The 230686-nt window shown below is 60.1% G+C and carries 222 protein-coding genes, 5 tRNA genes, 2 other RNA genes, 4 pseudogenes and 1 riboswitch (2 of these 234 running past the window's edge); of the genes and pseudogenes, 86 read left to right on the top strand and 147 right to left on the bottom strand.

The genetic code is table 11. The features are described from left to right. Positions 1-142: the end of a Cof-type HAD-IIB family hydrolase gene (locus D781_RS06620; protein ID WP_015671539.1), read on the top strand. Its footprint begins 659 nt before the window's first position; 142 of the gene's 801 nt are visible here — the last part of the coding sequence; its start codon lies beyond the left edge, outside the window; the stop codon is at positions 140-142. A gap of 58 nt (positions 143-200) precedes the next feature. Here D781_RS06620 and D781_RS06615 read toward each other — a convergent pair whose 3' ends face one another. From D781_RS06615 to D781_RS23945, 3 genes and pseudogenes are all read right to left on the bottom strand, one after another. Beyond that, positions 201-965 carry a DeoR/GlpR family DNA-binding transcription regulator gene (locus D781_RS06615; RefSeq protein WP_015671538.1) on the bottom strand — a complete coding sequence of 255 codons (765 nt, stop codon included), beginning with the start codon at positions 963-965 and terminating at the stop codon, positions 201-203. Between the two features lie 71 nt (positions 966-1036). Further along, a pseudogene (locus D781_RS22590) lies at positions 1037-1177 on the bottom strand (GNAT family N-acetyltransferase); the annotation flags it as partial. Next, positions 1166-1288: pseudogene (locus D781_RS23945) on the bottom strand (LysR family transcriptional regulator); the annotation flags it as partial. The pseudogenes D781_RS23945 and D781_RS22590, both read right to left, overlap by 12 nt. Positions 1289-1381: 93 nt before the next feature. On the opposite strand from D781_RS23945, the gene D781_RS06605 reads away from it, so the two are divergent. Next, entirely contained in the window at positions 1382-1858 is a 477-nt protein-coding gene (locus D781_RS06605; protein WP_015671537.1) for a GNAT family N-acetyltransferase, read from the top strand. A gap of 213 nt (positions 1859-2071) precedes the next feature. On the opposite strand, the gene D781_RS06600 is transcribed toward D781_RS06605, so the two are convergent. The 3 genes from D781_RS06600 to gcvA all read right to left on the bottom strand — a co-directional run bounded on the left by D781_RS06600 (position 2072) and on the right by gcvA (position 4791). Beyond that, positions 2072-2962 (bottom strand): oxidoreductase, encoded by an 891-nt coding sequence (locus D781_RS06600; RefSeq protein WP_015671536.1) that lies wholly within the window; start codon positions 2960-2962, stop codon positions 2072-2074. 20 nt (positions 2963-2982) lie between these two features. Continuing rightward, positions 2983-3810 carry a DMT family transporter gene (locus D781_RS06595; protein ID WP_015671535.1) on the bottom strand — a complete coding sequence of 276 codons (828 nt, stop codon included), beginning with the start codon at positions 3808-3810 and terminating at the stop codon, positions 2983-2985. A gap of 75 nt (positions 3811-3885) precedes the next feature. Beyond that, positions 3886-4791: a transcriptional regulator GcvA gene (gene gcvA, locus D781_RS06590; RefSeq protein WP_041412027.1), complete on the bottom strand. Its 906-nt coding sequence runs from the start codon at positions 4789-4791 to the stop codon at positions 3886-3888. A gap of 179 nt (positions 4792-4970) precedes the next feature. Here gcvA and yajD point away from each other — a divergent pair, with 179 nt between their 5' ends. Continuing rightward, positions 4971-5318: an HNH nuclease YajD gene (gene yajD, locus D781_RS06585; RefSeq protein WP_015671533.1), complete on the top strand. Its 348-nt coding sequence runs from the start codon at positions 4971-4973 to the stop codon at positions 5316-5318. Between the two features lie 8 nt (positions 5319-5326). Here yajD and D781_RS06580 read toward each other — a convergent pair whose 3' ends face one another. Then, positions 5327-6196, bottom strand: coding sequence for a LysR family transcriptional regulator (locus tag D781_RS06580; protein ID WP_015671532.1), 870 nt, complete (start codon positions 6194-6196; stop codon positions 5327-5329). Between the two features lie 129 nt (positions 6197-6325). Between D781_RS06580 and D781_RS06575 the strand changes: the two genes are divergently transcribed. The 3 genes from D781_RS06575 to D781_RS06565 all read left to right on the top strand — a co-directional run bounded on the left by D781_RS06575 (position 6326) and on the right by D781_RS06565 (position 9427). Beyond that, the gene (locus tag D781_RS06575; RefSeq protein ID WP_015671531.1) at positions 6326-7072 is read left to right on the top strand and encodes a glucose 1-dehydrogenase; all 747 of its coding nucleotides are present in this window, start codon (positions 6326-6328) and stop codon (positions 7070-7072) included. 101 nt (positions 7073-7173) lie between these two features. Beyond that, complete coding sequence (locus D781_RS06570; RefSeq protein ID WP_015671530.1) at positions 7174-8631, top strand: MFS transporter; 1458 nt, start codon at positions 7174-7176, stop codon at positions 8629-8631. A 97-nt stretch (positions 8632-8728) separates the two neighbouring features. Next, positions 8729-9427 carry an RluA family pseudouridine synthase gene (locus tag D781_RS06565; RefSeq protein ID WP_015671529.1) on the top strand — a complete coding sequence of 233 codons (699 nt, stop codon included), beginning with the start codon at positions 8729-8731 and terminating at the stop codon, positions 9425-9427. Positions 9428-9491: 64 nt separating this feature from the next. Here the strand turns inward: D781_RS06565 and D781_RS06560 are convergent, their stop codons facing one another. After that, positions 9492-10031, bottom strand: coding sequence for a DUF2058 domain-containing protein (locus D781_RS06560; RefSeq protein ID WP_041411741.1), 540 nt, complete (start codon positions 10029-10031; stop codon positions 9492-9494). A gap of 530 nt (positions 10032-10561) precedes the next feature. Here D781_RS06560 and D781_RS06555 point away from each other — a divergent pair. Continuing rightward, positions 10562-12514 carry an ATP-binding protein gene (locus D781_RS06555; protein WP_015671527.1) on the top strand — a complete coding sequence of 651 codons (1953 nt, stop codon included), beginning with the start codon at positions 10562-10564 and terminating at the stop codon, positions 12512-12514. A 317-nt stretch (positions 12515-12831) separates the two neighbouring features. On the opposite strand, the pseudogene D781_RS06550 reads toward D781_RS06555, so the two are convergent. Further along, positions 12832-13371, bottom strand: a pseudogene (locus tag D781_RS06550) (IS3 family transposase); the annotation flags it as partial. Positions 13372-13450: 79 nt separating this feature from the next. Between D781_RS06550 and D781_RS22575 the strand changes: the two are divergent. After that, positions 13451-14562 (top strand): IS3 family transposase gene (locus D781_RS22575; protein WP_102024956.1). Its coding sequence is split into 2 segments (ribosomal slippage): positions 13451-13712 and positions 13712-14562, totalling 1113 coding nucleotides; the frame shifts between segments, so codons are not numbered across the junction. 17 nt (positions 14563-14579) lie between these two features. On the opposite strand, the pseudogene D781_RS23190 reads toward D781_RS22575, so the two are convergent. From D781_RS23190 to D781_RS06510, 6 genes and pseudogenes are all read right to left on the bottom strand, one after another. Then, positions 14580-15193, bottom strand: a pseudogene (locus tag D781_RS23190) (transposase); the annotation flags it as partial. A gap of 307 nt (positions 15194-15500) precedes the next feature. Continuing rightward, on the bottom strand, positions 15501-15935 hold the full coding sequence (locus D781_RS06525) for a hypothetical protein (RefSeq protein ID WP_015671523.1): 435 nt from the start codon (positions 15933-15935) through the stop codon (positions 15501-15503). 8 nt (positions 15936-15943) lie between these two features. Next, complete coding sequence (locus tag D781_RS22570) at positions 15944-19645, bottom strand: RNA-directed DNA polymerase (RefSeq protein ID WP_015671522.1); 3702 nt, start codon at positions 19643-19645, stop codon at positions 15944-15946. Between the two features lie 495 nt (positions 19646-20140). Then, a complete protein-coding gene (locus D781_RS06520; protein ID WP_015671521.1) occupies positions 20141-20509 on the bottom strand; it encodes a DUF1493 family protein in 369 nt (122 codons plus the stop codon). 77 nt (positions 20510-20586) lie between these two features. Continuing rightward, positions 20587-21219 (bottom strand): LysE family translocator, encoded by a 633-nt coding sequence (locus D781_RS06515; RefSeq protein WP_015671520.1) that lies wholly within the window; start codon positions 21217-21219, stop codon positions 20587-20589. Positions 21220-21260: 41 nt separating this feature from the next. Continuing rightward, a complete protein-coding gene (locus D781_RS06510; RefSeq protein WP_051032618.1) occupies positions 21261-22199 on the bottom strand; it encodes a DMT family transporter in 939 nt (312 codons plus the stop codon). Between the two features lie 136 nt (positions 22200-22335). On the opposite strand from D781_RS06510, the gene D781_RS06505 reads away from it, so the two are divergent. Further along, positions 22336-22773 carry an Lrp/AsnC family transcriptional regulator gene (locus D781_RS06505; RefSeq protein WP_015671518.1) on the top strand — a complete coding sequence of 146 codons (438 nt, stop codon included), beginning with the start codon at positions 22336-22338 and terminating at the stop codon, positions 22771-22773. Here the strand turns inward: D781_RS06505 and dinG are convergent. Next, positions 22770-24971, bottom strand: coding sequence for an ATP-dependent DNA helicase DinG (gene dinG, locus D781_RS06500; protein WP_015671517.1), 2202 nt, complete (start codon positions 24969-24971; stop codon positions 22770-22772). The two genes, D781_RS06505 and dinG, sit on opposite strands and share 4 nt — an antisense overlap. A gap of 103 nt (positions 24972-25074) precedes the next feature. Continuing rightward, entirely contained in the window at positions 25075-25728 is a 654-nt protein-coding gene (locus D781_RS06495; RefSeq protein WP_015671516.1) for a glutathione S-transferase family protein, read from the bottom strand. 268 nt (positions 25729-25996) lie between these two features. Between D781_RS06495 and ompC the strand changes: the two genes are divergently transcribed. Continuing rightward, positions 25997-27094, top strand: coding sequence for a porin OmpC (ompC, locus tag D781_RS06490; protein WP_015671515.1), 1098 nt, complete (start codon positions 25997-25999; stop codon positions 27092-27094). A gap of 104 nt (positions 27095-27198) precedes the next feature. Here ompC and D781_RS06485 read toward each other — a convergent pair whose 3' ends face one another. The 3 genes from D781_RS06485 to D781_RS06475 all read right to left on the bottom strand — a co-directional run bounded on the left by D781_RS06485 (position 27199) and on the right by D781_RS06475 (position 29124). Next, entirely contained in the window at positions 27199-27510 is a 312-nt protein-coding gene (locus D781_RS06485) for an AzlD domain-containing protein (RefSeq protein WP_015671514.1), read from the bottom strand. Beyond that, on the bottom strand, positions 27507-28211 hold the full coding sequence (locus D781_RS06480; protein WP_015671513.1) for an AzlC family ABC transporter permease: 705 nt from the start codon (positions 28209-28211) through the stop codon (positions 27507-27509). The genes D781_RS06485 and D781_RS06480 overlap by 4 nt, the downstream gene beginning before the upstream one ends. Positions 28212-28281: 70 nt before the next feature. After that, positions 28282-29124: an AraC family transcriptional regulator gene (locus D781_RS06475; RefSeq protein WP_015671512.1), complete on the bottom strand. Its 843-nt coding sequence runs from the start codon at positions 29122-29124 to the stop codon at positions 28282-28284. 197 nt (positions 29125-29321) lie between these two features. Here D781_RS06475 and D781_RS06470 point away from each other — a divergent pair, with 197 nt between their 5' ends. The 3 genes from D781_RS06470 to D781_RS23935 all read left to right on the top strand — a co-directional run bounded on the left by D781_RS06470 (position 29322) and on the right by D781_RS23935 (position 30924). Beyond that, positions 29322-29975 (top strand): metalloregulator ArsR/SmtB family transcription factor, encoded by a 654-nt coding sequence (locus tag D781_RS06470; protein WP_015671511.1) that lies wholly within the window; start codon positions 29322-29324, stop codon positions 29973-29975. 172 nt (positions 29976-30147) lie between these two features. Continuing rightward, positions 30148-30642: a DUF2878 domain-containing protein gene (locus tag D781_RS06465; protein ID WP_015671510.1), complete on the top strand. Its 495-nt coding sequence runs from the start codon at positions 30148-30150 to the stop codon at positions 30640-30642. 108 nt (positions 30643-30750) lie between these two features. Then, positions 30751-30924, top strand: a complete 174-nt coding sequence (locus D781_RS23935) for a hypothetical protein (protein WP_015671509.1) — start codon at positions 30751-30753, stop codon at positions 30922-30924. A gap of 3 nt (positions 30925-30927) precedes the next feature. Here the strand turns inward: D781_RS23935 and D781_RS06460 are convergent, their stop codons facing one another. From D781_RS06460 to D781_RS06435, 6 genes are all read right to left on the bottom strand, one after another. Then, positions 30928-31704, bottom strand: a complete 777-nt coding sequence (locus tag D781_RS06460; protein WP_015671508.1) for a PhnD/SsuA/transferrin family substrate-binding protein — start codon at positions 31702-31704, stop codon at positions 30928-30930. A gap of 51 nt (positions 31705-31755) precedes the next feature. Then, the gene (locus D781_RS06455) at positions 31756-32496 is read right to left on the bottom strand and encodes an ABC transporter permease (protein ID WP_015671507.1); all 741 of its coding nucleotides are present in this window, start codon (positions 32494-32496) and stop codon (positions 31756-31758) included. Then, a complete protein-coding gene (locus tag D781_RS06450; protein WP_015671506.1) occupies positions 32493-33431 on the bottom strand; it encodes an ABC transporter ATP-binding protein in 939 nt (312 codons plus the stop codon). The genes D781_RS06455 and D781_RS06450 overlap by 4 nt, the downstream gene beginning before the upstream one ends. After that, a complete protein-coding gene (locus D781_RS06445) occupies positions 33428-34588 on the bottom strand; it encodes an ABC transporter permease (RefSeq protein ID WP_015671505.1) in 1161 nt (386 codons plus the stop codon). The genes D781_RS06450 and D781_RS06445 overlap by 4 nt, the downstream gene beginning before the upstream one ends. A gap of 80 nt (positions 34589-34668) precedes the next feature. After that, a complete protein-coding gene (locus D781_RS06440) occupies positions 34669-35601 on the bottom strand; it encodes an ABC transporter substrate-binding protein (RefSeq protein WP_015671504.1) in 933 nt (310 codons plus the stop codon). A gap of 153 nt (positions 35602-35754) precedes the next feature. Next, positions 35755-36792, bottom strand: a complete 1038-nt coding sequence (locus tag D781_RS06435; RefSeq protein WP_015671503.1) for a fatty acid desaturase — start codon at positions 36790-36792, stop codon at positions 35755-35757. Positions 36793-36938: 146 nt separating this feature from the next. On the opposite strand from D781_RS06435, the gene D781_RS06430 reads away from it, so the two are divergent. Continuing rightward, a complete protein-coding gene (locus D781_RS06430) occupies positions 36939-37979 on the top strand; it encodes an NAD(P)-dependent alcohol dehydrogenase (RefSeq protein WP_015671502.1) in 1041 nt (346 codons plus the stop codon). Between the two features lie 144 nt (positions 37980-38123). Next, positions 38124-39599 (top strand): MFS transporter, encoded by a 1476-nt coding sequence (locus D781_RS06425; protein ID WP_015671501.1) that lies wholly within the window; start codon positions 38124-38126, stop codon positions 39597-39599. Here the strand turns inward: D781_RS06425 and D781_RS06420 are convergent. After that, positions 39563-40528: a LysR substrate-binding domain-containing protein gene (locus D781_RS06420; RefSeq protein ID WP_015671500.1), complete on the bottom strand. Its 966-nt coding sequence runs from the start codon at positions 40526-40528 to the stop codon at positions 39563-39565. The two genes, D781_RS06425 and D781_RS06420, sit on opposite strands and share 37 nt — an antisense overlap. 142 nt (positions 40529-40670) lie before the next feature. Between D781_RS06420 and D781_RS06415 the strand changes: the two genes are divergently transcribed. The 4 genes from D781_RS06415 to D781_RS06400 all read left to right on the top strand — a co-directional run bounded on the left by D781_RS06415 (position 40671) and on the right by D781_RS06400 (position 44591). Continuing rightward, on the top strand, positions 40671-41315 hold the full coding sequence (locus D781_RS06415; RefSeq protein WP_015671499.1) for a hydrolase: 645 nt from the start codon (positions 40671-40673) through the stop codon (positions 41313-41315). Between the two features lie 54 nt (positions 41316-41369). Then, entirely contained in the window at positions 41370-41915 is a 546-nt protein-coding gene (locus D781_RS06410; RefSeq protein WP_015671498.1) for an antibiotic biosynthesis monooxygenase, read from the top strand. A 19-nt stretch (positions 41916-41934) separates the two neighbouring features. Beyond that, positions 41935-43803 (top strand): amidohydrolase, encoded by a 1869-nt coding sequence (locus tag D781_RS06405; protein ID WP_015671497.1) that lies wholly within the window; start codon positions 41935-41937, stop codon positions 43801-43803. Between the two features lie 236 nt (positions 43804-44039). Beyond that, on the top strand, positions 44040-44591 hold the full coding sequence (locus tag D781_RS06400) for a DUF523 domain-containing protein (RefSeq protein WP_015671496.1): 552 nt from the start codon (positions 44040-44042) through the stop codon (positions 44589-44591). On the opposite strand, the gene D781_RS06395 is transcribed toward D781_RS06400, so the two are convergent. Continuing rightward, the gene (locus D781_RS06395) at positions 44518-44943 is read right to left on the bottom strand and encodes an NUDIX hydrolase (RefSeq protein WP_015671495.1); all 426 of its coding nucleotides are present in this window, start codon (positions 44941-44943) and stop codon (positions 44518-44520) included. The two genes, D781_RS06400 and D781_RS06395, sit on opposite strands and share 74 nt — an antisense overlap. A 113-nt stretch (positions 44944-45056) precedes the next feature. Between D781_RS06395 and sseA the strand changes: the two genes are divergently transcribed. Beyond that, complete coding sequence (gene sseA, locus D781_RS06390; RefSeq protein ID WP_015671494.1) at positions 45057-45902, top strand: 3-mercaptopyruvate sulfurtransferase; 846 nt, start codon at positions 45057-45059, stop codon at positions 45900-45902. A 45-nt stretch (positions 45903-45947) separates the two neighbouring features. Here the strand turns inward: sseA and urtE are convergent, their stop codons facing one another. The 11 genes from urtE to D781_RS23185 form a co-directional block, all read right to left on the bottom strand. Next, positions 45948-46646 (bottom strand): urea ABC transporter ATP-binding subunit UrtE, encoded by a 699-nt coding sequence (gene urtE / locus D781_RS06385; protein WP_015671493.1) that lies wholly within the window; start codon positions 46644-46646, stop codon positions 45948-45950. Positions 46647-46670: 24 nt separating this feature from the next. Beyond that, positions 46671-47477: an urea ABC transporter ATP-binding protein UrtD gene (gene urtD, locus D781_RS06380; protein WP_015671492.1), complete on the bottom strand. Its 807-nt coding sequence runs from the start codon at positions 47475-47477 to the stop codon at positions 46671-46673. After that, on the bottom strand, positions 47474-48550 hold the full coding sequence (gene urtC / locus D781_RS06375) for an urea ABC transporter permease subunit UrtC (RefSeq protein WP_015671491.1): 1077 nt from the start codon (positions 48548-48550) through the stop codon (positions 47474-47476). The genes urtD and urtC overlap by 4 nt, the downstream gene beginning before the upstream one ends. Further along, entirely contained in the window at positions 48550-50130 is a 1581-nt protein-coding gene (gene urtB / locus D781_RS06370; RefSeq protein WP_015671490.1) for an urea ABC transporter permease subunit UrtB, read from the bottom strand. Before urtB ends, urtC begins: the two co-directional genes overlap by 1 nt. Positions 50131-50216: 86 nt before the next feature. Beyond that, positions 50217-51485, bottom strand: a complete 1269-nt coding sequence (gene urtA, locus D781_RS06365) for an urea ABC transporter substrate-binding protein (protein ID WP_015671489.1) — start codon at positions 51483-51485, stop codon at positions 50217-50219. A gap of 23 nt (positions 51486-51508) precedes the next feature. Next, positions 51509-52216 (bottom strand): GntR family transcriptional regulator, encoded by a 708-nt coding sequence (locus D781_RS06360; RefSeq protein WP_015671488.1) that lies wholly within the window; start codon positions 52214-52216, stop codon positions 51509-51511. Positions 52217-52226: 10 nt separating this feature from the next. Next, complete coding sequence (gene uca, locus D781_RS06355; protein WP_015671487.1) at positions 52227-55847, bottom strand: urea carboxylase; 3621 nt, start codon at positions 55845-55847, stop codon at positions 52227-52229. Between the two features lie 2 nt (positions 55848-55849). Beyond that, the gene (atzF, locus tag D781_RS06350; protein WP_015671486.1) at positions 55850-57682 is read right to left on the bottom strand and encodes an allophanate hydrolase; all 1833 of its coding nucleotides are present in this window, start codon (positions 57680-57682) and stop codon (positions 55850-55852) included. Positions 57683-57972: 290 nt separating this feature from the next. Continuing rightward, entirely contained in the window at positions 57973-58134 is a 162-nt protein-coding gene (locus D781_RS23840) for a hypothetical protein (protein ID WP_158497478.1), read from the bottom strand. Positions 58135-58300: 166 nt separating this feature from the next. Further along, positions 58301-58549 (bottom strand): hypothetical protein, encoded by a 249-nt coding sequence (locus D781_RS23580; protein ID WP_124014433.1) that lies wholly within the window; start codon positions 58547-58549, stop codon positions 58301-58303. A gap of 27 nt (positions 58550-58576) precedes the next feature. Continuing rightward, complete coding sequence (locus D781_RS23185; RefSeq protein ID WP_051032572.1) at positions 58577-58834, bottom strand: hypothetical protein; 258 nt, start codon at positions 58832-58834, stop codon at positions 58577-58579. Positions 58835-59298: 464 nt separating this feature from the next. On the opposite strand from D781_RS23185, the gene D781_RS06335 reads away from it, so the two are divergent. Continuing rightward, a complete protein-coding gene (locus D781_RS06335; protein WP_015671485.1) occupies positions 59299-59760 on the top strand; it encodes a DUF5675 family protein in 462 nt (153 codons plus the stop codon). Beyond that, on the top strand, positions 59757-60407 hold the full coding sequence (locus D781_RS06330; protein ID WP_015671484.1) for a hypothetical protein: 651 nt from the start codon (positions 59757-59759) through the stop codon (positions 60405-60407). The genes D781_RS06335 and D781_RS06330 overlap by 4 nt, the downstream gene beginning before the upstream one ends. A gap of 62 nt (positions 60408-60469) precedes the next feature. Here D781_RS06330 and D781_RS06325 read toward each other — a convergent pair whose 3' ends face one another. From D781_RS06325 to D781_RS06300, 6 genes are all read right to left on the bottom strand, one after another. Continuing rightward, positions 60470-60934 (bottom strand): DUF1456 family protein, encoded by a 465-nt coding sequence (locus tag D781_RS06325; protein ID WP_015671483.1) that lies wholly within the window; start codon positions 60932-60934, stop codon positions 60470-60472. A 101-nt stretch (positions 60935-61035) separates the two neighbouring features. After that, positions 61036-61932: a phosphonate ABC transporter, permease protein PhnE gene (phnE, locus tag D781_RS06320; protein ID WP_015671482.1), complete on the bottom strand. Its 897-nt coding sequence runs from the start codon at positions 61930-61932 to the stop codon at positions 61036-61038. After that, positions 61932-62795: a phosphonate ABC transporter, permease protein PhnE gene (gene phnE, locus D781_RS06315; protein ID WP_015671481.1), complete on the bottom strand. Its 864-nt coding sequence runs from the start codon at positions 62793-62795 to the stop codon at positions 61932-61934. Before phnE (D781_RS06315) ends, phnE (D781_RS06320) begins: the two co-directional genes overlap by 1 nt. A 70-nt stretch (positions 62796-62865) precedes the next feature. Next, on the bottom strand, positions 62866-63798 hold the full coding sequence (phnD, locus tag D781_RS06310) for a phosphonate ABC transporter substrate-binding protein (RefSeq protein WP_041412018.1): 933 nt from the start codon (positions 63796-63798) through the stop codon (positions 62866-62868). Between the two features lie 62 nt (positions 63799-63860). Continuing rightward, positions 63861-64694 (bottom strand): phosphonate ABC transporter ATP-binding protein, encoded by an 834-nt coding sequence (gene phnC, locus D781_RS06305; RefSeq protein ID WP_015671479.1) that lies wholly within the window; start codon positions 64692-64694, stop codon positions 63861-63863. Positions 64695-64835: 141 nt separating this feature from the next. Continuing rightward, complete coding sequence (locus tag D781_RS06300) at positions 64836-65861, bottom strand: zinc-binding alcohol dehydrogenase family protein (protein WP_015671478.1); 1026 nt, start codon at positions 65859-65861, stop codon at positions 64836-64838. A 142-nt stretch (positions 65862-66003) separates the two neighbouring features. On the opposite strand from D781_RS06300, the gene D781_RS06295 reads away from it, so the two are divergent. The 3 genes from D781_RS06295 to D781_RS06285 all read left to right on the top strand — a co-directional run bounded on the left by D781_RS06295 (position 66004) and on the right by D781_RS06285 (position 69447). After that, positions 66004-66909, top strand: a complete 906-nt coding sequence (locus D781_RS06295; RefSeq protein WP_015671477.1) for a GntR family transcriptional regulator — start codon at positions 66004-66006, stop codon at positions 66907-66909. Positions 66910-67096: 187 nt separating this feature from the next. Next, on the top strand, positions 67097-68452 hold the full coding sequence (locus D781_RS06290; RefSeq protein WP_015671476.1) for an MFS transporter: 1356 nt from the start codon (positions 67097-67099) through the stop codon (positions 68450-68452). A 122-nt stretch (positions 68453-68574) separates the two neighbouring features. Continuing rightward, positions 68575-69447, top strand: a complete 873-nt coding sequence (locus D781_RS06285; RefSeq protein WP_015671475.1) for an NAD(P)-dependent oxidoreductase — start codon at positions 68575-68577, stop codon at positions 69445-69447. A gap of 181 nt (positions 69448-69628) precedes the next feature. Here D781_RS06285 and D781_RS06280 read toward each other — a convergent pair whose 3' ends face one another. Continuing rightward, positions 69629-70732: a suppressor of fused domain protein gene (locus D781_RS06280; protein ID WP_015671474.1), complete on the bottom strand. Its 1104-nt coding sequence runs from the start codon at positions 70730-70732 to the stop codon at positions 69629-69631. Between the two features lie 246 nt (positions 70733-70978). On the opposite strand from D781_RS06280, the gene D781_RS06275 reads away from it, so the two are divergent. Continuing rightward, entirely contained in the window at positions 70979-71416 is a 438-nt protein-coding gene (locus D781_RS06275; RefSeq protein WP_015671473.1) for an acetyltransferase, read from the top strand. A gap of 15 nt (positions 71417-71431) precedes the next feature. Here the strand turns inward: D781_RS06275 and D781_RS06270 are convergent, their stop codons facing one another. After that, complete coding sequence (locus D781_RS06270) at positions 71432-72076, bottom strand: TetR/AcrR family transcriptional regulator (RefSeq protein WP_015671472.1); 645 nt, start codon at positions 72074-72076, stop codon at positions 71432-71434. Positions 72077-72657: 581 nt separating this feature from the next. Between D781_RS06270 and D781_RS06260 the strand changes: the two genes are divergently transcribed. Continuing rightward, positions 72658-72915: a YdgH/BhsA/McbA-like domain containing protein gene (locus D781_RS06260; RefSeq protein ID WP_015671471.1), complete on the top strand. Its 258-nt coding sequence runs from the start codon at positions 72658-72660 to the stop codon at positions 72913-72915. A gap of 68 nt (positions 72916-72983) precedes the next feature. On the opposite strand, the gene D781_RS06255 is transcribed toward D781_RS06260, so the two are convergent. Both D781_RS06255 and lsrG read right to left on the bottom strand, forming a co-directional pair. After that, positions 72984-73898 carry a helix-turn-helix domain-containing GNAT family N-acetyltransferase gene (locus D781_RS06255; protein ID WP_015671470.1) on the bottom strand — a complete coding sequence of 305 codons (915 nt, stop codon included), beginning with the start codon at positions 73896-73898 and terminating at the stop codon, positions 72984-72986. Between the two features lie 187 nt (positions 73899-74085). Further along, on the bottom strand, positions 74086-74379 hold the full coding sequence (gene lsrG, locus D781_RS06250; protein ID WP_015671469.1) for a (4S)-4-hydroxy-5-phosphonooxypentane-2,3-dione isomerase: 294 nt from the start codon (positions 74377-74379) through the stop codon (positions 74086-74088). Positions 74380-74561: 182 nt separating this feature from the next. On the opposite strand from lsrG, the gene lsrK reads away from it, so the two are divergent. Then, positions 74562-76127 carry an autoinducer-2 kinase gene (gene lsrK, locus D781_RS06245; RefSeq protein WP_015671468.1) on the top strand — a complete coding sequence of 522 codons (1566 nt, stop codon included), beginning with the start codon at positions 74562-74564 and terminating at the stop codon, positions 76125-76127. 19 nt (positions 76128-76146) lie between these two features. Here the strand turns inward: lsrK and D781_RS06240 are convergent, their stop codons facing one another. The 6 genes from D781_RS06240 to D781_RS06215 all read right to left on the bottom strand — a co-directional run bounded on the left by D781_RS06240 (position 76147) and on the right by D781_RS06215 (position 82481). Next, positions 76147-77541 carry a cytosine permease gene (locus D781_RS06240; protein ID WP_015671467.1) on the bottom strand — a complete coding sequence of 465 codons (1395 nt, stop codon included), beginning with the start codon at positions 77539-77541 and terminating at the stop codon, positions 76147-76149. Positions 77542-77622: 81 nt separating this feature from the next. Next, positions 77623-79089 carry an aldehyde dehydrogenase gene (locus D781_RS06235; protein ID WP_015671466.1) on the bottom strand — a complete coding sequence of 489 codons (1467 nt, stop codon included), beginning with the start codon at positions 79087-79089 and terminating at the stop codon, positions 77623-77625. Between the two features lie 14 nt (positions 79090-79103). Next, entirely contained in the window at positions 79104-80141 is a 1038-nt protein-coding gene (locus D781_RS06230) for an LLM class flavin-dependent oxidoreductase (protein WP_015671465.1), read from the bottom strand. A 19-nt stretch (positions 80142-80160) separates the two neighbouring features. Further along, entirely contained in the window at positions 80161-81090 is a 930-nt protein-coding gene (locus tag D781_RS06225; protein ID WP_015671464.1) for a flavin reductase family protein, read from the bottom strand. Continuing rightward, the gene (locus D781_RS06220; protein WP_015671463.1) at positions 81080-81907 is read right to left on the bottom strand and encodes an alpha/beta hydrolase; all 828 of its coding nucleotides are present in this window, start codon (positions 81905-81907) and stop codon (positions 81080-81082) included. The genes D781_RS06225 and D781_RS06220 overlap by 11 nt, the downstream gene beginning before the upstream one ends. Next, positions 81879-82481 (bottom strand): amino acid synthesis family protein, encoded by a 603-nt coding sequence (locus D781_RS06215; protein WP_015671462.1) that lies wholly within the window; start codon positions 82479-82481, stop codon positions 81879-81881. Before D781_RS06215 ends, D781_RS06220 begins: the two co-directional genes overlap by 29 nt. Positions 82482-82919: 438 nt before the next feature. On the opposite strand from D781_RS06215, the gene D781_RS06210 reads away from it, so the two are divergent. From D781_RS06210 to D781_RS06185, 6 genes are all read left to right on the top strand, one after another. Beyond that, on the top strand, positions 82920-83594 hold the full coding sequence (locus D781_RS06210; protein ID WP_041411737.1) for a GntR family transcriptional regulator: 675 nt from the start codon (positions 82920-82922) through the stop codon (positions 83592-83594). Positions 83595-83597: 3 nt separating this feature from the next. After that, entirely contained in the window at positions 83598-83900 is a 303-nt protein-coding gene (locus tag D781_RS06205; RefSeq protein WP_015671460.1) for a DUF1330 domain-containing protein, read from the top strand. A gap of 233 nt (positions 83901-84133) precedes the next feature. Continuing rightward, on the top strand, positions 84134-85318 hold the full coding sequence (locus D781_RS06200; protein ID WP_015671459.1) for an MFS transporter: 1185 nt from the start codon (positions 84134-84136) through the stop codon (positions 85316-85318). Positions 85319-85369: 51 nt separating this feature from the next. Beyond that, on the top strand, positions 85370-86263 hold the full coding sequence (locus D781_RS06195) for a LysR family transcriptional regulator (protein ID WP_015671458.1): 894 nt from the start codon (positions 85370-85372) through the stop codon (positions 86261-86263). A 291-nt stretch (positions 86264-86554) separates the two neighbouring features. Beyond that, positions 86555-87190, top strand: coding sequence for an AAA family ATPase (locus D781_RS06190; RefSeq protein ID WP_015671457.1), 636 nt, complete (start codon positions 86555-86557; stop codon positions 87188-87190). Beyond that, positions 87187-87489, top strand: a complete 303-nt coding sequence (locus D781_RS06185; protein ID WP_015671456.1) for a hypothetical protein — start codon at positions 87187-87189, stop codon at positions 87487-87489. The genes D781_RS06190 and D781_RS06185 overlap by 4 nt, the downstream gene beginning before the upstream one ends. Positions 87490-87631: 142 nt before the next feature. Here D781_RS06185 and D781_RS06180 read toward each other — a convergent pair whose 3' ends face one another. The 6 genes from D781_RS06180 to D781_RS06155 all read right to left on the bottom strand — a co-directional run bounded on the left by D781_RS06180 (position 87632) and on the right by D781_RS06155 (position 94616). Next, the gene (locus D781_RS06180) at positions 87632-88363 is read right to left on the bottom strand and encodes a substrate-binding domain-containing protein (RefSeq protein WP_015671455.1); all 732 of its coding nucleotides are present in this window, start codon (positions 88361-88363) and stop codon (positions 87632-87634) included. Then, positions 88356-89126, bottom strand: coding sequence for an ABC transporter ATP-binding protein (locus D781_RS06175; protein WP_015671454.1), 771 nt, complete (start codon positions 89124-89126; stop codon positions 88356-88358). Before D781_RS06175 ends, D781_RS06180 begins: the two co-directional genes overlap by 8 nt. Further along, entirely contained in the window at positions 89119-90117 is a 999-nt protein-coding gene (locus tag D781_RS06170; protein ID WP_015671453.1) for an iron ABC transporter permease, read from the bottom strand. The genes D781_RS06175 and D781_RS06170 overlap by 8 nt, the downstream gene beginning before the upstream one ends. After that, complete coding sequence (locus D781_RS06165; protein ID WP_015671452.1) at positions 90114-91163, bottom strand: ABC transporter substrate-binding protein; 1050 nt, start codon at positions 91161-91163, stop codon at positions 90114-90116. The genes D781_RS06170 and D781_RS06165 overlap by 4 nt, the downstream gene beginning before the upstream one ends. A 134-nt stretch (positions 91164-91297) precedes the next feature. Next, complete coding sequence (gene bglX, locus D781_RS06160; protein ID WP_015671451.1) at positions 91298-93595, bottom strand: beta-glucosidase BglX; 2298 nt, start codon at positions 93593-93595, stop codon at positions 91298-91300. 100 nt (positions 93596-93695) lie between these two features. Beyond that, positions 93696-94616 (bottom strand): LysR substrate-binding domain-containing protein, encoded by a 921-nt coding sequence (locus D781_RS06155; RefSeq protein ID WP_015671450.1) that lies wholly within the window; start codon positions 94614-94616, stop codon positions 93696-93698. 113 nt (positions 94617-94729) lie between these two features. On the opposite strand from D781_RS06155, the gene D781_RS06150 reads away from it, so the two are divergent. After that, entirely contained in the window at positions 94730-95884 is a 1155-nt protein-coding gene (locus tag D781_RS06150) for a methionine aminotransferase (RefSeq protein WP_015671449.1), read from the top strand. Positions 95885-95912: 28 nt separating this feature from the next. Next, positions 95913-96689 (top strand): ABC transporter substrate-binding protein, encoded by a 777-nt coding sequence (locus D781_RS06145; protein ID WP_015671448.1) that lies wholly within the window; start codon positions 95913-95915, stop codon positions 96687-96689. A gap of 15 nt (positions 96690-96704) precedes the next feature. On the opposite strand, the gene D781_RS06140 is transcribed toward D781_RS06145, so the two are convergent. From D781_RS06140 to ddlA, 6 genes are all read right to left on the bottom strand, one after another. Then, positions 96705-97652 (bottom strand): helix-turn-helix domain-containing protein, encoded by a 948-nt coding sequence (locus tag D781_RS06140; protein WP_015671447.1) that lies wholly within the window; start codon positions 97650-97652, stop codon positions 96705-96707. Positions 97653-97743: 91 nt separating this feature from the next. Continuing rightward, the gene (locus D781_RS06135) at positions 97744-97968 is read right to left on the bottom strand and encodes a hypothetical protein (RefSeq protein ID WP_015671446.1); all 225 of its coding nucleotides are present in this window, start codon (positions 97966-97968) and stop codon (positions 97744-97746) included. Further along, on the bottom strand, positions 97965-98447 hold the full coding sequence (locus D781_RS06130) for a DUF2778 domain-containing protein (protein WP_015671445.1): 483 nt from the start codon (positions 98445-98447) through the stop codon (positions 97965-97967). The genes D781_RS06135 and D781_RS06130 overlap by 4 nt, the downstream gene beginning before the upstream one ends. A gap of 206 nt (positions 98448-98653) precedes the next feature. Continuing rightward, positions 98654-99358 (bottom strand): isochorismatase family protein, encoded by a 705-nt coding sequence (locus D781_RS06125; protein ID WP_015671444.1) that lies wholly within the window; start codon positions 99356-99358, stop codon positions 98654-98656. Between the two features lie 112 nt (positions 99359-99470). Beyond that, positions 99471-101390 carry a methyl-accepting chemotaxis protein gene (locus tag D781_RS06120; RefSeq protein ID WP_015671443.1) on the bottom strand — a complete coding sequence of 640 codons (1920 nt, stop codon included), beginning with the start codon at positions 101388-101390 and terminating at the stop codon, positions 99471-99473. 159 nt (positions 101391-101549) lie between these two features. Beyond that, a complete protein-coding gene (gene ddlA, locus D781_RS06115) occupies positions 101550-102656 on the bottom strand; it encodes a D-alanine--D-alanine ligase (RefSeq protein ID WP_015671442.1) in 1107 nt (368 codons plus the stop codon). A gap of 195 nt (positions 102657-102851) precedes the next feature. On the opposite strand from ddlA, the gene D781_RS06110 reads away from it, so the two are divergent. The 3 genes from D781_RS06110 to dld are packed head-to-tail and all read left to right on the top strand — an operon-like array spanning position 102852 to position 105630. Next, a complete protein-coding gene (locus D781_RS06110) occupies positions 102852-103055 on the top strand; it encodes a ParD-like family protein (RefSeq protein ID WP_015671441.1) in 204 nt (67 codons plus the stop codon). Further along, complete coding sequence (gene map / locus D781_RS06105) at positions 103052-103855, top strand: type I methionyl aminopeptidase (RefSeq protein WP_015671440.1); 804 nt, start codon at positions 103052-103054, stop codon at positions 103853-103855. The genes D781_RS06110 and map overlap by 4 nt, the downstream gene beginning before the upstream one ends. Positions 103856-103911: 56 nt before the next feature. After that, positions 103912-105630 (top strand): D-lactate dehydrogenase, encoded by a 1719-nt coding sequence (dld, locus tag D781_RS06100; protein WP_015671439.1) that lies wholly within the window; start codon positions 103912-103914, stop codon positions 105628-105630. A gap of 4 nt (positions 105631-105634) precedes the next feature. Here dld and D781_RS06095 read toward each other — a convergent pair whose 3' ends face one another. Then, positions 105635-106513, bottom strand: a complete 879-nt coding sequence (locus D781_RS06095; protein ID WP_015671438.1) for a dihydrodipicolinate synthase family protein — start codon at positions 106511-106513, stop codon at positions 105635-105637. A gap of 364 nt (positions 106514-106877) precedes the next feature. Between D781_RS06095 and D781_RS06090 the strand changes: the two genes are divergently transcribed. Continuing rightward, entirely contained in the window at positions 106878-107723 is an 846-nt protein-coding gene (locus D781_RS06090; protein ID WP_015671437.1) for a DMT family transporter, read from the top strand. A gap of 57 nt (positions 107724-107780) precedes the next feature. Here D781_RS06090 and D781_RS06085 read toward each other — a convergent pair whose 3' ends face one another. Beyond that, positions 107781-108371 carry a Yip1 family protein gene (locus D781_RS06085; protein WP_015671436.1) on the bottom strand — a complete coding sequence of 197 codons (591 nt, stop codon included), beginning with the start codon at positions 108369-108371 and terminating at the stop codon, positions 107781-107783. 239 nt (positions 108372-108610) lie between these two features. Here D781_RS06085 and D781_RS06080 point away from each other — a divergent pair, with 239 nt between their 5' ends. From D781_RS06080 to D781_RS06065, 4 genes are all read left to right on the top strand, one after another. Beyond that, complete coding sequence (locus tag D781_RS06080; protein WP_015671435.1) at positions 108611-109078, top strand: acyltransferase; 468 nt, start codon at positions 108611-108613, stop codon at positions 109076-109078. Beyond that, a complete protein-coding gene (locus D781_RS06075; RefSeq protein ID WP_015671434.1) occupies positions 109078-109617 on the top strand; it encodes a GNAT family N-acetyltransferase in 540 nt (179 codons plus the stop codon). Before D781_RS06080 ends, D781_RS06075 begins: the two co-directional genes overlap by 1 nt. 101 nt (positions 109618-109718) lie before the next feature. Then, entirely contained in the window at positions 109719-110543 is an 825-nt protein-coding gene (locus D781_RS06070) for a DUF1460 domain-containing protein (RefSeq protein WP_015671433.1), read from the top strand. Between the two features lie 113 nt (positions 110544-110656). After that, a complete protein-coding gene (locus D781_RS06065; protein WP_015671432.1) occupies positions 110657-111469 on the top strand; it encodes a MetQ/NlpA family lipoprotein in 813 nt (270 codons plus the stop codon). A gap of 27 nt (positions 111470-111496) precedes the next feature. Here the strand turns inward: D781_RS06065 and D781_RS06060 are convergent, their stop codons facing one another. Beyond that, a complete protein-coding gene (locus D781_RS06060) occupies positions 111497-112384 on the bottom strand; it encodes a LysR family transcriptional regulator (RefSeq protein WP_015671431.1) in 888 nt (295 codons plus the stop codon). A 95-nt stretch (positions 112385-112479) separates the two neighbouring features. Here D781_RS06060 and D781_RS06055 point away from each other — a divergent pair, with 95 nt between their 5' ends. Continuing rightward, positions 112480-113418 (top strand): DMT family transporter, encoded by a 939-nt coding sequence (locus D781_RS06055; RefSeq protein ID WP_015671430.1) that lies wholly within the window; start codon positions 112480-112482, stop codon positions 113416-113418. A 59-nt stretch (positions 113419-113477) separates the two neighbouring features. On the opposite strand, the gene D781_RS06050 is transcribed toward D781_RS06055, so the two are convergent. Next, positions 113478-114404, bottom strand: coding sequence for a DUF808 domain-containing protein (locus D781_RS06050; protein ID WP_015671429.1), 927 nt, complete (start codon positions 114402-114404; stop codon positions 113478-113480). Between the two features lie 164 nt (positions 114405-114568). Beyond that, a complete protein-coding gene (gene pbpG, locus D781_RS06045) occupies positions 114569-115498 on the bottom strand; it encodes a D-alanyl-D-alanine endopeptidase (protein WP_041412015.1) in 930 nt (309 codons plus the stop codon). Between the two features lie 268 nt (positions 115499-115766). Between pbpG and D781_RS06040 the strand changes: the two genes are divergently transcribed. Next, the gene (locus D781_RS06040) at positions 115767-116336 is read left to right on the top strand and encodes a DedA family protein (protein ID WP_015671426.1); all 570 of its coding nucleotides are present in this window, start codon (positions 115767-115769) and stop codon (positions 116334-116336) included. 9 nt (positions 116337-116345) lie between these two features. Here the strand turns inward: D781_RS06040 and D781_RS06035 are convergent, their stop codons facing one another. Next, positions 116346-117224 carry a LysR family transcriptional regulator gene (locus D781_RS06035; RefSeq protein WP_015671425.1) on the bottom strand — a complete coding sequence of 293 codons (879 nt, stop codon included), beginning with the start codon at positions 117222-117224 and terminating at the stop codon, positions 116346-116348. Positions 117225-117346: 122 nt separating this feature from the next. On the opposite strand from D781_RS06035, the gene D781_RS06030 reads away from it, so the two are divergent. After that, positions 117347-117784 carry a PACE efflux transporter gene (locus tag D781_RS06030; RefSeq protein WP_015671424.1) on the top strand — a complete coding sequence of 146 codons (438 nt, stop codon included), beginning with the start codon at positions 117347-117349 and terminating at the stop codon, positions 117782-117784. A gap of 40 nt (positions 117785-117824) precedes the next feature. On the opposite strand, the gene D781_RS06025 is transcribed toward D781_RS06030, so the two are convergent. After that, positions 117825-118262, bottom strand: coding sequence for a MarR family transcriptional regulator (locus D781_RS06025; RefSeq protein ID WP_015671423.1), 438 nt, complete (start codon positions 118260-118262; stop codon positions 117825-117827). A gap of 711 nt (positions 118263-118973) precedes the next feature. Here D781_RS06025 and ansP point away from each other — a divergent pair. From ansP to D781_RS06010, 3 genes are all read left to right on the top strand, one after another. Continuing rightward, complete coding sequence (gene ansP / locus D781_RS06020; protein WP_015671422.1) at positions 118974-120440, top strand: L-asparagine permease; 1467 nt, start codon at positions 118974-118976, stop codon at positions 120438-120440. Positions 120441-120622: 182 nt separating this feature from the next. After that, a complete protein-coding gene (locus tag D781_RS06015; protein ID WP_015671421.1) occupies positions 120623-122476 on the top strand; it encodes a hypothetical protein in 1854 nt (617 codons plus the stop codon). Between the two features lie 109 nt (positions 122477-122585). Continuing rightward, positions 122586-123338, top strand: coding sequence for an arylamine N-acetyltransferase (locus D781_RS06010; protein WP_015671420.1), 753 nt, complete (start codon positions 122586-122588; stop codon positions 123336-123338). Here D781_RS06010 and dusC read toward each other — a convergent pair. After that, positions 123328-124275, bottom strand: a complete 948-nt coding sequence (gene dusC / locus D781_RS06005; protein ID WP_015671419.1) for a tRNA dihydrouridine(16) synthase DusC — start codon at positions 124273-124275, stop codon at positions 123328-123330. The genes D781_RS06010 and dusC overlap by 11 nt on opposite strands. A 119-nt stretch (positions 124276-124394) precedes the next feature. Continuing rightward, entirely contained in the window at positions 124395-125762 is a 1368-nt protein-coding gene (rhlE, locus tag D781_RS06000) for an ATP-dependent RNA helicase RhlE (protein WP_015671418.1), read from the bottom strand. 329 nt (positions 125763-126091) lie between these two features. On the opposite strand from rhlE, the gene cecR reads away from it, so the two are divergent. The 6 genes from cecR (at position 126092) to D781_RS05970 (ending at position 132215) form a co-directional block, all read left to right on the top strand. Then, on the top strand, positions 126092-126799 hold the full coding sequence (gene cecR / locus D781_RS05995) for a transcriptional regulator CecR (RefSeq protein WP_015671417.1): 708 nt from the start codon (positions 126092-126094) through the stop codon (positions 126797-126799). A gap of 12 nt (positions 126800-126811) precedes the next feature. Next, entirely contained in the window at positions 126812-127798 is a 987-nt protein-coding gene (gene hlyD, locus D781_RS05990; protein WP_015671416.1) for a secretion protein HlyD, read from the top strand. Between the two features lie 9 nt (positions 127799-127807). Continuing rightward, positions 127808-129541, top strand: coding sequence for an ATP-binding cassette domain-containing protein (locus D781_RS05985; protein ID WP_015671415.1), 1734 nt, complete (start codon positions 127808-127810; stop codon positions 129539-129541). Beyond that, positions 129541-130695, top strand: coding sequence for an ABC transporter permease (locus tag D781_RS05980; RefSeq protein ID WP_015671414.1), 1155 nt, complete (start codon positions 129541-129543; stop codon positions 130693-130695). Before D781_RS05985 ends, D781_RS05980 begins: the two co-directional genes overlap by 1 nt. A 9-nt stretch (positions 130696-130704) precedes the next feature. Beyond that, positions 130705-131811, top strand: coding sequence for an ABC transporter permease (locus D781_RS05975; RefSeq protein ID WP_015671413.1), 1107 nt, complete (start codon positions 130705-130707; stop codon positions 131809-131811). A 74-nt stretch (positions 131812-131885) separates the two neighbouring features. Beyond that, a complete protein-coding gene (locus D781_RS05970; RefSeq protein ID WP_015671412.1) occupies positions 131886-132215 on the top strand; it encodes a hypothetical protein in 330 nt (109 codons plus the stop codon). A gap of 39 nt (positions 132216-132254) precedes the next feature. On the opposite strand, the gene D781_RS05965 is transcribed toward D781_RS05970, so the two are convergent. The 7 genes from D781_RS05965 to moaA all read right to left on the bottom strand — a co-directional run bounded on the left by D781_RS05965 (position 132255) and on the right by moaA (position 136451). Continuing rightward, positions 132255-132698 (bottom strand): DUF2628 domain-containing protein, encoded by a 444-nt coding sequence (locus D781_RS05965; protein ID WP_015671411.1) that lies wholly within the window; start codon positions 132696-132698, stop codon positions 132255-132257. Between the two features lie 202 nt (positions 132699-132900). Then, on the bottom strand, positions 132901-133611 hold the full coding sequence (locus D781_RS05960; protein ID WP_015671410.1) for a Bax inhibitor-1/YccA family protein: 711 nt from the start codon (positions 133609-133611) through the stop codon (positions 132901-132903). A 129-nt stretch (positions 133612-133740) separates the two neighbouring features. After that, positions 133741-134193, bottom strand: a complete 453-nt coding sequence (gene moaE / locus D781_RS05955; protein ID WP_015671409.1) for a molybdopterin synthase catalytic subunit MoaE — start codon at positions 134191-134193, stop codon at positions 133741-133743. 2 nt (positions 134194-134195) lie between these two features. Beyond that, positions 134196-134441, bottom strand: a complete 246-nt coding sequence (moaD, locus tag D781_RS05950; protein WP_015671408.1) for a molybdopterin synthase sulfur carrier subunit — start codon at positions 134439-134441, stop codon at positions 134196-134198. Continuing rightward, positions 134438-134917, bottom strand: coding sequence for a cyclic pyranopterin monophosphate synthase MoaC (gene moaC / locus D781_RS05945; RefSeq protein WP_015671407.1), 480 nt, complete (start codon positions 134915-134917; stop codon positions 134438-134440). The genes moaD and moaC overlap by 4 nt, the downstream gene beginning before the upstream one ends. Positions 134918-134921: 4 nt before the next feature. After that, positions 134922-135434 (bottom strand): molybdenum cofactor biosynthesis protein B, encoded by a 513-nt coding sequence (moaB, locus tag D781_RS05940; protein ID WP_015671406.1) that lies wholly within the window; start codon positions 135432-135434, stop codon positions 134922-134924. A 30-nt stretch (positions 135435-135464) separates the two neighbouring features. Next, positions 135465-136451 (bottom strand): GTP 3',8-cyclase MoaA, encoded by a 987-nt coding sequence (moaA, locus tag D781_RS05935; RefSeq protein ID WP_015671405.1) that lies wholly within the window; start codon positions 136449-136451, stop codon positions 135465-135467. Then, a riboswitch (molybdenum cofactor riboswitch) is annotated at positions 136438-136576 on the bottom strand. Its footprint overlaps the gene before it by 14 nt. 409 nt (positions 136577-136985) lie before the next feature. Between moaA and yvcK the strand changes: the two genes are divergently transcribed. Beyond that, positions 136986-137903 (top strand): uridine diphosphate-N-acetylglucosamine-binding protein YvcK, encoded by a 918-nt coding sequence (gene yvcK / locus D781_RS05930; RefSeq protein WP_015671404.1) that lies wholly within the window; start codon positions 136986-136988, stop codon positions 137901-137903. A 154-nt stretch (positions 137904-138057) separates the two neighbouring features. On the opposite strand, the gene D781_RS05925 is transcribed toward yvcK, so the two are convergent. The 3 genes from D781_RS05925 to D781_RS23575 all read right to left on the bottom strand — a co-directional run bounded on the left by D781_RS05925 (position 138058) and on the right by D781_RS23575 (position 141506). Continuing rightward, on the bottom strand, positions 138058-138303 hold the full coding sequence (locus D781_RS05925) for a VF530 family protein (RefSeq protein WP_015671403.1): 246 nt from the start codon (positions 138301-138303) through the stop codon (positions 138058-138060). Positions 138304-138414: 111 nt separating this feature from the next. Continuing rightward, positions 138415-140427: an excinuclease ABC subunit UvrB gene (uvrB, locus tag D781_RS05920; RefSeq protein WP_015671402.1), complete on the bottom strand. Its 2013-nt coding sequence runs from the start codon at positions 140425-140427 to the stop codon at positions 138415-138417. A 689-nt stretch (positions 140428-141116) separates the two neighbouring features. Continuing rightward, on the bottom strand, positions 141117-141506 hold the full coding sequence (locus tag D781_RS23575) for a hypothetical protein (protein WP_124014432.1): 390 nt from the start codon (positions 141504-141506) through the stop codon (positions 141117-141119). 52 nt (positions 141507-141558) lie between these two features. Here D781_RS23575 and D781_RS05915 point away from each other — a divergent pair, with 52 nt between their 5' ends. Continuing rightward, positions 141559-142269 carry an ATP-binding cassette domain-containing protein gene (locus D781_RS05915; RefSeq protein ID WP_015671401.1) on the top strand — a complete coding sequence of 237 codons (711 nt, stop codon included), beginning with the start codon at positions 141559-141561 and terminating at the stop codon, positions 142267-142269. Between the two features lie 32 nt (positions 142270-142301). On the opposite strand, the gene bioD is transcribed toward D781_RS05915, so the two are convergent. From bioD to bioB, 4 genes are read right to left on the bottom strand one after another with little or no spacing between them, the layout of a single operon-like run. Next, complete coding sequence (bioD, locus tag D781_RS05910) at positions 142302-142976, bottom strand: dethiobiotin synthase (protein WP_015671400.1); 675 nt, start codon at positions 142974-142976, stop codon at positions 142302-142304. Continuing rightward, positions 142969-143736, bottom strand: coding sequence for a malonyl-ACP O-methyltransferase BioC (bioC, locus tag D781_RS05905; RefSeq protein WP_015671399.1), 768 nt, complete (start codon positions 143734-143736; stop codon positions 142969-142971). Before bioC ends, bioD begins: the two co-directional genes overlap by 8 nt. Continuing rightward, positions 143720-144871 (bottom strand): 8-amino-7-oxononanoate synthase, encoded by a 1152-nt coding sequence (bioF, locus tag D781_RS05900; RefSeq protein ID WP_015671398.1) that lies wholly within the window; start codon positions 144869-144871, stop codon positions 143720-143722. The genes bioC and bioF overlap by 17 nt, the downstream gene beginning before the upstream one ends. Continuing rightward, positions 144872-145909: a biotin synthase BioB gene (gene bioB / locus D781_RS05895; protein ID WP_015671397.1), complete on the bottom strand. Its 1038-nt coding sequence runs from the start codon at positions 145907-145909 to the stop codon at positions 144872-144874. A gap of 90 nt (positions 145910-145999) precedes the next feature. On the opposite strand from bioB, the gene bioA reads away from it, so the two are divergent. Beyond that, entirely contained in the window at positions 146000-147274 is a 1275-nt protein-coding gene (gene bioA / locus D781_RS05890) for an adenosylmethionine--8-amino-7-oxononanoate transaminase (RefSeq protein ID WP_015671396.1), read from the top strand. A 3-nt stretch (positions 147275-147277) separates the two neighbouring features. On the opposite strand, the gene D781_RS24325 is transcribed toward bioA, so the two are convergent. Next, a complete protein-coding gene (locus D781_RS24325) occupies positions 147278-147679 on the bottom strand; it encodes a YkvA family protein (protein ID WP_015671395.1) in 402 nt (133 codons plus the stop codon). 262 nt (positions 147680-147941) lie between these two features. Between D781_RS24325 and D781_RS05880 the strand changes: the two genes are divergently transcribed. The 3 genes from D781_RS05880 to D781_RS05875 all read left to right on the top strand — a co-directional run bounded on the left by D781_RS05880 (position 147942) and on the right by D781_RS05875 (position 149466). Continuing rightward, complete coding sequence (locus tag D781_RS05880; protein ID WP_015671394.1) at positions 147942-148424, top strand: kinase inhibitor; 483 nt, start codon at positions 147942-147944, stop codon at positions 148422-148424. A gap of 261 nt (positions 148425-148685) precedes the next feature. Further along, complete coding sequence (locus tag D781_RS22560) at positions 148686-149210, top strand: DUF2778 domain-containing protein (protein WP_015671393.1); 525 nt, start codon at positions 148686-148688, stop codon at positions 149208-149210. Then, positions 149203-149466, top strand: coding sequence for a hypothetical protein (locus D781_RS05875; protein ID WP_015671392.1), 264 nt, complete (start codon positions 149203-149205; stop codon positions 149464-149466). Before D781_RS22560 ends, D781_RS05875 begins: the two co-directional genes overlap by 8 nt. An 83-nt stretch (positions 149467-149549) precedes the next feature. On the opposite strand, the gene pgl is transcribed toward D781_RS05875, so the two are convergent. Further along, a complete protein-coding gene (gene pgl / locus D781_RS05870) occupies positions 149550-150542 on the bottom strand; it encodes a 6-phosphogluconolactonase (RefSeq protein WP_015671391.1) in 993 nt (330 codons plus the stop codon). 174 nt (positions 150543-150716) lie between these two features. Here pgl and D781_RS05865 point away from each other — a divergent pair, with 174 nt between their 5' ends. Continuing rightward, positions 150717-151538, top strand: coding sequence for a pyridoxal phosphatase (locus D781_RS05865; protein ID WP_015671390.1), 822 nt, complete (start codon positions 150717-150719; stop codon positions 151536-151538). A 32-nt stretch (positions 151539-151570) separates the two neighbouring features. Here the strand turns inward: D781_RS05865 and modC are convergent, their stop codons facing one another. The 4 genes from modC to D781_RS22555 form a co-directional block, all read right to left on the bottom strand. Beyond that, complete coding sequence (gene modC / locus D781_RS05860; protein ID WP_015671389.1) at positions 151571-152638, bottom strand: molybdenum ABC transporter ATP-binding protein ModC; 1068 nt, start codon at positions 152636-152638, stop codon at positions 151571-151573. Beyond that, a complete protein-coding gene (gene modB / locus D781_RS05855; RefSeq protein WP_015671388.1) occupies positions 152632-153327 on the bottom strand; it encodes a molybdate ABC transporter permease subunit in 696 nt (231 codons plus the stop codon). The genes modC and modB overlap by 7 nt, the downstream gene beginning before the upstream one ends. Beyond that, complete coding sequence (gene modA / locus D781_RS05850) at positions 153324-154097, bottom strand: molybdate ABC transporter substrate-binding protein (protein ID WP_015671387.1); 774 nt, start codon at positions 154095-154097, stop codon at positions 153324-153326. The genes modB and modA overlap by 4 nt, the downstream gene beginning before the upstream one ends. A gap of 187 nt (positions 154098-154284) precedes the next feature. Then, entirely contained in the window at positions 154285-154428 is a 144-nt protein-coding gene (locus tag D781_RS22555; protein ID WP_015671386.1) for an AcrZ family multidrug efflux pump-associated protein, read from the bottom strand. A 323-nt stretch (positions 154429-154751) separates the two neighbouring features. On the opposite strand from D781_RS22555, the gene modE reads away from it, so the two are divergent. From modE to gpmA, 8 genes are all read left to right on the top strand, one after another. Continuing rightward, positions 154752-155543: a molybdenum-dependent transcriptional regulator gene (gene modE / locus D781_RS05840; RefSeq protein ID WP_015671385.1), complete on the top strand. Its 792-nt coding sequence runs from the start codon at positions 154752-154754 to the stop codon at positions 155541-155543. Between the two features lie 90 nt (positions 155544-155633). Beyond that, a complete protein-coding gene (gene modF / locus D781_RS05835; RefSeq protein ID WP_015671384.1) occupies positions 155634-157106 on the top strand; it encodes a molybdate ABC transporter ATP-binding protein ModF in 1473 nt (490 codons plus the stop codon). 210 nt (positions 157107-157316) lie between these two features. Beyond that, a complete protein-coding gene (locus tag D781_RS05830) occupies positions 157317-158138 on the top strand; it encodes a CPBP family intramembrane glutamic endopeptidase (protein WP_015671383.1) in 822 nt (273 codons plus the stop codon). Between the two features lie 284 nt (positions 158139-158422). Beyond that, positions 158423-159472 (top strand): galactose-1-phosphate uridylyltransferase, encoded by a 1050-nt coding sequence (galT, locus tag D781_RS05825; RefSeq protein ID WP_015671382.1) that lies wholly within the window; start codon positions 158423-158425, stop codon positions 159470-159472. Further along, positions 159472-160623, top strand: coding sequence for a galactokinase (galK, locus tag D781_RS05820; protein ID WP_015671381.1), 1152 nt, complete (start codon positions 159472-159474; stop codon positions 160621-160623). The genes galT and galK overlap by 1 nt, the downstream gene beginning before the upstream one ends. Then, the gene (gene galM, locus D781_RS05815; RefSeq protein WP_015671380.1) at positions 160617-161663 is read left to right on the top strand and encodes a galactose-1-epimerase; all 1047 of its coding nucleotides are present in this window, start codon (positions 160617-160619) and stop codon (positions 161661-161663) included. The genes galK and galM overlap by 7 nt, the downstream gene beginning before the upstream one ends. A gap of 182 nt (positions 161664-161845) precedes the next feature. After that, a complete protein-coding gene (locus tag D781_RS05810; RefSeq protein WP_015671379.1) occupies positions 161846-162190 on the top strand; it encodes a PsiF family protein in 345 nt (114 codons plus the stop codon). Between the two features lie 210 nt (positions 162191-162400). Further along, the gene (gene gpmA, locus D781_RS05805) at positions 162401-163153 is read left to right on the top strand and encodes a 2,3-diphosphoglycerate-dependent phosphoglycerate mutase (protein ID WP_015671378.1); all 753 of its coding nucleotides are present in this window, start codon (positions 162401-162403) and stop codon (positions 163151-163153) included. 68 nt (positions 163154-163221) lie between these two features. On the opposite strand, the gene aroG is transcribed toward gpmA, so the two are convergent. Next, complete coding sequence (aroG, locus tag D781_RS05800; RefSeq protein ID WP_015671377.1) at positions 163222-164277, bottom strand: 3-deoxy-7-phosphoheptulonate synthase AroG; 1056 nt, start codon at positions 164275-164277, stop codon at positions 163222-163224. Positions 164278-164487: 210 nt separating this feature from the next. Between aroG and D781_RS05795 the strand changes: the two genes are divergently transcribed. The 3 genes from D781_RS05795 to zitB are packed head-to-tail and all read left to right on the top strand — an operon-like array spanning position 164488 to position 169240. Next, a complete protein-coding gene (locus D781_RS05795; protein ID WP_015671376.1) occupies positions 164488-165087 on the top strand; it encodes a response regulator transcription factor in 600 nt (199 codons plus the stop codon). After that, positions 165084-168257, top strand: coding sequence for a transporter substrate-binding domain-containing protein (locus D781_RS05790; RefSeq protein ID WP_015671375.1), 3174 nt, complete (start codon positions 165084-165086; stop codon positions 168255-168257). The genes D781_RS05795 and D781_RS05790 overlap by 4 nt, the downstream gene beginning before the upstream one ends. 26 nt (positions 168258-168283) lie before the next feature. Beyond that, positions 168284-169240 carry a CDF family zinc transporter ZitB gene (zitB, locus tag D781_RS05785; protein ID WP_015671374.1) on the top strand — a complete coding sequence of 319 codons (957 nt, stop codon included), beginning with the start codon at positions 168284-168286 and terminating at the stop codon, positions 169238-169240. Positions 169241-169277: 37 nt separating this feature from the next. Here the strand turns inward: zitB and pnuC are convergent, their stop codons facing one another. The 29 genes from pnuC to sdhC form a co-directional block, all read right to left on the bottom strand. After that, complete coding sequence (pnuC, locus tag D781_RS05780) at positions 169278-170003, bottom strand: nicotinamide riboside transporter PnuC (protein ID WP_015671373.1); 726 nt, start codon at positions 170001-170003, stop codon at positions 169278-169280. A gap of 26 nt (positions 170004-170029) precedes the next feature. Continuing rightward, positions 170030-171091 (bottom strand): quinolinate synthase NadA, encoded by a 1062-nt coding sequence (gene nadA, locus D781_RS05775; RefSeq protein ID WP_015671372.1) that lies wholly within the window; start codon positions 171089-171091, stop codon positions 170030-170032. A 233-nt stretch (positions 171092-171324) separates the two neighbouring features. Continuing rightward, a complete protein-coding gene (locus D781_RS05770; RefSeq protein WP_015671371.1) occupies positions 171325-172494 on the bottom strand; it encodes a cupin domain-containing protein in 1170 nt (389 codons plus the stop codon). Between the two features lie 645 nt (positions 172495-173139). Beyond that, positions 173140-173264, bottom strand: a non-coding RNA gene (locus D781_RS22550) — RtT sRNA. Between the two features lie 47 nt (positions 173265-173311). Further along, positions 173312-173387, bottom strand: a tRNA-Lys gene (locus D781_RS05765). Between the two features lie 69 nt (positions 173388-173456). Next, positions 173457-173532, bottom strand: a tRNA-Lys gene (locus tag D781_RS05760). Between the two features lie 69 nt (positions 173533-173601). Further along, positions 173602-173677, bottom strand: a tRNA-Lys gene (locus D781_RS05755). 4 nt (positions 173678-173681) lie between these two features. Beyond that, positions 173682-173757 (bottom strand) — tRNA-Val (locus tag D781_RS05750). 33 nt (positions 173758-173790) lie between these two features. Further along, positions 173791-173912: non-coding RNA, RtT sRNA (locus tag D781_RS22545), on the bottom strand. A gap of 17 nt (positions 173913-173929) precedes the next feature. Then, positions 173930-174005, bottom strand: a tRNA-Lys gene (locus D781_RS05745). A gap of 178 nt (positions 174006-174183) precedes the next feature. Further along, on the bottom strand, positions 174184-174954 hold the full coding sequence (cpoB, locus tag D781_RS05740; protein ID WP_015671370.1) for a cell division protein CpoB: 771 nt from the start codon (positions 174952-174954) through the stop codon (positions 174184-174186). A 9-nt stretch (positions 174955-174963) separates the two neighbouring features. Continuing rightward, entirely contained in the window at positions 174964-175479 is a 516-nt protein-coding gene (gene pal, locus D781_RS05735; protein ID WP_015671369.1) for a peptidoglycan-associated lipoprotein Pal, read from the bottom strand. 44 nt (positions 175480-175523) lie between these two features. Next, on the bottom strand, positions 175524-176816 hold the full coding sequence (gene tolB / locus D781_RS05730) for a Tol-Pal system beta propeller repeat protein TolB (RefSeq protein ID WP_015671368.1): 1293 nt from the start codon (positions 176814-176816) through the stop codon (positions 175524-175526). Positions 176817-176948: 132 nt separating this feature from the next. Continuing rightward, complete coding sequence (tolA, locus tag D781_RS05725) at positions 176949-178079, bottom strand: cell envelope integrity protein TolA (protein WP_015671367.1); 1131 nt, start codon at positions 178077-178079, stop codon at positions 176949-176951. Positions 178080-178157: 78 nt separating this feature from the next. Then, positions 178158-178586 (bottom strand): colicin uptake protein TolR, encoded by a 429-nt coding sequence (tolR, locus tag D781_RS05720; protein WP_015671366.1) that lies wholly within the window; start codon positions 178584-178586, stop codon positions 178158-178160. 12 nt (positions 178587-178598) lie between these two features. Next, a complete protein-coding gene (gene tolQ / locus D781_RS05715; RefSeq protein ID WP_015671365.1) occupies positions 178599-179282 on the bottom strand; it encodes a Tol-Pal system protein TolQ in 684 nt (227 codons plus the stop codon). Then, positions 179279-179683 carry a tol-pal system-associated acyl-CoA thioesterase gene (ybgC, locus tag D781_RS05710; protein ID WP_041412013.1) on the bottom strand — a complete coding sequence of 135 codons (405 nt, stop codon included), beginning with the start codon at positions 179681-179683 and terminating at the stop codon, positions 179279-179281. Before ybgC ends, tolQ begins: the two co-directional genes overlap by 4 nt. 130 nt (positions 179684-179813) lie before the next feature. Further along, positions 179814-180110, bottom strand: coding sequence for a cyd operon protein YbgE (gene ybgE / locus D781_RS05705; protein ID WP_099050046.1), 297 nt, complete (start codon positions 180108-180110; stop codon positions 179814-179816). Beyond that, positions 180107-180220, bottom strand: a complete 114-nt coding sequence (cydX, locus tag D781_RS22540; RefSeq protein ID WP_015671362.1) for a cytochrome bd-I oxidase subunit CydX — start codon at positions 180218-180220, stop codon at positions 180107-180109. Before cydX ends, ybgE begins: the two co-directional genes overlap by 4 nt. Positions 180221-180237: 17 nt before the next feature. After that, complete coding sequence (gene cydB, locus D781_RS05700; protein ID WP_015671361.1) at positions 180238-181377, bottom strand: cytochrome d ubiquinol oxidase subunit II; 1140 nt, start codon at positions 181375-181377, stop codon at positions 180238-180240. Positions 181378-181391: 14 nt separating this feature from the next. Next, positions 181392-182960, bottom strand: a complete 1569-nt coding sequence (cydA, locus tag D781_RS05695) for a cytochrome ubiquinol oxidase subunit I (RefSeq protein WP_015671360.1) — start codon at positions 182958-182960, stop codon at positions 181392-181394. Between the two features lie 670 nt (positions 182961-183630). Then, complete coding sequence (gene sucD / locus D781_RS05690) at positions 183631-184503, bottom strand: succinate--CoA ligase subunit alpha (RefSeq protein ID WP_015671359.1); 873 nt, start codon at positions 184501-184503, stop codon at positions 183631-183633. Continuing rightward, entirely contained in the window at positions 184503-185669 is a 1167-nt protein-coding gene (gene sucC, locus D781_RS05685) for an ADP-forming succinate--CoA ligase subunit beta (RefSeq protein ID WP_015671358.1), read from the bottom strand. The genes sucD and sucC overlap by 1 nt, the downstream gene beginning before the upstream one ends. A 119-nt stretch (positions 185670-185788) precedes the next feature. After that, a complete protein-coding gene (gene odhB, locus D781_RS05680) occupies positions 185789-187003 on the bottom strand; it encodes a 2-oxoglutarate dehydrogenase complex dihydrolipoyllysine-residue succinyltransferase (RefSeq protein WP_015671357.1) in 1215 nt (404 codons plus the stop codon). 19 nt (positions 187004-187022) lie between these two features. After that, positions 187023-189830 (bottom strand): 2-oxoglutarate dehydrogenase E1 component, encoded by a 2808-nt coding sequence (sucA, locus tag D781_RS05675; RefSeq protein WP_015671356.1) that lies wholly within the window; start codon positions 189828-189830, stop codon positions 187023-187025. 291 nt (positions 189831-190121) lie between these two features. Continuing rightward, positions 190122-190838 carry a succinate dehydrogenase iron-sulfur subunit gene (locus D781_RS05670; protein WP_015671355.1) on the bottom strand — a complete coding sequence of 239 codons (717 nt, stop codon included), beginning with the start codon at positions 190836-190838 and terminating at the stop codon, positions 190122-190124. A gap of 17 nt (positions 190839-190855) precedes the next feature. Beyond that, on the bottom strand, positions 190856-192622 hold the full coding sequence (gene sdhA, locus D781_RS05665) for a succinate dehydrogenase flavoprotein subunit (RefSeq protein WP_015671354.1): 1767 nt from the start codon (positions 192620-192622) through the stop codon (positions 190856-190858). 3 nt (positions 192623-192625) lie between these two features. Next, positions 192626-192973: a succinate dehydrogenase membrane anchor subunit gene (sdhD, locus tag D781_RS05660; RefSeq protein ID WP_015671353.1), complete on the bottom strand. Its 348-nt coding sequence runs from the start codon at positions 192971-192973 to the stop codon at positions 192626-192628. Then, entirely contained in the window at positions 192967-193356 is a 390-nt protein-coding gene (gene sdhC, locus D781_RS05655) for a succinate dehydrogenase cytochrome b556 subunit (protein ID WP_015671352.1), read from the bottom strand. Before sdhC ends, sdhD begins: the two co-directional genes overlap by 7 nt. Before the next feature lie 693 nt (positions 193357-194049). Between sdhC and D781_RS05650 the strand changes: the two genes are divergently transcribed. Further along, complete coding sequence (locus tag D781_RS05650; protein ID WP_015671351.1) at positions 194050-195336, top strand: citrate synthase; 1287 nt, start codon at positions 194050-194052, stop codon at positions 195334-195336. Positions 195337-195403: 67 nt separating this feature from the next. Here the strand turns inward: D781_RS05650 and nei are convergent, their stop codons facing one another. The 12 genes from nei to D781_RS05590 form a co-directional block, all read right to left on the bottom strand. After that, entirely contained in the window at positions 195404-196195 is a 792-nt protein-coding gene (nei, locus tag D781_RS05645) for an endonuclease VIII (protein ID WP_015671350.1), read from the bottom strand. Positions 196196-196248: 53 nt separating this feature from the next. Beyond that, positions 196249-196896: a pyroglutamyl-peptidase I gene (pcp, locus tag D781_RS05640; protein ID WP_015671349.1), complete on the bottom strand. Its 648-nt coding sequence runs from the start codon at positions 196894-196896 to the stop codon at positions 196249-196251. A gap of 8 nt (positions 196897-196904) precedes the next feature. After that, positions 196905-197912, bottom strand: a complete 1008-nt coding sequence (locus D781_RS05635) for a DUF979 domain-containing protein (RefSeq protein WP_015671348.1) — start codon at positions 197910-197912, stop codon at positions 196905-196907. Continuing rightward, the gene (locus tag D781_RS05630; protein ID WP_015671347.1) at positions 197909-198640 is read right to left on the bottom strand and encodes a DUF969 domain-containing protein; all 732 of its coding nucleotides are present in this window, start codon (positions 198638-198640) and stop codon (positions 197909-197911) included. The genes D781_RS05635 and D781_RS05630 overlap by 4 nt, the downstream gene beginning before the upstream one ends. A gap of 85 nt (positions 198641-198725) precedes the next feature. Continuing rightward, positions 198726-199463 carry a 5-oxoprolinase subunit PxpA gene (gene pxpA, locus D781_RS05625; protein ID WP_015671346.1) on the bottom strand — a complete coding sequence of 246 codons (738 nt, stop codon included), beginning with the start codon at positions 199461-199463 and terminating at the stop codon, positions 198726-198728. Beyond that, positions 199453-200385 (bottom strand): 5-oxoprolinase subunit PxpC, encoded by a 933-nt coding sequence (pxpC, locus tag D781_RS05620; RefSeq protein WP_015671345.1) that lies wholly within the window; start codon positions 200383-200385, stop codon positions 199453-199455. Before pxpC ends, pxpA begins: the two co-directional genes overlap by 11 nt. Next, entirely contained in the window at positions 200379-201035 is a 657-nt protein-coding gene (gene pxpB, locus D781_RS05615; RefSeq protein WP_199557151.1) for a 5-oxoprolinase subunit PxpB, read from the bottom strand. Before pxpB ends, pxpC begins: the two co-directional genes overlap by 7 nt. Before the next feature lie 135 nt (positions 201036-201170). Beyond that, on the bottom strand, positions 201171-201914 hold the full coding sequence (locus tag D781_RS05610) for a type 2 GTP cyclohydrolase I (protein WP_015671343.1): 744 nt from the start codon (positions 201912-201914) through the stop codon (positions 201171-201173). Positions 201915-201980: 66 nt separating this feature from the next. Next, positions 201981-202961 carry an MBL fold metallo-hydrolase gene (locus D781_RS05605; RefSeq protein ID WP_015671342.1) on the bottom strand — a complete coding sequence of 327 codons (981 nt, stop codon included), beginning with the start codon at positions 202959-202961 and terminating at the stop codon, positions 201981-201983. A 23-nt stretch (positions 202962-202984) separates the two neighbouring features. Beyond that, positions 202985-204415, bottom strand: a complete 1431-nt coding sequence (gene phrB, locus D781_RS05600; RefSeq protein WP_015671341.1) for a deoxyribodipyrimidine photo-lyase — start codon at positions 204413-204415, stop codon at positions 202985-202987. Between the two features lie 13 nt (positions 204416-204428). Then, entirely contained in the window at positions 204429-205379 is a 951-nt protein-coding gene (locus D781_RS05595; protein ID WP_015671340.1) for a 2-thiouracil desulfurase family protein, read from the bottom strand. Positions 205380-205507: 128 nt separating this feature from the next. Then, positions 205508-205714 carry a YbfA family protein gene (locus D781_RS05590; protein ID WP_015671339.1) on the bottom strand — a complete coding sequence of 69 codons (207 nt, stop codon included), beginning with the start codon at positions 205712-205714 and terminating at the stop codon, positions 205508-205510. 403 nt (positions 205715-206117) lie between these two features. Here D781_RS05590 and D781_RS05585 point away from each other — a divergent pair, with 403 nt between their 5' ends. The 6 genes from D781_RS05585 (at position 206118) to kdpE (ending at position 214047) form a co-directional block, all read left to right on the top strand. Next, positions 206118-206207, top strand: a complete 90-nt coding sequence (locus D781_RS05585; RefSeq protein WP_041411734.1) for a K(+)-transporting ATPase subunit F — start codon at positions 206118-206120, stop codon at positions 206205-206207. Further along, positions 206207-207895 carry a potassium-transporting ATPase subunit KdpA gene (gene kdpA, locus D781_RS05580; RefSeq protein WP_015671338.1) on the top strand — a complete coding sequence of 563 codons (1689 nt, stop codon included), beginning with the start codon at positions 206207-206209 and terminating at the stop codon, positions 207893-207895. Before D781_RS05585 ends, kdpA begins: the two co-directional genes overlap by 1 nt. Before the next feature lie 23 nt (positions 207896-207918). Then, positions 207919-209988 carry a potassium-transporting ATPase subunit KdpB gene (gene kdpB, locus D781_RS05575; RefSeq protein WP_015671337.1) on the top strand — a complete coding sequence of 690 codons (2070 nt, stop codon included), beginning with the start codon at positions 207919-207921 and terminating at the stop codon, positions 209986-209988. An 18-nt stretch (positions 209989-210006) separates the two neighbouring features. Then, positions 210007-210576, top strand: a complete 570-nt coding sequence (kdpC, locus tag D781_RS05570; RefSeq protein WP_015671336.1) for a potassium-transporting ATPase subunit KdpC — start codon at positions 210007-210009, stop codon at positions 210574-210576. A gap of 75 nt (positions 210577-210651) precedes the next feature. Then, the gene (kdpD, locus tag D781_RS05565; protein WP_015671335.1) at positions 210652-213345 is read left to right on the top strand and encodes a two-component system sensor histidine kinase KdpD; all 2694 of its coding nucleotides are present in this window, start codon (positions 210652-210654) and stop codon (positions 213343-213345) included. Positions 213346-213357: 12 nt separating this feature from the next. Beyond that, positions 213358-214047 (top strand): two-component system response regulator KdpE, encoded by a 690-nt coding sequence (gene kdpE, locus D781_RS05560; protein ID WP_041411733.1) that lies wholly within the window; start codon positions 213358-213360, stop codon positions 214045-214047. Between the two features lie 11 nt (positions 214048-214058). Here the strand turns inward: kdpE and D781_RS05555 are convergent, their stop codons facing one another. The 4 genes from D781_RS05555 to seqA form a co-directional block, all read right to left on the bottom strand. Further along, the gene (locus D781_RS05555) at positions 214059-214364 is read right to left on the bottom strand and encodes a DUF3861 domain-containing protein (protein WP_015671333.1); all 306 of its coding nucleotides are present in this window, start codon (positions 214362-214364) and stop codon (positions 214059-214061) included. Beyond that, positions 214364-215002, bottom strand: a complete 639-nt coding sequence (locus D781_RS05550; RefSeq protein ID WP_041412011.1) for a PadR family transcriptional regulator — start codon at positions 215000-215002, stop codon at positions 214364-214366. The genes D781_RS05555 and D781_RS05550 overlap by 1 nt, the downstream gene beginning before the upstream one ends. A 169-nt stretch (positions 215003-215171) precedes the next feature. After that, a complete protein-coding gene (gene pgm, locus D781_RS05545; RefSeq protein ID WP_015671331.1) occupies positions 215172-216815 on the bottom strand; it encodes a phosphoglucomutase (alpha-D-glucose-1,6-bisphosphate-dependent) in 1644 nt (547 codons plus the stop codon). Between the two features lie 75 nt (positions 216816-216890). Beyond that, on the bottom strand, positions 216891-217424 hold the full coding sequence (gene seqA, locus D781_RS05540; protein WP_015671330.1) for a replication initiation negative regulator SeqA: 534 nt from the start codon (positions 217422-217424) through the stop codon (positions 216891-216893). Positions 217425-217684: 260 nt separating this feature from the next. Here seqA and ybfF point away from each other — a divergent pair, with 260 nt between their 5' ends. The 4 genes from ybfF to fur all read left to right on the top strand — a co-directional run bounded on the left by ybfF (position 217685) and on the right by fur (position 220529). Next, complete coding sequence (gene ybfF, locus D781_RS05535) at positions 217685-218467, top strand: esterase (protein ID WP_199557140.1); 783 nt, start codon at positions 217685-217687, stop codon at positions 218465-218467. A 251-nt stretch (positions 218468-218718) separates the two neighbouring features. Further along, positions 218719-219006 (top strand): LexA regulated protein, encoded by a 288-nt coding sequence (gene ybfE, locus D781_RS05530; protein WP_015671328.1) that lies wholly within the window; start codon positions 218719-218721, stop codon positions 219004-219006. A gap of 222 nt (positions 219007-219228) precedes the next feature. Then, positions 219229-219768, top strand: coding sequence for a flavodoxin FldA (fldA, locus tag D781_RS05525; protein WP_015671327.1), 540 nt, complete (start codon positions 219229-219231; stop codon positions 219766-219768). A gap of 314 nt (positions 219769-220082) precedes the next feature. Beyond that, positions 220083-220529: a ferric iron uptake transcriptional regulator gene (gene fur, locus D781_RS05520; protein ID WP_015671326.1), complete on the top strand. Its 447-nt coding sequence runs from the start codon at positions 220083-220085 to the stop codon at positions 220527-220529. A gap of 115 nt (positions 220530-220644) precedes the next feature. On the opposite strand, the gene D781_RS05515 is transcribed toward fur, so the two are convergent. From D781_RS05515 to nagE, 5 genes are all read right to left on the bottom strand, one after another. Continuing rightward, entirely contained in the window at positions 220645-223308 is a 2664-nt protein-coding gene (locus tag D781_RS05515; RefSeq protein ID WP_015671325.1) for a beta-N-acetylhexosaminidase, read from the bottom strand. A 2-nt stretch (positions 223309-223310) separates the two neighbouring features. Further along, the gene (gene chiQ / locus D781_RS05510; protein WP_015671324.1) at positions 223311-223655 is read right to left on the bottom strand and encodes a ChiQ/YbfN family lipoprotein; all 345 of its coding nucleotides are present in this window, start codon (positions 223653-223655) and stop codon (positions 223311-223313) included. 42 nt (positions 223656-223697) lie between these two features. Beyond that, positions 223698-225143, bottom strand: coding sequence for an OprD family outer membrane porin (locus D781_RS05505; protein ID WP_041412009.1), 1446 nt, complete (start codon positions 225141-225143; stop codon positions 223698-223700). A gap of 613 nt (positions 225144-225756) precedes the next feature. Continuing rightward, positions 225757-227424 (bottom strand): glutamine--tRNA ligase, encoded by a 1668-nt coding sequence (gene glnS, locus D781_RS05500; protein ID WP_015671322.1) that lies wholly within the window; start codon positions 227422-227424, stop codon positions 225757-225759. Between the two features lie 253 nt (positions 227425-227677). After that, the gene (gene nagE, locus D781_RS05495) at positions 227678-229708 is read right to left on the bottom strand and encodes an N-acetylglucosamine-specific PTS transporter subunit IIBC (RefSeq protein ID WP_041411732.1); all 2031 of its coding nucleotides are present in this window, start codon (positions 229706-229708) and stop codon (positions 227678-227680) included. A gap of 334 nt (positions 229709-230042) precedes the next feature. On the opposite strand from nagE, the gene nagB reads away from it, so the two are divergent. Next, positions 230043-230686, top strand: partial view of a glucosamine-6-phosphate deaminase gene (nagB, locus tag D781_RS05490; RefSeq protein WP_015671320.1) — the 5' portion only. The gene runs 157 nt beyond the window's last position; the window shows 644 of its 801 coding nt (coding positions 1-644); it begins with the start codon at positions 230043-230045; its stop codon lies beyond the right edge, outside the window.

Below are 230686 nucleotides of genomic sequence, written 5' to 3'. Positions count from 1 at the left end.
ACTCCTGGCCCAGGCAGATTATAGCTTTGCCATGCGAAACGCCTTTGAAGAGGTGAAGCACGCAGCGCGTTTTGTCACCGGAACCAATGATGACAATGCGGTGATGGAAACCATCAACCGCCTGCTTGCTCTACAATCCTGACGGGAATGAGAGGGAAGGCTTAACACCCTCCTCGGCCTTCCCGCACATGGGGTGCATATCAGCCTGCGATTTCCAGCCGTATATTTGTAGGCGCAAGAGAACTTGTATCCGTCAGGCTGCTTGCCACGACGACATCAATATCCTCACATGAAGCGACTTTATACCGTGCGACCTGGGGCATTTTATCTGCAATGACGGCGGCGATAACCTCATTGCTCTGACGCATCACTTCTTTTTTGAAGCAGGCGTCCTCATAGTAAACCGCCGTCAATCCTGCCTGTAGGTCTAATCCGCAGACGCCGATAAACATCTGGTCAAACAACATCTCCCTGACGTTATTCAGAGGCTCCGATCCCAGAATGCTTCCGGTCTGTGGATTAAGCTTTCCGCCAAGCATAATCACTTCCCCCTGCTGGCGTCCACTGAGGGCTGCTGCTATTTGTGGGGAATTTGTCACAATGGTGAGATCGTAGTTCTGAGGAATGAAGCTCACCATAGCAAGATACGTAGAGCCTCCATCTATAAAGATACAGGTTCCGGTTTTGATAAGTTCCGCGCAACGTCTTGCCACGCCAGATTTTTCTTCGATGCTGTGCATGACTCGCGTTTCAAAGCTTGCAGACTGTTTGAACTGGCTGACAGCTCCCCCGTAGACCTTTTTACACATCCCTTTGCGGACCATCGCCTGCAGATCCCTGCGTATCGTGTGTTCAGAGACGCCTAGCTGACGGGCAATATCAGCACCTATAACCCGACCGGTCTGCTGTAGCATCTGGTAAATCACTTCCTGTCTCTGTTCAGGTAAGGCGTCATAATCAATCATTCTGAACTCTCAAAATTAACCAAATATTGCACAAGTATACACAATGGAGCATAGCCAGTTTAAGATCATAAGGTACGCATTGATTTCAGCTCACCATGTTCGTTATCCACTATTTTCAACGCGCCAATTCCTGCAAGTTATTCCCCTTCCCATGCTGACCAAACGATCACTGCCGTGTCATGTCGTTTTTCAATATCCAAAGAGGTGCTCATCGCCAGCTCATCCGCCGCCAGACGAACGGAGCGGTGGCGATAAATGGCGTCAAAAACCGGCAGCAGGTTTAAATCAAGGCGCCGCAGCGCCGGATGCATAATATTCATCATTGGGTGATTTCATTGCACTTAATTCTTCGGACGATACCCCTTATGCTGAACGCCATCAATCTCAACATCACGCAGAAATAACAGGGAAAACCCATGAGCATCACCATTCGTCAGGCCCGCCCGGAAGATGCGGCGGCAATTTACGCGATGATCTATGAGCTGGCAGTGTATGAAAAAGCGCCGGAGGAAGTGGTTACCACGCCGGATGAAATCCGGGAAACGCTCTTTGGCGCAGGCAGTAACACCGAAGCGTTGATCGGCGAGATAGCAGGCAACATCGTCGGCTATGCCGTATTCTTCACCAGCTATTCCACATGGCTCGGACGTAACGGGATTTATATGGAAGATTTGTACGTTTCCCCGGCCTATCGCGGCCGGGGCGCGGGCCGAGCGTTGCTGAAACATATCGCGCAATGCGCCGTGCAACGCCGGTGCGGCCGCCTGGAATGGAGCGTGCTGGACTGGAACCAGCCCGCCATTGATTTTTACCAGAGCATCGGCGCACTGCCGCAGTCCGAATGGGTGCGCTACCGCCTGGATGGTGACGCGCTGCTGAAATTTGCCGAATAGCCGCGCGATAAGCAGATCCCGCCGGAGCGGGATCTGTGCATTCCGTCAGTACTCTTTTAGCCCCGGCTCCACGAGCTAAACGCCGTCAGGGCGCTGCCCGCGGCGTTTTTTGCATCACCAGCAGTTAGCCCGATGATCGATATGCCCGGCGATCATCAGCGTTAACCAGCGTCACGCGCTACGCCAACCAACCCGGACATTTCCCCCCCAGCCTCACCCCGGCCCTTCGCTGCCCGCCGCCAGCAGCGGCACCAGCACATCGCTGATGGGCGTAGCTATCCCCTGCCGGCGGCCATAGCGCTGAATCACGCCGTTGCGGATATCCCACTCCAGCGGGCGGTTGGCCTGCCGGTCGGCGAGTATCGAGGTGCCCAAATCCGCCGGGGCGCGGTGAAAGCGTTCGACAATCTCCTGCGGAACGTTATCGCTCAGCTGCGCGCCGTTGGCGCGCGCTACGCCCAGGCACTCACGCAGATAGGCCAGCGCCAGTTCCGTGATATCCTCGCGCGTAAACATCCCGGCGCGGCGATTCGCCAGCACCATCAGGCCCGCCACCGCGTTCTGCAGCAGCTTGCGCCAGGCGACGGAGGCAAAGTCGGCCGACAGCTCAACCGCGCAGCGCGTGCCGCTGAGCGCATCCGCCACCCGTTTTGCCTGCGGCACATCCGGCAGCGTCAGGCGCGGCGTGTCGCGCAGCCATACGGAGGCATCCGGCTCGCGCTGCGCCGGGAACCACACCACCGAAGGCAGCACCCTGGCGCCGTTGACGTAGGGCGCCAGCAGCGCCTCTTGCTCGACGCCGTTCTGCAGCGCGCAGACCACGCTGTTTTCGTCGCACAGCGCGGCCAGCCAGCGGGCGCTGTCGGCAATCTGGGTGGTTTTCACCGCCACAAACAGTAGGTCGAACGGGCGTTGGATCGCCGCCGGATTGTTCAGCACCGGCCCGGGCACCACGGTTTCTCCGTCGTCGTGACGCAAAATCAGCTGCGGATGGGCAGTACGCCCGCACAGGACCGGCGTGTGGCCGGCGTCGTGCAGTACCGCGGCAATGGTGGTGCCGATGGCGCCCGGCCCGAGCAGGGCAAGCGTAGGATGGTCAGACATCTGGCGTTCTCCTGTTTTGATTAACCGATCAACAGCGTGCCGGCAGCAATAAGGGCGCACGCCAATACTTTTTGCAGCGTTAACGCTTCGCCGAGGAACAGAGCGCCCAGCACGGCGGCAAACAGCACGCTGGTTTCACGCAGCGCTGAAACCGCCCCCATCGGCGCCGACGTCATGGCATAGATGATGATGCCGTAAGCGAGCAGTGAAACCAGGCCGCCGGCCGCCGCATGGAGCATACCGGGCCGACGGCGCAGTAAACTCCTGCCGTCGCGCAGCGCGATATACAGTAGCGGCATCAGCACGCCCCATAATGCGCTCATCCACACGGTATAGGCGAGCGCGTTGCCGGATACCCGCACGCCCATGCCATCCACCACGCTGTACGCGGCGATAAAAACCCCGGTTGCCAGCGCATAGCGCAGGCCCGGCATCGCCGGCTTGCCCCGCCTCACCGCCAGCAGCAAAATCCCCGCGCACACCAGCGCAATACCGCCAAGGGTGCCCGCGTCGATGCTCTCTCCGGCGAAGAGCGCCGCCCCACAGGTCACCATCAGCGGCGAAGAGCCGCGCGCAATCGGGTAGGTTTGCCCGAGTTCCCCGTGCTGATAACTGCGCACCAGACACAGGTTATAGCCGACGTGCAGCAGCGCCGACAGCAGCGCGTAGCGCCAGCTGGCGACCGCGGGCGGCGGCAGAAACAGCGCAATGACGATGCAGGTCACGGCGATCGTCAGGCACATGATGGTCATCGACCACAGCCGGTCAGCGCCGCCGCGTAATAAGGTGTTCCAGCCGGCATGCAGCAGCGCGGCGAACAGCGTGAGAAAAATAATGTGTCCAGGCATACGGCGATACTAAGCAGCAGCGGCCCGGATGAACAGTGAAGTGTCGTCATCGCAGCATGAGCAAATACTCATGACTTAACGGTAGTTATGCTGCGCCTGCCGTGATTCCGCCAGCAGCCAGTGACGGAACGCGATAATGTGCGGCTGCGTTTCGATACCTTGCGGGCAGACGAAGTAATAGGCTGCCGGCGAAGGAAAAGGTACGTCAAACAGCCGCACCAGGCTGCCGTCGCCGATCTCTTTTTCAACGTGCCCACTGCGCGCCAGCGCAATCCCCTGCCCCAGCAGCGCGGCTTCAATCGTCATATTGGTATCGGCGAAGCGCACGCTTTCGTGCAGCACATCGGTATTGACGCCGGTCAGCTTAAACCAGACGTCCCACTTCGGCACCAGATCGGCGCCGTCGCGCGTCAGCAGCGGATAGCGCAGCAGTTCAGCCGGTTCCGCCGGAGTGCCAAAGCGCCGCAACAGGGCCGGGCTGGCAACCGGGAACAGCTGTTCGCGGAACATAAACTCGGTGTGCAGCGCGGGATAGTTGCCGTGGCCGAATCGGATCGCCACATCGGAATCGGTGCTGGCGAAGTTAATCGCCTCGTCCGTGCTTTCCAGGGTGACCAGAATCTCCGGATGTAAGCGCGCCAGCTCCGGCAGGCGCGGCAGCAGCCACTTCAGCGCGAACGAATAGGTGGTGTTAACGCGCAGGCGCACCCGGCCTTTTTGCTCACGCAGGTCGGCCAGCGTGGTTTCCAACTTGCCGAAGAACTCGCGCACCAGAGGAGCAAGCGCGGCGCCGGCGGGCGTCAGACGCAGGGTCTTGCCGCGCTCAAACAGCTGCAGCCCCCAGATTTCTTCCAGATTCTTCAACTGATGGCTGACCGCGCTTTGCGTAATAAACAGCTCAGCCGCGGCGGAGGTAAAGGTGGTGTGACGGGTGGCGACTTCAAAAGTGCGCAGCGTGGCCGTCGGGGGAAGATCGCGCATCATGCCGTTCCTGTGAATGAGCTAATACTCATAACACCATAGGCCGGACGCCCGGAAAAAGATACGGCGCGCAAGAGAAGTAAAACCGCCCGGCAGCGCCTGTAGCAGCCAAGATGCCCTGCCGTCCCGTTTTGCGATATATTGGGGACATTATTTCTTGCTGACAGGTGACACAGGCAATGGCTTTTATCCCCAAAAACTACGCGCGGCTGGAAAGCGGCTACCGTGAAAAAGCACTAAAAATTTATCCGTGGGTGTGCGGACGCTGCTCGCGGGAATTTGTCTATTCAAACCTGCGTGAACTCACGGTTCACCATATCGATCACGACCACACCAATAACCCGGAAGACGGCAGCAACTGGGAACTGCTGTGCCTGTACTGCCATGACCACGAACACTCGAAGTACACGGAAGCCGACCAGTACGGCACCACCGTGGTGGCGGGGGAAGACGCGCAGAAAGATGTCGGCGCGGCCACCTACAACCCGTTTGCCGAACTTCAGGCGATGATGAACAAGAAGAAATAGACGCAGGCTCACGGCGCCGCCGGCGCGGGATCCGCCAGCAACGCATCGGCGATATCCAGCATGGCCCGCAGGCGATCCATATGCCGGAGATCGTAGTGATACCCCACCCAGATATCTTTGGACGGCGGCGGCTCCGACGTGCCGATGCGCTGCAATCCGTCGATGGCGTCACCAAGCGGCTGCGGCAATACGGCAATCCCCATTCCCCGCCGGCACATCTGCGCCTGAACGGCCCGGCTGGTGCTGGTGAAGACTCGCCGTGACTGCGGGAACCTGTCGAGCAGCCAGGCGACGTCAGAAAAATGGGACTGTGCCGTATTCATCAAAATCAGCCCCACAGCTGCCGGATCGTGCTGTGCGATATGCGCGGTTTCCGGCGTGCCATACAGCGCATAGGGCATGCTCATCAGGCGGCGCTGAACAATATCCGGTTCGCTAAAGGGCACGATGCGAAACGCCACGTCGGCATCACGGCGCGACAGGTTGAGCAAGCGGTAGCTGGCGATGACTTCCGGCACTATCGCCGGATGGCGGCGCGTCAGCTCACCCAGAACGGGCGCCAGCACATAGTTGGCAAACCACTCCGCGGAAGATATCCGCAATAGCCCCTCGAGACGTTCGTGATTGCCGGCCAGACGCCGCTCCATCGCCAGCGCGGAATTTTCCATCGCTTCCGCCAGCTTCAGCACGGCGTCGCCGGCGTCCGTCAGCACCAGCCCGTCCCTTGTCCGGCGAAACAGCGCCTGCTGCGCCTCATCCTCCAGCGCTTTTATCCGGCGCCCCACCGTCGGATGGCTCACGCCAAGGCTGCGAGCCGCCTCCCCGAAAGAACCGTTACGAATTACTGCAAGAAATACCCGGACGTCGCCCCACTCCATGCCGTCGCCTCACCGTTCAAAAATGAAAATCAAATATACAAAAGTGTCAGTTCCCAAACAACTTTGTTGGTATCACCATAGCCTCCTCAACTCAACCGGCCCATGCGGCCGTATCAGGAAGCGGAAGACATGAACAAATTAACAGACAGAGTCGCCATCATCACCGGCGGATCCAAGGGCATCGGCGCAGGCATTGCCCGCCGGCTGGCGGCTGACGGCGCGAAGGTCATCGTCAATTACGCCTCAGACAAAAGCGGTGCCGATAAGGTAGTTGCCGATATCGAAGCCGCCGGCGGCCAGGCGATGGCGGTAGCGGCGGATGTCACCAACCAGACGCAGGTCGAGGCGTTGATCGGCGCGGCCATCGAACATTTCGGCCGGCTGGACATCGTGGTCAACAACGCCGGTATCTATCAGTTCGCCAAGATTGAAGAAAGCACCGAAGCGCTCTACCGCCGGCAGTTCGACATCAATGTTCTTGGTCCGCTACTGGTGGCCGGCGCTGCCGCGCCGCACCTCGGCAAAGGCGGCAGCATCATCAATATCAGTTCGTTCGTTACCCGCGTCTTTATCGCCGAGAGCGCCATCTACAGCGGCGCCAAAGGCGCGATTGACGCCATCACCGGCGTGCTCGCGCGCGAACTCGGCCCCCGGGGAATCCGCGTTAACGCGGTCAACCCCGGCCTGATCGAAACGGAAGGCAGCCACAGCGCTGGGGCGATGAACTCGGCATTCCAGACGTGGAATGAAAGCCAGACGCCGCTCGGCCGTATCGGCCAGGTGCAGGATGTCGCCCCGATCGTCGCCTTTCTCGCCTCGGATGACGCCGGCTGGGTCACGGGCGAGGTGATTCTGGCCTCCGGCGGCATGCGCTGACGCCCACCCCATTCTCGCAGCGCGCCGAACCGACAAACTGCGCATTTTACCAGCCTCACAGTCCCTTCGCGGGGACTGCACCGTTCCATAGGGAGTGCTCCATGTCGGCACCTAGCATCACGCAAGCCGAACCGCGCCGCTGGGCAATGTTCGTCATTTTACTGGTCGGGGCATTTTTGCCGCCGCTCGATTTTTTTATCGTCAATGTGGCGCTGCCCGCCATTCAGGGGGAGCTGGGCACCTCTTCATCCGCTGAACAGCTGGTCATTTCATCCTATGCCGCCGTGTATGCGGTAACGTTAATTACCGGCGGCCGCCTGGGCGATATTTATGGCCGCGGCAAGATGTTCTTCCTCGGGCTTATCGGTTTTGCCGCCGCCTCGCTGCTGTGCGGCCTGGCCTGGTCTCCGTGGGTGCTGATTATCGGACGCATGCTACAGGGCGCCACGGCCGCCATTATGGCACCTCAGGCGCTGGCATCCGTGCAGGCCATTTTCCCCGAAGCGGAGAAGCCACTGGCGCTGAGCCTCTATGGCGCGGTGTTTGGCCTGGCCTCGGTGATCGGCCAGGTATTGGGCGGCATCCTGATTTCCGTGGATCTGTTCCACCTGGGCTGGCGGGCCATTTTCCTCGTCAACCTGCCGGTGGCGCTGCTGGTCATCCTGTTTGGCCTGCCGTTGCTAAAAGAGACGCGGGCACAGGCTGCACAGCAGCTGGACCCCGGCGGCATGCTGCTGGCAACGGCAACGCTGAGCGCGCTGATTGTGCCGTTGATTGAAGGCCGTGAGGCAGGCTGGCCCTGGTGGACCTGGCTGTTATTCCTGGCGGTTCCGCTGCTGGCCTCGCTGCTATGGCGTTATGAGCTGCGCCTTCGCCGGCAAGGCGGCTCGCCACTGCTGGATCCGATCGTATTACGCGCGCCGGGGCTGGGCCAGGGGCTGGCTATCGTTCTGCTGTTTTATGCCATCGCCGCGTTCTTTCTTTTGTTCTCGGTGTATCTGCAAGGCGCGCTGCAGATCAACGCCCTGACCGCGGGCCTGCTTTTTCTGCCCTTTGGCGTCGGATATCTGATCGGGCCGCTGCTGACGCCCTACCTGCGGCGCTTTGCCGGCAATTACCTGAGCGCCATCGGCATGGGATGCGAGACCGCGGGGTTAGCGGGCATGGCATGGCTGGTCACTGCGACGCTGACGGGCAGCCCTCCCGCCCTGCTGCCGCTCGCAGTGCTGCTTTTTGTCACTGGCCTTGGTCAGGGGCTAGCAATGCCGACGCTGGTGCGCATGGTGACCGGCCGCGTTGCGCCCGAGTTTTCAGGCATGATTGCCGGCGTGACCAGCTCGGCGTTACAAATCAGCACAGCGCTGAGCGTCGCGGTGATCGGCGGCATTTTTTACAGCACGCTGGGCGACGGCGACAGCGCAGCCGCTATCACGCATGCCTTTGTCGTCGCGCTGCTGGCGATGGCGCTGTGCCTCGCCACGGGCGCCGGGCTGAGTATCCGGCTTATCCGCCGCTCCGCCGGTTTGTCCTCCGCCCCGGCCAACCTTTCCCTCAAGTAATGCAATCCCCGTCAGCCGGCTGGCGCATTGCCGCAGAATTCGCCAGCCGGCTGAGAATCCGCTATTATCCGCAGCCACCCTTCTTGCTGGCCGCCTGATGTCTACGATTGTCGATACCTTTATTGCTCCGCCGTGTCACGCGCAGATAGACATCCTCTATCAGGACGAACACCTGGCGATCATCAATAAACCCGCCGGGCTGCTCAGCCTCTCCGGCAAAAATCCGCGCAATCTCGATTCGGTGCATCACCGGCTGGTACAGCTGTTCCCCGGCTGCACGCTGGTTCACCGTCTGGATTTCGGCACTTCCGGGCTGATGGTGATTGCCCGCAACAAGGCGATCAATGCCGCCCTCTGCCGACAGTTCAGCCAGCGCACGGTAACCAAGGTGTACGGCGCGCTGCTGTGCGGACATTTGCAGGATAATGAAGGGGTGATAGACGCGGCGATTGCCAAAGACCCGGCGCTGTTTCCGCTGATGTCGATTTGCGCCACCCACGGTAAACCCGCCAGATCGCGCTATCGGGTCATCGAACGTTTTGCGCAGCGGTTGGAGGATGGGCGGTCACTGCCGTTGACACGGGTGCAGCTGACCCCGGAGAGCGGGCGTACTCATCAGTTACGCATTCACTGCCAGCTGCTGGGCCACCCGATTCTCGGCTGTGACCTGTATGGCGGCCTGCGGCCGCCGGGCGCCGAACAAACCCCGCGACTGATGCTGCATGCCAGCGAACTGCGCTTTGTTCATCCCGTCAGCGAAGAAGCGTTCAACATCCGGCATGATTGTCCGTTCTGACGATGGCGATGGCGGCATGAAAAGCCCGTCAGGACTCTTCATACGCCGCAGCGGCAAACCTTGTTTACCACATCAGATCGTCAGGCACTTTAAAGTCAGCATACGGATCGTCTTCGTCCTGCTCTTCCTCACTCAGCGCGCTGTTTAACACAATGCTGTTTGCGTCGCGCTGGGCAATTTTATCGGCGACGCTGGCGGGGATAATGGCGTATTCGCTCTCGCCGTTGCTATCAACAGCCAGACGGGCGATGGCAAGACGGCCGCTGATCAGCTGGGTTTGCGTGGTCTTATCCACATACACTTTCTTAATCAGGTTGCCATCGGTGAAGTTAAAGCCGATATCGCCCTTTGCCGGCACGATGCGGTTCATCTCAATCAGCTGCTTCACCTGCGCCTTGTACTCTTTGGCTAACGCCGCCTGCTTTTGCTGCTCGCTGAGCTGCTTATCGCGCTCCAGCTGCGCTTTTTTATTCTCTTCCACCGCCTCTCTGGCCTCACGCGCCTGAACCCGTGATTTTTTCGCCGTACGCTGGACTTTGGCCGCCTTTTTGCTGGTCACCAGCCCTGCCTTCAGCAGCTGCTCTTGTAAGGTGAGTTTTGCCATCTTCGTTTCTGAACCCGTTGAGAAATTTGTGGGGATTATAGCGGCATTGGTGGAGGGGGGGCTAGGGTTGTGTGGGTTGTGTGGCTTGTGTGGCTTGTGTGGCTTGTGTGGCTTGTGTGGCTTGTGTGGCTTGTGTGGCTTGTGTGGCTTGAACATCTGTAGCTTCACCCTAGAGGGCCCAAGCCGAAGTTGGTATAAGTGAACTAAAGAGCAAGTACAACAAATAAGAGCAATATATCCATTTCTGAAAAAAACAATCCATGATAGAGCTATGGGCTGTTACTAATGGGAGTTATACATTGCAGTTTTAAGTAATGCCCATGACAATGACGAAAAAGACGCCAGTCATATTTATATGAGTTCCAGCCTGATGGACTGAACTTCTACCACATAAAGTGCTGCATGAAAAACGTACTAGCATATCAAATAAATGAAATGTGTATCCGCAAAGTGATTTTTCCACATTTATAAAGTATAATATATTGATGTTTATCTTAACTAAAAGAACACTAGAAAACTAGGCGTGATAAATGATAACTCTAGAAAATGCGATTGAACTAGCTAAGCCTTGGGCCATCAAATTATTTGAAGAAAGAATACTTCCTTTTATTGTTAATAAAGGAAGTGATATTTATAAAAAAGAGAAGGATGTACTCAAGCTCAAGGATAATATGTCTGACTATTTGGCAAAAACCAGAGCTCAGTGCTCTATAATAAATTCATTAGCATTCCCTAACATTTTGAAAAAAGTAAATGACATCTACGTCCCCTTAACTCTATCAACATTAGACTCAAGAGAAGAACACGAGTATACTGTCCGCAGAGGTGATTCTTTCCTTACTCCATTCAAAAATATTTTAATAATAGATAATGCAGGAATGGGAAAATCAACGTTAATAAAAAAAATAGTCATTGATTCCATTGATTATTCAGAATACATCCCTATTTATATAGAACTAAGAACACTAACAAACACCCCTATAACGGAACAGATAAATAAGCTTATAGGGTTTAACAACCTTAATGATAGTAGCGCGTTAAAAAGAATACCTTTTATATATTTTTTTGATGGCATTGATGAGATACCCTTCGACATTAAGAATGATTTAATAAAAAAAATAAAAACCTTTAGTGATGACATGGAACATTCAAAAATAATCATCACATCTAGACCAGATCAATCCCTTCTAGAGCTACACTCATTTAACAGATTTAAAATAAAACCATTGGACATAGAACAATCATACAACCTGATTCGTTTATATGACGCCAACTCGTCTAAAATAGGGGGAAGTCTTGTTCTTTCAAGTAAGTTAATTTCTGAAATAAAAATTATGCGAGAAAAAAATAACACGACAATTCTCGAATTCTTAACAACCCCGTTATATGTTTCACTTTTGTTTTGTTCATATAAATACAAACCAACAATACCAAGAAGAAAAGATCTATTCTATAGCCAAGTTTTTGAAGCTCTTTTTGAAACTCATGATCTTAGTAAAGAAACAGGTTATGTTAGAAGAAAAGCCTCAGGATTAGACATAACAGATTTCAGCATTATATTACGCCGGTTAGCATTTTGGTGTTTAAAAAACAATGGAAGATTAGAATTTAGTAGAGCTGAACTTGAAAATGTTCTAAAGGATATTACTGATAAACTGAAGGGAGTCAGTGTAAAACCAATACTATTTATAAATGATTTAATATATTCAGTACCATTATTCATAAAAGAAGGAGCACTTTATAGATGGTCCCACAAATCACTCATGGAGTATTTTTGTGCAGAGTTCATATGTATTGAAGTCAAAGACAAAAGAGATAAATTATTATTAAAGCTATATGAGAGCAATAGTGTAGTAAAATTTAAAAACATAATTGAACTCTGCTCTGACATTGATTATGCCTCTTTTAGGAAATCAATCCTTCATAAATGCCTCATCGATTACTTCGAACATTTTAAAAAGATAAGAAAAATTAGTTCACTAAATAAATGTGACAAAGAAATATGGGCGAGTATCAGTTTTTTCTCTAACTTAAACTTACTTTTAACTCCATACAGTAATGCAAACCTTGGAGATCTTGATATTTTTGATGATAATTACTCACTCCATAACTCCTTCGAAAACAACTTTATAGGATTTCGTGATTTCATCACCCATATCACTTACCCTATATCTTTAAAAAGCACAGTATTTGAAATACTCAGGCTAAAAAACCCTGAGTATTTTTTCAAAGAGAGAGACTATTTCAATAGATTATCAACCGAGTCACTTAAAATACCTGACAATTTAATAATATCGTCTAGAGATGGTGATATTGAAGGATGCTGCAATGATATAATACCTGATATAATCAGTATATTATTACAATTCAGGCACACATTAATGATTCCAGTAATATATGAATCATCCGCAAACTCCACGTTAAACGAAATTATTTTAGACACATCTAATGGCGTAGATGACTTATTGTATGGTTTTGACTGAAATCTATTAAAACAAAAACCAGGATTAATTACATGATGACAATTTTAGCATGTTTTAATCCTGGATTTAATCACCAAACACCCCACTACCATTAAATTCCAATTACATACATACTAGACTGGCCCCATAGATCACCAGACACTTCGCCGCTCTTAAAATAAGAGGTAGTCTTAGACCTATGTTTAACACCAGTCAAAATAATAAGATGGTTGAAGTGTTATCAGGACCTGAGCGGCGTCGACGCCGTACACCGCAGGAAAAAATAGCTATTATTCAGCAGACAATGGTGATCCTACCCACGTAATGTGGACACGGCCCTAAGCGAGGTTTTGGTTTTCAAACTGTTCCGGGCTAAGACCGCCACAGGCACTGTGACGACGCCAGCGATTGTAATCGCACTCGATATAATTAAACACTGCCGTTCGCATTATTTCCCGGCTGGCAAAGTCCTCCCCGTGGATACATTCCACCTTCAGTGAGTGAAAGAAGCTTTCTGCACAGGCATTGTCGTAACAACAGCCCTTAGCGCTCATACTGCCCTGCAGATTATGCCGTTTCAGTAAGCTCTGGTAATCCGTTGAACAGTACTGACCACCTCGGTCTGTGTGCACGATGACATTTTCCGGGCGTTTACGCCGCCATAACGCCATCTGCAGTGCATCGCAGGCAAGCTGTGCCGTCATCCGTGACGACATCGACCAGCCAATGACTGACCGCGACCACAGGTCAATCACCACCGCCAGATACAGCCAGCCTTCACCGGTGCGCAGATACGTGATGTCACCCACCCACTTCTGATTCGGGCCGCTGGCGTAAAAGTCCTACTTCAACAGATTCTCGGATATTGGCAGACCATGTGTAAGTATCCCGCATAATCGAACCATTCACATTTAGAGATCTTCCGGCATACTCATTCTGCCAACGAAGGAGATCGTTATGCGTAAAGCCCGTTTTACTGAGCATCAGATCATCGCTGTGATTAAGTCGGTTGAAGCCGGACGAACTGTTAAGGATGTCTGCCGCGAGGTCGGTATCTCTGAAGCGACCTACTACAATTGGAAATCTAAATACGGTGGTATGGAAGCCTCTGATATTAAAAAGATAAAGGATCTTGAAGACGAAAACAGGCGTCTCAAGCAAATGTTTGCTGACATCAGCCTTGAGAACCGGGCATTGAAAGACGTTATCGAAAAAAAGCTTTGAAACCAGCCTTTAAGCGTGAGCTGGTCACTCATCTGATAACGGCGTTCGGACTCAGTATCCGTCAGGCCTGTCGGAGCCTGAACCTGAGCAGAACGGTTTATCATTATCGTCCGAATACTACGCGTGACGAACCTGTTATTTCCGCATTGCAGGCTGCCGCTGAACGGTATCCACGATATGGTTTTCCAAAATTGTTTCAGGTGCTGCGGAGGCAAGGATACCCGTGGAATCATAAAAGGATCCACCGTATTTACTGTCTGCTGAAGCTAAATTTTCGTCGCAAAGGCAAGCAGCGTCTACCGGTACGTAATCCATCGCCGCTTGCTACGCCTGAAGCGTTAAACCAGAGCTGGTCTGTTGGCTTCATGCATGATGCCCTGATTTGCGGTCGTCGTTTTCGTACGTTCAACGTCGTTGATGACTTTAATCGCGAGGCGTTGTCGATCGAAATAGACCTTAATTTACCAGCTCAACGAGTGGTTCGTGTCCTCGACAGGATCGCAGCAAACCGGGGATATCCCGTAATGCTTCGCATGGATAATGGTCCGGAATTCATCTCGCTGGCACTGGCTGAATGGGCAGAGAAACACACGGTAAAACTGGAATTTATCCAACCGGGTAAACCGACGCAGAACGCATTCATTGAACGCTTTAACCGGACATATCGCACAGAAATACTCGATTTTTATCTGTTTAGAACACTGAATGAAGTGCGTGAAATCACGGAGCGATGGTTGTCAGAATATAACTGTGAACGCCCGCATGAATCACTGAACAACCTGACGCCGGAGGAATACCGCCAACAGTGTTACTTGGCCGGGATCTCAAAAAGTGTGTGGAACTAAAGCGGGTCTATTTACACATGCTCACGGTAACTGAGCGGGCTGAACCGGCGCGAGGCTTTCGCCCGCAGCCCCTGACGACGTAGACTGGCGGCGATAGTCTTGATGTTGTACTCCGGCAGTTCATCAGCAAGACGAGGCGCTCCATAACGCTGTTTTGCCTTGGCAAAGGTCTGTCGAACCGCATCATCGCAGACAAGTCGGAACTGTTGACGTCGGTTTATCTGGTGACGGCGCTGACGCCAGGCATACCAGCCACTGCGGGCGACTTGCAGTACCCGACACATGGCTTTGATACTGAACTCAGCCTGATGCTTTTCGATAAAGACATACTTCATTTCAGGCGCTTGGCGAAGTATGTCGCGGCCTTTTGGAGAATGGCCAGCTCCTCGTCCCGTTCAGCCAGTTGGCGTTTGAGGCGGGCATTCTCAGCGGCGAGTTCGCTCTCACGTTCAGAGGACGTTGCCTGTTGCTGCCGCTTGCTACGCCAGGTGTAAATTTGCGACTCATAAAGGCTGAGTTCGCGGGCGGCTGCGGCCACACCAATGCGTTCAGCTAGTTTCAGGGCTTCGTCGCGGAATTCAGGTGTATGTTGCTTGCGTGGCTTTTTGGTGGTTGATGCTGGTTTTGTCATGTGAGTCACCTCTTGCTTGAGAGTTTACTCACTTAGTCGCGTGTCCACTATTGCTGGGTAAGATCATCATACTCAAATCTCCTGCAATGTGGGAGATTTGAGTATGGTTGTCCCTTATGAGCGAGGAGCAGAAATTAAATCTGCAATACAAAATTTATCGCCCGATGAAAAAACACGCTCCTCAAATAGTTTACAACCCAACTGATACTTACTGTTAATTAGGAGAAAAACCCCAAGAATTCTCTTGGGGTTTTTATTATCTCAAGTGGAATTTATGTTAAAAGTATAATCATAACATAGCGCGCTTTTATTTAGCTGCGCATTTTATGAGATTCAAAATTGAGGGAATATAAAGTTTCTCTTCAACAACTTTAGTTTTTTTAAAATGTTCAGAATGAAACTCCAAATGTTTTTTTAACGTTTTCTCCCAAGATTCATCTTTAAAATTACCTTCAACCTCAACTATTTTCTCGAAGCAGAATATCATTCTGGCCACGTACCAAACATATTGGTCATACATAGGGTCTCGCTCATGCCTACCATCTGCGGTGTAACCCTTAGAGAAATGCGGGTTTTCCATAGCTAATTGTAAATATGCTTGATAAGCCGTGTCTGCAATAGTTTTTTTGGCAATTTCTTTGCTCTCACTGATGGTTGCTTTGGCAACTAAAATCGCCCAAATAGCCACTCCAGCACTTACCAACGGAGAAGCTATAGTAGCTAACTTAACTAATGTGTCCATATGTACTCTTAATGTTTTCGATTGAATCCAGCAGGCTGGGACTTTGTCTTTCTGTATAAACTTAGCTTACGCCTAAAAGCTGCTAAATCTATATCAGCAGTGCTAATTGCTATTTGGCCAGTCCCATGAGCATGAGAGATCAGTTTATGATGCTTTTCTTTGTATGGGGCTTGCATACTTGAACCACCATACTCTCCCGTATTTGTAATAACAACATGTTGATACATATGCCACTGAAGCGCTGAAGCCATATTATCAAATGTGTCAATATCTTTATTGTAAGCCACAATGACAAACATATCAGTTAAATCTCTCAGGTCTGCCGCAAGCTTTATATCTGTTGCATCGTAGCAAATCGCGCCAGTTATTTTGAATGGTCCTTCTGGATGCCCCTCAATAGAAATAATATGTTGGGATGGTCTATATCCCTGAACACCAAGAGTAACTTCATCTACTGTCATATGATATTTACCCTGGTCACGAATACGCCACTGAGTTCCTGACTCGGAAGAGTCTGGAATGATCCAGCGAGCTTTATTAACAATTTTGCCATCTTGTTCACAGAAGACAAATCCGCAAAATATGATGGCTTTAGTTTTAAATGCCAGAGCTTTTACTATGTCTTCATCTTCTGGATGAACAGCCAATTCAGAAAAAACAATAAGATCAGCAGTACTGGTATGATCTCTAGATTCCGTCTTAAGTTTAGTATTTAAAGTCTGCTCCGTTAGCTTACAAATTTCCGCGAGGTGTTCTCTATGCTTCCAACGCACATCGGAATTATCCAGTGTTACGTCAGAAGGGTGAAAATGTTTATCCTTAGGAAATAACTGCTGCACAGTAACAATTCTAAATTGGTTAGATGCTAACTCAGGTCTACTGACAACAGTAGGTAATGTTGGAACATTGGATGAAGTGCATATTTGCTTTTCTAAATAAATTAGCCTTTCTACCATACATTTTCTAAACTCATCAAGGCAGGTAATTGACAATATATCGTCTTGATTTATGTACGAAGAAGAAAAACCTGGCCATTGCAATCCATGCTGAAGAAAGCTTGCAAACCAATCAGTTATAGTTCCATATGACCCAACAATTGATTCTGGTGTATGTAACATTCCCATACGTCGCTTGTAAAACTGAGAACGTATACCATCATACTTTTCGCCATTAAACTTTAAATCATTTCGCTGGGTGTAATCCACATTACCCAAAGCAGCACTTCTTAGCACACTACACACCCAATATAATTTTTGTGCATCATGTTGTTGGGGGGGATGAGAAGCTACTAACCACTCAGGGCTTGCATAGCGCGGGTCTGTAGGTATTTTTCCTATTTTATCTATCGAACATGAAATATTAACACCTGGACGCCATAGTTCTGTCCATGATGTTGATATATCTGATAGATTTACTTTTATTTCATGTGGAGAATACTGCTTGCCATTAGATTTCCATGCTTTTTTCTCCTTATCATCTAGAAGATCAACTAATGCTATACCCAGTTTAAGAAGAGCATGTTCATATTTAAACGGGTTTTCCTTGAAGCTGATTACTGATGAAAGATTATGCTCCGAACCATTTGGTTTTGACTCATTTTTAGGTATGGCCCATCTAAATTCGTTAATCCTATTTTTATCTATATCACTATCTTTCATCCTAACTATTTCTTTCCAAATTTCGTTCCAAAACTCACCACCACGGAAAGCAAAATTGTTTATAATTGAATCTACTGCTTCTTTATTTTTTGTATGTGAAAGTAGAAAAACAGCATTTGCTTGGTAATCTTTGCTGATCTGAGCAGATAATTCAAATAGGTAACCATCACTAATATTCAATGGTTCTAAGTGTTTTTTAATCAAAACGTTTTGGAGTCTAGTAAGATCAGGAGATGCTTTATTACTAGCTATAAACGGTTTGTTGATTACAGCAAGATAGAGTAGTGCTTGCTGATATGCATAACTTGGAATGTCAGATTTACAAGAAAGTAGTTTTTGAGCAAATGATGTAACTTCACTCATCAACTTTTGATAATTAGATATGCACTCTTTCTGTATATTTCGGTAGAGATCAACGACGCTACGAAATATATCAGAAAGAAGATATATCATGATATATTTATCACACTTATCACGATTTGATTTTATTCTTTTAAAAATATCATCAAGAATGGTTTTATAAGCATCCAGATTAGGGTTTATGGCTATTGCCTTACGAAAGATAACCATAATCGATGGATCTTTAAGCCATGCCTTAAATAATTTCTTTGCAATCAGCTCAGATTCATTATCAAATTGCTTTCTCTCTTCAGGTGAGATCAGTTTGCTTTTTTTAGTTAAGCTTGTTTCCAGTCTATGGGCCGAAAATCTACGCAAAGATTCTACTTTAATCGATTTATCATTGTTAAAACCTGGGAATGAATCATTAGCATCATCGAAGAAATTATCTTGCTCAGTCAGTAATAACTGTTGAAGTGCTGGTATATTATTATCTAGCCCGTTACGCTCAGGAATACTCGAAGTTCCTATTTCATGCTGAATTTCATTAATTCTATTTGTAAGGCCGCTTCCGTTATCAATATCTGAAAGTATTAAAATTGACGTTTTTTTATCATTGATCTCTAAATAAGGCTCTCCATCTAACTTATCTTGTTTCAATGTTTCATCGAGAACACATTGAACTAAGCCATGAACAAATTCCTTGATTTCTTTATTATTTAGCGCCTCTCCAGAAATCACCAACCTAATATCATCTACATATCGACAGTAATCATGCAGTATAATATGACTACCATCACGAAATTTAGAAATTATAGACTCATCAAAATCAATGAGATATGCATTCGCCAGAGCTCCAGCCGATGCTAAGCCTTGAGGAAGCCCAACGATTTTTTTTAAATCCAAACTGCCAAGTATAGACAAAGTGTCTTTAGGCCATGTCCAATTCAAAATTTGAGTTGCCAAACTCCAGAAATCATTATTATCTGAAACACTGCAATCGTAATGTTTAGAAGATATTTCTTTAAGTTTTTTTATCAGAAGATCTATTTTTATAGAGCTAAAAAAGTTTTTCAAATCCAAACTAACAATATAAACATCATCAATTCCACTGACTTTATTTACAGTTTCTCTTCCTACATAGATAGGTCTTTGTAGGAAATTTCGATAATCTGTAGAGAACTTCCTGTAATATTCGTTTCCACCCCAACGAAATCTGGCCTTATCATTATTCCAATCACAAATAAGCCTATTTCCGTAACTAACAACTTTATTTTTCACATGCTCAGCATAGCCAAGGCTACTTAGTGAACAATCTTTCTGCCTCGTTTCTAGCGAATCAGCAATACACATCATTACTGCTGTAGCAAAAGACTGCTCCTTGATAGATATATTAGCTAATGGTCTTAATTTTCTATCCTCTTTATTTGTAATCCACCTCCCTTTTTTAAAAAACCAGTTAGCACCTTTGGGAGCGAGTATTAATTCAATATCACTTTTATGAAAAGTGGCATTTTTGACTTCATTTGACCATTTAGTGACTTCATCACTAATATCAAATGCACATTTGTCAAGCGCTAATAGATCTGCATACCAATTGTGAGTTCTGACAAAACTGTCTGTTTTTTTCCATGCCAATCCTAAAATAAATGAGTCCTTAAGGTACTCAGAACTAGGTTCGAGGTTATAATACTTTTTATCAAGTAGTTTCATTTTTCTCAACTTAATCTTAAGCGTTCTTATTCACTTCAACTACAGCATCGAAATTCACTGCTTGTATCACTCCATATAACTATACTACCGTTACTTAATAGAATGGTCCACGGTAAGTTTCAAAGGTTGCGTTGTGTTGAATGGTGGTCCACCTGATACATCAGGCACTTCTTTCAGGCTTTAAATCAGGTTGTACGAAGGGGAGCGTTGTCGTGGTCTACAAAATTGGCCCCCTACTTAGAGTTTTCTAGTATCGGTCCGTTTGGCGGTAAGTAATCCCACTGAAGAATCGATGATGACATAAGTAGGATTTTCTTCGAATCGAAGATTTTGTGGTATTTCGATGAAGCGTTCTAGTTTTACTAATCTCCAAATTAGTGCCATTCGCATACAAGGCAAGGATGACACTTAAGCTTGGTCATCAGTGTCCGTTCCTGGCACAAAACCGACTCTCAAATCAGATTTCATACCAACAGCGGCTCCTATCAGATACACTCACCCATCCAACCACCGCCCCGCCCTCGCAGACTCCATCATCATGGCAATAGTCAGCGCTTCAGGCTCTTGGTATTTTCTTTTCTTACTTCGGGGACAGAGCCAGCTAAGCACGGCAGAGGTTACGCCGATCTCCTGCGGCCAGTAGCGCATAAAGTTAAAGCCTGAACTGTCAACGTTGAACAGCTCGAAGTACTCTTCCATGATCTCCAGGCCATCTTCCCAGATCCAGGGATAGTTGCCCGTAGACAGGCTGGTGTCTGGCGTCAGCGGTTTCTTCTGGCTGAAAGGCGTGCGCAGATTCCATTTCGCATCGTACCAATCAAACACCCGCTGAGCGATATCGGCGTTGTGCGGCTTGTTGTCCATTCCCTTATCATCCTTAACCTGTCGCCGCCCGGCTCCAGCGGCAGCAATTACGGCCCCCGTTAGCGGAGGCCCTTCCCTCACGACTGCCGGCTGGAAAGCAGCAGCTTGCACGCCAGCGCGGCGAACACCCCGCTCAGCAGATAGTTCGGCCAGCGCGCGTTGATGCGGCGACCGGCGAAGCGGCTCTTCATGCCACTGACCAGCATAATCACGCCGCCGTTCACCGCCAGCCCCACCAGATTCAGCACCGTCGCCAGCACCAGCATCTGCAGCACCACCGAGCCGGCCTGCGGGTTGATAAACTGCGGGAACAGCGCCAGCACAAACAGCGCCATTTTCGGGTTGAGGATATTGGTCCACAGCCCCTGCCGGAAGATGCGCCCGACCGCCACCGGCGCCAGACCGGCGGACGCCTGCAGGTTGCCGCCCGAACGCAGCGTTTTCCACGCCAGATACAGCAGGTAGGCCGCGCCCATCACCCGCACCGCGTCATAGGCCAGCGGCATGACGACAAACAGCTGCGACAGCCCCAGCGCCGCCGCCAGGGCGTGGCAATAGGTGCCAAGCTGGATCCCCGCCAGCGAGGCAAAGCCGGCGCGCCGCCCCTGGCTGATGCTGCGCGAGGCGATAAGCAGCATATCCGGCCCGGGGGTAACGGTCAGCGCCAGACTGGCGGCGGAAAACAGCGCCAGGGTAGAGATGTCGATCATGATATTCCCGCTTATGCTAGCCAAGTGAGCAAGCTATTAATCTACCTCAGCGACGGCGTTTTTCCAGTTTCGGCGGGCACAATTTCACACTTTTCAACGGCGGGCTGCGGCCGGCGGCGTTCGCCCAGCAGGTTCATCCCGGCAGCGGCCAGCAGAATCAGCGCCGCGCCGGCCAGCTGCGCCAGCGACAGCTGGTGCGCAAAGGCCCAGCGGTCCACCAGCATGGCGGCAACCGGATAGATAAACGACAGCGAACCGGTCAGGTGGGTCGGCAGCTTCTGGATGGCGCCGTACAGCAGCACGAACATCATCCCGGTGTGCACCACCCCCAGCGCCATCAGCATGCCCCACTGCCCGGCGCTGGCGTCGGCGTGGAAGTCCACCAGCGGCAGCAGCAGCAGCGCGCCGACGCTGACCTGAATCAACACGATCAGCTGCGGCGGGGTGCCGGTCAGGCGCTTGGCCGCCAGCGCCATCAGCGCATAGAAAAACGCCGCCCCCAGCGCCAGTAAAATGCCCCGCAGATACTGGCCGCCCGCGCCCGCCTGCTGCGGTTGCGCCAACACCACCAGCGCCATGCCGGCAAAGGCCAGCGCCAGCCACAGCAGCTTGCGCAGCGTCAGTTTTTCCCCCAGAAACAGCGCCCCCAGCACCACCAGCATAAACGGCTGGGTGTTATATACCGCCGTCGCGATGGAGATCGACGCATAGCGGTAGGCGCTGAACAGCAGCAGCCAGTTCAGCACCAGCGCGATACCGCCGGCGACGGCAATCAGCAGCGTCGCCCGCCGCAGCCCGGGCGCACGCAGCTGACCAAGCAGAGCGCATACCAGCAGCAGCGCCAGCGCGCCGATGGCGCAGCGCCAGAACACCACGTTAATCACCGGCTGGCCGGACATCAGCACAAACCAGCCAATCGAACCGGAAATCAGCATCGCCGCCACCATCTCCAGCGAACCGCGTTTTATCTCTGCCTTCATCGTCTGTATCCCCTGCGTCAGTAATTGCATTAGCTTGCAACCTTTTGCCGCCGCGCTCCATAGCCAAAAGCAGGCAGATATGCTTAACTTCCTTTTTATTAAAGGCTGAATACATTACTTACCTAACAAGGTTGCTATGGATATTATCGATCACCAAATTCTGGCGCTGCTGGCGGAGGACGCGCGCATGTCGCTGAAAACGCTGAGCGCCAAAGTGGGGCTGTCTTCGCCGAGCACCTCAGAACGGCTGCGGCGGCTGGAGGAGAGCGGCGTGATTCAGGGCTACACCCTGAACGTCAATCTGCAGGCGCTGGGCTACGGCTTTCAGTCGCTGGTGCGCCTCAAGCCGCTGCCGGGGATGCTGAAGAAGGTGGAGCAGATGGTCGCCGCCATTCCGGAAGTGGTGGAGTGCGACAAGGTGACCGGGGAAGACTGCTTTATCATACGGCTGGCGGCGCGTTCGCTGGAGCAGCTCGACCAGATCCTCGATCGGCTGGCCGAGCAGGCGCAAAGCAACACCTCAATTGTGAAAACCACGCCGGTGAAGCGCCGCCTGCCGCCGCTGGCGCTTTAACGGCGACGACGACGGGCGAACGGATTGCCCTTCTTCTTCTCTTTTTTGACCGCGTCGGCGGCCGACTTCAGCGCCGCCAGGTGCGCCTTGTCGGCCTCCGGCACCGCCCGTTGTTCGATCGGGAACACCGGCAGCGCCGCCAGCAGGCGCGAACCGTAGCCTTTGGTCAGCAGCCGGCGGTCGTAAATCATGATCTCGCCGTAGCACTGGTTGCTGCGGATCAGCCGGCCGACCTGCTGGATCAGGTTAAACGAGGCGCTGGGCAGGCTCTGCACTTCAAACGGATAGCGCTTCAGGGTTTTCAGCCACTCGCCTTCGGTGAGGATCACCGGGCTGTCGATCGGCGGGAAGGCGATCTTGTGGATATGCACCTGCGTCAACAGCTCGCCCTTCAGATCCAGCCCTTCGGCGAAGGACTGCAGCCCCACCAGCACGCTGGCCACGCCCTTCTCCACCCGCTTGCGGTGCTCTTCCACCAGCCGGTAGCGCGGCTGGTCGCCCTGCACCAACAGCATCAGCCGTAAATCGGTGACGTAGCTGAGGAAGGTCTGCATCGCCCGGTTGCTGCTGAACAGGATCAGCATGCCCTTGTGCTGCCCGCCGGCCACCTCGGCGCGGAAGCAGCGCGCCATCTCTTCCAGATGCTGCGCCTCGTTGGCCATCGACGGCTCAAACTGCATGGCGGGGATGACGATTTTGCCCTGCTCGACGTGGTTGAACGGCGAGGAGAGCACCTCGAAGCGGTCGCCGGCCTTTTCGTTCAGGCCGCTCATCTCCTGCAGGCGGGCGAAGCTGTTAAGCGAACGCAGGGTCGCCGAGGTCACCACCACGTGCGGCACGTTGCGCCACAGCAGCTTCTCCAACTGATCGCTGACGCGGATGCCGACGCAGTGCAGATACAGGTGGGTGACGTTATCGCGCACCTCGCGCGTCACCCATTTGGAGATCGGCGCGTTGGAGGATTTATCCATCGCCGCCAGCTTCCACAGCTTGCTCATCGCCTCCAGATAGCCCAGCGTGCGGCTCATCTGCAAAATCGTGCGGTGCAGGCGCACGATATCGTGCTTGCCGGTCTGCTCGCTCAGGTCGTTGAGAATAAACTCCGCCAGCCCGCGCAGCCCGTCGGTCAGTTTGAACAGCCGCGCGCAGCTCTCCACCATCTCCGGCGGCAGCGCCCCCATCTCAAAGCGGTGCTCCGCCGCCGCGCCGTCGCCAGGCAAGTAAGCGCTTACCTGATGCTCAAACGCCTGCATCAGCTCGCGCAGCTCCTCGCAGTGGTTTTTCAGCCGCTCGATATTCGCCAGCCCCGGCGGATTCTTAGGCCGGTACTGGGTCATGCACAGTTCCACCTGCCGCACGATCATATCCAGCTGCAGGTTGGCGGACAGCGCGGTGATCTCCCCTTCCATCTCCAGCGCGTCGCGCGCCACCTCCGGCAGGTGGTGGCCCTCGTCCAGCACCAGCAGCAGCTCTTTCGGGTTGGGCAGTACCGATTCGCTCTCCAGCGCCGCCATCACCAGCGCGTGGTTGGCGACCACCACGTCGGCGCTCTCAATCTCCTTGCGCGCCAGATAAAACGGGCACTCGCGGATATAGTGGCAGTTGCGCCCCAGGCAGTTGGCCTTGTCGGTGCTCAGCTTGGCCCACAGCGTATCGTCAACCGACTGCGCATAGTGGTCGCGCAGGCCGTCCCACTCGTGGCGGGCCAGGGATTTTGACAGTTTCTGGCACAGCGCCTGCTCTTCGCCGTTGGAAGGCGCCAGTTCGTCCTCGTCGAGATACAGCATCAGATCGCCCTGCTCGGCCACGTCGGTGCTCATCGCCGCCAGGTTGCGCGGGCACACGTAGCGCCGGCGGCCGAACGCGCCGGTAAACTTCAGGTCCGGGATGATTTTCTTCAGCAGCGGCAGATCCTTGCTGTAGATCTGGTCCTGCAGCGCCACGTTGGCGGTGCTGACCACCAGCGGCTTGCCTTCGTCGCGCCCGACGGCGATGCCGGGGATCAGGTACGACAGGGTCTTGCCGACGCCGGTCGGCGCTTCAATTGCCAGGTGACGCGGGTAGTCGCCCGCCAGCGTTTTGGCGACGTCGGCAATCATCTGCCGTTGCGGCGCGCGGGAAATAAAGTCCGGTATTTGCTGCTGCAGGGCCTTGTACCACTTGCCGATCTGATCTTTAACTGAGGAGGTGAGCGCCATTCAACTCTTATCTAAACGAAATGATGGCGCTATTGTCCCACAGACGAGGCGCGCCGTCAGCCCGGCTGAGCGACGCATCGTCCGCTTTGCGCAGCGCCGCGCATTATTCCAGCGGCGCAACGTGGTCGAAGTGCGCCTGGAACAGCGCATTCAGCAGCGGCAGCTGCTCCACCCGCCCGGCGATGGCGGTCAGCTGCGGGCAGTGCTGAAGAAACCAGCGGCGGCCGGGCCGCCAGTTGCACATCACAGCGATATACAGATCCAGCGCGCTGAAGGTGCGGCCGAGAAACCACGGCCCGGCGTCGCTGGCGGCCGCGGCGCACTGCAGCCACAATTGCTCGCGGTGCGGGGCGATCGCCTCCTCCAGCCGTTCCGGGCGGCGGCTGTTCGGCAGCCAGGTCTCCGGGTGGTCGCCGTAGGTGAAGGTCGGGTAAATCGCGCTGTTGATAAACATCAGCCAGCGTAAAAAACGCGGCAGCGTCGCCGCGCCCGCCTCCGGCGCCAGCTCCGCATGGGGCGCGCGCGCATGCAGCAGCAGCACGATCGCCGCGCTCTCGGTCATTACTTCGTTATTGGGCAGAATCAGAGTGGGCACTTCCCCCAGCGGATTGAGCCGCAGTAAGCGCTCACGCTCCGGGCTGTCCGCCGCGTAGTCCACTTCCTCATAGCCCCAGGGAAAGCCGGTCAGCTCCAGCGCGGCGGCGACGATGGTCGAACCGCAGCCGCGGCAGCCGAGCAGGGTATAAGTATCACGCATAACGCCTCCGTAACGGCAGGGTTCGCGGCGCGTCCGCTGCGCCAGGCTGTTGTGGCGCGCGCCGCCAAACGGCCGCGCTACGCTTAACTGTAGACCAGCCGCCCCACACTTTCCCGCTCGGTTTTTCAGCATGCAGCACAGATATCAATGTGCTGTCATAAAGGCATCACACAACCTTGGTAAAAAATCTGCGCTGCCATCATTCCGGCAGCGGTAATAGCCATAAATAGTGGCGATAGCCTTTTCATTCAAAAAAGCAGGGACAACCATGAAACGTCATCTTCTCGCCGTTATGCTTCCGGCGCTTTTTATTGCACCTTCGACTTACGCGGCAGAAATTTATAATAAAGACGGAAATAAACTGGATCTGTACGGCAAGGTAAAAGGATTACACTATTTTTCCGACGCGGCCGACAGTGACGGCGATAAATCGTACGTGCGCTTCGGCTTTAAAGGCTCCACGCAGATTAACGACCAGCTGACCGGCTACGGCCAGTGGGAATACCAGGTAGCCGTCAACCACGCCGAGTCCGAAGGCACCAGAGACAGCAAAACCCGCCTCGGCTTCGCCGGCCTGAAGTTCGGCGATTACGGCTCCGTCGACTACGGCCGCAACTACGGCATTATCTACGACGTCGGCGCCTGGACCGATATGCTGCCGGAGTTCGGCGACGACGCCTATATCAAGACCGACAACTTTATGAACGGCCGCACCAACGGCGTCGCCACCTACCGCAACAGCGACTTCTTCGGTCTGGTGGACGGGCTGAACTTCGCCGTGCAGTATCAGGGCAAAAACGAGAATGACGACCGCGCGGCCAGCAAGGCCAACGGCGACGGCTGGGGGCTGTCATCCAGCTATGAAGTGATCGACGGTCTGAGCGTTGGCGCCGCCTATGCCTCCTCCAACCGCACCAGCGCGCAAAAGCTGGGCGACTACGGCAAGGGCGACAAGGCGGATATCTGGGCGGCCGGCGTCAAATATGACAACAATAACCTCTATCTGGCGGCCACCTATTCAGAAAGCCGCAATATCGTGCCGCTGTCCGGCACCGCGACCATTAACCAGAACAGCACGGCGGTAAAAGGCTTCGCTAATAAGGCGCAGGGCTTTGAACTGGTGGCGCAATATCAATTCGACTTCGGCCTGCGTCCGTCAATTGGCTATGTACAGTCGAAAGGCAAAGATATTGAAAATATCGGCGATGCCGACCTGGTGAAATATATCGACGTCGGCGCCTACTATTACTTTAATAAAAACATGTCCACCTATGTGGATTATAAAATCAACCAGCTCGACAGCGACAATAAACTGGGCCTGTCAGACGACGACGTGGTCGCCGTCGGTCTGGTGTATCAGTTCTAAACGTGCGTAACCACCACTGCGTCTCTTGATGGCTGCGGCCAGTTGATTACCAGCGTTACTTTGCCGGGCCGGCTGCGCCCGGCTTTTTTATTTTCACCGCCGGCTCATAGCAGCCCGCGCAGGGTGATAAACATCAGCAGGCTGAGCACCACCACAATCAGCGTATTGCGCAGGAAAAACGCCAGGATCACCGCAAACAGCGCGCCCCACAGGTACGGGTTATCCGCCACGCCGCGCCAGCCGGCATCGCCGTACATCACGATCGGCCCGCTGATGGCGCTGAGCACCGCCGGCACCGAAAATCCCAGCAGCTTATGCAGACGCGGCGACAGCCGCAGCCGCAGGCCCGGCGCCAGAAAACAGTAGCGGTTAAAAAACACCACCAGCCCCATCAGCAGTATAGTCAGCCAAATCATGACGCCTCCCTGCTGCACAGCAGCCCCACCAGCATCGCCGCGACGCTGGCGATAATCAGCGCGCCGGGGATCTGATAGTGGTGCAGCACCACCGACAGCAACAGCGCGGTCAGCGCACAGGCCAGTACCGGCAGGCTGCGCACCAGCGGCACCACAATGGCGATAAACGTCGCGGCAATGGAAAAATCCAGCCCGTATGCGTCCAGATTGCCGATACTGCCAGCGGCGGCGATCCCCAGCCAGGTGGTGAGCAGCCAGCAGACATAAAACGTCAGCCCGGCGCCCAGCGCATACCAGCGGTCAAAGCGCGCGGCACTGTGGTCGCCGGTCAGGGCGAACAGCTCGTCGGTGAGTAAAAAGCCCAGCAGCAGCCGCCAGCGCAGCGGCAGCGGCGCAATGCCCGCCCGCAGTCGCAGCGCGTACAGGAAATGCTGCGCGGTGACAAAGAACGTGGACAGCAGAATCGCCAGCAGCCCAGCGCCGCCTTTAATCATCCCCATCGCCACCAGCTGCGAAGCGCCGGCAAATACAATCGCCGACATGCCCAGCCCCTGCGCCGCCGTCAGGCCGCTCTGCAGCGCCATCGAACCGGCGAGGATCCCCCAGGGCAGCACCGCCAGGCACAGCGGCAAGATCGCCAGTGCCCCCTGCAGCGCGGGCCGCAGGCGCGGCGTCGGAATAGGTAAAGATGAATAGGTCATGGCGCGCTCCGTGATAAAAAGCGCAGCCTAGCGTGGCCGCAACGGCGCGGTATTGTATGTAATTGCCCGCTTAGCGCAGCGAGTTGACGTAGTCGCCGGGGGTGACACCTATCGACTTGCGGAAATGGCGGTGGAAGTGGCTCTGATCGTGAAAACCGCAGGCCAATGCGCTTTCCAGCACGCCGTGGCCCTGCTTAAGCAGGCCGCGCGCCTTACGCAGCCGCGCCTGAATCTGATAGGCGTGCGGCGGCAGGCCGGTCACCCGCTGGAACTGCCGCAGCAGGTAATAGGGGCTGAGGGAGACCCGCTCCGCCAGCTCCAGCAGCGAGACGTCCACTTCCGGGTACTCATCCAGCAGCGCCTTCACCAACGCAACCTGACTTTGCGCCCGGCTCTGCGTCGCCGGCGTCACGCGGGTTTTGCTGTAGCGCATCATCAGCCAGGTCAGCGCGGAGAACAGCATGGTCTCTTTCAGCAGGCGGTTTTCGTTGCTTTGCAGCATGCCGAACGCCAGCCGCAGCTGCCCCGCCAGCCCGACGTCGTGCACCACCGCCTGAGGGAAATAGGGCGCGCCGCCGGCGCAGCTCTTTAAATCGCGCGACAGCCGCGCCAGCAGCTCCGGGTTGGGATACATCGCCTGATAGGCCCAGCCGTTGTCCGCCGCCGAGCTGCCGGTGTGGATCTCGTCGGCGTTCACCAGAATAATGCTGCCGTGCGGCGCCACGTGCTCGCCGCCGGTGCGGTAGAAACGCTGGGCGCCGTCGTCAATCACGCCGATGCAGTAGCCTTCATGGCTGTGGCGGGAAAAGGTCTGACGCAGATAGCTGGCCTGCAGCACTTCCAGCCCGCCGAGCTCGTCGACGTGCATAAAGTGCGTCTGTTCTTGTCGCCCGCGGGCCGTTTGCCTGGTCATCGTCACCTCCGTCATAGCGCTTATTCTAGCATCCGCCGTCCATGCGGTTTTGTACAAAATTGACCGCATCCGCCCGCAAAAAGAGTCATAAATGGCGGTTGGCGGCGGTTTTCAGAGTAATGGCATTGAGTTGACGGTAATATTACGTTAAATTTAGCAAGTGTTATCTTGGAATAAGCAGGAGTAAAGCGGGAAATATGGCCAGAATCAGTCTGGAAAATGGCGAGTGCACCGCACAGTCTGTCAGCGACCGTCTACTGAAGTTGCTGAAAGTACGCGGCCCGCAGCAGGCCACCGAAGCCGGCAAAGTGCTGGGCACCACCGGCGAAGCGGCGCGTCAGCAGTTCGTCAAGCTGGCCAAAGAGGGCCTGGTGGAAGCGCGCGCCGAAACCCGCGGCGTCGGCCGCCCGGTGCAGCTGTGGCATTTGACCCCCGCCGGCAACGCCCAGTTCCCGGACGCGCACCCTGAACTGACGGTGCAACTGCTGCGCACCGTGCGCGATAAGCTCGGCGAGCAGGCGCTCGGCGTGCTGATTGAAAGCCGCGAGCAGGAAACGCGCATCAACTATAAGCAGGCGATGATCGGCGCCGTCACCCTGCAGGAGCGCGTCGCCCGTCTGGCGAAGGTGCGCTGCCACGAAGGCTATATGGCCGAATGGTGCGCGCTGGAAGACGGCAGCTACCAACTGGTGGAAAACCACTGCCCCATTTGCGCCGCCGCCAGCGTATGTCAAGGCTTTTGCCGTTCAGAACTCAGTATTTTCCGTGAGGTGCTGCAGGCGCAGGTGGAGCGTATCGAGCACGTCCTGTCTGGCTCTCGCCGCTGCGCCTACCGTATTTCTGATTTATAACGCACCCCGTGCGGGAAAATTAGGAGACCGAGCAATTGTTCCATCACGTCTACTTATACTACGTTGAGCGCTGCCCCGCCGCCGCGCGCATCAAAGGAGACGTTATGACCAGCCCGCACTTTTCCCCGCTTACCGCCCGTTCCCCCGCTTTAGCGCTGCGGTTTGGCGCGCCATGAAGCTGCATGCCGGATTCTGGCTGATCACCCTGTGCTTTGGCGCCTACTGGGGGCTGGCGGTGTACGGCCGCGACCGGGCGGCGCTGGCCCTGGCGATTGGCGCCGTAGCGGCGCTGGCGCTGACCCCGGCGACGCGGCGCAAATGGGCAGTGCTGGCGGCGCTGGCGGGCATCGCGATGGACGCCGTCTGGTGTTACGGCGGCGTGCTGCAGTTTACCGATCATGCCGGCGTGCCGGTCTGGATGATGGCGCTGTGGCTCGCCTTCGGCTGTTGGTGGTGCTGGCTGCTGCAGCTGATCCGCCTCTCCGCCTGGCCCATCGCCCTGTTCGGCGCGGTCGCCGGGCCGCTCAGCTACCTGCTCAGCTGGAAGTTACAGGCGTTCAGCCCGCAGATCGCCCCGGACCTGATGCTGCTGTCCCTCTCGGTCGGCTGGGCCGTTTACCTGCCTGCCGTCAGCTGGCCGCTGCTGCGCCGTCGCGCCGCGGCCTGAGCCCTCCAAGCACTGTCCGCACCAACGCTGCGGACTTTTAACATTTCACTAAAGCCGCCGCAGGGACTATACTCTTCCGCTGTTTTAAGCAACCTGCGAAACCGCCCCATGCTGAAAAAAGCCTTCGTCATCATTATCGCCCTGTGCGCCCTGGGTTCCCTCGGCGGCGTCTTCCTCGCCGGCCTGAACATCTACACCCGCTCCACCACGCCGCAGCCGGAAGCCAGCAGCGAAAACGCCGCGCCTTCCGTCATCCCGGCGCCGAGCGCGCAGGAGCGCTAAGCGTCAGAGCGCCGTCACGCCGGCCGCTGCCGCCTGCCGTTCCAGTTCGGCAATCACCTGGTAGTCCGCCCGCGGCACCAGGCTGAAATCGCCGATCAGCAGGCTGTCGCTGGCGGGGTCGCTGACCATTTCATTGGCCGCCGCGTGCAGGATCTCCACCTGCCCCTGCGACGTACCGGCGGCGGTGATCAGCGGTAACCCCGGCACCGAAGCGGTGCGGCCGATGATTTTCACCCCGTGCAGCGCCTCCGGCTGCGCCCGGCGCAGCAGTTCCAGACTGACGCTATCGATAGCGGCGATATCCGCCTCCCCGCGCTGGATCATCTTCAGCGACTGATAGTGCGCGCCGGAAGCCAGCGCCTTGCCGAAGAAGCGGCCGCCCTGCGCCAGCGGCGCAATCAGCGCCCGCAGGCTGTTATAGCCGGACTGTGAGTCGGTGCTGTTATACGCCGCCGTGCGGCCGCGGAAATCGGCCAGCCGTTCGCCAGGGTCGTCCTCCCGCACCACCAGCCAGCTGCTGTAATTGGGGCCGTTGCAGCCCTCGACCCGATAGTGATAGGTGCCGATCACCTGCACCTGCGGCAGATAGGCCACCAGCGGATAGCCGCAGGTCTGGCTGAGCAGCAGATCCGGCTGCCGCCAGTGCCGCGCCAGATCCTGCGGCCAGCTCAGCGTCTCCGGCGCCTCCAGACCGTAGGCCTGCAGCCTGGCGCGCAGCGCACGCCAGAACGGTTCCACCTGTTGATGCGTCACGCCGTACATCGGTAAAGATACTTGCATCGCCACTCCCCCATCCCGTCCATCCTGATGGCCTGCGCCGCCAACGCCGCGTCAGCCATGACGGATATGCCTTACCCAACGTTCAAACACCCTATCAACAATGATAGCCAGTAACGCCACAACCAGCGCGCCTTGAATCACATAGGCGGTATTAAAACCGCTCAGGCCGATAATGATCGGCGAACCGAGGGTTTTGCTGCCGACCGTCGAGGCGATGGCGGCGGTGCCGATATTGATAATCACCGAGGTGCGGACGCCGGCGAGGATCACCGGCGCGGCCAACGGCAGCTCGACGCGCCACAGCACCTGCCACGGGCTCATGCCGACGCCGTTCGCCACTTCCCGCGCCGCCGGCGGCACCGCGCCGATGCCGGCCAGCGTGCCCTGCAGGATTGGCAGCAGCCCGTACAGCACCAGCGCAATAATCGCCGGCTGCTCGCTAAAGCCCATCACCGGCACCGCCACCGCCAGCACCGCCACCGGCGGGAAGGTCTGGCCGACCGCCACCAGCGTCTCCACCAGCGAACGAAACTCCTGCCCGGCCGGCCGGGTGACCGCCACCCCGGCCGACACGCCGATCAGCACCGCAATCAGGCTGGAGATGCCCACCAGCGTCAGGTGGGCCAGCAGCAGCGAGATAAAACTGTCCTGCTGATACACCGGCCGCTGCAGCTCGGGGAACCAGTAGGCGAACAGGCCGTGCAGCTGGTTCATGCCGAACACCAGCGCCAGCAGCAGCGCCGTCGCCCACGGCAGCGGGTCGCGCAGCCAGCGCCACAGACCCCCGCTCATGACAGCGCCTGCTGCGGAGCAATCAGATCGTGAAAATGCAGCACGCCGCGCGCCGCGCCCTGCTCATCCACCACCGGCAGCCGGTCGCTGCCGCGGGCGACAAACACCGACAGCGCCTCGCGCAGGCTCATCGCGGTGCTGATCGGCTCGCCGTCGGCCTGGCCGGGGCGCACCCGCTCGCCGACGTACCCCAGCGCCAGCAGCTTGATGCCGCGATCGCTGCGGCCGAAGAAGTCGCGCACAAAGTCGTTGGCCGGGCGGGTCAGCATCTCCAGCGGCGTACCCTGCTGCACCACGCGGCCGGCGTCCATCAGCACCACCCGGTCCGCCAGCGCCAGCGCCTCGTCGATATCGTGCGTCACCAGCACGATGGTGCGGCCGGACAGCTGGTGAATACGCGCCACCTCCGCCTGCAGCGCCGCGCGGGTCACCGGGTCGAGCGCGCCGAACGGCTCATCCATCAGCAATACTTCCGGGTCGGCCGCCAGCGCCCGGGCGACGCCGACCCGCTGCTGCTGCCCGCCGGACAGCTGGTGCGGATAGCGGCGGCGGAACAGCGCCGGGTCCAGATGCAGCAGCTCCATCAGCTCCGTCACCCGGTCGCGGATGCGCGCGCGCGGCCATTTCAGCAGCTGCGGCACGGTGGCGATATTCTCCTCCACCGTCCAGTGGGGAAACAGCCCGATAGACTGGATGGCGTAGCCCATGCGCCGCCGCAGATCCTGCGGTTTGAACTTGTGGATCTCTTCACCGGCGAAGTAGATCTTGCCCTTATCGTGCTCAATCAGGCGGTTGATCATCTTCAGCGTGGTGGATTTCCCGGAGCCGGAGGTGCCGATCAGTACGGTAAATTCGCCGGCGGCGATATTCAGCGACAAATCATCCACCGCGGCTTTGCCCTGAAACAGCTTGCTTACCTGGTCAAAGTTAATCATCGGCGGGTTGCTTCCAAGATTGAAATTATCAGTTTAAACAGCGAGTCGACCACGACCGCCATCACGATCACCGGGATCACCCCGAGCAGCACCAGATCCAGCGCGCTGCTCAGCAGCCCCTGAAACACAATGGCGCCGAAGCCGCCGGCGCCAATCAGCGCGGCCACCACCGCCATGCCCACGGTCTGCACCGCCAGAATGCGCACCCCGGTCAGCAGCAGCGGCAACGCCAGCGGCAGCTGCACGCGTGCAAAGATCTGGCCGCGCGTCATACCCATGCCGCGGGCGGACTCGATCACGCTGGCCGGTACGCTCTGCAGTCCGGCGGTCACGCTGCGCACCAGCGGCAGCAGCGCGTACATCACCAGCGCGACGATCGCCGGCGCCAGCCCGATGCCGTTGACGCCGTGGCGCGCCAGCCACGGGATCGCCGCCGCCAGCCCGGCCAACGGTGCGATCAGCAGGCCGAACAGCGCGATCGACGGCACGGTCTGGATAATATTGAGCGTGGAAAACACCGGCGTCTGCCAACGCTGCGAGCGGAAACAGAGCACGCCGAGCGGCACGCCGATCGCCAGCGTCGGCAGCACCGTCAGCAGCAGAATGGTCAGGTGCTGCCACAGCGCGGCGTCAAACACCTCGCGCCGGTTGTGGTACTCCTTCAGCAGCGAGAGCGCATCCAGCTGCTGGCTGAACAGCAGCCACAGCGCCGGCGCCAGCGTCAGCAGGTTGCCGCAGATGCGCCACAGCGGCGAGGCGGTGATGCGCTCCATGGCGTTGGCCGCCATCAGCAGGCACAGCGCCAGCATCAGCCAGCAGCCGCCGCTCCAGGAGGTGCGCGCCAGCGCCGAACCGCTCTGCGCCAACTGCCGTGCGGCATCGCCGCTCAGCCACAGGCTCAGCGTCAGCAGCGCCGAGGCGGCCAGCACCGTCAGCAGCGCGTACCCGCGCCGCGGCGGCAGCAGACTGAGCAACGCCAACGCCGCCAGCGGCGCCAGCAGCCACAGCGCGCGGCCGTGCAGCAGAGAGAGCAGGGAAATACTTTGCCCGGACAGCAGGCGGTTGGGCGCATAGCTGAGGAACGGCAGGCCAAACGCCGCGAGAAGCAATAGCAGAAACAGCGTCAACAGCACGCGGTTTTTTAGAACGGTAGTCAAAGAAACGCTCCGGCATCCTGGTGTATCAGCGTCGCCGGGGAGCAGGGAGCGCCTCCCCGGCACGTTCGGTCATGGCGTCATCAGCCTTTGACAAAGCCTTTCGCTTTCAGGTAGTTCGCCGCCACCTGCTTGGCGTCCTGCCCTTCCACCGCAATCTGCGCGTTCAGCTGCTGCAGCGTCGGGCCGTCCAGCGAGGCGAACACCGGTTTCAACAGCGCGGCGATGGCGGCGTGCTGCACCAGCGCGCTTTCGCGGATCACCGGCGCCGGCGCATAGATCGGCTGCACGCCCTGCGGATCCGCCAGCGTCTGCAGGCCCAGCGCCGCCACCGGGCCGTCGGTGCCGTAGGCCATGGCGGCATTCACGCCGGAGGTCTGCTCCGCCGCCGCCTTGATGGTGACCGCGGTATCACCGCCGGCCAGCGACAGCAGCTGATCCTGCTTCAGCGTAAAGCCGTAGGCTTTCTGGAACGCCGGCAGCGCGTCCGGCCGCTCGATAAATTCCGCCGAGGCCGCCAGCTTGAACGTGCCGCCGCCGTTAATCCATTTGCCCAGATCCGCCAGCGTTTTCAGCTGGTTGGCCGCCGCCACGTCCTGACGCACCGCGATAGTCCAGGTATTGTTGGCCGGCGCCGGGTCCAACCACACCAGTTTGTTTTTGTCGTAATCGAGCTGTTTCACTTTGGCGAAACCGGCCTGCGCATTCTTCCACGCCGGGTCTTTTTCATCCGCGAAGAAAAAGGCGCCGTTGCCGGTATATTCCGGGTAGATATCAATTTCGCCGGCGGTAATCGCGCCGCGCAGCACCTTGGTGGTGCCCAGCTGCAGTTTGTTGACGGTTTTGATGCCGTTGGCTTCCAGCACCTGCACGATAATATTGCCCAGCAGCGAGCCTTCGGTGTCGATTTTAGAGCCGACGCGAACCGACTCCGCCGCCTGCGCGCCGCCGGCGGTCAGTGTCAGAATGCTCAGCGCCAACGCCAGAAAGCGTCCGCGCGGGGAGATAAATGCCATGGTGTCGTCCTCTTGGTTTTATAAATACCGCTCTACCCGTCATACTTCAAGCCGCAGGTGCGTTGGCTGCGCTCAGTCACCCGAATCACTGACCAGAGTAAGCTCATCGGGATTCCTTCCCTTGCCGCCTTCCTGCAACTCGAATTATTTAGGCTATAAAACGCGCTTCCAGCGCGTGATAAAGATTGCCGCCGTAGCGCCGGCGGCGTTCTGGTTCCCCTTACCGCCGTCGCCCGCCAGAAACGGATGTACGCCGACGTCGACCGGCGTGACGGCATGCCGTTTAAACCAGCTGCCGTACCCCGGCACCACAAACCCCTGGCTGCGTTGCCGGTAGGCGTCGCGTTCGGCCAGATAGACCTTGCGCAGGCCGTACCACGGCAGCCCGGGTAAATCGTGATGTACTAAATGATAGTTCAGATTGAGAAAAAGCAGCCGCCAGGGCCAGGCGGCCTCGTTCAGCACCGAGCGCGCCGCCGCCTCATGCTCGGCGCGATGCTCGTAAAAAGAACGGATCTTGCCGATCGCCAGCGCCGGATAGCTGACCAGCAGCAGATAAAACCACGGCGCAATCCCCTGCCGCTGCAGCCACAGCAGCAGCCACGCCAGCAGCGCGCCGTGCAGCAGCCACATCGCCAGCGCCCGCCGGTCGCCCGCCGCTATGCGCCGCAGCGCTCCGGCCGCCAGCAGGGCGATATCCCACAGCGGCGACAGCAGCATCCGCCCCGGCAGGCAGTTGCGCAGCGCCGTCAGCCGCGGCAGCAGGCGGGGAAAACGCCGCCACTGCGCCCGGGTGAAATAGTAGCTTTCCGGGTCACGCTGCGGATCGGTGAGGTGCGGGTTGCGGTGATGGCGCAGGTGGCTATCGCGGTACAGGCCGTAGGGATACCACACCGCCAGCGGCAGCAGGCCGAACAGCTGGTTCAGCCGCGGCCAGCGCGTGGGGTGGCCGTGAATCAGCTCATGCTGCAGCGACAGATAGCCGGTGGTGAACAGGATCAGCAGCGGCGTCGCCAGCCACGGCCCCAGTACGCGCCAGCCCGCCGCCGTCAGAAACCAGCCGCCGTACACCAGCGCGATCACGCCCCAGGTGGGCAACTCCAGCCGCCACCACCACTGTCGGCGCAGCCGCCGGATCCAGCGGCGCTGACGGGCGTGCAGATAGTGGCTGTGACCGGCGGATGTGGACATGCTGACGACTCGCAGTGAAAAATTTCACCCAGTATCGGCGAGGCGAATCGGCGCGCCAAATAACGAAAATGGCAAAGCTCAGCGAAAAACCGGCGTAGCGGCAAGGGCTATACTTACCGCTGCACGCCAACGCCAGCGGAGGCTTGATGACCGGAAAACGCTGCGCCGCCGTAACCACCTCAGCGGGCGGCGACTTACGCTTTGCGCCCCTGCGCCTGCGGCCGCCGCGGGTGGACGAGGTCGTGGTGCGTCTGGCCGGCTGCGGCATCTGCCATACCGATCTCAGCTGCCGCAGCGGCGCCGCCGCCGGCGCGATCCTTGGTCACGAGGGCGCCGGCATCGTCGAACGCGTCGGCAGCGCGGTGCGCGCGGTGCAGCCCGGCGATGCGGTGGTGCTCTCCTTCCAGTCCTGCGGCCGCTGCGCCGCCTGCCTTCGCCGCCATCCGGCCGGCTGCGAGCACTTCTGGCAGCTTAACTTCGACTTTCAGCGGCTGGATGGCAGCAGCGGCTATCTGCCGCCGCTGCGCGGCCACTTCTTCGGCCAGTCGGCGTTCGCCACCCACGCGCTGGCCAGCGAGCGCAATCTGGTGCGGGTGGCCGACAACCTGCCGCTGGCTACCCTGGCGCCGCTCGGCTGCGGGCTGCAAACCGGCGCCGGAACGGTGCTCAACGCGCTGAACCTGCAGGCCGGCGAGCGGCTGCTGGTGCTCGGCGTCGGCGCCGTCGGCCTGGCGGCGGTGATGGCGGCCAAACTACGCAATGCCGACGCCATCGTGGCGCTGGATCGTCTGGAAACGCGCCTGCGCTACGCCGGTGAACTGGGGGCCACGCAGACGCTGAGCGATGCGCGGCAAATTGCGCAGCTGCCCGTACTGGATGCGGTGATCGACACCACCGGCGAACAGGGTCTGATTCAAGCGGCATGGCAGCGGCTGCGGCGCGGCGGTACGCTGGCGCTGCTGACCGGCGGCGGCGTGGTGAAATTTTCTCACGATCGGCGCATTCTCAGCGTGATTCAGGGTGATGCCGTACCGCAACAGTTTATTCCCTACCTGATCGAACAGTGGCGCAACGGCCGCTTTCCCTTTGAACGCCTGCTGCGTTTTTACCCGTTTGCGGCCATCAATCAGGCGCTGGCCGCCGCCCAGCGCGGTGAGGCGATCAAGGCGGTGATCCGCTTTGATTAATCCCTGCGGAAACAACGGTTAAATATTATTTAACATGATGATTTTTCAACATCTTCCGGTTGTATGCTTATAACCAGAAAGCATTGGTTTTTCCCGCGCGCGCGCCGCTAAGCTCGACGCTTTGCCTATCAGAAAATTATTATTATGACGACAGACATCGCGGCCCCCTCTGCCGCACCTTCTTATGCAGGGAACGCCGACGCGGCCAGCGTCACCATCCGCAGCGCCGCCGACGTCTCACGGCTGGTCAACAGCGGCGCGGCCAAGCGCAGCGATGCGCGCATCGTGGTCGCCATCGCGCTCGGCGGCGTATTTCTTGACGCGTACGATCTGGGCGCGCTGGCGTTCGGCATCAAGGATGTGGCGCGCGAGTTCAACCTTTCCCCCACCGGCACCGGGCTGGTGGCCTCGGCCATTACCTTCGGCGCGATTATCGGCGCCTTTATCGGCGGCTACCTGACCGACAAAATCGGCCGCTACCGGGTGTTTATGGCCGATATGTTTTTCTTTGTGGTGGCGGCGCTGGCCTGCGCCTTCGCGCCGAATGAGTGGGTGCTTGGCGGCGCGCGCTTTGTGATGGGGCTGGGAGTCGGCATCGATCTGCCGGTCGCCATGGCGTTTCTGGCCGAGTTCTCCCGCCTGTCCGGCCGCGGCAACAAGGCGGCGCGCATCGCCATGTGGTGCCCGACCTGGTATGCGGCGATCAGTATCTCCTACCTGCTGGTGCTGTTGCTGTATGCGGTGCTGCCGGAGGGGCATACCGACTGGCTGTGGCGGCTGATCCTCGGCTTCGGCGCGGTGCCCGCCCTGCTGATTATCGCCGTCCGCAGCCGCTATATGAGCGAATCGCCGGTGTGGGCCGCCAATCAGGGCGATCTGCAGGGCGCCGCCGCCATTCTGCGCCGCTCCTACAATATCCACGCGCGGGTGGCCGCAGACGCCGAACAAACGCCGGCCGCACCGGCCAGACGCGCCGCCTGGCGCAACTACGGTGAACTGCTCAAAGGGGTGTATCTGCGGCGCACCGTGCTGGCGACCACCATCGCCATCGCCTCTTCCTTTGCCTATAACGCCGTCGCCTTCGGCCTGCCGGTGATCCTCTCCACCTTTTTGGCGCAGTCGATGCTCAGCACCATTCTGGTGTCGCTGGCGCTGAACCTGCTGTTCGCCTTCGTCGGCGGCCTGCTGGCGGTGCGGCTGGTGCCGCGCTTCGGCGCCTGGAAAATGACGCTGCTCGGCTACGCCTGCCAGCTGGCGGCGCTGCTCGGGCTGGCGCTGGTCGGCCTGCCGAACGGCGGCGGCGAGGCGGCCTTCTCCATCGGCATGCTGGCGCTGTTCCTGCTCGGCCAGGGCTTCGGCCCCGGTTCGCACAGCATGACCTTCGCCTCGCTGAGCTACCCCACCTCGCTGCGCGGCGTCGGCGTCGGTTTTAACCAGACGCTGATGCGCGCCAGCTCCACGCTGTCGCTGTTCCTGTTCCCGGTGCTCTCCGCCGCGCTGGGCACCGGCGTGTTCTGGGTGATCGCCCTGGCGCCGCTGGTCGGGCTGGCCGCCCTGCTGCTCATCCGCTGGGAGCCGGCCGGCTATGACGTCGACGCCGAGGATTTCCGCCCGGCGTAATCCGCCGCTGACGCTGCGCCGGCCTGTTCCGCCGGCGCGCTCTCCGCACCAAGCCGCGCCTGCAGCTGCTCGCGCCACCACTGCGCCGCCAGTCCGCTGGCGTTTTCCCGCCAGCCGACGTAGGTGTCGCTGCTCAGGCTCACGCCCTCAACGCTTTTCGCCACCAGCTCGCCGCTGTCCAGATAGGGCTGCGCCAGCGACAGCGGCAGGTAGCCGCAGCCCAGCCCCGCCAGCTGCGCCTTCAGTTTGGCATCGAAACTGAACACCGTCAGCGTGTCCTGCTCATCCAGCAGGTGCAGGCTCTGCGGCGCATTGACCCGCGACGTATCGCGCACCGCTACCGCACGCTGCTGGCGAACCCGCTCCCGGGTCAACGGCTCCGCGACCGCCGCCAGCGGATGCTGCGGCGCCACGGCGAAGACATAGTGCAGCTTGCCCAGTTTGCGGTAGGCAAAGCCGGTGCGCGAGGGCGGCTCGCTGATGGCGCCGATAACGATATCGGCGCAGCCGTGCAGCAGAGACTCCCAGCAGCCGGCCAGCACCTCGTGGCTGAAACGCAAACGGGTATGGGGATGCTGACGGTAGAAGTCGTCAATCAGCGGCAGCAGGTGCTCAAACGGAAACGCGGCGTCAACGCCGAGGGTCAGTTCGCTCTCCCAGCCGCTCTCCACATAGCGCGCCTGCTGCTCCAGATCCTGCGCGGCGCGCAGCAGCACCCGCCCTTTCTCCAGCATCAGTTTGCCGGTATCGGTAAAGCGCGCGCGATGGCCGGAGCGGTCCAGCAGCGTCACGCCGAGGTCGCTCTCCAGCTTTTGCACCGTATAGCTCAGCGCCGACGGCGTTTTAAACAGCCGCGCCGCCGCTGCGGCAAAGGTGCCGTAGCGTTCCAGCGCATCAAGAATTAACAGCGCTTCCAGATTCAGTCGCACACCCCATCTCCCGCGTATAAAAAAACTTAACAAGACGACAAAAATTCTGCGCTATCTTTGCGCAGCGCCGCTTTCTACCATGCCTCTCAGACAGCAATAGCAAAAGCTTTTTCAACCGTAATTCACTCTGGGATGGTAAATTATGTCTAAGTTTCAATTGCTTGATCCAACCAACTCCGCACTGATTTTTATCGACCACCAGCCGCAGATGGCGTTCGGCGTTGCCAATATCGACCGGCAGCAGCTGAAAAATAACGTGGTGGCGCTGGCCAAGGCCGGCAAGATTTTCAACGTGCCGACCCTGTTTACCTCGGTGGAAACCGAAAGCTTCAGCGGCTATATCTGGCCGGAACTGCTGGCGGTGCATCCGGACAGCCAGCCGATTGAACGCACCTCGATGAACTCCTGGGAAGACGCCGCCTTTGTGCGCGCCGTGGAGGCCACCGGCCGCAAAAAACTGGTGATCTCGGCGCTGTGGACCGAAGTCTGCCTGACCTTCCCGGCGCTGATGGCGCTGGAGGCCGGCTATGAGGTGTACGTGGTCACCGACACCTCCGGCGGCACCTCGGCGGACGCCCACGAACGCGCCATCGATCGTATGGTGCAGGCCGGCGCGGTGCCGGTGACCTGGCAGCAGGTGCTGCTGGAGTACCAGCGCGACTGGGCGCGCAAGGAGAGCTACGACGCCGTGATGGATCTGGTGCGCGAACACAGCGGCGCTTACGGCATGGGCGTCGACTACGCTTATACCATGGTGCACCACGCGCCGGCGCGCACGGCGAAGTAACCCCACCCGGCTCCCCGGCGCCGCGCCGGGGAGCGTGTTCAGGAGACGCTGCGCATGCCACACCCACAGCACGCCACGCTGGTGATTACCCATCGCCCGACGCCGGACAACGTGCCGGCCTATGAAGCCTGGCTGAAACGCATTATGCCGCACGCCGCCGAATTTACCGGCCACCTCGGCGTTAACGTGATTCGCCCCGCCGGCGCGGAGCAGAGCTACACCATTCTGGTGCGCTTTGATAACGTCGATAACCTCTACCGCTGGCTGCATTCGCCGCAGCGCGAAGAGTATATCCGCCAGGTGACGCCGCTGCTGGCGGCGGAAGATCATATTGAAATCCGCCCCGGCGCCGAATTCTGGTTTACGCCGCCCGACCCGCGCGTGCGCCCGCCGGCGAAATGGAAGCAGTTTCTGATCACGCTGGCGGTGATTTTTCCGTCCACCCATCTGGTGCCGTGGCTGTGGGGAGCCTTGCTGCCCCGGCTGCAGGGCACATTCGGCGGCCACCTGCTTAACGACGCCAGCGTCGTGGCGCTGGTGGTGTTTCTCTGGATGCCGATTGTGACGCGCCTGTTTAACCACTGGCTGACCCGCCATTAACCCACGTCGGGAGAAGATAATGAGTCATTACGCCACACTGATTATCACCAACGGTAAGTTCCATACCGTCGATCGCACCAACCCCACCGCGCAGGCGGTGGCGATCAAGGACGGCAAGTTTCTGGCGGTCGGCAGCGAAAGCGAGGTGATGCGCCATGCCGATGACGCCACGCAGATTATCGACCTGCAGGGCCATACGGCGATCCCCGGCCTCAATGATTCCCACCTGCACCTGATCCGCGGCGGCCTGAACTATAACCTGGAGCTGCGCTGGGAGGGCGTACCGTCGCTGGCCGACGCGCTGCGCATGCTGCGGGAACAGGCGCTGCGCACCCCCAGCCCGCAGTGGGTGCGGGTGGTCGGCGGCTGGAGCGAGTTTCAGTTTGCCGAGCGCCGCATGCCGACGCTCGATGAGATCAATCAGGCGGCGCCGGACACGCCGGTGTTTGTGCTGCATCTGTACGATCGCGCCCTGCTGAACCGCGCCGCGCTGAAGGTGGCGGGCTACACCAAAGAGACGCCGAACCCGCCGGGCGGCGAGATCCAGCGCGACGCCAACGGCAACCCCACCGGCATGCTGATCGCCAAACCCAACGCCATGCTGCTGTACGCCACGCTGGCCAAGGGGCCGCGGCTGCCGCTGGAGCAGCAGGTTAACTCCACCCGTCAGTTTATGCGCGAGCTGAACCGCCTGGGGCTGACCAGCGCCATCGACGCCGGCGGCGGCTTCCAGAACTACCCGGAAGATTATCAGGTGGTTGCCGAGCTGCATGAAAAACGGCAGCTGACGGTGCGCATCGCCTATAACCTGTTTACCCAGCGGCCGCAGCAGGAGCTGGAAGACTTCCGGCTGTGGACCGATATGCTCAAGCCGGGCCAGGGCACCGATTTTTACCGCCATAACGGCGCCGGCGAGATGCTGGTGTTCTCCGCCGCCGATTTCGAAGACTTCCTGCAGCCGCGCCCGGATCTGCCGCCGGGCACCGAGGAGGAGCTGGAGCGGGTGGTGCGCCATCTGGTGGAGCACCGCTGGCCGTTCCGCCTGCACGCCACCTATGATGAATCCATCAGCCGCATGCTCGACGTGTTTGAGAAAGTGAACCGCGAGATCCCCTTTAACGGCCTGCACTGGCTGTTCGACCACGCCGAAACCATCACCGAACGCAATATCGAGCGGGTGAAGGCGCTGGGCGGCGGCATTGCGGTTCAGCACCGGATGGCGTTTCAGGGGGAATATTTTGCCGAGCGCTACGGTCAGCAGGCCGTTAAACAGACGCCGCCGGTGGCGAAAATGCTGGCCGCACAACTGCCGGTCGGGCTGGGCACCGACGCCACCCGCGTCGCCAGCTACAACCCGTGGACGGCGCTGTATTGGCTGGTGTCCGGCCGCACCGTCGGCGGCATGCAGATGTATGACGAACAGAACCGGCTCGATCGCGACACCGCGCTGATGCTGTGGACGCAGGGCAGCGCCTGGTTCTCCAGCGAGCAGGGGAAAAAAGGCCAGATCAAGGTGGGACAGCTGGCGGACCTGGCGGTGCTGTCGCAGGACTACTTCAGCGTCGCAGAGGAGCAGATTAAGGGCATCGAGTCGCTGCTGACGCTGGTGGACGGCAAGGTGGTGTACGCCGCCGGCCCGTTCTCGCCGCTGGCGCCGCCGCCGATTCCGGTGCTGCCGGAGTGGTCGCCGGTGACCAACGTGCCGGGCCACTACCGCTCGGCGCCGCCGGCTGCGGCAAAAGTGGGGCTGGCCGCTGCGCCGCACCAGTGTTGCGGCCCGTGCGGCGTGCATGCGCACCAGCACGATATCGCCCGCGGCGCCGGCGTCCCGGTCTCTGACGACCGGGCTTTCTGGGGCGCGCTCGGCTGTTCGTGCTTCGCGTTTTAAGCGTCCGCAGCGCCCTGGCAGGCTGCCAGCTTGATAAGCTGGCAGCCTGCCAACCCACCAAATCAATAAGCAATTAAGTTAATAAGCTAATAACCAAATAATTTACCAGCTTAATTAACCCAGCCCCTCAGCCAGCTGCGCCGCTAGGCGTCGGCACAGCGCTTCTGTTAGGATAAAAATGCGCGTGCGGACGCGCCTCGTCCGCACAACCGTCACGATCCACAGAGATAAGATGAATGTCGCCGAAGATTTTAATCAGCGCCTGCCTGGCCGGTTTCAAAGTACGCTATAACGGTTCCGATAAGCCGTTGCCGGACGCGGCGCTGACGCGCTGGCAGCAAGAGGGACGTCTGGTGGTGTGTTGTCCGGAGCTGGCGGCGGGTTTCTCCACCCCGCGTCCGGCGGCGGAAATCAGCCCCGATGCCGACGGCGCAGCGGTGCTCGCCCAGCGGGCGCAGGTACGTGAAACCACCGGCGCCGACGTCACCGCCCCCTACCTGCTGGGCGCGCAGCTGGCGCTGGAAACCGCGCGTCGTCACGGCTGCCGCTTTGCGCTGCTGACCGACGGCAGCCCCTCCTGCGGCAGCCAGCTGATCTACGACGGCAGCTTCAGCGGCCAAAGCAAGCCCGGCAGCGGCGTTACCGCCGCCCTGCTGCGGCAGCAGGGCATTGAGGTGTTTTCCGACCGGCAGATCGCGGCGCTGGTGGCCCGCGTCAGCGAGTACGAGCGGCAAGCAGCGCCGCCAGCCGCTGACGCAGATGGGCAATCCCCTGCGGGTGGTGAATAAATTCCTCGATCGGCATCATGCGCCAGTACTGACCTTCATCGCCGAAGCGCACGGCGGCGATTTGCCGCGCGCTGAGCGCCCCCAGCATAAACCAGGTAGCAGGATCCCCCGGCCGCCGTCCGGGATAGCAACGGCGCTCATGCACCTGAGCGGCGGCAAGCGTCAGACCGAACTCTTCGTAGGTTTCCCGCTGCACGCACTGCAGCGGCGTTTCCGCCCCTTCGCGCCCGCCGCCGGGCAGGTCCCACTGGCCGGGCCACGGGATATCGTCGCGGCAGTCGCGCCGGTAAACCAGCACCTGACCCTGATGCAGCAGCGCGATCTTCGCGCCGCCGAAATCCTGCTCCGCCATCGTCGGCTCCTTATCATCCGTCGCGCCAGCATGCCGTCCCGATGCGTCATAATGCAAGCGGGGCAATTTAGGGTATAGTAAAAACTGGTTTTCATGACGGACGAACACTCATAATGAACTCTCCTTTTCTGGTTACCCCACAATGGCTTGAACAACATCTCCACGATGCGGATCTGGTGCTGGTCGATGTGCGCATGTCGCCGCCGGGCCTGACGCCGAAGAAAGATATGCAGGCCGAATTTGAACGCGGCCATCTGCCGGGCGCGGTCTATTTCGATATCGACGACGTCGCCGACAAACACAGCGCGCTGCCGCATATGCTGCCGGACGCCGCAGCCTTCGGCCGCGCGGCGGGCGAGCTGGGCATCAGCGAAAACAGCACGCTGGTGTTCTATGACGAGGGCAACCAGTTTTCCGCCCCGCGCGGCTGGTGGACCTTCCGCAATTTCGGCGCCCAACGGGTTTACGTGCTGGATGAGGGGCTGAACGGCTGGACGACGCGCGGCAACGCGCTGGAAACCGGCCCCGCCAAACGGCCGGCCGCCGTGTTTAACGCCAGCTTCAACCCGGCGGCGGTGGTTGACATGGTGCAGGTGGAGCAGGCGCTGGGCAGCGATATCCAGATCCTCGACGCGCGCGCCGCCGCCCGCTTCTACGGCGACGCGCCGGAACCGCGTCCCGGCCTGCACCGCGGCCATATTCCCGGCAGCATCAATATTCCCTACGGCGAGCTGCTGGAAAACGGCCGCGTCAAATCGCTGGAAGCGCTGCGGGAGACCTTCAGCGCCAAAGGGGTCGATATTAACGGCCCGATCGTCGTCAGCTGCGGCTCCGGCGTCACCGCCGCGGTGCTGGCCTTTGGCCTGCAGTCGCTGGGCGCGCCGCAGGTCAGGCTGTATGACGGCTCCTGGAGCGAATGGGGCCTGCTGGACGGCAAGCAGCCGATAGCCACCAGGTAACCCCCGCGCCCGCCGCCGCAGGCTTTCACCACGGCGGCGGGCGGTTTAAATCGCCACCAGCGCCCTGGCGCCCTCCCGCTCCATATCGGCGCCCGCGCCGCGCTGCACAATGCTGCCGCGCGCCATCACCAGGTAGCTGTCCGCCAGTTCGGCGGCAAAGTCATAAAACTGCTCCACCAGCAGGATCGCCATCTCCCCCTGCGCCGCCAGCTGTCCGATCACCGCGCCAATCTCCTTAATCACCGACGGCTGAATGCCTTCGGTAGGCTCATCCAGAATCAGCAGGCTCGGCCGGCAGGCCAGCGCCCGGCCGATCGCCAGCTGTTGCTGTTGGCCGCCGGACAGGTCGCCGCCGCGCCGGTGCTTCATCTGCGCCAGCACCGGGAACAGCGGGTAAATGCTGTCCGGCACGCGCTTCGCCTCCGCCGCGCTGAAGCGCGACAGCCCCATCAGCAGGTTCTCCTCCACCGTCAGCCGCGGAAAAATCTCGCGCCCCTGCGGCACATAGGCGATGCCGGCCTGCACCCGTAGGTGGGGCTTATAGCCGTTGAGGCGCTGCCCCTGCCAGCTGATATCGCCGCTTTTCGCCGGCAGCAGCCCCATCAGACACTTCAGCAAGGTGGTTTTGCCCACGCCGTTGCGCCCCAACAGGCAGGTCACCTCGCCAATCCGCGCCTCAAAAGAGACGCCGCGCAAAATATGGCTGCCGCCGTAATATTGGTTCAGCTCGTTCACTTGCAGCATCACGCTTTCCTCTTTAAATGCGCCTCAGCGTCCCAGATAGACGTCAATCACCCGCTCGTCGGCCTGCACCTGCGCCAGCGAGCCTTCCGCCAGCACCTGCCCCTGATGCAGCACCGTCACGCGATCGGCGATGGCTTCGACAAACCCCATATCGTGCTCCACCACCATCAGCGAATGGCTGCCCGCCAGAGATTTGAACAGTTCGGCGGTGTACTCGGTTTCCGCATCGGTCATGCCGGCCGCCGGCTCATCCAGCAGCAGCAGATGCGGCTCCTGCACCAGCAGCATGCCGATCTCCAGAAACTGCTTCTGGCCGTGCGACAGCAGCCCGGCCGGCCGGTGACGCTGATTCATCAGCCGCAGCGTCTGCAGCATCTGCTCGATGCGGTCGCGCTGCTCGCCGCTCAGCCTGGCGCGCAGGCAGGCCCACACCGAACGGCGGTTCTTCTGCGCAATCTCCAGGTTCTCAAACACCGTCAGCGCTTCAAACACCGTCGGCTTCTGGAACTTGCGGCCAATGCCGGCCTGCGCGATGCGGATCGGATCCATCTGCATCAGATCGCGCGTCTGGTCGTAAAACACCCGCCCGCTGTCCGGCCGGGTTTTGCCGGTGATCACATCCATCAGCGTGGTTTTGCCCGCGCCGTTCGGCCCGATCACGCAGCGCAGTTCGCCGACGCCGATCTGCAGCGACAGATCGCGCAGCGCATGGAAGCCGTCGAAACTGACGTTGATCTTCTCCAGCTGCAGCACCGGATCGGTCTGTCCGCGGCGTTTATCGGCCGGCAGCGGGTGGGTAAACAGCTCATCGGTCATCTGCATGGCGTTCATGGCGCTTTCCTCCGGCGCAGCAGGCCGATCACGCCCTGCGGCAGGAACAGCGTCACCACGATAAACATCAGCCCGAGGAACAGCTGCCAGTATTCCGGCATCGCCACGGTGAACCAGCTCTTGGCGCCGTTGACAATGCCTGCGCCGAGCAGCGGCCCGACCAGCGTGCCGCGCCCGCCCAGCGCCACCCAGATAGCGGCTTCGATCGAGTTGGTGGGCGACATTTCGCCGGGGTTGATAATGCCCACCTGCGGCACGTACAGCGCGCCGGCCAGCCCGCACAGCACCGCCGACAGCGTCCAGACGAACAGTTTGAAACCGCGCGGCTGATAGCCGCAGAACGTCAGGCGGTTTTCCGCATCGCGCACCGCCGTCAGCACGCGGCCGAATTTACTGCGCGCCAGCGCGAAGCCCAGCCCCAGGCTGGCGACCAGCAACAGCACCGTCGCCAGAAACAGCGCCACGCGGGTGCCGGTCGCCGCGATCGGCGCCCCCAGCAGGGTGGTGAAGCCGGTAAAGCCGTTATTGCCGCCGAAGCCGGTTTCGTTACGGAAAAACAGCAGCATGCCGGCGTAGGTCAGCGCCTGCGTCATAATGGAGAAATACACCCCTTTGATTTTCGAGCGGAAGGCAAAGTAGCCGAACACCAGCGCCAACAGGCCCGGCGCCAGTACGATCAGACACAGCGCCCAGGCGAAATACTGCGTGCCGCTCCAGAACCACGGCAGCTCGCTCCACGACAGAAACGACATAAACGCCGGCAGGCCGTCGCCGGCCGCCTGACGCATCAGGTACATGCCCATCGCGTAGCCGCCGAGGGCAAAGAACAGGCCGTGGCCGAGCGACAGCAGCCCGGCGTAGCCCCACACCAGATCCAGCGCCACCGCCACCACCGCGTAGCACAGGATTTTCCCCGTCAGCGTCAGGGTGTAGGTGGAGATCGCCAGCGGGTGCCCGGCGGGCAGCAGCGCCAGAAACGGCATGATTAACAGCGCCAGCAGCAACAGCGTGCCGAGGGTCAGCGCCGTCCGCGGCGCTTTCTGCACGCCGCTGAGGGTTAAGGGTTGGCTCATCAGTCGGTCACCCTGCCCTTCAGGGCGAACAGCCCCTGAGGACGTTTCTGAATAAATAGGATAATCAGCGCCAGAATCAGGATTTTGCCCAGCACGGCGCCAATCTGCGGTTCAAGAATTTTGTTGACGATGCCGAGGCCGAACGCCGCCGCCACCGTGCCGGCCAGCTGTCCGACGCCCCCGAGCACCACCACCAGAAACGAGTCGATGATATAGCCCTGCCCCAGTTCCGGCCCAACGTTGCCCAGTTGCGACAGCGCCACGCCGCCCAGCCCGGCGATGCCGGAGCCTAACCCGAAGGCCAGCATATCCACCCGCCCGGTCGGCACGCCGCAGCAGGCGGCCATCGCGCGGTTTTGCGTCACCGCGCGCACATTCATGCCCAGACGGGTTTTGTTCAGCAGCAGCCAGGTAAGCAGCAGCACCAGCGCCACAAACACGATTACCGCGATGCGGTTCCACGGCAGCACCAGATTCGGCAGCAGCTGAATACCGCCGGACAGCCAGGCCGGGTTGGCGACCTCGACGTTCTGCGCGCCGAACAGCAGCCGCACCAGTTGGATCAGCACCAGGCTGATGCCCCAGGTCGCCAGCAGCGTTTCCAGCGGCCGGCCGTACAGATGACGGATCACCGTACGCTCGAGCAGCATGCCGATGCCGGCGGTCACGGCGAACGCTGCCGGCAGCGCCGCCAGCGGATAGAACGCCAGCCACTGCGGCGCCAACTGCTGGAACGCCCCCTGCACCAGATAGGCCGCGTAGGCGCCGAGCATCAGCATTTCGCCGTGGGCCATATTGATCACCCCGAGCAGGCCGTAGGTGATCGCCAGCCCGAGCGCCGCCAGCAGCAGGATCGACCCCAGCGACAGGCCGGTAAACGCCTGGCCGAGCAGATCGCCGATCATCAGCCGGTGCGTGACGCGGGTCAGGCTCTGCTGGGCGGCGGCGCGTACGGCGGCGTCCGGTTCGCCGTCCGCGGCGCTCAGCGCCTGCAGCCGCGCCTGGGTCTGCGGATCGCCCGACTCGCCCAGCAGCTGCACCGCCTGCAGACGCACCTGCGGATCGGCGTCGCTCAGCTGCAGGTTGGCCAGCGCGATGCGCAGCGCGTCGCGCACCGCCTCATCCGGCTCCTGCGCCAGCCGTTGTTTCAGCAGCGGCCGCTGGTCGCGCTGCGCGTCACGCTGCAGCGTCTGCGCCGCCTGCAGCCGCGCCGCCTTATCGCCGCTCACCAGCTGTTGCGCCGCCAGCGCGTTGGCGACCAGGATGCGCAGCCGGTTGTTCAGGCGCACTTTTTTCGGCGTTCCCTGCGGCGCGGCGTCGCCCTCCAGCGGCGTCCAGCCGCCGTTCTGGCGGGTAAATGCGCGCCCGGCGGCGTCCAGCGCCAAGTTTTCCTGTTTCAGCGCCTGCAGCAGCGGCAGACGTGCGGCGTCGGGCGCGCTCGCCCAGCTCTGCAGTAATTTGGCCTGCTGGCTGCGGCCGGCGGCGGCGAAGTCACCGGCCGATCCTGCCTGCGCCCACAGCGGCAGGCAGCACAACAGCCAGAGAAATGGCCGCAGTCGGGATAAACATAAAGATTGCATCATGCTGCTTCTCTGTCGGGGCCGGCTACGCCCGGCCCCATCGTGGTTACTCCATCAGCGGGCGCGGCGAGCCGCGCGCCGCACGCTTAGTTGCCCCCTTTCACCGGCTGGTCAGGCTTTTTATCGTTGCCGGCGATATACGGGCTCCACGGCTGCGCCCGCAGCGGCTGTTCGCTCTGCCACACCACGTTGAACTGGCCGTTGTCCTCAATTTCGCCAATCATCACCGGCTTGTGCAGGTGGTGGTTGACAGCGTCCATCGTCAGCGTAAAGCCCGACGGCGCGGCGAACTGCTGGCCGGCCATCGCGGCGCGCACTTTATCGACGTCGGTCGTGCCGGCCTTTTCCACCGCCTGCGCCCACATATGGATGCCGACATAGGTCGCCTCCATCGGGTCGTTGGTCACCGCGCTGGCGCTGTTCGGCAGGTTGTGCGCCTTGGCGTAGGCGCGCCACTCGGCGACAAACTTCTGGTTGGTCGGATTATCCAGCGACTGGAAGTAGTTCCACGCCGCCAGGTTGCCGACCAGCGGTTTGGTATCGATGCCGCGCAGCTCCTCCTCCCCGACCGAGAAGGCGATCACCGGCACGTCGGTGGCCTTGATGCCCTGATTGGCCAGCTCTTTATAGAACGGCACGTTGGAGTCGCCGTTAATGGTGGAGATCACCGCCGTATTACCGCCGGCGGAGAATTTCTTGATATTGGCGACGATGGTCTGATAGTCGCTGTAGCCGAACGGCGTGTAGACTTCGGCGATATCCTTGTCCTGTACGCCTTTGCTATGTAAAAAGGCGCGCAGGATCTTGTTGGTGGTGCGCGGGTAGACGTAGTCGGTGCCCAGCAGGAAGAAGCGTTTGGCGCCACCGCCGTCTTCGCTCATCAGGTACTCCACCGCCGGAATCGCCTGCTGGTTCGGCGCCGCGCCGGTATAGAACACGTTCGGCGACATCTCTTCCCCCTCATACTGCACCGGATAGAACAGCAGGCCGTTCAGCTCCTCGAACACCGGCAGCACCGATTTGCGCGATACCGAAGTCCAGCAGCCGAACACCACCGCCGCCTTGTCCTGCGTCAGCAGCTGGCGCGCCTTCTCGGCGAACAGCGGCCAGTTGGAGGCCGGATCGACCACCACCGGCTCCAGTTTTTTCCCCAGCACCCCGCCCTTGGCGTTGATATCGTCAATGGTCATCAGCGCCACGTCCTTCAGCGGCGTTTCCGAAATGGCCATGGTGCCGGACAGCGAATGCAGAATGCCGACCTTGATGGTGTCGGCGGCCTGGACGCTCCACGCCAGCCCGATGCCGAGCAGGCCGGCGGACAGGGCGCAGGCTTTGATAAAATGACGGTGTGACATAGTTCGACTCCTGGTGAAAGTGATCAAGACGCGGGCCCCTGCTGTAAGCGCGCCTGATGCAGGCGATGCAGGGTTATTTTTCGTACTTCGGCCTTACTGACGGCTATGTGATCGCTGAGCAGCGTTTGCGCCTCCTCGGTGTGACGTTGCAAAATCGCCCGCAGAATCGCGGCGTGTTCGTGATAGGTCGCATCGACCCGTTGCTCCTGGGTGAAGTCCAGCCGGCGGATAATGCGGATCTTCTCGGTGACGTCGCGGTGGATCCGCGCCATCTCGCCGTTGCCGGCGGCGGCCACCAGCGCCATATGAAACTGTTCGTCGTGCTGCGAAACGCTCTGGCCGTCCGCCAGCCGCGGCGCCTCGATCCAGAAATGCGTCAGCGCCGCCAGCGCCGGCGGCGTCTCGCCCGCCGGGCGGGCGCACAGGCGTTTCAGCGCCTCCCGCTCCAGCACGATGCGCAGGTCGTACAGCTGTTCGAAATAGTCGAAGTCGAACGGCCGCACCTGCCAGCCGCTGCGAAAATGCACGTCAACGTAGCCTTCGCGCTCCAGCCGGAACAGCGCCTGACGCACCGGCGTGCGGCTGGCCGCCATGCGCCCGGCGATCTCGCTTTCGCTGAAGCGGTCGCCCGGCAGCAGGCGGAAATCAAAAATGTCGTCCTTCAGCTGCTGATAGATACGCTCCGCCAGCCCCTCCGGCCGCGCCTTATGGCGGTTGTTGGTCAGTTGCATCGTTGTCTCCTCAGCCGGCGCGCTCCAGCCACAGCAAGGCGTCCCCCGGCCCGACCGGCCGCCCCGGCTGACAGCCGATGCGCTTGATCACCCCGGCGCGCGGCGCGGTGACCGCCAGCTCCATCTTCATCGCCTCCACCACGATCAGCGGCTGACCGGCGGCCACCGTCTGGCCCGGCTCCACCAGCACCTTCCACACGTTGCCGTTCAGGTCGGCGCTGACCAGCTCGCCGTCCACCTCCTCAGGGGCGGCCGGCGGCAGCAGCTGCGCCTCCGGCTCGCTCTCCTGCGTCTGCCAGCGCGCCACCTCGCCGGCGAACGCCTGCTGCTGCCGACTGCGGAAGGCGTCGATGTCGTCGGCGTTTTCCGCCAGGAAGCGGCGATACTCGGCAAAGTCGAACTCGCTGTGCTCAATGCGGATCGTCATGCGCCCGGCGCGGAACGCCTCGCGCTGCGTCTCCAGCTCCTGCTCGCTGACCGGATAGAAACGCACCTGATCGAAAAAGCGCAGCAGCCACGGTTCGCCGGCGCTGAACTGCGGATTGGTGAGGAATTTGTTCCAGATCGGCAGCGTGCGGCCGACCAGCTGATAGCCCCCCGGCGAATCCATGCCGTAGATGCACATATACATGCCGCCGATGCCGACGGTGCCTTCAGCGGTGTGGGTGCGCGCCGGGTTGTATTTCGAACTGAGCAGGCGGTGGCGCGGATCCAGCGGCACCGCACAGGGCGCGCCGAGATACACATCGCCGAGGCCGAGAATCAGGTAGCTGGCGTCAAACAGGATGTCGCGCACCTGCTCACGCCGCTCCAGCCCGTTGATACGCTGAATAAAATCGACGTTGTTCGGCAGCCACGGCGCGTCGGCGCGCACGGTTTGCCGGTAGCGCTCCACCGCGTCCAGCGTCGCGCCGTCTTCAAAGGCCATCGGCAGATGGACAATGCGCGTCGGCACCTTCAGATTGCTGACGTCCTCCAGCGAGCGTTCGCGCGCCAGCAGCTGCGACAGCAGATCCTGCTGCGCGATGGTGCGGCTGTCGTAACGGATCTGCAGCGAGCGCACGCCGGGCGCCAGCTCCTCAACGCCGGCAATCGGCTGCGCCCGCAGCGACTGCATCAGCAGGTGAATACGCAGGCGCGACGCCAGATCCAGCACGTTGTCGCCGTACTCCATCAGCAGGTAGCCATCGCCCGCCTGGCGATAGGTCACCGCCGGCAGGCCATTATCCGCCTCAAGGCGCGCCAACACCGCGGCCGACACCGTTCCCGCCGGCGCCAGCGACGGCGGCGGCAGCGTGATGGCCTTCACCGCCGCCAGCGCCTCGATGCTGCCGAGCTGCGCCTGCTCCAGCGACTGCGCCTGTTTAAAACTGATAGGGTGAAAACGGATGCGGTCGCCCGGCTTCACCTGCCCCACTTTCCACAGCTCCGCGCGGGCGATGGTCACCGGGCAGACAAAGCCGCCGAGGCTCGGCCCGTCGCGGGTCAGGATCACCGGGAAATCGCCGGTAAAGTTAATCGCGCCGATGGCGTATTCGCAGTCGTGCACGTTGGACGGGTGCAGGCCGGCCTCGCCGCCGTCCTGACGCGCCCAGGCCGGCTTCGGCCCGGACAGGCGCACCCCCAGCCGGTTGGAGTTGTAATGCACCTGCCATTCGCTGGCGAAGAAGGTGTCGATGGACGCCTCGGTGAAGAAGTCCGGCGCGCCGTGCGGGCCGTACAGCACGCCGATATGCCAGACGTCGCCGTACTGCGGGATCAGGCTGGGGTCCAGCGCCTGCGGCGCGGCGACCGGCGCCGGGGTGGTGCTGGCGGGCAACTGCGGCTGGGCGACGGACAGCATATCCGCCACCCGCAGCGTGCGGCCGGCGTGGCCGCCGAACTGGCCGAGCGCGAAGGTGGAGCGGCTGCCCAGATAGAGCGGCACGTCGATGCCGTTGCGCACCGCCAGATAGGTTCGGCACCCCTGGGCGGCGCGGCCGAGCGTCAGCACCTGACCGGCGCGCACCGCAACCGGCCGCCAGTAGTCCAGCGGCGCATCGTCCAGCGTCGCCGGGCAGTCCGCGCCGGTCAGCGCGATGGTGGCGTCGCAGTGGAAGCGCAGCGTCGGCCCCTGCAGGGTAAACTCCAGTCCGGCGGCGCTCGGGTGGTTGCCGACGATGCGGTTCGCCAGCCGGAAAGCGAAATCATCCATCGGCCCGGACGGCGGCACGCCGATATCCCAGTAGCCGAGGCGGCCGGGATAGTCCTGCACGCTGCTGTAGGTGCCGGGCTGCAGCACCTCGATGCAGTGCGGCCGATAGGCAAAGTCGTCCAACAGACCGGTCCAGACCTCGCCGTCGCGGAAGGCGCGGGTCGCCACCACCTGACGCAGATAGTCCAGATTAGTGGCGATGCCGTGCAGCCGCGTGGCGTCCAGCGCCTGCTGCATCTTCGCCAGCGCCTCGGCCCGGTCCTCGCCGTAGACAATCAGCTTGGCAAGCAGCGGGTCGTAAAAGGCGGAGACTTCGCTGCCGCTGCTAACCCAACCGTCGACGCGCACCTCCGGCGGAAACGCCACCTCGGTCAGCACGCCGGGGCTGGGCTGGAAGTTCTTCAGCGGATCTTCCGCATAAATGCGCGCCTCGATCGCTGCGCCGCGCGGCGCGCGCTGCAGCGCCGTCCAGTCCAGCGCATCGCCCGCCGCCACCTGCAGCATGCACTCAATCAGATCCAGGCCGGTTACCTGCTCCGTCACCGGATGTTCCACCTGCAGGCGGGTGTTCACCTCCAGGAAATAGAACTCATCGCGGACGGCGTCGTAGATAAACTCCACCGTTCCGGCGCTGCGGTAGCCGACCGACTCCCCCAGCGCCACCGCCGCCTGATGCAGCGCCTGACGGGTGGCGGCCGGCAGGTGCGGCGCGGGCGTCTCCTCCACCACCTTCTGATTGCGGCGCTGCAGCGAACAGTCGCGTTCCCCCAGCGCCGCTACCCGGCCCTGTCCGTCGCCGAAAATCTGCACCTCAACGTGGCGCGCCCGGTCGATAAAGCGTTCCAGAAACGCGCCGGCGTCGCGGAAGAACTGCTCCCCCAGACGCTTGACGCCGTCATAGGCCGCACGCAGCGCCGCTTCGTTATCACAGCGCGTCAGGCCGATCCCGCCGCCGCCGGCGGTGCTTTTCAGCATCACCGGATAGCCGATGCGCGCCGCCGCGCTGACCGCCTCGTCCACGTCCGCCAGCAGGCCGGTGCCCGGCGTCATCGGCACCCCGGCCGCCGCCGCCAGTTCCCGCGCCCGGTGCTTGAGGCCGAACTCGCGGATTTGCTGCGCCGTCGGGCCGATAAACGCCACGCCGGCGGCGGCGCAGGCGTCGGCGAACTCGGCGCTCTCCGACAGGAAGCCGTAGCCGGGATAAATCGCCTGCGCGCCGGTTTGCGCCGCCGCCGCCAGAATTTTGTCGATGCGCAGATAGCTGTCGGCGGCCTTGTCGCCCCCCAGCGCGACCGCGTGATCCGCCTCGCTCACGTGCGGCGCATGGCGGTCGGCGTCGGAATAGACCGCCACGCTGGTTACGCCCAGACGCTTCAGCGTGCGGATTGCACGGCAGGCGATTTCGCCGCGGTTGGCGATCAATACGGTGGTAAACATGATTAAGCCTCCTTCTCTACGCTGGCGCGGTAGGCACGCCAGCCGCCAAATGCGCTGATATCCGTCGCCTCCGCCAGCGCCCAGGGTTCGCAGATAAAGCCTTTCACCCGCCGGCCGTCCGCCAGCAGCAGCGTGCCGATGCCCAGCGGCGGCGGCACTTCGGCGACAAACTCGCCAAAGCGCGCCAGCGGGATATCCCACAGCTCGACCTCGATCGCCGCGCCGCCGTCAGCTTTCACCAGCCCCGGCTTCGGCGGCTGGGTATCGGCCAGCGCGTACAGCCGGTAGCACGGCGCGGTGGTGGTGCGCTCCGCCAGTACCGCCCGCCGCTGCGTCAGTTGCACGTTGAGCGGCATGCCGCTCAGGTGCGCGCCCACCACGGCGACGCGCACGTGCTGCGACGAAGGCGTCAGCGGCGGCTGCGCGGGCAGCGCCCGCCCGGTAGCGCCGAGCGACAGCCCCAGCCGTTGCTGCCAGCGTTGACCAAATGCCGCCAGCGCGCGGTCGTGCCAGGCCGGTGCGATCAGCGTGATGCCGGCGGGCAGACCGTCGTCGCGCAGCGCGGCCGGCAGCGCCAGCGCGCTGAGGTCGGCCAGATTGGTGAAGTTGGTGTAGGTGCCGAACTGTGAATTGAACAGCACCGGTTCCTGCGCCATTTCCGCCAGCGTGCGGATCGTCGGCGAGGTCGGTACCACCAGCGCGTCAAACGGCGCCAGCAGCCGGTTGATCTGCCGCGTCAGCTCGGCGCGCAGGTATTCCGCGCGGTAGGCGTCGCAGGCGCTGTAGTTCAGCCCGTTGCCGACGATAGCGCGCACCACCGGGTCCATCGCCTCGGGGTTATCGCTAAGCATGCCCGCCACCGCGACGGTGCGTTCCGCCACCCACGGCCCCTCATACAGCTGCTGCGCCAGCTGGCGGAACGGGGTGAAATCGATCGTTTCCAACTGCGCGCCGCCCTCCCGCAGCTGCGCCAGCGCCGTCTGAAACGCCTGCTCCGCCTGCCGATCACCGCAGAACGACAGCGTATCCGGCACCGCAAAGCGCGGCGCGGCCGGCAGATCCGCCGGCGTCGTCTGCGGATGGGTACGTGAATAGGCGTCGTCGGCGTCATAGCCGCCGGCCAGTTCGGCGACGCAGGCGGCATCGGCCACCGTCAGCGCGAAGATCGAGACGCTGTCATTAAGTCGGCAGGCCGGCACCACGCCGCGGCCCGACAGCCAGCCCTTGGTCGGTTTTAAACCGACGATATGGTTAAAGCCCGCCGGCACCCGGCCGGAGCCGGCGGTATCGGTGCCGAGCGCAAACGGCGTCAGCCCGCGCGCCACCACCGACGCCGAGCCGGAGCTGGAGCCGCCGCTGACGTACTGCGGGTTGAAACTGTTTGCCACCGCGCCATACGGCGAGCGGGTGCCCACCAGGCCGGTGGCGAACTGGTCGAGATTGGTTTTACCGATGACGATGGCGCCGGCGGCGCGCAGCCTGGCGACCACCGTGGCGTCCTCGTCGGCCTGATAGGCGAACGCCGGGCAGGCGGCGGTGGTGGGCCAGCCGCCGACGTCAATGTTGTCCTTGACCGCAAACGGCACGCCGAACAGCGGCAGGCGGCTGAGATCCCCCGCCACCGCCGCCAGACGCTGCGCCAACTGCTGATACTGCGCTTCACACTGCCGCGCGTCGGGCAGGTAGATCCAGGCGGTGTCGTTGCGATCGAGGGTGGCCAAAAGTTGAGAAAGCGTGGCGGCGACGCAGGCGATGCGCTCCGCCGCCGGCTGCGTCTGGTAGTAGCGCTGCCACTCGCTGAGGGTGAATCCGTGTTGCTTAACGGGCTGGGTCATCGGCTGAATTCCATCTAGTACACAAGATTGGATCCAGCACAGCAACGCCCGTGCCAGTTTTTTATTTGACTGATTTTAAAAGAGTAATGTTCGATCATCCGCCAGCAGTGCAAAAAACGCGCACCAGCGACGCGCAGGCGTTGAGCAAAAAAGGTGCAGAGAAAACGTTGATTAAGTGAGTAAGGAATTGGTGACAAGCAGGAAAAAATTAACCACACAGTCGTGTCTGAAGAACAAGATCAAAATGGCCCGCATTGCTGCGGGCCTGCTTCAACTAATCGGGCTTATCGTCAGGCGACTTTACGTTGCCGGCGAGGACCTTGAACTTCGCGAACCGGTGTTTTTGCGCGCTCCAACAGGAACGGCGCCGTTTTAGTAAAAAGCTCAATAGATGCACCAATGCGCGCATAAGTTTCGACCGTATCGAACTTTGCATCTTTAGCATATGACATGTGACATCTCCTTGGAGAATGTCCCCGGATATAACCAATCAACCAATGACTTTTGGTCGATCAACCTGGGACGATAGTAGTTATTTACACACAAAAACCCACTATTTTATAGAGCCTATCGTTGTGCAGTACCTCGCTAAACTTGCATCTGCTCTGGCGACCTTCCCTAAATTTCTGGAGTAGTCATCACACTCTTTAACATTTCAAGCGTACAGACCATACGGTAAGAACATTCGGGGTCGTCGGCAAATCCAAACGTCGAATAAAAATCGCGTAAATCAGCGTCGGGTTCCACAATAACGATATGTGTTCCTTGAACCGCATCAGTGAAAATGAAGGCGCCCATAAAGGTAAATAAAACCATTCGTTTATAAAGAGGATGGCTTTCATCATCCCTGACAAAGTTTTCAATCATGTAGATTTCGAAAAATCTCGTATCTGATCAAAACGCACATAAAGCAATCCCTGCCGGATATCCCTCTTTCTCCGCTAATATTTTGAAGCAAAGCTCAATGCTGTTTGGATGCCCCGTGTACTGACTGATCCCCCATTCCCAATTCAGCTCACCAAACATCCCTGATGAGAGCAACCGGTAATCCGTTTCCTTGAGTGGACCTACTGCCAACCCCAGCCCCATTCTATCGATTAATAACTGTAACGCATTGCGGATTTTCTCTCCAACTTCCTGTAAGGTCAGCATTTAAATACGCCTTAAGCGTACAACTTTTTATTTTACCCCCGACAAGCCCCGAGCATCCTCCGAAAGTAGAATCTAATTATCTACTGGGCACTTATTACATGAGACACTTCCACTTTCAGATATATGAAGGAAAAAACCGTAAAAAGATTAATTAACATGTACCCAACCTGGACAAGTTAATACAATTAGCTTCCTTAACCCCCCCTCCCCCCCCCCCCAAAAAAAAAAAAAAAAAAAAAAAAAAAAAAAAAAAACCAAAAAAACACACTAAATATAAAATACACAATCATCAACCAGACAAATTAATTCACCAAATGAATACTTAACAGAATAATACGAAAATAACTATCAAACAAAAGTTACCTTTCACCTTTGCTTGTAAGACTGCTATAGTGAGGAAAAAACAAAATAGCATCAGGAAATACCCTCAACAGGAAAGAAAATATAAAACAAGGATATCAATCATGGCGAAACATAACATTATCATTACCCGGCTCTGGCAAACAGATAACTCAACGGTAAGCAAGTATGAGATCACCGGCAGCTCTATTAAAGGATATTTCTTGGAAAGACCCGGGCCGGATACTCAGACACCCAACCAACGGAAAAGAATTCCCGAGGGAAACTATTCACTCAAATGGCACAACAGCCATATCCCTACGGTCAGGCCTTATAACCCGGTGCCGCTGCTGTTTAATGCGATCGTACCGGAATCCCGCCGTATATTAATTCACAACGGCAACTACCCGCGCAATACCGACGGATGTTTGCTGATCGGCACCTCCCGCGGGGTGGACTTTGTCGGCAGCAGCGTCAGAAAACTTATCGAGCTGAAAAACTTCATCACCAGCAAGGGAATAAATAACTTCAGCGTGACGATCAAGTCTTGCTATTCTGCTGCCTGCCACACCCAGGAGGGATTATGATTCGAACACTGATGCTCACCCTGCTGCTGTCGCTCAGCGTGCAGCCGGCGCTGGCCACCCCGCAGACCTTCAACGGCGTGCTGCAGGCCTACTGGCTGCCGGTCTGGCATGACGACGTCAATCAGCCGCAGCTGACCTACCGCTTCTTCCCGGACGCCGCGTCGGCCGCCAAGGGGAAGGTGATCAACCTGCGCCATCCCGCGCTTGACCTCAAACGGCTGCAGCAGGATCACCCGGAATTTGTCGCCCAGCGCCAGGGGCACGTGGAGTATTACGGTACGCTGAGGGTTGACGAGCCCAGCGCGTATAACGAGTGCGGCCTGGACTTTTATGAGGCGCAGCAGGCCGTGTTCACGCCGCAAGCGCCGAGGCCTTTCGATATTAAACAGTTGGAAAAGCAAAGCGGCTGCCAGTCCTACCCTTGGCTGCTCAGCTTTCAGCTGAAAGAAGACGCCGCCGTGCTCAGAGCGGCGCCCGATAGCCACGCCGAGGCCGTCGCCCGGCTTTCTGGCGACCAGCCACTGGTGCAAATCCGGCAGGTCAACGCCGACTGGCTGCAGGTCGCGGTCTATGACGCCGCCCATCAGCCGCCGATGGGCAGCACCCGCGGCTATATTGAACTGCGTCATCTGCAGCCACTCAACTAGCGCGCCGCAAAAAAAAGCGCCTCCCGCAGGAGGCGCCTGTTAACCTGGCTATCCGCCGCGCGTTATTCGCCACGCACCCGCTGCGCCAACCCCTTCAGGAAGTAACGCAGCATCTGGTCGCCGCACGGGCGATAGTTTTTGGTGCCCGGTTTGCGGAACAGCGCGCTCAGCTCCGGCTTGGAGATGCGGAAGTCCACCGCGGTGAAGATCTGGAACAGGTCGACGTCCTTCAGTTCAAACGCCACGCGCAGCTTCTTCAGCACCAGGTTATTGGTGATCGGCAGCTCCAGCGGCGGCGCAGGAAACTTATCGTCCTTGCCACGTTTGAAGTACACCAGGCCGTTGAGGAAATGCCCCATTACCTCATCCGGGCACTTCTGGAAGCCCGGTTCGCCTTCCTTGATGATGTAAGCGCCCATCGCCGCGACGTCAACGTCGAAATCGTCCAGTTTGGCGATTTCCGCCATTTTTACGTCGTTGATTTTCAGCATGTAACGCACGCTGCGCAGGACGTCATTGTTAATCATGGCATTGCCTTTAGCGGGGGTAAGCGGATGATGTGCAGCGGGTAAGCCACTGCCGCACGTCAGAATCAAGTGCGGCAGTATAGGGACAGGCGCGCGGTTTCTCAATCGATTTGGCGTTTCGCCTGATACAGCGGGATATCTTCGCCGATAATATACTTATTGCGCAGCAGCGAGGAGATTTTATCCATCGTCATCACCACCGCCACCAGCACCAGGGTGATAAACATCACCACGTCCCAGTTCCACAGCCGCATATTCTCCGCGTACACCAGGCCGATGCCGCCGGCGCCGACAAAGCCGAGCACCGCCGCCGAGCGGGTGTTGGACTCAATCTGGTACAGGCTCAGCGCCAGGAAGGTGGGGAAAGACTGGGTGAAGATGCCGAAACGGTGCTTCTGCAGGCCGTTGGCCCCCACCGCCGTCAGCCCGCGCCCCGGCGACTTCTCCACCGCCTCGTGCCCTTCGGCATACAATTTGCCCAGCAGCCCGACGTCCTGCATCACGATCGCCAACACCCCAGCCAGCGGCCCCATCCCTACCGCGCGCACAAAGATCAGCCCCCAGATCGCCATATCGATGCCGCGCAGCACGTCCAGCAGCCGGCGCACCACGGCGGCGAGCGGCCGCAACAGCGGCGTGGCCATCACGTTGCGCGCGGCAAAGAACGACAGCGGCAGCGCGATCAGCGACGCGGTAAGCGTGCCGGCGAACACAATGCCGAGGGTGATAAAGATCTGCTGGAAGTAGTAGCCAAACGGCCAGTTGAGAAAATCATGCCAGACGAACATGCGCATAAAGTAGCGGCCAAGCTGCTGGCAGCCGGTGACCAGCTGCGGCCAGGCGATGCCGAAGAAGTGGAAAAACAGCAGGTAGTACAGCACAAAGGCCGCGCCGATCAGCGCCAGTGTGCGCAAATAGCGCCGCTGCTGGCTGAATATTTCCCGGTGCTGCTGGCGCAGCGTGTGCAGCCGTTCTGCACTTACCGTTTGTTCGAACATTATTTTCCGCCCTCCACCACGCGTTGACGCAGTTTGCCGGAGCTGTAATCCAGCAGCGACACCACCACAATAATCAGCAGCAGCGTCATGCTGACCTGATCGTAACGGTCCAGTTTGATATTGGTCATCAGCTCCTGGCCGATGCCGCCCGCCCCCACCAGCCCGAGAATGGTCGACTGACGGAAGTTGATCTCCAGCCGCATAAAGCTGTAGGACATAAACACCGGCTTCACCTGCGGCCACAGGCCGAAACGCATCCGCTGCAGCGGCGTGGCGCCGCAGGCGGCCAGGCCGCGCACCGGCTTCGACGACGCGGTTTCCAGCGCCTCATAGAACAGCTTGGTCAGGCTGCCGACGGTGTGCAGCGCCAGCGCCAGAAAACCGGGGATCGCCCCGATGCCGAACGCCATCACGAACATCACCGCCCAGGCCAGCTCCGGCATGGTGCGCAGAAAGGCCACCAGCGTGCGGATGGCAAAGCGCAGCCACGCCGGGCTGTGGGTATTGTTTGCCGCCAGAAACGCCAGCGCGCCCGCCACCAGCACCGAGCACAGGGTCGCCGCCAGCGCCAGCTGCAGGGTCTCCCACAGCAGCGGCAGCTGGATATGCAGCCGGTAACCCCAGTACGCCAGCGATCCTTCGGTATGGCCGTCGGCAAACAGCAGCCGCCAGTGCAGCACCGGCACGGTTTCCGCCAGATAATCGAAGAAGTTGGGCAACGACACCCAGACGGTATGCAAATTGAACTCGGCCAGCGTGCCGGCGCCGAGATACAGCCCCGCCAGCAGCAGCGACCAAAGCAGCGTTTCACGCTTCTGCTTGCTGCGGATCCGCTGGTAATAATGCGCAAAATCGGTATTCAACGTGGAGGTCCATCCGTCATCAACAACATGATCGCCCGGCGCGCGATCGGCGCCGGACGGCGGGAGAAGATCAACGCTCGCCTTTCGCCAACGCGCGTTTGAGGTCGATTACCGGCTGATACTCCGCCAGCGTGGTGTCTTCGATATGCTGCTTGCCGCCCATCGCCTTCACAAAGCAGGCGTGATCCTGTTTATCCAGCTTCCTGATGGCGGCAACCAGTTTGGTTTTGAACTCCGCCGGCAGCGCGCTGCGCACCAGGATCGGGCCGTTCGGGATCAGCGGCGACTGCCAGATAATGCGGATCTTCTTCATCAGATCCGGCTGGTCCATGCGGATCAGGCGGGTAAAGGCGCCGCTGGTATAGCCGCTGTTGTAGTCGCCGATCATCGAGGTCCAGGTCACCGCGCCGTCAAACTGGCCGTTCACCACGCCGAGGATGTCCTGCTCGTGGCCGCCGGAGAAGGTCACATTAGAGAAGTAGCCGTTATATTTGTTGTCCGCATTGCCGCCGAACTGCTTTTTAAAGTCGTGGTCCGGCATCAGGAAACCGGAGGTGGAGTCCGGATCGGCAAAGCCGAAGGATTTCCCCTTCAGATCCTCCAGCTTCTTATACGGGCTGTCGGCCTTGACGATCACCACCGAGTGGTAGCCGCGCGAGTTATCAACGTCATCCACCGCGATCCCCACCAGATCTACCGCCTGCGGATCCTTGATATGCACCGAGGCGAACGACGCCGGCGACATGCTCAGCACCATATCGATCTTGCCGCCGAGCAGCCCCTGGATCACGCCGGAATAGTCGGAGGAGTTGCGCAGTTTGGTATCCACGCCCAGCTCTTTATCAAAAAACTGCTTCACGCACTGGTTATCGCCGATCTGCTGGGTGGCGTTCTGCCCGCCGAGAATACCCATATTCAGCTCTTTGGGCGCGTCCGCCGCCGCCGCGCCGCCGGCCATCAATGCGCCGCTGACCAGCGCGCTCAGAATCGCTATTTTTTTCATCATCTCATGCCCTGTGTGTGTGTAAAAATCACGGTAAAAACGTACACGCCGCTCTCCGGCGATCAATGGATCTGGCTCGCTTCCTCGCCGTACAGCCGGTGCAGAATCTGCTCGTCGAGCTGCGACGGATGGCCGTCAAAAATAATTTTTCCCTGAGCGATGCCGATCACTCGCCCGCAGTACTCTTGCACCAGTTCGACCGAGTGCAGGTTGACCATTACCGCGATGCCGTCTTCGCTCACTTTGTGCAGCGCGTCCATGATGCGCCGGGTGTTTTTCGGATCCAGCGACGCCACCGGCTCATCCGCCAGCAGGATCTGCGGGTTCTGCATCAGTGCGCGGCAGATCGCCACGCGCTGCATCTGGCCGCCGGACAGGTTTTCCGCCCGCTGCAAAGCGTGCGGCAGCATATTGAGCCACTGCAGCAGTTCGATAGCGCGCGCCCGGTCGGCATCGTCGAAAATCTTGAAGAACGATTTCAGCGTCGAGGTGTGGCTGAGCCGTCCCAGCAGCACGTTGGTTATCACGTCCAGCCGCGGCACCAGGCAAAAATCCTGGAAAATCATGCCGCAGCGGGCGCGCCAGCTGCGCATCTCTCGCGCCGACAGCTGGGCGATATCCTGCGTCGCACCCTGCGGGTCGATATGCAGCATCTCGCCGCAGCTGGAAGGAATGGTGCCGTTCAGGGTATGCAGCAGGGTCGATTTACCGGCGCCGGAGCGGCCGATCACCGCCACAAACTCACCGGCGTGCAGAGAAAAGTTGATATCGTCCAGCACACGCTGCTGCGCCTTATAGGCTTTGCCCAATCCTTTCACTTCCAGAACTTTGCGCCGCGTACGGGTCTGCACGGGCGGGAAGTCGCTCGGTGCCAGTTTTAATAGTGCCTGAGCCATATGCCGTATCTCATTAGGTTGGCGATGGGTGATGGGCACCTATTTAGGGATAAATTTATGACACTGGGATGATGGTTTGATGGCGGGGAGGTGACGGCGGTGTGATATCTCGCCCGGCCGGCCGGGCGAAAAACGGCGCGCTCAGCGGAAGTGGATCACCCCCTTGATCAGCGCGCGGTTGTTGATAACGTCGCGCTCATAGCGCTCGGCCAGGGTGTCAAAGGCAAAGTGGTGCGACAGCATCATTCCGGCGCTGATTTTTCCCGCCGCCATCAGCCGGCCGACTTTGGCGAAGTCTTCATGCGTCGCGTTGCGGCTGCCCATCAGGGTGGTCTCTTTTTTGTGAAATTCCGGGTCGTTGATGCTGAACTCCCCTTTAAACAGCCCGACGAACACGATGCTGCCACCGTGGCGAATCAGGTTGACGCAGTGATTCATCGCCAGCCGGTTGCCGGTGGCGTCGATCACCTTGGCCGCCAGCATGCCGGAAAACTGCGCGCGCAGCGCGGCGTCGAAACCGGCGTCCGCCGGGTCCAGCGTCGCCACCTCCAGCACCTGCGCCGCGTGGGCGCGGCGTTCCGCGCTGGTATCGGCCACGACTACCTGCGCGCCGTCGGCGCGGGCGATCGCCGCCACGCCCAGCCCGATCGGCCCGGCGCCGACCACCAGCAGTTGATCGCCCGGCGTCACCGCCGCGCGCCGCACCGCATGGGCGCTGATGGCGAACGGTTCAATCAGCGCGGCGCTTTCCGGCGCCAGATCGTCAACCGCCAGCAGGTTGCTGACCGGCACGCTGAGGTATTCACAGAAACCGCCGTCCTGATGCACGCCGATCACCGAAATATTTTCGCAGCAGTTGCCGCGGCCGCTCTGGCAGGCGCCGCAGCCGCCGCAGAACAGGTAAGGCATCACCGCCACCCGCTGCCCGACCCGCCAGCCGGCGACGCCGTCGCCCAGGCCGACGATATGGCCGCAGATTTCATGACCCAGTACCCGCGGGTAGGCGAAAAACGGCTGATTGCCCGCCCAGGCGTGAATATCGGTGCCGCAGATGCCGACGGTATGTATCTGCAACAGCGCCTCGCCCGCCGCGGCGGTCGGCACCGGTCGCTGTTGATAAACCAACTGCTTCGGCTGCTGGCAAATCAGTGTGTTCATTGTGCTCATGATGATTCCTCCCGTGATCTGGCGTTTGTTATTCAATAAAAAACGCCCGCGCTGCGCTTTTCCCCTGCCGAAGTGTGATTCATCGCCAAATAAACCGTTTTAAATTGGTTTTAAATGCCAGAAAAAACCGCAGAGGAACGTGATGAGCAGAACGCAAAACCTGCGGCAGACGGTGATCAATCAGATGATTGACGGCATGATTCAGGGGCACCTGAGCTCACCGCTGCCCTCCCAGGCCGCGCTGGCCGAGATGTACAACATCAGCCGCACCACGGTGCGCCACGCGCTGGCGCACTTCCAGCAGAGCGGCGTGCTGGCGCCGCAGGACGGCGGCTACGCCATCGTGCGCCTGCCGCAGCTGGAAGAAGGGTTCGACTGCCGCGAGCAGTCGCCGGTTGCGCAGAGTGAGCGCTTCGAGCAGGCGTTCTTTCAGCTGATTAACCAGCAGCAGCTGCGCGCCGGTGACAATTTCAGCGAGCTGCAGCTGGCGCGTCAGATGAACGTCAGCCCGGTGGTGGTGCGGGAGTTTTTGCTGCGCCTGAGCCGCTACCGGCTGCTCGACAACGTCAAACGCGGGCAGTGGTGCCTGAAAACCTTCGACCGCCAGTATGCCGAGCAGCTGTTCGAACTGCGCCAGATCCTGGAAACCCATGCGCTGTCGCGCTTTCTCAACCTGCCGGCCGGCGACGCGCGCTGGCTGCAGGCCAGGGAGCTGCTACGCCGCCACCGAGAGCTGCGCGACACCATCAGCCAGCACTACCGGCAATTTTCCTCGCTGGACAGCGACTTCCATCGCCTGATCCTCTCCGCCGCCAATAACCCGTTTTTCAACCAGTCGCTGGAGATTATCTCGGTGATTTTCCACTTCCACTATCAGTGGGACGCCCGCGATCTCAAGCAGCGCAATATCATCGCCATCGAGGAGCATATGGCGATCCTCAGCGCGCTGATCTGCCGCAACGACCAGCAGGCCACCCACGCGCTGCACCGCCATCTCGACAGCGCCAAACAGTCGATGATTCGCTCCCTCGCCCGCCCCGCCTCCTGACGCCCATCCGGTAATAAAAAACCGATAAAAAACGGGAAAAGCCTATCTGCCGCACGGAACCCGCACGCCCCGGATTCGGCGGCGAAACGCGCCATTTAGGCTGATTAACGGCCAACGCTGGCCTTCCCTACATCCCGGGCTATCCCCCAACGATAAATATTATTAACGTGGAATTCTGGAGACAATGATGGAAAAAACGCATACCGCCCCCCGCCCGACGGCCGCCGAGCCGGACGCGGCCGACACGATCGTTCCCATGCCTCCCGACGGCGCGCTGGTGCGCTCCGCACGCCTTAAAAAAATTCAGACCACCGCGATGCTGCTGCTGTTTTTAGCCGCCATCATCAACTTTCTCGACCGCAGTTCGCTGTCGGTCGCCAACTCCACCATCCGCGACGAGATGGGGCTGAGCGGCACGGAAATCGGCCTGCTGCTGTCGGCCTTTTCGCTGGCCTACGGCCTCGCCCAGCTGCCCTGCGGCCCGCTGCTGGATCGCAAAGGGCCGCGTATTATGCTGGGCCTCGGCATGTTCGTCTGGTCGCTGTTCCAGACGCTGTCCGGCATGATCCAGAACTTTACCCAGTTTATCTGGGTGCGCATCGGGCTGGGCATCGGCGAAGCGCCGATGAACCCGTGCGGCGTCAAGGTGATCAATGACTGGTTCAATATCAAACAGCGCGGTATGCCAATGGGCATTTTCAACGCCGCCTCCACCATTGGCCTGGCGATCAGCCCGCCGATCCTGACCGCCATGATGCTGGCGTTCGGCTGGCGCGGCATGTTTATCACCATCGGCCTGCTGGGCATCGCCCTGTCCATCGGCTGGTACCTGCTGTACCGCAACCGGCAGGACGTCAATCTCAGCGCCCAGGAGCAGAGCTACCTCAACGCCGGCAGCGTCAGCGCCCGCCGCGAGCCGATGAGCTTTAAGGAGTGGCGCGCGCTGTTCAGAAACCGCACCATGTGGGGCATGATGATCGGCTTTAGCGGCATCAACTACACCGCCTGGCTGTATCTCGCCTGGCTGCCCGGCTACCTGCAGACCACCTACCATCTGGATCTGAAAAGCACCGGGCTGCTGGCCGCCATTCCGTTTCTGTTCGGCGCCGCCGGCATGCTGTCCAACGGTTATGTCACCGATTTTCTGGTCAGACACGGCATGGAGCCGGTTAAGAGCCGCAAGCTGTGTATCGTCTCCGGCATGCTGCTGTCCGCCGCCTTTACCTCGGTGGTGGCGCAGGCCACCACCACCAGCAGCGCGGTGACGCTGATCGGCATGGCGCTGTTCTGCATCCACTTCGCCGGCACTTCCTGCTGGGGGCTGATCCACGTGTCGGTCACCCCGCGCATGACCGCCTCGGTGGGCAGCATTCAGAACTTCGCCAGCTTTATCTTCGCCTCGTTCGCGCCGGTGGTGACCGGCTGGATCCTCGATACCACCCACTCGTTCAGCCTGGCGCTGACCCTGTGCTCCTGCTTTACCCTGATCGGCGCGCTCTCCTACCTGCTGGTGGTGAAACGCCCCATCACCGACGCCCGCTGATACTGCCGGCGGCGCGCCTCTGCGCCGCCCTGCTGAGCAGAAGGAAAGCGTTACATTGCCGGCGTTGCGTTCCCGCCGCGCTGCGCTAGGGTTAAGCCATTACTTCACAACAGGAGCGCATCATGAAAATCGGATTTGCCGGGCTGGGCGGTATGGGCCGCGCCATGGCCCATAATCTGCTGCAGGCCGGTTACCCGCTGACGGTGTGGAACCGTTCGCCGCAGGCGGCGCAGCCGCTGGTCGACGCTGGCGCACAGTTGGCGGCGCAGCCCGCCGATCTGGCCGGGGTCGATATCTTGTTCACCATGCTGGCCAACGACGCGGCGCTGGAGCAGGTGGTGGTGACCAGCGGCCTGCTGGCGCAGATGCAGCCCGGCGCGGCGCACGTCAATATGGCGACCATTTCCGTGGCGCTGGCGCAGCGGCTGGCGGCGCTGCATCAGCAGCACGGCGTCGGCTATCTGGCGGCGCCGGTGCTCGGCCGCCCCGACGTCGCCGCCGCCGGCCGGCTCAATATTCTGGCCGCCGGCGACCCGGCGCTGCTGGCGCGGGTGCAGCCGCTGCTCGACGTACTGGGGCAACGCACCTGGTCGTTCGGCGAACGGCCGGAGCAGGCCAATATCGTTAAAATCGCCGCCAACTTCACGCTGGCGAGCGCCATTGAGGCGATGGCGGAAGGCAGCGCGCTGGTGCGCAACCACGGCGTATCCGGCGCGGATTACCTGCAGATGCTGACCGGCACCCTGTTTGCGGCCCCCGCCTATCAGGGCTACGGCGCGCTGATCGCCGCGGAGAACTATCAGCCGGCGGGTTTTAAACTGACGCTGGGGATGAAGGACGTGGGGCTGGCGCTGGAGGCCGGCGGCAACAGCCATACGCCGCTGCCGTTCGCCAGCGTGCTGAAAGATAATTTTCTGGATGCGATCGCCCATGGCGAGGGCGATCTGGACTGGGCGGCGCTGGCCAACGTGGCGGCGCGTCGCGGCGGTCTGTAAGACAAAGCGGAGCGCCGGGCGGCGCTCCGCGTTAGATCAGAACTGAATCTCCGCCGCGGGTACCGCGCGGGTTAATACGCTCAATCACCGCGTCGGCATCCGCCGGCGGCGGTACTTATGCACATCAATAATCAACAACGCTGATTGCATAACGCTTCGCCCAATAGGTAGAAAAACCGATTCACGCTAGCGGCTGACGCGGCCGGAAGATGTGGTCCACGCCCTGCTCACGCAGCCGGGTGACCAGCTCATGGCCGCCGTTCGGCGTCGCCTGCGCCAGCTCGCGCTCGCCGGCGAACACCGGGCTGGCCCACAGCAGATTGACCGGGTCGCCCTGCTGTGGCGGCAGCGTCAGGTACTGCTGGTGCGGATAAAACGACGACGACAGCAGGTAGCCTTCATAGCCCTGCGGCGCCACTTCCGACGCCAGCGTATGCCCTTCGCCGAACCAGGTGATCTGCGCCCAAGGCACGTGCGCCACGCCGGCCAGCGCGCTGGCCATCTGCACCGCGTTCTCTTCGTTCATGTACTGACCGTCGATGGCGATCCCCATCTCAATACGCCGATGCAGGGACGCGTCGTCGTTAAACAGAATCTCCATCCACGGCATCGGCCGGATGCTGACGCCCATGGTGAGGAAATAGTAGATGCCGTCGCGCTCGTGCTGAGTGATTGCCATCGGCGGCCACTTGCCCTGATCGATGGCGTAATACTTCACCGACGGGCCGAAATGCTGTTCGTAGCGCGCCATATACTCGCTCTGCATTTTCGGCCACGGGTTGCCCTCTTCACGCTGCCAGCGCCGCCAGAACTGACGGGTGGCCTCGGCCTGCGCATATTGCGTGTTGGTGGAGGCGGAACCCAGCGGATAGGCCAGCGGGCTTTCTTTGATGCAGCTGGCCGAATAGCACACCGAATGGTCGATATACAGGCTCCAGCCGGGGATCACCGCCAGCAGTTGGCCGTAATACCACAGCGCCGCGCCGTCGTCGCTTTCGTTCCAGATAACCTGCAGGCCGTCCGGCTGCAGCGGCGCTTCGCCCTCCAGGTTACGGCAAAACTCGGCGGCCAGCATCGGCGGCTGTCCCATCTCCAGCGCGGCGCGGTCTTCCTGCAGCGGCGCGGCCGCCAGATTGCGCAGCCAGCAGGCGCGCACCTGAAAACGCTCGCTGAAGGCGTCGGCAGGATAAATATAAAAATAGGCGGCCCGGTGATCTTGCTGAACCACCGCCATCAGCGTCTGGTTATCATTACTGACTTCAGCAAGTACATATGACTCGTTCATATCACCTCAATAGGGGTCACGGCGCAGCGATCAAGGGTCGCTGCGCACTGTCCAAAATCGTCAAAGCTGACGCTTCAACCATAAAGGATACAAAAGGATTTTTGCTTTTCGCCAGTGTAAAACGCATTCCGGCGCACAATCACGCGTAAAAGTCTCAAAAATTCAGCGAGTACGCGAATTTTTCCGCTATTTTCGCTGCGGCGGAATTCAACGTATAGTGAGACCAGTGTAACTCAGGAGACGGAAATGATAACAATCAGGGAGCGTATTGCGGCGGATAATCCGCAGCTGGTGGCGATCTGGCAGCGTTCGGTGCGCGCCACCCATCACTTTATCGGGGAACAGCAGCTGACGGAGCTGCAGCCGCTGGTCGAGCAGTATCTACCGGCGCTCGAGGTCTGGGTGGCGGAGATCGCCGGGCAGGCCGCCGGCTTTATCGCGCTGGATGACAATAAGGTGGAGATGCTGTTTATCGACGCCGGACAGCGCGGCAAAGGCCTCGGCAGCGCGCTGCTGGACCACGTACAGGCGCGCCGCGACGGGCTGGTGCTGGATGTCAATGAGCAAAACCCGCAGGCGGTCGGCTTCTACCAGCGCTACGGCTTTGTGGTGACCGGGCGTTCACCGCGGGACGGCCAGGGTAACCCCTACCCGCTGCTGCATATGGCGCTTTCCCCGCGCTAACGGCGCAGGACGGGGTCAGACCGGGTTGCCCACCTGGCTCAGGCGCGGCCAGAGCATCATCAGGGTGTCCACCAGGCGCAGCAACTCTGCGCGGCTCGCCCCTTCGCGCGCCTGCACCGACATGCCTTCAATGGTGCACATTACATATTTCGCCAGCAGCGCGGTATCGGTCTTCGCCAACAGCTCCCCCTGCTGCACCTTACGGTCGAAGCAGGCCTTCAGGCTGGCTTCCTGCGCATGGTGCTTGCGCAACAGCAGCTGTGCTATTTCGTCCGACGAGGCGGAGAGCGCGGCGGAAGCGCAGACCATAAAGCAGCCGGACGGCGTTTCCGGGTCGGTAAACACTTCGGCGGAAGAGCGCACATAGGCGTCAACGATTTCGGCAATCGGCAGCGGCTGTTCCAGCAGCTGATTGGTGCAGGTGGTGTACTTGCTCAGGTAACGCTCCACCGCCGCGCGGAACATCCCTTCCTTATTGCCGAATTCGGCATACAGCGTCGGCGCTTTGGCGCCGGTTACCTCAACCAGGTCGGACAGCGAGGTGGCGTCATAGCCGTGACGCCAGAACAGTTCCAGTGCGCGGTCGAGTGCCAGGTCGCGATCAAACTGTTTCGGTCTGCCGCGGGTTTTCTTCGCAGCAACCTCTTCTTTGATAGTCATAATCCCTCTCATCTTGCGCGCCGCGTCAGCGCCGCCAAATTAAATTAACGCTCATTATAAAAAAATATTGCGGCGACGTCGAGAAGCGACTAACATTTAGTTATCGAACGTTATCTATATACCGCCGTTCACATCAACGTTGTTGCTGATACGCCCTTATAAAAGCACAATCAATTGAAATAACTAAAATAATTTCCTGTGATAGCGATACCCGCCCGGTTGCCAACGGCGGGATGACTGCGCTGTCGCAGTCTGTCATTGCGATAAAAAACCGCGCCGGCGGCGATGACCAAGCGCCCCGAACGGCAATTTACCGCGCCGCACGCGCTGAACCACCGCGATGCCAACGGCGACAGACGTCACCAGCACCAGGGAAAACCTTTTTATAACAATACATTGCCGAATTTTATGCCGCACCACGCCGGCCGCCGGAAATACGGCCGCAACAATTTAATTAATGAACATTAAAAAAATGCTTGCAAAGTGACCTGGGTCACACTAACATTAAATTATCGATCGTTAATTAATTTAACGCTCAGCGAAACAACAACCATATTCAACTTATGATAGGAAAGAAGATTATGAAAAGCCTGAAAATGACCATCGCCGCCGTTGCCCTTGCCACCGTATCATTCGGCAGCTTTGCCGCAGAACTGGTAGACAGCCAGCCGGCAGACATGCAGAAAGTCGGCGTAGTTAACGCCGGTGGCGCAACCAACCTGACCAGCCTGGAAAACAAACTGGCGGCAGAAGCCGATAAAGCCGGGGCTAAATCCTTCCAGATCACCTCGACGACCGGTAACAACAAAATGCACGGCACCGCGATTATCTATAACTAATCGTCAGAGTCTGAGATGCAAAGAGGCGGCGTAAGCCGCCTTTTGCGTTGCTGCGGGAGGGAACGGCCTTACAGCGGCTTCAGCATATAGATGGGACAGCCGTGGTGGCCGGTGTCGCCGCGCCGCTCGCTGAGCAGCGTAAAGCCCAGCGACTGATACAGCCCGAGCGCTTCTTTCAGCTGTTCGGTGGTTTCCAGATAGCAGTAGCGGTATCCTGCCGCCCGCGCCGTGCGCATCGCCTGCACCACCAAATAGCGCGCCATCCCCAGCCCGCGGATTTCCGGTTTGAAGAACAGTTTCTGCAGCTCGCAGTAATCCGCCTCTTCGCCGGCCAGCGGCGCAATGCCTGCGCCACCCACCACTTCCCCCTGCAGCTCCACCACCCAGTAATGGCCGCCGCTGCGGCGGTAAACCTCCGTCAGCCGATCCAGATCCGGATCGTGCAGGCTGACGCCCTCTATGGTGTCCATGCCGTATTCACGAAAACAGTCGCGGATCACCTGCGCCATCGCCGCATCGTCCGCGGCGCAGATTGGCCGCACCCGCAGCTGCGCCTGACGCTGCTTGCGCGCGCCGGCCAGCGCGCCGCTGAACTTGCGCATCATCGCCACCGTCGCCGCCCGCTCATCATCATCCAGCTGCGCCAACGCCTCCTGCATAAAGTTATCGGCGTCGCTGTCGATCAGCGCCAGGGTGCGTTTCCCCTGTTTGGTCAGGCGATGCAGGCTGTGGCGTTTATCATGCGGGTGCTCCACCGTCTCAATCATCTCCGCGCTGACCAGCGAACGCAGCGCCCGGCTGGCGCTAGCCTTATCGATACACAGTTTGGCAGCCAGCTCCATCACCCCCAGCGGCTGCGCCTTGATTTCAATCATCAGGTGAATCTGCAGCGGCGAAAAGCGCGAACCGTTGCTCTGCTTGTTCAACATCCCCAGTTCACGCACCAGACGGCGCGACAGCGCCCTGAATTCCCGGATCTCCATGCTTGATTCCTTTGTTATTATCGTCAATTTAGTTGATAGTGTTACCTATTTATTTGTAACCAGAGGCGGGAGAAAAATCAAGCGGAGAAAACGGGGAAAAAACGATACGCCGCAAACGCCGGCGGCTGACGGTTAAAAGTGCAAAGACGGGAGAAGCTGCGGCGCGCTGAACGCCGCAGAATATCGATCAGGCCGGCATCAGGCCGATAAAGGTGGTTTTCTTGCGTGGGCCGGTCATCAGCGTCTCGAGCCGTTCCACGCACTGCAGATAGTGTGGGGTTTGCTTGTGCGCATCCACCGCCTGCTGGTCGCGGTAGGCCTCGTAAATATAGAAACGCGTCGGGATGGTTTCATCCTGCAACACGTCAAACCGCAGATTGCCCGGCTCGGCGATCGCCCCCAGATGGTTGGCGCGAAACACCTCGATAAACTCCTCCACCTTATCCGGCTTTACATTGATTTCCACCAGCGTGACGTGCATAACGGCTCCTTAAAGTGCGCGGGGTGATTCCCCAATCCTAGGCGTCCGCGCCGCAATTGCCGCCCCACCGCGCCGATTTTGCAGCGCACCTCACAGTTCTGTCAGCGCGCCCCCGCCTGCGCCCCCGCGCCGGCCGCCAACGCCATCTATAGTTAAGATCTGGCGGGCGGAGAGTGTGAATTATGCGCAACTTGTTGATGGCATTAGACGCAGGGACCGGCAGCATCCGGGCGGTGATTTTCGATCTGGCGGGCCAACAAATCGCTTACGGACAGGCGGAGTGGCGTCATCTGGCGCTGCCGGACGTGCCCGGCTCCATGGAGTTCGATCTGGCCGATAACTGGCAGCTCACCTGCCGCTGTATTCAGCAGGCGCTTGAACGCGCCGACGCCGGGCCGGGCGATATCCGCGCCGTCGCCTGCTGCTCAATGCGCGAGGGCATCGTCTTGTACGACCGCAACGGCGACGCCATCTGGGCCTGCGCCAACGTCGACGCCCGCGCCAGCCGTGAGGTGAGCGAGCTGAAAGAGCTGCATAACCATCAGTTTGAGCAGGAAGTCTACAGCTACTCCGGCCAGACGCTGGCGCTGAGCGCCATGCCGCGCCTGCTGTGGCTGGCGCACCATCGCCCGGATATCTACCGCCGGGCGGCGACGATGACCATGATCAGCGACTGGCTGGCCAACCGGCTCAGCGGCGAACTGGCGGTGGATCCCTCCAACGCCGGCACCACCGGCATGCTGGATCTGACCCGCCGCGACTGGCGGCCGGCGCTGTTGGATATGGCCGGCCTGCGCGCCGACCTGCTGTCGCCGGTCAAAGAGACCGGCAGCCTGCTGGGGCGGGTCACCGACGCGGCCGCGCGGCAATGCGGCCTGGCGGCCGGCACGCCGGTGGTGATGGGCGGCGGCGACGTGCAGCTCGGCTGTCTGGGGCTGGGCGTGGTGCAGGCCGGACAGACCGCGGTGCTGGGCGGCACCTTCTGGCAGCAGATCGTCAATCTGCCGCAGCCGCAGACCGATCCGGCGATGAATATCCGCATTAACCCGCACGTGATCCCCGGTATGGCGCAGGCCGAAGCGATCAGCTTCTTCACCGGCCTGACCATGCGCTGGTTCCGCGACGCCTTCTGCGCCGAGGAAAAGCTGCTGGCCGAGCGGCTGGGGGTCGACGCCTATACGCTGCTGGAAGAGATGGCGGCGCGGGTGCCGCCCGGCGCCTACGGCGTGATGCCGATCTTTTCCGACGCCATGCATTTTAAAAGCTGGTATCACGCGGCGCCCTCCTTTATCAATATGTCGCTGGATCCGCAGCGCTGTAACAAGCAGACGCTGTTCCGCGCGCTGGAGGAGAACGCGGCGATCGTCGCCGCCTGCAATCTGGCGCAGATCGCACAGTTTTCCGGCGTTCAGCCGCCGGCGCTGGTGTTTGCCGGCGGCGGCGCGAAAGGCAAGCTATGGAGCCAGATCCTCAGCGACGTCACCGGGCTGCCGGTGCGGGTGCCGGTGGTGAAAGAGGCCACCGCGCTGGGCTGCGCCATCGCCGCCGGCGTCGGCGCCGGACTGTTTGACGACCTGGCGGCCACCGGCGAACGTCTGGTGCGCTGGGAGTGCCAGTATCAGCCCAACGAGGCGCATCATGCGCTCTATCAGCAGCAAACGGAGAACTGGCGGGAAGTATATGCCGACCAGCTGACACTGGTGGACCACGGGCTGACCACCTCGCTGTGGAAAGCGCCGGGGCTGTAGCGCCCGGCGCTGCCGCCCGCTATTCGCGCGGCGCGGCCGCCAGGCGCAGATCGCTGCGCCGGCAGCACAGCGGATACAGCAGCCCGGTCACCACCAGGCTGATCACCCAGGAGATATCCGCGCCGGGCACCAGCTGCGAGTATGGCCCGCTGAAAAAGGCGTTTTCCATAAAGGGCAGCTGCACCACGATGCCGGCGAAGTACACCGCCAGCACCCGCCCGTTCAGCAGGCCGTAACGGCCGCCGTCGGCGCGGAAAATCGCCTCGATATCGTAGCGCTGCCGGCTGATCAGATAAAAATCGATCAGGTTAATCATGCACCACGGGATCAGCACCGCGATCAGCGCCAGGATCAGATTGATAAAGAAGCTGACGAAATTGGCCGACGCCGCCAGCGCCACCAGCACCGACCCCGCCAGCACCAGCGTGGAAAACAGCACCCGCACCCGGGCGTCGGGCTGCCAGCGCGGCATAAAGGTCTGCACCGCGGTGATCAGCGACAGCACCGCGCCGTAGAGATTCATGCCGTTATGGCAGATGATATTGACCAGGAACAGCACCATCAGCACCGGTCCCAGCCAGCCGGTAGCCTGGCGCACCGCCGCCATCGCCTCGACGTTGCCGCCCACCAGATTGACCGCCAGCATGCCGAACAAAAACGCCAGAATGGTGCCGCTGCAGGCCCCCAGCCAGGTATAGAGGAACGGCCGCCGGATCCCCACCTCGGCGGGCAGGTAGCGGGAATAGTCTGAGGTATACGGCGAGAAACTGATCTGCCAGACCGCGCCGATGCAAAACGTCGCAAACCAGCCGCTGAACGAAAAGCGTCCGCGCAGCCAGAAATCGCCGGGCAGCGGCTGCGTCAGCATCACCACCATGCCAATCAGCAGCGCCGCGCCCATAATCCAGGCGCCCAGCTTGTTGATTTTATGGATAAAGCGGTAGCCCACCACGCCGATGGCGGTCGCCAGCAGCGCTCCCAGCACCGTGGCGTACGGGATCGGCAGCGCCGGCAGCACATTGTTGATCACCTTGCCGGACAGGGTAATGTTCGAAATAAAGAAGCCGAGATAAATCACCGTGGTAAAGGCGATCACCAGCAGCGAGCCATAGCGGCCGAACTGGGCGCGGCTCTGCACCATCTGCGGGATGCCCACCTGCGGCCCCTGCGCCGAGGTCAGCGCCAGAAAGACGCCGCCGAACAGATGCCCGGCGATAATCGCCGTCATCGCCGACAGAATATTCAGCCCGAACGTATGGGTGGCGATGGCGCCGGTCACCACCGCCAGCGGCGCGATATTGGTGCAGAACCACAGGGTGAACAGGCTTTTTACCTCGCCGTGACGCTCCGAGGCCGGCACGTAATCGATGGATTTATCCTCGATCAGGCTGTTTGGTTGTGTTTGAGAACGCATGACATCCTCCGGTTTACACCGTTATCGTTTTTATGGAGGGTAAGGCAGCCCCTCCCGGGAGTCGGGAGGGGAAGCGGGCGGCTAGCGCATCACGAAGGGGTCGTCGATGGGCGCATCGCTGGTGCGTAACCAGACGGTTTTGCTGGTGGTGTACTCCAGCGCCGCCTCCATGCCGCCTTCGCGACCGAAGCCGGACTGGCCGTAACCGCCGAACGGCGCCAGCGGCGAGACCGCGCGGTAGGTATTGAGCCACACCACGCCGGCGCGCAGCTGGCGGGTCACCCGGTGGGCGCGGGTCAGGTTTTGCGTAAACACGCCGGCCGCCAGCCCGTACTCCGTGGCGTTGGCCAGAGCGATCGCCTCGGCTTCATCGCGGAAGCTCAGCACCGACAGCACCGGGCCGAACAGCTCCCGCGTCACGCTCTCCGCCTGCGGGCAGCCGCTGCAGTCCAGGATGGTCGGCGGGTAGTAAAAGCCGGGGCCGTCGATGGGCGCCGACGCGGTCAGCCGCCGGGCGCCCTGCGCCAGCGAGCGTTCGACCACCTGTTCAATCAGCGCCTTCTGCCGCGCGGTGCACAGCGGGCCGAACTGGGTTTCCGGCTGCTGCGGACAGCCGATGACGATATCGCGCACCTTCGCCACCAGCCGCTCCAGCAGCGCCTCCTTGACGCTCTCCGCCACCAGCAGGCGCGAGCCGGCGACACAGCTCTGGCCGGAGGCCGAGAAAATCGCCGCCACCTGCGCGTTGGCGGCGCTGTCGAGGTCGGCGTCGTCAAAGACGATAAACGGCGATTTGCCGCCCAGCTCCAGCGAGGTGCTGGCCAGATTTTCGGCGCTGTTGCGCACGATATGGCGCGCGGTTTCCGCGCCGCCGGTAAAGGCGATGCGGTCCACCTTCGGGTGGCGCGTCAGCGGCGCCGCGCAGCGCTCGGCAAAGCCGGTGATCACATTGCACACCCCGGGCGGGAATCCGGCCTGATCGATCAGGCGGGCAAAGGCCAGCAGCGGCGCCGGCGCGGCCTCGGAGGCCTTCACCACCAGCGTGCAGCCTGCGGCGATCGCCGGGCCAATCTTCACCGCCGACAGAAACAGCTGGCTGTTCCACGGGATCACCGCGGCAACCACCCCGACCGGCTCGCGGCGCACCCAGGTTTCCATATCCGGCTTGTCGATCGCCAGCACGTGCCCTTCCATTTTGTCGGCCAGCCCGGCGTAATAGCGGTAATACTCCGCCACATAGGCGATCTGCGCGCGGGTTTCGCGGATGATTTTCCCGCTGTCCAGCGTCTCCAGCCGCGCCAGCTCCGGCGCGTTGGCCTCCACCAGATCCGCCAGCTTCAGCAGCAGCTTGCCACGCGCACCGGCGGTCATCGCACGCCATTCGGGGCGGTGAAACGCCTGCCAGGCGGCCTCCACCGCGCGATCCACCTCCGCCTCATGCGCTTGCGCCACGCTGGCCCAGGGGGCGTTGGTGGCCGGGTTCAGCGAGTCAAAGCGCGCCGCGCCCGGCTCGAACCGCCCGTTAATATAGAGATCAAACGACTCCATCACTTCCTCCCGCCTCAGTGAAACTCAGGCATAACGTGGCGGATAAAGCGCTCCAGCGAGGCTTTTTTCCGCGCGAAGGACATTCCGCTGTCGATCCACAGGGCAAATTCCGCGTAGCCCATCTGCTCATAGTTTTTCAGCCGCGCCACCACCTCATCGGCGGTGCCGATCGCCAGGTTGTTACGCATCATTTCCGCGTTGTAATAACTGTTGGCCGCCATCTCCTCGTCGCTCAGCGGCTTGATCAACCCCTGGCTGACCGGGCGCTCATTCTTGAACCAGGCGCCGAAATAGTGGTAGAAGCGGTTAAGCTCCTGCGCCGCCTGCTGGGCGTCCGCCTCGTCCTCCGCCACATAGCCGTGCTGCAGCAGCATGATTTTCAGCGGCTGCTGCGGTGCATGTTCGCGACAGGCGTCTTTAAAGCAGGTCACCAGCCGGACGATCTCCTCCTCACCCTGATGCAGCGGCGTCACCTGCACGTTGCAGCCGTTCTTCACCGCGAATTCGTGGCTGTTCGGGTCGCGCGCCGCCACCCAGATCGGCGGATGCGGCTGCTGCTTCGGCTGCGGCGCCGAGGTGGTTGCCGGGAAAGACCAGTACTCGCCCTGATGGGCGTAATCCCCCTGCCACAGTTTCTTCACCGCCGGGATCAGCTCGCGCATCCGCTGGCCGGCGTCCCAGGCGGTCAGCCCCGGCATCAGGCGCTCGTATTCATAGCTGTAGGCGCCGCGGGCAATCCCCAGCTCCAGCCGCCCGTTGGTGATCAGATCGGTCATCGCCGCTTCGCCGGCCAGCCGCACCGGGTGGTGGAACGGTGCGATCACCGTGCCGGTGCCCAGACGCGCGTGCTGAGTGCGGTGGGCAATATCCACCAGGTTGATAAACGGATTGGGGGCAATGGTAAAATTCATGCCGTGGTGCTCCCCGGTCCAGATGGTGTGTACGCCGCCGCGGTCGGCGATTTCGCACAGATCCATCATCTGTTCATAGAGCTGCTCCTGCGGCTCGTCGGGGGTAGTACGTTCCATATGGATAAATAATGACAGTTTCATCGCTCGCTCCCGCCCAGCCTTAGCTGGCAAATCGTTTGATGGCGCCGCTGTGTTCATCGCCGTAGTAAATGCTGTAGTTGCCCACCGAGTTTTCACGCTCGAAGCGGTTAAGCAGCGACTTCAGCGCCGGATCATCCACCGGCTGCGCCGCCGCCTGAGCAAGCGGCAGCCAACGGGCCGCCTCGCCCGGCAGCACGCCGTTGCCGGCATCACTGGGCAGCGCGCACAGGAAGACGATGTGCTGGCGGTTCGACTGACGGTCGTCATAGATGGAGTAGACAAAGCCCGGGCTGGCCGGCAGCGCCAGCTCCTGCAGCAGCGCCGTCAGACTGTCGCCGACGCTGCGCCCGGCCACCGGCCGCGACGGCAGACGGAATCGCCCGTCCTGTCGTTTGACCATCACCACGCTGCCGTCAAACTCAATCAGCGCGCTGACCACCACTTCCGGCCCGCTGACCAGCGCCTCGGCGTTCTGCGCCGGCGTGAAGTAGGCGCCGCGGTAGTAGCCCAGACCGGCGGTGCCGCTGGAGTCAAAGGCGCTGATTTTGCCGATCAGAATCACATGATCGCCGGCGTCCACCACCTGAAAGCGTTCGCATTCGAACCAGGCGGAGCTGCCGTCCAGCAGCGGCATCCCGGCGTCGCTGCGCCGCCACGCCACCTGCGCGAAGCGGTCGTCCACCTTTTGGGCGAAGATATTCGACGTCTCTTTCTGCTGCTCGGCCAGAATATTGACGGCAAAGTGCGCGCCGTTGGTAAAGTGCGCCAGATTGGCCGAGCGCTTGTCGATATTGACCAGCAGCAGCGCCGGTTCCAGCGATACCGAGGTAAAGGAGTTGGCGGTAAAGCCGATCGGCTGTCCGTCGGCATCCAGCGCGGTGACCACCGTCACCCCGGTCATAAAGGCGCCGAAGGCGTCACGTAATTGTCTGCGTTGTTCAATGTCCATCGTTCGCTCCTGCCGTATCGTGCCGATGCGCCGGGGTTAAAAAGGCCAGCATCTCCTGATTGACCCGCGCCGCATCCGTCAGATTCACCATATGTTTCGCGTTATTAACGATTACCGCCTGCCCCTGCGGGGCCGCGTGCGCCATCTGGCGCGCCATCGCCGGGCTGGAGTTGGCGTCCAGTTCGCCGGTCAGCACCAGCACCGGGCAGCGCATCTCTCCCCAGCGGCCGGCGTAGACCGCATCGCCGGCGGCAAACGCCTGATACGCCTTGGCGTAGCCGTCGCGGCTGACCTGATTCAGCCAGCCGCTGACCCGCCGCCGCAGCGCCGCCTCCTCCTGCGTATCGCTGAACCAGCGCGCCAGCGGCGAATCCAGCTGCGCATCGCCGCGCGCCAGTTCACCGGCGCGCTGCAGCACCGCGGCGCGCGCCTGTTCGCTGCGCCGGTAAACGCCGCTCATCACCATCGCGCGGCTGACCAGCTGCGGATGATCGATCGCCAGCCCGGCAGCGATCAGCGCTCCCATCGAGTGGCCCGCCACCGCAAAGCGCGGCTGCGGCAGAGTGCGCAGAAACGCCGCCGTCCACGCCACGTAATCCTGCAGCGTCGGCGTATGCGCAAAGCCGTCGCTGCCGCCGTGCCCCGGCATATCCACCGCGATAACGTGAAAATGCGCCTGCAGGGCGTCAAGCTGCGGCTGCCAGGCGTCGGCGTTCATGCCCACGCCGTGGATCAGCAGCAGCGGCTCGCCCTCGCCCGCCTCCAGGTAGCTCGCCTGCAGGTTGAATTCAGACAGCCGCTGGGTTTTGCGCATCATGACCAAGCTCTTTCAGATCCAGATAACGGTTACCGATGCGGTGATGCGGTCTCCCCCCCAGCGCCGCCCCCAGCGCCACGACGATTTCATCGCCGGCCGGCGCATCGGCGATGGCGAACTGATAGGTCAGGTAGTGTTCACGGCTGCCTTCGTCGTTCTTCTGCATCATCGGGATCAGGATCGGCGCGTTGGCCGGCCCGCGGGTGTTGTTGAACGCCAGGTAACTTTTGGCCTGCACCGCCTGGCGATAGTGGTTGCCGAAATGCAGCGTATGGATCAGCGCCGATGCGTGCTCCAGCTCGCCGTCGATACCGACTACCGCGCATTTACCGAACGCCTCCACCCGCTCGCCGCCGCCGGCCTCTTTGACAATCATCCCGGTCAGCAGCTCGCCGAGCACCGGCGCCAGTTCACGAATTTTCGGGCCGAGGTCTTCCACATAGCCCTGACCGGCCCAGGGGTTTTTGATCACCGCCGCCGCGGCGATCATCACCAGGGGTTTGCCCGCCGCTTTAGCGCCGTCGGTATACAGCGTTTCGGTGGACAGCAACGTTTTACGAATCATCGGATGCATAGGGTTCCTCAAAAAGTAAATCAAATGTTAATCAGTGGGCGATTTGCGGTATAGCATCGGGAAATACGCCATGTCAAAGCTTGGTATACCATAATATCAACCGACAAAAATGAACGAAAATTGGTATGAAAACGCTGGCGATTCAACGGCATAAATCAGAGAGGGAACGGCGACGCGACCGCCCGGTTTTATCGCCCGCATGCCGCAGAATGCGGGCGACATGGCGGTCAAAAACCGCGCTGCGCCGCCTTTTTTGCCGGATAGGCTATAGTGGTGAGGACATTTTTTTATCGATGTGATGAATTTGTGATCTACGCCTGATTTCCTTTTTCGCCGATGCGGCGTTTGGTATACCATCAGAACAACATTGCATTGTTCAGGGAAAAGGTGCTAAGAGTAATAGCCAAGGAAGTGATACCGATGAGAGAGACCGACAGGATGACGCACACCCCACTGAAGATCGAAAACGCGCCGCTGACGCTGCGTGAACTGGCCCTTAACAACGTCCGCCGCGCGATTATCTCCGGCTACTTTGCCGCCGGCGACCGGCTGGTGGAACGCACGCTCAGCGAGGAACTGGGCGTCAGCCGCAGCGTGGTGCGCGAGGTGATCCGTTATCTGGAAGCGGAAGGACTGATTGAGATCCTGCCCAAGAAGGGGCCGATTGTGGCGATCCTCACCTGGGACATCGCCGAACAGATTTACAATATCCGCCTGCTGCTGGAGCAGGAAGCCGCGCACGACTGCGCGCTGCACGCCAAAAGCAAGGATAAGAAGCTGCTGCACGAAAAGCTGCTGCAGATCGACCGCGCCTCCCGCGAGCAGGACGATATCAAGCGCGTCGACGCCTCGCAGGAGTTTTATAAAACCATCTTCGACGTCGCCGGGCACGCCATCGCCTGGGAGATTGTGCAGCGTCTCAATAGCCGCATCAGCCGGCTGCGGGCGCTGACGCTGAAAACCCGTGAGCGGCAGGTGGCGGGCTACGAGCGCATGACGCGCATCTTCAACGCGATTGAGAAAAACGACCCGGCGCAGGCGAAGCAGGAGGTGTTTGAGCACCTGACCGAAGCCTCCGCGCTGGCCAGGCTGATACTGCAACCACAGGAGTAACCGATGCCCGCTTACTGGATTGCCCACGTCACGGTGACGGATCCGCAACGCTATCAGGCGTATATGGCCGCCGCCCCCGAGGCGTTCCGTCAGTACAATGCGCGCTTTCTGGCGCGCGGCGAACAGGCTGAATCGCTGGAGGGCGCGCCCTTCACCAAGCACGTGCTGATAGAGTTTGACGACTACCAGAGCGCGCTGGCTTGTTACCGTTCCGAAGCCTACCAGCGGGCGAAGCAGGCGCGCGCGGGCTGCGCCGAGGTGATGATTACCATTGTGGATGGGCTGAACGTCGTGCCCGCGGCCTAGCTGCCGGCTCGGTCACTGTCGCAGGCGTTATCCATAACGTGAATATCAATAGCCAAAAATCAGAAAACAGGAAATAAGCATAGGAATTTCATCAGGTTCTATTATCCACCATGGTAAACAGTGTAACCACGGCGAAGATATTTATCTGCCGCGGCGCACTGCGTAAATTGCGATCTTGATCACTTAAAGATGCCGCCCCCCGCTGGCATTCACCCGCTGAGATGAACGCTACTATGCTGAATAATAAAGATAAGCCTGCAAATTCGCCCTGGGCCGCCGTGTTCTCCCTGACGGTGGCCTGTTTTGTGATGGTCACCACCGAGTTTTTACCCATTGGCCTGCTGACCAATATCGCCCCGTCGCTGCACGTCAGCACCGGCAACGCCGGGCTGATGGTCACCATGCCCGGCATCGTGGCCGCCGTCGCCGCGCCGCTGCTGAGCCTGGCCTCAGGACGCCTTGACCGTCGCCTGCTGATGCTCGGGCTGTCATTGTTGCTGATAGTGTCCAATCTGGTTTCCGCGCTGGCGGTCAACTTCCCGATGATGCTGCTCGGTCGGGTGCTGCTCGGCATCTGCGTCGGCGGCTTCTGGTCGTTCGCCGCCAACTACGGCCGCCATCTGGTGCCGGAGAGCAGCCAGGGGCGCGCCACCGCGCTGATCCTCAGCGGCATTTCGGTCGGCGCGGTGTGCGGCGTCCCCGCCGGCGCGCTGATTGGCGACGCCTTCGGCTGGCGCAGCGCCTTCTTCGGCAGCGCAGCGCTGGCGCTGCTGGTGCTGCTGGCGCAGCTGCGTCTGCTGACCTCGGTGCCGCCGTCGCGTGCAGTTACCGTGCGCGATCTGCTGCTGCCGCTGCGCCTGCCGCTGGCGCGTATCGGGCTGCTCGCCATCGTGCTGCTGTTTATCGGCCACTTTGCCGCCTACACCTACCTGCGTCCGCTGCTGCAGCAGGTATTTGTCCTCAGCCCGTCGGCCATCTCCCTGCAGCTGCTGGCCTACGGCGCCATCGGCCTGCTGGGCACCTTCGCCGGCGAGCGGCTGGCAGAGCACAGCCTGCGCGCCACCTGTATTCTGATTGCCGTGATGCTGGCGGGGATTTTGATCGTCTCACCGCTGCTGAGCGGCGTGGCCGGCGCCACGTTGATGGTGCTGATCTGGGGGCTGGCCTTCGGCGCGGTGCCGGTGTGCGCCACCAACTGGATGTTCGCCGCGGTGCCGCAGGCGCCGGAAGCCGGCCAGGCGCTGCTGGTGTGCGTGATTCAGATTGCGCTGGCCTCCGGCGCGCTGCTGGGCGGCGAAGTGGTGGACTGGCAGGGCGTCAGCAGCGCCATGCTGTTCGGCGGCGCGCTGATCCTGTCGGCGGCGCTGGTGTTCGGTTTATCCTTGCGTTCCGAGCCGGTTGACGCTAAACAGTGTTAACCCGCATCACGGGCGCGCCGCGTCGCGCCCCGGCTTAACAGCAGGAGCAGCATGGACCATCACTTACTGGCAATCCGCGTCTTTATCCGCGTGGTGGAAACCGGCGGCTTTACCCGCGCCGCCGATACGCTGCGGATGCCGAAAGCCACCGTCAGCAAGCTGATCCGCAACCTGGAAAATCACCTGCAGACCAAGCTGCTGCAGCGCACCACCCGCAGCGTGGCGGTGACGCCAGAAGGCGAATGCTACTACCGCCGCACGGTAAAATGGCTGGCGGAGCTGGAGCAGATGGAAGGCTGCATGACCGACTCGCAAAGCTCGCCGCAGGGCGTGCTGCGCATCGACGTCGGCGGCGGCACCGCGCGCCAGCTGCTGCTGCCGGCGCTGCCGGACTTCTTTGCCCGCTACCCGCAGATCCAGATCGACCTTGGCGTCAGCGACCGGCAAATCAACCTGATTAACGATAACGCCGACTGCGTGATCCGCAGCGGGACGCTGGCGGACTCCAGCCTGATCGCCCGGCGGCTGTTCAGCCTGAGCTGGGTGACCTGCGCCACGCCGGACTATCTGGCGCGTTACGGCACGCCGCGCCATCCTGCCGAGCTGGAGCAGGGCTTCCCGCTGGCGCACTACCGACACGCGGTGAACGATCGCATCCAGCCGCTGCGCTTTGTCGAGGCCGGCCGGCAGTTTGAGATCCAGCACCGCTACCAAATCAGCGTCAACGAGGGCGGCGCCCTGCTGGCCGCGGCGCTGTCCGGATTAGGCATCGTGCAGACGCTGCGTTTTATGGCGCAGCCGCATCTGGAGCGCGGCGAACTGGTCAGCATTCTCGACGACTGGCAGCCGCCGGCGGAACCCACCTACGTGGTCTATCCCTCCAACCGCCACCTGAGCAGCAAGCTGCGGGTGTTTATCGAATGGGCGGTCGAACGCTTTGCCTGAGCGGCTTCGCCGCCGCTTACCCACCAAGCTGGCAACTAAATAGCTTATTAAGTTAATAATAAAGTAAGCTGCACAGCGACACCCTTCCCCGTATGAACCAGAACTTTCCCAATTGCCCGGCTAATAAGTTAGCAGCAGAATAAGCTCTTAAGTTAAGCGGATAGCGGCTTGGCAACCTGCGTAAGTTAAGGCATATTGGTGGCTATTCGTTCTGACTAACCCGTTAGATTATCAACCTGTCAAGTCACTAACTTAATAAGCTAATGACTTAATAACTTGAGAGATGGCAGCATGATTGTTTTGATTGGTTCGCAAAAAGGCGGCGTAGGGAAATCCACCAAGGCGGTAAACATCGCCGGATATCTGATTATCAAGGAAGGCAAAACGGCGATTATCGTCGACGCCGATGACCAAAAATCGATCATGACCTGGTACAACGATCGCCAGAACGTTGAGGGGCTGCCGCATATCCCGGTGGTCGCCGCCTCCGGTAAAATCAAGGAAACCCTGCTGGAGCTGGATCGCCATTACGACTATGTGATTGTCGATACCGCCGGCCGCGACAGCGCCGAACTGCGCTCCGGCCTGCTGGCCGCCGACCTGTTCCTCTCGCCGCTGCGCCCTTCGCAGATGGACCTCGACACCATCGGCTACCTGTCGGAAATGTTCTCCACTGCGCAGGAGTATAATGAGAAGGTCAAAGGCTATATTGTGCTCAATATGTGTCCGACCAATATCTTTATTAACGAGGCCAACGAGGCGGCGGAAGTGCTGAGCGAATACCCGGAGTTCAAGCTGGTGGGCAACCGCCTGTGTGACCGCAAGATTTATCGCGATGCCTGGGGCGAAGCAAAAACCATTCATGAAGCGAATAATGAAAAAGCGCAACATGAAATCGCCAGCCTGGTCAAAGAGGTGATCCTGTGAAAAAACGTACCCCGAGCCAGCGCATGACGGAAGATGAATTTATCAACAGCGCCACCTCGCATACGCTGCACGTGCCGGCACCGGCCGCCGAGGCCAAGCCGCAGGGGCGTAAGCGCACCTATAAGGCGCTGTCCGTCAGCCTGACCGACAGCCACGTCGAAGCCATTGATGCGATGATCGTACTGGCGGCGCGCAACGGCATCGTGCGCGTCACCCGCTCCGATATCATCAAGCTGGCCATCGACGGCCTGACGGAAAAAAGCGAGAACCACCTGCTGGAACTGCTGAAAAAGAACTGAGCAACGGCCGCCGAATAGCGGCCAGATGACCAGCCCGCTGACATAGCCGGCAAGCAGGCTGTGACATGGCAAACCATCATAAAATTAAACAATTAACCTAACAAGCTAATGACTTAATAAGTTATTAAAACATTATCGTTTATCAATAACCTTGAATTTCAAAGCCATGGCTCCGTAATAACCTCTGCCCCTCCTGGCTACCGATAAATTGCTGCAACGCCAGCGCCGCCGGCTCTTCCGTGAGCAAACAGCAACCGTATCGTGCCCGCACCGTCAGCGAGCCAGGCAACGCTCTGACACACAATTGCGGATAGGTGGCTAATGCAGAGGCGTAGCTGGCGTACCCCAGAAAAATATCTGCCCGGTTTTCCGTCAGTAGAAACTCCGCCGCCATTCTGCCGGCCGGCAACGGTTCGCTGGTTTTTCCGCCAACCAATGCCTGCGCCCGCCGGCTCAGCATTTTCCCTTGCCCCGGCCGCTCACGTTCAATCAGACTGAACAACTCCAGCGCATAATCACCACCAGGATCGTCCCCCGGCGTCGAGGTTGCCAGACGCCAGCGGGCATCGCATAACACCGCCAGCAACGGCGTCTCAGTCAGAGCCGGCATATTGCGCACGGTGACACACAGCCGGTTGCCGGCGAACGGCCGTAACGCCGTGGCGATGCCCAGTTCAACCAGACGCTGCGGATGCGCCATATCGGCCGAGGCGAACAGATGCGGACGTTCACCGCGCTCAATACGCCGCCGCAACACTCCGGCCGGGCCAAATTCACCACTTACCGGCACCCCCGTACGCCGGCTGAATGCCGACAACAGCGCGCTAAAAGCGTATCGCAGGCTGCCTGCGGCATACACGACTAATTTACTCACCGTTCCCTCGGCGGTAGAGCGGCACCAGCGTTTCGCATCGCGCGCCGTTAACCTGAAAGCTCACACGTTCAATCGGCAGTTGGAACAGCGGAGAAAGGTGACGCGCCGTCAACACCTGCTCACACGCGCCGTAACGGTGCCCGCTCTCTCCAGACAACAGCAACGCCTGGTCGGCCGCCACATGAGCATGATTCGGCTGATGAGTGGAAAACATCACCGCCATGGCGCGCTCATCCGCCAACTGGCGCATCAAACGCAGCACCCGATCTTGATGATGCAGATCCAGCGCGGAAGTCGGCTCATCCAAAATCATCGCCGGCGCCGCGCCAGCCAGCGCCCGGGCGATCAGCACCAGCTGCCGCTGGCCGCCGGACAAACGGCTAAATTCACGTTCGGCGTACGGCAACATATCCAGCCGCCGCAACGCATCATCCGCCGCCCTGAAATCGGCAGTGGAAGGAGAACGAAACAGGCCAATATGACGCGCCCGCCCCATCAACACGATATCGCGCACCCGGTAGGCGAACGGCGGCGTAAAACTCTGCGGCACAAAGCTGACTTCACCGTAACGCATCACCCGGCCCTGTTGCGGTGACAACACGCCCAGCAGGAGCTGCATCAGGGTGCTTTTGCCGCCCCCATTCGGGCCAAGCAATGCCAGTACCTCGCCGCGCCGTAGCTGCAGGTTCACCCCTTCGAACAATGGCGGCTGCTGCGGCCAGCCAAACGCCAGCGCCGTCGCCTGCAGTAAACATTCAGCCATGCCACCCCCTCAGCGACATCCGGCGCAGCAACAGGGCAAACAACGGTGCGCCAATCAGCGCAGTGAGAATACCAAGCGGAATTTCACCGCTGCCGAGCGTACGCGCCAGATCGTCAATCAGCACCATATACAGTGCGCCAAGACAAAGGGAGGCCGGCAGCAGACGCCGGTGATCCGGCCCCACCAACAGGCGGGCAAGGTGCGGAATGACCAAGCCGACCCAGCCGATACTGCCGCTGACTGCGACCTGCGCCGCCACCAATGCCGCGCACAACAGCAGTATCAGCCAGCGGGTACGCTCGACATTGACGCCCAGCGTGGCTGCGTCCTCATCCCCCAGTGACAACAGGTTAATCCGCCAGCGCAGCGCCAGCAGCATGCCCCCCGCCGGCAACAGCGTCAGAAACAGCACCATCAACTTTTGCCCATCGGCGGTAGCGAAGCTGCCCAGCAGCCAAAAGACAATGCTCGGCAGTTTCTCTTCAGTATCCGCCAGATATTGCAGCAGACTGACGCAGGCGGAGAAAAAGCCGCTAAGGATCACCCCGGCCAGCACCAGCGACAAAATATTACGCCGCGCCATGGCACTGGTGAGGCCAAAGATCAGCAACAAGGCCGCCATACCGAACGTAAACGCCGACAGCAACAGGCCGACGATCGGCAGGCTGAGCAAAATCGCCAGCGTACCGCCAAATGCCGCGCCGGACGAAACGCCGATAATGTGCGGATCCACCAGCGGATTGCGGAAGACACCCTGCAGCGCGGCGCCGCACAGCGCCAGTGCCGCGCCCGCGCCCATCGCCAGCAGCACCCGCGGCACGCGCACCGTCATAATCACCTGACGTTCTGCCTGACTGATGACGTCGTGCTGACCGGTCAGCGGTTCCAGCAAAATCATCAGCGTATGTCCGACAGGCACCGGGTAGCGGCCGATACCAAGCGAGAGTAATGCACACACCCCCAGCAAAAGCGCCAATCCCGCCAACTTCACGGCGCCACCTGGCAGCAGCTGGCGCGATAATAATGCTGATAGTAGCGATCGACACGCTGCTGTAAATCAACGTCATGAAAGCGCTGCGGGTAGAGCGTTTTCGCCATCCACAGCTCGCCCAGCGCCAGCGCTTCCGGCATCGGATAGCCCCAGGCTTTGGCGTACTCCGGCATCAGGTAGACGCGCTTATGCTTCACCGCATCAATTGCCTGCCACTGCGCATCTTGCAGAATCTGATCCACCACCTGTGGATAACGCTCCTGTACAAATATCACCTGCGGATCCCAGCGCAGCACGTCCTCAATCGACACCTGGCGAAAGCCGGTAATATCTTTGGCCGCCACGTTTAACGCGCCGGCGTGCCGCAGCATCAACCCGGTGTATTTTCCGGCCCCGTAGGTAGTTAAATCCGGATTGGCGATATACACCCTCACCCGCTGCGCCTCCGGCAGGTCACGCAGGCGCTGTGCCGTCAATGCACGCTGGCGCAACACGTCGTTAATCATCGCCTCGGCCTGCGACTGACGCCCCATGACCTCGCCAATCAGCCGGATACCGTCCTGCAGCCCCAGGGTATAGGCGCTATCCTCATCCCGCAGATGCGGATTTATTTTTCCCGCCTGGCTGACGTCCCCGCGTCGCAGGGAGATAGCCACCACCGGGATGCCGGCTCGCTCAATCTGCTTAATCATCGCCGGCGGCGCATAGTTGGCGACAAATACCACCTGCGGATGCAGAGCGAGCAAGCTTTCGATATTCACCGAGGTCAGGTCGCCCGGCATCGGCATAGCGGCCAGCGTAGGCGCCAAACGCAGGTAGTGCGAACCCAGCTGTTTTTTCCAGCTGCTGAGCACACCAACCACCTGCGGCATGGCATCCAACTGTACCAGCAGGTTCAGCGTCTGATGCTGCAACACCACCGCACGGCTGATGCGGTCCGGCAACGTCACCTGGCGATTGAGTTGATCGGTAACCTGACGCGCGGCCAGAGAAACGCAGGAAAAGAACAGCAAAAACAAGGCAATAAGCGGAGTGGGTTTTAACATGGGCGTGTCCGTCAATTATCGTTATATAAAACATAATATAGCGATTGAAGCAACGAAACCATCAACCAGATCAAAACGGTGGAGTATTCAGACAGCAATGCCGGGGAGCATACAGCGCCCCCCGGCGTCGGCGTTTACTTCAGCGTAAAGCTCTGCTGCAGCGTCTGGGCGGAATCCAGACCGACAAACGCGTTGAATTTGCCCGGCTCCGCGCCCCACTTCAGGCTGGCGTTGTAGAACTTCAGATCGTTTTCATCGATCGGCATCTCGACCGTGGTCGCCTGGCCGGCCTTCAGCGTCACTTTGCGGAAGTTGCGCAGCTCTTTCACCGGCCGGCTGACCGACGCGGTTTCATCCTGCAGATACAGCTGCACCACGGTAGCGCCGTCGTAGTCGCCGTTGTTTTTCAGCGTCACGCTGGCGGTGATTTTGCCGTTGCGCGCCATGGTCGGGCTGGACAGCGTGAAGTCCGACAGCGTGAAGCGGCTGTAGCTCAGGCCGTAGCCGAACGGATACAGCGGGCCGTTGGGCGAGTCGAAGTAGCGCGAAGTGTACTTGCCCGGATTCTCCTTGTTAAACGGCCGCCCGGTGTTCAGATGGTTGTAGTACATCGGGATCTGGCCCACGGAGCGCGGGAAGGTCATCGGCAGCTTGCCCGACGGGTTGTAGTCGCCGAACAGCACGTCCGCCACCGCATTGCCGCCTTCGGTGCCGCTGAACCAGGTTTCCAGCATCGCATCCGCCTGTTGGCTTTCCCACTCCAGCGCCAGCGGCCGGCCGTTCATCAGCACCAGCACCAGCGGCTTACCGGTGGCCTTCAGCGCCTTGATCAGGTCGCGCTGGCTCTGCGGAATGGTGATATCGGCGCGGCTCGACGCCTCGTGCGCCATGCCCTGCGATTCGCCGACCACCGCCACCACCACGTCCGCCTGTTTGGCGGCGTTAACCGCTTCGTCAATCATCTGCTGCGGCGGCCGCGGATCAAACACCACCGCCGGCTCGTACAGGTTCAGATAATCAATGATGCTCTTATCCTGCGTGATGTTGGCCCCTTTGGCGTAGATGATTTTCGCCTTGTCGCCCACCGCGTTTCTCATCCCCTGCAGCAGGGTTACCGACTGTTTGCTGACGCCGGCGGCCGACCAACTGCCCATCATATCGCGCTGGCTGTCGGCCATCGGCCCCACCAGCGCAATAGTGCCCTGCTTGCGCAGCGGCAGCGTCTGGTTATCGTTTTTCAGCAGCACCTGGGTGCGGCGCGCCACGTCGCGCGCCTCGGCGCGGTGCAGACGGCTTTCGGCGTTGGTGTCCTGCGGGTCGGAACCCGCCGGGCCAAGGTGTACGTACGGATCCTTGAACAGCCCCATCGCATATTTGGTGTTCAGCACGTCGCGGCAGGCGCGGTCAATATCACTCTCCGGCACCAGCCCCTCTTTCACCAGCCCCGGCAGATATTTGTCGTAATATTCGTCGCTCATGCTCATATCAACGCCGGAGGTGATCGCCAGCCGCACCGCATCGCGCGGATCCTGCGCCACGCCGTGCTTGATCAGCTCCTTAATCGCGCCGTGGTCGCTGATGGTAATGCCGCCGAAGCCCCACTGGTTACGCAGCAGATCCTTCAGCAGCCAGGGATTGGCGGTGGCGGGAATGCCGTTAATCGAATTCAGCGACACCATCACCCCGCCGCTGCCGGCGTCCACCGCCGCCCTGTACGGCGGCAGATAGTCCTGCTGCATGCGCAGCGGGCTCATATCCACGGTGTTGTAGTCGCGTCCGCCTTCGGTCGCGCCGTACAGCGCAAAGTGCTTCACGCTGGCCATCACCGAGCCGGGTTTGGCCGGATCGCCGTTCTGATAAGCGTCCACCATCACTTTGGCAATTTTCGACACCAGCCAGGTGTCCTCGCCGAAGCCTTCCGATACCCGTCCCCAGCGCGGGTCGCGGGTGATATCAACCATCGGCGAGAAGGTCATATTCAGGCCGTCGTCGCTGGCCTCCTGGGCGGAAACCCGGCCGCTGAGCGCGATAGCCTCCAGATCGAAACTGGCGGCCAGTCCCAGGCTGATGGGGAATACCGTGCGCTGGCCATGCACCACGTCATAGGCGAAAAACAGCGGGATCTTCAGGCGGCTGAGCTGCATCGCCTGGTCCTGCATCACGCGGATATCCGGCCGGGTGACGGTGTTGAAGATTGCACCGATCTGCCCCTTGCGGATGCCTTCGCGGATCGCCTCTTTCGGATTATCCGGCCCGACGCTGATTAAGCGCAGCTGGCCGATTTTCTCTTCCAGCGTCATCTGCTTCATCAGCTTGCTGACGAACGCATCGCGCTGCTGAACATTAATTCCTTGCGTTGCGCCGCTTTCCTGCGCAAAAACCGGACTGACCGCCAAACCGGACACCAAACCCACTGCACAAAGCCATTTCATATTGTTATCTCAGGCAGGTTCCCGCCGCGGGATCCGGCGGGAAAGTAAACAGGTATCAGGGAGTGTGCCACACTCTTTTTCCCCGTTGAAACCGTTATGGTTACAAGCTGTTAGCCGTCGCCGCCAGATAGCGCGCCAGCCGGTCGCGGCTGTACGCCGCTTCCTGCGTCAGAAAATCCGTCAGCAGGGCCAGTCCGTCCGGCGGCGGCGTACGTTCAGGATAGACCAAATAATAGCCGGCGCCGCTGGCGACGCTCAGTGCAAACGGCGTCACGATGCGCCGCGCCTGAATATCTTCCTCCAGCAGGCACAGGTCGCCGATCGCAATGCCCAGCCCCTGCAATGCCGCGCTCATCGCCAGATCCAGCGTGTCGAAATGCTGCGACTTGCGCGAGGGCAGCGCCGCGCCGCCGGCCGCCTTCAGCCAGCGCAGCCAGTCGCGCCGGTCGCGCGTCGGGTGCAGCAGGGTTTTCTCCGCCAGTTCCTCCAGCCGCGGCGTTGCGGAGAGATAGCCCGGCGTACAGACCGGCGTCAGCACTTCGTCAAACAGCGGGTGCGCCGTCAGCCGTTTGCCCGGTGGCGCGCCGAAGGTGACCGCTGCGTCAAACTGTTCGCCGGCAAAGTCCAGCCGGTGCGACACCGAGGCGGTCAGTTCGATATGCAGTTCTGGCCGCTCATTCTGCAGACGAATAATTCTGGGCAACAGCCAGCGCATGGCGCAGGTCGGGCATTTGATGCGCAGCGTGCCGGGCTGGGCGCCGACCCGGGCGACGGCCTCGGCCAGCTGTCCCAGCGCCTGGCGTACCGGCCCCAGCAGCTGCGCGCCCTGCGGCGTCAGCGCCAGGCCGCGCGCATGGCGGCTGAACAGCGGGTAGCCAAGCTGCCGCTCCAGACCGAGGATCTGCCGGCTCACCGCCCCCTGCGTCAGGTGCAGCGCCTGCGCGGCATGGGTAAAGTTCAGCCGTTGCGCCACCGCAACAAAGGTTTTCAACACGTCGAGCGAAGGTAACGTCGTGGGCATCCGAGTCTCTCCAGCCATGATCGAAACGCATGGCTAGCATGACAAAGTTTCTCTTGTCGCGCCATAACGGCTGTTGCTTAATCACTCAACCTACTCGCTGCCCCGGAGCCGCCATGCAGAGCGCCTGTTCACCCCGTTCCAAACTGCCGGACGTCGGCACCACCATTTTTACCGTGATCGGCCAGCTGAGCGCCGAACATCAGGCGCTGAATCTGGCGCAGGGCGCCCCCAACTTCGGCTGCGCGCCGCAGCTGATTAACGACGCCGAGCAAGCCATGCGCGCCGGTCATAACCAGTATGCGCCGATGAGCGGCGTGGCCGCCCTGCGCCACGCGCTGGCGGAAAAAATGCAGCGCCTGTACGGCGCACGCTATGACGCCGAGGCGGAGATCACCGTGCTGGCCAGCGCCAGCGAAGGCCTGTACGCCGCCATCAGCGCGCTGGTGCAGCGCGGCGACGAGGTGATCTATTTCGAACCGGCGTTCGACAGCTATGCCCCCATCGTGCGGCTGCAGGGCGCGCGGCCGGTGCCCGTCCGGCTGTCGTTGCAGGATCTGCGCATTGACTGGGATGAGGTGGCCGCCGCCATCAACGGCAACACGCGGATGATCATCATCAACAGCCCGCATAACCCGACCGGCGCGCTGCTCGACGAACAGGACATCGCGCGTCTGAGCGCGCTGACGCGCAATACCGACATCGTGATCCTGTCGGACGAGGTGTATGAGCACGTGGTGTTCGACGGCGCCGCGCATCACAGTATGGCGCGCCATCCGCAGCTGGCGGAGCGCAGCGTGATCGTCTCGTCGTTCGGCAAAACCTATCACGTTACCGGCTGGCGCATCGGCTACTGTCTGGCGCCGGCGGCGCTGACGGCGGAGATCCGCAAGGTGCATCAGTTTCTGGTGTTCTCCGCCGATACGCCGATGCAGTACGCCTTTGCCGCGGCGCTGGCCGATGCGCAGAGCTATCTCGGGCTGGCCGCCTTCTACCAGCAAAAGCGCGATCTGCTGGCCGCGGCGCTGCAGGGGTCACGCTTTGAGCTGCTGCCGAGCGCCGGCAGCTTCTTTATGCTGGCGCGCTTTAGCGCCTTCAGCCAGGAGAGCGACAACGACTTCGCCGTGCGGCTGATCCGCGAGGCGCAGGTCGCCACTATCCCGCTGTCGGCGTTTTACAGCGACGGCAGCGATACCGGCATTATCCGCCTGAGCTTCGCCAAAGATGACCAGACGCTGCGCGAAGGCGCGCGCCGTCTGCAGACCGTATAACCGACCGTACGCCACTGAGGAAACCGCGATGCACACCACACTGAAAACACTGCTGGCCGCCGGTTGTCTGCTCGCCGCCGGCGTCAGCCAGGCCGCCGATCTGCGCTTCGGCGTCGAGGCGCTGTACCCGCCGTTCGAGTCCAAATCCGCCAGCGGCGAGCTGGAGGGGTTTGATATCGATCTCGGCAACGCGGTCTGCGCCGCCGCTAAGCTGCGCTGCAGCTGGGTGGAAACCTCGTTCGACAGCCTGATTCCGGCGCTGCAGGCGCGCAAGTTTGACGCGATTAACTCGGCGATGAACGTCACCGAACAGCGGAAACGGACCATCGCCTTTACCCGGGCGATTTATCAGGTGCCCAACCGGCTGATCGCCAAAGCCGACGGCGGGCTGACGCCCGACGCCAAAGCGCTGGCCGGCAAGCGCGTCGGCGTGCTGCAGGGGTCAATTCAGGAAAACTACGCCAAGGCGCACTGGGCGCCGCAGGGCGTCGAGGTGGTCGCCTATCAGGATCAGAATCAGGTGTACCTCGATCTGAGCGCCGGGCGGCTCGACGCCACGCTGATTATGGCACCCGCCGGCCAGAGCGGTTTTCTCTCCCGGCCGGAGGGCAAGGGCTTCGCCTTCGTCGGCGACACGGTGCAGGATGAGAAGATTTTCGGCTCCGGCATCGCCTTCGGGCTGCGCAAGCAGGACAGCGCGCTGAAACAGCGGCTGGATGCGGCGATCGTACAGGTGCAGCAACAGGGCACGGTCGATAAGCTGGCGCAGAAGTATTTCGGCGACATCGACGTCGCGGTGAAATAACGCCCGCGGGCGCAATCAGCGCCCGCGAAACTCGCGCCGGTAGCGTGACGGCGAGGTGTTGAGATGCTTGACGAAGTGGCGGCGCAGCGAGGTGGTGGAAGGGAAACCCACCGCTTCGGCGATATATTCAATGGAGCGATCGCTTTTTTCCAAAAAGCGCTGGGCGGCGATCAGGCGCTGGTTCAGCAGCCACTGCGCAAAGCTGTTGCCCGTCGTCTGCTGGAAGCGGCGGGTAAAACTGCGGCGGCTCATGCAGGTTTTCTCGGCGACCCGATCCAGTGACAGCGTCTGCTGCAGGTTCGCCGTCACCCACTCCAGCGCCTGCGAAAAATTATCCCCCTGACGCGTGTTCTGTACCGGCAGCGCCACATACTGCGACTGCCCGCCCTGCCGGTGCGGCGGCACCACCAGCTGACGCGCCACGTGCGCCGCGGTATCCGCCCCCCAGATTTTCCTTACCAGATGCAGGCAGCAGTCGATGCTGGCGGCGGTGCCCGCCGAGGTCACCACATCATCCTCGTCGATATACAGCACGTCCTTATCCGTCCTGACGTCGGGATAGCGCTGCTGAAAATCCGCCATCCAGCGCCAGTGCGTCGTCGCCTGACGGCGATGCAGCAGCCCCGCGGCGGCCACCACAAACGCGCCCATACACAGGCCGACGATTTTGGCGCCGGCGGCGTGCGCCGCCCGCAGGGCGTCCAATAAGGTAGGCTCCGGCGGCCGGGCCGGGTCGTCCCAGCTCGGAACGATCACCATATCCATCCGGCTCAGCGCCTCCAGCCCGTGATTCACCACGATGGAGAAGCCGGCATTGGTGGTGAGTTCGCCGGGCGTGGCCGTGCAGAGGATCAGTTCACAGCACGCCGCGCCGTCGGGGGCGCGCACCTTTTCAAACACCGCAAAGGGCACCGAAAGATGGAAAGGAATAATACCGTCAAACGCCACAATGCCGATTTTCATCCACACTCACGCCTCGTAACAAGAGCGCCGCCCGCCGGGGCGGCCACATAGACCATAATTTCAATTGGTTACGGAAATTAAATCCATAACCCTATCTTAATCTACGGTTAATCAGCCAGACGATCAGCAAGGACAATACCGCTGACGCTATGAGGGTCACATCGGCCAGTAAGTTTGTGACCCCCTCCGCACCGTGGATATCAAATAATTCCGCCAGTGAACGGATCAGGCTATCTGGTATGACAGCACCGAGGACAAACATCAAGATAATAGTCAGCACCGCAAAGGCTATGAGGCTCAAGAGCATGCGTTTCATATAACTCTGACCTCACCGTAGGCATAAAGATTCGAGCCGGGGATTTTGAACATTGGCGAGTTGAGAATACGCCACCGAAGAACATTGAATTCGCGCTGATTGAATAGCGTTATGCAGCCCTCAGAAATCCTGCGCGGCCCCGCTGGATGCAACCGGAACCCGCCACGCTTAACGCCTTGTGTAAACGTCACGTCATCTATCTTTCCATCATCGCGGTACAGCCCGAACCATTGGCTTCTATCAGTTCTGTAAATATATTTGAGCATAGCATCACGCAGCGGCCCCATCCGTCCACCGGTAGGCCTTTCTACAATGTAATAGCGACCGTTAAGCAAAGGGCCAATACTGGGAACATGCGTCATGTCAGGGTTGTTGCGCCCTTTACCAATGCCTGACCACGCAGCAAAAGAGCCTAATCCATCAACGCAGAGATAGGACATGTATTGATTGTTCAAATGAAAGGTACATTTTAACCTCATAATATCTCACTCCCTGAGACTGTTAATAACCTCCCTAATGCTACTGGTTAAATGTTGTTCAGGACAATCAGACCGATCCTGTTTGTAGGAATGCCACCATTGCGGGCGCAAGGCGTAGCAAATATGTGTCGCACAAGCACTATTCCAAGCGCCTATAACCACAGAACGTATTGCTTTAACATTTACACGTTGCGCCCGCAGAGTTGCTAGCGGCTCACCGGCAGCGACAGAATATCCTGGGTGCTGTGTATTTCAGCAAACACATCCGCCACGCCCGCCAGCGCGGCGCGCTGCAGCACCCGGTGATCCACCACACCGCCGGCGCCGTCGTCCAGATCGCGGGTTGCCGTAGCGTCCCCGGCGATCAGCACGCTATAGCCGAGCGGTACCGCGTCGCGTGCGGTCGAGGAGACGCACATATGGGTCATCAGGCCGGCAACCAGCAGCGTCGTGACGCCTTGTTTCTTCAACTGAGCATCCAGGTCGGTAGCGACAAACGCGCTGGGCGTCGCTTTCTCGATCACCGCGTCCTGCGCTGCGGGCTGCAGCTCCTGATGAAACTCGGCATACACCGACCCTGCGGCAAACAGCGGCTCCCCTTTCGCCCCGACGTGGCGGACAAAATAGACCGGCATGTGGTGCTTATGAGCAAAATCAACCAGCTTTTTGCTGTTTTCCAGCACCGTACGGCCGTCGGGAATCACCATCTTGCCGCGGAATCCTTTGCCCGCATAATACTCATTCTGAATATCGATCACGATCAGCGCGGTTTTGCCGGCGGAGAGCGCCGTGGTGGGCTGTGCGCCCGACTGCGCGCGGATAGTTTTCGTATTGATCGGCTGCGTGTCCTGCGCCATCGCGCTGCTGCTCATCATGGCGACCAGCAGCGCGGCAGGAAAGAGCATTTTCATGGTTATATCCTGTACGGGTGAGTGAGGAGGCGATTATTTCCTACCTCGCGCCCGCACAGGAGTATCCGGCATGACCGAATTCGATACTTTCGGGCCAAAAACGCGCCGTGCGTCAGTGCACGACCGGCGGCGACGCATTCCCCACCGACTGCACCAGCGCGGCCATCGTTTCCGCCTGCTCGTCCAGCACCTGGCTGGCGGCGGCCACCTCAGACACCAGCGCGGCGTTCTGCTGGGTGACCTGTTCGAGCTGGTTCAGCGCCTGCTGGATTTGCGACACCCCGAGCGTCTGCTCCTGGGCGGCGTGAGCGATATCGCTGACGTACTGCCGCATCTGCCCGGTATTGCCCACCGCCGCCTGCAGCGCGCTGTTTGAGTCGGCCACCCGCGCCACCCCTTCGCCGATCTGCTCCATATTCTGGCCGACCAGCGCGCGGATGCGGTTAGCCTCCTGCGTGCAGCGCTGCGACAAATTACGCACCTCGGCGGCAACCACGGCAAAGCCCCGCCCCAGCTCGCCGGCGCGGGCGGCCTCCACCGCCGCGTTCAGCGCCAGCAGGTTGGTCTGAAATGAAATATCGTCTATCGAACTGACGATATGCGCAATCTGCTCGCTGGAGGCGCGGATCGCCACCATGCTCTGGCTGGCGTCATCGGCGATGCGGCTGGCCTCCTGCACCTCATGCGTCATGGCGGTAATCAGCCGCTCCGCTTCACCGGCGTTGCTGGCGGTGTGGGCAATCGCGGTGGCGATCTGCTCCATACTCGCCGCCGTTTCCACGATCGACGCCGCCTGTTCATCGGTGCGCTGCGCCAGATCCTGATTGCCGGTGGCGATATCGCCGCTGGTGGCGCGCAGCGCCCCGGCGCCGACGTTGATCTGCTGAATAATCCGCTGGATATTGCCGATGGCCTGATTATAGGCCGCATTAAGCCGCGACAGCTCATCGCTGCCCGGCACCTGCAGGCGCAGGGTAAAGTCGCTTTCCATCCGCTGGATGGTGCTCAGCGTCCCCTCCAGATGGCGATGGAGGCGTCTGGCGACCACCACGGCGATCGATACTGCGGCCGCCAGCGCCAGCGCCCCGATCAGCAAGAAGCGCTGCCAGTCGCCGCGCGCCTGCGCCGACAGCTGAGACGCCGTATCCTGCAGCGCGCTGACGGCGCCGTTTTCCAGCTGGTGCAGCGCGCCAATCCGCGCGGTCTGCGTGCTGAACCACTGCGTCGGGTCGACGCCGAATCCGCCGCGTTCGGCGCGGGCAAACGCGATATCGCGCAGCGTAAAGGCCGCCCGGGCCGCGGAAGCCTGTTGCGCGCTGTCCAGCGCCGCCGCCAGCGCCGGGCTGCTGAGGCGCTGGGCGGCCGTCAGCCAGGCCGTCTGCCGGGCCACCACTGCGCTCAGGGCGCGATACTGGCCGTCGCCGAAGCGGTCGGCGGCAAAGACGCCGGCCAGCAGCGCCCGCTCCAGCCCGGCCTGCTCTTTCAGGTTCAGCAGGCTGTAGTAGGCCGCCAGTTCGCTGACCAGCTCGCCGGACGACGACAGCTGGCTAAGCCCGCCGACAAAGCGCAGCCGATCGCTGATGGCGGCGGTGTAGACCGCCACCGCGTCGGCGGCGTCAACGTTCAGCGCGCTGACCCGGGAGCGCATCGCGTCGAGCGCCTGCATGCGGCCGTTGAACGCGGTCAGCATCCGGCCGTTGTCGCCCGCCGCCTGCCGATCGCCGGCCAGCGCGCGGCGAAACAGCGCCACCGCGCGGTCGGTCTGTTTACGCTGGGCCGCCAGTTCGTTGCTGAAGGTCTTCCCGCCGGACGCCAGCAGCCCCGCGCTCATGCCCCGCTCCTTCTGCAGCTCATCGATCACGCCGCCGGCGCTGGCGGCCAGCGCAATCAGCTGGCCCAGGCTGTCCATCTGCCGCTGGGTCTCAATACGCGTGACCATGCCCGAGCCAACAAACCAGCACAGCGCCAGCAGCATCGGTAACAGCGCCACAAAGAGCTTCATCTTCATTGAAATGTGATTCATCCACGACATGGATGCTGACTCCTTTACCCATTTAACTTCACATAGAAGGGTTATCGGTGGGTAAACGGAGTTATTGACTGCAGACTGGGGGAATCTTGTCCGAGATCAAAAATAGCGTAAAGAAATGGCCGGACGCCGCAGACGGCGCCCGGTTAGCACACGGTAGGTTTAGTCGCGATCGAACACCGAACTGTGCAACGCACGGTCCTGCTGGTGACGCTCCAGCGCCAGTTCGATCAGGGTGGTGATCAGTTGACTGTAGCTCATGCCGCTGGCCGCCCACAGCTTCGGATACATGCTGATATTGGTAAAGCCGGGCAGCGTGTTGATTTCGTTGACGATCACCCGCTCATCCTCGGTGAGGAACACGTCGACGCGCGCCATGCCCAGACAATCCAGCGCGCGGAACGCCCGCAGCGCGACGTCACGCACCTTATCGCTGGCCTGCTCGGAGATCGCCGCCGGCACCACCACCTGAGCGCCCTGCTCGTTAATGTATTTGGTGTCGTAGGAGTAGAATTCGTCGCTCAGCACGATTTCCCCACACAGGCTGGCCTGCGGCTGGTCGTTGCCCAGCACCGCGCACTCAATCTCACGGCCGACAATCGCCGACTCCACCAGCACCTTGTGGTCGAAGCTGAACGCCAGCGCCACCGCCTGCTCATAGCCTGCCGGGTCGCTGACCCGGCTGACGCCGACGGAGGAACCCTGGTTGGCCGGCTTGATAAACAGCGGCGACCCCAGCTGCGCGCTCAGCTGCTCAAAGCTGTGCTGCGCGCGGTTGCTGCGCGTCAGGGTGACGAACGGCGCCACCTCCAGCCCGGCGTCGCGCAGCAGGCGTTTGGTGACGTCTTTATCCATGCTGACCGCCGAGCCGAGCACGCCGGCGCCGACAAACGGGATGTTCGCCATCCGCAGCAGCCCCTGCAGCGAACCGTCCTCCCCCAGCGTGCCGTGTACGATCGGGAACACCACGTCGAGCTGGCCGATAACGTTGGCGCTGTCGGCCTCAATCAGCTGGCTGCTCTCCTGCCCCGGCACCAGCGCCACGTTTTTATTCGAGTGGTTCAGAGCGATCAGCGCCGGGTTTTCCGCATGCAGCAGGTAGTTGGAGGCATCGTTAATATGCCACTGCCCCTGCTTGTCGATGCCCAGCAGCGTGACGTCAAACTTCTCTTTGTCGATGGCATCGACAATGTTTTTTGCCGACTGCAGCGAAACCTCATGCTCCGCCGATTTACCACCAAAAATTACGCCAACACGTCGTTTAGTCACGCCTGAAATCCTTCTGAAAAAGTAATGCAAACAAGTCAATTATTACAATAAACGCATTGCACAGCCGCGGCAATCGCCGTTTTGCAGAAAATTCCGAGCATTAACGCCCGCCCTTTGCTCTGCCACAGATCGCCAAACGAAATGCATATGAACCATATACACTTCATATCGTCTTTAACCTTAAGGAGCAGCACGATGGGCATTGTGAAAATCTCCGACGCCTTGCACGACGATCTGCGGCTCGCCAGCCTGACCATGACGCGCTCCATTAACGCGCAGGCCGAGTACTGGATCAAAATCGGCATGCTGGCGGAGTTCCACCCGGAACTGACCTACCCGCAGCTGGTAAAAAAAATGATGAAAGAGCAGGCGTTAACGCTGAAGGAGATGGTTGAGTGAAACAGATTGTGATTAAAACGCCGGCGGAGATCGCCAAAATGCGCCACGCCGGTTCGCTGCTGGCCAAGGTGTTCGCCATGCTCGACGGCGTGATCCGCGAGGGCGTCTCCACCATGGAGATCAATGACCGCGCCGAGGCCTTTATCGTCGAAGAACTCCAGTCGCGGCCGGCCAGCAAAGGGCAGTATGACTTCCCTTACGTGCTGAACACCTCGATTGACGACGTGATCTGCCACGGCGTCCCCGCCGCCAGCAAAATCCTGCGCAGCGGCATGATCGTCAACGTCGATATTACGCTGGAAAACGGCGGCTATATCGCCGACTCCAGCAAGATGTACTGTATCGGCCAGGCCACGCCGGTGGCCAAACGGCTGGTGAACAACGTCTATGAATCCATGTGGGCGGGCATCCGCGCGGTGAAGCCGGGCGCAACGCTGGGGGATATCGGCCACGCCATTCAGCAGCACGCCGAACAGGCCGGCTACAGCGTGGTGCGCGAATACTGCGGCCACGGCATCGGCCGCGATATGCATGAGGAGCCGGCGGTGCTGCACTACGGCCAGCCGGGCAGCGGCATGACCCTGCAGGAAGGCATGGTGTTTACCATCGAGCCGATGATCAATCAGGGCGACCGGCGCATCAAGCAGAAAAAAGACGGCTGGACGGTGGTCACCCGCGATAAAAAGCTGTCCGCCCAGTGGGAGCATACCGTGGCGGTGACCGGCGACGGGGTGGAAATTCTGACGCTGCGCGACGAAGAGCGCGAAAACGGTTATCTCGAGTGCTATAAAGGGAGGTGATTTTTCACCGTTTGCCGCCCCGCCGGCGGCAACCTTAACCTGACAGGGAGATCGGCATGACGCACAGCGCCCGCAGTGACCAGCAGGCATTTATCAGTCAGTTGAAACAGATCGTCGGCGGCCCGCAGCTGCTGACCGATGCGCGCAGCACCGAACGCTACCGCAAGGGCTTCCGCTCCGGCGAGGGCCAGGCGCTGGCGGTGGTGTTCCCGACCCGCCTGCTGCAGCTGTGGCAGGTGCTGCAGGCATGCGTCGCGGCCGATAAGGTGGTGATCATGCAGGCCGCCAACACCGGCCTGACCGAAGGCTCCACCCCCAGCGGCGACGACTACGGGCGCGACGTGGTGATTATCAGTACGCTGCGCCTTGACCATATTCAGGTGCTCGATCAGGGCAAGCAGGTGGTGGCCTTCCCCGGCAGCACCTTGAACCATCTGGAAAAACGCCTGAAGCCTTACGACCGCGAGCCGCATTCGGTGATCGGCTCCTCCTGTATCGGCGCGTCGGTGATCGGCGGCGTGTGCAACAACTCCGGCGGTTCGCTGGTCAAGCGCGGCCCGGCCTATACCGAACTGGCGCTGTACGCCCGGCTGGACGCCGACGGCCAGCTGCGCCTGGTCAACCATCTCGGCATTCAGCTGGGCGACACGCCGGAGGAGATCCTCACCCGGCTGGAGCAGGGCGACTACCGGCCGGAAGACGTCGAATACGGCGAGCTGCGCGCCTCTGACAATGAGTACGCCGCGCGGGTGCGCGACGTTGACGCCGACACCCCTTCCCGCTTCAACGCCGACAAGCGTCGGCTGTATGAGGCTTCCGGCTGCGCCGGCAAGCTGGCGGTGTTCGCCGTGCGCCTCGACACCTTCGAAAAAGAGAGCCGCGAGCAGGTGTTTTATATCGGCACCAACAGCACCGCGGTGCTGACCGAACTGCGCCGCCATATGCTGAGCCGCTTTGAGAACCTGCCGGTGGCCGGCGAATATATGCACCGCGATATCTTCGACATTGCCGAGGTGTACGGCAAAGACACCTTCCTGATGATCGATAAACTCGGCACCGATCAGATGCCGCGTTTCTTCACCCTGAAGGGCAAGATGGACGCCACCTTTAACAAGCTGCCGCTGCTGCCGCACAACCTGACCGACCGGGTGATGCAGGGGCTGAGCCATCTGACCCCCAGCCATTTGCCCAAGCGCATCAAGGAATACCGCGAGCGCTTTGAACACCACCTGCTGCTGAAAATGGCCGGCGACGGCACCGATGAAGCCTACGCCTACCTGAAGCAATACTTTGCCGAGGCGGACGGCGACTTCTTTGTCTGCAGCGCGGAGGAAGGAAAGAAAGCCTTCCTGCACCGCTTTGCCGCCGCCGGCGCCGCCGTGCGCTACCATGCGGTGCACGCCGACAAGGTGGAGGACATTCTGGCGCTGGACATCGCCCTGCGCCGTAACGACAGCGACTGGTTTGAAACCCTGCCGCCGGAGATCGACAGCCAGCTGGTGCATAAGCTCTACTACGGTCACTTTATGTGCCACGTGTTCCATCAGGATTACGTGGTGAAAAAAGGCGTCGACTGCCACCGGCTGAAACAACAGATGCTGGCGCTGCTGGACCAGCGCGGCGCGGAGTATCCCGCCGAGCACAACGTCGGCCACCTGTATCAGGCGAAGCCCGATCTGCAGGCGTTTTACCGCCAGGCCGACCCGACCAACAGCTTTAACCCCGGCCTCGGCAAAACCAGCAAGCTGAAAAACTGGGGCGAGCAGCAGCCGTAGAAATTTAGCGCAGCTCCAGCTGCGTCATTACCGCGGCGATATCGCCGCAGGCTTCGGACGACAGCGGCTGCAGCGGACGCGGCAGGCAGTCGATATCGCTCAGCCCGAGGATGCCGGCGGCGGCGGCCATCACGCGGATGCTGCCGTGCCGGCGGAACAGCTGCCACAGCGGCTCCAGGCGCGCAATCAGCTCGCTGACGCGCCCGCTGTCCCCTGCCCGCGCGGCGTCGACAATCTGTCTGGCGCAGTGCGGGAACAGGCCACCGCACACCGAATACCACACCTCGCAGCCGCCGTTCAGCCCGCGTCCGGCAAACTCATCGCCGCTGACACCGATGGCGACCTCTGCCGGCAACGCCTCCCGCAGGCGCTGCATGCGCGCCGGCTCCAGCTGTACGCCGGGCATTTTCACCGACTGCACGCCCGGCAGGGCGGCGACGCGCGCCAGCAGCTCATCGGAAAACTCAAAGCCGGTGGTGCGCGGGTTGTTATACACGCACAGCGGCACGGAGCTATGGCGCGTCACGGCTTCATACTGCGCGAAGACTTCATCGTCCGTCAGCGGCTGATAGCACAAGACCGGCAGCAGCAGCGCATCGGCACCCGCCGTCTGCGCATCGTCGGCCAGCTGCAGAATCTGCTCCGTACCGTAAGCGCCGATGCCAATCATCAGCGGAATGCCGCCGGCGTGCTGCGCCGCCAGTTCAGCGACGCGTTTTTTCTGCGCACGCGTCAGGTAGGCAAAGCTGCCGGTAGAGCCTAATACGCCCAGCGAATCAACCCCGGCCTCGGTCAGCCGGGACAGAATATTCACCAACCCTTGTTCGTCGATCCCCGCGGCGGTCACCGGGGTCAGCGGAAAAGCGCTCAAACCTGTAAACATCGCCTGCTCCTTAAATGTGATAGTTGCCGCACCCCGCATCATTGAAGATTGCAAAAGCCGCCTAAACACCTTAGTGTTACCAAAGTACTTGTCAATTATCAGGGCATCTAATGCGCGATTTCACACACGTCACCGACTCAACTTCAGCGACCGCTCCGGCCGGTGAAGCGTCGTGTGCCGCCATCGCCCCTCCTGCCCTGTCATCTGTCGTGGTAGCCATCGTCGCTACCGTGGTTTCGCCGCCGCACGCCGTGGTTGTGCGTTAAAACCATTTTCCCGTTAATTCTCCGGACACTATTCATGCGCGCAGGCGCAGGCCGTCGCGCGCACCGGAGCCCGTAATGTTCACGACAGGTGACATCACATGCGAGTTATTTCCCAATCAGCCAATGCCGCTCTGGCTACGCTGTTCGTGCTGCTGTGGAGCAGCGGCGCCATTTTCTCCCGCTGGGGACTGGAGCACGCCTCCGCCCTGGTATTTTTATTCTTCCGCTGCGCCATCGCGCTGGCGCTGCTGACGGCAATCGGCCTGTGGCAGCGACGCCTGCTGCCCGACCCCGGCAGCCGCTGGCGCGTGGCACTGATCGGCCTGCTGATGATCGGCGGCTATCAGATCGCCTATCTGCTGGCGCTGGAATGGGGCATTACCCCCGGCGTACTGGCAACGCTGCTCGGCGTACAGCCGATTATCACCCAGTTCGTCACCGAACGGCGCTGCAGCGGGCTACGCGGGCTGGGGCTGGCGCTCGGCGGTCTGACGCTGGTGGTGTACCAGAGCATCCGGGTGGCGCACTTCTCACCGCTCGGCATCGTCTGCGCCTTTATCGCGCTCGGCTGCATGACCCTCGGCACCCTGCTGCAAAAAGGCATGCAGCAGCCGCCGCTGGCGGTGCTGCCGCTGCAGTACGGCGTCGGGCTGCTGGTATGCGCGCTGGCAATGCCGTTCGCGCCGCTGCACGTCGCGTGGCGGCCGGGCTTTATCCTGCCGCTGCTGTGGATGGCGGTGGTGATCTCCGTACTGGCCACCTTCCTGCTCTACCGGCTGATCCAGCGCGGTAATCTGGTGCAGGTCACCAGCCTGTTTTACCTGATCCCGGCAGTCACCGCCCTGCTGGATTATCTGCTGCTCGGCCACCGGCTGGCGGCGCTGAGCCTGCTCGGCATGGCCGGCATCGTGCTCGGCGTGATGCTGGTGTTCCGCAGGGCGTAACACGCAAAAACCCCCTCGGCCGGACGGCACGAGGGGGTTCCTCACAGCGTTACGACGTCAGAACAGCCAGGAGCCGTAGCCCCACAGCAGCACCGTCAGCCCCAGCAGCAGCTCAAGCAGCAGGATGCCGATGGCGAAGGTGGAGCTGGAGAACAGGAACCCTTCCTGACTGTCGATATTCAGGAAGTGCGGGATGCCGAGGTATAGCAGATAGCCGGAATAGCACAGGCCAATCACCCCGACGAACAGGCACAGCCATACCACCGGATACAGCGCCACAATGCCGCTGAGGAACATCGGCGTCGCGATATAGCCGGCAAACACCATACAGCGGTGCAGACTCGGCCGCGCCTCATAACGCCGCGCCATCCAGTGGATCACCTTGCCCATCACCGCGACGCCCGCCAGAATCAGCAGGTAGAAGGCCACGGCGGTGTACAGCGCGGTCGGCATATCCAGCCGGATCGCGTGCCCCGCGCCTGACAGCCAGCCCAGTTGCGTGGTGCCGATAAAGGCGCACACCACCGGGATCAGCGCCATCAGCAAAACGTGGTGAGTATAGAGATGCGAGACGCTTTCGTTCTCGCGCTTGATTTCTTTGAACTCGGTGCTGGGATGCGCCAACAGCCCCCAAACATGATGGATCATGAAACACCTCCTCATCTCGCCGTCGGCCGCGCCCGGCGGGAATCACACTCCTCTGACGAACCGCGCGTCCGTATGAGGGTTGCGGCCACGGGGCTCTCCCCCTGCCATTTATTATAGTCTTTGGGTGAAAAAACGTTCGCCATCGCAGCGCAGAGAGGGTTTACTCTATCATCACGCTGTTATCCTGCCGCCCTGCTGCGGCCGGTGGGATAATCAATCCGGAAGGAAGGAGCACGCCCATGACCGCAAAACTTCGCACCCGCCAGAGCGGCCTGGCGGATATCACCTACGGCGATAACGTCCTGGTGGTCGAGCCCTGCAACCTGTACGGCTGCACCCTGGGGGATGAAGTGTTCGTCGGCCCCTTTGTCGAGATACAAAAAAACGTCACCGTCGGCGCCCGCAGCAAGATTCAGTCGCACAGCTTTCTCTGCGAATACGTGACGCTGGGGGAAGAGTGCTTTATCGGCCACGGCGTGATGTTCGCCAATGACCGCTTCCGGAGCGGCGCGCCCGACGCCGACCCGGCGAGCTGGGGTCATACGCACATCGGCAACCGGGTGTCGATCGGCTCCGGCGCCACCATTTTGCCGGTGCGCATCTGCGACGGCACGGTGATCGGCGCCGGCGCCGTGGTCACCCGCGATATCACCCGCAAAGGCATTTACGCCGGCAACCCTGCCCGGCTACTGAGGGAGCTGCCCTGATGAATGCAGTCCGCATTGAACGCATCACCGATCTGCCCGCCGGCTATCTGGAAAACAACGACTTCACCTTTTACGTCGAATGCTATGCGCAGCCCGCCTTCGGCACGCCGGTCGAACGCTGGCCCACCCAGCCGGTGGCGCCGTATCGCAAACATTATCCGCTGGCGCCCTTTATCAACGACGAAGGGGATACCTTTCTGGCGCGGCGCGACGGCGTGCCGGTCGGCCATATCACGCTGAGTAAAAACTGGAACGACTACACCCTGATTGAAGAGGTGGCGGTCAGCCGCAGCGCGCGACGCCACGGCATCGGCAGCGCGCTGCTGGACGCCGCGCAGCAGTGGGCGCGCGAACGCGATACCGCCGGGCTGATGCTGGAAACCCAGAACAACAATCTGGCCGCCTGCCGCTGCTATCAGCGCTACGGCTTTACCCTCGGCGGCATCGACCATCTGTTGTACCGCGGCCAACCGGATATTGCCGATCATGAAATTGCGCTATTCTGGTATCTGCCGTTCAATAATGAGGTCGGTTACTAAGCGGGTATCATCGGCGCACGGTTTCACTGCGGTTTAGCCTACGCCCGCTAACGTAAAAAACACGTTTATTGCCATCAACCACGCCGCCAACGGAGGGGGAAATGAGCCAGGCCGCTCCATGGTTGTTAATGGTCGTATTAACCGGCTGTGCCGGCACGCCGGACGGCAGCGGCTCTCCGTCGCATCTGCCACACCCTGCGGAAACCCAAGTGAATATTGACGATACCACTTCAGCCCGGCTGCAGCGCCTGCTGGCGCTGCGCCAATCAACGCCGGCGCCGGACGACGGCGCCGTTATCGACCTGTTGTCCCGGCAGTTCCTCGACGTGCCCTACGCCGCCAATATGCTGGTTGGCGACGCCGCCACGCCGGAACGGCTGACGATCGATTTTCGCGGTCTGGACTGCTTTACCTATCTGGATTACGTCGAGGCGCTGCGCCATGCCGACGATCGGGCGCAGTTTGTCCAGCGCCTGATCGCCACCCGCTACCGCAACGGCGAAGTCAGCTTCCTGGCCCGCAAACACTTCTTCAGCGACTGGGCCTCTCAGCCGACCGTCAGCGCCGACGACATCACCACCGACATCAGCCCGCGCGCCGTCACGCTAAGCAAAGAGCTGAACCGCAATGCCGACGGCGGCCAGTATCTGCCGGGGCTGCCGAACGCCACGCGCCGCATCAGCTATATTCCCAGCGAATACGTTGACGCCCAGCTGCTCGGCCGGCTGCGCACCGGCGATTATATCGGCATCTACACCAATCTGGCGGGGCTGGACGTGACCCACGTCGGCATCTATATCATGACGCCGAGCGGGCCCGTGTTACGCAACGCCTCCTCCCGCCAGGAGAACCGCCGGGTCGTGGATTCGCCGTTTATCGACTACATCAGCAGCGCGCCGGGCATTGTGGTGTTGCGGCCACGCTGAGCGGTTATATTTTATCATTCCTTGTGCTAAAGCCGGGTTTGACTTCCTGCGGCGTCTGCGGTTATCTGTTGGCTAAAACCAACTGATTTTATTGTTGTTTCAGGGAGTCATCGATGGCAATTCACCGGCGTTACGCCGTACTGGCGGCGGCCCTGACGGCCACGCTGCTGTTGGCGGGCTGCGATCGGCAGGACGATCGCCACCATATCAAGGTCGGCGTGATTAACGGCGCCGAACAGGACGTGGCGGAGGTGGCGAAACGGGTCGCCAAAGAGAAGTATGGCCTGGAGGTCGAGCTGTTCGGCTTCAGCGGTTCCCTGCTGCCCAACGACGCCACCGATAAGGGCGAGCTGGACGCCAACGTCTTCCAACACCGGCCGTTCCTGGCGCAGCAAAACAAGGATCGCGGCTACCACCTGACGGCGGTCGGCAACACCTTTGTCTTCCCGATTGCCGGCTACTCGAAAAAGGTAAAAACGGTCGAACAGCTGCGGGACGGCGCGGTGATCGCCATTCCCAACGATCCGACCAACCTGGGACGCGCGCTGCTGCTGCTGCAGAAAACCGGGTTGATTACGTTAAAACCCGGCAAAGGACTGCTGCCCACCGCGCTGGATATCCGCGCCAACCCGCACAACTACCGCATTATCGAGCTGGAAGGCGCGCAGCTGCCGCAGGTGCTGGACGATCCGAGCGTCGACGTGGCGATTATCAGCACCACCTACATCAACCAGACCGGGCTGACCCCCACCAAAGACAGCATCTTTATTGAAGATAAGGATTCGCCGTATGTGAATATCGTGGTGGCGCGCGAAGACAATAAAGACGCGCCCAAGGTGCAGGAATTCCTTCACGCCTATCAGTCGGACGAAGTCGCGGCAGCGGCGGAAAAAATCTTTAACGGCGGCGCCGTTAAAGGCTGGTAAAGCGCCTGCCGCCTCCTGTTCTTTTTGTCACCCGGCGATATCCACCAGCCGGGTGACGCCCGCCACGTTCGCGTAGCATTCAAGCAGAAATGCCATGACCGCGGCAATCGCCGGCGTGTGGCGCATATCATCGTGCACCGTCAGCCAGATTTCGCGCGTCAGCGCCTGCTGTGGCACCAGCCGTTGCAGCCCGCCGCCCTGCTGCGCCAGAAAATGCGGCAACAGCGCCACCCCGGCACCGCCGCGTGCCGCCGCGGCCTGCACCAACAAATCATTGCTGCACATCACCAGCGGCCGCGCGCCGGCCTGCTCCAGCAGCCACTGCTGCTGCATTGACGACGCCATCTCCTGGTGATAACCGATAAAGCCGCGCTCGTCCTCGGGCGTGTCCGCCAGATAATCCGCCGCCGCATACAGACCAAACTCCACCGTGCCGATTTTGCGCGCCACCACCTCACTTTCGCTGGCGCGGCTCAGCCGGACGGCGATATCCGCTTCGCCGCGCAGCAGCGAGGCATGGGCGGTGGCGGCCAGCAGGTTAAGGCGCAGCGCCGGGTACTGCCGCCACAGCGCCCCCAGACGCGGTGCAATCAGCCCTTGCGCCATCGCTGGCGGCACGCTGAGGTTTACCGTGCCGGCCACACCCTGCCGGCCGCCGAGCGCCGCGCGATCGACGGCAAATGCCGCCAGCGTCATGCCGTCGCCCTGAGTGGCAATGCGCTTGCCGTCTTCGGTCAGCGTATAGCTGCGCGGGCGGCGATCCACCAGCTTCAGCGCCAACGCCGCTTCCAGGCTGGCGATGCGCCGCGCTACCGTCGCATGATCGACCCGCAGCCGGCGGGCAGCGCCGGACAGCGATCGTTCCGCTGCAAACGTTAAAAAGTAATGCAAATCTTCCCAGTTAAACATGGGCATTTTTTCACCTTAACCTTGCATGTTTACCGAATTCTACCTGAAGCAAAGCGAGCGCAAACTGTTTTCCATCTTTTATCACCCACGGAATAACCGTTATGAACAAATCGCTGACGCTGGCCTATCTGGGCATCATCATCGCCACCTTCTTCTGGGGCACCAACTTCAATGCCGGCGCATATATCGTCGCCCACCAGCCGCCGATCACCGCCTCGCTTGAGCGCTTTGCCATCGCCACGTTGGTGATGCTGACCGTCTTCGGCCTGCGCGGCCAGCTGCGGCTAAGCACGCTGAGAAATAACTGGCCGGCGTATCTTGGACTGGGGTTGCTGGGCTTTACGCTGTTTAACCTGTGCACCTTCTTCGGCCTGCAGTCCACCACGCCGGTCAACGGCGCGCTGATCCTCGCCACCACGCCGCTGTGGACGCTGGTGTTTGGCCTGATCTGGCAGCATGAAAAACTGAGCTGGCCGCGCGCCGCCGGGCTGCTGTGCGGCCTGACCGGCGTGGTTCTGGTGATCGCTCAGGGCGATATACAGATTCTGCTGCGGCTCAACGTCAGCCGCGGCGACGGCATTATTTTGCTCGGCAGCCTCGCCTGGGCGCTGAATATGGTCGGCACCAGGCGCTGGGTGCATAACGCCACGCCGGTTGAAACCACCAGCTACTCCATGCTGTTCGGCACGCTGGCGCTGCTGCCGCTCGCCTTTTACTTCGAAACGCCATGGCGCAACCTCACCGGCAGCGCACTGAGCGTACACGCCGCGGTGCTGTATCTGGCGCTGTGCGGCTCGCTGCTGGCCTACCTGCTGTGGTTTAACGGTCTGGCGCAGGTCGGCGCGGTGCGCACCGCGATTTTCTTTAATCTGGCGCCGGTGTTTACCCTGCTGGTATCCACGCTGACCGGCCACGCGCCGAACGGCTGGCAGCTGGGCGGCGCGGTTTGGGTCATTCTCGGCGTGTTGCTGACGTCCGGCGTGCTGAACCCGCTGTGGCAGCGACGGGTTAACGCGGCGTCACATCTCGGCGAAGGATAACGGGCGCCATCGCGCCGGGGAGGTAAGCGGCGGAGCGCGGACGCGCCCCGCCGATCGGGTCAGGATTTAAAACGTGCGCGTACCGCGCCGATGGTCGACACCAGCAGCAGCACCACGCCGCCGGCGACAAAGCCGAACGCCACGTTCAGCAGCGAAGGCACGATGCCCCGCAGGATCTGGTCCATCGTCGGCGCTACCGCAATGTGCGCCGCCCAGTCTTCAAACAGGTGATGCACCGCCGGCAGGCCGTGGGTCAGAATGCCGCCCCCCACCATAAACATGGCGATGGTGCCGACAATCGACAGCGTTTTCATCAGGTACGGCGCGGCGCTGACAATACCGCTGCCGATGCTGCGCGCCAGCGCGCTGCGCTTACGGCTTAAATACAGCCCCAGATCGTCCAGCTTGACGATGCCGGCCACAATGCCGTACACGCCAATGGTCATCACTACGGCGATGCCGCACAGTACGATCAGCTGCTGGGTAAAGCTGGCGCCGGCCACCGTGCCCAGGGTAATGGCGATGATTTCCGCGGACAGCACAAAGTCGGTGCGCACCGCGCCCTTTACCTTGCGCTTTTCATAGGCCGCGACGTCTTCATTCGGATTCAGCGCTTCACGCTGCTCCTCCTGTTCTTCCTGCTTCGGCTTGTGCGTCAGGCTGTGGAATACTTTCTCAAAACCTTCATAGCACAGATACGCGCCGCCAATCATCAGCAGCGGCGTGATGGCCCAGGGTGCAAAAGTGCCGATCAGCAGCGCCAGCGGCACCAGAATCGCCTTGTTGATCAACGAGCCTTTCGCCACGTTCCACACCACCGGCAGTTCCCGGTCGGCCTTAACGCCGGTCACCTGCTGTGCGTTCAGCGCCAGGTCGTCCCCCAATACCCCGGCGGTCTTTTTTGCCGCCATTTTGCTCATCAGCGAGACATCGTCCAACAGCGAAGCGATGTCATCAATCAGGGTCAGTAAGCTACTTCCAGCCAATGTGAGTTATCCTTTTGCTACGGAAAATAATACGCGCCTCGCTCCCCCGGCATGGCCGCTGAATCATTAATGGGAGTGATGACTTACAGATAATAGCCGATAAGTCGGCGCGGTGTACGGAAAGGTAACGGCAGCGCCCGCCGCCGCAGCGACGGGCGGGCGGGTTATTCGGCGTCGTTATTCGCCAGGCGGGCGTCTTTCTGCCGGCGGTAGTCGCGGGCGGCGGCGGGCACCGGCACCACTTTGCCGGTCTCAATCCAGGTGCGCAGGCGGCTGGCGTCGGCAAAGTGGGTATATTTGCCGAAGGCGTCCAGCACCACCAGCGATACCGAACGGTTGCCGATCATGGTGCGCATCGCCAGACAGTGTCCGGCCTGATTGGTAAAGCCGGTCTTGGTCAGCTGGATATTCCACTTTTTGTTGTAGACCAGATGGTTAGTATTGCGGAACGGCAGGCTGTAGTTAGGATCCTTAAAGGTCGCGGTGCTCTCGGCGGTGGTGCTCAGCTGGCCGATCAGCGGGTAGCGTTTGGTGGCCAACAGCAGCTTGGTCAGGTCGCGGGCGGTGGAAACGTTATGGATCGACAGCCCGGTAGGTTCCACATAGCGGGTGTGCGTCATACCCAGCGCCTTGGCCTTGGCGTTCATCGCCCGGATAAAGGCGTCGTAGCCGCCCGGATAGTGGTGCGCCAGGCTGGCGGCAGCGCGGTTTTCCGACGACATCAATGCCAACAGCAGCATCTCTTTACGGCTGATCTCACTGTTCAGCCGCACCCGCGAATAGACGCCCTTCATTTCCGGCGTCTGATGAATATCCACCTTCAGCATTTCATCGAGCGGCAGGTGCGCATCCAGCGTCACCATCGCCGTCATCAGTTTGGTGATCGAGGCGATCGGCACCACTTCATCCGGGTTGCGGGCGTAAAGCACTTTATGATTTTGCATATCCACCACCATGGCGCTGCCGGAAGCCAGTTCAGGCTGTGTGGCGTGCAGCGAGGCGGTGTTTTCGCTGGCCAGCGCCTGCGGCGCCAGTCCCGCGCCGGCCTGCAGGGCCAGCAAAGTCAGTACCAAAACTCGGATTTTCACATGTATTACTCTGTTGCTGAATTGAGGGATGATAAGAAAAAACTGCCGGAAAGTATAAGGGAGGCGTCTGAAGTTGGCACCGTGATTCTTAACGCCCATTTGTGACAAATTCTGTCGGGGAGAGCGTGGTGTAAGCCACGGACACAGCGGCGCTCACGCCCGCGCTCCGGCCGGCTTACAGCGTCGGCTTCAGCAGCAGATACGGCCCCGCCGCGCCAGCTTCGGCCGGGGCGAGTATACTTGCTTTGTGATAATCATAAGATAAGGAATCACCATGACCGATCTGGCCCACTATATTACGGATTATGGTTACTGGGCGCTGTTTATCGGCTGTCTGGCCGAGGGGGAAACCATCACCATCCTCGGCGGCATCGCGGCGCACGAGGGGCTGCTGCACCTGCCCTGGGTGATGGCGGTGGTGGCGCTCGGTGGCACGCTGGGGGATCAGCTGCTGTACTTTGCCGGCCGACGCTTCGGCGGCCGGGCCATCGCCCGGCTAAAAAGCCAGCGACAGCGCATTAACCGCGCCAAACGGTTGATTGCCCGCCATCCGATGCTGTTTGTGATTGGCGTGCGCTTTATGTACGGCTTCCGGATTATCGGCCCGGTACTGATTGGCGCCAGCCGGCTGCCACCTTCGCGCTTTGTGCCGCTGAACATTCTCGGCGCGCTGCTGTGGTCGGCGATCTTCGTGCTGCTGGGCTATTTCGGCGGTCAGGCGCTGGAGCGCGTGATTAACGGCGTTCATAATAAGCTGTTCGCCGTTCTGGCGCTGGCTGCCGTTGTCGCCGCGCTGTGGCTGGCGCGCCGCTGGCGGCGTCATCAGCGACAAAGTGAAAAATAATTCGTCCGTTTATGTCTGCATCAGCGCCACCAGTTCGCGTGCGGCTTTCTGCAGCGGCTGGTTTTTCAGCCAGATCAGGTGCATCGGCAGGCGCAGTTCATTTTTGGTGTTTTTAAACGTCAACCGGGTCAGCCGCCCCTGCGCCAGCAGCGGCGCAATCAGCGACTGCGGGAAATTACCCCACCCCAGCCCGGCCTCCACCATATTCAGCGCCGTCTGCAGGCTGTCGGTGCGCCAGTAGGTTTCCGCCACCCGCGGCCGCAGATCGGCCATCGGCAGATCCCGGCTGGCAACCACGATCTGACGCACGTTGACCAAATCCTCCAGAAACAGCCGCTCGCCGCCCTGCGCCAGCGCCGCATGCTGCGACGACAGCGTGGCGATCAGCGACTCGCTACCGACAAAATGAAACTGTTCCCGGATATTGACGTTCAGCCCGCCGAACGCCAGGCAAACGCTCACTCGCCCCTGATGCAGCAGATGCAGCGCCTCGTCCTGCGGCGCGCTCAGCAGTTCAACATTCAACAACGGATAGCGCTCAGACAGTTTTTTCACCGCCGCCAGCAGCTTTTCCGTATTGATGTCCGACGCCACGCCGATCGATAGCGTGCTCTCCAGCCCCTGAGACAGCTCGATGGCGTGAATCTGCAGCTGTTTCAGCTGATCGGCGATCTGACGCGCGTGCGGCGCCAACGCCAGCGCCATGGCGGTCGGCGCCGGCTCGCGGTGCGAACGATCAAACAGTTGAAAACCCAGCTCGGCCTCCATATTGGCGATCCCCATGCTGACCGCCGAAGGCACGCGCCGCAGTGCGCGCGCAGCGGCGGAAAACGAGCCGCGCTCCAACACCGCCAGAAACAGCTCAATATTGTCGCTGGTGAAATTCATACTCGTTACCTGTCAGTAAAACTGACAGCTCCTGACTTTTTCTATCAATACGCTTGACGTTATCTTAGCCGCCGATACGCCGGGCGTCACCCCGGTCAGAACAATCAATCAAGAGAGGCAACATGCAAGGCGTTAAACGCAAACTGGTTTATGTCACCGCCTATGAACTTATCGGCATGACGATTTCGGCGCTCGGCCTGGCGCTGCTGTCCGGCAGCGCGCCCAGCAGCACCGGGCCGCTGGCGGTGATCATCACCACCATCGCGGTCAGCTGGAATTTTATCTATAACTGCCTGTTTGAATGGTGGGAGAGCCGTCAGGCATCGCGCACCCGTACGGTGAAACGGCGCATTCTGCACGCCGTCGGCTTTCAGCTGACGCTGGTGGTATATCTGATTCCGCTGATTGCCTGGTGGATGGGGATTTCACTGACGCAGGCACTGCTGCTGGATATGGCGCTGATCGTTATTATTCCGTGCTACACCTTCATCTATAACTGGGCGTTCGATAAGCTGTTCGGCCTGCCGGCATCGGCGCTGCCGGCGGAAGAGTCCGCCTGAGCGGCCTGCCGTTACGCCGATGCGTAACGGCAGCAACGGTTCAGCGCGCCGTCAACGCGCTGCGCACCGCTTCCAGCTCCTGCTTCAGTCCTCTGAGTCGCGTTTCATCCAGCCCGGCGGAACACAACAGCTGCGGATAGAGGCTGTCGATGCCCTCACGCAGCTGCCGCGCCTGCGGCGTAACCCGCACGTGCACCTGCCGCTGGTCCTCGCTGCTGCGCACCCGCATCACATAGCCGTGACTCTCCAGCCGCTTCAGCAACGGCGTGGTGGTGCTGGCGTCAATAAACAGCCGTTCGCTGATCTCGCCAACGGTCAGCCCGTCCTGCTCCAGTAATAGAATCAACACCAAATATTGCGGATAGGTCAGCCCCATCTCATCCAGTAACGGCTGGTACACGCGGTTCAACGCCAGATTGGTCGAATACACGGCAAAGCACATCAACTTATCAAGCGTGATAGGTGATTGGTCGCCCATAATATGTCCTCTACGATCGATTTTATCGTTATAAATATCTTTTTGCTGTGTGGGATTACCCAACCATTGTATGAGAGATCCGACCTGTTGACCAGTGCCGTAATTTTGAATAAATTCAACTAATTATATCTATTTTCACGCAAAATAATGGTGAACTATCAGATAGTGCAAATTATGAGGAGGATTACCAAGCGATAGGTGCCGCACGTCGTTACGCGACCAGGCAGGCGGTTTTGCCCACCGAGCGCCAGGGTTCCACACTTTCCAGCAGGTATGCCGTCCGCACTGGTTTATGGGCAGCGTAATACCATTATCACGCCACTCAGAGAAAGGTCCGACAAATATATTTCACTGCTGCCTCTCGGAAAGCGGGAAATATATTACCCTGCTAAGATTGCGGGCTAAGAGTGAGAAGCGAGTCACAGTTCAATTTTTTCTGTTAATACTCCGAAGAGTTATTTATCACCATGATAAATAATCGATTTTTAATAAAGATTAAAAAACAAACACACTTAATAACGATTTAACGCTCTTATTTTTTGCCTCGTTTAAGCAGAAAAGGTAGCATGCTTCGCCGTTATTTAATGGTTTGTGCACAAAGAATAAACAACGAGAGTGATGCCATGACTTCATTCTTATAGCGGTTGCCACCGCAATCGTTTGCTTAGCTGTTGAGCGTGCTCAACAATAGACAGGAAAACAGGACGGATAATGAAATCACACACAAAATCCGCGCATGATAAACACGCGGCCAGAAGACGTTGGTTGGACTCCCATGAATCCGGTTATCACAAAAGCATGGGCAACCGGCAAATCCAGATGATCGCCATCGGCGGCTCGATCGGCACCGGCCTATTCCTCGGCACCGGCGGCCGCCTGGAACTGGCCGGCCCGGCGCTGGCGCTGGTGTATCTGACGTGCGGCATCTTTTCGTTCTTTATCCTGCGCGCGCTGGGCGAGCTGGTGCTACACCGCCCCTCCAGCGGCAGCTTCGTCTCCTATGCCCGTGAGTTCCTCGGCGAAAAAGCCTCCTATGTCGCCGGCTGGATGTATTTCCTCAACTGGGCGATGACCGGCATCGTCGATATCACCGCCGTCGCGCTGTATATGCACTACTGGGGCACCTTCGCCGACGTGCCGCAGTGGCTGTTCGCCCTCGGCGCGCTGGGCATCGTCGCCACCATGAATATGATCGGCGTAAAATGGTTCGCCGAAATGGAATTCTGGTTTGCGCTGATCAAGGTGGCGGCCATTGCGCTATTCCTGATCGTCGGCGTGGTGTTCCTTGGCCTGGACAAACCGGTTGACGGCAACACCACCGGCCTGCACCTGATATCCGATAACGGCGGGCTGTTCCCGCACGGCCTGCTGCCGGCGCTGGTGCTGGTGCAAGGGGTGATCTTCGCCTTCGCCGGCATTGAGCTGATCGGCACCGCCGCCGGCGAATGCAAAGACCCGGAAAAAATGCTGCCGAAGGCGATAAACAGCGTGATCTGGCGTATCGCCCTGTTCTATGTCGGCTCCGTGGTGCTGCTGGTACTGCTGCTGCCGTGGAACGCCTATCAGGCCGGCCAAAGCCCGTTCGTCACCTTCTTCAGCAAGCTCGGCGTGCCCTACGTCGGCACCATCATGAATATCGTGGTGCTGACCGCCGCGCTCTCCAGCCTGAACTCCGGTCTGTACTCAACCGGCCGCATTCTGCGTTCGCTGTCGATGGGCGGCTCCGCGCCGAAGTTTATGGCCAAAATGAGCAGCCAGCAGGTGCCGTACGCCGGCATTCTGGTGACCTGCGGCATTTACGTGCTCGGCGTGATCCTCAACTATCTGGTGCCGTCGCAGGTGTTTGAAATCGTGCTGAACATCGCTTCTCTGGGCATTATTTCCTCCTGGGTGTTTATCATCGTCTGCCAGATGCGCCTGCGCGTCGCGATCAAAGAAGGCAAGGCCAAACCGGTCAGCTTCAAAATGCCGGGCGCGCCGTTCACCTCCTGGCTGACGCTGCTGTTTTTGGCGGTAGTAGTGGTGATGATGGCCTTCGACTACCCGAACGGCACCTGGACCGTCGCCACCATTCCGGTGCTGGCCATCCTGCTACTGCTCGGCTGGTTCGGCCTGCGCAAACGCGCCGCAGAGGTGCGGCGGGAGCAGCAGGCTCATGAACAACAGTCCCTGAAATAACGCTTATCTCCCCGGGGGGCGACATTCGCCCCCGTTGTTCCCTTCCCGCGCGCTGAGCCGCCACACAACCGTCACCGCTTATTCTCCGCCGCCCGTTGGCGTAATTTGACCTGCCCCGGCCATTTCTGTGGCGGGTTAATTCAATACGCCCGGTGCGGCGACCAACCAGCGAGGCAATACCTATGATTTCTCTGTCGGACTACGCAGATTTGCAGACCTATAGCGGTGATGAAACGGCGGTCATGATTGAAAACCGCTACCATCATGGCCTGTTTACCCGCGACGATAACGATCTCACCAGCCCGGATAACGGCGCCACCGTATTACACGATGGCAAACAGCGTCGCTGGAAGCGCAATATCAACAGCGGCGATTACCATATCGACTGGTGGCATAAACCGGGGGATGAGAGCGACTATGCGTTAACCATCAACCGCGCCAATGATTTCCTACAGGTAAAAGAAAATGAATGGGGATCGGTGCCAATCCCCAGCACCCCGGCCGGCGTTACCCTGATCGGGCCCGGCGGCGTACGCATCTGTAAAACCACCGCCAATTTAAAACTGTGGAAAAACGCCATCGACTTTAAGGGCACGATCCTCGACTTCCGCAACCCGGACTCAAAAACCACCGAGTGCGTGCGCGTGCGTTACTGTCTGGGCGCACCGGCGATTGAAAACCTGCGTATCGTCGGTAATCGCAGTGCAAGCGGCGGTCTGAGCGGCCTGTGCGTCTATACCGACGCCGTGAACATTTTTGGCAAACCCGCAGCCCAACTGCTGGTGCAAAACGTCTGGCTCAGCAACCTGCATAAAGGCATTCTGTTCGGCAACAACGCCTATATCCAAAGCTGGCACAGCGTTATGGTCACCAGCTGTAACTGGCCGATCTGGTCGCAGAGCGCCAGCAACGCCGGCGAAAAGATCGTGTTCTACAAGTGCCTGTTTGGCGGCAACAGAAACCATTATCAAGGTGTGCATACTCTGTTTTTCCGCGATTGTTCCTTTGATTACAGCGGTTTTAATAGCGAAGACGAGCAACTGCTCAATAAAGACGATGGCCTGTTCGATCTGCGGGGCGGTACGCTGAACTTTAAAGACTGCCACTTTGAATGGGGCAATGAGCATTCGCGCAACTACCGCCCGGTATTTACCAGCAGCAACGGCGCCAAAGTGAAGATCAAGGACAGCGTCTGGCACAGCGTGAAAACCAGCCTGACGGACACCTCGACGGACAAGGAAGGCAAGGTCGTTACCAGCAAGCCCTATCAATATGTCGACTATTTCTTCTTTGATAAATCAGAGAAAAAAACCGGCAGGTGCTATATCGACGGCTTCGATCTGATCAATGCCGATATCAAGCAAGGCTGGTCGAATGGCCATATTGAGGTGAAGAACATCGGCGCGCCGGGGCACGTCAATATGTGGCGCATGCTGTACCTCGGCGATGGGGTGAACCACCTGCCGGAACCGGCGTGGAAAGAGGCCAATGCGTTACAGCTCAACAATGTGTACGCCGCCAGCGGCTCGCGAATCTCGCAGACAGAAAGCTCGGATCTGGCGCTGACGCTGCACAACGGCGTGATTACCGCCACCACCCAAACGGCGGGCGACAAGGCGAAGCAGATCGCACTTTATTTCCCAATAGCCAAGGACGATCTGGTGCTGTGGCGCTGCACGCTGGACAACCTGCAGGGGGCCGGCGACGAACTGAACGTCGCCATCAATACCTACTGGGGTCGCTACGAGCTGCAGGGCGATGCCGGCGCCGTCACCATTCAGGAGAAGACCTGTCAGTGGGGCCGCCCCGGCAAGCTCACGGCCGGCGCACCGCTTACCCTGACCTCAGATCGCATTACCGCGGTAGAAACCGATGAATATCTGCCGCTGCCGGAGGGCTACGCCAACTATGCACGTATCCTGATCACCCTGAAAGGGTTCGCCGGCAGCGCCGCCAGTCCGGCCTCGGTGGATATCAGTCAATTGCTGTGCCAGCGGATCAACATTGTTTCCCGCAACCCCAACAAGTCCTGGTAATCGCCGTCTCCGCCGCCCCGCCGGGGCGGCATTTCGCACGTATTGATTCCCGGCGGCGCATAAAGCCCGCTATGTTGTGGCTATCGGCCACTTTCCTGCGAGCGCAACCGTGGATATTCAACGCTACCTGCAACACATCGCCTTTGACGCCGCGCCGCGTGTGGATCTGACCACGCTGCAACGCCTGCACCACCGCCATATGCTGGCGGTGCCGTTTGAAAATTTGAGTATTATTTACCATGAGGGCATCGATCTGCGCGAGCAGGCGCTGTTCGACAAGGTGGTCAACCGCCGTCGCGGCGGCTTCTGCTATGAGCTGAACCGGCTGTTCGCCGCACTGCTGCAGCAGCTCGGTTTTACGGTGGTGGCGGTTGCCGGCGAAGTGCGCGCCCGTGACGGCAGCTTCGGCCCGCCGTATGATCATCTGGCGCTGATTGTCACGCTGGATCAGCCCTATCTGGTGGACGTCGGCTTCGGCGACGCCTTTCTGACGCCGCTGACCCTCGATGATACGCCGCAGCCGCAGGCCAGCGGCACCTTTTATCTGGAACGGGACGGCGACTATTTCTACCTGCAGCGGCGCAATGGCGATCGCACCTCCCATGCCAAAACGCTGTACCGCTTTACGCTGCAGCCGCGCGCCTTCAAGGAGTTCGACGCCATGTGCCACTACCACAGCCATTCGCCACAGTCGGGCTTTACCCAGCGGCTCGTCTGCTCCCGCCCCACCGCCGACGGGCGGATTACGCTGAGCGACAACAAACTGATTATTACCGCCGACCATCGGCGCACGGAAAGCACGCTGCACGATGAACAGCAGCGACGTGCGGCGCTGCTGCGTTACTTCGCCATTAGTCTATAGCCGCCGCGCAGGCGGCAATCGCCTGCGCTATCTCGCCGGAGCTCTTCAACGCCCGCACCTGAGCAAACAGATCGCCGGCCTCGGCATACTCCTTACGCAGGTAGCCCAGCCACTGTTTGATGCGCGCCACGTGGTACAGGCCGGTATCGCCCTGCTTTTCCAGATGCGCATATTTTTGCAGCAGCCGCACCACCTGCGGCCAGGGCATCGGCGGCTCATTATATTTCACCACCCGGCTCAGGTTGGGAACGTTCAGCGCGCCGCGCCCCAGCATCACCGCATCGCAGCCGGTGATGTCCATACAGCGGCGGGCGCTGGCGTAATCCCAGATTTCACCGTTGGCAATCACCGGAATGCGCAGGCGGCGGCGGATCTCGCCGATGGCCGCCCAGTTGATGCGCTCGGCCTTATAGCCGTCCTCTTTGGTGCGGCCATGCACCACCAGCTCGCTGGCGCCGGCCTGCTGCACCGCATCGGCGATCTCAAGGCTGTGCTGCGGCGAATCCCAGCCCAGACGTACTTTCACCGTCACCGGCAGCTCAGCCGGCACCGCGGCACGCATTGCCTGGGCGCCCCGGTAGATCAGTTCCGGGTCTTTCAGCAGCGTCGCGCCGCCGCCGCTGCCGTTGACGGTTTTCGACGGGCAGCCGCAGTTGAGATCGACGCCGTAGGAACCCAGTTCCACCGCGCGGGCGGCGTTTTCCGCCAGCCACTGCGGATGCTGCCCCAGCAGCTGGATACGCACCCGCGTACCTGAGGGCGTGCGGCTGGCGTGGCGCAGTTCCGGGCACAGACGGTAAAACGACTTGACCGGCAGCAGTTGGTCAACCACGCGCAAAAACTCGGTGATGCACAGATCGTAATCGTTCACTTCGGTCAGCAGTTCACGCACCAACGAGTCGAGAACGCCTTCCATCGGCGCCAGTAAAACGCGCATTATTCAACCACCCTGCAAAAAAAGACCAGCCATGATACGAGTGCCGTCCGCCGCAGACAAGACGCTGACGGCACAAAAAAGCCGCCGATAAACGGCGGCCTGATGCATGCTGCGGGCGTTTACTCCGCCGGTCTGCTGCGACGCGGACGGCGGGCCGGCGCGCCGCTGCGCGGTTTGCCTTCGCCCTGCGGACGGGCGCGCTGGGCGCCGTTGCCGCGGTTGTCACGCTGGCCGCCGCCGTTGGCCGCGCGTTGGCCACCGCCGTTACCGTTGCCGCGCCCCGGGTTGCCGTTGCCACGGCCGCCGCGCTGCTGGCGGCCATTGATGATCGGCTCCGCCTTGATGGTCGGATCCGGCTCATAGCCCGGCAGGGCGATGCGCGGAATCTCGCGCTTCAGCAGGCGTTCAATATCACGCAGCAGCTTGTGTTCATCGATACATACCAGCGAGATCGCTTCGCCGGTGCGTTCCGCCCGGCCGGTACGGCCGATACGGTGCACGTAGTCTTCCGGCACGTTCGGCAGTTCATAGTTCACCACGTGCGGCAGCTGGTCGATATCCAGACCACGCGCCGCGATATCGGTCGCCACCAGTACGCGGATGCGGCCATCTTTAAAATCGGCCAGCGCCCGGGTACGCGCGCCCTGGCTTTTGTTGCCGTGGATCGCGGCGGCGGTGATGCCGTCTTTATTCAGCTGTTCGGCCAGATGGTTGGCGCCGTGCTTGGTGCGGGTAAACACCAGCACCTGACGCCAGTCGCCTTCGCCGATCATCTGCGACAGCAGTTCCCGCTTACGCTTCTTGTCAACAAAGTGCACGTGCTGCGTCACCTGCTCGGAGGCGGTATTGCGGCGCGCCACTTCCACCGACGCCGGGTTGTGCAGCAGTTTGCCGGCCAGCGCCTTGATATCGTCGGAGAAGGTGGCGGAGAACAGCAGGTTCTGACGCTTCGCCGGCAGCTTGGCCAGCACGCGACGAATATCGTGGATAAAGCCCATATCCAGCATGCGGTCGGCTTCGTCCAGCACCAGGATTTCCACATTGGACAGATCGACGGCGTTTTGATGTTCCAGATCCAGCAGACGGCCCGGCGTGGCGATCAGAATATCCACCCCGCCGCGCAGTTTCATCATCTGCGGGTTGATGCTGACGCCGCCGAACACCACCAGCGAACGCAGGCGCAGGTGCTGGCTGTAGGCGCTGACGTTCTCGCCGATCTGCGCCGCCAGCTCACGGGTTGGGGTCAGGATCAGCGCGCGCACCGGGCGGCGGCCTTTCACCGGGCTCGGTTTACTGCTCAGCAGCTGCAATACCGGCAGGGTAAAGCCGGCGGTTTTGCCGGTGCCGGTCTGGGCGCTGGCCATCAGGTCGCGCCCTTCCAGCACCACCGGGATCGCCTGACGTTGAATCGGCGTAGGTTCGCGATAGCCCTGTTCTTCAACGGCACGCAGGATTTCGGCATTCAAGCCGAGAGTTTCAAATGACATAGTAGAGAAAAGCTCCAGCTCCCCCCTAACCTAAACAAATGTTCGGTGCAGTTTCCCGGGAGGATGATCAGACGGGGCATAGGGACAGCGGCATTATCGCTCGCATATCCCCGGCATACCACGAGGGATTGGCACAAACTGCAAGTGCACCAGGTCGGCGATTGTAACAGATGTCGAACAAGAAAAGGTAAATTTCGCCAGGCAGCGCACATTATGCCGCTAAACGGCGGTTCAACACGAAAAAATCCGCTGCGCTTTCCGCTTGCATTTTGTCTGCTCAGGTCTAAAGTTAATCAAATGATTGATTAACTTTTGCGAGTAGTGCGTCTATGCCTTCTGCAGGAAATCATCACCCACGCGGCGAGCAGGCGCGGCAACAGCTGATTGCCGCGGCGGTCGAAGTCTTCGGCGAATACGGCCTGGAGGGCGCCACCACCCGCGTCATCGCCCAGCGCGCCGGGCAGAATATCGCCGCCATCACCTACTACTTTAATTCCAAAGAAGGCTTGTACCTGGCGGTCGCCCAGTGGATTGCCGACTTTATTCAGCAGACCTTTCAGCCGCTGGCGGACGAGATTGACCGCCTGTGGCTGCTGCCGGCCGAACAGCGCCGTCCCGAGCTGTATCTGCAGCATCTGAAACGCGGCCTGTTGGCCTTCAGCGAGCTGATGACCCAGACCCATACGCTTAACCTCAGCAAAATCATGTCGCGCGAGCAGCTCTCCCCCACCGACGCCTACCCGCTGATTCACCAGCAGGTGGTGGCGCCGCTGCACGGCAAGCTGAGCCGGCTGCTGGCCGCCTATACCGGCCTGGAAGACGGTTCCACCAAGGTGATTTTGCACACCCATGCGCTGCTCGGCGAAGTGCTGTCGTTCCGCGTGGCGCGGGAAACCATCCGCCGACAGGCCGGCTGGCGACAGATTGGCGCACAAGAGGCCAGGCAGGTCGCCGCCGTACTGGCGGAACATATTGATTTACTGGTTAACGGCCTGCGCCAGCGTTACGGCGGCGGCCCCGACGTCTTACCGTTATAGGCAGGGAGAGATATGAATAAGCAACGCGTTGGTCTGGTGGCGATCGTGGTGATAGCGATCGCCGCCGTGGCGGCCGGTATCTGGTATTACCAACAGCGACAGGCAAAGCCGCTGACCCTCTACGGCAATGTTGATATCCGCACCGTGAATCTGGGGTTCCGCGTCAGCGGCCGCCTGGCTTCGCTGACGGTTGACGAAGGGGATACCGTCAAACCGGGCCAGCTGCTCGGCAAGCTCGACGACGGCCCGTATCAGAATGCCCTGCTGCAGGCGCAGGCCAACGTCGACAGCGCGCAGGCCAAGCTGGCGCTGCTGCAGGCCGGCTACCGCGATGAAGAGATCGCCCAGGTGCGTTCCGAAGTGGCGCAAAAGCTGGCGGCCTTCAACTACGCCAACAGCTTTTTACAGCGTCAGCAAGGGCTATGGGCGAACAAGGCCACCTCCGCCGATGCGCTGGAGGACGCGCGCACCGCCCGTAACCAGGCGCAGGCCAATCTGCAGGCGGCAAGGGATAAACTGGCGCAATACCGCAGCGGCAACCGCCCGCAGGAAATCGAACAGGCCAAAGCGGCGCTGGCGCAGGCCACAGCCGCGCTGGCCCAGTCCAGGCTCGACCAGCAGGACACCCGGCTCATCACACCGTCGGCGGGCACCATTCTGACCCGCGCGGTGGAGCCGGGCACCATGCTGAGCGCCAGCAGCACGGTATTTACCCTGTCGCTGACCCAGCCGGTCTGGGTGCGCGCCTACGTCAGCGAAGCCGATCTGGGCAAGGCGGTGCCGGGCAGCGAAATGACGCTGTACACCGACAGCCGGCCCGGCAAGCCGTACCACGGCAAGGTGGGCTTTGTCTCGCCGACCGCTGAATTCACGCCGAAAAGCGTGGAGACCACCGATCTTCGCACCGATCTGGTGTATCGCCTGCGGGTGATCGTCAGCGACCCGGATGACGCGCTGCGCCAGGGCATGCCGGTCACCCTGCATTTTTCTCAACCTTAGGGAAAAATGATGGAACAGGGCCACACCATTGATCTTGAAGGCTTGGAGAAACGCTTTCCCGAGCTGGATAAACCGGCGGTCGCCAGCCTGACCACTCAACTGCGCAGCGGCGCGGTCACCGGGCTGGTCGGCCCGGACGGCGCGGGGAAAACCACCCTGCTGCGCATGCTGGCCGGGCTGCTGCGGCCGAGCGCCGGCACGCTGCGGGTCGCCGGTCTGGATCCGATCGCCGACGATCGTAAGCTGCACGCCATTCTGGGCTATATGCCGCAGAAGTTCGGCCTGTATGAAGATCTGACCGTCATGGAAAACCTGACGCTGTATGCCGATCTGCGCGGCGTCACCGGCGAGGCGCGTCGCGCCACCTTCCAGCGCCTGCTGGAATTTACCGATCTCACCCGCTTCACCGGCCGGCTGGCCGGCAAGCTGTCCGGCGGGATGAAGCAGAAGCTGGGGCTGGCCTGTACGCTGATCGGCGAGCCACAGGTGCTGCTGCTGGATGAACCGGGTGTCGGGGTCGACCCCATTTCGCGGCGCGAGCTGTGGCGTATGGTGCACGAGCTGGCCAACGACGGCATGCTGATCCTGTGGAGCACCTCCTACCTCGACGAAGCCGAACAGTGCCGCGAGGTGCTGCTGATGAACGAAGGCCAGCTGCTGTTCAGCGGCGCGCCGCAGGAACTGACCCGGCGCATGGCGGGACGCAGCATCCTGCTGGCGGCGCCGTCCGGCAGCCACCGCGCGCTGTTGCAACAGGCGATCTGTCTGCCGACGGTGACCGACGGCGTGATCCAGGGCAAATACCTGCGGCTGATCCTGAAGCCGGACGCCGATCATCAGCAGGTGCTGCAGGATCTGCAGATTCCCGACGTCGAGCTGCGCGAGGCGGAGCCGCGCTTTGAGGATGCGTTTATCGATCTGCTCGGCGGCGGGCCGAACAGCAAATCCGCATTGGCGGCGATCATGCCGACCGTCAGCGGCGATGGCGCGGAAACCGTGATTGAAGCGCAGAACCTGACGAAAAAGTTTGGCGACTTCGCCGCCACCGACCACGTGGATTTTCAGGTGAAGCGCGGCGAGATTTTCGGCCTGCTCGGCCCCAACGGCGCCGGCAAATCTACCACCTTCAAGATGATGTGCGGGCTGCTGGTGCCGAGCGACGGCAAGGCGCTGGTGCTGGGGATGGATCTGAAAACCAGCTCCGGCAAGGCACGTCAGCATCTGGGTTATATGGCGCAGAAGTTTTCGCTGTACGGCAACCTGACGGTGGCGCAGAACCTCAAATTTTTCTCCGGCGTCTACGGCCTGAGCGGCAAAAGACAGCGGCAGAAAATGGCGGAAATGTCCGCCGCCTTTAACTTCGGGCCGATTATCAACCAGGCGCCGGACGCGCTGCCGCTCGGCTTCAAGCAGCGGCTGGCGCTGGCCTGCGCGCTGATGCACGAGCCGGACATTCTGTTTCTGGACGAACCCACCTCCGGCGTCGATCCGCTGACGCGGCGCGAGTTCTGGCTGCATATCAACGGCATGGTGGACAAGGGCGTTACGGTGATGGTCACCACCCACTTTATGGACGAGGCGGAATACTGCGATCGCATCGGGCTGGTTTACCGCGGCAAAATCATCGCCGCCGGCACGCCGGATGATTTGAAGCAGCAGGTCGCCAGCGAGCAAAACCCCAACCCGTCGATGGAACAGGCGTTTATCGAACTGGTGCAGGGCTACGACCGGGAGGAGCAGTGATGAACGATAATCCGGCGATCGGCAACGACAGCGCCTTCTCCTGGCGCCGGGTGCGCGCGCTGTGCCTGAAGGAAACGCGGCAGATCCTGCGCGATCCCAGCAGCTGGCTGATCGCCTTTCTGATCCCGCTGCTGCTGCTGTTTATCTTCGGCTACGGCATCAACCTGGATTCCAGCAAGCTGCGGCTCGGCATTCTGGTGGAGCAGCAAAGTGAAGAGGCGCGCGATCTGGTCAACGCCTTTGCCGGATCGCCCTATATCGATCCGACCATCAGCGATAACCGCCAGGCACTGATCGGCAAGATGCAGGCCGGCGAGATCCGCGGCCTGGTGGTGATCCCGGTCGATTTCGCCCGGCGTATGGCGCGGCCGTTCGACAGCGCGCCGATCCAGGTGATCACCGACGGCAGCGAGCCGAACACCGCCAACTTCGTACAGGGCTATACCCAGGGCGTCTGGCAGATCTGGCAGCAGCAGCGCGCCGAGGATCGCGGACGCAATGACAGGCCGCTGATCGAAGTGCAGATGCGCTACTGGTTTAACCCGGCGGCCATCAGCCAGCACTTTATCATTCCCGGCGCCATTACCATCATCATGACGGTGATCGGCGCCATTCTCACCTCGCTGGTGGTGGCGCGCGAGTGGGAGCGCGGCACCATGGAGGCGCTGCTGTCGACGCAGGTGACGCGCGGCGAGCTGCTGCTCTCCAAGCTGCTGCCCTACTATGTCCTCGGCATGCTCGCCATGCTGCTGTGTATGGTGGTGGCGGTGTGGGTGTTCGGCGTGCCCTATCGCGGTTCGCTGCTGCTGCTGTTTGTCATCAGCAGCCTGTTCCTTATCAGTACGCTGGGCATGGGGCTGCTGATCTCCACCATCGCGCGTAATCAGTTCAACGCCGCGATGGTGGCGCTGAACGCCGCCTTTCTGCCGTCCATCATGCTGTCCGGCTTTATCTTCCAGATCGACAGCATGCCGGCGGTGGTGCGCGCCGTCACCTATATCATTCCCGCGCGCTATTTCGTCAGCACGCTGAAAACGCTGTTTCTGGCGGGCAACATCGGCAGCATGCTGCTGATCAATCTGCTGTTTTTAATCGCCTCCGCCGTGCTGTTTATCGGGCTGACCGCCTGGAAAACCCAGCGACGTCTGGACTAGGAGCCTTCGATGTTTCATCGCCTATGGACGCTGATTGTCAAAGAGATGCAGTCGCTGCTGCGCGACCCGCAAACCCGCGCCATTCTGGTGCTGCCGGTTATCCTGCAGGTGCTGCTGTTTCCGTTTGCCGCCACGCTGGAGGTGACCAACGCCACCATCGCGGTGTACAGCGAAGATAACGGCCAGGCCTCGGTGGAACTGACCCAGCGTTTCGCCAAGGCCAAGGCCTTCACCCACGTGCTGATGCTGCGCAGCCCGCAGGAGATCCGCCACGCCATCGACAACCAACAGGCGCTGCTGCTGATCCGTTTTCCGGCGCAGTTCTCACGCGATATCGCCAACGGCAACAGCGCGCCGCTGCAACTGATTCTCGACGGGCGCAACTCCAACAGCGCGCAGATCGCCGCCAACTATGTGCAGCAGATCGTACAGAACTATCAGCAGGAGCTGCTGGACGGACGGCAGCAACCCAACAACAGCGAGCTGGTGGTGCGCAACTGGTACAACACCAACCTCGATTACAAATGGTTTGTCGTGCCGTCGCTGATTGCGATGATCACCACCATCGGCGTGATGATCGTCACCTCACTGTCGGTGGCGCGGGAACGGGAACAGGGCACGCTGGAGCAGCTGCTGGTTTCACCGCTCACCACCTGGCAGATCTTTATCGGCAAGGCGGTGCCGGCGCTGATCGTCGCCACCTTTCAGGCCTCGATCGTGCTGCTGATCGGCATTTTTCTCTACCAGATCCCGTTCGCCGGTTCGCTGCTGCTGTTCTATTTCACCATGCTGGTGTACGGCCTGTCGCTGGTGGGGTTCGGGCTGCTGATTTCGGCGCTGTGCGCCACCCAGCAGCAGGCGTTTATCGGCGTGTTTGTGTTTATGATGCCGGCCATTCTGCTGTCCGGCTATGTGTCGCCGGTGGAGAATATGCCGGTCTGGCTGCAGAACCTGACCTGGGCCAACCCGATTCGCCACTTTACCGATATCACCAAGCAGATTTACCTGAAAGACGCCAGCTTTGACATTATCTGGGGCAGCCTGTGGCCGCTGCTGGTGATTACCGTCACCACCGGCAGCGCCGCCTACGCCATGTTCCGGCGGAAAATCGCCTGACGGCTGGCGGGACGGCCCGTCACCGTCTAGGCTACGTGGGAGTTTTTATCTTTATCGCTAAAGGAGCGCGCGATTTGTCTCAGGAAACCGCCGTCAAGGTCAAGAATAACGAATTCGATAATATGGTCCGCTTCGCCTTTCGGCTGACCGGGATTAATCTTCTGCTGCTGGTTGGGATTTGTTTAGCCGGCATCTTGCTGCCGGAAGAGGTGGCCGAGTGGATCGACCTGACGATGCTACTGCTGGTGGGGATTAACCTGATCGCCAATCTGGTGGTGTTCTACCTGTCGCTGGTCGGCCTGTTCAAATCGACGCTGAAGTGGCGTGCGGCGCTGGCGTTGCTGTTCTCACTGGCGCTGTTTGCGCTGTATCTGTTTATCATCGCGGCCACGATAGCGGGATAACCCCCAAAGAGGCCGTGAGCACGGCCTCTTTTGTCAGCTCTACCCTTCTCGGCGGGCAGCAATCTTCGCCGCAGAACGCTTGCTAAAGCCTTCAAACGGGTTCCAGCCCTGGATCCCTCGTTTTTCCTTCAGGTAATAGGCGTAGTTAGCCACCGAGGCGCAAAGGCAGCTATAGCCAATTCCCAAGAAACGGTAGGCTAACTCAAAATTGCCGCCGGTCACATACTCTACTATCGCGACGATATAGCTCAGCACGCAGGCACCAACAAACAGCACCAGCCCCTTTTTCCACAGCCCCAGAATGCACATATAGATAATGCCGAAGAAAAAGGCGAAGAAATTCATGATATACTTCATGCGTTCGAAGAAGCCTAACTCTTTAATTTTATTCCGGTATTCCGGGGAAGTGATATCACCGCCGACGCTGTCGAAAAAATCAAAACGCTCCCGCCACTTAGAGCTAAGCTCTTTATACTGATTCATAAAATCCTCTTTCTATCATCACAAAATTTAATGATTACCATCCTATAGCGCCAATTATTCAACGCAATGACATAAACATTGTCAATATATTATTAAGTATTTGTTTGTATTATGTAACGCGGGCGGGCGTAAAAAAGCCCCGTTGCCAGGGCTTTGTGCAGAAATGCTGATAAGGTGAGATGGCCGCCGGCCATCCGGTGGTTTAGCGGCGGTTGCCGAAGATGCGCAGCAGCATCAGGAACAGGTTGATAAAGTCCAGATACAGCGTCAGCGCCCCGACGATGGCGTATTTACGGAAGCTGTCTTTATCGTCGGCGTTCAGCTGTTCGCCCATCGCCTTCAGCTTCTGGGTGTCGTAGGCCGTCAGCCCGACAAACACCACCACGCCGATATAGGTAATCGCCCACATCAGCGCGCTGCTCTTCAGCCAGATGTTCACCAGCGACGCCAGCACGATGCCGATCAGCGCCATAAACAGCATGCTGCCGAAGCCGCTGAGATCGCGCTTAGTGGTGTAACCGTACAGGCTCATCGCGCCGAACATACCGGCGGTCACCACAAAGGTGCTGGCGATCGACGTATAGGTATAGGCGATAAAGATGCTCGACAGCGTCAGCCCGGTCAACGCCGAATAGAGCATAAACAGTGACGTCGCTACCGCGCCGCTCAGCCGGTTCACCATGCCGGAGATCACGAAGACCAGCGCCAGCTGGGCGATAATCAGGCCAAAGAAGGTAATCTGGCTGGAGAAGATAAAGTTGAGAATCGCCGGCGTGTTGGCCGCATACCAGGAAACGAAGGCGGTCAGCAGCAGGCCGCAGGTCATCCAGCCGTATACCTGCGCCATATAGGCCTGAATGCCGCTGCCGGCGCGTTCGACGATAGAACCATTGGAGCGTGGATATCGGTCCATGACGGTTACCTTTTACTTGTGGAACAACTGTTACGGGGGCCATTCCCCCACCTGTAATAAGCGTATCACAGAATATCGGCGGCGGCGGTGAGCAAAAGTATGGATTTATTGCCGCCGTTTACCGTTGATTTACCAACGTTTTGCCGCCTGCTGGTCGCTGTCGCGCGCCTCGACCCAGCGCTCGCCCTGCTCGGTGGCCTCACGCTTCCAGAACGGCGCGCGGGTTTTCAGGTAATCCATAATAAATTCGGCGGCCTCAAAGGCCATGCTGCGGTGGGCGCTGGTGACGCCGACAAACACGATCTCGTCGCCGGGGAACATCTCGCCGATGCGGTGGATCACGCAGACCCGTTGCAGCGGCCAGCGCTCGCGCGCCGTCGCGACGATCTCCGCCAGCGCCTTTTCGGTCATGCCGGGATAATGCTCCAGCGTCAGGGCACTGACGTTATCCCCCAGATTGTGATTACGCACCTTGCCGGTAAAGGTCACCACCGCGCCGTCATCGTCACACTGCGCCAGCCAGGCATACTCCTCGCCGACGTTAAATAACGCGCGCTGCACGCGAATACGACTGTTGTCCACCGTCAGCCTCCGGTTACCGGCGGGAAGAACGCGACCTCATCGCCGACGCTCAGCGGGTGTTCCGCCGCCACCAGCGACTGGTTCACCGCCATCAGCAAGTTATCGGCCGCCAGCGCCAGCGCCCAGCGGTCGCCGCGCTGACACAGTGCCTGACGCAGCGCCTCGACGCTGGCGAACTCCGCCGGCAGGCGCAGGCGATCCGTACCGACCAGTTCCCGCACCTGGGCAAAAAACAGGATATCAATCATGATTCAGCCTCAAAATCGCCGGATTTGCCGCCGCTTTTCGCCAGCAGACGCACCGGACCAATCACCATATCTTTCTGCACCGCCTTGCACATATCGTAGATGGTCAGCGCCGCGACCGACGCCGCGGTCAGCGCTTCCATCTCGACGCCGGTTTTGCCGGTCAGGCGGCAGCAGGTTTCAATGCGCACCCGATTGTGCTGCGGCTGCGCCTGCAGATTGACCTCCACCTTGCTGAGCATCAGCGGGTGGCACAGCGGGATCAGCTCCCAGGTGCGTTTGGCGGCCTGAATGCCGGCGATGCGCGCGGTCGCGAACACGTCCCCTTTGTGATGACGGCCTTCGACGATCATCGCCAGCGTCGCCGCCTGCATCTCGACAAAGGCTTCGGCGCGCGCTTCGCGCACCGTTTCCGCCTTGGCGGAGACGTCCACCATATGGGCTTCGCCGGCGGCGTTAATGTGGGTTAACTGACTCATAGCGTTATTTCTTTAAGTGGGGGTGGAAATTGCAGGGACGGTTACGCGCGTCCAGCTGCGATTCAATAATGCGCTCCCAGGCGGTGCGGCAGGCGCGGGTGGAGCCCGGCATGGCAAAAATCACCGTCTGGTTGGCGATGCCGGCCAGCGCGCGCGACTGAATGGTGGCGGTGCCGATCTCTTCATAAGACACCATGCGGAACAGTTCGCCGAAGCCTTCCACCTGGCGATCAAACAGCGGCGTCAGCGCCTCCGGCGTGTTGTCGCGCGCGGTAAAACCGGTGCCGCCGGTGATCAGCACCGCCTGCACCGCATCGCTGGCGATCCAGGCCGAAACCTGCGCGCGGATCTGGTAAATATTGTCGTTGACCAGCGCGCGTTCCACCACCTGATGCCCGGCCTCCTGCGCCGCCTGCTGCAGGTAATCGCCGGAGGTATCCTCCGCGAGGCTGCGGCTGTCGGAAACGGTCAAAACGGCGACGCGCGCCGCAATAAATTCACTGCTGGCATGACTCATGGATGAGACTCCCTGAAGGTAAGGCCGGACTCAGCCGCCGATAAACGACAGATTCTGCGTAATGCCGCTGTCGCCCTGGTGCAGAAAATGCGTCTGCTTCTTACTGAGCAGACCGCTCTGGATACGCTGCTTCAGCCCCTCCAGCTGGCGATCTTCCGCCAGCAGGTCGCGCAGCGGGATGCCCTGTTCGCCGAACAGGCACAGGTGCAGGTTGCCGATGGCGGAAACGCGCAGCCGGTTGCAACTGGCGCAGAAATCCTTCTCATACGGCATAATCAGGCCGATTTCCCCCTGATAGTCCGCATGGCGGAACACCTGCGCCGGGCCGTCGCTGCGGCCGCGCGGCTGGCGCTGCCAGCCCTGCTGCTCAAGCTGCCGGCGGATCACCTCGCCGGAAACGTGACGCTGGCGGAACAATTCGCCGCCCTCGCCGGTTTCCATCAGCTCAATAAAGCGCAGTTGAATCGGCCGCGGTTTAATCCAGGCCAGAAAGGCGTCCAGCTGCTGGTGATTGACGTCGCGCATCAGCACCGCGTTCACCTTCACCTTGTCGTAACCGGCGTCGAAGGCGGCGTCGATGCCCGCCATCACCTGGCGGAATTTATCCTGGCCGGTGATGGCGTGAAACTGGCGCGCATCCAGGCTGTCGACGCTGACGTTGATCGCGGTCAGGCCGGCGTCGCGCCAGCGCGCCACGTCGCGCGCCATACGGTAACCGTTGGTGGTCACCGCCAGCTGACGGATCGCCGGGTTTTCCCGTACGGCAGCAATGATTTCGCAGAAGTCGCGGCGCAGCGAAGGCTCGCCGCCGGTCAGGCGCACTTTTTCAGTGCCCAGCTCGGCAAACGCGCGGCTGACGCGGCGGATTTCATCCAGCGACAGGAAGGTTTTGGGACTGACGCTCGGCTGATAGCCGTCCGGCAGGCAATAGGTGCAACGAAAGTTGCACACGTCGGTGATCGACAGGCGCAGGTAATAGAACTTGCGCTCAAAAGCATCGGTAAGTTGGGGCACCATAACACCTTTCCAAATACGGGAGATGCGGACATTTCTATCGCGCACCCTGGTGGCTGACTTCGCCACGGCCCGGGCGCCATATCGCCAAGCGACGTAGGCACAGGGGCTAGGAGTTGTGATCTCAGCGCTGGTTGCCGCAGCAACCGCAGTGAAACCGTGGTTTTCAGCAAAATTCTAGCGCTAAACGACGCGAATAGCCAACGCGTCTTTTCGCTATGTAATTGTGTATATAGCGTTTTTACTCGGTCGAACGCTGAACGCCTATCATAACCTCGGCTCTGCCAGGGGAATTGACTAAAATCACCCGAATCACACTCTTTTTCGCCTTTTTCACTCAAATCCGCTACTTTATGCCGATTATCTGTCCGTGATAGACCCGACATAATGCGAGTTGCAGTGAGGCGGCACGATGCGCTGACGCCGGGCGGTGATGCGGCTGTCTGAACGCCGCCAACGCTTGTCACTTAAAGTATGCCGGGTATAAAAATTGATATCGCCCGAAACGTCCGCACGACGCCGGGCATAAGGAATATTATGCGTAATCGTACCCTGGCCGATCTGGACCGCGTCGTCGCATTAGGCGGTGGCCATGGCCTTGGCCGCGTGATGTCATCGCTTTCTTCTCTGGGTTCACGCCTGACCGGCATCGTCACCACCACCGATAACGGTGGCTCTACCGGCCGTATCCGCCGCTCGGAAGGCGGCATCGCCTGGGGCGATACCCGCAACTGCCTCAACCAGCTGATTACCGAGCCCAGCGTCGCTTCCGCGATGTTCGAATACCGCTTCAGCGGCAACGGCGAGCTGGCCGGCCACAATCTGGGCAATCTGATGCTGAAGGCGCTGGATCACCTCAGCGTACGCCCGCTGGAGGCGATCAACCTGATCCGCAGCCTGCTGAAGGTGGACGCGGCGCTGATCCCGATGTCGGAGCAGCCGGTGGATCTGATGGCGCACGATCACGAAGGCAACCACGTTTACGGCGAGGTCAACGTCGATCAGCTGACCGCGATGCCGCAGGAGCTGATGCTGTCGCCGCACGTCAACGCCACCCGCGAAGCCCTTGACGCCATCGCGCAGGCGGATCTGATTTTGATTGGTCCAGGCAGTTTTCTGACCAGCCTGATGCCGCTGCTGCTGCTTGACGATCTGGCGCGCGCCCTGCGCCGCAGCAGCGCCAGCATGATCTACATCGACAACCTGGGTAAGGAGCTGAGCGTGGCCGCCGCCTCGCTGTCGCTGCGCGACAAGCTGGCGCTGATGGAGGAAAAAATCGGCCGCGTCATGGTCGACGCGCTGATCGTCGGCCCGCAGACCGATACGCAGTCGGTGCCGGACCGTCTGGTGATCCAGCAAAATCTGGAAGCCAGCGATATTCCTTACCGCCACGACCGTCAGCTGCTGCGCCAGGCGATCGACCAGGCGCTGAGCCAGCTGGCGGCCCGCCGCTAGCGGTTCAGGTCAGTGAATTTACGCAAGCTTTAAGTATGACGGGTAGTTACCCTAAATAATTAAAGTTGCAGGAAGGCGGCAAGGGAAGGAATCCCGATGAGCTGACTCCGGTCAGTGATTCGGGTGACTGAACGCAGCCAACGCACCTGCAGCTTTAAGTATGACGGGTATACCAAGGGTTATTACTCAGCATCTGGATGTACAGCTCCTCCACCTGCGTGCGCGCCCATGGCGTGCGGCGCAAAAACTTCAGGCTGGATTTGATGCTGGGATCGTTGCTGAAGCAGTTAATGCGGATACGGTCGGCCAGCTCTTCCCAGCCGTAGTATTCCACCAGTTTGTTCAGCAGCTGCTCCAGCGTGATGCCGTGCAGCGGATCTTTGGGATTGTATGCGCTCATAGCGGTTGCTCGATTATCTGTCGCCGGTCTGTGGGCCGCACACCATAATCAGCTTTGCCGGGCGCGACAAGGATTTTCATCGCCGGCCGCTGCGGGCCGGCGCTGACTGCATCAGGAGATGGCGATAAACTGCTCGCGCAGCTGGTGGATCTCATCGCGCAGCGCCGCCGCCTGTTCAAACTCCAGATTTTGCGCGTGGGTGTACATCTGCGCTTCCAGATCGCGAATTTTCTGCTCCAGCGCTTTCGGCGTCAGCGTCTGATACTGCGCCGCGCTCTCCGCCGCCTTGCCCTTCCCTTTGCCTTTGCCGCGCGGTGACGGCTGGCCCAGCTGCAGAATATCGGCGATCTTCTTGTTCAACCCCTGCGGCACGATGCCGTTGGCTTCGTTATACGCCTGCTGCTTGGCGCGACGGCGTTCGGTTTCACCAATCGCCTTGGCCATCGAGTCGGTGATCTTGTCGCCGTACAGAATCGCCTTGCCGTTCAGGTTACGAGCGGCGCGGCCGATGGTCTGAATCAGCGAGCGTTCGGAGCGCAGGAAGCCCTCTTTATCCGCGTCCAGAATCGCCACCAGCGACACTTCCGGCATATCCAGCCCTTCCCGCAGCAGGTTGATGCCGACCAGCACGTCAAATTCGCCCAGACGCAGATCGCGGATGATCTCCACCCGCTCGACGGTATCAATATCCGAGTGCAGATAGCGCACCCGTTCGCCGTGCTCTTCCAGATATTCGGTCAGGTCTTCCGCCATGCGTTTGGTCAGCGTCGTCACCAGCACCCGCTCATTGATCGCCACGCGCTTGCGGATCTCGGACAAGAGATCGTCGACCTGCGTCGCCACCGGCCGTACCTCAACCACCGGATCCAGCAGGCCGGTCGGGCGCACCACCTGATCGATCACGTCACCGCCGGATTTCTCCAGCTCATATTTGCCCGGCGTGGCCGAGACGTAGATCGACTGCGGCGCCTGCGCTTCAAACTCCTCAAAGCGCATCGGCCGGTTGTCCAACGCCGACGGCAGACGAAAACCGTACTCCACCAGGGTTTCCTTGCGCGAGCGGTCGCCCTTGAACATCGCGCCGATCTGCGGCACGGTGACGTGCGATTCGTCCACCACCAGCAGGCCGTCGGCCGGCAGGTAGTCGAACAGCGTCGGCGGCGGCTCGCCCGGCTGGCGGCCGGAGAGGTAGCGCGAGTAGTTTTCAATGCCCGAGCAGTAGCCCAGCTCGTTCATCATCTCCAGATCGAACTGGGTACGCTGCGACAGTCGCTGCTCTTCCAGCAGCTTGTTGTTGGCCAGCAGCACCTTGCGCCGCTCCGCCAGATCCGTGCGGATCTCCTCCATCGCCTGCAGGATGCGCTCGCGCGGCGTTACGTAGTGCGACTTCGGGTAGATGGTAAAACGCGGCACCACCCGATCCACCTGGCCGGTGAGCGGATCAAACAGCGACAGGCGCTCCACCTCATCGTCAAACAGCTCGACGCGCAACGCCAGCTCGTCGGATTCCGCCGGGAAGATATCGATCACCTCGCCGCGCACCCGGAAGGTGGCGCGCTGGAAGGCCTGATCGTTGCGCGTATACTGCAGCTCGGCCAGCCGGCGCAGGATCGAACGCTGGTCGATCAGCATGCCCTGGGTCAGGTGCAGCATCATCTTGAGATACAGATCCGGATCGCCCAGGCCGTAGATCGCCGACACCGAGGCCACCACCACCACGTCGCGCCGCTCCAGCAGCGCCTTGGTGGCGGAAAGACGCATCTGCTCGATATGTTCGTTCACCGAGGCGTCTTTTTCGATAAAGGTGTCGGAGCTGGGCACGTAGGCTTCCGGCTGGTAATAGTCGTAGTAAGAGACAAAATACTCTACCGCATTCTCCGGGAAGAACGCTTTCATCTCACCGTACAGCTGCGCCGCCAGCGTTTTGTTCGGCGCCAGCACCATCGTCGGCCGGTTGAGATCGGCAATCACGTTGGCGATGGTGAAGGTTTTCCCCGAACCGGTCACCCCCAGCAACGTCTGGTGCGCCAGCCCGTCCTCCAGCCCCTCTTCCAGCTTGCGGATCGCTTCCGGCTGATCGCCGGCCGGTTTGAAGTCTGAATGCAGTTTGAATAATTTACTCATAGATACCCAAAGTCATTGGCGTTGCGGCAAGAAGACAGAGACGAGCGGCGTCGGCACATCGGGTTGCGCGTGGCTAACGGTGCAGAGCGCCGCGTCGGCACGCCGGGCAGCCAATAAGTATGGAAAGCCGCGGCGTTTTTCGCCAGCCCCTATGATACTGGATATAAAACCAGCTTCAAGCGGATTCGTGGCATTGCCGCCGGGGAGATTAGGACGCTGCACCGTTAAGGTTACGCTTCGGTGACATTTTTATTGTCAATAACAGATTTATCCCCAGATCGCGCGATAAATTAACTTCTTGATAGCAGAGTGTCGAAAAATCATACATACGACATTAACCGCTTACACAACGTCTTGATTTTAGTTAATTAGTTGATATAAAAGTAAATTAACAAAAAGACGAGAATCCGGACAATGCGAACAGAAGCCGCGTCCGCTCTCGCTTCCCGCCGCTTTTCTAAATCTAATACACAAGGTTATCCACAGGAATAGTGGATAACTCACACCACCCCGCCAGCCACGGGAGCTACAGAAAAAACACTTTTTGCCCTTGAAACGATCCCAAATGGCTTTTTTAGTTATTTTTTGACACTTTTATTGCTTTGTTTATACCTATAAAGACTAACAGCTCCCATTGCCAATCCCGCATTCGGCCAGATCGCCGACTGACGCCACCGATACCCCCATCGCTATTGCACCATTAGGTTTCGCCGCGGCACCGCCGTAGTGCAAAAAACGTCCATTTTAACTTTTGCCGCCATTTTACCCAGTCTGCACAGGCCAGACGCAGCGCGGCCAAAGCTTAACATGACGATAACAATCACGCGTTTTTCACGTCGGACGACAATATTGGCCCGGGAGTTGCTATCAGGAATAACCGCCGGGCCGACAAAAAAAGCGGGCATCAGACGGCGGCCGCGCTCGACAGCGCGCCGGGCGGCAATAACAGCACACGAGAACGCTGAAAAACGCCCTTTCCGCCGGACTCCGGTATCATTTTGCCGCGTTTCGGGCGGCATTGGGTTCTGAACGTTAAAACACTCGGGAAAGCAAGCGTCAGTCGCGCGGGGCAATGCCATACCCTTGCCCCGATGGCATGAGTGAACAACCGACCGGTAAGGAGAATGCCGTATGTTGAGCCTGCGTTCAGTCAATCAGTTTTATGGGCCGAGCCACACGCTGTGGGATATCAATCTGGAGCTGCCGCGCGGCCAGTGCACCGCCCTGCTGGGGCGCAAGGGCGTCGGTAAAACCACGCTGCTGAACTGTATTGTCGGCCATCTGCCAGTGGTCAGCGGCAGTATGACCTGGCAGCGCGCCGATGAAGCGCCGAAAAACCTGCTGCCGCAGGCGGTGGAGCAGCGTGCGGCGCTGGGCATCGCCTATGTGCCGCAGGGACGGCAGATCTTCTCGCAACTCAGCGTCGAGGAGAATCTGCAGGTGGCGCTGCTGGCCGGCAGGCCATCGCAGCAGCGTATCCCGCCGCTGATTTACCAGCTGTTTCCCACGCTGGCGGCCATGCGCCTGCGGCGCGCCGGCGATTTGTCCGTCGGGGAGCAGCAGCAGCTGGCGATCTCACGCGCGCTGGTGCGCGAGCCGGAGCTGCTGATTCTGGATGAGCCGACCGCCGGCATGCGTCCGTCGATCGTCAGTGAAATCGGCGCCGCCGTACAGCGGCTGAACCGGGAATGGGGAATGACCATTTTGCTGGTAGAGCACCGCCTGACGCTGATACGCCGCCTGGCCGACCGTTTTTGCCTGCTGGATCAGGGGCGCAACGTCGCGAACGGCACGCTGGCGCAGCTGGATGACGCCCTGATTGACGCCTACCTGACGGTATGATGCGATGGCGCGGGCGTATGGCCCGCCGCCGTTTACAGTAATGACAGATCCAGATAATGCCCCAGCGGCTGCTGCGTAATCTCCGCCAGGTGCGGGATCTCCCCCAGCAGCGGCGCCGGCAGCAGGCGGCTCAGCGTTGCCAGATACTCCGGGTGGCGCCTGCCCGGCGGCGCGATATCGTTGGCGATCCAGCCGGCCAGCGGCAGCCCCGCCTGACGCACGGCCTGCGCGGTCAGCAGCGCATGGTTGATGCAGCCGAGCTTCATGCCCACCACCAGAATCACCGGCAGCTGCTCATCCGTCACCCAGTCGGCAAAGCTCTGCGTCGCCGACAGCGGCGTAAACCAGCCGCCCGCGCCCTCCACCAGCAGCCAGTCGGCGCAGTGCTCCAGCCGCCGCAGCCCGGACGACATCACCGTAAACTCAATCGGCTGCTGCAGATCGGCGCTGACGATATGCGGCGACGTCGGCTCGGCAAAGGTGTAAGGGTTCACTTCATCATAGGCGAGCGCCACGCCGCTGTGGCGCTGCAACGCCAGCGCATCCTCGTTGCGCAGCCCCTGCGGCGTCATCTCACTGCCGGAGGCCACCGGCTTATAACCGGCGCTGCGAAAGCCCGCCAGGTTCGCCGCCTGCAGCAGCGCGCTGCTGGCGACAGTCTTGCCCACTTCGGTGTCGGTGCCGGTGACAAACCAACGCTTAATCACAATAAATCACTCCATAAACCACATGATAACTGAGCGGAAATTCGCCGTGCTGGCGCGGATAGGCCGCCTGCAGCGCCGCCAGGCGGCGACGCGACAGCAGCCCGGCATCGCGCCCCTGATGCAGGTGCGTGGCGCCGATGCCCTTTAATGAGCGCATCAGCGTCATCACGTCCGGGTAATGCAGCGTCTGCCAGCACGGGTCCAGGCAATAACGGTAGGCCGCGCAGGCGGCCTCAATCTGCGCGAGCGGCAGGAAATCATTCACATGGCGCTCGCCGTCAACCTGCTGCCAGGCATCGCCCAGCTGATGCAGCGACCCCTGCGCCAGGGTGGAAAACAGCACCAGTCCGCCGGGGCGCGTGACGCGACGCAACTCCGCCAGCCCGCACGCCAAATCGCTGCACCACTGCACAGCCAGGCTGCTGAAGCTGAGATCGACCGCCGCATCCGGCAGCGGGATATGTTCGATATCCCCCAGCAGATAGTGGTGCGCCGCCTGCTGACTGCGGGCGTACGCCAGCATGCCCGGCGCCAGATCCAGCGCCGTCACCTCTTTGCCCAGTTCCCGCCAGCGGCGGCTGAAGTAGCCGGTGCCGCAGCCGGCGTCCAGCACCTGCCGCGCCGGATGGCCGACGCCGCTCCCCAGTAAGCGCTCGCCAACTTCCCGCTGCAGCACCGCCGCGCCGTCGTAGCTGCCCGCCGCGCGGCTGAAGGCGGAGGCCACCGCCTGTTTATTAACCGCGTTATGCGCCGATGGCATGCAGCACCTCCAGCAGTCGATCGATATCCTGTTCCTGATGCGCCGCGGTCAGCGTAATACGCAGCCGCGCCCCGCCCGGCGGCACCGTCGGCGGACGAATAGCGCTGACCCACAGGCCCTGCTCCCGTAGCCGCTGCGCCAGATCCAACGCCCGCTGGTTGTCCCCCACCAGCAGCGGCTGAATGGCGGTCTGCGAAGCGCTCAGCGTCAGCGGCAGGCCGGCCACGCCGCGGCGGAAACGCGCAATATGCTGCTGCAGCCGGCTGCGCAGCGCATCGCCCTGCTGCACGCAACGCAGCGCCGCCTGCAGCGCGCAGGCCTGCGCCGGCGGCATCGTGGTGCTGTAAATCAGGTGGCGGGCGAACTGCAGCAGATACTCGGCCAGCGGCTCGTCGCACACAATGGCTGCACCGCTGACGCCGAACGCCTTGCCGAAGGTCACCACCAGCGCCTCCGGCCGCACGCCCTGCTGCCAGCAGCTGCCGCGCCCCTGCTCGCCGTGAACGCCGATGCCGTGCGCATCGTCCACCATCAGCCAGGCGCCGGCCTGGCGGCTCAGCTGCTGCAGCGGCGCCAACGGCGCGCTGTCGCCATCCATGCTGAACACGCCTTCGGTCACCACCAGCTGTTGCCCGCCGCAGGGTTTCGCCAGCAAATCCGCCAGCGCCGCCGGCTGGTTATGGCGGAAACGCCGCAGCTGCGCCGGTGAGTGAGCGGCCGCTTCCAACAGCGAGGCATGGCTGAGCTTATCGGCCAGAATGCGGTCGTCCGCCTGCATCAGCGCCGCCAGCAGCGCCTGATTGGCGGCGTAGCCGGAGATAAACAGCAGCGCGCGCGGATAGCCGAGCCACTGCGCCAGCTGCTGCTCCAGCTGCTGATGCGCCTCGCTAAAGCCGGTTACGTGGCCGGAGCCGCCGCTGCCAACGCCGTACTGCCGCGCCCCCTGCTGCCAGGCGTCGATCACCGCCGGGTGCTGGCTCAGCCCCAGATAGTCATTACCAGAGAAGTTGAGATAGCGCTGCTGCTGCAGCTGAATATGACGGCCGTTGCCGCCCCGGTTTACCTGGCGCGATCGATAAGCGGCGCTCGCGCGCCGCTCGGTTAACGCCTGCTCAATACGTTGCTGCCAGCTCATTCAGGGCGCCGCGTTGTAAAACTCGGCGTTATCGGCCGTCAGCAACTGCTGCGCCAGCACCTGCTGCTGCTGGTTGTCGCCGTGCTCGGTGGAGGTCTGCTCCGGGTTCAGCCCCAGTTTACGGAACAGCAGCAAATCCTTGTCTTCTTCCGGGTTTGGCGTAGTCAGCAGTTTGCAGCCGTAGAAAATCGAGTTGGCGCCGGCCATAAAGCACATCGCCTGTGTCTGCTCATTCATCTGCTCGCGGCCGGCGGACAGACGTACGTAAGAAGCCGGCATCATAATGCGCGCCACCGCGATGGTGCGGATAAAGTCGAACGGGTCGACATCCTCGTTATCCGCCAGCGGTGTGCCCTTGACCTTGACCAGCATATTGATCGGCACGCTCTCCGGCGGCTTCGGCAGGTTGGCCAGCTGCACCAGCAGGCCGGCGCGGTCACGCACCGTCTCCCCCAGGCCGACGATGCCGCCGGAGCATACTTTAATGCCGGCGTCACGCACGTTGTCCAGCGTATCCAGACGCTCCTGATAACTGCGGGTGGTGATGATGTTGCCGTAGAATTCCGGTGAGGTGTCCAGATTGTGGTTGTAGTAGTCCAGCCCCGCTTCCGCCAGCCGTCCGGCCTGGGATTCATCCAGCGTGCCCAGCGTCATGCAGGTTTCCAGCCCCATCGCCTTCACGCCCTGCACCATCTGCTGCAGATACGGCATATCGCGCTCGTGCGGGTTTTTCCACGCAGCGCCCATGCAGAAACGCGTGGAACCGGCGGCTTTCGCCTTGCGCGCCGAATCCAGCACCTGCTCCACCTGCATCAGGCGCTCCGCTTCCAGCCCGGTTTTATACCGCGAGCTTTGCGGGCAGTATTTACAATCTTCCGGGCAGGCGCCGGTCTTAATCGACAACAGCGTACTGACCTGCACCTGGCGCGGGTCAAAATGGCGGCGGTGTACGGTTTGCGCTTCAAACAACAGCTCAAGCAGCGGCTTATCAAACAGGGCCTGGGCTTGCCCCACTGTCCAGTAAATACGGTCGGCCATTACGGCGTCTCCAAAACGAAAAAAGTGTCGTCAGTTTAGATATTGCGGATATACTGTCAACCATTCTGTGATTGATTTGGTTTACAACTTATGTCCCTGTCCCCCGCCGATCTCGACTTCGATCGGCAACACATCTGGCACCCTTACACCTCGATGAGCCACCCGCTGCCCTGCTATCCGGTAGAGGCGGCATCCGGCGTGGAACTGCAGCTGGCGGACGGCCGCAAACTGGTGGACGGCATGTCCTCCTGGTGGGCGGCGATCCACGGTTATAACCACCCGCAACTGAACCAGGCCGCTACCCGGCAGTTGGAGAAAATGTCACATGTGATGTTCGGCGGCATCACCCATCCGGCGGCCGTCGCGCTGTGCCGTAAACTGGTGGAGATGACGCCGTCCGCGCTGGAGTGCGTGTTTTTGGCTGATTCCGGCTCGGTAGCAGTGGAAGTGTCGCTGAAGATGGCGCTGCAGTATTGGCAGGCGCGCGGTGAAAAGCGCCAGCGGATCCTGACGCTGCGCCACGGCTATCACGGCGATACCTTTGGCGCGATGTCGGTGTGCGACCCGGATAACTCCATGCACAGCCTGTATCAGGGCTACCTGACGCCGCATCTGTTTGCCGCTGCGCCGCAGTGCCGCTTCGACGACGAGTGGGATGAACAGGATATCGCCCCCTTCGCCGCACTGCTTGAACAGCACGCCGGCGAGGTGGCCGCGGTGATCCTGGAGCCGGTGGTGCAGGGCGCCGGCGGCATGCGCATTTATCATCCGCACTATCTGCGCCGGGTGCGGGAGCTGTGCGATCGCCACGATGTGCTGCTGATCGCCGATGAAATCGCCACCGGCTTTGGCCGCACCGGCAAGCTGTTCGCCTGCGAGCACGCCGGCATTACGCCGGATATTTTGTGCCTGGGCAAGGCGCTGACCGGCGGCTATATGACGCTGTCCGCCACGCTGACCACCCGCCACGTGGCGGAAACCATCAGCAACGGCGCCGCCGGCTGCTTTATGCACGGCCCGACCTTTATGGGTAACCCGCTGGCCTGCGCGGTGGCCCACGCCAGCCTGACGCTATTGACGGAAAACCACTGGCAGCAGCAGGTCGCGGCGATTGAAAAGCAGCTGCAACAGCAGCTGCTGCCGCTGACGGCCGCGTCTAACGTGGCGGACGTGCGCGTGCTGGGCGCCATTGGCGTGGTGGAGATGAAACAGGCGGTGGATGTGGCGCAGGTACAGCGGGAGTTTGTGGAACGCGGGGTGTGGATCCGGCCGTTCGGCAAGCTGGTGTATCTGATGCCGCCGTATATTATCCGCCCCGAGCAGCTCAGCCGCCTGACCGACGCCATCACGGCTATTGCGGACTGAGTATTACCAGTGCTGGTCCAGATAGCGGGCCAGCCAGACCAGCACGCCAATCCACAGCAGAATAATCATCGCCATGGCGAAGCGACCGCGCGGGTTATCGATACGCTGCTGCGCCTTCTGCCGCAGCTCGTCCATCAGCGGCTTCGGGATCAGCCGCACCGCCAGCATAATGCCCAGCGGCACCAGAATCACATCGTCCAAATAGCCCAGCACCGGGATAAAATCGGGGATCAAATCGATCGGCGAGACCGCATAGCCGGCCACCAGCAGCGCAATCAGCTTGGCGTACCACGGGGTGCGGCGATCGCGCGCCGCCAGCCACAGCGCCACAATATCGCGCTTGATGCCTTTGGCCCAACGGCGCAGCCAGCCAAACCACGGCGTACGTTTTTTCAGTGAAATCATGATGGCGTCATTACAGGATGGACAGCCTTACGGTCTGTTAAGGGTTTCGCCCGCACGAGCCGGCGTGATGTTTCCCTGCCGACGGGCGCTAAATTCAGCGTTTAACTCTATGCACAATCCGCCAGACGCGCAACTGCCAATGTCGCCAAAAAGTTAAATCGTTGTTATCGCCGCAGGCTATCAGCGCCACGCCGGGCTTGTGCCGAGGCGGCAAAACGATCTAGTTTGAAGCTTCGCTTTTATTCGCCAACAGGAAACCAGCATGACTTTTCGTTTATACAGCAATGATCTGCAGGACGGCGCCGCCATGCCGGAGGCGCAGGTATTTAACGGTATGGGCTATCAGGGGGAAAACCTGTCGCCGCATCTGGCGTGGAGCGGCGCGCCGGCGGGCAGCAAGAGTTTCGTCGTGACCCTGTTCGACCCCGATGCGCCAACCGGCTCCGGCTGGTGGCACTGGGTGGTGGCCAATATTCCGGCCGACGTCAGCGAACTGCCGACCGGCGCCGGCTCCGGCCGTCCGGGGCTGCCCGCCGGCGCACTGCAGACCCGTACCGACTTCGGCAAGGCCGGCTACGGCGGCGCGGCGCCGCCGCAGGGGGAAAGCCACCGCTACCAGTTCACCGTCCACGCGCTGGACGTAGAGCATATTGAGGTCGACGCGGACGCCAGCGGCGCGATGGTCGGCTTCAACGTGCATTTCCACAGCCTGGGCAGCGCCAGCCTGACGGTGCTCTATCGCTGATAGGATCAGCGCGGAGCGCGGCAGATGCGCTCCGTGCATACTCATTCAGAAAATAACTAATGCAGATACTTCCAATTAATAAGGGATACAAAGCATCAATGTAAATAACAAATCACTTAAATAATCCATTTAATTTAAATAATAAAACAAAAACCATCAACCTAGGTTATAAATAAACACAAGAAAGATAATCATTGAAAAAAACATCCAACTAATTATATTAATTATTAAATTTTTCAGACGGTAACAAGGATAGCTACCATGATTTATTGCTCGTTAAATCTCGATAAAACTAGGGATGCAGGCAAAACAGGGGACCTGATCTGTTATGGCATTGGCACTTTCTCAGTATTCTCCGGCATAGACCCCTATACGAATAAAGCGGGCTGTGCTGGAATAGATAAAGGTTCTATTCCCACAGGTAAATATTGGATTGTCGCGCGCCCTACGGGCGGCTTACGCTCTAAAATGCGAACAGCAATTAAAGACTGGTGGACAGGAAACGATCACTCAACCTGGTTTGCATTATATCGCCAAGATGGTGTCATAGATGATTGGACGTTTATTAATGGTATAAAACGCGGCAATTTCCGACTCCATCCAAACCGTCCAGATGGTCAAGGCGAATCATGGGGATGCATCACCTTCTATAATCCGGCAGAATTTAGTATTCTCAGGAACCAACTTCTGCGCACACAGCAAGTCCACATTCGCGGAAGTTCAGGTCTTATGGCTTATGGGCAAGTCACGGTAACCGGAAACAGCGAGGCCAACTGCGATGTTTAAACGCTTTCTACTCTGGTTTTTATTCACCGTTATTTTTATTCTATTACTGCGCCTGCTGCCCTTCACATTTAACCTGCTGTCGTCGCTGGCTCGTACCATCGCTTCTCAGGAACGTTGGTATCAACTATTGCAGTGGCCGTTAACGGCTGAAACCTACGGCGATGTCGAGGCGTTAGCCCTGCTCACACTCTGCGCGATACCATCGGCAATCATTGCCCTGCTGTGCATCACATTCGGCAGAAAAGCCAAAAATTAATCCCGGCCGGAGCCGGGATCATTAAACAGCCGATAAAGGGCATCTTCAGCAATACGAAAAATCGTCACGCCCCTGCGGCAGGCTTACTTCGCCAGCACGCTGACCCACATCGGTCCTTTGCCTACCGGGTAACGCGCCAGATCCTTCAGGCTGCCGTCCGCCTGAATCTCGTGCACCGCCAAGTGGTCGGATTTTTGACCGACGGAGAGGACAAAGCGGCCGCCGTGATCAATGTTAAAGCCGCGCGGCTGCTGCTCGGTCGGATAGTGGCCGATAACGCTCAGCGTGCTGCCGTCTGCCGACACCGCAAAGGCGCTCAGGATACTGGCGGTACGGTCGCTGATATACAGGAAACGGCCGTCCGGCGTGAGGTGGATATCCGCCGCCCAGCAAGTGCCGTCAAAGTCCGCCGGCATCGCGTTGATGGTCTGCACCGTGGCGTAGCGCTTGCCGCCGTCTTCAATCGCCAGCACGTCCACCGTGCTGTTCAGCTCGTTCACCAGATAGGCGTAACGTTGGTTAGCGTGGAACGCCATATGACGCGGGCCGGCGCCGGCGGCGGTCGCCACGCTCTGCTGGCTGTGCGGCGTCAGCTTCCCTTCCAGGCTCAGGTCAAACAGGCGCACGCGGTCCTCTTTCAGGCACGGCACCAGCAGCAGCTGGTTGGTCGGGTCGATATTGGCGGAGTGCGGTGCGGTCAGGCCATCCAGCTGCTGCAGCGGCGCGGTGACCACGCCGTCGTGGCCGATCGGGCTGATGGTGGCGTTGTTGCCGCTGTAGGACACGGCGAACAGATAGCGCCCCTGCAAATCGGTGGAGAGGTGCGTCGGGCTGCCCGGCAGCGGCGCCATGCCCGCTTCCTGCAGCGTGCCGTCGTGCTCAATGCGGTAGCTCACCACGCCAAACGCCGGGCGTACGCCAACGTACAGGTGGGTGCGGTCCGGGTGGATCGCCATCGGCTGTACCTGCCCCGGCACGTCGACGGTTTGCAGCAGCGCCAGCGCGCCGGCGTCATCCAGCTGCCAGACGTGGATCTGCTGGCTTTCCGGGCTGGCGACATAAACGATTTGCTTCATGTTGACTCCTTACGAGAAAAAGAGAAACCGGTTTCATCTCAATCGGTTTTCTCTAGCTTACCTGACAAATACCACATAACAAGCCTGACGAATCAGCAAATTCCCTGTGGTTTAATCCGTCGCCGATCGGGTGTACTATCGGATTAATTTCCATACTAATTATTAGAGACAGCCATGAACTACCGCGTTATCGCCCTCGATCTGGACGGCACCCTGCTGGACACTCAAAAACGTATCTTGCCGCAGTCGCTGGAAGCGCTGGCGGCGGCGCGCGCCGCCGGCGTCAAAGTGGTGGTGGTGACCGGCCGCCACCATGTCGCCATTCATCCGTTTTATCAGGCGCTGGAGCTGGACACGCCGGCCATCTGCTGTAACGGCACCTATCTGTACGATTTCCAACGGCAAACGGTGCTGGCAGCCGATCCGCTGCCGAAAGAGCAGGCCAAGCAGGTTCTGCAGATGCTTAAGCAGAGCGGGATCCACGGCCTGATGTATGTGGACGATGCGATGCTGTATCAGGAGCCGAGCGGCCACGTCACCCGCACCCTGGCCTGGGCGGAAAAACTGCCGCCGGCGCAGCGCCCGACGCTGCTGCGGGTCGACAGCCTGACTCAGGCCGCCGACGACGCGCGTTCAATCTGGAAATTCGCCACCTCGCATGCCGATACCGCGGTACTGCGCGAGTTCGCCGAAACGGTGGAAAAAGAGCTGGGGCTGGCCTGTGAATGGTCATGGCACGATCAGGTGGATATCGCCAAACACGGCAACAGCAAGGGCAAACGCCTGCGCCAATGGGTGGAATCTCAGGGGCTGACGATGGATCAGGTGGTGGCCTTCGGCGATAACTATAACGACCTGAGCATGCTGGAAGCGGTCGGCCTCGGCGTGGCGATGGGCAATGCCGATGAGGCGATCAAACAGCGCGCCGATCTGACCATTGCCGATCACCTGCAGCCCGGCATCGCCGAAGTGATCCGCAGCCGCGTGCTGGCCTGAGCGCACATCTTCCCTCTCCGGCCGGAGAGGGATTAACGCGCCTCGCGGCTGATCGACACGCTTTTTACCTGCGCATACAGCCACTGGCCCGGCTTAATCGCCAGCTCATCGCGCGCCCACGGCGTAATACGCGCCCACAGCACGCTGTCGCCGACCGCCAGCTTCACCTCAATCTGCCCGCCGACCTCCAGGCACTCCACCACTTTAGCCGGCAGGATATTGCGGATGCTGCTGTTGTGCGGCGCCTGCAGCACCAGCGACACATCGGCGGCGTTAATGCGGATGCGCAGCCGCGTGCCGACCGGCGCATCGACCGCGCTGACCCACAGCCGCTGGTCCCCCAGCCGCAGCGCGCTCATCGCATAGCGCTCGTGGTGTTCGAGCACGCTGACGTTCAGCACGCTGCTTTGATCTTCCCGCTGCAGCCACGGCCGCAGCGCGTTGCTGGCCCATACCGCCTCCAGATCGCCGCAGGCCAGCACCTGACCGCGATCCAGCACCATCACCTGGCCGGCCAGCCGCAGGATCTCATCCATACTGTGGCTGACGTACAGAATCGGGATATTGACGTCCTGCGCCAGCCGCTCCAGATACGGCAGCAGCTCGCGCTTGCGCGGCAGATCGAGCGATGCCAGCGGTTCATCCATCAGCAGCAGTTCCGGCGCGGTCAGCAGCGCACGGCCGATCGCCACCCGCTGTTTCTCGCCGCCGGAGAGCGTCAGCGGCAGGCGGTTCAGCAGCGCGCCGATGCCCAGCAGTTCGACGATATTGTCAAACTGCGGGCGCATCGACGCCGCCATGCCGTACTGCAGATTGCCGCGCACCCGGTAGTGCGGGAACAGGCGCGCATCCTGAAACACATAGCCGATACGGCGTTTTTCCGGCGGCAGGCACAGGCCGCGCTCACCGTCCACCAGCGTGCGCCCGTTCAGCACGATGCGCCCGCTGTCCGGCCGGGTCAGGCCGCCTATCGCGTTGATCAGTGAGGTTTTCCCCGCGCCGGACAGGCCGAAAATCGCCGTGATGCCCTGCGCCGGCAGGCTCTCTTTGACCCGCAGCTGCAGATCGCCGAGCCGCTGGCTGAAGTCCAGTTCTAACATTCAGCCCCCATCCGCTTGCGGCCCCAGCGGGCCAGCCACTCGGACGCCATCAGCGAACACAGCGACAGCACGATGGCGATCACGCACAGGCGCGCGGCGGCGGCTTCCGCCCCCGGCGTTTCAATCAGGGTGTACATCGCCAGCGGAATGGTGCGCGTCTCGCCGGGAATATTAGAGACAAAGGTGATGGTGGCGCCAAATTCCCCCAGCGAACGGGCAAAGGCCAGCACCACGCCGACGATCACCCCCGGCAGCGACAGCGGCAGGGTAATGGTGAAAAATACCCGCCACGGGCCGGCGCCCAGCGTGCGCGCCGCCTGCTCCAGACGTCGATCCACCGCCTCCAGCGCCAGGCGGATCGCCCGCACCATCAGCGGAAACGCCACCACCGCCGACGCCAGCGCCGCACCGCGCCAGCTGAAACTAAAACTGAAGCCGAACCAGTCATACAGCCATGCGCCGATGACCCCGCGTCGCCCCATGGCGATCAGCAGCAGGTAGCCCACCACCACCGGCGGCAGCACCAGCGGCAGGTGGATAATGCTGTCCAGCAGCGACTTACCGGGAAAGCGGCAGCGCACCAGGATCCAGGCGGTCAGAATGCCCAGCGGCAGGCTGCACGCCACCGCCAACGCGGAGACCTTCAGGCTCAGTTCAACCGCCTGCCACTCATACTCGCTCAGAATCATTGCCGTGGGGAAAATCCGTAACGTTTAAACACCGCCGCCGCCTGCGGGCTTTTCAGGTAGGTATAGAACGCGCTGACCGTCGGGCTGTTGTGGTCTTTGACGATCGCCATCGGGTATTCCACCGGCTTATGGCTGTCCGCCGGAAACACGCCGACCACCTTCACTTTGTCGCTGGCCAGCGCATCAGAGCCGTAGACGATGCCCAACGGCGCTTCCTGCCGCTCCACCAGCGCCATTGCGCTGCGCACGTTGTTGGCGCGCGCCAGTTTCGGCGCCAGCTGCGGCCAGGCTTTCAAGCTCTGCAGCGCTTCTTTGGCGTAAATACCGGCCGGCACGTGGTCCGGATCGCCGACCGCCAGGCGCTCGCCATTGAGCAACTGCTGCCAATCGGTCTGCGGCGTGATCGCTACCTTATCCAGTTTGCTGCCTTTGGCGGCAATCAGCACCAGATCGTTGTCCAGCAGCGTATAGCGACTGTCTTTGACCATCTGCTGTTTGTCGATGGCGTAGTCCATCCACTGCTGGTCGGCGGAAATAAACAGATCGGCCGGCGCGCCCTGCTCAATCTGCCGCGCCAGCGTCGAAGAAGAGGCAAAAGAGGAGACCACCTGTACGTCTTTGCCCTGCTGGTACTGCGTGGCAATCTCCTGCAGCGCGTTAGTCAGCGATGCCGCGGCAAAGACGGTGATTTTGTCCGCCGCCGACGCCTGCATCACCAGGCCGGATGCCAATACCGCGCCACCCAGCCACCGAGTCCATTGCTGTTTCATTGTTGCTTATCTCCCCCGTCTCAGGACGGATTGCTTTCGTTATATAGAAAATAATATAACGGCAGACTGCGGCTTGTCATGCGCTTTGTCGTCCGGTTCCGCAATGCTCGCCAAGAGATATCGGCAATAGGGGAAAAAACTTGAACTCCCCGCCACGCGTCGCGCGGCAGGGATAAGGAAGGGAGAATCAGCTGCGTTTCTCTTTCGCCGGACCAGTTTTGGAGAAGATATTGAACACTTCCGCCAAACCATAAATCAGGCCGAGGATCACCGCCATTACCACGGGAACCATAACTACAGCGAATACTAAACTTTTCAATAATTCCAACATGTTCGCCTCACTTGTACTGCCTTACTGAACAATGGCCGAAAACGGCTTGCTGGCCCTCTTGCGGCTATCGGTTTGCACCAAAGAAAATTCACGTTAAAAACAGGGTTATTGTAGCGGCTGAAGTCGCTATGTCCTCAGCCAAACGTGCTGAAATATTCGGCTATGCTACATCAACGCGGGAAAAAATAATGCGATATTTGGCGCATTGTCGTCAGATCGGTGACAATGGCGCATCGTATATCGCGCCAGCGCCGCCTCTGCACCCATTGCCGGAAGCCCGCGCCGCGCGGATAACTCCTTTTTTGCAGCCCACGGAACGTACCATGCAGGCCGAAATACTTCTGACCTTAAAACTACAGCAAAAACTGTTTGCCGACCCGCGCCGCATCGCCCTGCTCAAGCAGGTGGCCCACACCGGCTCCATCAGCCAGGGTGCCAAGCTGGCGGGCATCAGCTATAAAAGCGCCTGGGACGCCATTAATGAGATGAATCAACTGGCGGAACAGACCGTGGTGGAGCGCGCCACCGGCGGCAAGGGCGGCGGCGGCGCGCAGCTGACCCACTACGGACAGCGGCTGATTCAGCTGTACGATCTGCTGGGGCAGATTCAGCAGAAAGCCTTCGACGTACTGCAGGAGGACCGGCTGCCGCTCGATAGCCTGCTGGCGGCCATCTCGCGTTTTTCACTGCAAACCAGCGCCCGCAACCAGTTTTTCGCCACGGTGACAGAGCGCGAGCGGCAACAGGTGCAGCAGCATATCCAGCTGCTGTTGGCCGACGGGCAAACCCGGCTGACCGCCGCCGTCACCGAACAGAGCGCCGACCGCCTGCAGCTGGCACCGGGCAAAGAGGTGCTGGCGCTGATTAAGGCGCCCTGGGTCACGCTCAGCACCGACGCCGCCGACAGCGTCGCGGCGGATAACGTCCTGCCCGGCCGGGTAGCCCATATTCAGCCCGGCGAGGCACACAGCGAAGTGCTGGTCACCCTCGCCGGCGGAGAAACCCTGTGCGCGACGCTGGACAATCAGCGGCTGCAACGGCTGAATCTGCAGCCGGAGATGCCGGTTAACGCCCTGTTCAATGCCGATCGGGTGATTATCGCTACGCTGTGCTGAATGCAATGTGTCGTTGCATTTTTGTCAATTGACATCCGTCGGCGATGCGCTTATTTCTAAACCAAATAGTTGCAAAAAAAGGAATAAGTGATGTCGTCATTGCGCATTTCGCAAGGTTCGTTTCGTTTAAGCGATACCCGTACCCTGTCGCTGGAGACGCTGGCGATCCACGCCGGAGACAGCTGGGCGTTCGTCGGCGCCAACGGCAGCGGCAAATCGGCGCTGGCCCGCGCGCTGGCCGATGAGCTGACGTTGCTGAGCGGCGAACGCCACGGCGACTTTCAGCGGGTGGTGCGCCTCTCTTTCGAACAACTGCAGAAAATGCTGAGCGATGAGTGGCAGCGTAACAATACCGACCTGCTCAGCCCCGACGAAGACGATACCGGCCGCACCGCCGCCGAGATTATCCAGGAAGAGCATCCGCACCCGGCGCGCTGCGCGCAGCTGGCGGCGCAGTTCGGCATCAGCGCGCTGCTTGAGCGCCGCTTTAAATATCTCTCCACCGGCGAAACCCGCAAAACGCTGCTGTGCCGCGCCCTGATGGGGCAGCCGGACCTGCTGATTCTGGATGAACCCTTTGACGGGCTGGACGTCGCTTCGCGCGCCCAACTGACCGACCTGCTGGCCCAGCTGGCGCTGCAGGGCTATACGCTGGTGCTGGTGTTAAACCGCTTTGACGAAATCCCCGACTTTGTTCAGCAGGTCGGCGTGCTGGCCGACTGCACGCTGGCCAGCCAGGGGCCGCGCCAACAGGTGATGGCCGAAGTGCTGGTGGCGCAGCTGGCGCACAGTGAAAACCTCGCCGGTCTGGCGCTGCCGGCCAGCGAGGATCCGCAACAGCAGTCCGCCTTACCGGCGGAACAGCCGCGGATCGTGCTGCGCGACGGCGTGGTCAGCTATAACGATCGCGCCATCATCGATCGTCTCAGCTGGCAGGTGGATCCCGGCCAGCACTGGCAGATCGTCGGCCCGAACGGCGCCGGTAAATCCACGCTGCTCAGCCTGATCACCGGCGATCATCCGCAGGGCTACAGCAACGATCTGACGCTGTTCGGCCGGCGGCGCGGCAGCGGTGAAACCATCTGGGACATCAAGCGCCATATCGGCTACGTCAGCAGTAGCCTGCATCTGGAGTACCGCGTCAGCAGCAGCGTACGCAACGTGATCATTTCCGGTTTCTTTGACTCGATCGGCATCTATCAGGCGGTGTCCGATCGTCAGCGCCAGCTGAGCGAACAGTGGCTGCAGCTGCTGGGCCTGGACGGCGCACGGGGCGAGACGCCGTTCCACAGCCTCTCTTGGGGACAGCAGCGTCTGGCGCTGATCGCCCGCGCGCTGGTGAAGCACCCGGCGCTGCTGATCCTGGATGAGCCGCTGCAGGGGCTGGATCCGCTCAACCGCCAGTTGGTGCGCCGTTTTATCGATGTATTGATCGGCGAGGGCGCCACGCAGCTGCTGTTTGTCTCGCACCACGCGGAAGACGCGCCGCAGTGTATTACCCACCGCCTGAGCTTTGTCCCTGCCGACGACGGCTACCGTTATCAGCAAGAGCAACTGCAGTAATTTTTCAACAGGCGGGGGGCCGCCCCGCCTGGCTGCACGACCATCGGCCCGACCCCGCATACACTTTTCCTCACTGCACCGACCTTCAGCAGGAAAAGCTTGTGTTACTATCCGCCTTAATCCCCATTTGACCGGCCGATAATACTGCGGCGGAATCATGGCGGTCTTTAAAAGCGGGTGTCGCATATTTATGTTAAAGGGATAATCGTTATGTGGGGCGTACTGTCAACTGCACTATTTTTCTTGCCGTTTAACCGGCTGATCGCCTGGTTGATGCTGGCGGCATCGGCCGGTATGGGCATCTATCATCAAATCATTACGCCACTGGGCGCGGGGTGTCTGGCCGTGATCGCTCTGATCGCCGGGCTGCGCCATCACTACCGCACCAGCGTCGGACTGTCCGCCGCGCTGGAAGCCCTGCTGGTCGCCAGCTGCGTGGGGCTGTTTTTCCACCTGCTGCCCGGCATCAATAATCCAATGATGGTTGATGGCAGCAAAGCCGGGCCGCTGAGCGCGCCCTATACGCTGCGCTACAACTTTGATAAGGCGCTGCTGCCGTTTCTGCTGTTTGCCTGTCTGCCGACGCTGTTCAACAGCGGCAAAGCGGTGAAAAGCGTCGGCACACTGGCCTGGCTACTGCTGATCGTCTGTGTGCCGCTGCTGCTGCTGCTGGCGGTGGCGTTGGGCGGCCTGAAGCTGGAAAGCCACTTCCCGAGCTGGATACTGCCTTTCGTGATGGCCAACCTGTTCTTTGTCTCGCTGGCAGAAGAGGCGCTGTTCCGCGGCTACCTGCAACAGCGACTGACCCGGTGGCTGGGGGCCTATCCGGCGCTGGTGATTGCCGCCCTGCTGTTTGGCGCGGCGCACTTCCCCGCCGGCATGCTGATGATGGTTTTTGCTACGCTGACCGGCCTGCTGTACGGCCTGGCCTGGATGTGGAGCGGGCGCCTGTGGGTGCCGATCGCGCTGCACTTCGGCCTGAATATGACCCATCTGCTGTTCTTTACCTATCCGTTCTATCAGCATCCTTGATCCCCGCCGCCGGCAGCGCTTGCCTGCCGGCGGATTACAGGGGTGAAAACGCTACCACTCAGCCAATTGATCCATACGCAAACAGCGCGCCCACAGCCCTACAGCACCCGCCGGTAAAGATTCCTAGTTTAATGTAAACGATTCCATTATTCGCGTCAGATCACCTTTTCCTTCCTGCAGACGTGCTATATTTCTGCCATTATTTAGCTTAAGGTAGTCGTTGAATACCGTATTACGCCTGTGTAAACGCTACCATTCAGCGTAAAAATTCCGAAGGAATGACTATGACGGACTTTAATCCTATCGATCACCCACACCGCCGCTTTAATCCGCTGACCGGCCAGTGGGTGTTGGTTTCGCCTCACCGCGCCAAGCGTCCCTGGCAGGGTCAGCAGGAAGCGCCGGCGCAGGAAAGCCTGCCGCAGCACGATCCCGACTGCTTCCTGTGTCCCGGCAATACCCGCGTGACCGGCGACCAGAACCCGGATTATTCCGGCACCTATGTGTTTACCAACGACTTTGCCGCGCTGATGAGCGATACGCCGCAGGCGCCGGAAAACGACGACCCGCTGATGCGCTGCCAAAGCGCGCGCGGCACCAGTCGGGTGATCTGTTTTTCGCCGGACCACAGCAAAACCCTGCCGCAGCTCAGCCTGCCGGCGCTGGAGCGGGTGGTGGCGGCCTGGCAGCAGCAGACCGCCGAACTGGGCCGTGACTACCCCTGGGTGCAGGTGTTTGAAAATAAAGGCGCGGCCATGGGCTGCTCCAACCCTCACCCCCACGGGCAGGTATGGGCCAACAGCTTTCTGCCGAACGAGGCCGAGCGCGAAGATCGGCTGCAGCGCGACTATTATCAGCAGCACGGCCGCGCCATGCTGCTGGATTACGTCCGCCGCGAGCAGCAGGACGGCAGCCGCACGGTGGTGGAAACCGAACACTGGCTGGCGGTCGTGCCCTATTGGGCGGCCTGGCCGTTTGAAACCTTGCTGCTGCCGAAAAGCGCGCGACAACGTCTGACCGATCTTGACGCGGCGCAGAGCGCCGACCTGGCCGTGGCGCTGAAAAAGCTGACCAGCCGCTATGACAATCTGTTCCAGTGCTCTTTCCCCTACTCTATGGGCTGGCACGGCGCGCCGTTCAACGGCGCCGACAACGATCACTGGCAGCTGCACGCTCACTTTTACCCGCCGCTGCTGCGCTCCGCCTCGGTGCGCAAATTTATGGTGGGCTACGAAATGCTGGCGGAAACCCAGCGCGATCTGACCGCCGAACAGGCCGCCGCACGCCTGCGGGCGGTCAGCGATATCCACTACCGTGAAGCCGGAGCCCAATAATGCGTTTGCCACCGCTGACCCAGAACGTTTTTACCCAGCATTTCGGTTACGCGCCGACCCTGACCGTACAGGCGCCGGGGCGCGTCAACCTGATTGGCGAGCACACCGACTATAACGACGGTTTTGTGCTGCCCTGCGCCATCGATTATCAGACCGTGATCGCCATTGCCAAGCGCGACGATCGCCAGATCCGCGTGCTGGCGGCCGATTATGACCATCAGATAGACCAGTTTGATCTCGACCAGCCGATCGTACCGCATGAACAATTACAGTGGGCCAACTACGTCCGCGGCGTGGTGAAGCACCTGCTGCAGCGCAACGACCAGTTTGGCGGCGCCGATCTGGTGATTAGCGGCAACGTGCCGCAGGGCGCCGGCCTCAGCTCCTCCGCCTCGCTGGAGGTGGCCGTCGGCCAGGCTCTGCAGATGCTGTATCAGCTGCCGCTCGACGGCGTGGCGCTGGCGCTGAACGGCCAGGAGGCCGAAAACCAGTTTGTCGGCTGCAACTGCGGCATTATGGACCAGCTGATTTCCGCGCTCGGTCAGCCGGATCACGCGCTGCTGATCGACTGCCGCTCGCTGGCAACCCGCGCGGTGCCGCTGCCGGACGATGTGGCAGTGGTGATCATCAACTCCAACGTCAAGCGCGGCCTGGTCGACAGTGAATACAACACCCGCCGCCAGCAGTGCGAACAGGCCGCCGCCTTCTTTGGCGTCAAGGCGCTGCGCGACGTCAGCCGGCAGCAGTTCAACGAACGTATGCATGAGATGGACCCGTTAGTCGCCAAACGCGCACGCCATATCATCAGCGAAAACGCCCGCACCCAGGCCGCCGCCGATGCGCTGGCCAGCGGCGATTTAACCCGCATGGGTCACCTGATGGCCGAGTCGCACGTCTCCATGCGCGATGACTTTGAAATTACCGTGCCGCCGATCGACGCGCTGGTGGAGATCGTCAAAGCGGCGATCGGCGAACACGGCGGCGTACGCATGACCGGCGGCGGCTTCGGCGGCTGTATCGTCGCACTGATGCCGCAGCGGCTGGTCGAGACGGTGCGCGCCGCGGTGCGGCAGGAATACCCGCAGCGCTCCGGCGGCCTGCAGGAAACCTTCTACGTCTGCACCGCATCCGCAGGAGCCGGCTCATGCTGAACGCCAAGGAACAACAGCTCGCGCCGGACGGCCGGCCGTTTACCCTGACGACCCTGCGCAACGCCGGCGGAATGACGGTGACGCTGATGGACTGGGGCGCCACCTGGCTCTCGGCGCGTCTGCCGCTCGGCGACGGTGAAATGCGTGAGGTGCTGCTCGGCTGCGCCACGCCGGCCGACTATCTGCGCCAAAGCGCCTATCTGGGCGCCACGGTGGGCCGCTACGCCAACCGCATCGCCGATGCCAGCCTGCCGCTGGACGACGGTACGCAGGCGCTGCTGGCCAATCAGGGGCCGCACCAGCTGCACGGCGGGCCGGAGGGGTTTCACGCCCGCCGCTGGCGCATCGCCCAGCAGGATCGGCAGCAGGTGACCTATCAGCTGCACTCGCCCGACGGCGATCAGGGCTTTCCCGGCAATCTGCAGGTCAGCGCCCGCTTCCGCCTGACGGACGACCACCAGTTGGAGATCGACTATCAGGCGCAGGTTGACCGCCCCTGCCCGGTCAACCTGACCAACCACGCCTACTTCAACCTGGACGGCGCCGGGCAGGACGCGCGCCGCCAGACGCTGCAGCTGCGCGCGGATTATTATCTGCCGGTCGATGAACAGGGGATCCCCTGCGCGCCGCTGAACGCGGTCGACGGCAGCGGCATGGACTTCCGCCGGCCGAAAACGCTGGCGCAGGATCTGCTGCGCGACGCCGACCAGCTGCGGGTGAAAGGGTATGATCACGCCTATCTGCTGCAGCGCGACTGCCTGACGCTGGACACGCCGGCGGCGCAGCTGTGGTCGGCGGACGGCCGGCTGGAAATGCGCGTCTTCACCAACGCGCCGGCGCTGCAGCTGTACAGCGGCAATTATCTCGCCGGCACGCCGGCGCGCGACGGCGGCAGCTACGCCGATTACGCCGGCGTAGCGCTGGAAAGCGAATACCTGCCGGACAGCCCGCACCATCCGGAATGGCCGCAGCCCAGCTGCTGGCTGCAGCCGGGGCAACGCTATCACAGCATCACCCGCTATCAGTTTTCCCCGCGTTAACCGGCGTTCCCGCGCTGCGGCGCGGGGCGTTTTGTTATAAATGCTTACCCTTTTCCTGCCGCCCGCTTCCTTCCTTTATCCCCGGACGCACACTAAAATCAGCCTACGGTGATAAGCACAACCTCCCGTGCCGCGTCACAGTTTTCGGCCATTCCGGCCGGTTAATAGCTGAAGGAACACCTATGCGACTGATTACTGCACTTCCGTTACTGGCAGGTTTGCTGCTGAGCGCCAACCTGATGGCCGCAGAAGCCCCGGCCAAAAAAGCCCCGTCTCCGGCGCAGGCCGCCCAGCAAAAACGTATGACCGACTGTAATCAACAGGCTTCTGCCAAATCGCTGAAGGGCGCCGATCGTACCACCTTCATGAGCACCTGCCTGAAAGCCGAAGGCCATCAGGCCGCCGGTAAGGCGCTGACCCCGCAGCAGCAGAAAATGAAAGACTGTAATGCCGACGCCGCCAAGCAAAGCCTGAAGGGCGACGCGCGTAAAACCTTTATGAGCAGCTGTCTGAAAAAAGCCGCCTAATCGACGGTCTTTGCCACGGCGCGCCGCATTTTCCCCCGCGCGCGCCGCACTCTCCCCACGCTTGAACGATTCAGCTTTTTCATCCTTTCAGACCTTACTTAACGGCGATAAATTGGCTATGGTTAAGCACTATCGATTGCCGTGCCCCCGGCCGCGGCAATATAATGATTTTCGTTATCATTGAAATGTCAGATTATTAAGGAGTTAAGCATGGCTGTAACTAAGCTGGTTCTGGTGCGCCACGGCGAAAGCCAGTGGAACAACGAAAACCGCTTCACCGGTTGGTACGATGTTGACCTGTCCGATAAAGGCCGCACCGAAGCGAAAGCAGCAGGCAAGCTGTTGAAAGATGAAGGTTTCAATTTCGATTTCGCTTACACCTCCGTACTGAAGCGCGCTATCCACACCCTGTGGAACATCCTGGATGAGCTGGATCAGGCCTGGCTGCCAACCGAAAAATCCTGGAAACTGAATGAACGTCACTACGGGGCGCTGCAGGGTCTGAACAAGGCGGAAACCGCTGAGAAATACGGCGACGAGCAGGTGAAACAGTGGCGTCGCGGCTTCGCCGTTACCCCACCGGAGCTGACCAAAGATGACGAGCGCTACCCTGGCCACGACCCACGCTACGCGTCACTGAGCGAGCAGGAGCTGCCGCTGACCGAAAGCCTGGCGCTGACCATCGACCGCGTTATCCCTTACTGGAACGAAGAGATCCTGCCGCGCGTCAAGAGCGGCGAGCGCGTGATCATTGCCGCTCACGGCAACTCCCTGCGCGCACTGGTGAAATACCTGGATAACATGAGCGAAGATGAGATCCTCGAACTGAACATCCCGACCGGCGTGCCGCTGGTGTATGAGTTCGACGAAAACATGAAACCGATCAAACACTACTACCTGGGCAACGCGGACGAAATCGCCGCTAAAGCCGCGGCGGTAGCCAACCAGGGCAAAGCGAAGTAATTGCCGCCCTGACGTAAAAAGGCCCCCGGTTTGCGCCGGGGGCTTTTTTTATGCGTCCGCCTGCGGGATTAACGGCCGCGGCGCGCCTTCACCGCCGCCGCCAGATCGCGCAGCACGGTTTCGGTGTCTTCCCAGCCGATGCAGCCGTCGGTGACGCTCTTGCCGTACACCAGCGGCTCACCGCTTTCCAGGCTCTGATTGCCTTCCACCAGGTGGCTCTCAATCATCACGCCGATAATCGCCTTTTCGCCGCCGCTAATCTGCTGGCAGACGTCGGCGCTGACGTCCAGCTGCTTCTTGAACTGCTTGCTGCTGTTGGCGTGGCTGAAGTCGATCATCACATTGGCCGGCAGGCCGGCTTTGCTCAGCCCCTCTTTTACCGCTTTAACGTGTTCCGCGCTGTAGTTCGGCTCTTTACCGCCGCGCAGAATAATGTGGCAGTCGCCGTTGCCGCCGGTGTTCACAATCGCCGAATGGCCCCACTTGGTCACCGACAGGAAGCAGTGCGCCGCGCCGGCGGCGTTAATGGCGTCGATCGCCACCTTGATGGTGCCGTCGGTGCCGTTTTTAAAGCCCACCGGGCAGGAGAGGCCGGAGGCCAGCTCACGGTGCACCTGCGATTCGGTGGTGCGCGCGCCGATCGCGCCCCAGCTCATCAGATCCGCCAGATACTGCGGCGTGATCATATCCAGGTATTCACCCGCCGCCGGCAGGCCGCTGTCGTTGATATCCAGCAGCAGCTTACGCGCCAGGCGCAGGCCTTCGTTAATCTGGAAGCTGTTGTCCATCAGCGGATCGTTGATCAGCCCTTTCCAGCCCACGGTGGTGCGCGGCTTTTCAAAGTACACGCGCATTACCACTTCCAGTTCGCCGTTCAGCTCCTGACGCAGCTGCAGCAGACGCTGCGCGTACTCCTTGGCGGCGCGCGTATCGTGAATAGAGCAAGGGCCGATCACCACCAGCAGGCGGTCGTCGCTGCCTTTGAGAATGTTGTGAATCGCATTGCGCGCCAGTGACACCGTCTCCGCCGCCTGCTCTGTCGCCGGAAACTTCTCCAGTAATGCCACAGGCGGTAAAAGTTCCTTAATATCTTTAATGCGTAAATCGTCGTTTTGGTAATTCATAACTTTTCCATTCGGTATCAAGAAGGGTATATCGCAATGCGCGGATCCAACCAATCTAGCCTGTGCGACAGGCGCTGTAAATCACTTTGCCCTGCTGACTTTTAACCACCGATTTGGCAGCAGAATGTGCTGCCAGATAACGGCAGCGCAGAAGCTCCTTTTTCGCTATGCTAGTCTCAGACCCCTGATGGACAATGGACGAACATAACGATGCTTTCCCTGCTGCTGGTTGACGATCACCCGTTGGTTCATGTCGCACTGGAGGCGGCGCTGATAAAATCCGGCCATCCCTATTCCCTGACCGCGCTGGTGGACGACGCGCAGGCGCTCGCCTGGCTCGGCCAGCACCGCTGCGAGGTGCTGATTCTGGATATCGGCCTGCCGCAGGTTGACGGCCTGCAGCTGTTGAAGAAGATCCGCCGCCACTACCCGCAGCAGCATATCGTCATCTACAGCGCGCAAGAGGAGACGCCGTACGCCCGCCTGGCCGAGCAGGCCGGCGCCAACGGGTTTGTCCATAAGGGCGCCTCGCTGGAGCAGTTGGTGCGGTGCATTGAACGGGTGATGCAGGGAGAGCGCGTCTTCCCGGCCGCCAGCGGGCAGGAGGATCACGGTGCCGGCCCGCAGCTGACCGCCAAAGAGCTGCAGGTGCTAGGCCTGTTGAGTAAAGGGCTGTCCAACCTGCAGATTGCCGACATGCTGAATATCAGCAATAAAACCGTCAGCACCCACAAGAAAAACATCCTGCGCAAAACCGGCGCGGCCAATCTGCTGGAGCTGGCGGCGGTGTTTAAAGAGCTGACGCCGTGAGACGCCTGCTGCTGCTGTTCAGCCTGCTGACGCTGTGCGCCTCGGCGCTGGCCGCGCAACCGAAGCGCTATCACCTGGTGGGCAACCTGTCGCTGCCGAATGACATGCTGCTGGCGCAGGAGAAAAACCCTTGGCGCGGCAAAACGTTGCGCGTCGGCATTATCAGCGAGAACACCAGCCCCTATAACATTCTGGTCGATGACGATCTGTACGGGCTGAACGCCGACTATCTCGACTATATGCAGCAGGCGACCGGCATCCGCTTCGAGGTCTTCGGCTTCGCCGATCTCACCCGGCTGCAGCAGGCGCTGCGGCGCGGCGCGGTCGATCTGCTGTACGGCATACCGCAGCGCGCGGTCGCGGGCCGCTTTCCGCTGTCGCAACCCTATTACGTCAGCAACCTGCGGGTATTGCGCGACCGCAACAATCAACGGCCGGTGATGCTCAACTCACCGACGGCGCGCGTCGCCGTCACCGCCCTGACCGATATGCAGGCCGGCGCAGCGTTGCGCGGCGTCACCTCTCAGGTACAGCGCTATGATAATAACTTCCAGGCGGTCTACGCCCTGCTGAACGGCAGCGATGATTACTTTATTGCCGACGAAGCCAGCGCCAGTTTTATTATCGACCAACTGCAGCTGGGGCAGCTGTATCAGGTGGAAAGCAGCGTTAGCCTGGGCGCGCTGTCGTTCGTCTTTGCCAGCAATGACGTCAGGCTGATCGCTATGCTGAATAACGCCATCGCCGAGACGCCGATGGAACTGATGAACAGCCTGCAGAGCCGCTGGAGCAACAAGATCCCCAGCTATCTGGATACCGGCAACGCCGATCTGACGCCGATGGAGAAAAGCTGGGTCGCCGCGCAGCGCAGCGTGCCCTATGCCGCCGTTGAGAATAACTTCCCCTTTGTCTACCGCGGCGCCGACGGCCAGCCGCGCGGCTATCTGGTTGATATTCTCACCACCATCGGCCAAAACAGCGGCCTGCAGTTCACCCCGGTCTGGGCGCCCAACGCCGAACAGGCCGATGCGCTGGTCAGCAGCGGCCAGGCGCTGATGCGCGCCGCGCTGCCGCTCACCGCCGACGCCAAAACCCGCTACAGCGCCAGTATGCCGCTGCACCGCGCGTTATGGGGCGTCTATGTGGGTCGTTACGCCGAAAATGTCTCCGGCTGGGCCGCGCTGCAGGGCAAGCGTATCGGCTTTGTGCAGGGCGATTTGGGCCGCAGCCTGATCCCCGCCGGCGATCGGGCGGTGCCGTTCAGCGATGCCAAAAGCCTGTATGACGCGCTGGCCAACGGCCAGGTCGACGCGCTGGTGGATAACGTGATTTCCGCCAATTTCCTGGCGCTCTCACGCTATGCCGGCGCCATCCGGCTGGCCTTTCCCGCTAATAATATCGCCTACCCCATCGCCTTTGGCGTGCGCCCCGATCGGCCGCTGCTGCTCAGCATTCTGGACAAGAACCTGATGCAGATCCCGGCGGAGACGCTGCAGTCGCTGCGTGAAGCGTGGATTGTCGACCGCAGCAGCCTGATCGACGCGGTGAATGACAACCGCATGCCGCCGCAGACCACCTGGCTGCTGACGCTGCTGGCGGTGATTATCCTGCTGCTGTTGCTGTGGATTGTGCGCCGCTACCGGCAGCAGCGCCGTGAACAGCGCGAGCGCCGCCAGCTTGAACAGGCGCGGCAACAGGCCGAAGCGGAAAACCGCATGAAGAGTAAATTTTTGGCGACGGTCAGCCATGAACTGCGCACGCCGATGCACGCCATCCTCGGCCTGTTGGAGTTGGAGCTGAAAAAAACGCCGGCGCCGGCGGGACTGCCGGTGATTTACAGCTCCGCCGCCTCGCTGCTGAATCTGCTGAACGATCTGCAGGACTACGCCAAACTGGAAAGCGGCTCGCTCACCCTGGCGCCCAAGCCGCTGGCGCTGCGCCCGTGGGGGCAGCATCTGCAGGCGCTGTACCGGCCGCTGCTCGGCAACAAGGCGCTGAGCTTCAGCGTTCGGCTCGACGAGAGCTTGCCCGACGCCGTCACTATCGATGGTGAGCGTTTACTTCAGGTGGCCAACAACCTGATTAATAACGCCATTAAATTTACCACCCGCGGCTATGTGGAGGTCGGGCTTGCCTGGCAAGCGCAGGACGGCACGCTGCATCTGAGCGTCGCCGACAGCGGCTGCGGCATCGCCGCCGATGAACTGGATAAGCTGTTCCAGCCCTTTTACCGGGCGCGCGGCGCCCAGCGTATTTCGGTCCAGGGCACCGGGCTGGGGCTGTCAATCTGCAAAGAGATCGTTGAACAGATGGGCGGCGCGATTACTCTGCGCTCGCAGCCGGGCGTAGGCACCCAGGTGGATGTGACGCTGCCGGCGCCAATGGCGCAGCCTGTTCCTCAGCCACCGCAGGATGCCGCGCCGGCGCTGCGCTTTGCACCGTCGCTGCGCGTCGCGCTGATTGACGACCACCCGACCAATCTGCTGCTGATGGAGCGCCAGCTGCGTCATTTCGGCCTGCAGCCGACGCTGTTTGAACGCGGCTACCCGCTGCTGCTGGCCCACCGCCGGCGTCCTTTCGATCTGCTGTTTATCGACTACAATATGCCGCGCCCGGACGGCCTGACGCTGGCGCGCCTGATCCGCCGCGATGAACAGCGCCGCGAGCTGCCCGCCAGCCATATCGTGCTGTGTTCCGCCGACGTGCAGGAGTTTACCCGCATCCCCGCCGGACAGCTGAATATTGACCATTTTCTCACCAAGCCGATCGCCCTGACGGCGATTGAACAGGTTTTAGCCAAGAATCCTGGTTTTAGCCAGCCCCAGTTAGCCCTTACTGACCTAAAAAATCAGCTGATAGCGCTCGGCGGCAATAATGTAGTCATGCAACAGCGGCTGGCCGCCACGCTGCGCACTACCCTGCTGGCCGACCGTCAGCGGCTGCAGGAGGCGCAGCAGCGGCAGGACGGGCAGGCGCTGGGCCAGGCGGCGCACCGCATCAAAGGCAGCCTGCTGATGCTGCAGCTCAGCGCAGCGGCGCAGCGCTGCCAGCAGGCCATCGACGCCGCCAGACGCGGAGAATTCGCCGCAGAGGCCTATACTGAGATTGACGCGGCCGTAGCGCAGCTGCTAAGCCAGCTGGACGCCGTCGCGCCGGCGGATAATGATTAAGTATCACGTTAAATTAAGGACATAAGATGTCGGAAACCCCACACGTTCACCTGCCGAAAGACAGCAATAGTAAACGCCTGCTAACCGCTTTTTTAGTCACCGCCGGCTTTATGGTGGCCGAAGCCATCGGCGGTCTGCTGTCCGGCTCGCTGGCGCTGCTGGCCGATGCGGGACATATGCTGACCGACGCCGCCGCGCTGCTGGTGGCGCTGATGGCGGTGCACTTTTCACAGCGCAAACCAAACGCCCGCCACACCTTCGGCTATCTGCGGCTGACCACGCTGGCGGCATTCCTCAACGCGGCGGCGCTGCTGGCGATCGTCATCTTTATTCTGTGGGAAGCCATCCGACGCTTCTTCGAGCCGCAGCCGGTAATGGGCACGCCAATGCTGATTATCGCCATCGCCGGCCTGCTGGCGAATCTGTTCGCCTTCTGGCTGCTGCACCGCGGCGGTGGCGAGAAGAATATCAACGTGCGCGCTGCGGCGCTGCACGTACTGGGGGATTTGCTCGGCTCGGTCGGCGCCATCGCCGCGGCCATTGTGATCCTCACCACCGGCTGGACGCCGATTGACCCCATTTTGTCGGTGCTGGTGTCCTGTCTGGTGGTGCGCAGCGCCTGGCACCTGCTGAAAGAGAGCTTCCACGAGCTGCTTGAGGGTACGCCGCAGGAGATCGACATCGACAAACTGCAGAAGGATTTGTGCCTGAATATCGCCGAGGTGCGTAATATTCACCACGTACACGTCTGGCAGATCGGCGAACAGAAATTAATGACGCTGCACGCGCAGGTGGTGCCGCCGCATGACCACGACGCTCTGCTGCGCCGCATCGAGGCCTACCTGCTGAAGCATTACCAGATCGGCCACGTGACCATTCAGATGGAGTATCAACACTGCGATACGCCGGATTGCGGCATCAACCGGGCGCCAGAAGCGAGTGAGCACACACATTCACACTCGCATCTGGGCCATCACCACTGACGGGCGTGCTCCCGCGCCATCCGCGGGAGCCACAAGATTAAGAATGAGAAGAGAGCGGCCGTGACCCTTTGTCGGCCGCGCTGCGGATCCACAGCCAGGAGCCGTTCAGCGCAATCAGGGTCAGAATGACGTACTCCAGCGCCATGGCGTATACGCCCTGGTAGGCAAAAATCGCCACGCTGATGACGTCAATCACCACCCAGAGCAGCCAGTTTTCCACATACTTGCGCGTCATCAGAATCATCGCCACGATCGACAGCACCATCATCGTCGAATCCCAGAACGGGAAAGCGTCCGGCTGCAGCGTCGGCGGCTCCACCGGCAGCCCCAGCGCCTGCATCACCGCCACCGCCGCCTGCGTCAGCCAGGCGAAAACGCGGTCGATGTTAAAGGTCATCAGCAGAATGCCCGCAACGCACGCCGCTCCCCAACCCAGCGCCTTCGGCAGCGACATCCAGCGAATCTGCAGCTCGGCCTGGCGATCCGCCGTCTGACGGCTCCAGGCATACCAGCCATAGATATTGGCGCCGAAGAAAAACAGCTGCAGCAGCAGGCTGGCGTACAGTTGGATCTGGAAAAAGATCACCGCGAACAGCGTCACGTTGATCAGGCCGAACAGATAGTTGATGATTTTTTCCTGGCTGGCGTACCAGATGCACAACAGGCCGAACAGCGTGCCTATCGCCTCAATCCAGGACAGATCGTAACCCCCCGCCCCCAGCGGGATATGCACCATGATGTTGCTGGTACTCAAAAAATTCATCGGGCCTTCCTTTTTCTCGGGTTAACTTAGGCGTTTCCTTTTACCTGCATCTTCAGCGTAGCGGCAAAATCCAGCATGCGGTTCAACGGCAGCAACGCTTTTTCCCGCAGCGCGCCGTCGACAACAATTTCGTGCTGCGATCCGCCCTGCTCCAGCCCTTCGGCAATCGCCTTCAGGCCGTTCATCGCCATCCACGGACAGTGCGCGCAGCTACGGCAGGTCGCCCCTTCACCGGCGGTCGGCGCCTCAAATAGCTCTTTGTCCGGGCACGCCTGCTGCATCTTATAGAAGATGCCGCGGTCGGTGGCGACGATCAGCTGCCGCTGCGGTAAGTTTTGCGCCGCCTGAATCAGCTGGCTGGTGGAGCCGACCGCGTCGGCCAAATCGACCACCGCCTGCGGCGACTCCGGGTGCACCAGGATCGCCGCTTCAGGGTACAACGCCTTCATCCGCATCAGCGCCTGGGTTTTAAACTCGTCATGGACGATACAGGCGCCCTGCCAGCACAGAACGTCGGCCCCGGTCTGCTTCTGCACGTAGCTGCCCAGATGGCGGTCCGGCGCCCAGATGATTTTCTCCCCCAGGCTGTCGAGATATTCAATCAGCTCAACGGCAATGCTGGAGGTGACGACCCAGTCGGCGCGCGCTTTTACCGCCGCTGATGTATTAGCGTAGACCACCACGGTGCGATCCGGATGACTATCGCAAAAGGCGTTAAACTCCGCCTCCGGGCAGCCAAGATCGAGTGAACATTCAGCATGCAGCGTCGGCATCAACACCTGTTTTTCCGGGCTGAGTATTTTCGCCGTCTCGCCCATAAAGCGTACGCCAGCCACCAACAGGGTCGAGGCCGGGTGCTGGCTGCCAAAACGCGCCATTTCCAAGGAGTCGGCAACGCAGCCGCCGGTCTCTTCCGCCAGCGCCTGTATCTCCGGGTCGGTATAATAGTGCGCGACCATCACCGCATCGCGCTGCTTCAGCAGCGTTTTAATTTTCTCGCGGTAGAAGGCCTTTTCCGCCTGGTCGAGCGGTATCGGTTTGGCTGGGAACGGGTAGATTGCCGCATTGGCGTCAAACATTTCACTCATCACTGTCATCTCTGTGCTAGTCTGGAGAACCTGTTGCAGCCGCTGTCTGCGGCTGCCCTGCCCCAATGTTTTATATACTAAACAAAATACCTAACCAGAAGACAAAAGTCGCTTTAAATTTGCTCTATAGACGATTTTTGTTTAACCGTTGAAACTTTGAGGGCGGATGAATATGAGTGGGGAACGGAAAAACGCCAGCCTGTCGCCGACGCTTCCCGCTTTTCTTGCTGCCGTTACTTTCTGCGACGCGACATCACCAGCTTGTCCTTCGGCCGCGCCTGCCAGTCCTCAACCTGATTATTGAAGTTGTCCGCCAGCAGGTAAGCCGGCGTTTTCGCCAGCCAGTCAGACAGGGAAATGTCCTGATAGATGCCGTTATCCAACACGATCAGCACCTTCAGATCGTCGTCGCCGAGATTCTCAATATAATGGCCGAAGCCCTGCGGCACATAGCCGACGTCGGAAGGCGCATACTCCTCGGTCTGGACATGGCCGTGCGAACTGAATACCGTCATGCGCCCCTTGCCGGAGATATAGTATTGCCATTCATTCGCGTTCGGGTGCCAGTGCAGTTCGCGGACCGCGCCGGGCTTAACGATCTCGATAATACCGGTCATGGTGGTGGAGATAGGGAACTCTTTTGATGACACCAGATGCACACTGCCGGCATCATTTTCAAAGAACGGTTTCTGCTTCATTAATTGATAGCGGTGCGTCAGCGGGGAATTATTCAGGCCGCCGTCGTTTTTGGCTAACGGCAACGCCGGCGGCACCGCGCCGCCGACAATATAAGCTTCCCCCTGCTTGGCTTTGGAGAATATTGAGGCCGGCATATTAACGCTTTTTTCCAATATTTCTTTCGGCATATGCGCCACCCAGTCGGTAATACTGAATGTTCCGAATTCAGAGAAGTGGCCATTATCAAAAGCCAGAATAAAATGCGCCCCCTCCGCCAGCGCCTGAATGGAATGGCCATAACCTTTCGGGAAATACCATACGTCGCCGGGGCCAAAATCCGCCACCTCACATTTCCCTTCCGGATCGATAATGGTAATGCGCGCCCGACCTTCCAACATAAAGGCCCACTCGGCGGCAATAGCGTGCCAGTGCAGCTCACGTACGCCGCCAGGCTCCAGCGTCATATCAACCCCGGCCACGCCTTCAGAGATCGGGAACTGTTCAACGGTGGCTTCCCGCGCCCAGCCGCTGGGCAGGCTGCGCTTCTTACTGTCGGTAAATTTGTATTTATACACGCCCTGCGCATCGGCGGGCGGCTGGTAGCTGCTGGGCGGCACAATATTGCGGTGGTCATCGGCAACGGCGGACTTCACCATGCCCCCCACCATGCCGGCCGCTGCCGCGCTGATGGCGGAGGCTTTCAAAATATCACGACGCGATAACATATTATCTTTCTCCAAAGCAATGGCGAGCGCCCGCAGAATCTCAGGCGCTGCGGCGATAAGATCGGAAGTAAAATAAGGCGTGTCACGCAATAGCACTTTCGGCGACCATTAAAGCGTAGTAATAAATGGGAGCGCCTACCGCCGTTTGCTTTGTTTCTTTTTGTTAATAAGTAAGTGCGGTTTTAATTATCTTATGCGTTTTAAAATAATCACTAATGGAAAATTATTTATCCAGCAGAGCAAATTAAATAAACCGTCAACGGAATTTAATTTTATTCGTTAATTATTTTATTTTTATTGCCACGAGGAAAATTACGTGAATGATGCGGTGGGTAATAAGAAATAGGATCGCACAATCGAAAACGCAGTAACGAGAGATCCAACGGAGGGTTAACGTTGATGGTTGGGGAAGGTTAAAGGAGCGTCGCTGGTTTGTGCAGGATTGACTCGGCCTCCGGCCTCACCCTGCGGGCAACGCTGCGCGTTGTCGTCTCGCTTCGCTTATTACTCGTCTCATCCATGAGACTCGCCCTGCGGGCCAGCGCAAGCGCTGTTCAAAAGCGTAAACGCTTTTGTCTCACCCGCACGACACGTGCGATCTGAAAAATTAAAGTATTAAATCACTATGGGAGTATTTCTATGAGATGGTGGGTCGTGCAGGATTGACTCGGCCTCCGGCCTCGCCCTACGGGCAACGCTACGCGTTGTCGTCTCGCTTCGCTCGGCTCGAACCTGAACGCAGCTTCTCACCTACACGACTCGTGCGTTATGCAATGACATTGCCGAGATATTTAAGATTAGGAATACTTTCTAGAAATGGTGGGTCGTGCAGGATTCGAACCTGCGACCAATTGATTAAAAGTCAACTGCTCTACCAACTGAGCTAACGACCCACTGATGTGGTGTACTGCTGAACGGCCTGAGATGTGATGCCGGTTTACTACTTGCCCATTCTTTAAGAATGGTGGGTCGTGCAGGATTCGAACCTGCGACCAATTGATTAAAAGTCAACTGCTCTACCAACTGAGCTAACGACCCACTGACGTGGTGTACTGCTGAACGGCATGAAGCGTGGCGCCGGTTTACTGCTTGTCCATTCGTTAAGAATGGTGGGTCGTGCAGGATTCGAACCTGCGACCAATTGATTAAAAGTCAACTGCTCTACCAACTGAGCTAACGACCCGCAGTGGTGGGTGATGACGGGCTCGAACCGCCGACCCCCTCCGTGTAAAGGAGATGCTCTACCAACTGAGCTAATCACCCACTAATGTGGTTACTGCACTACTTCTTGGAAATTGGTGGGTCGTGCAGGATTACTCGGCTTGCGCCTCGCCCTTCGGGCCATCACTGCGTGATGTTGTCTCACTGTCGTGAGACTCGAACTTTACGGTTCTCATCCTGTCCGATTCCACTTCACTACCAATTCTTTAGGAATTGGTGGGTCGTGCAGGATTCGAACCTGCGACCAATTGATTAAAAGTCAACTGCTCTACCAACTGAGCTAACGACCCAATTTCCCTGCTGCTTTAACATCTTGCGAGATGTCTGGGCAACGGCGGCATATATTACTGTTTTATCTCAGCAGCGCAACCTAAATTTTTACGCATCAGGTTCAACTGCTGGTTCTTCATGCGATCAAGCCCAAAAATCGGTCGTATCGACCAACTTCTGGGCTTATTTTCTGCCAAATTAGCCGGCAATACGCTTTTGCGCCTGTTTGGCTGCGCTGCTGTTCGGGTACTGTTTAACCACCTGCTGGAACACGGCTTTGGCTTTATCAGCCTGCCCTTTTTCCTGCATGATGATACCAACCTTGTACATAGCGTCAGGCGCCTTTGGCGATTTCGGGTAATTTTTCACCACTACCGCAAAATAGTAAGCCGCATCGTCTTTTTTACCTTTGTTGTAAAACAACTGCCCCAGCCAGTAGTTGGCATTCGGCTGGTAGGTAGACTTGGGATACTGTTTTACGAAGCTCTGAAAGGCAGGGATCGCCTGATCGTACTGCTTTTTCTCCAGCGCCAATGAAACAGCGGCGTTGTAATCGCTGTTTTCATCGCCCTTACTGGCAGGCGCTGCAGAAGAAGCCGCAGCGCTGCCAGCCCCCGCCGCCGCAGACGCTGCCGGCGCAGAGGCGCTCTGGCCGCCGCCCTGTCCGAGGCTGTCTATCTGTTCATAGATTTGCTTTTGGCGCTCTACGACCTGATTGAGCTGATACTGACTTTCCTGGATTTGACCGCGGAGCGAGTCGATATCACGCTGGTTGTCGGAGGCTTGCTGCTGGAGTTGGTTCAAGAGCTGGCTCTGAGCGTTGGCGATACGCTCAAGCGTGGTGACACGGTCTTCGACCGAGCCGGAGCCGACATTACTGATTGGCGCTTGGGCAGTAGCGGCCCAAGGGGCCGCTACGCCAACCAGTAACGACAGACCCAACAGATGACGTCTGAAGTTACTGTTCATGCGATTCTCTTAGTAAACCAGAACGGCACGACGGTTTTTAGCGTAAGCCGCTTCGTCATGGCCCAGTACAGCGGGTTTCTCTTTACCGTAAGAAACGATAGAGATCTGGTCATCGGAAACGCCTTTACCTTGCAGGTACATTTTCACGGCGTTAGCACGACGTTCGCCCAGGGCGATGTTGTATTCCGGCGTACCACGCTCATCCGCATGACCTTCTACGGTCACTTTGTAAGATGGGTTGTTACGCAGGAAAGTCGCGTGCGCATCCAGCATCTGAGCGAACTCAGAAGAGATGTCATACTTGTCCAGACCGAAGTAAACGATGTTGTTCTTCTGCAGTTCTTGCATCTGCAGACGCGCTTGCTCTTCGGAAGACAGGTTGCTGCTGCCGCTTTCCATACCGGTAGTGCCGTTTGCGCCCATACCAGACTGGTCGTTATCGGCGCTTTTGTTAGAACTACAAGCTGCTACAGCCAGAACTGGCAGTGCCAGCAGAAGCCCTTTCAGCACTTTGTTCAGTTGCATTTCTTTGATCCTTTTATAGTTTGCCATACATATTTACACATGCATCACAGATACGGCGACCAGGCAGGCGATTTTACCTGTCCATCAGTAGCCGGAAGACGCGCTTTGAAACGCCCATCGGTCGATACCAGCTGCAATACGGAGCCCATACCTTGCGTGGAGCTATAGATCACCATAGTGCCGTTTGGCGCGATACTTGGCGTTTCATCCAGGAACGTGTCCGTCAATACTTGAACGGCTCCCGATCCGAGATCTTGTTTGGCGATATGCTGCACACCGTTATTGGTGGTCACCATCACCAGGAATTTACCGTCGGCGCTGACTTCAGAATCCTGATTCTGAGCGCCTTCCCACGTCAAACGCTGCGCGGCACCGCCGCTGGCGCTCATTTTATAGATCTGCGGGCGACCGCCCTGGTCAGAGGTAAACGCCAACGACTGACCGTCCGGGAACCAGGCCGGCTCGGTATTGTTGCTGCGGCCGTTGGTCAGTTGGGTCATCTGCCCGGAATTCAGATCCATCACGTACAGGTTCAGGCTGCCGCTCTTCGACAGCGCGAATGCCAGTTTGCTGCCGTCCGGCGAGAACGCCGGCGCGCCGTTGTGGCGTGGGTAAGAGGCAATCTGACGCACCGCGCCGTTAGACAGCGTCTGCACCACCAGAGCGGAACGACCGCTCTCAAAGGTGACGTACGCCAGCTTGCTGCCGTCCGGCGACCAGCTTGGCGACATCAGCGGCTCCGGCGAACGGTGAACTACGAACTGGTTGTAGCCGTCATAGTCGGATACGCGCAGCTCATACGGGAACTTCCCGCCGTTGGTCTGCACCACGTAAGCAATACGCGTACGGAAGGCGCCCTTAATGCCGGTCAGCTTCTCAAACACTTCGTCACTGGCGGTATGCGCGGAATAACGCAGCCACTGTTTGGTCACTTTGTACTGGTTCTGCGCCAATACGGTGCCTGGCGCGCCGGAGGTGTCCACCAGCTGATAAGAAATCAGATAGCTGCCGTCCGCCCCTGGCTGAACCTGGCCCACCACCACGGCGTCAATGCCCAGCGCAGTCCAGGCCGCCGGCGTCACTTCAGACGCGGTGGTCGGCTGCTGCGGCATGCGCGCCGTGTCGATCGGGTTGAATTTGCCGCTGTTGCGTAAATCCGCCGCAACCACCTTGCCAATATCTTCCGGCGGCGTGCCCGGCCCCGCCCACTTAAACGGCACCACGCCAATAGGTCGCGCAGAGTCGACCCCTTGGGTGATCTCAATGCGAACTTCCGCGTGCAACACGGAGGCCCACAGAATCAAAAAACCTAGCGCTACTCGAAATGCCTGCTTCATCTCATCTCCCTTATCCAGGCGGAATACCTGCGATAAATTAGCAGAATTTTAACAAACCAACGCAAACAAAACTACATGATCCCTGTTGGTTACCTTAGTACATCCTTGCAAGATTACGCACGTACTCCACCGTTATTGCGGTTTGAATTCAAGGGTCGAATTCTTAAAGTGCTGGTAAACGGCGTCGCTCGGCGGTTTAGGAATCCGCGCCTGGCGCGCTGCCGCGACCGCCGCCTGGCACAGCGCCGGGTCGCCGCCGGCCGACTGCACGCTGATCAGCAGACCATCGGGCGCCAGCTTGATGCGCAGATCGCAGGTCTTGCCGGCGTATGAGCTGGCGTCATAGAACTTGCTCTGGATCGCCGCCTGGATCTGTCCCATATAACCGCTGATATCCGCACCGCTGGCGCCGGCGGTTTTGGCATTGCCCTTACCGGCAGCCTTGCCTTCGCCCTGCTGCTTACCGCTGCTCTTCGGCGCATTTTTGCCGTCCGCCAGCCCGCCGAACAGGTCTTCAACTTCAGACGACTGCTTGGCAGCTTCCGCAGCGGCCTTCTTCTTGGCTTCCGCCGCTTTCTTGGCGGCGGCTTTCTCGGCTGCAGCTTTTTCGGCCGCGGCCTTTTTCTGCGCTTCGGCGGCAGCTTTCTTCTCAGCTTCCGCCGCAGCTTTCGCCTCGGCCGCTTTCTTGGCCTCTTCCGCTTTTTTCTTCGCTGCAGCATCGGCAGCAGCCTGCTTCTTGGCTTCCGCTTCGGCTTTCTGCTTCGCGTCCGCCTGCGCCTTGGCTATCTTGTCCGCTTCGGCCTTCGCCTTGGCGGCGGCCTGCTCTGCGACTTTCTGCTGTTCTCTGGCCTTCGCCGCCGCGCTTTCCGCCGCTTTTTTCTGTTCGGCCTGCGCCGCTTTTTCTGCCGCCGCCTTTTCCTGCGCCGCCAGACGTTCCTGCTCCAGTGCCTTCAGGCGCTGCTGCTCCTCAGCTTGCTTCTGCTGCAGCTCTTCGGCCTGTTGCTCCGCCTTCTTCTGCCGCTGTTTCTCCGCACGCTGGGCATCATTGCTCTGCTGTTGCTGCCGGTTGTACTGTTCCACCACCGCGCCCGGGTCCACCATCACAGCGCCGACCACGGCGCCATCGCCGCCGCCGCCGGCGCTCATTTCGGCGTTTTCGTGCAGCGATCCCCAAATCAACAGGGCAATCAATACAATGTGCAGAACGACCGAAACAATAACGGCGCGGTTCAGCTTATCGTTTTGCTCAGTTGCCTTTACCAAAATAGATTCCCAAAAACGGGCGCCTGGACCAGGCCCCTGCCGCGCAGGACAGAGACCGGGATGTCCATCGCCCTATGCTCAAATTGGCTGGGTCATCAACCCAACGGAAGCGACGCCCGCCTGATGCAGAATATTCAGCGCTTTGATAATCTCATCGTACGGCACGTCCTTCGCCCCACCGATCAAAAAGACGGTTTTCGGGTTGGCGGCCAGCCGCGATTTGGCCTCTGCCGCCACCTGTTCCGGCGGCAACAGCTCCATACGGTCGTGATCGGCCACGATGGTATATTGCCCGACGCCCGAGACCTCAAGGATCACCGGCGGATTATCATCGCTGGACACCGTTTTGGAATCGGTGGCGTCCGGCAGATCGACCTCCACGCTCTGCGTGATGATCGGCGCCGTCGCCATAAAGATCAGCAACAGCACCAGCAACACGTCCAGCAGCGGAACGATATTGATTTCCGACTTCAGCTCCCGACGGTTACGGCCACGTACTCTCGCCATACAACCTCCTACTTATTTGCTGTCGCTGGAGAAGGCCTGACGATGCAGAATGGCGGTGAACTCTTCCATAAAGTTGTCGTAATTCTGCTCAAGCTTGTTCACGCGCTGGTTAAGCCGGTTGTAAGCCATAACGGCCGGAATGGCGGCAAACAGACCGATGGCGGTGGCGATCAGCGCTTCGGCGATCCCCGGCGCAACCATCTGCAAGGTTGCCTGCTTCACCGCACCCAGCGCGATAAAGGCGTGCATAATCCCCCACACGGTGCCGAACAGGCCGATATATGGGCTGATGGAGCCGACGGTGCCGAGGAACGGGATATGGGTTTCCAGCGTTTCCAGTTCGCGGTTCATTGAAATGCGCATCGCACGCGACGCGCCGTCAATCACGGCTTCCGGCGCATGGTTATTGGCGCGGTGCAGACGGGCGAACTCTTTAAAACCGGAGTAGAAAATTTGCTCCGAACCGGCCAGGCTGTCGCGGCGCGCCTGGCTTTCCTGGTACAGACGGGACAACTCAATACCCGACCAGAATTTGTCTTCGAAGGCTTCGGCATCGCGCGTCGCCGCATTCAGGATGCGGGTGCGCTGGATGATGATTGCCCAAGAGGCCACTGAAAAGCATATCAGAATCAACATGATAAGCTTAACCAGCAGGCTCGCCTTCAAGAATAGATCAAGGATGTTCATGTCAGTCACTGCTTAAACTCCGCGACAATAGACTTAGGAAGCGCTCGTGGCTTCATTTGGTGTGGATCAATGCATGCAATCAACACATCGGCCTGACTCAGCAGCGCGCCGTCTGAATTAACTATGCGTTGGGCAAAGGTAAGGGAGGCCCCGCGCAGCTGGGTGATTTCACTCTGCACTTCCAGCTGCTCATCGAGCCGCGCCGGCAACAGGTAATCCACCGTCATACGCCGGACCACAAAAGCGACATGTTCGCTGAGCAGTTGCTGTTGATGAAAGTCATGTTGACGCAGCATTTCGGTGCGCGCTCTTTCAAAAAAAGCGACATAGCGGGCATGGTAAACCACGCCACTGGCGTCGGTATCCTCGTAGTAAACGCGTACCGGCCATCGAAATAACGTATTACTCACTCTACTTCCCAGCATGGCAATTTAACGCTGTTACTATACGCAAGTGAGATCGGGTTGGGAATGGGTTGCAAGGAGGGAACGAAAATAATTATGGGCCGCAAAGGCCCATAATCAAAGGAGTGACGGCAGTTTATAAAGAAACGTAAAGTAATCCTGCCACCAGGATAATCAGCGCCGGCAGCGGCGCAAAAAACGCCCGCCAGCGCATGCGCTGAGGCCGGAAACCGACACCGTGAACCATGCCGGCGCAGACGGCCCAAATCAGCAGCAGCCCCTGCCAGATCTCCAGTGAGCTGGTGCGTGCGGCAAAGCGCGTCGGGTCCCAGAACACGCAGCCGGCCAGCGCCAGCGCCAACACCAGGGAAAGGGCCCGCAGCGGGCCCTTGTCAGCGATGGCATACAGCTTATCGGTTAACGAACTCATTATTCACCGTTTTGCTGCGCTTTCGTTTTTTCGCTCTGCTCAAGCGCCAGCGCCGTAATGATGCCAAAAGCGCAGGCAAGAAGCGTGCCGAGAATCCAGGCAAAATACCACATGAGTTAGCTCCTTATCCTTAGTACAGCGAATGCTTGTTGTTTTCGATAAAGTTCTTATCAAGGCGACCGAACATTTTGTAGTACGACCAGCTGGTGTACGCCAGAACGATAGGCACGAAGATAATCGCCACTACGGTCATCACTTTCAGCGTCAGCAGGCTGGAGGTGGCATCCCACATGGTCAGACTCATGCTCGGGTTGGTGCTGGACGGCATCACAAACGGGAACATGGTCACGCCGGCGGTCAGGATCACGCAGGCAATGGTCAGCGATGAAGCGACAAACGCCAGCGCGCCCTTTTCCATCCGTGAGAACAGGATGGTAAACAGCGGCAGCACCACGCCCAGCGCCGGCAGCGCCCACAGCAGCGGATGGTTGTTGAAGTTAATCAGCCATGCGCCGGCCTGATGCGCCACTTCTTTACGCAGCGGGTTGGATTCCGCAGCGGTATTCAGCGCCGAGGTGATCACGTAGCCGTCGATGCCTTTCACCAGCCAGATGCCTGCCAACAGGAAGCACACCGCCATCACCAGCGCGGAGATCTGCGCCGCCGTGCGGGAGCGCAGATGAATTTCCCCGGTGGTGCGCATCTGCAGGTAGGTGGCCCCCTGGGCAATCAGCATCGTCAGGCTGACCACGCCCGCCAACAGGCCGAACGGGTTCAACAACTGGAAGAAGTTACCGGTGTAGAACAGACGCAGGTACTCATCGATGTGGAACGGCACCCCCTGCAGCAGGTTGCCGAACGCCACGCCGAACACCAGCGCAGGCACAAAGGAGCCGACAAATATGCCCCAGTCCCACATGTTGCGCCAGCGCGTGCTTTCCAGCTTGGAGCGGTAGTCGAAACCGACCGGGCGGAAGAACAACGCCGCCAGCACCAGGATCATCGCCACATAGAAACCGGAAAACGCTGCGGCGTACACCATCGGCCAGGCGGCAAACAGCGCGCCGCCGGCGGTGATCAGCCACACCTGGTTACCGTCCCAGTGCGGGGCGATGGAGTTGATCATCACGCGGCGTTCGGTATCGGTTTTCCCGATCAAACGCACCAGGATGCCGACGCCCATATCGAAGCCATCGGTGACGGCGAAACCGATCAGCAGTACGCCAACCAGCACCCACCAGATAAATCGCAGTACTTCATACTCAAACATACGTGGACTCCTGTTTAGCGCGCCTGCTGCACGGAGGCAGTCGGTTGTTCAAAGTGGTAGCGGCCGGTTTTCAGGCTGCTTGGCCCCAGACGTGCAAACTTGAACATCAGGTACATTTCAGCCACCAGGAACAGGGTGTACAAGCCGCAGATCAGCCCCATGGAGAACAGCAGGTCGCCGACGGTCAGGGAAGAGTTCGCCACCGCGGTCGGCAGCACCTCACCGATAGCCCACGGCTGACGGCCGTACTCCGCCACAAACCAGCCCGCCTCTACCGCAATCCATGGCAGAGGAATGCCGTACAGCGCCGCACGCAGCAGCCATTTTTTCTGGCCGATGCGGCCGCGCACCACGCTCAGGAAAGACAGGCCGATGATCGCCAGCATCAGCACGCCGCAGGCCACCATGATGCGGAACGCAAAGTACAGCGGCGCAACGCGTGGAATGGAGTCTTTGGTCGCCTGCGCAATCTGCGCTTCCGTTGCGTCGGAGACGTTCGGGGTATAGCGCTTCAGCAGCAGACCGTAGCCCAGATCCTGCTTGGTTTTGTTAAATTCAGCGCGGACGCCCGGGTCGGTATTGCCGGCGCGCAGCTCTTCCAGCAGTTGGTAGGCTTTCATCCCGTTGCGGATACGCACTTCATGCTGCGCCATCAGATCTTTCAGGCCGGTGACCTGAGTATCGACGGAACGCGTGGCAATCAGGCCCAGTGCATACGGGATCTGGATGGAGAAGGCGTTTTCCTGCTTGTCCTGATTCGGAATGCCGAACAGCGTAAAGGCGGCCGGCGCAGGCTGCGTTTCCCACTCGGCTTCGATGGCGGCCAGCTTGGTTTTCTGCACGTCGCCCATTTCATAGCCGGACTCATCGCCCAGTACGATAACGGACAGCACCGCCGCCATACCGAAGCTGGCGGCGATGGCGAAGGAACGCTTGGCGAACGCCACGTCACGCCCTTTCAGCAGATAGTAGGCACTGATGCCCAGCACAAACATGGCGCCGGTGGTGTAGCCGGCGGCAACGGTGTGGACGAACTTCACCTGCGCAACCGGGTTCAGCACCAGCTCCGAGAAGCTGACCATCTCCATACGCATGGTTTCGAAGTTGAAGTCCGAAGCGATAGGGTTCTGCATCCAGCCGTTGGCGACCAGGATCCACAGCGCGGACAGGTTGGAGCCCAGAGCGACGAACCAGGTGACCGCCATGTGCTGCACCTTGCCCAGCCGATCCCAGCCGAAGAAGAACAGGCCGACCAGCGTGGATTCAAGGAAGAACGCCATCAGACCTTCGATAGCCAGAGGGGCCCCGAAGATATCGCCGACGTAGTGGGAGAAATATGACCAGTTGGTCCCGAACTGGAACTCCATGGTCAAACCGGTGGCCACACCCAGGGCAAAGTTAATTGCAAATAACTTGCCCCAGAATTTGGTCATATCTTTATAGATTTGTTTGCCAGACAGGACATATACCGTTTCCATAATTGCCAGCAGAAACGCCATGCCAAGCGTTAAGGGGACAAATAGGAAGTGGTACATCGCCGTTAAAGCAAACTGTAAGCGCGACAGTTCGACAATATCAAACATCTTGACTCCTTGCTCCTCGCAGGAAGACTCCGAATTGCGGCTATTGCTATTACGCCCGATGACGCAGCAGACAATAACGCCCCGCAGTGAATGCCATAAAAAACAACAATTTCGATCCCATGGTTGCGCTTTCAACCGCATGCTGAAAACCGACGATGGGGAACAAATACAACAAGATCAAAGATTCATGGTGACAGTATGATGATACTCGCCCAAACCCACACAATAAATAGGTTTTTGCGTGATATGGGTTGGACTTTTGGCTACAGGTCAAAAGCCAGCCAAAATGAGTACATCCCTTTAATTTGATCTGGAACAATTTAAGCCTATCTGAGCTTTATTTCCAGATTCATCACACGATTTCGCATATTTTTCTTGGGGGTATGTTACGCAATAGTTTAATTGTTTTTTATTGATATTTTTGTGTTAAATAAATGTAACCTCAAAAGAGGGTTATTGTATTTTTAGCTATTATATTGCGATTTATATTAACCTTTTATTTCCATTAAAAGTGTAGCAGTGCGTTTCACTCTCTATTGTCCTTTAGCTAATTAATCATAGACTAAATTGAGACATTGATCGCAGATTCTGCGCTTTTTCCGCTTTGCCAATAAAAAAGGCCGCCCAGAAGGCGGCCAAACATGTCGAGATAGTAGAATGCGGTGACAGATTAGCGATTCAGAACCGCTTTCACTGCGTCGCCGATGTCCGCCAGGCTGCGCACGGTTTTCACACCGGCAGCTTCCAGCGCGGCAAATTTCTCGTCCGCAGTGCCTTTACCACCGGCGATGATCGCACCGGCGTGGCCCATACGCTTGCCTTTCGGCGCGGTAACGCCGGCAATGTAGCCCACCACTGGCTTGGTCACATGATCCTTGATGTACGCGGCCGCTTCTTCTTCCGCGCTGCCGCCGATTTCACCGATCATCACGATCGCTTCAGTCTGCGGATCTTCCTGGAACATTTTCAGGATGTCGATGAAGTTGGAGCCTGGAATCGGGTCGCCGCCGATACCTACGCAGGTGGACTGGCCCAGACCGGCATCGGTAGTCTGTTTTACCGCTTCATAGGTCAGGGTGCCGGAGCGGGAAACGATGCCCACTTTGCCTGGCAGGTGGATATGGCCCGGCATGATGCCGATTTTGCATTCGCCTGGGGTGATCACGCCCGGGCAGTTCGGCCCGATCATGCGCACGCCGGCTTCGTCCAGCTTCACTTTCACCGTCAGCATATCCAGCGTCGGGATGCCTTCGGTGATGGTGATGATCAGCTTGATGCCCGCGTCGATCGCTTCCAGGATGGAATCTTTACAGAACGGTGCCGGTACGTAGATCACGGACGCGGTCGCGCCGGTGGTTTCTACCGCTTCGCGCACGGTGTTGAACACCGGCAGGCCCAGATGCGTGGTGCCGCCCTTGCCCGGGGTTACGCCGCCAACCATGTTGGTGCCGTAAGCGATAGCCTGTTCAGAGTGGAAGGTCCCCTGGCTACCGGTGAAGCCCTGGCAGATTACTTTGGTGTTTTTATCGATTAAAATGGACATTATTTACCCTCCACTGCCGCAACAACTTGCTGAGCCGCATCAGTCAGGCTGGTCGCAGCAATGATATTCAGACCGCTGTCCGCCAGTTTCTTGGCGCCCAGATCGGCATTGTTACCTTCCAAACGCACAACCACCGGGACGCTAACGCCCACTTCGGCCACTGCGCCAATGATACCGTCGGCGATCAGGTCGCAACGCACGATACCACCGAAAATGTTCACCAGAACCGCTTTCACCTTGTCGTCGGACAGGATGATTTTAAACGCTTCGGTCACGCGCTCTTTGGTTGCGCCGCCGCCCACGTCCAGGAAGTTGGCCGGTTCGCCGCCGTGCAGTTTGACAATGTCCATGGTGCCCATCGCCAGGCCTGCACCGTTAACCATGCAGCCGATGTTGCCATCCAGCGCGACGTAGTTCAGTTCCCACTGCGCCGCACGTGATTCGCGCTCATCTTCCTGAGACAGATCCTGCATTTCACGCAGTTCCGGCTGACGGAACAGGGCGTTGCCGTCGGCACCCAGTTTGCCGTCCAGACACACCAGGTCACCCTGCTTGGTGATTACCAGCGGGTTGATCTCAACCATCGCCAGGTCGCGTTCCAGGAACAGCGTCGCCAGACCCATGAAGATTTTGGCGAACTGGCTGACCTGCTTGCCGCTCAGGCCCAGTTTGAACGCCAGCTCACGGCCCTGGTAAGGCTGCGGGCCCGCCAGCGGATCAATGGTGGTTTTGTGGATCAGTTCCGGCGTTTCTTCCGCCACTTTCTCGATTTCCACGCCGCCTTCGGTAGACGCCATGAACACGATGCGACGGGTGCCGCGGTCAACCACCGCGCCCAGATACAGCTCTTTATCGATATCGGTAGCGGCTTCAACCAGGATCTGGTGAACCGGCTGGCCCTGCGCGTCAGTTTGGTAGGTCACCAGACGCTTGCCCAACCAGGCTTCAGCGAAAGCGCGGATATCTTCTTTGCTGTTTACCACTTTAACGCCGCCGGCTTTGCCGCGGCCGCCAGCATGAACCTGACATTTAACTACCCACGGACCGGCGCCGATTTTGGACGCGGCTTCTTCTGCTTCACGCGGTGTAGTACAGGCGTAACCGGTTGGTGCCGGCATACCATACCGAGCAAACAACTGTTTTGCCTGATATTCGTGTAAATTCATGATGTTCTATCCATTCAAGTCTGAAATTTCAGCCGGGTCACGGACGCAAAAACGCGCGTGACGGAACGGCCACATAGCACAGAATGTGGGCGCGGCGTACCGCGCCCAAGCAGGGTTTACTACACGTCCAGCAGCAGACGAGCCGGATCTTCCAGCATCTCTTTCACCGTCACCAGATAACCGACAGACTCTTTGCCGTCGATCAGGCGGTGGTCATAAGAAAGCGCCAGATACATCATTGGCTGAATCACAACCTGGCCGTTGACCGCCATCGGACGATCCTTAATGGCGTGCATGCCCAGAATGGCGCTCTGCGGCGGGTTGATGATCGGCGTAGACATCAGAGAACCGAAGACGCCGCCGTTGGTGATGGTGAAGTTACCGCCGGTCAGCTCTTCCACTTTCAATTTGCCGTCACGGCCTTTGACCGCCAGCTCTTTGATTTTCTTCTCGATTTCAGCCATGGACATGGTGTCTACGTCGCGCAGAACCGGGGTCACCAGGCCGCGAGGCGTGGATACCGCGATGCTGACGTCGAAGTAGTTGTGGTACACCACATCATCGCCGTCGATTGACGCATTCACTTCCGGGTAACGCTTCAGCGCTTCTACTACCGCTTTGATGTAGAAGGACATGAAGCCCAGACGCACGCCGTGACGTTTTTCGAACGCTTCGCCGTACTGCTTGCGCAGGTCCATAATCGGCTGCATGTTGATTTCGTTGAAGGTCGTCAACATGGCGGTGCTGTTCTTCGCTTCCAGCAGACGCTCGGCCACGCGCTTGCGCAGACGGGTCATCGGCACGCGTTTTTCAGAACGTGCGCTCAGCGCCGGCTGAGGTGCGGCTTCTGCAGCCGGAGCCGCTTTCTTGCCACCGTTCGCCAGGTGGGCTTCCACGTCTTCACGCGTGATACGGCCGCCGACGCCGCTGCCTTTGATGGCGCTGGCGTCCAGGTCGTGCTCGGCAATCAGGCGACGAATCGCCGGGCTGAGCGCATCGTTGCTTTCTTCTGCCGCAGCGGCAGGCGCTGCCTGTGCTGCCGGCGCAGCTTCCGCTGCTTTAGCAGGTTCCGCAGCCGGCTTGTCGCCGCTGGCGCCCGGGCGGATACGGCCCAGGATCTGGCGAGAAAGCACGGTGGCGCCTTCATCTTCCACGATGGCGTCAAGCACGCCCGCTTCACTGGCCGGAACTTCCAGCACCACCTTATCGGTTTCGATTTCCACCAGAACTTCGTCACGCTCAACGCTGTCGCCCGGTTTTTTATGCCAGGTCGCTACCGTCGCATCGGCAACCGATTCAGGAAGGTCAGGAACCAGAATATCTACGCTACTCATTTAGCTTTCCCTTAAATTTTTAATCAATATTCAGCGCATCATTAACCAGAGCCTGCTGCTGCTTCTGGTGTACGGACATATAACCCACTGCCGGAGAAGCAGAGGCCGGACGTCCGGCGTAACGTAAAGAGGCTCCGAACGGAATCACTTCACGGAAATTGTGTTGGCTGCAGTACCACGCGCCCTGGTTCAGCGGCTCTTCCTGACACCAGACGAAGTCATGGACGTGCGCATACTGCTCCAGCACCGCCTGCACCGCCTGGTGCGGGAACGGATACAGCTGTTCGATACGCACAATGGCGACGTCTTTCTGCTCGTTTTTGCGACGCTGTTCCAGCAGGTCGTAGTACACCTTGCCGGAGCACAGCACCACGCGTTTCACCGCCTTCGGATCCAGCTCGTCGATCTCGCCGATCGCCGGCTGGAAGCTGCCGTTCGCCAGTTCGTCCAGCGAAGAGACCGCCAGCGGGTGACGCAGCAGAGACTTCGGCGACATCACCACCAGCGGACGGCGCATACCGCGCAGCGCCTGACGACGCAGCATGTGGTAAACCTGAGCCGGCGTGGACGGGATGCAGACCTGCATATTCTGTTCTGCGCACAGCTGCAGATAACGCTCCAGACGCGCGGAGGAGTGCTCTGGGCCCTGGCCTTCATAGCCGTGCGGCAGCAGCATCACCAGGCCGCACATACGGCCCCATTTCTGCTCGCCGGAGCTGATGAACTGGTCAATCACCACCTGAGCACCGTTGGCGAAGTCGCCGAACTGCGCTTCCCAAATGGTCAGGGTGCGCGGTTCCGCCGTGGCGTAGCCGTATTCGAACGCCAGCACTGCCTCTTCAGACAGTACGGAGTCCCAGACCTTGAACTCGCCCTGCCCGGCGTGTACGTTAGCCAGCGGCACGTAGGAAGTACCGTCTTTCTGGTTGTGCACCACCGCGTGGCGGTGGAAGAAGGTGCCGCGGCCGGCATCTTCGCCGGACAGACGGATTGGAATGCCTTCGTCAACCATCGTCGCGTAGGCCAGCGTTTCCGCCGCGCCCCAGTCAAACGGCTTGTTGCCCGCCGCCATCTCTGCACGATCGGCGTAGATTTTCGCCACGCGTGACTGCATCTCAACCGACTCCGGCGCGCTGCTGATGCGCTTGGCCAGATCCTGCAGACGCTTGGTTTCCACCTTGTTTGGGTACTCTTCATCCCACTCGTGGTTCAGATACGGTGACCAGGTGAAGGAGTGCAGGTTCATCGGACGCCACTCTTCAACCACGCACTCGCCGCGGTCCAGCGCATCGCGATACAGATTGACCATTTCCGTGGCATCTTCCAGCGTCGCGACTTTCTCTTCGGTCAGCACGTCGGCGTAGATTTTACGCGGCGTCGGGTGCTTCTTGATCTTCTGATACATCAGCGGCTGGGTTGCGCTTGGCTCATCGGCTTCGTTGTGCCCATGACGACGATAGCAAACCAGATCGATCATGACGTCGCGTTTAAAGGTGTTACGGAAATCCAACGCCAGACGGGTAACAAACGCCACCGCTTCCGGATCGTCAGCATTAACGTGGAAAATCGGCGACTGCACCATCTTGGCGATATCGGTACAGTATTGGGTGGAGCGCGCATCCAGCGGATTGGAGGTGGTGAAACCAATCTGGTTGTTGATGACGATGCGCACCGTGCCGCCCACTTCGTAGCCGCGCGCCTGAGACATGTTCAGGGTTTCCTGCACCACGCCCTGGCCGGTGATGGCGGCGTCGCCGTGGATGGTGATCGGCAGCACCATGTTGCTGCGCGCTTCATCCAGACGGTCGCGACGGGCGCGTACGGAGCCCATAACCACCGGGCTGACGATCTCCAGGTGCGACGGGTTAAACGCCAGCGCCAGGTGGACCATGCCGCCTTCGGTTTCCACGTCGGATGAGAAGCCCTGGTGGTATTTCACGTCGCCGGTGCCGAGGTGTTCTTTATGTTTGCCGGCAAACTCGTCGAACAGGTCGGCAGGCTTTTTACCCAGCACGTTAATCAGCACGTTCAGGCGGCCGCGGTGGGCCATGCCCAGCACCACTTCGCGCGTGCCGTTCTTGCCGGCATGACGCACCATCTCTTTGAGCATCGGCACCAGCGCGTCCCCGCCTTCAAGGGAGAAGCGCTTCGCCCCCGGGAACTTGGCGCCCAGGTAACGCTCCAGGCCTTCTGCCGCAGTAAGCTCGTTCAGGAAGCGACGTTTCTCATCGCTGCTGAAGCTGGCATGGCCAACCACCGATTCGATACGCTGCTGAATCCAGCGTTTTTCTTCGGTATTGGTGATATGCATGTACTCCGCACCGATAGAGCCGCAGTAGGTCTGCTTCAGCGCTTCATACAGATCCGCCAGCTTCATGGTGTCTTTGCCAATGGCGAAAGAACCCACGTTGAAGGTTTCCTGGAAGTCGGCGTCGGTCAGGTTGTGGTAAGCAGGATCGAGGTCAGGTACTGCGTCCTGCTTCCACAGGCCGAGCGGGTCAAGGTTGGCATGCTGATGTCCGCGAAAGCGGAAGGCGTTGATCAGCTGCAGGACCTTCACCTGTTTGGCATCGGTGTCCGGATCGTTGATGCTGCCGTTGTAACGCGCAGAATCCTTCGCCAGACGGCGGAAGTATTCACGGGTTTGAGAGTGAAGTTGATCGGGTTTGACACCCGCGGTGGGGAGCTGTTGGAAAATGGAACGCCAGCTATCTTCGACAGAGCCCGGATCGGTTAGGTAGTCTTCATAGAGCTGCTCTATGTAAGACTGGTTCGCGCCCGCCAGATAGGAGGAATCCAGCCAGGCCTTCATTGCGCCGTTCTGCATTATGATCCCTTAAGCTTTAAAGCTTCAGTTTTCGCCGTGGTTAACATAACTACCGTGATTAAAACGGTTTGCCGTAAAACGGTTCACTCGACGTATCTCCCTTCGCCATGGCGCACGCGCCGCAGCAAGGGGGTATTTACGTTCTGTTTGGACCTTGCGGTCCCTTACAAGGAACCTCTAAAAACCGGCGGGAGGAACCTGACTGCATGCTGCCGCAGTCACGGGTCAGTTTTTAGAGGCTTCCTGCCAATATGCGCCGGGCCAACGGCTCCGGCGCGATATCACAAGCTGTTACGCGCTGCGTTGCAGCAGCATCGACTTGATATGCCCGATAGCGCGGGTCGGGTTCAAGCCTTTAGGGCATACACTGACACAATTCATGATGCTATGGCAGCGGAAAACACTGAAAGCGTCGTCCAGATCGTCTAAACGTTCTGCCGTTTCGGTGTCGCGACTGTCGATCAGGAAACGATATGCCGCCAGCAGGCCGGCCGGGCCGATGAATTTGTCCGGGTTCCACCAGAACGACGGGCAAGAGGTCGAGCAGCAGGCGCACAGAATGCACTCGTACAGACCGTCCAGCTTGGCGCGTTCGTCCGGCGACTGCAGGTGCTCGCGCGCCGGCGGATTTTTACCGTCGTTAAGCAGGTAAGGACGGATTTTTTCATACTGGGTATAGAACTGCCCCATGTCCACCACCAGATCGCGCACCACCGGCAGACCCGGCAGCGGACGAATGACGATTTTGCCGTTGCCTTTACGCAGCGACGAAATCGGGGTGATGCAGGCCAGGCCGTTTTTGCCGTTCATGTTCAGACCGTCGGAACCGCACACGCCTTCACGGCATGAGCGACGGAACGACAGCGTCGGATCCTTCTCTTTCAGTTGGATCAACGCGTCCAGCAACATCATATCGCGACCTTCTTCCGCTTCAAGCGTGTAATCTTGCATGTGCGGAGCGTCGTCGACATCCGGGTTATAGCGATATATTGAGAATTCGAGTTTCATCCATCGATCTCCGCGAATTAGTAAGAACGCACTTTCGGCGGGAATGCCGGGCGCAGTTTCGGTTGCATGTTCACTTCACGACGCGCCATGCTTTCCGATTGCGGCAGATACAGCGAATGGCACAGCCAGTTGGCGTCATCACGTTCCGGGTAGTCGAAGCGGCTGTGTGCACCACGGCTCTCGGTACGGAAGTTGGCCGACACGGCGGTGGAATACGCGGTCTCCATCAGGTTGTCCAGTTCCAGGCATTCGATGCGCTGGGTGTTGAACTCGCGGGAGGTATCGTCCAGGCGTGCGTTCTTCAAACGTTCACGAATCACTTTCAGCTCTTCCAGGCCCTTCGCCATCGCATCACCTTCGCGGAACACCGAGAAGTTGTGTTGCATACAGGCTTGCAGCGCCTTGCGAATTTCCACCGGATCTTCGCCGGAGCGGGTGTTGTTCCAGCGGTTCAGGCGGTCCAGCGACGCTTCCACATCGGATTCGCTGGCGTCACGGGTTGCGCCCTGCTCTGCCAGAGACTCCTGCAGATGCATGCCGGCGGAACGGCCGAACACCACCAGGTCAAGCAGCGAGTTGCCGCCCAGGCGGTTGGCGCCGTGCACCGATACGCAGGCGATTTCGCCGACGGCAAACAGGCCCGGAATGACCACGTCTTCGCCTTTCTCGTTGACGGTCAGCGCCTGACCGCTCACTTTGGTCGGAATGCCGCCCATCATATAGTGACAGGTCGGGATAACCGGGATCGGCTCTTTCACCGGATCAACGTGCGCAAAGGTGCGCGACAGTTCCAGAATGCCCGGCAGGCGGGATTCCAGCACGTCTTTGCCCAGGTGGTCCAGCTTCAGCTTGGCGTGCGGGCCCCATGGGCCGTCGCAGCCGCGGCCTTCGCGGATCTCAATCATGATCGAGCGCGCAACCACGTCGCGGCCCGCCAGATCTTTGGCGTTCGGCGCATAACGTTCCATAAAGCGCTCGCCGTGTTTATTCAGCAGGTAACCGCCTTCGCCGCGGCAGCCTTCAGTCACCAGAACCCCGGCGCCGGCGATGCCGGTCGGGTGGAACTGCCACATTTCCATATCCTGCACCGGTACGCCGGCGCGAATCGCCATGCCGACGCCGTCGCCGGTATTAATGTGGGCGTTAGTGGTGGACTGGTAAATACGGCCTGCGCCGCCGGTGGCCAGAATGGTCGCCTTGGCTTTGAAGTACACCACTTCGCCGGTTTCGATGCAGATGGCGGTGGTGCCGACCACGGCGCCGTCCTGGTTCTTCACCAGATCCAGCGCGTACCACTCGGAGAAGATGGTGGTGTGGTTTCTCAGGTTCTGCTGGTACAGCGTGTGCAACAAGGCATGGCCGGTACGGTCAGCCGCCGCCGCGGTGCGCGCCGCCTGCTCGCCGCCGAACTCTTTCGACTGGCCGCCGAACGGACGCTGATAGATGCGGCCGTCGTCCAGACGCGAGAACGGCAGGCCCATGTGCTCCAGCTCCAGAATCGCTTCCGGGCCGGTTTTACACATATACTCGATAGCGTCCTGGTCGCCGATATAGTCGGAACCCTTGACGGTATCGTACATATGCCATTCCCAGTTATCTTCGTGGCTGTTGCCCAGCGCGACGGTGATGCCGCCCTGTGCGGACACGGTATGGGAACGGGTCGGGAATACTTTGGACAGCAGGGCACAGGTTGAGCCCGACTGGGAAATTTGCAGCGCCGCGCGCATACCTGCGCCGCCCGCACCGATAACAACTGCATCAAACTCTCTGACTGGCAGTTTCATTTTTTACGCACCCCACACTACGATTGTTCCGTACAGTAAATAGACCAGCAACAGGACGACCACCGCCAGTTGCAGCACCAGGCGTAACGCCAACGGCTTAATATAATCCGTCAGCACCTGCCACAGACCGATCCAGGCGTGCGCCAGAATCGACAGCAAGGTCAACACGGTGAAGACTTTCGTAATTGAGGTGGCGAAGAAGCCGCGCCAGATTTCATAGGTGATGTCCGGAGCCGTGACGACAAAGCCCAGGATATAGAGGACATACAGGGTGATGACGATAGCGGAAGCACGCAGTAACAACCAGTCGTGTACGCCGCTGCGCCCTAATGCGGAAGCATTGTTTACCATACGAGGACTCCAGCCAGAATTGACAGCACAACGGTCAGAACGAATGCCACCTGGGCAGAACGCTGACCAGCCGCTAAACTCTCTTCGATATAGCCAAAATCCATTAACAAGTGACGAACGCCACCGCAAATGTGATAGGCCAGCGCAGTGAGGATCCCCCAGAATATGAACTTGACGAAGAAGCTATTCATGATGGCGGCAGCCTGCAGGAACCCCTCTTGGGAAGAGAGAGACGTGCCCAGCAGCCAGAGGAGAATACCCACGGCAACGAAGGTAATTACGCCAGAGACTCGGTGTAAGATGGACGCTATCGCAGTTACGGGAAACCGGATCGTTTGCAGATCCAGGTTGACAGGTCTTTGTTTTTTCACGGTTTTGCCCACACAGCTCTTATTATTTTCCTTCCTCCGGGCCTGGGTGGGGATCAGACAGCGTTAAGAGCCAAAAACCCTTACACGTCACGCGCTCAAACATCGACATCCTCTGTGCTTAAACGGCGCATTGTTATAACGCTGGGTGCTCCTACTTCAGGGTAATCCGGAGACCTGGCGGCAGTATAGGAGGATCACATTCTGATTACAATTCCCATACAATCCCTTTGGGGACATTTCCCCCGAACAGTGATTTAGATCACGATTTTCACATTTAGTACAAAATTAATTATCTGATTTGACAAGAGATCAACATTTCCATTACATATAGGGGCACAAAAGGCCCTATGATGCGCTATAGGTCGCCGGATACACTTCCCCCCACGTTGAAGTTATGCAACAGTGTATTCGGTTAAAAAACCCCGAACACGTCGTAGGTAATGATCAACAGAAAATAACGAATTCAATAAATCGTTAACAACCGGCCACCCGTCTCGTTCGCCTGGTCAGCCCAGCAACTTCTGTTTGCCGCCTATTATGCCGCAAAACGGAAGCGCCGGGGTCATCACTCTGTACCCTAACCGCATTATTGCGCAGTTGCTCACAGAGTTTATGTCCGCATACTCTTTTTGCGGGCAACATGCGGAGAATTAAGGTATTTCGGTTGTTAGTGATTATTAAAATAAGGCGCTAAGGAGACAGTAAATGACTGATAAGAAAGCGACGCTAACCGTACCAAACGGTGACGCTCCCATTGAGCTCGGCGTACTAAGCCCAACCCTGGGCCCTGATGTCCTTGATGTTCGCACCCTCGGTTCCAAAGGTTATTTCACATTCGATCCCGGCTTCACCTCCACGGCTTCCTGCGAATCTAAAATCACGTTTATCGATGGCGACAAAGGCGTGCTGCTGCACCGCGGCTTCCCTATCGAGCAACTGGCGAAAGAGTCCTCTTATCTGGAAGTGTGCTACATCCTGCTGTACGGCGAAACGCCGACGCCGGAAGAGTTTGAAACCTTCAAAACCACCGTTACCCGCCACACCATGATCCACGACCAGATCACCCATCTGTTCCGTGGCTTCCGTCGCGACTCGCACCCGATGGCGGTGCTGTGCGGCGTGACCGGCGCGCTGGCGGCCTTCTACCACGATGCGCTGGACGTCAACAACGAGCGTCACCGTGAAATCACCGCCTACCGTCTGCTGTCCAAAATGCCGACCGTAGCGGCGATGTGTTACAAATACTCGCTGGGCCAGCCGTTCGTTTACCCGCGCAACGACCTGTCCTACGCCGGTAACTTCCTGCATATGATGTTCGCTACGCCGTGTGAAGAGTACGTGGTGAACCCGGTGCTGGAACGCGCGATGGATCGTATCCTGATCCTGCATGCCGACCACGAGCAGAACGCCTCGACCTCTACCGTACGTACCGCCGGCTCTTCCGGTGCCAACCCGTTTGCCTGCATCGCGGCCGGTATCGCCTCCCTGTGGGGGCCTGCGCACGGCGGCGCCAACGAAGCGGCGCTGAAAATGCTGGAAGAGATCAACACCGTTGAGCACATTCCGGAATTCATCAAGCGCGCCAAGGACAAGAACGACTCCTTCCGCCTGATGGGCTTCGGCCACCGCGTGTACAAGAACTACGACCCGCGCGCCACCGTGATGCGTGAAACCTGTCACGAAGTGCTGAAAGAGCTGAACAAGAAAGATGATAACCTGCTGCAGGTCGCGATGGAGCTGGAACACATCGCGCTGAACGACCCGTACTTCATCGAGAAGAAACTGTACCCGAACGTCGACTTCTACTCAGGCATCATCCTGAAGGCGATGGGCATTCCGTCTTCCATGTTCACCGTTATCTTCGCCATCGCGCGTACTATCGGCTGGATCGCCCACTGGAACGAAATGCACGACGAGGGCATCAAAATCGCCCGTCCGCGTCAGCTGTACACCGGCTACGCCGAGCGTGATTTCAAATCCCAGCTGAAATAATGCCGCTTTACCCTACATAAAGCAGCACGGCGCCGCCCTTTCGGGCGGCGCTTTTTTTTACGCTACGCTAGCGCTGACAGACCGGACAGAAGTAGAACGGCCGCGACGACAGCGTGGTTTTTTCAATCATCGCGCCGCAGCGCGGGCACGGCTCGCCGCTGCGGTGAAACACCTTGAAGCTGAACAGCGCGCCGTGGTGACGGTCGTCGTCCGCCTGTCCGCGCGTATGGTAGGAAAGGCGCGGCACCGCCAACAATGCCTGCGCCAGCCGCTGCAGCGCCTGCGGGGTTAACGCCTGCGGCCGGTGCTGCGGCACCAGCTGCGCCTGCCAGAGAATTTCCGCCCGCAGATAGTTACCCAGCCCGGCCAGAAAAGCCTGGTCCAGCAGCATGCCCCCCAGCTGACGCCGGCGGAACGGCGGCGACAGCAGCCGTTCCGCAACCTGCTGCGGCGTCAGACGCTCGTCCAGCACGTCAGGCCCGATACGCTGCAAAAAGGGATGTTGCTCAATTTCGCCGCGCGGCCCCAGGGTGATATCCGAGGCGCTGTACAGCAAAATTGCCTGCTGCGCCGTCTCCAGACGCACGCGTAGTTCACGCTTGGTGGCCGGGCTTTCCCCCGCCGCCGCCACTTTCCACACGCCGTACAGCTGGTTATGGCTGTACATCGTCAGCCCGTTGGAAAAGTGGGTCAGCAACGCTTTGCCGCGCGGCTCGATGGCGATCACCCGCTCGCCGATCAGTTCGCGCTGGTAGTGTTGCAGCCGGGGAAAGGCAAACCAGACATCGCGCAGCGGCTGGTTGAGGATCGCCGCCGCCAGTTGGTCCGCCGCCCGGCGTATTTCCGGTCCTTCAGGCATATACTGCTCCTTGGTTTAGCGTACCGGCGCCGCTGAGGACGCCTTAACGCGGCTTAGTGCGTGGCGCCGCCCACCACCTTCAGATCGTGTTCCACCTGCAGAGCAACCGAGATCGCCAGCTCCAGCGCGAACAGCACGGTGCCGGCCGCCATGCTCGGCTGGCCCGGATGCGCCGCCGCCTGTTCCGGCAGATAGGGAATATGAATAAATCCGCCCTTGATCGCCGGCTGGTCGCGCAGCCGGTGCAGCAGGCCGTACATCACGTGGTTGCACACATAGGTGCCGGCGGTTTGCGATACCGAAGCCGGAATACCGGCCTCGCGCATACTGTCAACCACCGCCTTGATCGGCAGCGTACTGAAATACGCCGCCGGCCCGTCGGCGACGATCGGCTCATCGATCGGCTGCTGCCCCTGATTATCCGGAATGCGCGCATCATCGATATTGATCGCCACCCGCTCCAGCGAAATATCGCTGCGGCCGCCGGCCTGGCCGACCGCCAGCACCATCTGCGGCGCCAGTTCATCAATCGCCGCGTTCAGCGCCGTCAGCGCGGCGCCGAATACGCAGGGCAGCTGGCGCGCCACGATGCGCACGCCGCTCAGTTCCATGTCATTAAGCTGCTTCACCACTTCCCAGGAAGGATTGACGCGCTCACCGTCAAACGGCTCAAAGCCGGTAATCAATACTGTGTGTTGCATGCGTTCTCCTACAGGAACATCAGGAAATAGAGCAGGAAGACGTTTACCGTCAGCAGCAGGACGCCAGTCGGCACCTGCATCTTAATCACCGCGTTGCGATCCGGCAGTTCCAGCAGCGCCGCCGGTACGATATTAAAGTTAGCCGCCATCGGCGTCATCAGCGTGCCGCAGTAGCCGGAAAACATGCCGATGGCCGCCATCACCGCCGGGTTACCACCGTGCTGCAGCACCAGAATCGGAATGCCGACGCCGGCGGTAATAATCGGGAATGCCGCAAAGGCGTTGCCCATCACCATGGTCAACAGCGCCATACCGACCGCATACACCGCCACGGCGATAAAGCGGTTATCCACCGCCAGATACTCCTGCGTCAGGTGCGCCACCGCCGTGCCGACCCCGGCGCTGGTGAACAGCAGCCCCAACATGGCGAGGATCTGCGGCAAAATAAACGCCCAGCCGATGGAATCCAGCAGCCGGCGCGCCTCCTGCAGCGGCTGCGCCACGCGTTCGTGGGTCATTTTCACCGCAATCACGCCGCCAAGGATCACCCCCAGCGCCATCGAGAACAGGGTAATCAGCGTCGAGTGGTTGCCCGGGCCGAACACCGCGCTCTGCAGCGCCGGAATATTGTTGAACAGCAGCACCCCGATCACCGTCACCACCGGGATCGCCAGCGCCGGCACAAACAGCCGGTTGCCGAGCCGCTTGGCGCTCTCTTCGCGCTGCTGCTGCGTACGCTGATGGTAACTGCCCAGCCGCACGCCGCCGAGGCCGGCAACCAGCGCCATCAGCACCACCAGCGCGCCGATAACCCTATGCAGCAGGCGTCTGGCTTCCTCGCCGGCACCGAACAGGTCATAGGTCCAGTCGCCGACCATAAACACCAGGCCATACAGCCCCCAGAATAAGGCGGTGGTAAAACGACGCGGGTTGGCGCGGTCGCGCAGCGACATCACGGCAACAATCAACAGGATAATCCCGGCCAACCAGTAGAGATATTGCAGCTGAAAGTTCATTGCGCGTCTCCTTTGGCCTGCAGCGCCGCCTGATTAAGCTGCGCCAGTTCGGCGCTGAGCCGCTTGTCCATGCGGTACAGGCGGAAGGCGTGGATCAGAAAGGCGAAAATCGCCGTCGGAATGCCCCACAGCGCGATATGCAGCGGTTCGGTCTGAATACCGCCGGACTCCAGCATAAAGTTGTGCATAAAAATAATCGCGCCGAAGGCGACGAAAATATCTTCGCCGAAGAACAGCCCGACATTATCGGTCGCCGCCGACATGGCGCGCAGGCGGTAGCGTACGCGCTCCGGCAGCTCGCCATAACGGTTCTCTGTCGCCCCCTCGGCCATCGGCGCCAGCAGCGGACGCACCATCTGCGGATGGCCGCCCAGGCTGGTCAGCCCCATCGCCGCGGTGATTTCCCGCACAAACAGGTAGACGATCAGCAGACGCCCGGCGGTGGCGCTTTTGATCCTGGCGATCCAGGCCTGCGCCCGCTCCTTCAGGCCATGGCGCTCCAGCGTACCGATCACCGCCAGCGGCAGCAGCAGGATCAGCGACAGGTTGCGGGTGTTCAGAAACCCTTCGCCCATCCTCTCCAGGATTTCCGTCAGCGGCATCATCGCCGCCAGCCCGGTGGCCAGACCGGCGACGATCACCACCAGCACCGGATTAAAACGCAGAAGAAAACCGACCACGATCACGGCAATGCCGATCAGCGGCCAGTAATTGACAACCTGTTCCATTGTGTATTCCCCTTAACGCCCCGCCCGCAGCCGCAAGCTGCGGGTCGAAGGCCTGTGCCTGTTATGTTGTGTTGGTTTTTTATTGTTATTCTGCGCTGACGCTGATGCCCTGTTCGGCAAAGCTGGCGCGCAGTTTGCGGGCATACGCCAGCGCATGCTCGCCGTCGCCGTGCAGACAGACAGTTTCCGCCTGCACCGCGGCCCATTTGCCGTCAATGCTGCGCACCCGATGATGGCGCACCATTTCCAGCGTTTGTTGCAGCGCCTGCTGGTCATCTTCGATCAGCGCTCCGCTTTGCCCGCGCGGCACCAGCGTGCCGTCGGACAGATAGCCGCGGTCGGCAAACGCTTCCTGCCGGGTCGCCAGCCCCAACCGCTCTCCGGCGCGGATCAGCTCGCTGCCCGCCAGCCCCACCAGCCGCAGCGCCGGATCGACGTCCTTGACCGCCCGGGCGATGGCGTCCGCCAGCGCCGGCTCCACCGCCGCCTGGTTGTACAGCATGCCGTGCGGCTTCACGTGCGTCATCGCGCCGCCCTCCGCCCTGGCGATGGCTGCCAGCGCCCCCAGCTGGTACACCACCTGCGCGTAGACGGTTTCCGCCGGCAGCTGCATGCGCGTACGGCCAAAGTTTTCCCGGTCGGGGAAGCTGGGGTGCGCGCCAATCGCCACGCCATACTGCAGCGCCCAGCGCACCGACTGGCGCATGGTCTGCGCGTCGCCGGCGTGAAAACCGCAGGCGATATTGGCCGAACTGACCAGCTGTAGCAGCGCCTGGTCGTTAACGCACCCTTCCCCCAGATCGGCATTTAAATCAACGATCATGTAGCCCCCAGGCAATTTGTTGGATAAACAGATCCTGCTCCTTTTTGGCGCGCTGCGCGTCTTCCAGAGAACAGGGAATAAAGTGCACCGGTTCTCCCAGACGCAGCTGCGCCAGATGGTAGAGATCGGCTTCGATCACGCAGGCAATGCGCGGGTAGCCGCCGGTCGTCTGCGCATCCGCCATCAGGACGATCGGCTGGCCGTTATGCGGCACCTGCACCACGCCCGGCTGCAGGCCGTGCGACAGCATTTCCCGCGCGGTGGTGCGCGTTAACTCCGCGCTGCCCTGCAGCCGGTAGCCCATGCGGTTGCTCTGCGGACTCAGCTGCCACGGCGTGCGCCAGAAGGTCTCCCGCGCGGCAGTGCTGAACTCTTGGTACTCCGGCCCCGGCAGCGCGCGGATACGGTTGTTAAACAGCAGCTGTTTGACGCCGAACGGCTTGCCCGGCGCCTTGGCGCTCTCCCCCAGCGGCAGCTGGTCGCCGTCCTGCAGCTTCCGTCCCTCCAGACCGCCAAAGCCGGTTCGCAGATCGGTGCTGCGCGAACCCAGCACCTCCGGCACCGCAATGCCGCCGGCAATCGCCAGATAGCTGCGCATGCCGTGTTTCGGCTTCTGCAGCACCAGCTGCTGGCCCGCTTTCACCGGATAACGCCAGCCGGTCCACAGCGGTTTACCGTCCAGCAGCGCGTCGCAGCCGGCGCCGGTCAGCGCAATCCAGCCCGGCCGGGTAAATTCAACGCTGAACTGCCCGAGCGTAATCTCCAGCCCGGCGCTGTCCGCGCGGTTGCCCACCAGCAGGTTGGCGATTTTCAGCGCCGGCGCATCCAGCGCGCCGCCCTGACTAATGCCGAGGCTGCGGAAGCCGTTTCGCCCCAGATCCTGCACCGTGGTATAGATGCCGGCACGCAGAATTTTCAGCATACGCCCTCCTGCTGCGGTACAAAACGCACGTTGTCGCCCGGACGCAGCAGCGTCGGCGGGGTATCCTGCGGGTTAAACAACGCCAGCGGCGTACGGCCGATCAGCTGCCAGCCGCCCGGCGCGGCCTGCGGATAAATGCCCGTCTGGCTGCCGCCGATGCCGACCGAGCCGGCGGGCACGCTCAGGCGTGGCTCCGCGCGACGCGGCATCGTCAGCCGTTCCGGCATGCCGCCGAGATAAGGGAAGCCCGGCTGGAAGCCGAGGAAGTACACCACATAAGCGGCCGCAGCGTGGCACTCCACCACCTGCTGCGGCGTCATGTCGGTATGGCGCGCCACCTCATCCAGATCCGGCCCCATCTCGCCGCCGTAAATCACCGGAATCGCCACCTCGCGCGCCGGCGGCACCAGCGTTTCACTGCTCTCCCAACCCTCGCGCAGCTGTTCCAGCAGCGCGGCGATATCCGCCTGCGGCGTCTGCAGCAGCAGCGTCAGGTTATTCATCCCCGGCACCACTTCCTGTACATGTGGATGGTGGTTAAATTTTTCCGCCAACGCCCAGATCCGCTGCTGGCTGGGCAGCGTCACCGGCGGTGCCAATTCAAGCACGATCGCCCTTTCACCCAATAGGTAATATTGTGCTCGTTGCACCATTACTCTCCTTATTATTGTTTGCAAAACGTATCAGTTATGCGCGAGCGCAGGCCGGCTGTCAATACAACAACCCCTGTAAAAATAAGGATATAGTAAGAAAAAGGGTTCAGCATGCTGAACCCTGGGGGAAAATCAGGCGGGATTAGGGATATCGATAAAGGTCACATCCAGGCCATGGTGCTCGGCCAGCCATTCACCCAGCGCCTTGACGCCGCCGCGTTCGGTAGCGTGATGACCGGCGGCGAAAAAGTGAATGCCCATTTCACGCGCGCTGTGAATGGTCTGTTCGGACACTTCACCGCTGATAAAGGCGTCCACGCCGAAACGCGCCGCGCTGTCGATAAAGCCCTGGCCGCCGCCGGTGCACCAGGCAACCCGACGGATCTGCGCCGGCGCGTTATCGCCGCAGTGCAGTACCGCACGGCCCAGACGCGTTTCAAGACGCTGCTGCAGCTCTGCGCCGCTGAGCGGCTGTTCAAACTCGCCGTGCGGCACCAGCGGCTCAACCTCGCCCAGCACGCGGATATCCAGCAGCTGCGCCAGCTGGGCGTTATTGCCCAGCAGCGGATGCGCATCCAGCGGCAGGTGGTAGCCGTACAGGTTGATATCGTTCCCCAACAGCGTCTTCAGGCGGTTGCGTTTCATACCACGTACCACCGGCGCCTCGTTTTTCCAGAAATAGCCGTGGTGCACCACAATGGCGTCGGCCTGATGCTCCACCGCCGCGTCCAGCAGCGCCTGGCAGGCGGTCACGCCGGTAACGATACGATGTACGTTTTCCCGTCCTTCGACCTGCAGGCCATTTGGCGCGTAGTCCTGAAACGCGGCGCTGTTAAGTACATTGTTTATCAAGCTTTCCAGATCGAGGTTATTCATACTCATCTCTCTTCAACATAGTGCGTGGCTCCCGGCACCCGCTTTCCCGGACGACGGGGAGCGAAGTTAAAACTGCTGACGTTCGCCCTGCGCCATAAAAATAAATTTAACACCCAAATCGTTGCCCTGCTCCAGCTGCTGCTGAATCACGGCGCGCCGATCGTCTCCCTGCCTCAGGCTCGGTTTGATATGGCTGATGACGATCGGCAGCCCGGTGAGCGAACCGTCGCCGCCGCTGTATTTTTGCAGATTCTTCAGCTCCTTCAGCAGCCAGGCCGGAGTAAGGTGGCCATAGAGTTTGCTGTCTGACACCTCATTGGGGTAAGAGGTTTCAATAATCATGCCCTGCAGTTTTTTATCGGCAATCAGCGGCCCCAGCGCCCGCCAGACGCTGTCCAACTGGCGCGACTTCTCCAGCGCGTCCGGCCCGGTGTCGCCAAAATAGGCGAAAGCGCCCGTACGATCGGACAACAGCACCATCGAAGAGTGGTAACCCGCATGGCTGAGCGGATACATCACCCCACTCAGCCCGGTGGTGCCGAAGGTAAAGCGCTGCTGCTCGCGCACCGGCTGCAGCCGGTAGGTGCCAAGGCGCTGACCGTTGCCGGAATCGCTGAAGTTTGGCCAGCTCTTCCAGTTAAAATAGTGGTTGCGCAGCGTCAGTACCGTGTCATTCGAGGCATATAGCGTCTTTTTCGCGTCTTCCGGCGAGGCGATAATCAGGCCGGCCAGATGGTCGAGATGCGCGTGGCTGATAAAATAGGCGCCGATCAGCCGGCGGAAAATATGGCCCTGCGGCGTATACGGCGCCGCCGTTTCCGGCGTCACCTGCGGGAAGCTGCCCTGATCCAGCCCCTTGACGATGCCGGGCAGCAGCGAGCCGGCGTCCAGCGCCACATACTGTGTCTGACCGTCGCTGCGGATAAGATAAGAGGTCAGATTGCCGTCGCTGACTCCGCCGTCGACGCCGAGCGCCACCACGTCAAACCCGGCCAGCGCCAGCGCCGAATAGCCGCTCAGACAGACGGCCAGTATTGTCTTCAACATAAGTTTGCTCCTTGCGGTGACCGTTACTCTCCCCCGCGTTTTGCCGCCTCAAACGCCGCCAGCGTCGTCAGCCGCGCCTGGCGGTGGTCGACGATCGGCGGTGGATACGCCAGCGCCACGCCCTGTTGTTCCGCCCAGCGATGGGGATGATGAAGCTCATTGTCCGGTACATCCGCCAGTTCGGGCAACCATTTACGGATAAAAGCGCCTTGCGGATCAAAACGTTCGCCCTGCGTTGTCGGGTTGAAGATGCGGAAGTAAGGCGCCGCATCGGTGCCGGTCGACGCCGCCCACTGCCAGCCGCCGTTGTTGGCGGCAAAGTCGCCATCCAGCAGTTGGCGCATAAAGTAGCGCTCGCCGGCGCGCCAGTCGATCAGGAGATCCTTCACCAGAAAACTGGCGACGATCATCCGCAGGCGATTATGCATCCATCCGGTGTGGTTCAGTTGCCGCATGGCCGCATCAACAATCGGGTAGCCGGTGCGCCCCTGCTGCCAGGCCTGCAGCGCCTCGGCGTCCGGGTTCCAGCGGACGGCGTCCGTCCAGCCGATAAACGGGCGGTGGCGGCACAACGCCGGATGAGCCACCAGCAGATGGCGGTAAAACTCGCGCCAGATTAACTCATTCAGCCAGGTAAATGCGCCGCTCTCCGGCTGCGTCAGCAGATCGGGGCAGGTCAGCCGCAGGCGGTTGAAGCACTGGCGCGGTGATAGCACCCCCAGCGCCAGATACGGCGACAGGCCGCTGGTGGCGTCCAGCGCCGGAAAATCGCGCTGCTGCCGGTAATCCTCGACCTGCTCGCGACAGAAGGCGCGCAGCCGGCGCAGAGCGTGCTCCTCACCCGGCGGAAATGCCGCATCCCATTCGGCATCAGGGTACGCAAACGGCTCCGGCGCCGCCGGCTCGGCAATCGCGCCGCCCGCCCGCACCGACGGCGCCGGCAGGGAGTGCACATCCACGCTGAGCAGACGCTGCAAAAACGCCTTACGAAACGGCGTAAAGACCTGATACATCTCGCCGCTGCCGGTCTGCACGCTGCCGGGCGGCAGCAGCAGCGCGTCATCAAACGCGTGGCAGGTCAGCGTTTCCGCCAGCGCGCTTTCAACCTGCCGGTCACGCCGCCGCTCATTCAGTTCATACTGCCGGTTGTAAAACAACGCGTCGACGCCGGTGGCGCGGCAATAGTCGGTCAACCAGCGCGCCGCAGCGGCAAAGTCATCACACTGTTGCACCACCAGCGGAATACCGCGCTGCGCCAGCTGCGACCGCAGCTGCAGCAGGTTGGCGTAGATAAATGCCGCCTGACGCGGTGCCATCTCATGCCGTCGCCACTGCTGCGGCGTGGCGATAAACAGCGCCACCACCTGCGCCTGCGGATCGCGGCAGGCGGCATACAACGCCTTGTTGTCCGTGATGCGCAGATCGTTGCGCAGCCAGACCAAATGGGTGGCCATACCCCTCCTTCCATTAATAGCCGTAACGCAGACGCAGCGCTTCCGGGTAAGGGTCAAAATAGCGCTGCTGCGCCAGATAAACGTCCGGGAACTCCGCCAGATAGTGCTTTAACAGCGTGATAGGCGCCAACAGCGGCTGTGTTCCCTGTCGGTAACGCTCAATCAGCAGCGTCAACTCTTGCCGTTGAGATGGGCTGAGCCAACGGCGAAAATAGCCTTGTACATGCATCAGCACATTGGTGTGGTTACGCCGCGTCGCCTTGTGCGTCAGCAGTGTCATCAGCCGCTGACGATACGCATACGCAAACGCCTCAAGCGATGGCCAAAGTGCAATATCTGCGACAAAACGTCCCAGTTCACGATACTCAGTCTGGGAGTGCGCCAGCAACGAGAGTTTGTAACGGCTGTGAAATGCGATCAGCGCCGCACGCGTCAGACCATCGCGCCACAACGTGTTGAACTCATGCAACGCACACACCCGCTCGATAAAATTCTCACGCAGCGCCGTATCCTGCAGTCGGCCATCTTCCTCAACCGGCAGCCAGGGCATCTGTCGCATCAGTTCGGCGGTAAACAACCCGACGCCGTTCTTGCGCGCGCCATGATTTTCATCGTACACCCGCACCCGCTCCATGCCGCAGCTCGGCGATTTCGCACATACGATATAACCGCACAATGAAGAAAGTTCAGCCACATGCCGGGCAGAAAACTGTCGCATTTCCGCCGTCAGATCAATCTCAGCATTCTGGCTGTGGCACAGAGCGACCTGCCCCGATTTTTTCACCAACCGTAACGCCGGACGCGGCACCGGCAGACCAATAGCCATCTCCGGGCACAGTGGTACAAAGCGTACGTGGGGCGCCAGTTGGCTGACGGCGAAATCCAGACGTTTATGGCCGCCGTCAAACCGTACCGACGCCCCCAACAGGCAGGCGCTGATGCCAATAGGTATTTGATCGCCCATAATTTCTCCTCGACCGCTAAAACACAGTAAAAGTATAGAAGAATTCGGCGGTTAAGACGACGCTGCCCGCCGGCGGCGAGCATAAAAAAACCCCCGCCGAAGCGAGGGTTGCAGGGGATAGGCACGGCTTAGTAAAAATCGCCGGAGGCCAGTTCCGCCTGTTGCAGCCAGACCGGCTTATCGCTGGTTTTTGACCAGACGCGGTGCAGATAGCTGTAAAAACGCGCGCGATCGGAGCGGAACAGCATCACCGGCAAGGCCAGCACGCCGGCCAGAACCACTGCGCCGCGGCGCAGGAGAATCCGATGCAATGGATAAGCTTGATAGGTAGACATGCGAACCTCCTTAAAAGCACGCCGGCTGCATGGCTGTCAGGCGCAGCGACGGCGTAAAAACAGATAAACGGATGAATTTGGTAACTGCGCAAAATTTTAGCGCAACTGATGAAAATTTACTACTCATCCGACCACTAAAATCAGTAAAAAAAGCGCATTTTGCTCTTTATACTGAAATTTTGTTACATGATGGTTAATTATTAACTAAACATTGGTTACCTTATGGTTATCCCGCACAAAAGTTACTCACGGTGATCTTTCCGTCCCAACGCGACGGCAAAAATGTCGATGATTCAGGCGTTTTTATACTTTTTTTACAGCCTGCGACGCGATTTTTTCATCTTCTTTCCACCCGCCTTCCTACACTCCCGCTATCAAGAACCGTCACCTGTGGAGGTGCCCCGTGAGTATCAGCGTTATCGCTGGCGCGCTGTTGGTCCTGCTGCTGTTGGGCTATCTGGTTTACGCCCTGTTCAACGCGGAGGATTTCTGATGGCTGCATCAGCCTTTCTGTTTATCGCCAGCTTCCTGCTGGTTCTGCTGCTTCTGTCACGCCCGCTGGGCTATTTTCTGGCGCGCCTGATTGAAGGTGAACCCCTGCCCGTGCTGCGTCACAGCGAACGTTTTATCCGCAGCTGCAGCGGCAGCCGCGGGGAAGAGATGAACTGGCGTCAGTATGCACTGGCGATCCTGCTCTTCAACCTGCTTGGCATCATCCTGCTGATGGCGCTGTTAATGGGCCAGGGCGCGCTGCCGCTCAACCCGCAGGGTTTCCCGGGCATGTCCTGGCATCTGGCGCTGAACACCGCCGTCAGCTTCGTCACCAATACCAACTGGCAGGCCTACAGCGGTGAAAGCACCCTCAGCTACCTCAGCCAGATGGCCGGTCTGACGGTGCAGAACTTCCTCTCCGCCGCCAGCGGCATCGCCGTCGCCTTTGCGCTGATCCGCGCGTTCAGCCGCCGTTCCAGCGCCACCATCGGCAACGCCTGGCTGGATATCTGGCGTATCACGCTGTACGTCCTGCTGCCGCTGTCACTGCTTATCGCGCTGTTTTTCGTCAGCCAGGGCGTGCTGCAGAACCTGTCGCCCTACCTGCATCTGACCACGCTGGAAGGCGGCCAACAGGTGCTGCCGATGGGGCCGGTGGCCTCGCAGGAAGCGATCAAGATGCTCGGCACCAACGGCGGCGGCTTCTTTGGCGCCAACTCGGCGCATCCGTTTGAAAACCCCACCGCGCTGAGCAATATGGTGCAGATGCTGGCGATCTTCCTGATCCCCAGCGCGCTGTGCTTCGCCTTCGGCCAGGCCGCCGGTGAAAACCGTCAGGGCCATACGCTGCTCTGGGCGATGTCGCTGATCTTCGTCGTCGCCGTGGTGGCGGTGATGTACGCCGAACTGGCGGGCAACCCGCATCTGAGCGCCGCCGGCGCCGACAGCATGTTCAATATGGAAGGCAAAGAGTCGCGCTTCGGCATCCTTGCCAGCAGCCTGTTCTCCGTGGTCACCACCGCCGCCTCCTGCGGCGCGGTCAACGCCATGCATGATTCCTTCACCGCACTGGGCGGCATGGTGCCGATGTGGCTGATGCAGATCGGCGAAGTGGTGTTCGGCGGCGTCGGCTCCGGGCTGTACGGCATGCTGCTGTTCGTCCTGCTGACGGTGTTTATCGCCGGGCTGATGATTGGCCGTACGCCAGAGTATCTGGGGAAAAAGATCGACGTCTATGAGATGAAAATGACCGCGCTGGCGATCCTGGTGACGCCGACGCTGGTGCTGCTGGGCAGCGCGCTGGCGCTGGCGACCGACGCCGGACGCAGCGGCATTCTCAACCCCGGCGCCCACGGGCTGAGCGAAGTGCTGTACGCCTTCTCCTCTGCCGCCAACAACAACGGCAGCGCCTTCGCCGGGCTGAGCGTCAACACGCCGTTCTACAACCTGCTGCTGGCCTTCGCCATGCTGGTTGGCCGCTTCGGCGTGATCCTGCCGGTGCTGGCGATCGCCGGTTCACTCTGCGCCAAAAATCGTCAGCCGGCGGGGAACGGCACCCTGCCGACCTACGGGCCGCTGTTTGTCGGCCTGCTGATCGGCACCGTACTGCTGGTTGGCGCCCTGACCTTTATTCCTGCGCTGGCGCTGGGCCCGGTGGCCGAGCATTTACAGATTTGGCTGGCCCGTTAACGGCTTCTTAGAGAGAAATAGTTATGACTCGCAAACAACGCGCGCTATTTGAACCGGCGCTGGTGCGTAACGCGCTGCTGGACGCCGTGAAAAAACTGGATCCGCGCACCCAGTGGCGCAACCCGGTGATGTTCGTGGTGTATCTCGGCAGCCTGCTCACCACCCTGATCTGGCTCGGCATGCTGACCGGCCATGGCCGCGGCGACGCCGCCTTTACCGGCAGCGTGGCGCTGTGGCTGTGGTTCACCGTACTGTTCGCCAACTTCGCCGAAGCGCTGGCGGAGGGCCGCAGCAAAGCGCAGGCGGAAAGCCTGAAGGGCAGCAAACAGACCAGCTGGGCCAAAAAACTGGCGCAGCCGCAGCGCGACGCGCCCCAGGAAAAAGTGGCGTCGCAGAGCCTGCGTAAAGGCGACGTGGTGCTGGTGGAAGCCGGCGACACCATTCCCTGCGACGGTGAAGTGCTGGAGGGCGGCGCCTCGGTGGATGAAAGCGCCATCACCGGCGAATCCGCGCCGGTGATCCGCGAATCCGGCGGCGATTTCTCCTCGGTCACCGGCGGCACCCGCGTGCTGTCCGACTGGCTGATCGTCCAGTGCAGCGTCAACCCGGGGGAAACCTTCCTCGACCGGATGATCGCCATGGTCGAAGGCGCCAAACGGCGCAAGACGCCAAACGAAGTGGCGCTGACTATCCTGCTGGTGGCGCTGACCATCGTCTTCGTGCTGGCGACCGCCACCCTGCTGCCGTTCTCGCACTACAGCGTCGTCGCCGCCGGCAGCGGCGCGGTGGTCACCATCACCGTGCTGGTGGCATTGCTGGTGTGCCTGATCCCCACCACCATCGGCGGTCTGCTGTCGGCGATCGGCGTGGCGGGCATGAGCCGCATGCTCGGCGCCAATGTGATCGCCACCAGCGGCCGGGCGGTGGAAGCCGCCGGCGACGTGGACGTGCTGCTGCTGGACAAAACCGGCACCATCACCCTCGGCAACCGCCAGGCGTCTGAATTCCTGCCCGCTCCCGGCGTTGACGAGCAGCAGCTGGCGGACGCCGCGCAGCTGTCATCGCTGGCGGATGAAACGCCGGAAGGCCGCAGCATCGTGGTGCTGGCCAAACAGCGCTTCAACCTGCGCGAGCGTGATTTACAGACGCTCAACGCCACCTTTGTGCCCTTCTCGGCGCAAACCCGCATGAGCGGCGTCAACGTGCAGCAGCGCGTGATCCGCAAAGGCGCGGTGGACGCCATTCGCCGCCACGTGGAATCCAACAGTGGTCACTTCCCGCCGGAGATCGACGCGCTGGTGGAAGGCGTGGCACACACCGGCGGCACCCCGCTGGTGGTGGCCGAAGGCGCTAAAGTGCTGGGCGTAGTGGCGCTGAAGGACATTGTTAAAGGCGGCATCAAGGAACGCTTTGCCGAGCTGCGTCGCATGGGGATTAAAACGGTGATGATCACCGGCGACAACCGGCTGACCGCCGCCGCCATCGCCGCCGAGGCCGGGGTGGACGATTTCCTGGCCGAAGCGACGCCGGAAGCCAAACTGGCGCTGATCCGCCAGTATCAGGCGGAAGGCCGGCTGGTGGCGATGACCGGCGACGGCACCAACGATGCGCCGGCGCTGGCGCAGGCCGACGTTGCGGTGGCGATGAACTCCGGCACCCAGGCGGCGAAAGAGGCCGGCAATATGGTCGATCTGGACTCCAACCCGACCAAGCTGATCGAAGTGGTGCATATCGGCAAGCAGATGCTGATGACGCGCGGTTCGCTGACCACCTTCAGCATCGCCAACGACGTGGCGAAGTACTTCGCCATTATTCCGGCCGCCTTTGCCGCGACCTACCCGCAACTGAATGCGCTGAATATCATGCATCTGCATTCGCCGTCGTCGGCCATTATGTCGGCGGTGATTTTCAATGCGCTGGTGATCGTATTCCTGATCCCGCTGGCGCTCAAAGGCGTCAGTTACAAAGCCATGAGCGCAGCGGCGCTGCTGCGCCGCAACCTGTGGCTGTACGGGCTGGGCGGCCTGCTGGTGCCGTTCGTCGGTATCAAGCTGATCGACCTGCTGCTGACGCTGCTGCACATCGCCGGTTAACCGTTAAGGAGAAACACCATGTCTTATTTACGTCCTGCGCTGGTGATGCTGATTTTGCTGACGCTGCTCACCGGCATCGCCTACCCGCTGCTGACCACCGGCCTGGCGCAGCTGCTGTTTTCCCAACAGGCCAACGGTTCGCTGCTGTATCACGGCGACAAACTGGCCGGCTCGGCGTTGATCGGCCAGAATTTTACCCAACCGCGCTATTTCTGGGGCCGCCCTTCCGCCACCGCCGATTCGGCCTATAATGCCGAAGCGTCAGGCGGCAGCAATCTGGCGGCGTCGAACCCGGAACTGGATAAAGCCTTCGCCGAACGGGCCGCCCTGCTGCGCCAGGCCAACCCGACGATGCACGGCCCGATCCCGGTCGACCTGCTGACCGCCTCCGGCAGCGGCCTCGACCCGCAGATCTCCGTCGCTGCGGCGCAGTATCAGCTGGCCCGCGTGGCCGCCGCCCGCCAGCTGCCGCCGGCGCAGGTGGCGCGCTTAATCGCCGAATACAGCGAGCGGCCCGTGCCGGGCTTCCTCGGCACGACCACGGTCAATGTGCTGCAGCTGAACCAGGCGCTGGACGCTCAGCAATAAGCGTGACGGGGATGTCCATTTTTCTACGGGTTCGCCGCGGTGAACCCCTTTTTCGTTGCCAGACAAGGAGTTTCCATGGTTGATGATGAACAGCAGCGCCCCGACCCGGACAGCCTGCTGGCGGTCGCCAACGAAAAACCGCGCGGCCGCCTGAAGGTGTTTTTCGGCGCCTGCGCCGGCGTCGGCAAAACCTACGCCATGCTGCAAGAGGCCCAGAGGCAACGCGCTCTGGGCCTTGACGTTCTGGTCGGGGTGGTGGAAACCCACGGCCGTAATGAAACCGCCGCGCTGCTGGACGGGCTGAGCGTACTGCCGCAAAAACGGATCCAGCACCGCGGCCGCGTGGTGCGCGAATTCGATCTGGACGCCGCGCTGGCGCGTCACCCGGCGCTGATTCTGATGGATGAACTGGCCCACAGCAACGCCCACGGCTCGCGCCACCCCAAGCGCTGGCAGGATGTGGAGGAGCTGCTGGATGCCGGCATCGACGTGCTGACCACCGTCAACGTACAGCACCTGGAGAGCCTGAACGACGTGGTCGGCGGCATTACCGGCGTACACGTGCGCGAAACCGTCCCCGATCACGTCTTCGATCAGGCCACCGAGGTGGTGCTGGTCGACCTGCCGCCGGACGATCTGCAGCGGCGATTGAATGAAGGCAAGGTGTATCTGCCCGGCCACGCCGAACGCGCCATTGAGCACTTCTTCCGTAAGGGCAATCTGATCGCCCTGCGCGAGCTGGCGCTACGCCGCACCGCCGACCGGGTGGACGACCAGATGCGCGCCTTCCGCGATACCCAGGGACGGGAGAAAGTCTGGCATACCCGCGACAGCATTTTGCTGTGCGTCGGCCATAACAGCGGCAGCGAAAAGCTGGTGCGGATCGCCGCCCGCCTGGCGGCGCGGCTCGGCTGCCACTGGCACGCGGTCTATGTGGAAACCCCCAAGCTGCACCGGCTGCCGGAAACCCGCCGCCGCGCCATTCTGCGCGCGCTGCGTCTGGCGCAGGAGCTGGGCGCAGAAACCGCCACGCTGGCCGCACCGTCGGAAGAGCGCGCGGTGCTGCGCTACGCCCGCGAACATAATCTGGGCAAAATCATTATCGGCCGACGCGGCGAGCAACGCTGGAAGTTCCGCAGCAGCTTCGCCGATCGCCTCGGCCAGCTGGGGCCGGATCTCGATCTGGTGATCGTGGCGCTGGAGGATGAACGTCCGCCGAGCGTGCTGAAGGAACCCGATAACCGCAGCTTCAGCGAGAAGTGGCGCATGCAGCTGCGCGGCTGCGCGGTGGCGTTCGCACTGTGCGCGCTGATCACCCTGCTCTCCCAATGGCTGCTGCCGGGGTTCGATCAGGCCAACCTGGTGATGGTGTATCTGCTCGGCGTAGTGATTGTCGCGCTGTTCTTCGGCCGCTGGCCGTCGGTGCTGGCCGCGGTGATCAACGTCGCCAGCTTCGATCTGTTTTTTGTCCAGCCGCACTGGTCATTCGCCGTCAGCGATGTGCAGTATCTGCTGACCTTTGCGGTGATGCTGACCGTCGGCATCACCATCGGTAACCTTACCGCCGGCGTGCGCTATCAGGCACGGGTGGCGCGCTACCGCGAACAGCGGGCGCGGCACCTGTACGAAATGTCGCACGGCCTGAGCCAGGCGCTGACCGCCGAGGACGTTGCCGACACCAGCCGCCATTTCCTCTCCAGCAGTTTTCACGCCAAAACCGTGCTGATGCTGCCGCAGGAAGATGGCCAGCTGCGGCAGATGACCGGTCAGGACGGCGGCATGCTGTCGGTGGATGAGGCCATCGCCCGCTGGAGCTATGACAAGGGGCAGCCCGCCGGCGCGGGCACCGATACGCTGCCCGGCGTGCCTTACCAGTTGCTGCCGCTGAAAACCTCGCAGCACACCTTCGGCCTGCTGGCCATCGAACCGACCAACCTGCGCCAATTGATGGTGCCGGAACAGCAGCGGCTGCTGCAAACCTTCAGCGTGCTGATCGCCAGCGCGCTGGAACGTCAGCAGCTGGCGCGCAGCGCCGCGCAGGCGCGGCTGGATACCGAACGCGAACAGCTGCGCAATTCGCTGCTGGCGGCGCTGTCGCACGATCTGCGCACCCCGTTGACGGTGCTGTTCGGTCAGGCGGAAATTCTGACGCTGGACCTGGCGGCGGAAGGCTCCAAGCACGCCCCGCAGGCCAGCCAGATCCGCCAGCAGGTGCTGAGCACCACCCGGCTGGTAAATAATCTGCTGGATATGGCGCGCATTCAGTCCGGCGGGTTTATCCTGCGTAAAGAGTGGCAGTCGCTGGAGGAGATCGTCGGCGCATCGCTACATATGCTGGAGCCGATCTTTAACCAGCATGAGGTCAAGGTGGAGCTGCCCGACGACATGGTGCTGATCAACTGCGACGGCAGTTTATTGGAACGTGTCTTCACCAACCTGTTGGAAAATGCCGATAAATATGCCGGACAGGATGCTATTATCGGTATTCGCGCCCGCACATTGCCGGAGTGGCTGGAAGTGGAAATCTGGGATAACGGCCCCGGTATTGCCGCCGAGCAAAGGCTGCATATCTTCGATAAATTCTCCCGCGGCGATAAAGAATCCGCCATTCCCGGCGTCGGTCTGGGGCTGGCGATCTGCCGCGCGATTATCGAGCTGCACGGCGGGCGGATCTGGGCGGATAGCAGCAGCCACGGCGGCGCCAGCTTTAAGTTTCTGCTGCCGCTGGAAAGCATGCCGGAAATGGACGGCGCAGACTTCGATTTATAAGCGAGGACAAGGTTGAGCATGACCCCGATTAACGTTCTGATCGTGGAAGATGAGAAAGAGATCCGGCGCTTTGTCCGCAGCGCGCTGGAAACGGAAGGACTGCGGGTGTTTGAAAGCGATACGCTGCAGCGGGGTCTGATTGAAGCCGGTACGCGCAAGCCGGATCTGATTATTCTCGATCTGGGGCTGCCCGACGGCGACGGGCTGAGTTTTATCCGCGATCTGCGCCAGTGGAGCAGCATCCCGATCATCGTGCTGTCCGCCCGCCTGGCGGAAGAGGACAAGATTGCCGCGCTGGACGCCGGCGCCGACGACTATCTCAGCAAGCCCTTCGGCATCGGCGAACTGCTGGCGCGGGTGCGCGTGGCGCTGCGCCGCCATGCCGCCAGTCAGCAGGAAAGCCCGCAGGTCAGCTTTGCCGACGTCAGCGTCGATCTGCTTAACCGCCAGGTCACGCGCGGCGGCGAAGAGCTGCACCTGACGCCAATTGAGTTCCGCCTGCTGGCGGAACTGCTGGCCAACGCCGGCAAGGTGCTGACCCAGCGCCAGCTGCTCAGCCACGTCTGGGGGCCTAACTACGTCGAACACAGCCATTACTTGCGTATTTATATGGGGCATCTGCGGCAGAAACTGGAAGCCGATCCGGCGCGGCCTAAACATCTGCTGACCGAAACCGGCGTCGGCTACCGTTTTATGCCCTGAGCTGGCGCAGGCTACTCGCCGGCCTGCGGCCCCTTCTTCAGGCCGACCATAAACGCTTTGAACGCGTCGCGCAGCGGCGCAAACACCGGATGTTTGCGGTTTTCGATCATCACTTCAGAAAACAGCTTTAGCCCGACGGCAAACGCGGCGCTTTTTTCCTGACCGAAAGCCAAATCTTCCCGCCCCTGAATGCGTTCGACAATATCCAGAATGTCGTCATGATTTTCTACTTCAAACACCAGCGGCGTCTTTTCTACCGGCGCACCTTTACGGTCGCTCAGCGCCTCAACGGTAATACGAAAACGGTGTCCCGGCATCAGGCTTTCTCCTCTGCGTTGTCATCTGCGGCCACTTCGGCCTCAATACGGCCGACTGCGTCAAGCAGCGCCTGGTTAATACGTTCAACCTGCTGCTGAGTCAGATCGGCGCGCATCATATTGCCGCGCAATATGCGTTTCAGCCGCTGCATGGTATCGGCAATGCCTTCGGCCAGGTTGCCCTCGCGGCGGCGGCCGGCATCGGCCAGGCGGGCGAAGATCACGTCCACCGCGGTCTGATGCTGCGCCAGCTCCGCTTTACCGGCATCGGTAATCTGGTAGCTCTTGCGCCCCTTGCCCGAGGTTTCCGCCTCCAGAAAATCCTGCTCTTCCAGCAGCGTCAGCGTCGGATAGATCACGCCGGGGCTGGGCACGTACAGACCGGAGGAGGCCTCTTCAATCGCCTTGATTAACTCATAGCCGTGGCTCGGTTTACGCTCTACCAGTGCCAGCAGCACCATACGCAGATCGCCGTGTTCAAACAGGCGGTGCAGTTTACTACCGCGCCCGCGGCCGTGCCCTTCGCCGTGACCGTGGCCACCCATCGCGTGGCGCCCGGCGCGGTGGTGATGGCAGCGGCGTTCGCGCGCTTCGCCGTGACGATCGCCGAAGCGATCTGAACGAAATCGATGGAACATCATGCTTACCTCTCAGGTGGTTTTAGATATATCGAATCGGATTCGATATATCTAATCTAGATCGATATATCTAAATCGGCAAGCGAAATATTGATGTCAGATATATCTAAATGGCGGGCATAAAAAAAGCGCTGTAAAAACAGCGCTCTTTACGATGACTGAGGAGAGATTATTTTGCGGAGGCCAGCACTTCGCTGACAATTTCCACCGCTTCCTGCTCGATTTTCTGGCGGTGTTCCGCGCCGAGGAAGCTCTCGCAGTAGATTTTGTAAGCCTCTTCCGTACCGGACGGACGCGCGGCAAACCAGCCGTTGTCGGTCATCACCTTCAGGCCGCCGATCGACGCGCCGTTGCCCGGCGCCGCCGTCAGGCGGGCGGTGATGGCATCGCCGCCCAGCGTGTCGGCCTGCACCATTTCCGGCGACAGCTTGGACAGCGCCGCTTTCTGCGCGTGGCTGGCCGGCGCCTGCAGACGGTTGTAGCTTGGCGCGCCGAAGCGGGCCGCCAGCAGATCGTAGTGACGCTGCGGGTTCTCGCCGCTCACCGCGGTGATCTCCGCCGCCAGCAGGCACATGATGATGCCGTCTTTGTCGGTGGACCACGGCTTGCCGTCGAAGCGCAGGAAGGAGGCACCGGCGCTCTCTTCGCCGCCGAAGCCGAAGCTACCGTCGTACAGGCCGTCAACGAACCATTTGAAACCGACCGGCACTTCCACCAGTTTGCGGCCCAGGTCCGCCACCACGCGGTCGATCATCGCGCTGGATACCAGCGTTTTACCGACGGCGACGTCAGCGCCCCACTGCGGGCGATGCTGGAACAGGTAGTTGATCGCCACCGCCAGATAATGGTTCGGGTTCATCAGGCCGGCCGGCGTCACGATGCCGTGACGGTCGTAGTCCGGATCGTTGGCGAACGCCAGGTCGAACTTGTCGCGCAGCGCCAGCAGACCCGCCATCGCCGATTCGGAGGAGCAGTCCATACGAATCACGCCGTCGTGGTCCAGACGCATAAAGCGGAAGGTCTGATCGACGGCGTCGTTCACCAGCGTCAGATCCAGTTTGTAATGTTCGGCAATGCGCTGCCAGTAAGCGATGCCAGAGCCGCCGAGCGGGTCGACGCCCAGCTTCAGGCCGGCATTCTGAATAGCCGGCATATCCACCACGTCCACCAGCCCTTCAACATACGGCTGCACCAGGTCCTGCGCGTGCAGATGGCCGCTGTTCCAGGCCTTGTCCAGCGACTGACGCTGCACGCCCTGCAGCTTGGCGCTCAGCAGTTCGTTGGCGCGTTTTTCAATCACCGAGGTCAGGTTGGTGTCGGCCGGGCCGCCGTTAGGCGGGTTGTATTTGATGCCGCCATCTTCCGGCGGGTTGTGGGAAGGCGTGATGACGATGCCGTCCGCCTGTGCACCGCCCTTGCTGTTGTAGCTCAGGATGGCGTTGGAAATCGCCGGCGTTGGCGTATAGCCGTTGTTTTCCTGCACGATCACATCCACGCCGTTGGCGGTCAGAACTTCCAGCACCGAGATAAATGCCGGTTCAGACAGCGCGTGCGTATCCTTACCCACGTAGCACGGGCCGGTCACGCCCTGCTGGCGACGCACTTCGGCAATCGCCTGGGCAATGGCCAGAATGTGCGCTTCATTAAAACTGTGACGTTCGGCGCTGCCACGGTGGCCGGACGTGCCGAATTTCACCGCATGGGCGGCATTGCCGGCTTCCGGCTGCAGCACATAGTACTGCGACGTCAGCTGCGCCACGTTGATCAGATCGCTTTGCTGAGCCGGTTGCCCGGCACGTGGATGGTTCGCCATCAACATCTCTCCCTTTCCCTTCTCAAACGGCCGGACGCAATGCGGCACGGCCGACGAGACGAGCAGTTCGCTAAATCAAATAGTCCCGCAAACCTTTTCAGTCAGCTCCGTCGGGAACTGCATGGACAGCATAATGTGTTCCACCATGCTGCGTTTACGGCCGGTATTGGTATTGGTGATCACCCAGTAAGGCGTGCCCGGAACGTGTTTCGGTTTGGTGTGCGTTCCATTTGCCAGCAGCGTTTGCTGATCGCCGGCAAAATAGGTGCGGGTACGGCCATGCAATGCCTCGGTCGCCATGGCGAAGCCGGCAGCATCCAGGGTGTACAGCGTAGAAAGTACCAGCATAAAGCGATTTACGGCTTTGTTCTGCTCGGCGTATTCATCCGACAGCAGCAGTTCGCGCATGGCGCGCACGCGATCGCGCGGGCGTGACGGCGCCGCTTTTTCCGGCTCCTGATTCTGGGCCACAACGCTTGCGCTACGCACAGGTTGCCCTGCGGAAAACTTCAACATACGCCGTAAAATATCGGACGCGCTTTCCCCGATATGTTGCGTGTGGCTGGCAATATAACGGTAAAGTTCTTCGTCGACTTCAATAGTTTTCATCTTTATCCAGTACTGTGTTTTCTACTTAAAGCCCGAAGCCAGGTTCTGGTTTCAGGCCGAGGGATTATAAAGTTAAAAGCGCGGGGGCAGACACAACAAAGTGCCGTTCGCGGGCAAAAGCAGACTATTACCTATATCCCCGTCATTTTTTATCCGGCCGGCGCGCGGCAAATACGGTGGATAACGGGGTGCGTCAGCACTGCCAATCCATCACCTTTGCAGATAATGAGTATGATACCCTATCAGAACCTCTCAAGATCATGAACTTCGCGATGAAATTACATTATCAATTGCTGGCCGCACAGGCGGAGAACGCCGATACCCTACCTATCCTGCTGATCCACGGCCTGTTCGGCAATCTCGACAACCTCGGGGTGCTGGCGCGCGATCTGAATCAACGGCACAGCGTGATTAAAGTGGATCTGCGTAACCACGGCCTGTCGCCGCGTTCCGATGAGATGAGCTATGCCGCGATGGCGCAGGACCTGCTGACGCTGCTGGACGATCTCCAGATCGCCCGCGCCATCGTGATCGGCCATTCGATGGGCGGCAAGGCCGCCATGGCGCTGACCGCGCTGGCGCCCGACCGCATTGCGCGGCTGGTGGTGATCGATATCGCCCCGGTGGCCTACCCGAGCCGCCACCATGACGACATCTTCGCCGCCCTGACGGCGGTCAGCGACGCCGGCCTTACCCAGCGCCAGCAGGCGGCGCAGCTGATGCGCGACTATCTGGATGAAGAAGGAGTCATTCAGTTCCTGCTGAAATCCTTTCACCAGGGAGAGTGGCGCTTCAACCTGCCGGTGCTGATCGCCAACTACGCGGCGATTATCGGCTGGCGCGAGGTGCCCGCCTGGCCTCACCCGACGCTGTTTATCCGCGGCGGGCTGTCAGAGTACGTGCAAAACAGCTACCGTGACGCCATCGCGCGCCAGTTTCCGCAGGCGCGCGCCTACGAGGTGGCCGGCACCGGGCACTGGGTGCATGCGGAAAAACCGCAGGCGGTGCTGCGCGCCATTCACCGCTTTTTGGGCCAGCCCTGAACGCAGGTGGCGAAAAAACGCGCTAAAGATAACGGCTTAGCGCGTTTGCGCCTCAGTTAGGCATTGTCGTTGCGGCGCCTGCTGGGGTAAGATGGCGCGCTATAATTTTTGCCGCCATCCCCAGCGTGCTGTCCGGCGCCAGATTGGGGGCAAAGTTGGCTTAGGTTGTAACGACCTGAACGGTATTAACCACAGCGTCCGGAAGCAGACCACCGCTTTTTGATGCTAATTCCCTTGCAGTACCGCTACCTATGGCAAAAGAACAAACGGATCGCACGACGCTGGATCTGTTCGCAGATGAACGCCGTCCGGGGCGCCCGAAAACCAACCCGTTATCCCGTGATGAACAGCTTAGAATCAATAAGCGTAATCAGTTACGGCGCGATAAAGTCCGCGGGTTACGGCGTGTGGAACTGAAAATCAACGCGGAAGCGGTGGAAGCGCTGAACAGGCTGGCCGAACAGCGTAACATCAGCCGCAGCGAACTGATCGAGCAAATGCTGCTGGCGCAGCTGGCGGACGAACAGCCGTCGCAATAATAACGTGCGGCAGCCGCACACGGCGTAAGGCGATGTGCGCTTAACGCCCCCTTACTTTCCGGCATCGCATGAACGCGATAAAACCCCGGAGCAAATTTCTGGCATGATAGGCGTTTACCGGTGGGACCCAGGTCTTTACCAAGACGCCACTTTACAACGATACCGATGCGATCAGCAGGCGAAACGTATTGTAATTTATTGAATTAAAAGGTTATACGCAATATGGCTAACGTAGGCATTTTCTTTGGCAGCGACACGGGCAATACCGAAAACATTGCCAAGATGATTCAAAAGCTCCTTCGCAAAGACTTCGGCGATGATGTTGCTGAGATTCACGACATCGCCAAAAGCAGCAAAGAAGATCTGGACGCATTCGATATTTTGCTGCTGGGCATCCCGACCTGGTACTACGGTGAAGCACAATGTGACTGGGACGACTTTTTCCCGACGCTGGAAGAAATAGACTTCAACGGTAAGCTGGTTGCGCTGTTCGGCTGCGGCGATCAGGAAGACTATGCCGAGTACTTCTGCGACGCGATGGGCACCATCCGCGATATTATCGAACCGCGCGGCGCCGCTATCGTCGGCCACTGGCCAACCAAAGGCTACCATTTCGAAGCCTCCAAGGGTCTGGCGGACGACGACAACTTTATCGGTTTGGCCATTGATGAAGATCGCCAGCCGGAACTGACCAACGAACGCGTAGAAGCCTGGGTCAAACAGATCGTCGCAGAGTTGAGCCTGGCCGATATCATCGGCTGATGTTATGCTCCGCAATGCTGCGAGACGGGCCCTGCTGACCGGCGGGGCCGTTATCGGCATCACGGATTGAAGCAATAGAAGCTACATATTAGTAACTTCCCTCCCCGTCACGGTAGACTCTGGCCCCGGTTTATCCCATTCATCAAGATGTTGCACGCGCAACATGTAACGGTGCAATAGACTTTTGTTAACAACCGGCGGTTTCCATTTAGGTCAACCGGTTCTATAATGAGTCGCTATTAACGCTTTGTGCCGACCGATGCCACAGGCAACAATGCCTCAACTGATTAGCATAGTAACAGGACTGAATCCGCATGACTGACAACAACACCGCATTGAAGAAGGCCGGCTTAAAAGTCACGCTTCCGCGACTCAAAATCCTGGAAGTGCTGCAAGATCCGGCTTGCCATCATGTCAGTGCGGAAGATTTGTATAAGAAACTGATCGACATGGGCGAAGAGATTGGTCTGGCGACGGTTTACCGCGTACTGAACCAGTTTGACGACGCCGGTATCGTTACCCGTCACAACTTCGAAGGCGGCAAGTCCGTATTTGAGCTGACCCAACAGCATCACCACGATCACCTGATCTGCCTGGACTGCGGCAAAGTGATCGAGTTCAGCGATGAGTCCATTGAAGCACGTCAGCGTGATATCGCCAAACAGCACGGCATCAAACTCACCAACCACAGCCTGTACCTGTATGGCCACTGCACCAGCGGTGACTGCCGTGAAAACGATACGCTGCATAACAAGAAATAAAGCTGGCCTGCCAGCGTAAATCAGGAACCGCCGCACGGCGGTTTTTTTATGCCTGTCGCTCGAGGAGCCGCTGCGGCGCCCGCCGTTATAGCGATGGGCGCCGCAGACGTTTGGCTTAGGCCGTTACCGGCTCCGCACGGCTGAAGCGCTTGCCGTCCGGGCTTGCCGAACGCACCTGCACCTCGCCCTGCACCGCCGGTCTGGCGGCGTCATCATAACGCTGCCAGCGCTGGCCGCCGTCGGTCGAATACTCGATGGTCAGGCCCGGCAGCGCAATATTGGCTTCCAGCCTGCCGCCGACTATGCGCGCGCCCGGCACCGGCAGACGGTAACTGATGCCACCCGCATCCAGCTTGGCCAGCTCACGCTGCCCCAGGATATTGGCAAAAACCTGCCACTCCTGCGCCAGCTTTTTGCCGTCGACAAAGCGGGTTTCCCCCCCCTTGTACTCGCGGCCCGCCTGATAGTCCAGTTCCCAGTCGGCGCGGTGCCAGGCGCGCTCGGCCACCGACAGCGCACGTGGGAAGATCATATACTCCATCTGCGGATCGGTTCGTACCACCTCGCTCCACAGCTGGGCGGACAGACCGTGCGCCCCCGGCCACGGCTTGTCGCTTTTGGCGCTGAACGCGTTGCCGTCGCGGTCAACCGAGGTTTCGGCGTTTTGCGGCATATTGTCCGGGGCAAAGCTGAAGATCTTGCGCTCGTCGCTGAAGCGGGTGCCCCAGTAATAGCCGCTGTCGTTCGGATTCACTTCATACGGGAAGTCCAAATAGACATAGTCCGGGTTGGAGACCACCACTTCATAACCCTTGTTGGCCCAGTCGTTCACCGAGTCAAAGCCGCCCCAGTACAGGGTATCCCAGAAGTTGACGCCCACGCGCGAGGTGGCGAACGCTTTGGCGTCCTTGGCATCTTTCAGGCCATCCTGCCAGGCCTGCATCCGATCGATACCGTGCGCCTTCACCAGCTTGCTGACCTCCTGGCCAAAGTAGCTCGGCAGATGTTCCATATCCGCCACTTTACCGCTGTCGATCAGCCGCTGGCAGGCCTGCGACTTCGCCCATGGCTTATCTTCCTTGCTCAGATCGAGCATCCCCTTGCCCGCCTCAGGTTTCTTCACGTCGGTGTAACCGGCCCCCAGACGGATGTTTTTCGCCTCATCGCCGCCAAAGTGCCAGGTGCCGATCGGCTGCCCCGCCTCCTGATGCATTTTGACCAGTTCCCCCATCACTTTGTCGACAAAGCGGGTGGAGGAGTCCAGGCACGGGTTCAGGTAGCTCTGGCGGTTGAAGAACTGTACCGAGGTGGTGTTCGAGGTATCGGTCGGGTCGACCAGCCGGTACGCCTCCGCCTCCTGCTGCTTGCCCTGCGCCATCAGTTTCTGGTAGCGCGCCTCCATGGAAACTACCGCCGCGCGGGCGTGCGCCGGCATGTCGATTTCCGGGATCACCTCAATATGTCGCGCCTGCGCATACTTGAGAATGTCGATGTAATCCTGGCGCGAGAAGAAACCGCCGTAGACACCCGGCCCCTGACCGTACTGCGGCAGCAGACAGGTGGTTTCGCTCAGGTCATGGCAGCGCTGCGCACCGACGTCCGTCAACTCCGGCAGGCCAGGGATTTCAATACGCCAGCCCTCATCATCGGTCAGGTGGAAATGGAATTTATTCAGCTTATAGGCCGCCATCTGATCCAGCAGGCGCAGCACGGCGTCCTTATGGTGGAAATTGCGCGCCACGTCGAGGAACAGCCCGCGGTAGGCAAAGCGCGGCGCGTCGCTCGCCTCCAGCGCGGCAATCTTCTTCTCGCCATTCAGCGGAATCAGCGACAAAATGGACTGCAGACCGTAGAACACCCCGCTCTGGTCAAAGCCGGTAATCCGCGCTTCCTTCTCGCTCAGCGTCAGTTTATAGGCGCCGGATTGCGCTATCTCGCCGCTAAACGATGCCGGTCTGATCTCGGTGACGATCGGATAGCCCGTCGCCACACTTGCGACGCCAAGCTGCTTAAAGCGCTCGCGCACCACCTCCGCTGACGCCGGCTCCAGCGCGTCGAGGTTCAGCGCCACGCCGTTGCCAAGATCGATATCCTGCGCATGGATCTGTACCGACATCGGCGTCGGGATAATCTGGCCGCGCAGCGAGGCGGCCGGCAACGTCTGCACATCCGCGTTGCGCGTAAAGCGCGAGGCCGGCGTCATCAGCACGTTGTTATCGTCTTTGGTGCGCTTCCACTGGTCGTCGCCGAACGGCGCCACAAACCGGTCCAGATCTTCAGTATCGGTATTGACCAGCACCTGCGGTTTAGCGTCGCCAGCGGTGGCATACCAGCGCGGCAGGAAATCGGTCTTAAACAGCTGCCAGTACTCCGCCACAATGGGAATTTCCACCGCCTGGTTGGCCGGGAAGCCCCGGAACGCCGCGGTCGGCTCCAGCTTATACAGATCGCCGGTCAGGTGAGTGATGCGGAACTGCTTATTGCCCACCTCCAGCGTCTGACGCGGGCTGTGGAAATAGATGGCCCAGTCTTTGGCGGTAATCGCCTGGCCGCCGTTGGCCAGCGTGATCAGCACCTTGTTGCAGGCCGCCCAGTCGGCACCCAGCCTGGCGCAGTCCACGCCGCTGTCGGCGGCGCGGTTATCCAGCATTTTGATATTCAGCTTCAGCTGGCTGAGGCGCTCCACCAGCGGCTGATCCGCCATGGCGCTGCCGGCCGCGCCGAACATGCCGGCGGTCGCCGCCAATACGGCCAGGGCACTCAGTTTAAATTTATTCATCTTCAGCCTCCTTGGTAATCGTGGTTATTCGCCCGAATTTCTTGCCACAGCCGGCCACAGCGCGCCTGATACGCCTGGCCGTCGCCGCTGTGCAGCGCCTGAATGCATTTTTGATAATCCATCACGCGCACCGTTTCCTGTGCGGCAAACGTCTGGTGCCGCCGCTCTTGCCGCAAGACCTCCAGCACCGCCTGACAGGACTGCAATTTTTCCGGCGACCCTTCCGCGGTATTGATGCAGGCGGCGTAAGCCTGCCGTAACCGGCCATCCTCCGGCGCCGCCTGCGGCTGTACGCAGCCGGTCAGCCCCGCCGCGATCGCGGCCGCCAACAACATTGTTCTCATCATGCAACTGCCCCCTGTAACCCTGCCCCGACGCCGGGGCAGCGATTAAAAGATGGTGAACGGTGCGATAACCATAAATTTGACGTCGCGCTCATCCTGGAAGATGTTGCCGTAGCCGCCGCCCCAGCTCGGAATATCGGAGTGGTTGTCATACTGCGTGAAGTGCAGCTTGAACAGCGTGCCCTTGGCGCGCCCTTCCTGCACGGTGTACATGGCGTCCAGGCTGTAGGCGCTCTCTTTCAGGCGCTGGCTCTGGTCATAGATCGGGTTGGTGCTCGGTTTGGCGTCCCAGGCGTAGACGTAAGAGCCGCCGACCGCCCAGCCCGGCAGGTTCCACTTGCTCAGGTCGTACATCACCCCGGCGTAGAGCGCTTTCTCGCCGTTGGCGTTAAAGTCGGAGCGGTTGTCCCACCACACATCCAGGCGGCCGTTTGAGGAGGCATAGGTCGGCGTCATGCGCTGCAGGAAGTACCCCTGATTGCCCTCGGCCTTGACCATGGTGCCCTCCAGACGCCAGGTAAACTGACCGGTGGTGTAACCGAAGGTCAGCGCCTGCAGCCAGGCCAGCCCGTCATAGATGCTGTTGGGATCGTGCCGGTCGCTGATGCGGTCTTCAGCGCCGTAGAATTGATAGCTGGTGGTGAGCGGATTGCCGAACAGTTCAAACTGATAGGCGGCTTTGGCGAAATACTGGTTCACGTAGCCCTGCGCCTGCCCAAACGCCGCTTCCAGCACCAGATCGTTTTTGAAATCATATTTAGCGCCGACGGAGTGCAAATAAGACACCGAGGTTTTCCGGTCATTCTGGCGGAAGTCGTCCATCACGGTATGCCATGGCGCTTTATATTTATCGGCCCACATATAAGAGAAACTCAGCGCGCCGGCATCGCCGTAGTCAAAGTTGGCGCCGGCCTCCGCACCGCGATAGGTGCCCGGTAAAAAGCTCCAGTGCGGCGCCAGCAGCGTTTGCCCGCTGGGCTGAATATAGCCGGCGCGCGCCCAGACCGGGCCATATTTGAATTTGGCGGCGGCCTTGTACAGGCTGACCCCGCCCTTATCGCCCTGATAGGTTTCATCATAGGTGCGGTTGCTGCTGGAAAAGGCGATTTCGTTCGGGTGGCCGCTGTCTTTGCTTTCCGCAATTTCAATTGCGCTGAAGGCGGCAACGTCCAGGCCCAGCATGTCCCAGGCGTAGCCGGAACTGAAATCCAGGCTCAGGTTGGCGGTCGCATGGGACAAATTGGTGGTGTAGCTGTTGTAGTCGGGATTATTTACCGTGACGCTGCTGCCGTCCGGCCTGGTCATCTCTTTGGTTTTATTTAAATCTTTACGATCGCGTTCGCGCTGCCAGTAATACAGGCCGCCGCTGAGCGTGGAATCCTCGATAAACCCTGCTGCCTGCGCCGCCGGGGGCATCGCCAGCCCCGTCCCCAACAGCGCGCCCGCGACAGCAAGCGTCAGCGTATTACGCCGAACACCGTGCGTAGCCATAATAAAATTCCTCTTTGACATAAAAGTACGGCCGCCGCTGCCCATCACCGCCTCGAACGGCCGCTAATAAAAAACCCTGAAACGGGTAAAAAGTGTTGCCGTCGGAAAAACCCCACAGCATTTATTGCTAATTACAGACTATTTTTCGCGATGCGAATTATCAAATGAAAAATGCAATAAGTTTGTCAAAGTATGACAAGGAGCACATATTGATGAGGATTTGTTACGCGTCAAAAAAATAGCGAGAGTTAATATAAAAGTTAAGTTAAATCAAAAAGAAATATACTAACAATATCGATTTAGCCTGAGTTGAATGGTTTCAGCTCAATGTTAGGGGAAAAATAGCAAAAAACAGAGAGCGCTCTCTTATCTCCATTATTTTCCGTCACGAATATATAAGTTAATATTAATAAATGACGGCATGTTGATGGCGTTCAGCGCGCGATGCAATAAAAACCGCCTGATTATCCCGGTAATATCGGCTAATGACGTTTAATCGTGCGGCAACCGCCCGGGGATTAACTGTAAAAATATTGAAGTATCGGACAGAGAGATAAAAAAAAAAGCGCAACCAAGGTTGCGCTTTTATCAGCGGAATGGCCGTAAGCCGGGCTTATGCGCCCACTTTCGCCCAGGTGTCGCGCAGGCCCACGGTGCGGTTAAACACCAGATGCTCGGCCGAAGAGTCGCGGCTGTCGGCACAGAAATAGCCTTCACGCTCAAACTGATAGGCGTGCTCAGGCTGCGCCTGCGCCAGGCTTGGCTCAACAAAGCCCTGCTTGACTACCAGCGATTCCGGGTTAATGGTGGCGAGGAAGTCCTCTGCCGCGCCCGGGTTCGCCACGCTGAACAGGCGATCGTACAGGCGGATTTCCGCCGGCACCGCATGCGCCGCCGACACCCAGTGAATCACGCCCTTCACCTTGCGGCCGTCGGCCGGATCTTTACTCAACGTCTCGGCATCATAGCTGCAGAAGATAGTGGTGATTTCACCGGCGTCGTCTTTCTCAACGCGCTCCGCCTTGATCACGTAGGCATTACGCAGACGCACTTCTTTGCCCAGCACCAGACGCTTGTACTGCTTGTTGGCTTCTTCACGGAAGTCAGCGCGGTCGATATACACTTCGCGGCTGAACGGCACTTCGCGGCTGCCCATTTCCGGCTTGTTCGGATGGTTAGGCATGGTCACCGTTTCCACCCGATCCGCCGGCAGGTTCTCGATCACCACTTTGACCGGATCCAGCACCGCCATGGCGCGCGGCGCGTTCTCGTTCAGATCGTCGCGGATGCATGACTCCAGCGCCATCATTTCGACGTTGTTGTCCTGCTTGGTCACGCCGATACGCTGACAGAATTCGCGGATCGAGGCGGCGGTATAGCCGCGACGACGCAGACCGGATACGGTCGGCATACGCGGATCGTCCCAGCCTTCCACGATCTTCTCGGTCACCAGCTGGTTCAGCTTGCGCTTCGACATGATGGCGTACTCAAGGTTGAGACGCGAGAATTCGTACTGACGCGGATGGCAAGGAATGGTGATGTTATCCAGCACCCAGTCATACAGACGGCGGTTGTCCTGGAATTCCAGCGTACACAGCGAATGGGTAATGCCTTCCAACGCATCGGAAATGCAGTGGGTGAAGTCGTACATCGGATAGATGCACCACTTGTTGCCCGTCTGGTGGTGTTCGGCAAACTTGATCCGATACAGCACCGGGTCGCGCATTACGATAAACGGCGACGCCATATCGATTTTGGCGCGCAGGCAGGCGGTGCCTTCGGCAAACTCGCCGTTACGCATTTTTTCGAACAGCGCCAGGTTCTCTTCCACCGTGCGGTCGCGGTACGGGCTGTTTTTGCCCGGCGCGGTCAGGGTGCCGCGGTATTCGCGGATTTGCTCCGGCGTCAGTTCATCAACATAGGCCAGGCCTTTGCCGATCAGCTCAACGGCATAGTGGTGCAGCTGGTCGAAATAGTCAGAGGAGTAACGAACGTTGCCGCTCCATTGGAAACCCAGCCACTCAACGTCATGCTTGATGGAATCAACGAACTCGATATCTTCTTTCACCGGGTTGGTATCATCAAAACGCAGGTTGCACTGCCCCTGGTAATCCTTGGCAATGCCAAAGTTCAGGCAGATGGATTTCGCATGGCCGATGTGCAGATAGCCATTAGGTTCAGGCGGGAAGCGGGTATGAACCGTCGTATGCTTCCCTGACGCCAGATCTTCATCGATGATCTGACGGATAAAATTGGTTGGGCGGGCTTCTGCCTCACTCATTTCACTATTCCTCAAATGCAAAGTGCTTCACATAACCGCCTATGATCCAACAAGCCACGTTTGGAAACAACCGTTAGTTTCAGCAAAAAATATTATCTCCGCCCCATCATGCGCCATTGCACCGGAAAAGTGCAACCTGTCCCCGAGCGCCCAATAAAAAAGCGGGAAGAGATTGCTCTCTTCCCGCCAAACGCCGGGTGCGTCCCGTCATGACTCGTTGGCACCCAATATGGTACTACTCAGGTAAAAATCGTTATTTCTTGATCACGTACAGTCGGGTCTGGCCGGCAACCACGTTGCCGCTCGCCAGTTCGCCCAGGCCGGCGTAATCATCCACGTTGCTGACCACCACCGGGCTGATCATCGAACGTGCGTTAGCGTTCAGGTAGGCCAGATCCATCTCCAGCACCGGTTCACCGGCTTTCACCTCGGCCCCCTCTTCCACCAGGCGTTTGAAGCCCTGGCCGTTGAGCGCCACGGTATCGATGCCCATATGCACCACCAGCTCAACGCCCTTGTCGGTTTCCAGGCAGAAGGCATGGTTGGTGTTGAAGATTTTCACTACCGTGCCGTCGGCCGGCGCAACCACGATGCTGTCGGTCGGGCGGATCGCCACGCCGTCGCCCACCGCTTTGCTGGCAAAGGCCTCGTCCGGTACCTGATCCAGCGCCACGACTTCGCCGCTGACCGGCGCGACCAACGCTTCCAGCTCCACGGCCTGCGGCGCGTTAGGCACCACCTGCGGCTTCGCTTCGGCCTGCGGCGTCGTCGGCACGCTGGCGGCGGCGACCGGACCGGCGGCCACCACGCCGCGCATCGCGCTGGCGATAAGCTCGGCCTGCGTGCCGACAATCACCTGCACGCTCTGCTTGTTCAGACGGATCACGCCGGAGGCGCCCAGACGTTTCGCCAGTGCATCGTTCACCAGCGCGGAATCTTTCACATTCAGACGCAGGCGGGTGATGCAGGCGTCAATCCCGGTCAGGTTATCGGAACCACCAATCGCGCTCACATAGCGGCGAGCCAGCGTGGTGGTGGCGTTTTCATCTTTGCCGGCGGCGGCGTCGACATCGTAACCGTCGGTTTCATCACCGGCGACCGCCAGTTCACGACCCGGGGTCATCAGGTTGAATTTGGTGATGGTGAAACGGAACACCGCATAGTAGATGACGAAGAACACCAGCCCCTGCGGGATCAGCATGTACCAGTGGGTCGCCAGCGGGTTGCGGGAGGCCAGCGCCATATCCACCAGGCCGGCGCTGAAGCCGAAGCCGGCAATCCAGTGCATGCTGGCGGCGATAAAGACGGAAATACCGGTCAGGATCGCGTGGATCACGTACAGCACCGGCGCCACGAACATAAAGGAGAACTCCAGCGGCTCGGTGATGCCGGTGAAGAAGGCGGCAAACGCCGCGGCCATCATGATGCCCGCCACTTTAGCCTTGTTCTCTGGACGCGCGCAGTGGTAAATCGCCAGCGCCGCACCCGGCAGGCCGAACATCATGATGGGGAAGAAGCCCGCCTGATAACGACCGGTGATGCCCACCACCGCCTTGCCAGCTTCAATAGACTGCTGGCCGCCGAGGAAGTTAGGGATATCGTTAATGCCGGCCACGTCGAACCAGAACACCGAGTTCAGCGCGTGGTGCAGGCCAACCGGGATCAGCAGACGGTTGAAGAAGGCGTACAGACCGGCGCCGACCGAGCCCATTTTCTGGATATATTCACCGAAGTTCACCAGACCGTTAAAGATCAGCGGCCAGACGTACATCAGGATAAAGGCGACCAGAATCATCAGGAAGGAGATCAGGATCGGCACCAGGCGGCGGCCGCTGAAGAACGACAGCGCCTTCGGCAGCTCGACGCTGCTGAAGCGGTTGTAGATTTCGGCGGAGATAATCCCCACCAGGATCCCCACGAACTGGTTTTCAATTTTACCAAACGCGGCGGGCACCTGATCCAGCGGGATTTTCTGAATCATCGATACCGCGGCCGGCGAACAGAGGGTGGTCAACACCAGGAAGCCGACGAAGCCGGTCAGCGCCGCCGCGCCGTCCTTGTCCTTCGACATGCCGTAGGCGACGCCAATGGCGAACAGCACCGACATATTGTCGATAATGGCCGAGCCGGACTTAATAAAGAACGCGGCAACCGCGTTGTCGCCGCCCCAACCTACCGGGTCAATCCAGTAGCCGACGCCCATTAATATCGCGGCGGCCGGCAGCGTGGCGACCGGCACCATCAAGGCACGCCCCACTTTTTGTAAGTAACTAAGAATGTTCACCTTTTCCCCCTATTCATCCGCGGACGGATCCTATTGGTAGTTTATTGAGAAATCTCACTACCTTTTTAAAAATAACGCATGGCACACATTACTCATGCGGAGTGTAAAAAAATTAATTCGTATCGCAAATTAAAACCTCCCTTTTTGTGATTTAAATCACCAAAAAGGTCAGTTTAACGATGACATTGCTAGCCATCGCACAAAACTTATTTTATCATTAAAAAAATCGATACTGAGGCTCCCCAACGCAGAAACGATAAAGCTGGATTAGGCTTAAGCCTTCTGTCAGGGCTCGATCAGTATAGCCATAGTTTACTTACCCAAGAGGTGTATGATGAGACTTATCCCACTGAAAGATACCGCACAAGTAGGCAAATGGGCCGCCCGCCATATCGTACAACGCATCAATGCCTTCAACCCGACGGCGGAACGTCCGTTCGTGCTGGGCCTGCCGACCGGCGGCACGCCGCTGGAAGCCTACAAACATCTGATTGCGATGCACAAAGCAGGTGAAGTAAGCTTTAAGCACGTTGTGACGTTCAATATGGATGAATATGTTGGCCTGCCGCAGGAGCACCCGGAAAGCTATCATACCTTCATGTACCGTAATTTCTTTGATCACGTTGATATCCCGCGTGAAAATATCAATCTGTTGAACGGTAACGCACCAGACGTCGACGCCGAATGCCGCCGCTATGAAGAGAAAATCAAAGCCTACGGCAAAATTAATCTGTTTATGGGCGGCGTGGGAATTGACGGCCATATCGCCTTTAATGAGCCGGCCTCTTCGCTGGCGTCCCGCACCCGGATCAAAACGCTGACCGAAGATACCCGCATCGCCAACTCGCGCTTCTTCGGCGGCGACGTCAGCCAGGTGCCGAAATACGCCCTGACCGTCGGCGTCGGTACGCTGCTGGATGCGGAAGAAGTGATGATTCTGGTGACCGGCCACGCCAAGGCGCAGGCGCTGGAGGCGGC

It is taken from the genome of Serratia sp. FGI94 (genome assembly GCF_000330865.1).
GTDB lineage: Bacteria > Pseudomonadota > Gammaproteobacteria > Enterobacterales > Enterobacteriaceae > Serratia_B > Serratia_B rubidaea.
The sequence above is the reverse complement of the archived record's forward strand: the minus strand, read 5'-3'. Positions and strand labels throughout refer to the sequence as shown.

Bases quoted from the DNA above. Each gene is read 5' to 3' on its own strand.
- D781_RS06615 (WP_015671538.1), bottom strand. From the start codon at position 965: ATGATTGATTATGACGCCTTACCTGAACAGAGACAGGAAGTGATTTAC.
- D781_RS06605 (WP_015671537.1), top strand. From the start codon at position 1,382: ATGAGCATCACCATTCGTCAGGCCCGCCCGGAAGATGCGGCGGCAATT.
- D781_RS06600 (WP_015671536.1), bottom strand. From the start codon at position 2,962: ATGTCTGACCATCCTACGCTTGCCCTGCTCGGGCCGGGCGCCATCGGC.
- D781_RS06595 (WP_015671535.1), bottom strand. From the start codon at position 3,810: ATGCCTGGACACATTATTTTTCTCACGCTGTTCGCCGCGCTGCTGCAT.
- gcvA (WP_041412027.1), bottom strand. From the start codon at position 4,791: ATGCGCGATCTTCCCCCGACGGCCACGCTGCGCACTTTTGAAGTCGCC.
- yajD (WP_015671533.1), top strand. From the start codon at position 4,971: ATGGCTTTTATCCCCAAAAACTACGCGCGGCTGGAAAGCGGCTACCGT.
- D781_RS06580 (WP_015671532.1), bottom strand. From the start codon at position 6,196: ATGGAGTGGGGCGACGTCCGGGTATTTCTTGCAGTAATTCGTAACGGT.
- D781_RS06575 (WP_015671531.1), top strand. From the start codon at position 6,326: ATGAACAAATTAACAGACAGAGTCGCCATCATCACCGGCGGATCCAAG.
- D781_RS06570 (WP_015671530.1), top strand. From the start codon at position 7,174: ATGTCGGCACCTAGCATCACGCAAGCCGAACCGCGCCGCTGGGCAATG.
- D781_RS06565 (WP_015671529.1), top strand. From the start codon at position 8,729: ATGTCTACGATTGTCGATACCTTTATTGCTCCGCCGTGTCACGCGCAG.
- D781_RS06560 (WP_041411741.1), bottom strand. From the start codon at position 10,031: ATGGCAAAACTCACCTTACAAGAGCAGCTGCTGAAGGCAGGGCTGGTG.
- D781_RS06555 (WP_015671527.1), top strand. From the start codon at position 10,562: ATGATAACTCTAGAAAATGCGATTGAACTAGCTAAGCCTTGGGCCATC.
- D781_RS06525 (WP_015671523.1), bottom strand. From the start codon at position 15,935: ATGGACACATTAGTTAAGTTAGCTACTATAGCTTCTCCGTTGGTAAGT.
- D781_RS22570 (WP_015671522.1), bottom strand. From the start codon at position 19,645: ATGAAACTACTTGATAAAAAGTATTATAACCTCGAACCTAGTTCTGAG.
- D781_RS06520 (WP_015671521.1), bottom strand. From the start codon at position 20,509: ATGGACAACAAGCCGCACAACGCCGATATCGCTCAGCGGGTGTTTGAT.
- D781_RS06515 (WP_015671520.1), bottom strand. From the start codon at position 21,219: ATGATCGACATCTCTACCCTGGCGCTGTTTTCCGCCGCCAGTCTGGCG.
- D781_RS06510 (WP_051032618.1), bottom strand. From the start codon at position 22,199: ATGAAGGCAGAGATAAAACGCGGTTCGCTGGAGATGGTGGCGGCGATG.
- D781_RS06505 (WP_015671518.1), top strand. From the start codon at position 22,336: ATGGATATTATCGATCACCAAATTCTGGCGCTGCTGGCGGAGGACGCG.
- dinG (WP_015671517.1), bottom strand. From the start codon at position 24,971: ATGGCGCTCACCTCCTCAGTTAAAGATCAGATCGGCAAGTGGTACAAG.
- D781_RS06495 (WP_015671516.1), bottom strand. From the start codon at position 25,728: ATGCGTGATACTTATACCCTGCTCGGCTGCCGCGGCTGCGGTTCGACC.
- ompC (WP_015671515.1), top strand. From the start codon at position 25,997: ATGAAACGTCATCTTCTCGCCGTTATGCTTCCGGCGCTTTTTATTGCA.
- D781_RS06485 (WP_015671514.1), bottom strand. From the start codon at position 27,510: ATGATTTGGCTGACTATACTGCTGATGGGGCTGGTGGTGTTTTTTAAC.
- D781_RS06480 (WP_015671513.1), bottom strand. From the start codon at position 28,211: ATGACCTATTCATCTTTACCTATTCCGACGCCGCGCCTGCGGCCCGCG.
- D781_RS06475 (WP_015671512.1), bottom strand. From the start codon at position 29,124: ATGACCAGGCAAACGGCCCGCGGGCGACAAGAACAGACGCACTTTATG.
- D781_RS06470 (WP_015671511.1), top strand. From the start codon at position 29,322: ATGGCCAGAATCAGTCTGGAAAATGGCGAGTGCACCGCACAGTCTGTC.
- D781_RS06465 (WP_015671510.1), top strand. From the start codon at position 30,148: ATGAAGCTGCATGCCGGATTCTGGCTGATCACCCTGTGCTTTGGCGCC.
- D781_RS23935 (WP_015671509.1), top strand. From the start codon at position 30,751: ATGCTGAAAAAAGCCTTCGTCATCATTATCGCCCTGTGCGCCCTGGGT.
- D781_RS06460 (WP_015671508.1), bottom strand. From the start codon at position 31,704: ATGCAAGTATCTTTACCGATGTACGGCGTGACGCATCAACAGGTGGAA.
- D781_RS06455 (WP_015671507.1), bottom strand. From the start codon at position 32,496: ATGAGCGGGGGTCTGTGGCGCTGGCTGCGCGACCCGCTGCCGTGGGCG.
- D781_RS06450 (WP_015671506.1), bottom strand. From the start codon at position 33,431: ATGATTAACTTTGACCAGGTAAGCAAGCTGTTTCAGGGCAAAGCCGCG.
- D781_RS06440 (WP_015671504.1), bottom strand. From the start codon at position 35,601: ATGGCATTTATCTCCCCGCGCGGACGCTTTCTGGCGTTGGCGCTGAGC.
- D781_RS06435 (WP_015671503.1), bottom strand. From the start codon at position 36,792: ATGTCCACATCCGCCGGTCACAGCCACTATCTGCACGCCCGTCAGCGC.
- D781_RS06430 (WP_015671502.1), top strand. From the start codon at position 36,939: ATGACCGGAAAACGCTGCGCCGCCGTAACCACCTCAGCGGGCGGCGAC.
- D781_RS06425 (WP_015671501.1), top strand. From the start codon at position 38,124: ATGACGACAGACATCGCGGCCCCCTCTGCCGCACCTTCTTATGCAGGG.
- D781_RS06415 (WP_015671499.1), top strand. From the start codon at position 40,671: ATGTCTAAGTTTCAATTGCTTGATCCAACCAACTCCGCACTGATTTTT.
- D781_RS06410 (WP_015671498.1), top strand. From the start codon at position 41,370: ATGCCACACCCACAGCACGCCACGCTGGTGATTACCCATCGCCCGACG.
- D781_RS06405 (WP_015671497.1), top strand. From the start codon at position 41,935: ATGAGTCATTACGCCACACTGATTATCACCAACGGTAAGTTCCATACC.
- D781_RS06400 (WP_015671496.1), top strand. From the start codon at position 44,040: ATGTCGCCGAAGATTTTAATCAGCGCCTGCCTGGCCGGTTTCAAAGTA.
- D781_RS06395 (WP_015671495.1), bottom strand. From the start codon at position 44,943: ATGGCGGAGCAGGATTTCGGCGGCGCGAAGATCGCGCTGCTGCATCAG.
- sseA (WP_015671494.1), top strand. From the start codon at position 45,057: ATGAACTCTCCTTTTCTGGTTACCCCACAATGGCTTGAACAACATCTC.
- urtE (WP_015671493.1), bottom strand. From the start codon at position 46,646: ATGCTGCAAGTGAACGAGCTGAACCAATATTACGGCGGCAGCCATATT.
- urtD (WP_015671492.1), bottom strand. From the start codon at position 47,477: ATGAACGCCATGCAGATGACCGATGAGCTGTTTACCCACCCGCTGCCG.
- urtC (WP_015671491.1), bottom strand. From the start codon at position 48,550: ATGAGCCAACCCTTAACCCTCAGCGGCGTGCAGAAAGCGCCGCGGACG.
- urtB (WP_015671490.1), bottom strand. From the start codon at position 50,130: ATGCAATCTTTATGTTTATCCCGACTGCGGCCATTTCTCTGGCTGTTG.
- urtA (WP_015671489.1), bottom strand. From the start codon at position 51,485: ATGTCACACCGTCATTTTATCAAAGCCTGCGCCCTGTCCGCCGGCCTG.
- D781_RS06360 (WP_015671488.1), bottom strand. From the start codon at position 52,216: ATGCAACTGACCAACAACCGCCATAAGGCGCGGCCGGAGGGGCTGGCG.
- uca (WP_015671487.1), bottom strand. From the start codon at position 55,847: ATGTTTACCACCGTATTGATCGCCAACCGCGGCGAAATCGCCTGCCGT.
- atzF (WP_015671486.1), bottom strand. From the start codon at position 57,682: ATGACCCAGCCCGTTAAGCAACACGGATTCACCCTCAGCGAGTGGCAG.
- D781_RS23840 (WP_158497478.1), bottom strand. From the start codon at position 58,134: ATGTCATATGCTAAAGATGCAAAGTTCGATACGGTCGAAACTTATGCG.
- D781_RS23580 (WP_124014433.1), bottom strand. From the start codon at position 58,549: ATGATTGAAAACTTTGTCAGGGATGATGAAAGCCATCCTCTTTATAAA.
- D781_RS23185 (WP_051032572.1), bottom strand. From the start codon at position 58,834: ATGCTGACCTTACAGGAAGTTGGAGAGAAAATCCGCAATGCGTTACAG.
- D781_RS06335 (WP_015671485.1), top strand. From the start codon at position 59,299: ATGGCGAAACATAACATTATCATTACCCGGCTCTGGCAAACAGATAAC.
- D781_RS06330 (WP_015671484.1), top strand. From the start codon at position 59,757: ATGATTCGAACACTGATGCTCACCCTGCTGCTGTCGCTCAGCGTGCAG.
- D781_RS06325 (WP_015671483.1), bottom strand. From the start codon at position 60,934: ATGATTAACAATGACGTCCTGCGCAGCGTGCGTTACATGCTGAAAATC.
- phnE (WP_015671482.1), bottom strand. From the start codon at position 61,932: ATGTTCGAACAAACGGTAAGTGCAGAACGGCTGCACACGCTGCGCCAG.
- phnD (WP_041412018.1), bottom strand. From the start codon at position 63,798: ATGAAAAAAATAGCGATTCTGAGCGCGCTGGTCAGCGGCGCATTGATG.
- phnC (WP_015671479.1), bottom strand. From the start codon at position 64,694: ATGGCTCAGGCACTATTAAAACTGGCACCGAGCGACTTCCCGCCCGTG.
- D781_RS06300 (WP_015671478.1), bottom strand. From the start codon at position 65,861: ATGAGCACAATGAACACACTGATTTGCCAGCAGCCGAAGCAGTTGGTT.
- D781_RS06295 (WP_015671477.1), top strand. From the start codon at position 66,004: ATGAGCAGAACGCAAAACCTGCGGCAGACGGTGATCAATCAGATGATT.
- D781_RS06290 (WP_015671476.1), top strand. From the start codon at position 67,097: ATGGAAAAAACGCATACCGCCCCCCGCCCGACGGCCGCCGAGCCGGAC.
- D781_RS06285 (WP_015671475.1), top strand. From the start codon at position 68,575: ATGAAAATCGGATTTGCCGGGCTGGGCGGTATGGGCCGCGCCATGGCC.
- D781_RS06280 (WP_015671474.1), bottom strand. From the start codon at position 70,732: ATGAACGAGTCATATGTACTTGCTGAAGTCAGTAATGATAACCAGACG.
- D781_RS06275 (WP_015671473.1), top strand. From the start codon at position 70,979: ATGATAACAATCAGGGAGCGTATTGCGGCGGATAATCCGCAGCTGGTG.
- D781_RS06270 (WP_015671472.1), bottom strand. From the start codon at position 72,076: ATGACTATCAAAGAAGAGGTTGCTGCGAAGAAAACCCGCGGCAGACCG.
- D781_RS06260 (WP_015671471.1), top strand. From the start codon at position 72,658: ATGAAAAGCCTGAAAATGACCATCGCCGCCGTTGCCCTTGCCACCGTA.
- D781_RS06255 (WP_015671470.1), bottom strand. From the start codon at position 73,898: ATGGAGATCCGGGAATTCAGGGCGCTGTCGCGCCGTCTGGTGCGTGAA.
- lsrG (WP_015671469.1), bottom strand. From the start codon at position 74,379: ATGCACGTCACGCTGGTGGAAATCAATGTAAAGCCGGATAAGGTGGAG.
- lsrK (WP_015671468.1), top strand. From the start codon at position 74,562: ATGCGCAACTTGTTGATGGCATTAGACGCAGGGACCGGCAGCATCCGG.
- D781_RS06240 (WP_015671467.1), bottom strand. From the start codon at position 77,541: ATGCGTTCTCAAACACAACCAAACAGCCTGATCGAGGATAAATCCATC.
- D781_RS06235 (WP_015671466.1), bottom strand. From the start codon at position 79,089: ATGGAGTCGTTTGATCTCTATATTAACGGGCGGTTCGAGCCGGGCGCG.
- D781_RS06230 (WP_015671465.1), bottom strand. From the start codon at position 80,141: ATGAAACTGTCATTATTTATCCATATGGAACGTACTACCCCCGACGAG.
- D781_RS06225 (WP_015671464.1), bottom strand. From the start codon at position 81,090: ATGGACATTGAACAACGCAGACAATTACGTGACGCCTTCGGCGCCTTT.
- D781_RS06220 (WP_015671463.1), bottom strand. From the start codon at position 81,907: ATGATGCGCAAAACCCAGCGGCTGTCTGAATTCAACCTGCAGGCGAGC.
- D781_RS06215 (WP_015671462.1), bottom strand. From the start codon at position 82,481: ATGCATCCGATGATTCGTAAAACGTTGCTGTCCACCGAAACGCTGTAT.
- D781_RS06210 (WP_041411737.1), top strand. From the start codon at position 82,920: ATGACGCACACCCCACTGAAGATCGAAAACGCGCCGCTGACGCTGCGT.
- D781_RS06205 (WP_015671460.1), top strand. From the start codon at position 83,598: ATGCCCGCTTACTGGATTGCCCACGTCACGGTGACGGATCCGCAACGC.
- D781_RS06200 (WP_015671459.1), top strand. From the start codon at position 84,134: ATGCTGAATAATAAAGATAAGCCTGCAAATTCGCCCTGGGCCGCCGTG.
- D781_RS06195 (WP_015671458.1), top strand. From the start codon at position 85,370: ATGGACCATCACTTACTGGCAATCCGCGTCTTTATCCGCGTGGTGGAA.
- D781_RS06190 (WP_015671457.1), top strand. From the start codon at position 86,555: ATGATTGTTTTGATTGGTTCGCAAAAAGGCGGCGTAGGGAAATCCACC.
- D781_RS06175 (WP_015671454.1), bottom strand. From the start codon at position 89,126: ATGGCTGAATGTTTACTGCAGGCGACGGCGCTGGCGTTTGGCTGGCCG.
- D781_RS06165 (WP_015671452.1), bottom strand. From the start codon at position 91,163: ATGTTAAAACCCACTCCGCTTATTGCCTTGTTTTTGCTGTTCTTTTCC.
- bglX (WP_015671451.1), bottom strand. From the start codon at position 93,595: ATGAAATGGCTTTGTGCAGTGGGTTTGGTGTCCGGTTTGGCGGTCAGT.
- D781_RS06155 (WP_015671450.1), bottom strand. From the start codon at position 94,616: ATGCCCACGACGTTACCTTCGCTCGACGTGTTGAAAACCTTTGTTGCG.
- D781_RS06150 (WP_015671449.1), top strand. From the start codon at position 94,730: ATGCAGAGCGCCTGTTCACCCCGTTCCAAACTGCCGGACGTCGGCACC.
- D781_RS06145 (WP_015671448.1), top strand. From the start codon at position 95,913: ATGCACACCACACTGAAAACACTGCTGGCCGCCGGTTGTCTGCTCGCC.
- D781_RS06140 (WP_015671447.1), bottom strand. From the start codon at position 97,652: ATGAAAATCGGCATTGTGGCGTTTGACGGTATTATTCCTTTCCATCTT.
- D781_RS06135 (WP_015671446.1), bottom strand. From the start codon at position 97,968: ATGAAACGCATGCTCTTGAGCCTCATAGCCTTTGCGGTGCTGACTATT.
- D781_RS06130 (WP_015671445.1), bottom strand. From the start codon at position 98,447: ATGAGGTTAAAATGTACCTTTCATTTGAACAATCAATACATGTCCTAT.
- D781_RS06125 (WP_015671444.1), bottom strand. From the start codon at position 99,358: ATGAAAATGCTCTTTCCTGCCGCGCTGCTGGTCGCCATGATGAGCAGC.
- D781_RS06120 (WP_015671443.1), bottom strand. From the start codon at position 101,390: ATGTCGTGGATGAATCACATTTCAATGAAGATGAAGCTCTTTGTGGCG.
- D781_RS06110 (WP_015671441.1), top strand. From the start codon at position 102,852: ATGGGCATTGTGAAAATCTCCGACGCCTTGCACGACGATCTGCGGCTC.
- dld (WP_015671439.1), top strand. From the start codon at position 103,912: ATGACGCACAGCGCCCGCAGTGACCAGCAGGCATTTATCAGTCAGTTG.
- D781_RS06095 (WP_015671438.1), bottom strand. From the start codon at position 106,513: ATGTTTACAGGTTTGAGCGCTTTTCCGCTGACCCCGGTGACCGCCGCG.
- D781_RS06090 (WP_015671437.1), top strand. From the start codon at position 106,878: ATGCGAGTTATTTCCCAATCAGCCAATGCCGCTCTGGCTACGCTGTTC.
- D781_RS06085 (WP_015671436.1), bottom strand. From the start codon at position 108,371: ATGATCCATCATGTTTGGGGGCTGTTGGCGCATCCCAGCACCGAGTTC.
- D781_RS06080 (WP_015671435.1), top strand. From the start codon at position 108,611: ATGACCGCAAAACTTCGCACCCGCCAGAGCGGCCTGGCGGATATCACC.
- D781_RS06075 (WP_015671434.1), top strand. From the start codon at position 109,078: ATGAATGCAGTCCGCATTGAACGCATCACCGATCTGCCCGCCGGCTAT.
- D781_RS06070 (WP_015671433.1), top strand. From the start codon at position 109,719: ATGAGCCAGGCCGCTCCATGGTTGTTAATGGTCGTATTAACCGGCTGT.
- D781_RS06065 (WP_015671432.1), top strand. From the start codon at position 110,657: ATGGCAATTCACCGGCGTTACGCCGTACTGGCGGCGGCCCTGACGGCC.
- D781_RS06060 (WP_015671431.1), bottom strand. From the start codon at position 112,384: ATGCCCATGTTTAACTGGGAAGATTTGCATTACTTTTTAACGTTTGCA.
- D781_RS06055 (WP_015671430.1), top strand. From the start codon at position 112,480: ATGAACAAATCGCTGACGCTGGCCTATCTGGGCATCATCATCGCCACC.
- D781_RS06040 (WP_015671426.1), top strand. From the start codon at position 115,767: ATGACCGATCTGGCCCACTATATTACGGATTATGGTTACTGGGCGCTG.
- D781_RS06035 (WP_015671425.1), bottom strand. From the start codon at position 117,224: ATGAATTTCACCAGCGACAATATTGAGCTGTTTCTGGCGGTGTTGGAG.
- D781_RS06030 (WP_015671424.1), top strand. From the start codon at position 117,347: ATGCAAGGCGTTAAACGCAAACTGGTTTATGTCACCGCCTATGAACTT.
- D781_RS06025 (WP_015671423.1), bottom strand. From the start codon at position 118,262: ATGGGCGACCAATCACCTATCACGCTTGATAAGTTGATGTGCTTTGCC.
- ansP (WP_015671422.1), top strand. From the start codon at position 118,974: ATGAAATCACACACAAAATCCGCGCATGATAAACACGCGGCCAGAAGA.
- D781_RS06015 (WP_015671421.1), top strand. From the start codon at position 120,623: ATGATTTCTCTGTCGGACTACGCAGATTTGCAGACCTATAGCGGTGAT.
- dusC (WP_015671419.1), bottom strand. From the start codon at position 124,275: ATGCGCGTTTTACTGGCGCCGATGGAAGGCGTTCTCGACTCGTTGGTG.
- rhlE (WP_015671418.1), bottom strand. From the start codon at position 125,762: ATGTCATTTGAAACTCTCGGCTTGAATGCCGAAATCCTGCGTGCCGTT.
- cecR (WP_015671417.1), top strand. From the start codon at position 126,092: ATGCCTTCTGCAGGAAATCATCACCCACGCGGCGAGCAGGCGCGGCAA.
- hlyD (WP_015671416.1), top strand. From the start codon at position 126,812: ATGAATAAGCAACGCGTTGGTCTGGTGGCGATCGTGGTGATAGCGATC.
- D781_RS05985 (WP_015671415.1), top strand. From the start codon at position 127,808: ATGGAACAGGGCCACACCATTGATCTTGAAGGCTTGGAGAAACGCTTT.
- D781_RS05980 (WP_015671414.1), top strand. From the start codon at position 129,541: ATGAACGATAATCCGGCGATCGGCAACGACAGCGCCTTCTCCTGGCGC.
- D781_RS05975 (WP_015671413.1), top strand. From the start codon at position 130,705: ATGTTTCATCGCCTATGGACGCTGATTGTCAAAGAGATGCAGTCGCTG.
- D781_RS05965 (WP_015671411.1), bottom strand. From the start codon at position 132,698: ATGAATCAGTATAAAGAGCTTAGCTCTAAGTGGCGGGAGCGTTTTGAT.
- D781_RS05960 (WP_015671410.1), bottom strand. From the start codon at position 133,611: ATGGACCGATATCCACGCTCCAATGGTTCTATCGTCGAACGCGCCGGC.
- moaD (WP_015671408.1), bottom strand. From the start codon at position 134,441: ATGATTGATATCCTGTTTTTTGCCCAGGTGCGGGAACTGGTCGGTACG.
- moaC (WP_015671407.1), bottom strand. From the start codon at position 134,917: ATGAGTCAGTTAACCCACATTAACGCCGCCGGCGAAGCCCATATGGTG.
- moaB (WP_015671406.1), bottom strand. From the start codon at position 135,434: ATGAGTCATGCCAGCAGTGAATTTATTGCGGCGCGCGTCGCCGTTTTG.
- moaA (WP_015671405.1), bottom strand. From the start codon at position 136,451: ATGGTGCCCCAACTTACCGATGCTTTTGAGCGCAAGTTCTATTACCTG.
- yvcK (WP_015671404.1), top strand. From the start codon at position 136,986: ATGCGTAATCGTACCCTGGCCGATCTGGACCGCGTCGTCGCATTAGGC.
- D781_RS05925 (WP_015671403.1), bottom strand. From the start codon at position 138,303: ATGAGCGCATACAATCCCAAAGATCCGCTGCACGGCATCACGCTGGAG.
- uvrB (WP_015671402.1), bottom strand. From the start codon at position 140,427: ATGAGTAAATTATTCAAACTGCATTCAGACTTCAAACCGGCCGGCGAT.
- D781_RS23575 (WP_124014432.1), bottom strand. From the start codon at position 141,506: ATGGCATTGCCCCGCGCGACTGACGCTTGCTTTCCCGAGTGTTTTAAC.
- D781_RS05915 (WP_015671401.1), top strand. From the start codon at position 141,559: ATGTTGAGCCTGCGTTCAGTCAATCAGTTTTATGGGCCGAGCCACACG.
- bioC (WP_015671399.1), bottom strand. From the start codon at position 143,736: ATGCCATCGGCGCATAACGCGGTTAATAAACAGGCGGTGGCCTCCGCC.
- bioF (WP_015671398.1), bottom strand. From the start codon at position 144,871: ATGAGCTGGCAGCAACGTATTGAGCAGGCGTTAACCGAGCGGCGCGCG.
- bioB (WP_015671397.1), bottom strand. From the start codon at position 145,909: ATGGCCGACCGTATTTACTGGACAGTGGGGCAAGCCCAGGCCCTGTTT.
- bioA (WP_015671396.1), top strand. From the start codon at position 146,000: ATGTCCCTGTCCCCCGCCGATCTCGACTTCGATCGGCAACACATCTGG.
- D781_RS24325 (WP_015671395.1), bottom strand. From the start codon at position 147,679: ATGATTTCACTGAAAAAACGTACGCCGTGGTTTGGCTGGCTGCGCCGT.
- D781_RS05880 (WP_015671394.1), top strand. From the start codon at position 147,942: ATGACTTTTCGTTTATACAGCAATGATCTGCAGGACGGCGCCGCCATG.
- D781_RS22560 (WP_015671393.1), top strand. From the start codon at position 148,686: ATGATTTATTGCTCGTTAAATCTCGATAAAACTAGGGATGCAGGCAAA.
- D781_RS05875 (WP_015671392.1), top strand. From the start codon at position 149,203: ATGTTTAAACGCTTTCTACTCTGGTTTTTATTCACCGTTATTTTTATT.
- pgl (WP_015671391.1), bottom strand. From the start codon at position 150,542: ATGAAGCAAATCGTTTATGTCGCCAGCCCGGAAAGCCAGCAGATCCAC.
- D781_RS05865 (WP_015671390.1), top strand. From the start codon at position 150,717: ATGAACTACCGCGTTATCGCCCTCGATCTGGACGGCACCCTGCTGGAC.
- modC (WP_015671389.1), bottom strand. From the start codon at position 152,638: ATGTTAGAACTGGACTTCAGCCAGCGGCTCGGCGATCTGCAGCTGCGG.
- modB (WP_015671388.1), bottom strand. From the start codon at position 153,327: ATGATTCTGAGCGAGTATGAGTGGCAGGCGGTTGAACTGAGCCTGAAG.
- modA (WP_015671387.1), bottom strand. From the start codon at position 154,097: ATGAAACAGCAATGGACTCGGTGGCTGGGTGGCGCGGTATTGGCATCC.
- D781_RS22555 (WP_015671386.1), bottom strand. From the start codon at position 154,428: ATGTTGGAATTATTGAAAAGTTTAGTATTCGCTGTAGTTATGGTTCCC.
- modE (WP_015671385.1), top strand. From the start codon at position 154,752: ATGCAGGCCGAAATACTTCTGACCTTAAAACTACAGCAAAAACTGTTT.
- modF (WP_015671384.1), top strand. From the start codon at position 155,634: ATGTCGTCATTGCGCATTTCGCAAGGTTCGTTTCGTTTAAGCGATACC.
- D781_RS05830 (WP_015671383.1), top strand. From the start codon at position 157,317: ATGTGGGGCGTACTGTCAACTGCACTATTTTTCTTGCCGTTTAACCGG.
- galT (WP_015671382.1), top strand. From the start codon at position 158,423: ATGACGGACTTTAATCCTATCGATCACCCACACCGCCGCTTTAATCCG.
- galK (WP_015671381.1), top strand. From the start codon at position 159,472: ATGCGTTTGCCACCGCTGACCCAGAACGTTTTTACCCAGCATTTCGGT.
- galM (WP_015671380.1), top strand. From the start codon at position 160,617: ATGCTGAACGCCAAGGAACAACAGCTCGCGCCGGACGGCCGGCCGTTT.
- D781_RS05810 (WP_015671379.1), top strand. From the start codon at position 161,846: ATGCGACTGATTACTGCACTTCCGTTACTGGCAGGTTTGCTGCTGAGC.
- gpmA (WP_015671378.1), top strand. From the start codon at position 162,401: ATGGCTGTAACTAAGCTGGTTCTGGTGCGCCACGGCGAAAGCCAGTGG.
- aroG (WP_015671377.1), bottom strand. From the start codon at position 164,277: ATGAATTACCAAAACGACGATTTACGCATTAAAGATATTAAGGAACTT.
- D781_RS05795 (WP_015671376.1), top strand. From the start codon at position 164,488: ATGCTTTCCCTGCTGCTGGTTGACGATCACCCGTTGGTTCATGTCGCA.
- zitB (WP_015671374.1), top strand. From the start codon at position 168,284: ATGTCGGAAACCCCACACGTTCACCTGCCGAAAGACAGCAATAGTAAA.
- pnuC (WP_015671373.1), bottom strand. From the start codon at position 170,003: ATGAATTTTTTGAGTACCAGCAACATCATGGTGCATATCCCGCTGGGG.
- nadA (WP_015671372.1), bottom strand. From the start codon at position 171,091: ATGAGTGAAATGTTTGACGCCAATGCGGCAATCTACCCGTTCCCAGCC.
- D781_RS05770 (WP_015671371.1), bottom strand. From the start codon at position 172,494: ATGTTATCGCGTCGTGATATTTTGAAAGCCTCCGCCATCAGCGCGGCA.
- cpoB (WP_015671370.1), bottom strand. From the start codon at position 174,954: ATGAACAGTAACTTCAGACGTCATCTGTTGGGTCTGTCGTTACTGGTT.
- pal (WP_015671369.1), bottom strand. From the start codon at position 175,479: ATGCAACTGAACAAAGTGCTGAAAGGGCTTCTGCTGGCACTGCCAGTT.
- tolB (WP_015671368.1), bottom strand. From the start codon at position 176,816: ATGAAGCAGGCATTTCGAGTAGCGCTAGGTTTTTTGATTCTGTGGGCC.
- tolR (WP_015671366.1), bottom strand. From the start codon at position 178,586: ATGGCGAGAGTACGTGGCCGTAACCGTCGGGAGCTGAAGTCGGAAATC.
- cydX (WP_015671362.1), bottom strand. From the start codon at position 180,220: ATGTGGTATTTTGCCTGGATTCTCGGCACGCTTCTTGCCTGCGCTTTT.
- cydB (WP_015671361.1), bottom strand. From the start codon at position 181,377: ATGTTTGAGTATGAAGTACTGCGATTTATCTGGTGGGTGCTGGTTGGC.
- cydA (WP_015671360.1), bottom strand. From the start codon at position 182,960: ATGTTTGATATTGTCGAACTGTCGCGCTTACAGTTTGCTTTAACGGCG.
- sucD (WP_015671359.1), bottom strand. From the start codon at position 184,503: ATGTCCATTTTAATCGATAAAAACACCAAAGTAATCTGCCAGGGCTTC.
- sucC (WP_015671358.1), bottom strand. From the start codon at position 185,669: ATGAATTTACACGAATATCAGGCAAAACAGTTGTTTGCTCGGTATGGT.
- odhB (WP_015671357.1), bottom strand. From the start codon at position 187,003: ATGAGTAGCGTAGATATTCTGGTTCCTGACCTTCCTGAATCGGTTGCC.
- sucA (WP_015671356.1), bottom strand. From the start codon at position 189,830: ATGCAGAACGGCGCAATGAAGGCCTGGCTGGATTCCTCCTATCTGGCG.
- D781_RS05670 (WP_015671355.1), bottom strand. From the start codon at position 190,838: ATGAAACTCGAATTCTCAATATATCGCTATAACCCGGATGTCGACGAC.
- sdhA (WP_015671354.1), bottom strand. From the start codon at position 192,622: ATGAAACTGCCAGTCAGAGAGTTTGATGCAGTTGTTATCGGTGCGGGC.
- sdhD (WP_015671353.1), bottom strand. From the start codon at position 192,973: ATGGTAAACAATGCTTCCGCATTAGGGCGCAGCGGCGTACACGACTGG.
- D781_RS05650 (WP_015671351.1), top strand. From the start codon at position 194,050: ATGACTGATAAGAAAGCGACGCTAACCGTACCAAACGGTGACGCTCCC.
- nei (WP_015671350.1), bottom strand. From the start codon at position 196,195: ATGCCTGAAGGACCGGAAATACGCCGGGCGGCGGACCAACTGGCGGCG.
- pcp (WP_015671349.1), bottom strand. From the start codon at position 196,896: ATGCAACACACAGTATTGATTACCGGCTTTGAGCCGTTTGACGGTGAG.
- D781_RS05635 (WP_015671348.1), bottom strand. From the start codon at position 197,912: ATGAACTTTCAGCTGCAATATCTCTACTGGTTGGCCGGGATTATCCTG.
- D781_RS05630 (WP_015671347.1), bottom strand. From the start codon at position 198,640: ATGGAACAGGTTGTCAATTACTGGCCGCTGATCGGCATTGCCGTGATC.
- pxpA (WP_015671346.1), bottom strand. From the start codon at position 199,463: ATGATCGTTGATTTAAATGCCGATCTGGGGGAAGGGTGCGTTAACGAC.
- pxpC (WP_015671345.1), bottom strand. From the start codon at position 200,385: ATGCTGAAAATTCTGCGTGCCGGCATCTATACCACGGTGCAGGATCTG.
- D781_RS05610 (WP_015671343.1), bottom strand. From the start codon at position 201,914: ATGAATAACCTCGATCTGGAAAGCTTGATAAACAATGTACTTAACAGC.
- D781_RS05605 (WP_015671342.1), bottom strand. From the start codon at position 202,961: ATGTTGAAGACAATACTGGCCGTCTGTCTGAGCGGCTATTCGGCGCTG.
- phrB (WP_015671341.1), bottom strand. From the start codon at position 204,415: ATGGCCACCCATTTGGTCTGGCTGCGCAACGATCTGCGCATCACGGAC.
- D781_RS05595 (WP_015671340.1), bottom strand. From the start codon at position 205,379: ATGGGCGATCAAATACCTATTGGCATCAGCGCCTGCCTGTTGGGGGCG.
- D781_RS05590 (WP_015671339.1), bottom strand. From the start codon at position 205,714: ATGTCTACCTATCAAGCTTATCCATTGCATCGGATTCTCCTGCGCCGC.
- kdpA (WP_015671338.1), top strand. From the start codon at position 206,207: ATGGCTGCATCAGCCTTTCTGTTTATCGCCAGCTTCCTGCTGGTTCTG.
- kdpB (WP_015671337.1), top strand. From the start codon at position 207,919: ATGACTCGCAAACAACGCGCGCTATTTGAACCGGCGCTGGTGCGTAAC.
- kdpC (WP_015671336.1), top strand. From the start codon at position 210,007: ATGTCTTATTTACGTCCTGCGCTGGTGATGCTGATTTTGCTGACGCTG.
- kdpD (WP_015671335.1), top strand. From the start codon at position 210,652: ATGGTTGATGATGAACAGCAGCGCCCCGACCCGGACAGCCTGCTGGCG.
- D781_RS05555 (WP_015671333.1), bottom strand. From the start codon at position 214,364: ATGCCGGGACACCGTTTTCGTATTACCGTTGAGGCGCTGAGCGACCGT.
- D781_RS05550 (WP_041412011.1), bottom strand. From the start codon at position 215,002: ATGTTCCATCGATTTCGTTCAGATCGCTTCGGCGATCGTCACGGCGAA.
- pgm (WP_015671331.1), bottom strand. From the start codon at position 216,815: ATGGCGAACCATCCACGTGCCGGGCAACCGGCTCAGCAAAGCGATCTG.
- seqA (WP_015671330.1), bottom strand. From the start codon at position 217,424: ATGAAAACTATTGAAGTCGACGAAGAACTTTACCGTTATATTGCCAGC.
- ybfF (WP_199557140.1), top strand. From the start codon at position 217,685: ATGAACTTCGCGATGAAATTACATTATCAATTGCTGGCCGCACAGGCG.
- ybfE (WP_015671328.1), top strand. From the start codon at position 218,719: ATGGCAAAAGAACAAACGGATCGCACGACGCTGGATCTGTTCGCAGAT.
- fldA (WP_015671327.1), top strand. From the start codon at position 219,229: ATGGCTAACGTAGGCATTTTCTTTGGCAGCGACACGGGCAATACCGAA.
- fur (WP_015671326.1), top strand. From the start codon at position 220,083: ATGACTGACAACAACACCGCATTGAAGAAGGCCGGCTTAAAAGTCACG.
- D781_RS05515 (WP_015671325.1), bottom strand. From the start codon at position 223,308: ATGAATAAATTTAAACTGAGTGCCCTGGCCGTATTGGCGGCGACCGCC.
- chiQ (WP_015671324.1), bottom strand. From the start codon at position 223,655: ATGATGAGAACAATGTTGTTGGCGGCCGCGATCGCGGCGGGGCTGACC.
- D781_RS05505 (WP_041412009.1), bottom strand. From the start codon at position 225,143: ATGGCTACGCACGGTGTTCGGCGTAATACGCTGACGCTTGCTGTCGCG.
- glnS (WP_015671322.1), bottom strand. From the start codon at position 227,424: ATGAGTGAGGCAGAAGCCCGCCCAACCAATTTTATCCGTCAGATCATC.